The sequence below is a fragment of the Streptomyces incarnatus genome (assembly GCF_001027185.1).
Classification (GTDB): domain Bacteria; phylum Actinomycetota; class Actinomycetes; order Streptomycetales; family Streptomycetaceae; genus Streptomyces; species Streptomyces puniciscabiei.
This window is the reverse complement of sequence record NZ_CP011497.1, coordinates 69,352-300,037: the sequence shown is the minus strand read 5'-3', so window position 1 is coordinate 300,037 and position 230,686 is coordinate 69,352. Positions and strand designations below refer to the sequence as shown.

The window sequence follows — 230,686 nt, the reverse complement described above, 5'->3', positions numbered from 1 at the left end:
ATCGGCCGAACTTGGTGCCCACCTCCGGGATGGTGCCGGCAACCCGGAATCCGAACCGTTCGTGCAGCCGGATCGACGCGGTGTTCCCGGCCTCGATGCCGGCGATCATGATGTGGTGGCCGGCGGCCCGTGCCGAGTCGATGAGGGCCGTCAGCAGCACGGAGCCGATGCCGAGCCCGTGCCGGTCCTCGCGGACGTAGACGGAGTCCTCGACCGTGTGGCGGTATCCGTCCAGTTCGCGCCAGGGGCCGTAGACGGCGAACCCGGCCACCTCGCCCCCCGTCTCGGCCACGAACGCGGATCCCCGCTCCAGGTGGACCGCGAGCCAGGCGACGCTCTCGGCAGCGGACTGCGGGGTCCGTGTCCACAGCGCCGTGGAGTGCTCGATCGCGTGGTTGCGGATCGCTCGGACGGCGTCCACGTCACCGGGACGTGCCCGGCGGACGGTGACGGTCGCGGAGTCTCTTTCGTATATTGGATTCATGTCCAACATAGTAGATCCGCTGGTGGGGCGGATCGCCGCCCGCGTCCGGACCGAGCGGGAACGGCGCCGGTGGACCCTGGCCCAGCTCGCGGACGTCTCCGGTGTGTCGCAGGCCATGATCAGCCGCATCGAGCGGGGCGAGAGCAGCCCCACCGCCGTCGTGCTCGGCAAGCTGTCGGCCGCCTTCCAGCTCAGCATCGCCTCGCTGCTCGCCCTGGCCGAAGGGACGCCGGACGACTCGCCGGGCGTGGCCGGTGTGCGCCGTCGGACCGACACGGCCGAATGGCGGGATCCCGGCACCGGTTACCGGCGCCGCCAGATCACCGGCCCGCACTTTCCGGCCGAGGTCGCCGAGATCCGCCTGCCCGCCGGGGCCGAGGTGCCGTATCCGGCCGCCGCCTTCGCCTTCGTACGGCAGGTCGTCTGGGTCCTGGACGGGCACCTGACCTTCCACGACGGCGGCACGGTCCACGAACTCGGCCCCGGCGACACCATCGAACTCGGCGAGCCCACCGAGCGCGTCTTCGCCAACACCACCGACACGGAATGCCGCTACGCGGTGATCCTCACCCGCGGCACGCAGCCATGACCTGTGCCGTTCCCTGGACCGGCACACCGCTCCTCGCCGGCCCGCCGCCGAACGCGGTCACCGCGCCGCTCCGATGACCTGTCTCCGCTGCCGCGCCGGTTTCCAGAACCGCGCCGCGCGGTGGCCGTCGGGGCCTGTGGTACGTCGCCTTCGACATCATCCGGGTCGGCCTCGCGCTCGCCCTGGCCCAGCCGCCGTACTCCCTCGTCCCGACCGGCATCGGCCGTTACGAGCCGGTGGGACTCCTCGGCTTCGCCGCACTCCCGCTCACCGGACGGCTCACCGACCGGTACAGGCCGCCATGGTGATCGCCGCCGCCATGGCGGTCGCGGCAGCCGGAACCGCGCTGCCGGCCACCGGCCTGGGCACCCCGTCGGCCACCGCCCTCGGACTCGCCCTCTTCGACGCCGGCTGTTTCGCGACCCGGGCCGCCGACCTCAGCGGCATCATCGCCCTCGACCCGCAGCGGTCCGGCAGCCTCACCAGCGTCTGCCTCGTGCTGTACGCCACGGCTGGCGCCCTCGGCACCGCCCCCTCGACCGCGGGGCCGGTGACGGCGTGCCGATCGTCGCACGGGGGCGTAGCGTCCCCATAGGAGTGGGCGGCTGCAGCCGGCGGGCCGACCCGCGCTGCCCGGTCCGAGGCCCCTCCGTGCGATGTTGCGGGAGGCGCGGCTGCCAGGCTGGAGGCGCCAGGTGACCAGTGCGGATGCCGGGGCGGCGGACGCGGAGGCACTGGATGCCGCGTTCGCCGACGCCGTACGCCGGACGGGCGCGGCCATCGGCGGCCTGTACCTTCTCACGCCCGATGAGGAGCAGCTCTTCCTGGACGTGCTGTACGGGGCACCCGCCGAGTTCGCGGCGCCGTGGGTGAGGGTTCCGGTGGTGTCTCCGGCGCCGGTGGCCGACGCGGTGCGTGAGGACCGCATGGTGTGGGTGGCCACCCAGGAGGAGATGGCCCGCCGCTATCCGCGCACCGCCCTGGCGTTGCCCTACCCGCTCGCGCTCGCCGCCGCACCGGTCAGCGGTGTCCGCCGGTGGGGAGCCCTGCTGCTGATGTGGCCGGCCACCCGCCCGCCGTACATGACCGAGCGGGAGCGCGGGCACGTCATGTCCAGTTGCGGACGCCTGGCCAGGCTGATCGAGGAGGCCGTCGCGCACGGACGGTTCCCGGCTCCTCGTGATGTCCCGCGCACCCTCCCCGCGGAGACGGGCCGCCAGGCCGCGGGTCCGCCGCCGGCCGCCGCCGACTTCATCGAGCGCCTGCCGGGCGGCAGTTGCGCGCTGGACCTGGAGGGGCACTTCACCTACCTGAGCGCGGGCGCCTGCGTGCTGCTGGGCCGCGACGCCGGCGAACTGCTGGGCACGCTGCCGTGGCAGTCCCTGCGCTGGCTGGACGACCCGACGTACGAGGACCGCTACCGCGCCGCGGTCATCAGCCGGGAGCCCGTCGTCTTCACGGCATGCCGCCCACCGGACCGCTGGCTGGACTTCCATCTGTATCCGGACGCCAGCGGCATCAGCGTCCGCATCGTGCCCAGCGGCACGCAGCCCCCGCCCGCCCCGACGCACCCCCACTCGACGGACACCGCCGCACCGGCCCGCGCGGGCCGGCTCTACCAGTTGATCCACCTGGCCGCCGGGCTGACCGAGGTCGTCGGCGTCCAGGACGTCATCAACCTGGTCGCCGACCAGATCATGACCGCCTTCGGCGCGCAGGGACTCGTCCTGTCCACCGCCGACGCCGGGCGGCTGCGGATCACCGGCTACCGCGGCTACGACGCCTCCCCCATGGCACGCCTCGACGGCCTGCCTCTGGACACCACCTTCACCCCGGCCGGTCAGGTCCTCAGCAGCGGCATCCCCGCCTTCTTCTCCCACCACGAGGAGATGCGGCGCATCTACCCCGAGGCCTCGCTGATCAGCGGCAAAGAAGCCTGGGCCTTCCTGCCGCTGATCGTCTCGGGCAGGCCCGTCGGCTGCTGCATCCTGTCCTACGACCGGCCCCATGAGTTCACGGCCGAGGAACGCGCCGTTCTGACCTCGCTCGCCGGTCTCGTCGGCCAGGCCCTGGACCGCGCCCGCCTCTACGACACCAAACACGACCTCGCCCACAGCCTCCAGCAGGCGCTGCTCCCGCCGGCCCTTCCCGCCGTCCCCGGCCTGCGGACCGCCGCCCGCTACCTGCCCGCCACCCGGGGCATGGACATCGGCGGAGACTTCTACGACCTGATCAGGCTCGGTGACACCGCCGTAGCGGCCGTCATCGGTGACGTCCAGGGCCACGACGCCGCCGCGGCCGCTCTCATGGGGCAGGTCCGCACCGCCGTCCACGCCCACTCGGCGCTCGGCGCCCCGGACCGGGTGCTGTCCGCGACCAACCGGCTCCTCACCGATCTCGGCGCCGACCTGTTCACCAGCTGCCTGTACGCCCACCTGGACTTCGCCGCCGGCAGCCTGACGCTGGCCAGCGCCGGCCACCCGCCCCCGATCGTGCGCCTGCCCGACGGCGGCACGCGGACCCTGGACATGCCTCCCGGGCCCCTCCTCGGCATCGACGCGGACGCGGTCTTCCCCATGACCGAGGTCCCCCTCGCCCCCGGGCTCATGCTCGCCTGCTACACCGACGGCCTCGTCGAATCACCGGGAGTCGACCTCGGCGAGTCCATCGCCGCCCTCACCCGCCAACTCGCCCAGGCGGACGGCCTCGACCTGGACGCGCTGATCGACACCCTGGTCGGGGCGACGGACAGCCACCGGCAGCGCACCGACGACATCGCCCTGCTGGTCCTGCACTTCCTCGGGCACCCGTGACGTCCGCTCGGCGTGTCGGTGCCGAGGGCGCCGGGCGCGGCCGTGCATCAGCGGAGATGTGTCAGGTCGACTCCCGCACCACCAGCCGGCACGGCACCGTGTGCACCCCGGGCGTCGCGTCCGCGTCGATCGCCTCCAGCAGGCGCAGCGCCGCGATCCGCCCGATCTCGGCGAGGTTCATGTCGATCGTGGTGAGCGGAGGACGGCTCGCCAGCGCCATGGTGTCCCAGTTGTCGTAGCCCACGACGGCGATGTCACCGGGGACGTCCACCCCGCGTTCCCGCAGGGTGTCGGCCACACCCCGGGCGATCTGGTCGTTGCCGCAGAAGAACGCGTCCGTGTCCGGGGCCGTACGCAGCACCGCGTCGGCGGCACGGCGGCCCCACGCCTCGCTCCACTCGCCGAAGTGGACCCGGCCCGTCGACAGGCCGAGCGGCGCGGCCTGAAGATGTGCCACCGCGTGGCGGGCCCGGTCGCGGGCGGCGGCGTGGTGCTCCGGGCCGGTGACATGGGCGATGCGGGTACGGCCGGTGGCCAGGAGGTGTTCCATCGCCAGCCGGGCGCCGCCCTGGTCGTCGGAGACAACGGAGGTGTCCGCGGGGTCGGTGGAGGGGGAGAGCGCGTAGACCACCGGGATCGACTCCAGCCCGGTCACGCCGGTCAGGGGTGCACGCGCGTCGGTGCGGCGGCCGGTGACGATGATGCCGTCCACCCGGCGGTCCAGCAGGGTGCGCAGATGGTGCTGTTCGCGGATCGCGTCGCCCCGGGTGTCGCACATGAGCACGGAGATCTTCCCGGCGCCGAGCGCGTCCTCGGCGCCGAGCAGCACGGGTGTGCTGAACCGGCCGATGCCGTCGGTCGTCACCAGGCCGACCGTCCAGCTGCGGCCGGTGTGCAGGCTCTGTGCCTGCTGGTTGGGACGGAAGCCGAGGGCCGCCACCGCGTCCAGCACCCGCTGCCGGGTCTCGGGACGCATCCGCCCCCCGCCGCTCAGCGCCTTGGACGCCGTGCCCACACTGACGCCCGCCAGCGCGGCGACATCGGTGAGCCGGGCGCGGCCGGTGAGCGGGGAGCCGGGAGCAGAGGTCACGCGCAAACCTTTTCCTGAATGATGTCTTCAGTCGACATCCTGACAGCCGACGGCGCGCCGTGCCAGCCTGTGGGCGAGAGGTGGAAGTGGCGGAACTGACCCGAAGACACAAGGAAAAGGTCGCGCCGCGCCTCTTGACCGCGGCGTGCCGACGCCCCCTACTCTCACGGTGAGAAAACGGTTGCTCAAACCTGCGATCCGGATCTTCGGACGCCGCCGCCGTACGCCACCCGTCCCCGGAGAGCCATGCCCAGCTCACACTCCGCCCTGCCGTCCGCGGGCCCCGTCCGTCTCGGACCGGACGCCCGTGCCGCGCTGCGCCCCGCCGTCGCCGGCGTCGACGCGGGCTTCTGGCACACCCGCCGTGAGGTCAGCGCCCGCACCTCCCTTCCGCAGGGACCCGAGCTGCTGGAGTCCGCGGGGAACCTGCACAACCTGCGGCTCGCGGCCGGCACCACCGAGGGTGGGTTCCGCGGGGCGTACCCGTTCGTCGACACCGACGTCTACAAGTGGCTGGAGGCCGCCTCCTGGCAGCTCGCCCACGGCCGGGAAGAGGCGCTCGCGGCGCACGTCGACCGGATCACCGGCCTCGTCGCCGCGGCCCAGCAGCCCGACGGCTATCTCAACTCCTGGTTCCAGCTCCGGGAGAACGGCAAGCGCTACGAGGACCTGCGCTGGGGGCACGAGCTGTACTGCGCGGGGCATCTCATCCAGGCCGCCGTCGCCCACCACCGGGCCACCGGCGGCACCGAACTCCTCGACGTGGCGGTGAAGTTCGCCGACCACATCGACTCCGTCTTCGGCCCGCCCGGCAGCGGCAAGCCCATCGACGGCATCGACGGCCACCCCGAGATCGAGACCGCCCTGGTCGAGCTGTACCGGGAGACCGGTGAGCGCCGGTACCTGGATCTCGCCGGCTACTTCGTCGACCGGCACGGGCACGGCCTGCTCGGTGGCGAGGCCTACTGCCAGGACCGCGTGCCGCTGCGCGAGGCGGCCACCGTCGAGGGCCACGCCGTACGCCAGCTCTATCTGCTCGCGGCCGCCGCCGACCTGGCCACCGAGACCGGGGACACCGAACTGGGCGCCGCCGCCGAGCGGTTGTGGCACGCGATGACCACCACCAAGACGCACCTCACCGGCGGACTCGGCGCCCACCACGACCGGGAGGACTTCGGCGACCCGTACGAGCTGCCCAACGAGCGTGCCTACTGCGAGACCTGCGCCGCGGTAGCCTCCGTCCAGTGGAGCTGGCGCATGGCCCTGCTCACCGGCGAGACCCGCTACTCCGACCTCGTCGAACGCACCCTCTACAACGGCTTCCTGGCCGGCGTGTCGCTGGACGGGGAGCGCTGGCTGTACGTGAACCCGCTCCAGGTCCGCGACGGCCACACCGAACCCGGGGGCGACCAGTCGGCCCGCCGCACCCGCTGGTTCCGCTGCGCCTGCTGCCCGCCCAACGCCATGCGCCTGCTGGCGAGCCTGGAGCACTACCTCGCCACGAGCGACGAGGGCGGCCTGCAGATCCACCAGTACGTCAGCGGCCGGTACGCCGGCGGACCGTACGCCGTCCGGGCCGAGACCGGCTATCCGTGGCACGGCTCGATCGCCCTGACCGTCGGGGAGAGTCCGGCCGACCGCCCCTGGACGCTCTCCCTGCGCATCCCGCGGTGGTGCACGGAGTTCCGCATCCGGTGCGGGGAGCGGACGTACGACCAGGGAGACGCCCCGGTCACCGACGGCTGGCTGCGGCTGACGCACACCTGGGAGCCCGGCGACCGGGTCCTCCTGGAACTCGGCCTCGAACCCCGGCTCACCGCGGCGGACCCCCGGGTGGACGCCGTACGCGGCTGTCTGGCGATCGAGCGGGGCCCGCTCGTGTACTGCGTGGAGCAGGCCGACCACCCCGGCGGCGGACTGGACGGCATCGTGCTCGACCCCAGCCGTCCGCTCGCCGTGAAACACCGCCCGGATCTGCTCGGCGGTGTCACCACGGTCGTGGCCGCCGGCCGGCGCCGGAACATCCCCGACGCGGGCTGGTGGCCCTACACCGCCGCCCCCGCCGCCGAGCAGGGCGGCGAGCCCGTCGACCTCATCGCCATCCCGTACTACGCCTGGGCCAACCGCGAGGACGGCAGCATGCGCGTGTGGCTGCCCACCTGCTGAACGGCCGGGGCAACAAGGCCCTGCCGGCCGCCCAGCAGGGCAACGCGCCGGACGTGATGCTCGTCGACAACCCGGTGGTCTCCACGCTGGTGGAGGCGGGCATCCTACGGCCTGGCCGACGCGAGCACCCCCGCCGACAGCCTTGTCTCCCCGCTCAGGCCGAACACCTTCGTGCTGATGGCTCCTGGCGGATCCGCATGCCGGACTGGTAGCCGAACTTCCCCTATGAATGGGCTAGTTGGGCTGACTGGCTGGAGAAGAGCCTCGGCATCAGGCGCCGACCGATCGCACGGCCGACGGCGGCACGGCCCTGATCCGGGGCGACAACGGCACCGCCGACCACCAGCGGAGGCCGGCCCCGCGCTGAGGCCGTTCCGTCAAGGACGGGTACGACCCTGGATGCCGGCCGGAGGCGTACTTCACCGGGTCGTGGCGGGACCGGGCGGCAGATGGACCGTCATGATCAGGTGGCAGGTCTCGGTACCCGCGCCGCGGTAGGTGTGCGCGGTGTCGCCGTCGAACGTGGCGGTCTGGCCGGCCGCGACGGTGTGTTCCGCGCCGTCGACGATCAGGGTCATGCGGCCCGAGGTGACGCTGACGGTCTCCACGACGCCGGCCTGGTGGGGGTGGCTGGGATACTCCTCGCCCGGTTCCAGCCGCCAGCGCCAGACCTCGACCGGGGCGGGGCCGGAGGTCGTCAGCATCAGGCGCGCCTCGCCGCCGCGTTCCCCGGTCCACAAGGGGGCGACGTCGTCGCCGGACACGACACGGACGCGGCCCTCGGGCGGCCCCTGCATCAGCGCGGACACCGAGATACCGAGGGTGTCGGCCAGCCGGACCAGGGTGGCCAGGTTGGGGTTGCCCTGGGCCTTCTCCAGGCCCACGAGGGCACCCTTGCTGACCTGGGCGCGCCGGCTGAGCTCGTCCAGGGACAGCCCGGCGCGGATGCGGGCCGCCCGGACGTTGTGCGCGACCGACCGCAGGGCGGCGGCTGTCTCGGCCACCTGATCACCGTCCTTAGCTGTGCCTTGAGTAATGGAATGTACTGCACGGTCGTTTGATTGACACATCGCGGTCGGTCCGTTGTACCGTGTGGTCGTTCCGCTAACCGCAAGGGATGTGTTGTGATCGCTCTGCTGCTGGCCCTGGGCAGCTCACTCGCGTACGGATGCGCCGACTTCCTCGGCGGCCTCGGCGCCCGCAAGGCCCATGTGCTGCGGACCGTGCTGGTCGCCGCGCCGGCCAGTCTCGCGGTCGAGCTGCTGCTGTGGCCGGTGCTCGGTGCCTCGTTCGGTTCCGGTGCCCTCGGCTGGGGTGCCGCGTCCGGGGTCGCCTCGGCCGCCGCGTTCGCCCTGCTCTACCGCAGCCTGGCGCTCGGCCCGATGAACGTGCTCTCGCCGGTCACCGCGCTGGTGTCCGCCGCGCTGCCCGTCGCCGTCGGCCTGCTGCAGGGTGAGCGGCTGGGCGCCGCCGGACTCGTGGGGCTGCCGCTCGCACTGCTCGCTGTGGTGCTGGTCAGCGCCGGACACGGCGCGGGTGCGGCCCGCCCCTCCCGTACCGCGCTGCTGCTGGCCTTCGGCGCGGGCGCCGCCATCGCCCTCCAGCTGGTCTTCCTGCACCAGGCGCCCTCGGACAGCGGGGTGGCCCCGCTGATCACCGGCCGGGCCGTCTCCTCGGCGGTCACGCTGGCCGCGGCCGGGTTGCTGCGCCGACGGCTGGGCCCCGAGCGGCCCGCGTACGCACTGTCGGCGACCGCCGGCGTGCTGGACTCGGTGGCGAACCTGCTGTTCCTGCTCGCCGCCCGCAGCGGAGACCTGACCGTCGTCGCCGTGATCACCGCCCTCTACCCGGCCGGCACGGTCCTGCTCGCACGCGGTGTGCTCGCCGAGCGCATCCACCGCGGCCAGCTCGTCGGCCTGGGCACCGCCGCCGTCGCCGTCAGCCTCCTGGCCCTGACCTGAGCGGGCCCGCACCACCGAGGAGAAGAGCATGCTGGTTCACCCCTGGGACGCCGGCCTGGACGAAGCCGAATGGCAGACCTGGATCGCCGACGGCCACGACTTCGGACAGCTCAGCGTCAACGGCCTGCCCGGCCACCCGCCCGTGGTGGTCCCCACCCACTTCACCCGCGACGGCGACCGCCTCCTGGTGCACCTCGCCAGACCCAACCCGGTCTGGAGGGCGATCGAGCACGACCCGAACGTCACCTTCACCGTCATCGGCGACTACGCCTTCATCCCCGGGCCCTGGCGCGCCAAGCCCGGCAGCCCGCCCACGGACGGCGTGCCCACCAGCTACTACGCGGCCGTCCGGTTCACCTGCCGCGCCGAGATCGTCGACGACCCCGAGGCCAAGGCGGAGCTGCTGCGCCGCCAACTCGCCCGGTTCCAGCCCGACGGCGACCACGCCCCCGTCGCCGCGGACCAGCCGCCGTACGGCCGGATGCTGTCCGCCATTCGCGGCCTGCGCCTGGAAGTCACCGACGTACAGGCCAAGTTCAAGTACGACGACCACAAACCGGTCGAGCACCGCGCCGCCGTCGCCGACCGCCTCACCGAGCGCGGGCAGGGCCTGGACGTGCCCACCGCACACCGGCAGCTGCGCCGACTCGATCGCATCGGCCCCTGGAAGCCCTGAACCGCCCCGTCCGCACACAGGAAACGGAAAACCTCCGCCCATGCCCGCCTTCCACATCGCCCCCGCCGTGGCCGAGGCCTTCCCCGGCACCCTCATCGCCCTGGTCACCGCCACCGGCGTACGCGGCCGCGAGCCCTGGCCGCACACCGCCACCGCCCTGGAGGAACTGGAACAGCGGCTCGCCGACGGCGCCTGGCAGCCCGCCGACGAGACGGACCCGCGCATCGACGCCTGGCACACCGCCTACCGCTCCTTCGGCACCAACCCCCGCCGCATCCGCCCCAGCGTCGACGCGCTCGGCCGCCGCATGGCGAAGAAGGGGAGCCTGCCGCGCATCAACACCGCCGTCGACTCCTACAACGCCGTCTCCGTACGGCACGCTCTGCCCGCCGGCGCCTTCGACCTGGACCGGGTCACCGGCGACGTCGACATCCGCCACGCGGACGGCACGGAGTCCTTCACCCCGCTCGGCGAACCCGGCACCGTCGAGAACCCCAAGCCCGGCGAGGTCATCTACGCGGACACCACCGGCGTCCTCACCCGCCACTGGAACCACCGCGACGCCCATCGCACCCGTGTCACCGAGGACTCCACGCACGTCGCCTTTGTCCTCGAAACCCTGCACCCGGACCGGGACGGCGACCTCCTCGGGCTCGCCGCCGAGGAACTGCAGAGCCTGCTCGCCCCGCACGCCGACCGGACCGCCATACACCACCTCACCCCGGCCCGACCCCGGGTCATGGTCTAGCGGCGCTGTCGGCTCAGAGCGGGTGAAATCTGTACATTTGTGTAAGAGGGGCTCGGGCTGTCCGGAGCGCGGTGCTCGCGACCGCGCTCAGAAACCTCGCAGGCGAGGGCAACATGTTCGACGTGAGTGCGCCGATCGTGGCCACCTTCCTCGTGTATGTGGCCGTCATGATCGGAACAGGAGTCTGGGCCTACACCCGCACTCGCACCTTCGCCGACTTCGCCCTGGGGGGCCGCAGGCTCAGCGCGTTCGTCGCCGCCCTGTCCGCGGGAGCCAGCGACATGTCCGGCTGGCTGTTCCTCGCGTTCCCCGGAGCGGTGTACGCGGCCGGCGTCGGCGCCGGCTGGATCGCGGCGGGCCTGGTGATCGGTACGTACCTCAACTGGCTGTTCGTCGCGCCCAGGCTGCGCACCTACACCGAGCGCGCCCACAACGCCGTGAGCCTGTCGGCCTATCTGGAGGAGCGGTTCGAGGACCGCACGCGGATGCTGCGGATGGTCTCGGCGGCGGTCACCCTCGTGTTCTTCACGGTCTACGTCGCCAGCGGGCTCGTGGCCGGCGGACTTCTGTTCGGACACATCTTCGGTGTCGGGTTCGGGCTCGGAGTGGCCCTGACCGCCCTGGTCATCGTCGTCTACTCGTGCCTCGGCGGCTTCCTCGCGGTGAGCCTGACCCACGTGCTGCAGGCCACGCTGATGTTCCTCGCCCTGCTCGTGCTCCCTGCCGTCGCCATCGGTGCGCTCGGCGGCTTCGGAACGCTGCGCGACACCCTCAACAGGAAGACACCGAGCCTGCTGGACATGGGCGCCAGGGTCGACCTCACCGGCGGACGGTGGACGGCGGGCGGATCGCTCGGGGCCGTCGCGATCGTCTCGCTGCTCGCCTGGGGACTCGGCTACTTCGGCCAGCCGCACATCCTGGCCCGCTTCATGGGCATCCGCAGCACCGGCGCCATCCCCACCGCCCGCCGCATCGAGACCGGCTGGGTGATCATCGTGCTCGCCGGAGCCATGCTCGTCGGCCTGGTGGGCATCGCGCAGACCGGCGCGCCGCTGCACGACCCGCAGACGGTCTACATCAGCCTGAGCCGGTCCCTGCTCAACCCCTGGGGCGCCGGGGTGATGCTGATCGCCGTACTGGCCGCGATCATCTCGACCGCGGACAGCCAGCTCCTCGTGTCGTCCGTCGCCCTCACCGAGGACTTCTACCGGGCGTTCCTGCACCGGCGCGCCTCGGACAGGACCCTGATCTGGGCCGGCCGCGCCGCCGTCATCGCCGTGACCCTGGTGGCCTTCGCGATCGCCCTGAGGGGCGGCGGGCTTCTGGGCATCGTCGCCTACGCCTGGGCGGGCTTCGGAGCCGCCTTCGGGCCGGTCGTCCTGCTCTCCCTGTACTGGCCGCGCATGACCTGGGCGGGGGCCATGGCCGGGATCGTGTCGGGCGCGGCGACGGTGCTGCTGTGGAAGAGGATCAATCCGCTGCTCGGGCCCTTCCAGTCGGGCATCTACGAAATGGTCCCCGGCGTCCTGATCGCCACGGCCGCCGCGCTGGTCTTCGGCAGATTCGTCGGCCGTCCGCCCAAACGTGCCTTCTGGCGGATGCCGGGCGGCGGGGTGAGCCAGCTGATGCTGACCCCGTTTCTCAGCCACGCACCGGTCGGCATCGCCGTCCTCGACACGGATCTGCGGTACGTGTGGGTGAACGAGCCGCTGGACCGCCAGATCCCCCTCGAACGGCGGCTGGGGCGGCGGATGGCGGAAGTCCTGCCGGAGCAGGAGGCCGCGGCCTTCGAGGAGAAGATGCGCGGGGTGCTGCGGACCGGCACACCGGTGATGGACTTCGAGTACCGCGGCGCCGGCCACCGGGACCCCGACGCCGGCCGGGCCGTCTCCGCGTCGTTCTTCGCCATGAAGGACCGCCACGGCCGGAACGTGGGTGTCTGGTACATGGTCATCGACGTCACCGAACGCTGGCGGGCACAGCAGCGCCTGGCCCTGCTCAACGACGCCGCCACCCGCATCGGCAGCACCCTGGACGTGACGCGGACCGCGCAGGAACTGGCCGACGACGCCGTACCGGCGGTCGCCGACTTCGTCGCCGTCGACCTGCTGGACTCGGTCATGAGGGGCGAGGAACCGGCACCCGGGCCGGTCGGCATGTCGCCCGTCATCCGGCGCGCGGCGCAGCAGTCGGTGCGTGCGGGCTGCCCCGAGGCGGCGCTGGCCGTGGGGGAGACGGTGCGGCGTGCGCCCGCGTCGCCCGTGACCCGCTGCCTGCTGGAGAGCAGGACCCTCGTGGAACGGATCCTGGACCGCACCAACAGCCCCTGGGTGACCGAGGACGAGACGCTGGGCGCCTCCCTACTCGACTACGACTTCCGTTCGGTGATGGTGATTCCGGTGCGGGCACGCGGCGTCACCCTGGGCGCGGCGACGTTCGCCCGGTCCCGGCGGCTCGGCCCGTTCGAGGAGGACGACGTACGTCTCGCCGAGGAACTCGTCTCCCGCGCGGCGGTGTGCATCGACAACGCCCGCCGCTTCACCCGCGAGCGCACCGCCGCCCGGTCCATGCAGCGTTACCTGCTGCCGCAGGACCCGACCGGAGGGTCCGCCCTGGAAGTGGCCTCCTGGTACCTCCCGACGGATGCACCGAGTGGAGTGGGCGGTGACTGGTTCGACGTGATCCCGCTCTCCGGGGCCCGGGTCGCCCTGGTCGTCGGGGACGTGGCCGGGCACGGCATCCACGCGGCGGCGACCATGGGGCGGCTGCGCACCGCCGTACGCACGCTCGCCAACCTCGACCTGCCTCCGGACGAACTCCTGGCCCACCTGGACGACCTGGTCATCGGCCTCATGGCGTCCTCCGACAGCGATGCCCCACCGGCCGGGGAGGGCGCGGCCGCGGGCACCGCGTTCATGGGCGCCACCTGCCTGTACGCCGTCTACGACCCGGTCAGCGGGCGGTGCACGCTGGCCCGGGCTGGTCACCTCCCGCCGATGATCATCGGCCCCCACGGCGGCGCCGACATCGTGGACCTGCCCGCCGGACCCCCGCTCGGCCTCGGCTACCTCCCCTTCGAGTCCGCCGAACTGGAGCTGCCCGAGGGCAGCCTCATCGCGCTCTACACCGACGGCCTCATCGAGTCCGTCGACCAGGACATCGACGCCGGGCTCTCCCGCCTGGGAGCGGTCCTGGCCGGGCCCTGGCCGACACTGGAGGAGACCGGCCGCAGGGTGATCGAGGACCTGACCGCCAAGCCACCGGCCGACGACGCGGCTCTGATCCTGGCCCGGACCCGGGTGCTGGCGCGGGACCGGGTCGTCACCTGGAACCTGCCCAGCGACCCGGCCGCCGTCGCGCACGCCCGCTCGCTCGCCACCCAGCAGCTTCAGGAGTGGGGCATCCCCGATCTGACCTTCACCACGGAGCTCATCGTCAGCGAACTGGTCACCAACGCCATCCGCCACGCGACCGGCCCGGTCTGCCTCCGCCTGATCCGCGACCGTGCCCTGATCTGCGAGGTCTCCGACGCCAGCAGCACCTCACCGCGCCTGCGCCACGCCCGGACCACCGACGAGGGAGGGCGGGGCCTGCTGATCGTGGCCCAGCTCGCCCGCCGCTGGGGCACCCGCTACACGGCGACAGGCAAGATCATCTGGACGGAACAGGCCGTACCGGGCGATCCGGACACCTAGTGCCCCGGCAGCAATCACCGGCACCAGGTCCAGGTGTGTGCTGTCCCGCTCCGGGCCGACCATGGAGGGAGACGGAAAACCCGCCGGTACGGCAGGACCGAGGCGCTGAGCGGGAAGGACAATGAGGCATGGGCACGACGGACTCCTCCCGAGGGCGCGACGGCCGGTCGGCGGCGGGTCCCGCCGCGCCACCCAGCGGTCTGCTCGATCTGCTCAGCGTCGCCGCCGTGGTCCTGAACGCGCAGGGCCAGGTGGTGTTCTGGAGCGCGAAGGCCGAGGACCTGTTCGGCTACACCGCCGCGGAAGCGCTCGGTCAGTACGCGGCTACGCTGACGGTCCACGAGGAGCACCGGGACGCGGTGATCCAGCTGTTCGCCGAGGTCATGGAATCCGGCTCCGACTGGGCCGGGGCCTTCCCGATCCGCCACAAGGACGGCAGCACCCGCCTGGTGGAGTTCCGCAACATGCGGCTGCTCGACGACCTCGGTGACACCTATGCCCTGGGCCTGGCCGCGGACCAGGCGGCCGTGGAACGCGTCGAGCGAGACGCCTCCCTGGCCATGCGCCTGGTGTCCCAGTCCCCGGTCGGGCTCGCCATTCTGGACCCGGATCTGCGTTACCTGGCCATGAATCCCGCGCTCGAACGCATCACCGGCCAGTCCGCCGCCGACCGCCTCGGCCGGCCGGCGGGCGAGGTCCTGGCCTACCTGGACACGGACCCTGAGACACGTCTGCGCCGGGTCCTGGAGACGGGCGAGTCCGTCGTGGACCGGAACATCGTCTGCCGTCCCCCCGGCGACCCGGACCATGAGCACGCCTGGTCCGTGTCGTACTACCGGCTGGAGGATTCCGGCGGACGGGTGCTGGGCCTGGCCTACTCCGTCATCGACGTCACCGAGCGCCACCGTGCCGAGGTGGAGGCCGCACAGGCCCGGCAACGGCTGGCACTGATCGCCCGCGCCTCCGCCTCCGTGGGCACCACCCTCGATCTGGAGGCGACCGCACGGGAGCTCGCCGACGTCGTCGTCCCGGTCCTGGCCGATGTGGCGGCCGTGGACATACTCGACAGCGCCCTCGCCGGCCGGACACCGCCCCCTGAGGGCCCGGCCGTCTTCCGCGCCCTCGCCGTCAGCGCGGCCGACTCCGGTGAGGCGGTCCGCGCGGCCGACCCGCCCGGGGGAGTCGCCCACTACGACAGCGGCCATCCGGTGACCCAGTGCGTGTCCACCCGTCGACCGGTTCTGGTGCCGCACACCACCCGCCTGGACCTGGCGCGCATCGCCTGCCATGGCGACGCTGCCTCCCTCCTCGCGACGGCCGGGGTGCACTCCTACCTCGTCGTACCGCTCATGGCCCGGGGCGAAGTGCTCGGCGCTCTCGACCTCAAACGCACCCGGAACCCGACCCCCTTCGATGCCGACGACGCCTTCCTGGCCTGCGAGTTGGCCGCACGGGCCGCGGTCTGCATCGACAACGCCCGCGGATACCAGGCCCAGCGCCATGCGGCGCTCACCCTCCAGCGGAGTCTGCTCCCCGAGCCCCCGACGCGGCTGCCCGGGCTGGAGGTCGCCTGCCGCTATCAGCCTGCCGGCGCCACCAGCGAGATCGGCGGTGACTGGTACGACGCCATACCCCTCCAGGGCGACAAGACCGCCCTGGTCGTCGGGGACGTCATGGGCAGCGGTATCAACGCCGCCGCAGCCATGGGGCAACTCCGCAGCGCCGCCCGCGCCTTCGCCGAGCTCGACCTCGCCCCCGCTGAGGCCCTGCGGCACCTCGATCACCTGACCGAGGGGATCGAGCAGACCATCACCACCTGCATCTACTGCGTCTACGACCCCGATCGCGGCCAGTGCGAGATCTGCCTCGCCGGGCACCTGCCCCCGGCACTGATGCGCCCCGGACACGCGGCACACCTCCTCGACCTGCCCACCGGCGCGCCGCTGGGCGTCGGCGGAGTCCCCTTCGAGCCCACCACCATCACCTTCCACTCCGGCGACGAGCTGATCCTCTACACCGATGGTCTGGTCGAAACCCGCGGCGAACCCATCGACGCCCGCCTGGACACCCTCCTCGACGCCCTCACCGCGACCCGCGGCCACACCCTGGAGGACTCCTGCGACCGCATCCTGAACATCCTGCGCGCGCCCGGCGGTGAGGACGACGTCGCCCTGCTCATCGCCCGGGCCAGGCCCTGAGCGGTCACGGTGAGGGCACTGCGCCCTCCTCCGGCCCACGGCACCTCGCCCCGATGCCCCGGCGGCAGCGGCCGCCTGCCGGTCGTGAGGGCCGGGCAGGCGCAGGGCGAGCAGGGCGATGTCGTCGGCGCTGTGCCGGGCCAGCCCGGTCAGGAGCTCGTCGCAGAAGTCGTCGAGCGGCTCCCGGGCGAGCGCCGCGGCATGCCGGCGAAGCCTGGTGAGGCCGTGGTCGAGCGGCTCGCCACGGCGTTCCACCAGCCCGTCCGTGCAGAGCAGGAGCGCGGACCGGGCGGGCAGCGGCTCGACGGCATGAGCGCGGGGGAGGCCGGGATCGACACCGAGCAGGGCGCTGTGGCCGCCCTCGAGGAACCCGGTGTCGCCTTCGTGGGTGATCAGCAGGGGTGGCGGGTGACTGGCGTCGGCGTAGGTGAGCTGCCATTCGTTCGCCCGGTTCCGGGCGAGCAGCGCGTGCACGCAGCTGGCGGTGGCTCCGCCGTACAGGTGCTGGTAGGTCGCGTCCAGGTGGCGCAGGATGCGAGCAGCTTGAACAGTCCCAGCCGCCGGGCGTGCAGCGGGTTCCTCGCCTGCTCCACCGTCGGTATGTCGGTGAGCAGCAGGGGCCCGGCGCCGCGCGGCACGCGGGCCAGGGGGCCGGGGGCGGTCTCGGGCAGCGGGGGCAGGCACCCTTCCAGGGCCTCCGGCGGCGGGCGGCCCGTCCGGGATGCGGTGGGCGACACAGACACGGTGCGGATGGTCCTGCTCGTCCACCAGGTCGACGGCGCACCACTCGCCCACCTGCGGCACCGCCATCCGGCAGACCCGCCTCAGTCCCTCACGCACGTCAAGGGTGCTGGCCAGGGCGGAGGTGGCGTCCGCTGCAGCACCTCGTCGACGTCGTCGTCACGCATCTCCGCCTCACTCGCGCCCCCACCGCCGCGGTCACTCTCCGCACGGGCCACCCCGCCGCAGCCACCTCACGCCTGGGCCGCTGAAAAATGGAGACTCTGGCCTCATGGCCCGGGAACTGCTCACCTTCGGGCACAGTACGGCCGATCGCGAACGGATCGTGGCGTTGCTGCGCGGTGCGGACGTCGCGGCCGTCGTGGACGTGCGCACCGCGCCCGGCAGCCGTCGGCACCCGGACGTCTCCCGCCACCGGCTGGCCGAGTGGCTGCCGCGGCACGGAATCCAGTACCGGTGGGAACCCGATCTCGGCGGATTCCGCAAGGTGCCTCCGGACAGTCCCGACACCTTCTGGCACAACGCCTCCTTCCGCGGATACGCGGCCTACACCCGCTCGCCCCTGTTCGTCGCCGCCATGGACCGGCTGCTGCTCCGGACCGCGGACGTCCGTACGACCGTGATGTGCAGCGAGGCGGTCTGGTGGCGCTGCCATCGACGTCTCATCGCGGACTTCGCGGTCCTCGCCCGCGGTGTACCGGCCTACCACCTGATGCACGACGGAACCCTCGGCGCGCACACGGTGACGCCCGGCGCGCGCCTGCGCGAGGACGGGCTCATCGTCTACGACGGCGCGTCGTAGCGTCCGGCAGGGGCCGACCCTCACCCGTACGGATGGGGCTCACCGATTCCCTCGGGCGGGCGCTTCTCCGCCCGCCGCGCTGAAGGCGCCGAGCGCCTCGACCAGCGCCGCCCGCTGGGCCGGCCGCAGGCGACGGACGGTGCCGGCGCTCTCGGCCCGGCGCCGCACGCTGCCCCTGCTGACCGGCCTCTACTGCCGCCGCGCATGACAAAGGGAGCCGACCCGCCGTCGCACCCGCCGTGACGCGCCGGCCGATCTCGTCGTCGCGCCCGCCGGCGTGGTCGGACCGCCCGCCGACCCGGTCAGACCGTCCGTGCGCCGTACACGCGGTACCGCTCCGCGTCCGCCCACTTGATCTCCAGGCCGTGGCCCGGCCGGCCGGTGTCGGGGCGCAGGGTGCCGCCGTCGGGGGACAGCGTGCCGTCGAACAGCAGGCGCTCGCAGCGCACGTGGTCGTGGAAGTACTCCAGGTGCCGCAGCCGGCGCACGGCGCAGAACGCGTGGGCCGAGACCGCGGGCGCGCAGTGGGCGGACAGGTCCAGATGGTGGGCCCCCGCCAGGCCTGCCGCCTCCAGCACGCCGGTGATGCCTCCGCAGCGGGTGACGTCGGCCTGGAGACAGTCCACGGCGGGCCCCTCGACGAGATTGACGAAGTCCTGCGTGGTGTAGGCGTACTCCCCGGCCGCGATCTCCAGCCGCTCGGGTCCCCGCTCGCGCAGCATGCGCAGGCCCGCCAGGTCGGCGGAGCTGACGGGTTCCTCGAACCACCGCACGTCCCACTCGTCGTGGAACCGGCGGGCCCAGTACAGCGCCTGCTTGCGGCCCAGTGCCCCGTTGGCGTCGGTGAAGATCTCCGGCTCGTCGCCGATGGCCTTGCGGACGGCCGTCAGGCGCCGTGGGTCGCGTTCCGGGTCCCGGGAGGTCTTGAGTTTGACGCGCGGGATGCCCTGCTCCACCCAGCCGGTGAGCTGGTCGGTGAGGCGGTCCAGGGGGTAGTTGGTGAATCCGCCGCTGCCGTAGACCGGTACCCGGTCGTGCCAGGCGGGCAGGAGGTGGACCAGCGGCAGCTCCAGCAGCCTCGCCTTGAGGTCCCACAGCGCGATGTCCACTGCGGAGACCGCCATGGCGCCGACGCCGGGCCGGCCGGCATTGCGGATCTGCCGTCCCATCAGGTGCCAGACCGCTGCGGGCGAGGAGACGTCCTGTCCCCGTACGACATCCACGAGCTCGGACGCGATGAACGTGGCGACCGACACGTCCCCGTAGGTGTAACCGAGCCCGGTGCGACCGCCGGCCCGCACCCGGACCAGGACCATGGTGGTGGAGTCCCACTCCAGGGTGCCGTCCTCCTCGGTGCCCTCCGGTCCGTCGGTCGGGACCTCGAAGGCGTGCACGTCGACCGAGTCGATCCGGCAGGCCGTCAGCCCCTTGCCGGCCCCGTCGCCGCTCATGAGCGCCGTCCCGGCAGCGGCCCGGCCACCTCCGTGGGCTTCTCCTGCCGTACGCCTCGGGTGGCGATGCCCACCCGCTCCGGACCGCGTACGGCGGCGGGCCCGGCGGCCACCGGTACCGCCGAGGCGAGCGCCTCGTCCCATGCCATCGCGACCTCCTTCGGACGTGCACCTGCGCCGTCGACAACGGGTGACCCGTGACCCCACGGCGCAAACAGCCGGCGGACCCGCCGGTGATCGGGGGCTTCCTGGATACCGACCGGGTATCCCGCTCTGTTTGTCCCATGCGAAGTTCACCCCTCGGCCCGCGCTTCGGGTCACGTGTCAGGGCTGTGCGTGACGCCCGGCGCCGTCCTCCGCGGTGCGGGTTGTTTCCCGGCGGGCCGGGCGGGAACACCCGAGTGCCATGGGAGCGAGTGCCGTGGATGAGCGATCGGATGGGCCGGGACAGGCGCCGTACGGCATGTGTTCGCCGTGGGTGCTGCGGGAGTACGCGGTCCTCGCCGACGGCGAACGCGGTGCCGTGGTGGACCCGGAGGGGCGGATCGTCTGGCTGTGTGCTCCCCGCTGGCACAGTGACGCGGTCTTCTCCGCCCTGATCGGGGGCGGCGGGTACTTCGGTGTGGAACCGGTGGACCGGTGGCACGTGTGGGGCGGCTACTACGAGGACGGCACGCTGATCCGGGTCAGCCGCTGGGTGACCGCCGACTCGGTGGTGGAGTGCCGCGACGCGCTGGCGATGCCGGGCTCGGTGGACCGGCTCGTGCTGCTGCGCCGGATGCGCGTCGAACGGGGCGAGGCACGGCTGCGGCTCAGCCTCGACCCGCGGCCCGGCTTCGGCGCGGACCGGGTACGCGACCCACGCCTCGAAGGTGACCTGTGGGCCGCTGACGCCGGCGGTCTGCGGCTGCGGCTCCTCGGGGCGCACCGGGCGGCTTGGAACCCCGAGTCCGGCCTGCGCGGTGAGTTCCGGCTGCGCGAGGGCGAGCATCATGACCTCGTCCTGGAGCTGGCGCAGAGGGGCGGCACGGCGGCGCTGGACCCGGAGCGGCTGTGGAAGGACACGGAGGACGCCTGGCGGCGCTCCGTGCCCGACTGCTCGACCCTGGCCGCGCCGCGCGACGCCCGGCACGCCTACGCCGTCCTGCGCGGCCTGACGAGTTCCTCCGGGGGGATGGCCGCGGCCGCCACCACCTCGTTGCCGGAACGCGCGAACACCGGCCGCAACTACGACTACCGCTTCGCCTGGCTGCGCGACCAGAGCTACGCGGGCCTCGCGGTCGCCGCGCACGGCCCGCACGACCTGCTCGACACCGCGGTGCGCTTCACCGCCGAACGCATTCTCGCCGACGGCGAGGGCCTGCATCCCGCGTACGCCGTCGACGGCGGCCGCGTACCGGGCGAACGCGGGCTGCCGCTGCCGGGCTATCCGGGCGGCAACGACCGCATCGGCAACGACGCGGCCGAGCAGTTCCAGCTCGACGCGTTCGGGGAGGCCCTCCAGCTGTTCGCCGCCGCGGCCCACCACGACCGGCTCACGTCCGATGCCGAGCGGGCCGTCACGGTCGCGGTCGACGCGGTGGAGCGCAACTGGCGGCGGCCCGACGCGGGGCTGTGGGAACTGGACGAGCGGTGGTGGACCCAGTCCCGGCTGAGCGTGGTCAGCGGGCTGCGGAGGGCTGCCGAGGTACTGCCGGGGCGGTCGGGACAGCGGTGCGCCGAGCTCGCCGAGACCGTCTTCGCCGAGACGCGGCGCCGCTGTCTGCGCCCTGACGGCCGCTGGCGCCGGTCCGCCGACGACGACGGTCCGGAGGCCGCCCTGTTGACGCCGCTGGCCCGCGGCTGTCTCGCACCCGACGATCCGAGCGGTGAGATCACCCGCCGGTTCATCGAGGAGAAGCTGGCCGAGGACGGGTACCTCTACCGGTTCACGCACCCGGGAATCCCGCTGGGCGAGGCCGAAGGGGCGTTTCTGCTCTGCGGTTTCACCATGGCGCTGGCCACCGACCACCTCGGCGACCGCGCCACCGCGCTGCGCTGGTTCGAACGGACCCGGGCGGCCTGCGGGCCGTCCGGGCTGTTCGCGGAGGAGTACGACGTCCGTCAGCGCCAGTTGCGCGGCAACCTCCCTCAGTCCTTCGTCCACGCGCTCCTGCTGGAGTGCGCGGTCCGCCTCAACGACGCCTCGACACTGCCCGGTTGAGCGAGCGGGCCCGTACGGGCGGTCGGTGCCGCCGCGCCGGCCCGCCCGCAGCCGTGAGCGAGCAGGGCGGCAGCGAGACCGGCGACATGAACGGGGCGGCGGATGTCGTCCGTGGACATCTCTCCGTCCAGCCTCGCGCAGCCTGCAACCTCATCACCGGCCAGAATCCCCATTCGGCCGGGGATCTGGCAGACCGGCTGCTTGAGACTCGGTGGTCTGCTGCCGCGCAGCGCCGAGGCGGAACGCACCAGTTGCGGCAGGAAGGTACCGGCGAGAGCCCCGACCAGGTATCCGACGTAGTTGGCGGTGGCCAGGTTCGCCCCCGCCCCGGCCGACAATCCCGCCTGCGCGTGCATCAGCGGCAGGATCGGGGTGTACTCGAACCGGCCCACACCCATGCCGGTCGCCAGCGCGGCAGCGGCCTGCGATACGTGGACCCAGGGCGAACGGATCGCTCCTTCCGTGGTGAAAGCGGGGTCTCGCTGCGGTGTGGCCGTCATGCGCTGTTCCTCGGGGATGCTCGATGGACCATCCGACGAGGGGCTGGGCGCGCCGAGGCCGGATCCTGTGGTGTCGAGGTTGGCTCGCAGGTTGTCCTGCTGGAAGCGCGGCAGACGGCGCCGCTGGTCTTTCTGCGGCAGTTCGTCGGAGGTGAAGCGGCCGAGGAGGAAACCGCGGCCCAGCGGCGAGTACGGCAGAACGCCGATGCCGTGCTGCACGCAGTAGGGCAGGACCTCGGCCTGGACGTCCCGGGTCCACAGGGAGAACTCGGACTGGACGGTGGTGACCGGGTGGATCGCTCGGGCGCGTTCGATCTGCTCCACGCTCACCTCGGACAGCCCGATGAACCGCGCCTTGCCGGCGGTGACGGTCTCGGCCAGGGCGCACCAGGTCTCCTCGAGGGGCACCTCGGGGTCGACGCGGTGGAGCTGGTAGAGCTCGACATGGTCGGTGCCCAGGCGGCGCAGACTGGCGTCGATGGCGGCACGGACATGTTCGGGTCGGCCATGGGGCCTGACCAGCGGGGAACCGCCGGGGCCGCCGGCGCTGTTCGGTGGCTTCGACCGGGGAGCGCGGACGGCGGACATGATCGCGGCACGGTGGCCGCAGCCTTGCACGGTCCTGGTCTCGGTGACCGGCTAGCCAGTACTACTTCGCCATTGAGCGGGGGGAGTTGGGCACGATCACCCCCGACGGGGCGTTGGATCCGTTCACGCCGGCCGGTGACGGTGCCGCCTACCGCGCCAAGTTCACCGGTCCCTACGCCCAGCGCGGGTTCAAGGACATGGGGCCACGATGTCGGCGCAGGAGGTGTCGGGAGCGTTCGGCCAGGCTGTCCTGGACGCCGGTCGCCTCTGACATGGGGAACGCTCAAGCGCGGGCCGGAGTTCACGCCGGCCCGCGCTCGGTCGTCGGCCGCCGGTCGTCAGCCGAGCAGCTTGCTAGCCAGCGTCGCGGCGTTGTAGGAGCCCCAGCCGGTGGTGAAGTCCCAGCCGGTGCCCGCGGAGTAGGCGCCGTTGCTGCCACTGGTGATGTCGTGGAAGCCGGTGCCGCTCGCCGAGTACAGGGCGGGGTTGGCGAAGCCCAGGCCGGCCTTGCCGGCCGCAGCGGCCCGCTGGTTGTAGAGGGCCGCGAAGGCCGCCCACTCGGGGGCCGCGGCGCTGGTGCCGCCCACCGAGGACCAGGAACCCTGCGAGTAGATGGAGACACCCGGGCTGGGGTTGGCGTGGGCCGAGACGTCCGGCACCTGGCGGTAGCCGCCGCCGGCGCTCTTCTGCACCGCCGTCTGCCAGCTCGGGATCTTGAAGACGGAGGACTTGCCGCCACCGCCTCCGGACCAGGCCACCTCCTTGCTCCAGACGTTGGACGAGGTGACGGTCAGCTTGGTGCCGCCGACACCGGTGACATACGGGTCGCTGGCCGGGTAGTCGACGGAGGTGCCGCCGTCGCCCGCGTCGTCGGAGCCGTCGTCGCCGGAGGCCGCGTAGAACCCGAGGCCCTGGGCGGCGCCGGCCTTGAAGACGGCGTCGACCGCGTTGATGCCCGAGGTGGTGCGGGCGCTCTCGGCGGCACCCCAGCTGATCGAGGTGGTCGGGATGCCGCTGTCGACGATGGCCTGGTAGGTGTCGACCTCGCCGGCGTCGGAGTTGGGGCCCTCGAAGACGGTGACGTTGGCCTTGGGGGCGATGGCGTGCAGGACCTCGATGTCCAGCTCGACCTCGACCTGGCCGTCGCCGAGCGCGCCGGAGCCGCCGTCCACCTTCTGCACGGCCGGGGTGGGCGAACCGAGGCCGTAGTAGTTGTCGTAGGTGGTGATGTTGGACTGCTGGAAGCCGTCGAACTCCAGCAGCGCGATCTTCTGGCCGCTTCCGGTGTACGTGCCGGAGACGTTGTAGCCGCCCTTGAGCTGGGCCGGTGTGTACCCGCCGCCGGGACCGTTGTGGGGGCTGACGGTGTGCGGGGTCGCCTGGTGGTGCAGCTGGACGCGGTTGTTGAGGCCCGCCACGTCGCTGACGATCGACGCGATGGCGGCCGGCAGTGTCGGCGCGCTGTCGTTGGCGTAGAAGCAACGCCCGGTCTTCGCGTCCTTCCAGGTCGACAGCTTGGTGCCGAAGGCCTTCTCCAGCTGGGCGGCGGTGCCGTCGGCGTCGACCAGCAGGTTGCCGGAGTGGACCTTGCCGACGGTCAGGCCCTGGGCGCGCAGGTAGTCCTTGAGCTGCTTGATCTCGGCGTCGGTCCGGCCGAAGCGGGCAGCGAACCCGTGCCTGGTCAGGTAGTGGCCGTAGGAACTCGAGTGCGGGTCACTGACCTTGGCGACGAAGGTGTCAAGTGCCCTGCCGCCTCTGGGGGTCAGGCTGATCGCCACCGATATCCGCTTGCCGGCCGCGACGCTTCCGGTGCGGGCCGCGTTCTGCTTCAGGCCCGGCAGGACGTCTCCGGCGATGGCGGCCCGGGTCGCGTGCGGCTGGAGGGCGTTTGCGGCATGGGCGGCGGGGACGGCCGCGGCGAGCAGGGCCGGCGCGGCGACCAGACCGAGCAGTTTCAGACGTGACGTCACTGAAGTCCTCCGGGGAGTGGGGGAGTTGCTCCGGAATCGGAACGGCTTCACCGTAGGAACTTCGACCTCACCCCCATAAGCGGGGGAACCCTTGCGTTGCGTGTTAACAGCCGATGTCACGTCAACGGCGTGTGTCGAGAGCATGGTGGGCCGGTGTGCGGCTGGACCGGCTCACCAGCACGGCCGGCCCCGGTGGACCCCCTTGGCCGTCGTCGCCTCCGGAGTCGACGGCCGAGCCGGAGGCGATGACGGCGACCGCCATCGCGTGGGCGAGCGCGGTGCGCGAGCGGACCCCGACCTTGCGGTAGACCCGCGACAGGGTCCCCTCCACCGTCTTGACGCTGATGAACAGCTTCGCGGCGACCTCCCGGTTGGTGGCCCCGCCCCCGACCAGCTCGGCGATCCTGGCCTCGGTGGGGGTGAGTTCGGGTCGGCCCGCCCCCGCCTCACCGCTCCGGTCCCCGGCGTCCAGCCGGGACAGCTCGTCCCTGGCCCGCGCCGCGAGCGGGGCGGCGCCGATCCGTGTGGCGGTCTGCAGCGCCTCGCCGAGAACCGCGCGCGCCGCGCTCCTGCGGCGCGAGCGGCGCTCGACGGCCCCGAGGGCGATCAGGGTGCGCACCAGCTCGGCGGGCAAGGGGAGGTGACGCAGCCGGTCCGCGGCGGCACGCAGCCGCGCCGCCCCGTCCTTCGCCCGGCCGCTCCTCGCCTCCCGCAGCCCCTCCGCCCGCTCCAGAGCCGCCAGCGCGCTGCCGGGGGTGTCACCGGTCACACGTGCGCGGGCCTCGCGGAGTACGGCCCCGGCCTCGTCCGTCTCGCCGAGAAGGACCAGTGCTTCGGCCAGGTCGCCGTACCAGTGCAGCACAGGCGGGTCGGCGGCACACATGGCAGTGCCGAGCTCCCGCACGCGCTGCAGCGCCTCGACCGCGGACGCGGCGCCCCGCGGGTCGCCGGCGAGCAGACCGGCCTGTCCGAGCACGGCCAGCGAGCGCAGCAGGAACAGCCGGTCGCCGTCCGCCTCCGAGGCGCGTACCGCCTGCTCGGCCAGCCGCCGGGCCTCCTCGGCGGTGCCGCCAGCGGCGGCCGCCAGCGCGACCGCGTACAGCGCGGGAGCCGCCTCGGCCATGGCGCGCGAGCAGCGCGCCGCGGTGTGCAGTGCCTCGTGGCAGTGTCCGGCCCGGACCTGGATCCGGGTCAGGGCCACCAGGGTCGCCATGACCTCCTCGACACCGGCCAACTCTTCTATTGCGGGCAGGAGTTGCCCCACCTGCTCCGCGGCCTCGGTCACCCTGTCGGAGTCCAGGGCGAGGATCGCCCGCATCCGGATCAGCCGCCAGCTCTGCGGACCGCCGTCGGCGCCTCCGGCCAGCGCGAGCGCCCCCTCCAGGGCGGCTTCCGCCGCGACCGGATCGCCGGCCAGGGACCGCACCCGGGCGAGCGTGGCGAGCGCCCCGATCCGGGTCTCCGTGTCACCCGCCACGGCCGCCTGCCCGGCAGCGCGCCGGGCATGCCCTGCTGCCTCCTCCAACTCCCCGCACAGCAGCCCGCGTACGGCCGCCCAGTGGTGCAGCGGGGCCTCGGCCCCCGGATCGCCGACGGCGTCCCGGAGGCCGTCCTGGATCAGCGCGTGGGCACCCTCCAGCGCCTGCCCGGCGTTGCGCAGCAGGACCAGCCGGGCCCGCACCCGACGGCGTGCCGAGTCCGACTCGGCGAGGACCGCCTCCGCCGCCTCGGCCGCCTCCTCCCGTTGCCCGGCGTCGCAGGCGTACTCCGCCGCGGCCAGCAGCCGGTCGGCGCGGTCCGCGGGCCGGTCGCCGGGGGTGCGGCGGGCGGCGAGCCCGGCCAGTTCACAAGCGGTGCCGAGCGCGCCGTCGCGGCGCGCGTGCTCAGCCGCGGACATCAGGGTGCGGGCGGTGTTCTCGTCCTCGTGCGGGCGCGCGTGCGCGAGATGACGGGCCTGTTCGACGGGCTCCCTGAGCACGCGGGCCAGCAACGCGTGTGCCTGCCGGCGCTCGCTCTCGGTGGCGTCGGCGTAGACGGCGGCACGGATCAGCGGATGCCGGAAGCGTACGGTTCCGTCGGTGTCGGTCGCCGCCACGCCGAGCCGTTCCGCCTCCGCCAGGTCCGCGGCGGGGTCGGGGAGCCCGGCGGCGCGCAGCAGGGTGAGGTCGGGGCGGGTGGCGGCGCTGGTGACCAGGAGCGTGCGCCGCGCCGTCTCCGGCAGCGTGCGCGTCTCGTCCAGCAGCAGGGCGCGCAGTCTTCGGGGCACGGGCGGCGTCGGGCCGAAGGCCACGGGACCCGGGCCGCGCAGGGCGGCTGCGCGCCCCAACTCCAGTGCGTACAGGGGGTTTCCGGCGGCCGTGTCCTGGATCGCCCGCAGCACACTCGGGGGCAGGTCGGTGCCGGTTCCGGTGCGCAGGAGACGGGCCACATCGTCGTCCGTCAGCGGCGGTACCGGAAGTTCGAGGGTGCCCGGCGGGCAGCAGTGCGGTCGCTCCGGCTGTTCGCCGTCCGCCACCCGCTCCGCGGCCACCACCCGTATGTCCAGGTCGCCGAGCCGGCGTACGGCGAAGGCCAGCACCTCGGCGGTGTGATCGTCGAGCCACTGCAGGCCGTCGAGCACCAGCACGACGGGGCCGGTGGCGGCCAGGGTGCGCAGCACGCCGAGAACGGCGACACGCACCGCGAGACGGCCGCGGCCGTCCGCCGGTTCCGCGCCGCGCAGCAGGGCTGCCCTCAGTGCCGCCCGGGGCTCCGGCGCGAGGGTTTCCGGGCAGCTCTCCGGTACCCGCGCGAACAGGTCGACGAGCCCGACGAACGGGAGCCGGGCGTCCTCCTCGGCGGGCGAGCAGTGCAGCACCGTGCCGCCCGACGGGGCATGCGCCGCCAGGGACGCCGTGAGGGCTGCCACGAGCATGGACTTGCCGATCCCGAGGGGACCGTGGAAGAGGACTCCGGGACGGGCCGTCAGTTCGGCCCGGGCGGCGTCGAGCAGCTCGCGGCGCCCGGTCAGTGACCGTGCTCCCATCGCGGCCGCCCGTCCTCCGCCGTGGGGGTGGCACCCGTGACCTTCGCGCGGGTTCCGTCCGATGACCGGTTACACCCGGCACCGAGGGCGAAACCATCGGTACGGCGAGTGCGGCGGGCGCCGGGACGAAGGATCATGTGTTCATGACAACCCGCGTGTATTCGCGTTGTCAATGAGGGACTTCACGTGGCCCGTGCGCAGCACCCCACCGACACGCACCACGGATGCGGTCAAGGGCGCCGAGCCGGCTTGTGTGCCAGTTCGTAGGCGTAGCCGACCGTTTCGGTGAGGTGGCCGTCGGCGGCGAAGGGGCCGAGTTCGGCGGTGAGGCCGGCGTCGAAGTCGCCGGCGTGGTCCACGAGAACCGAGGGCGGCAGGAAAGATGTCGACCGGATGTGGCCGGCGAGTTCGCCGATCGTCCAGCGGTGCTCGACGGAGAACTCATGACGTCCGGCGGGCTCGAGACCGGCACGGGCCAGCACATCCCGGTCGGGGTCCTGGCGCCTGGCCCGGTCCCAGCCCGGGGGAACGCGGCAGGACGCGCCGAGGGCGTCCTGCCACCCGCGCAGCATGCCGTCGAGCGCCCGCTGCCAGTTCCGGGGGCCGGTCCACGGGCTGGTCGACCAGCACAGCGCGAGGCAGCCGCCAGGCTCGAGCCAGTCGTGGGCGCGCTGGGCGACGAGGGCGCGGGGGAGCCGGTGGAAGGCATTGCCGATGACGATCAGCTCGAAGCCGCCCGGTTCCGCGTGGAGTTCCTCGGCGCCGACGGTGATCGTCCGGATGTGGGCGGCGCCGGAAGCGTCCGCCTTGGCGCGGACCACCTCGGTCATGCCGGGTTCGGCGTCCACGGACCACACTTCCGCGAACCGGTCGTGCAGGGGGAAGGTGAGCTGGCCGGTGCCGCAGGCCAGGTCGAGCAGGCGTCCCTGCCCCGACGGCGCTGCCCGGCGGGCCAGATCGGCGATCATCGTGTCGGGGTAGGGGAGACGGAACCGGTCGTAGTAGTCGGCGGTGCCCCGGTAGAGGCCGGGCTCGAACCTGATCTCACTGACCATGCGATCACCATGGCACAGGGCGGCCCGGCTCCCGGACGTGCGACGGCGGTCCGTGTCCGCAATGCAAGACCCCTGCGGGAAGTCCTTGACCAGCGTGACGGACCTCTGCTGAACTCCGGTCCCATGAACCCGCGCGTGGACCTCACTCGGCGGCGCCACATCGATCTGGCGCACGTCTCCAGCGCGTTCTGTTGTCGTTGAGCCGGTACGTCCTCGGGTGGCGTCCGGGGCCTCGTACGGTGCCTGGCGGGACCGTCGTCGCCACGTCCTGAACGTCACCTTCCCTGGCTCTCCTCCACGGCCCTCCGCGCAGATTCGAGCAGGCCGAGGACTTCACTGAAGCCCGGATGAGCGGTCGGCCCGGCCTGCATCCGGTGCTCTCGCCGCCGTCTTCTCGCCCCTCCCGTGTCACGACCTGACGACCACCCACTCCCTGGTGGCCGGCCGCGCCGGTCGTCCCCGCACGCCAACTCCCCGGCTCCCAGCGCTTTGTGCTGCGCTCGCCTCCTCGACAAGGACCTCCCCATGCCTCCGTCCATCCGCAAGCTGACCGGCCGTATCGGCCCGGTCGTCGAGGGCGTCGACGTCACGGCGCCGCCCCGCCCCTCGACGGTCGCCACGCTCCGGCAAGCCCTCAACGAGCACAAGGCCATCGTGTCCGACCAGGTGAACCTCGACAACGCCGGTCAGGAGCGCCTGGCCGCGTGGTTCGGCGAACTCACCACCGCGCACCCGAACGTGCCGGCCGCCGACGGCACCACGAGGGTGCTCGCCGTCGACAGCGCGACGTCCACGGCCGACGAGTGGCACACGGACGCCACCTTCGTGGTCAACCCGCCCCAGGTCGGGCAACTCGTCGGTGTCGCCTCGTCCTACCCCGGCGTCCTGGAGGCGGCGGCATGACCGAGATCCCCCTCAGGGCACCGGCCGTCACCAGGACCACCGACGCCGAGCCGGAGAGTGGGCGGGACCGGGACGTCTTCCTGCCCCGCGACGCGCGCCGCCGGACACCGTTCGGCACGCTGCGCGAGCGCCTTCGCTGGCCGCTCGGGATCTACACGACTCCGGTCGTGATCCTGATCGCCTGGGAGGTTCTCGCCAGGGCCGGTGTGCTGGCGAAGACATACGCTCCGGCGCCGACCTCCATCGTGAAGTCCGCCGCGGATCTGTGGAATCAGGGCGTGCTCGGCCCGGACGTGGCCATCTCGCTGCAACGCGCCGGTATCGGGCTGCTGATCGGTCTGACGGTGGGCATCGTCGCCGGGGTGCTGGGCGGTCTGCTGCGCAGCGGTGAGTACCTGTTCAACGGCGTGGTGCAGGTCCTCAACACGATCCCGCTGCTGGCGGTGCTGCCGCTGATGATCGTGTGGTTCGGCATCGACGAGCTCACGAAGGTGCTGCTGATCTCGTTCGGTGCGGGCGTCCCGATGTATCTCAACCTGTTCGCCGCCATCAGAGGCGTCGACCAGCGCCTGATCGAGATGGCGCGGACGACGGGCGCGGGCACGTGGCGCATCGTGACGCGGGTGCTGGTGCCCGGAGCCCTGCCCGGATTCCTCGTCGGGCTGCGCTTCTCCCTCGCGTACAGCGTGCTGGGCCTCGTCGCCGCCGAAACGGTCAACGCCGACAAGGGACTCGGCTTCCTCATCACTCAAGGGCAGACCTACCTGCAGACCAACCAGGTCTTCGTGGGGCTGGTGATCTACTCGCTCCTCGGTCTGCTCGCCGACCAGTTCGTCCGGGTTCTCGAGCGGGTGCTGCTGCGGTGGCGCCCCGGTTATGAGGCGTCATGAGCACCACGATCGGGACACAGACCCGGCGGCAGACCGGAGTCGTCGTCGAGCAGGTCGTCCGCCGGTTCGGTGACCGGGTGGTGCTCGACCGCCTGGACCTCACCATCGCCGAGGAGGAACTGGTGATCCTGCTGGGCCCCTCCGGCTGCGGCAAGAGCACCCTCCTGAGACTGATCGCCGGCCTGGACCGGCCCGACGGCGGCCGGGTGGAGGTGCCGGCGAAGCGAGCGATCGTGTTCCAGGCCGACCGGCTGCTGCCGTGGCAGCGGGTCCTGCGCAACATCACGCTCGGCCTGTACGGGCCCGACGCGGAGCAGCGAGCCCGTGACGTGCTCGCCGAGGTCGGACTCGCGGGACGCGAGAAGGCGTGGCCCAAGGAGCTCTCCGGCGGTGAGGCCCAGCGGGTGTCGCTCGCGCGGGCACTGGTCTCCGAGCCCGAACTCGTCCTGCTGGACGAGCCGTTCGCGGCCCTCGACGCGATCACCCGGCTGCGCATGCACGACCTCGTGCGGGCGCTGCGCAGCAAGCACCACGCGGCCATGCTGCTGGTCACCCACGACGTCGACGAGGCGATCGCCCTGGCGGACCGCATCGTCGTCATGAGCGACGGGCGCATCGGCGCCTCGCACCGCGTCCAGCTCTCGGCAGCGGACCGCGAGGCGAGCGTCGCCCGTGAGGAGCTGCGCGCCGCGCTCCTGCACGACCTCGGTATCGCCGAACACCACTGACCGCCCTTCCCCCTGCACAGAAAGCCGGAAAGAAACCATGTACAGAAGAAGCACCCGCCTCGTCGGCGCCGTCGGTCTGCTCGCCCTCACGGGCGCCCTCGCCGGATGCGGCGCGTCGTCGCAGGCGGCGCCGCTGGCCAAGTCGAGCGGCAGCACGTCCGCGCACCCCGAGTGGAGCAAGTACACGTTCACCATCGGCGACAACGGCGGTGACGGCAGCGAGGCCCTGGCGAAGATCACCGGGGCGTTCGCCGACGCGCCGTACAAGGTGAAGTTCGCCCGCTTCACCTACGGCCCGCCGCTGGTGCAGGCAGCCGCGTCGGGCGACATCGACCTGGGCGCCGTCGGTGACGTACCGCCGATCACCGGTGCCGCGAAGGAGTACGGCTTCAAGATCGTGGCCGTCAACCGCTCGCTCACGCCCAGCCAGTCGAATGAGAACATCATCGTGCCGAAGGGGTCGAAGCTGAGGACGCTCGCCGACCTCAAGGGCAAGAGGATCGCCGTGCCGCAGGGCAGTTCGGCCCACGGTCTCGCCCTCAACGCGCTGAAGAGCGCCGGCCTCGGCCCCAAGGACGTGCACCTGGTCTTCCTCGACCCGGCGGCCAGCGCCACCGCGTTCAACACCGGCAAGGTGGACGCCTGGTCGATCTGGAACCCGCAGTCGGCGATCGCGGTCAAGAACGGGGCACGGATCCTGGCCAAGGGCCTGCCGCCGATCGACCAGACGAGCAGCTACTACGTCGCCACCGGGAAGTCGCTCGGTGACAAGACGAAGCGGGCGGCCCTGACGGACGTACTGCAGCGGCTCGCACGCGAGTTCTCCTACGCGGTCAAGCACGAGGACACGTACGCGCAGGCCATCTCCGAGGAGGAGGGCATCCCGCTGGCCGATGCCAAGGCGTCCCTGAAGGCCTTCGAGACCCGGGTGACTCCGATCGGGAAGCCGGACATCGCGGCGGAACAGAAGCTCGCCGACGCCTTCCTGACGGCGGGCCAGATCACCAAGAAGGTCGACGTCCCCTCGATCACGGACAACCTCCTCCCGGCCGGCTACGACAGCTCGAAGCTGAGCTTCGGCTGAGCCCCGCCGTCCACCTCGACACGCAAAGGAGAGCTGACGTGAGCACCGGATCGCGGCAACTCCACCTCAACGCCTTCCTCATGGAGGCGGGGCACCACGAAGCGGCGTGGCGGCTCCCCGACAGCAACCCACGGGCGGACTTCGACCTCCAGCACTGGATCGGGCTGGCCCGGCTCGCCGAGAGCGCCAAGTTCGACTCGCTGTTCCTCGCGGACGGCCCGGCCCTCATCGGAACCGGCGAGTTCCGGCCACCGGGCCAGCTGGAACCGCTGACGCTGCTGACCGCGCTGTCCCAGGCGACCAGCAGGATCGGCCTCATCGCGACCGTGTCGTCGACGTACAACGAGCCGTACAACCTCGCCCGCCGGCTCGCCTCCGTCGACCACGTCAGCGGGGGCCGCGCCGGCTGGAACATCGTCACCTCGGCCGGCGCCGACGAGGCGGCCAACTTCGGCCTCGACGACCGCCCGAGCCACGCCGAACGCTACGCCCGCGCCGATGAGTTCCTCAAGGTGGCCAAGGCGCTGTGGGACAGCTGGGAAGCCGAGGCCGTGGCGGCCGACAAGACCACAGGGCAGTACGCCGACCCCGCGCGGCTGCACCGACTGGGCCACCACGGCAGGTACTTCAAGGTGGCCGGGCCGCTCAACGTCGAGCGCCCTCCGCAGGGCCACCCGCTGCTCGTCCAGGCCGGCTCCTCCGAGGACGGCAAGGACTTCGCGGCCCGCCACGCCGAGGCGATCTTCACCGCCCACTCCACGTACGAGCGTGCCGCCGCCTTCTACGCCGACATCAAGGCACGGACCAGGGCCGCGGGGCGTGACCCGGACGGTGTGATCGTCCTGCCGGGCATCGTCCCGTACATCGGATCGACGGAGGCCGAAGCCCGCGCGCTGGCCGGGCAGTTCGACGAGCTCCGCGTCCCGCAGTACGGGCTGCGCCAGCTGGCCGCGGTCTTCGAGACCGATCCGTCGGTCTTCGAACTCGACGAGCCCTTGCCGGACTTCATTCTGGCCCGGCCCAAGCTGGAGGGCTCGCAGAGCCGTTCCGACCTGATCATCGAGCTCGCGGTGCGCGAGAAGCTCACGGTGCGGCAGATCATCTCCCGGCTCGGCGGCGGGCGCGGTCACTTCGAGTTCGTCGGCACCCCCGAGCAGGTCGCGGACACGATCATCAGCTGGTTCGAGGGGGGCGCCGCGGACGGGTTCAACATCATGGCACCCGCGCTGCCGTCGGGTCTCGCCGCCTTCGTCGAGCAGGTGCTGCCGATCCTGCGCGGCAAGGGGCTCTTCCGTGAGGAGTACGAGGGCACGACCCTGCGCGAGCACTACGGACTCCCGGTCCCGCCGAACCAGTTCCATGCCTGACCCGCGGCTCGGGGAGCAGTCGGCCGCCGATTCGGCCCGTCTCCTGGATGTACCGGGAGTCGGGCAGAACGAAGCGGCCGATGCCGGGCTCTCCTACGGCGGTGCGGCTGACCGGGCGGCGAGCGAACTCCCGCGCCGGCTGCGCGATCGTAACGGCCGGGCACATCAAGATCGTCCGAATTGCGCGGTATTCCGGATCGTGTGCTACGGCAACATGTCGAGATCATGGCGACACCAGGCAAGACCTGGTGCCGCAGCAAAGTACGGACCAAGCTGACGTGTACACATCCGTGGTCACGTCCGTGGGACACATTCGTGGCTCCCTTCCGTACCCGCAGAAAGCCTCACCGCGCATGCAATCGACCTGTCTCCCCGGCGCTCCCGAGACACACGTCCCGTGTGTGGTGAGGAGGTGCCGGACGTGCTGCGCCATGTGACACGCAAGGCGGTCGGCTGGCTCCTGATGATCGTGGTCGCCACGAACGCCACCTACTTCCTGGCCAGTTGGTTCCTGGACCCGCGGTCGAACTTCAAGGAGCTGCGGCCCGTCCGCAGCGAGGCACAGATCGACCGCGCCCTCGCGCCGTACAACCTGGACCCCCGGGTGCCGCTGGTGCACCGCTGGTGGGACTGGCTCACCTCGGTGACCCTGCGCTTCGACTGGGGGAAGTCCCCCACCGGCGTCTCCGTCAACGGCGAAGTGGGCTACCGGGCGCTCGTCAGCGCGGAGCTGGTCCTCGTCGCGACCGTCCTGTCCGTCGTGATCGGTGTCGCGCTCGGTGTCTACACCGCCGCACGGCAGTACGGCTGGGCCGACCGGTTGTCGCAGGCCGTGTCCATCGTGGTGTTCAACGTCCCCACCTCCGTCGCCGCCCTCGCCGTGGTCTTCGTCGCCATCTGGCTGAACCAGCACGCCGGGCTGCACTTCCTCTACGTCGCCGGGGAGAACTCACCGGGCGTCGACGGGCTGCTCCCCACGATCGGTGACCGCCTCCTGCACCTGATCCTGCCGACCCTGACCCTCACGCTCATGGGTTACGTCGGCTACCACCTGACCCAGCGCTCGCTGCTGCTCGACACACTCCACGCCGACTTCGTGCGCACCGCCCAGGCCACCGGGCTCACCCGCGGCCAGGCCATCCGCCGGCACGCGCTGAGGGCCGCGCTCATCCCGACGGCCGCTTCCGTGGCGTTCAGTGTCCCGGCCGTCTTCACCGGCGCCGTCATCACCGAGACGATCTTCGGCTGGAACGGCATGGGCCGCTACTTCATCCAGACCATCAGCAAGAACGACGTACACGGCACGGTCGCGACGGCCGCCTTCGCCGCAGCACTGACCGCGATAGGGGCGATCCTCGCGGACATCGCCACGGTCTTCCTCGATCCGCGGGTGAGGGTGAGCTGACGTGACCACAGACGTGTCCTCCTCTCCGGCCGCCGGACAGGCATCACAAGCGGCGGCCACCACGCGTGGCCGCACCGGCCTCGGCCTCGGCCGGCTCTATGTGCGGCGCTTCCTGCGCAACCGCCTCGCCGCCGTCGGAGTGGTGATCCTCGTGCTGCTGGTGCTGTTCGCCGCGCTCGGCGGACGGTTCACCTCCTACGCGTACACCGACGCCGACTTCGCCGCGCTCACCCAGCCGCCGAGCGGCGCGCACTGGTTCGGCACCAACCAGGGCGGCAACGACATCTACGCCTGTGCCGTGCACGGGCTCCAGCGCTCCCTGACGATCGCCGTGAGCGTGTCGGTCCTGACGATCGTCCTGGCCGCGGTCATCGGCTCCGGCGCCGCGTACTTCGGCGGCCGGGTCGAGCGGGCGACCCTCGCGGTCATCCACTTCCTGCTGATCGTTCCCTCGTTCCTCATTCTCGCGCTGGTCTCCCACCGGCTGGCCGGCGACTGGCGCGTCCTCATCCTCGTGCTGACCGTGTTCGGCTGGATGCCCACCGCACGGGTGATCTGGTCCGTCTCGACCTCGCTGCGCGAACGGGACTACGTGAAGGCGGCCGAGTTCATGGGCGTCGGCCCGCTGCGCATCATCGTCCGCCACATCATCCCCAACCTCGGCTCCCTGCTGATCGTCAACCTGACGCTCGGAGTCGTCGCGACCGTGCTCAGCGAAACCGCCCTCTCTTTCCTGGGTTTCGGCGTCCAGACCCCGGACGTCTCCCTCGGCACGATGCTCGCGGACGGCGCGAGCACCGTCACGAGCGCCCCGTGGCTCTTCGCCTTCCCCGCGGGGCTGGTCGTCCTGCTCACCGTGTCGATGACCTTCATCGGGGACGGCCTGCGCGACGCCCTCGACCCCACGTCCGTGACCGGCGCGGCAGGAGGCCGACGATGACCCTGGCGACCCCGCTGCCCACCCCGGCACCCTCCACCGGAGCCGATCCCGTCCTCTCCGTGCGGGACCTGCGGATCTCCTTCCCCTCCGAGGCGGGCGCCGTCGAGGCGGTGCGGGGCGTGGGCTTCGACCTGCTGCCCGGCCGTACCCTCTGCATCGTCGGCGAGTCGGGCTCGGGCAAGTCGGCCACCGCGATGGGGATCATGGGCCTGCTGCCGCCCTCCGCCGACCTGCGCGGCCAGGTGCTGCTCGGCGGACAGGACCTCGTCGGCCTCGACGACCGGGCCCTGTCGAGGATTCGCGGCAACTCCATCGGCATGGTCTTCCAGGACCCGCTGTCCGCCCTCACGCCGATCTTCTCGGTGGGCAGGCTGCTCTCCGACGCGCTGCGGGTCCATCAGGACCTGACGAAGCGGGCCGCCTGGGAACAGGCCGTCGAACTGCTCGACCTCGTCGGCATCCCCGACCCGCGCCACCGGGCCGCCGCCTTCCCGCACGAGTTCTCCGGCGGCATGCGCCAGCGCGTGGTCATCGCCCTGGCCATCGCCAACGGACCGTCCGTGCTCGTGGCCGACGAACCCACCACCGCACTCGACGTCACCGTGCAGGCCCAGATCCTCGAGGTGCTGCGGCTGGCGCAGCAGGAGACCGGTGCCGGTCTCGTCCTGATCACGCACGACCTCGGGGTCGTCGCGGGCCACGCGGACGATGTCGCCGTCATGTACGCGGGCCGATTCGTGGAACACGCGGGCGCCGAGGAACTCTTCCGCCGGCCGACGATGCCGTACACCGCACGACTGCTGGCCGCCGTGCCGACCGTGGACGGCGGGGCCCGCCGTCCCCTGGTCCCGATCGGCGGAGAGCCCCCCGCCCTGGTGGGCCTCCCGGACGGCTGTCCCTTCGCACCCCGCTGTGCCGTCGCCCTCGACGCCTGTCGCTCCGGCGAACCGGAGCTGCGCCAGGTCACCGGACACGGGCACGTGGCCTGTCTGCGTGCCGCCGAGATCGCCGGCGGATCCCTGGACCCGGCGGGGGAGGCCGCGCCCGTCAGCCGGCCGGCGCCGTCGGGGCGTGCCGAGGCCGGCGAGGTGGTGCTCCGCGTCGAGGACCTCGTCAGGACCTTCCCGGTCACCAAGGGCGCCCTCCTCAAGCGCCGGGTCGGCACGCTGCACGCCGTCAACCGGGTCGGCTTCGAACTGCGCGCCGGCGAGACGCTCGGCCTGGTGGGGGAGTCCGGCAGCGGCAAGACGACCACGCTCATGGAGATCCTCCGGCTCCGGCGGCCCGAAGGCGGCCGGATCGAGATCTCCGGCACCGACATCGGCACGGTGGCCTCCGGTTCGCGGGTACGGGAGCTGCGGCAGGACGTACAGATCGTCATGCAGGACCCCTTGGGTGCCCTGGACCCCCGCATGCCCGTCTACCACCTGCTGGCCGAGCCTCTGCGGGCGATCGGGCGCGACCGCGAGTCGATCCGCGCACGCGTCCGCGAACTGCTGACGCTGGTCGGTCTGGACGACGCGGTGAGCGACCGCTTCCCCGCCCAGCTCTCCGGGGGCCAGCGCCAACGGGTCGGTATCGCCCGTGCCCTGGCGACGGAGCCGAAGCTGCTCGCGCTCGACGAGCCGCTGTCCGCCCTGGACGTCTCGGTGCAGGCCGGGGTGATCAACCTGCTGGCGCGGCTCCAGCGTGAACTCGGACTCGCCTACCTCGTGGTCGCCCACGATCTGGCCGTGGTCCGGTACATCTCCGATCGCATCGCGGTGATGTACCTGGGGCACATCGTCGAGACCGGGGACACCGAGGCGATCTTCTCCGATCCGAAACACCCCTACACCCGTGCGCTGCTGTCGGCGATCCCGATACCCGACCCCGTACGGGAACGCACCCGCGAACGCGTCGTGCTGGAGGGCGAGCAGCCGAACGCCGCACGCATGCCCGCGGGGTGTGTCTTCGTCGACCGCTGCCCGCTGTACCGCCGTGCCGACGACGAACTGCGGCACCGCTGCCGCACGGAGCCCCCCGCGCCGACTGCCGTGGCCGCGCGGCCCGGTCACCAGTACGCCTGCCACGCCGTGTGAACACCGGCCCCGGCAACCGGGGACCACTCTCCTTCCCTCACCGAGACCTCCAAGGAACCTCCACCATGCGCCCAAGACTGGCCCTGCCCGTCGCCCTGATCGCTGCCCTCTCCGTCACCGCCACCGCGTGCCAGTCCTCGTCCGGGAAGGACTCCACGGAGCCGGACGCGAAGAACGCTCCCTCGGCCGCACCGTCCGTCGCCGACTACAACCCCACGCCGTACGACCGCGTCAAGGACGGGGGCACGTACACCACGGTCGGGACCTTCGACGACCAGGGCAACCCGTTCAACGTCAATTCCACGCTGACCGCGTTCCGTGTCTGGTCCTGGTACAACGCCGACGCGATCACCTACTCGCCGACCGGCGAGGTGCAGTACAACCCGGACTATTTCAGCGACGTGAAGGTCTCCGTGGCCGGCGGGAACCAGAAGGTCATCCTGACCATCAACCCCAAGGCGGTGTTCAACGACGGCACCCCGATCGACTGGACCGCGATCAGGGCCACATGGAAGGCCGACAACGGCTCCGACAAGGCCTACGCCGCCTCCTCCACCGACGGCTACGACCAGATCACCTCGGTCGAGAAGGGCAGGAACGCCAAGCAGGCCGTGATCACCTTCAAGGGGGTCGACCCTTCCTGGTCGAGCCTGTTCACCACCTTCCTGCACCCCAAGGCCGCCACGGTCGAGAACTTCAACAACGCCTACGTCAAGAAGGCACACCCGGAGTGGGGCGCCGGGCCGTACACCGTCGGCACGTGGGACACCCACTCGGGCGACATCACGTTCGTCCGCAACCCGAAGTGGTGGGGCAGGAAGGGCAAGCTCGACAAGCGCGTCTACGTCAACCTGGAGTCGACCGCGGCGGTCAACGCCTTCAAGAACGGGCAGCTCGACTACGTCTCCGCGGTCGACGCCGAGAGCCTGAAGCAGGTCAAGGGGCTCAAGGGCACGGAGATCCGCAGCGGCGGAAGCCCCTTCGAGTACTCGCTCTACTTCAACACCAAGTCCCCCGTCCTCGCCGACCAGGCCGTGCGCAAGGCGATCGAGGAGAGCATCGACCGCACCCAGATCGCGAAGATCCGGTTCCAGGGCCTCGACTACAAGGAGCCGCTGCCCGGTTCCGCCATCCTGTACAGCTTCCAGAAGGGCTACGAGGACAATGTCTCGGCCGTGCTGAAGTACGCGCCGGACCAGGCCGGGAAGGCACTCGACGCGGCGGGCTGGAAGCTGGGCAGCGACGGTGTACGGGTCAAGAACGGCCGGAAGCTCGAAGTCGGCTACACGCTCCTCGGCGACGACCCGCTGGACAAGGCGACCGCCGGCGCCTTCGCGGCGATGCTGAAGCCGGTCGGCGTCCGGCTCGACATCAACAAGGCCGACGAGGCGGACTTCTCCAAGATCCTCAGCGACCGCAAGTTCGACCTCTTCCTCTCGGGCAACCGCTCGATGGACCCGTTCGGCGCCCGCTACCTGTGCGACTTCTACTGCTCCGACCGCGACTCCAACCTCACCGGTGCGGGTTCGCCCGCGCTGGACGAGGAGATCCGCGCCACCGGCAAGATCGCCGACCTCGGCAAGCAGGCCGCGGCGGCCAACAAGGTCGAGCGGAAGGCGCTCCAGGAGTACGCCTTCCTCCCGCTGTTCAGCGGCCCCTCGACCTACGGCGTGAAGAAGGGCCTCGCCAACGTCGGCGCGACCATCTTCTACAACCCGCTCCCGGAGACGGTCGGTTGGCAGAAGTGACCATGCTCGCGACACCGTGCCGCGGCGAAGACGGCCGCCGCCTCGCCCTCCATGGCGGCGAGGCGACGGCCGTGGCGCGAGTGCCGTGCCTCCCCCGACACGGGAAACTCGCGCGGATGTCCTCACGGCGCCTGGGGAGCCCACGGGAGAACCGCCCCATCTCGAACGAGCCGCAAGGAGATGGCACCGCCGGCCGGTTGACACCGAGTCGGAAGGACCGGCCGCACTTTCCGCTGTCGATTGTCGGGCCACGCGAGGTACCGGCCAGGGGGCTGAGCGGTCCATTCCGGGGGCCGAACGGCCTATGCCCTTGTCATCAGCGGCTCTGACCGGCAAGCGAGTTGACCCCCGCAGCCACGAGAATACCGCCCCTACTCCGGTTCCTTCACAGGCTCGTACTCGAACCAGTCGAAGCGGACGGTGCCTGCCGCGGCGTACATGCCGATGACGCGGCCAGTGAAGCCGCCGGCGACCTCGGTCGACAGATAGCGGCCGTCGAAGGTGGCGAGTACGTCCAAGGTGCCGTCGGGCCGCTCGACGCCGAGGGAGACGACGTCGGGTCCGGTGCACGGCCCGTGCGGAGGCGGCGGGTCGGTGATCGTGAGGGCGAGGACCACCGGCCCGGCGGGCAGGGGGTGTACGGCCATTACCGTGCGCAGGTCGCCGATGCGCGCGATCACCCTCGCCTCGGTGCCGTCCGCCTCGATCGCGCAGTGGTGCCGTTCGTCGAGCCGGACGGCGAGGCCGCCGCGGCCCTCCGAGGCATCGACCCGGGTGCGCGCCCGGCACGACAGGTGCTGCTGGCGCCGGCCGGTGAACACGGCGTCGGGCTCGTCCAGGGAGCCGCCTCGCGCCCGGAGCGTCAGCCATCCGGGGCGTTCCCCGGTCGTGCAGTACTCGGGGGAGCGGTCCCGCAGGGAGATCCAGTACGGCCGCAGTTCGCCGAGCTCGAAGTCGTCCCGCGGCTCCTCGACCGGGCCCGGGGAGAGCGGCCACGGGAGGGCGGCCGGGTCCAGGTCGACCCCGCCGACGACCGGCCAGCCGTTGTCCCAGGTCACTGGTGCCAGGAAGGTCTCCCGGCCGAGCACGTGCCAGCCCGGGGTGCCGCCGCGTGGCCGTACGCCGAGCAGCACCATCCACCAGGAGCCGTCGGGCGCCTGCACCAGGTCCGCGTGTCCGGTGTTCTGCACGGGATGGCCGGTGCTCCGGTGGGTGAGGACCGGGTTGGCCGGGCACGGCTCGAACGGGCCGCCGGGCGTACGGCCGCGGGCGATGGACACGCCGTGGCCACGTTCGGTGCCGCCCTCGGCGATGAGCAGGTACCAGTGGTCGCCGATCCGGTACAGGTGCGGAGCCTCCGGGGCCTTGGCGCCGGGCGTGCCGGACCAGAGCCTGCGCGGTGGACCGTACGTCCTCCCGGTGTACGGGTCGAGGCGGACCTGCGTGACGCCCGCGACCGTGCACCAGCAGGTGCCGTCCTCCTCCCAGGCGAGATCCGGGTCGATGCCCTGGACGCCGGGCAGCCGGACGGGCTCGGACCAGGGGCCGGCCGGGTCCGTGGCCGTCACGATCAGGTTGCCGCCGCCCTCGCTCACATCGGTGACGATCAGCCAGAAGCGTCCGTCGTGGTGGCGCAGGGTGGGGGCGTAGATTCCGCCGGAGGACGGCGTGCCGGCCGGCAGCGGGAGCTGGGACGGCCGGTCCAGCGCGTTGCCGAGCTGCGTCCAGTGCACCAGGTCGCGGCTGTGGAAGACGGGTACGCCGGGGAAGTACTCGAAGCTGGAGCAGGCGAGGTAGTAGTCATCGCCCACGCGGCAGATGCTGGGGTCCGGGTGGAAGCCGGGGATGACGGGGTTGGCCGCGCGGGCGGCCGGCTGCTGAACGGGCACCCGTTCTGTCCTTTCGTCTGGTCAGGTCAGGGCTTGTCGAAGCGCTTCACCTGGCTGGCGAAGTTAACGTACGAGTTCCTGTGCGGCAAGGGTGTCAAGGGTGCTGGGGGAGTTGTCGATGCGCTTCGACAACCCGTTGCCGTGGCCGGCCTCAGCAGGCCATGCCCAGACTGGATGCACGGGACGTGACGGGAACGCGGTCGGCCGTGGCCGTGCCGGCGGGAGGTGCGCATGTCCGTGCAGATCGCGGGGCGGATGCCGACCCTGTCGCGCCTGGGGACGTGGTGGGGTGACCGCGATCCGGATCTGGCGGCGACGCGGCGGGCCGGGCGGACCGCGATCGTCATGCCCGCCCTGTTCGCACTGTGCAGCCAGGTGTTCCGCTCCCCGACGATGGCGAGTTTCGCCGCGTTCGGATCCTTCTCGATGCTGCTGCTGGTCGACTTCAGCGGCCCGAAGGTGGAGCGGCTGCGCGCGCAGACGGGCCTCGCGGTGGCCTGGGCGGCGCTGATCTGCGTGGGGACCCTGGTCGCGCACCTCACCTGGCTCGCCGTGGTCACGACGCTCCTGGTCGGCTTCGCCGTCCTTTTCTCCGGCGTGGTCAGCTCACTCCTGGCGGGCAGCACGACGGCCCTCCTGCTGGCCTTCGTCCTGCCGGTCGCCACACCGGTGCCGCTGTCCCAGCTGCCCGACCGCCTCGCGGGCGCCGGGCTGGCGGCAGCCGCGGCACTGCCCGCCGTCTGCCTGCTGTGGCCGCGGCCCGTCGCCGATCCGCTCAGCGCCCCCGCGGCCGAGGTCTGCCGTGCCGCCGGCGCACATCTGCGCGCGGACGCCTCCGGCCTCGGCCGACCGGGACCGGTGGCCGACGCCGCACGGCGCCGGGCGGCAGCCGACCGGACCGCCGACGCGAGCGCGGAACTGCGCAGGGCCTTCGACACCACCCCCTACCGCCCCACCGGCCTGTCCACGACCTCGCGCGCCGTGGTCCGCCTGGTCGACGAGCTGACCTGGCTGTGCACCATCCTCGCGGACCGACCCGCCCACACCGGCGAGCCCCCGGCCTGCGACCCGGCCGCGCGCACGGTGCGTCTCGTCGCCGCGGACGTCCTCGATCACGCCGCGCGCCTCCTGACGGACATGCGCGGGGACACCGCCCCGCTGCGGGCGTCCATGGAGGAGCTGCGGCAGACCATGAAGGGCATGGAGAAGACCTCCACGGCGCTCCTGCCCGCCGGCCCCCCGGTCGGTGACAGCCCGGCGGAGATCTACGCCTTCATCGCCACGCTCGACCTGTCCTTCCGCGCCCAGGAGCTCGGGTACGCCGTCCTGCAGATCGCCGGCAACGTCGAACTGGCCACCACCGCGTGGCAACGACCCTGGCCCGACCGGCTCCTCGGCCGTGAACCCGGCGCGCTGTCCGCGCCGCTGGCCCTGGCCCGCGAACGCGCCGCGGCGCATCTCGGACCGCGTTCGGTGTGGCTGCACAACAGCCTGCGCGGAGCCGTCGGACTCGCCATCGCGGTGCTCATGGCCGACCTGACCGGGGTGCAGCACTCATTCTGGGTGCTGCTCGGCACCCTGTCCGTGCTGCGCTCCAACGCACTCAGCACCGGCCAGAACGCCCTGCGCGCGGTGCTCGGCACCGTGGTCGGCTCGTTCATCGGCGCCGGGCTGCTGCAACTGATCGGGCACCACGGCACGGCCCTGTGGTTCCTGCTCCCGCTCGCCATCCTCGGGGCCGGCGTCGCCCCCGCCGCCATCTCCTTCACCGCGGGCCAGGCCGCCTTCGCCGTCACGCTCGTCGTGCTGTTCAACATCGGCCAGAACCCCGACTGGCACATCGTCCTGTTCCGTGTGCAGGACATCGCCCTGGGCTGCGCCGTCAGCGTCGTCGTCGCGCTGTTCTTCTGGCCCCGTGGTGCGACGGCCGCCGTCCACAAGGCGCTCGCCGAGGCGTACACCGACAGCGCCCGCTACCTGGTCGACGCCGTGCACTACGTCCTCGGCCCGTCCGGTCCGGCGGATGCCGCCGCGCCCGTCGGCGAGCCGGTGCAGCGGAACCGCGAGGCGGCCGCCTCCGCCCGCCGCCTCGACGACGCCTTCCGTACCTACCTGGCCGAACGCGGTGCCAAGCCCCTGCCCCTGGCCGACATGACCGCGCTCGTCACCGGCGTGGCCGCCCTGCGCCTGGCCGCCGACGCCGTCCTCTCCCTGTGGCGGGGCGTCGCCCCGACGCACACCGGGGCCTGCGGGACCGACGCCCACCGTGCCATCGTCGGCGCCGCGTCCCGCGTCATGGAGTGGTACTGCGGCTTCGCGGCGGGCCTCGGCCACAAGGCGCCCATCCCCGACCCCGTACCGCTGCGTCCCCAGGCCGCGGCACAGCTCGTGGAGTCCGTCCGCACCGACCTGGTCGACGGCCGGGGCCAGGCCACGGCCACCGCCGTACGCGTCATCTGGACCCGTGACCACATCGACGTCGCCCGCCGCCTCCAGCCGAGCCTCGCCGCCGCGGCGCAGGGGTACGCCGTGCGTTGACGCGCACCGTCCGCCAGGAGCCAACTCCCTTGTGAGCAACCCATGTTGGTCGGCTCGCGCATCGTCGGCGATCCGCCAGAGCCACGTCAGCCGCCTGTGCCATGCGCATCCCGCCCTCGCCGCAGCTGCGCGGCGGTGTGGTCCAGCAGTATCTCCAGGGCCACCGGATAGGCGCTGTGCGGCATGTACCGGGCGAGCAGGTGTGCCGTCGCGGCGATGTTCGGATGGGACTCGGCGGGCAGGCGCGCATAGGTGGAGTGCCACATCTCCTCGTCGCCCGCGCGGGCCTCCTCCGCCAGCGCGAGCGAGCCGGCGTCGAGCGCGGCGAAGGCCAGGCTCTGGTCGATGAACGCGTGGTACACGCGCACGGCCACGGCGTCGGGCAGCCCAGCTCCGCGCAGGATGCCGAGAATGGTCTCGTCCACCGCGATCTCGCGCGGTCTGCCGGTGACCCGGCTGGCGGTGAGGACGGCGGCCTGCGGGTGGGCGAGGTAGGAGGCGTGGATGGCCCGGCCGAGCGCCCGCAGGTCGGTCCGCCAGTCCCCGGTGGCCGTCCAGCTGTCGAGAGCCCTGCCCATGAGCTCGTCCCCGATGGCCCGGGCCAGATCGTCCATCCCGGCGAAGTAGCGGTACAGCGTGCTCGGATCGGCGCCCAGCGCCGCGCCGAGCCGGCGTGCCGTCAGCCCGGTACTGCCGTGCTCCCGCAGCACACGCAGCGCGGTGCGCACGATGATCTCCTCCGACAGCACGGTGCCGCCGCGCGTGGGCCGCCGTCGCCGGCGTGCCCCCTCCGGCACCACTTGCTTCGCCATGTCCCTCGCCCCTCCGCCGGCACCCGCTTCCACCCTTATGCCAACGGCATTGACCTTACATCCCGGCGTCGCGTTGCATCGACCCCCGTGGACCCCGTCCGGAGGTGCTCACCTCCCCGGAGAAAGGTGTGTGACATGCGCGTACTTCTGGTCGGCGCGGGCGGTGTGGGGACGGCCGTCACCCGGATCGCCGCTCGTCGCGCGTTCCTCGCCCACATGGTCGTCGCCGACTACGACCTCGCCCGTGCCGAGGCCGCGGTCGCGGCGCTCGGGGAGCAGGCGGCCCGCTACAGTGCGCGTCGGCTGGACGCCTCGGACCGGGACGCGGTCCGCCGGATGCTCCTCGACGAGCGGTGCGACGTGCTGCTCAACGCCACCGACCCCCGGTTCGTGATGCCGCTGTTCCAGGCCGCCCTGGAGGCCGGCACGCACTACCTGGACATGGCGATGTCACTGTCCGCGCCGCACGGCTCGCGCCCCTACGAGGAGTGCGGCGTCAAGCTCGGGGACGAACAGTTCGCGCTGGACCGGCGCTGGGCGGAAGCCGGACGGCTGGCCCTGGTCGGCATGGGCGTCGAGCCTGGCCTGTCCGACGTCTTCGCCCGGTACGCCGCCGACGAACTCTTCGACGACATCGAGGAGATCGGCGTCCGGGACGGCGCCAACCTGACGGTCGAGGGCTACGACTTCGCGCCGTCCTTCAGCATCTGGACGACCATCGAGGAATGCCTCAACCCGCCGGTGGTGTACGAAGAGGGCCGCGGCTGGTTCACGACCGCTCCGTTCAGCGAGCCCGAGGTCTTCGACTTCCCGGAGGGCATAGGTCCGGTGGAGTGCGTCAACGTCGAGCACGAAGAAGTGCTGCTGATACCGCGCTGGGTCGACGCGCGCCGTGTCACGTTCAAGTACGGGCTCGGCGACGACTTCATCGCCAAGCTGAAGACCCTCCACGCGCTCGGTCTGGACGCGACGGCCAGGGTGAGTGTGCCCGGGAACGACGGTCCCGTACAGGTCTCGCCGCGCGACGTGGTCGCCGCGTGCCTGCCCGACCCGGCCGGCCTGGGGGAGCGGATGACGGGCAAGACCTGCGCCGGCACCTGGGTCAAGGGCAGCAAGGACGGGAAGCCCCGGGAGGTGTACCTGTACCACGTGGTCGACAACCAGTGGTCGATGCGCGAGTACGGCTCGCAGGCCGTCGTGTGGCAGACGGCGGTCAACCCGGTCGTCGCCCTGGAACTGCTGTCCACCGGCGCCTGGTCCGGACAGGGCGTCCTCGGCCCGGAGGCCCTGCCCCCGCGCCCCTTCCTGGACCTGCTCACCGAGTACGGCTCCCCGTGGGGCCTGCGCGACGACAGCTGACCCGGCGGTCGCCCCCGGTGTCCGATGTCAGTACCGCAGCGCCGTGCCGACGGTCGCGTGCACCTCGCCGTTGAGCTTGCGGTTGCTGCGGGCGGTGCCCTCGCCCGAGGCACCGGCGGACACGTCCTTGAGCGTCACCACAACCACGTCCAGCAGATTGCCGCTCTTGTCGGTGAAATTGACCTGGACGGCGAAGGACTTGGCCGAACCGGCGGTGTTCTTCGCGGTCACCTTGGCCGTGGCCCGGCCGTCGCTGCCGATGGCGACGGCACCGAGCGTCACCTCGTCCTTGGCATTCACCCCGCCCTTGGCCTCGTCGAGCCTGCGCCTGGCCTCCGCCGAGGCCGAGGCCAGCGCGTCGGCCCCACGGGAGGCGAGGGAGGCGGCGGCGGAGGAGGCCATCGAGGCCGCCTTGCTGGCGCCGCCGGAGGGGTTCCCGGAGCCGGAGCACCCGGTGACCGCGACCGCGATCACGGCCAGCAACGCGCCTGCCGTGCGCCGTGTCCCGTGCCCATTCATACCGCGACTCCCGTGACCTCGGAAGGAACTGTTCCTCTCAGTGAAAGGCGCATGGCTGTGACCCGCACATCGAGTGGGATGCACGGGTGTCACAGGCACCCGAACGGTCCCGTCGGAGGTCAGTGGCCCAGGAGCAGTCCCGTCCCCGACACGTCCGCGCGGATGCCGTCCTTGCTCACCGTCACGCGCTGCAGGCGCACGGCGCCGTCGGGTGGGCTCGGCAGCTGGAAGGCGAAGGAGAAGCGGTCGGCGATCTGGGGGCGGGTGAGCTTGGTCAGGGCGGCGAGCAAGGAGAGGTCCAGGCCCAGCCGCTCCAGGAGCTTCGGGTGGGCGAGGGCCACGTCCAGGAGGTTGACGCGGGTCAGATCGTGCAGGAAGCGCGGCGCGCCGGTGAGTTGGTGCAGCTTGTCCTCGTCGAGGAGCGCGGCGCGCACCGCGCTGTCGGGTACGCCCAGGCGGCGCACGATCTCCGGGACCGTCAGCAAGGCCTTGATCTTCGCCTCCTCGCGGGCGAGACGGCGCGCCGCGGCGGGGGTCAGCCGGAGGCCCTCGGTGGGCCCGGTGCCGGGCCGGTACGTGGCGAGGTCGTCGATGTCGAGCCGTATGCCGTCCACCGAGGTGGCGATGCCGCGGTCCCCGTCGCGCCGGACGCGGGCGTCGGCCCGTACGCTCAGAGCGCGGCCCGCGACACGCAGGGTGCCCTGGGCCCGGACCGAGCCGGGGCCATGAGCCGTGAACGCCACCTGGGAGGCGCCCAGTTCGCGGTTCATGTCGGCGAAGGACAGCAGGACCTGACCGCGCACCTGCCGGACCAGCGCACCGCGCACCGCGGTGGGCCCGTCGCCGTCGAGGCGTATGTCCTTGGCGGTGGCGGTGACCTGAGTGAGCGTCACCCGGTGGGCGGGGATGTCGGGGACGGTGACGGAGACCGAGTCCAGGCGCTGCGCGGCCAGTTGGGTGAGGAAGGGGAAGCCGCCGATGTGGACCTCGGGGGCGGCGACGAGATGCAGCTTGTCCTTGAGCTGTTGCGAGGCCTTGTGCTCGGCGTACAGCAGCGCCCACCGATCGGCCAGGGTGAGGAGGCAGGCGAGGGTGAGTACCCAGACGAGGAGCCGGGCCACCGTGGGCAGACCCGTGGCGCGGTTGCGACGGCGGCTGCCACGCCGATGGTTGGGCGGCGTCCAGGGCTCCTCGGCCTCGTCGTCCTGCCGGGTCGCCGCGTCGTCCTCGGTCAGGAAGTCGTCGAGCGGATGGTCGGCCAGCGAGGCCAGTTCGTCGTACGGATTACGGCGGCGCGGAACCATCTCGGTGGGAGGTCCGTCCGACTGGGCAGCGTGATGCGTCTGGTTGTGGGGGGTACGCATCGGTAGATTTGATCATATAGTCACACCCGGGGCGCAAGTCCTCCTTGAAGCAAGGCGCGAAATCAGCCACGGATGGCCGGCTTTCCGGAAGCAGGCGTACGACTGCCCTCCGTGCACCGCAGAACCCCCCGATCGTGCACGACCGGGCTTCTCGCCGGTGGCGGCGGCCCGGAGACCTCCACGTGCGCCGGCCGGAGCAGCCGGGCACCGAGCCGGTAGCCCGGGCGCAGGATCTTCGTGCAGATCAGCTGGTCGGCGCCCGGGGAGACGTGATGGGTGACGGCGTCGTGACATGCCGGGTCGAAGGGGTCGCCCTTCTCCCCGAAGACCTCGAGTCCCAGGGAGCCCAACTGCGCGGCAAGGGTGTCGGTGATGTCCCGCAGGCCCGGCGTCATGGGCTCGTGCGCGCACGTGCGGTCGACGGCGTCCAGGACGGGCACCAGGGCGTGCAGGACGTTGGCCAGGGCGATCTCGCGTACGGCCATGCGGTCCCGGCGCACCCGCTTGCGGTAGTTGTCGTACTCGGCCTTCACCCGCTGCAGGTCCGCGGTGCGTTCCTCCAGCAGACGCCGCAGCTGGGCGGGGTCCGGGTTCTGCAGCCGGCCCTTGCCCATCGTCAGCCCGCCTCCGGCTTGTCGTCGTCGACGATCTCGGCGTCCACCACGCCCTCGTCCGAGGCGGCGGCGGAGGTGTCCGCACCGGGGGGCGTCTGGCTCTCCGTGCGGGACCTCTCGTACATCGCCGTACCGATCTTCTGCGCCGCCTCGGCCGCGCGTTCCGTGGCCTGCCGGATCGCCGCCGTGTCCTCGCCCTTCAGCCGCTCCTTCAGCTCGCTGATCGCGCTCTCCGTCTCGCTCCTGGCGTCCGCCGGGATCTTGTCGGGATTGTCCCTGATGAGCTTCTCGGTGGAGTAGACGAGCTGTTCGGCCTGGTTGCGGGTCTCAGCGTCCTCGCGCCGCTTGCGGTCCTCCTCGGCGTGCTGCTCCGCCTCGCGGACCATGCGGTCGATGTCGTCCTTGGGGAGCGCCGAGCCGCCGGTCACCGTCATCTTCTGTTCCTTGCCGGTGCCGAGGTCCTTGGCGGAGACGTGCATGATCCCGTTGGCGTCGATGTCGAAGGCGACCTCGATCTGCGGCACTCCGCGCGGCGCGGGCGCGAGGCCCGTGAGCTCGAACATGCCGAGCTTCTTGTTGTACGCCGCGATCTCCCGCTCGCCCTGGTAGACCTGGATGGTCACCGAGGGCTGGTTGTCCTCGGCGGTGGTGAAGATCTCCGAACGGCGGGTCGGGATCGTGGTGTTGCGCTCGATCAGCCTGGTCATGATGCCGCCCTTGGTCTCGATGCCGAGGGACAGCGGGGTGACGTCGAGCAGCAGGACGTCCTTGACCTCGCCCTTGAGGACACCGGCCTGCAGCGAGGCGCCGACGGCCACCACCTCGTCCGGGTTGACGCCCTTGTGCGGGTCCTTGCCGGTCAGCTCCCGCACCAGGTCCGTCACCGCCGGCATACGGGTCGAGCCGCCCACCAGGATGACATGGTTGATGTCGGACACCTTGATCCCGGCGTCCTTCACCGCGTTGTGGAACGGGCCCTTGCAGCGCTCCAGCAGGTCCGACGTCAGCTGCTGGAACTGGGCGCGGGTGAGTTTCTCGTCCAGGTGCAGCGGGCCTTCCGCGGAGGCCGTGATGTAGGGGAGGTTGACGTTGGTCTCCGTGGAGCTCGACAGCTCGACCTTGGCCCGCTCCGCGGCCTCCCGCAGCCGCTGCACGGCCATCTTGTCCTTGGCGAGATCGATGCCGTAGTTGTTCTTGAAAGTCGTCACCAGGTGATCGACGATCCGCTGGTCCCAGTCGTCACCGCCCAGCTGGGTGTCGCCGTTGGTGGCCTTGACCTCGATCACGCCTTCGCCGATCTCCAGCAGCGACACGTCGAAGGTGCCGCCGCCCAGGTCGAAGACGAGGACCGTCTGGTCGTTCTCCTTGTCCAGGCCGTACGCCAGCGCCGCCGCCGTCGGCTCGTTGATGATCCGCAGCACGTTCAGGCCGGCGATCTCCCCGGCCTCCTTGGTCGCCTGCCGCTGGGCGTCGTCGAAGTAGGCGGGGACGGTGACCACGGCGTCGGTGACGTCCTCGCCCAGGTGCGCCTCCGCGTCCCGCTTCAGTTTCTGCAGCACGCGCGCGGAGATCTCCTGCGCCGTGTAGCGCTTGCCGTCGATGTCACCGTGCTCGGGGAACCGCCAGCCGTGATCACCCATGTGCCGCTTGACGGAGCGCGCGGTGCGGTCGACGTTGGTGACCGCCTGCCGCTTGGCGACCTCCCCGACCAGCACTTCGCCGTTCTTCGAGAACGCCACGACCGAAGGCGTCGTGCGGGCCCCTTCGGCGTTGGTGACCACGGTGGGCTCGCCGCCCTCGAGGACCGAGACCACGGAGTTCGTCGTTCCCAGGTCAATACCGACTGGACGCGCCATCTCGACTCTCCCTCCTGCCTCTCCTCCATTCTCGGCCCGGTGGCTCACCGAGGCTCGCGGTGGGCGCTGTCGCTCACTGCGACAGGCCGTGACTCGTAGTGCAGGCTGTGGAAGCGGCCGTTCTCCTCGCGCCCGGCGGGATCATGGCCCAGGGCCCGTACCGTCGCGATCGCGTACCGCCGTTCCCGCTCGTCCGTGAAGAGCCGCTGGGGATAGGTGCGGGAGACCTCGAGTGTGGTGTGCAGACCGTGCGCGGCCAGGGTGCGGACGACCGGGTGGTACGACACCGTCCGCAGCACGAACGCGCTGACCCAGACCGGTCTGCGGGCACCGTCGAGCAGTGCCGTGAACGTGCGGTCGGTGATGTAGCTGCCGCCGCCGGTCAGCGTGATCAGCCCGACCTCGGCGAGCGCACGCCTCAGCCCGGGACCCGGCGGTCCCTGTTCCAGGTCGTCGGTGAAGCCGGCGTCCAGAAGACCCACCTCGAGCGCGTACCGCACGGCGGGGGCGGCGACGTCCAGGCCGAACACCGGCACGGCGTCCGGCCGGCGCCGCTCGGCGTAGAACTCCCGGTCCCGTGCGGCGAGTCGGTCCGTCGACAGCTTCTGGCAATCGGGTGAGGTGTACCGCTCGTACAGCTCCGCGAGCGTCAGGTCGTGGTTGAGCAGCGCGGCGTTGATCCCGTACGAGCAGCACACGTCCAGCACCGCCGGCCTGCTGGGGCCGCCGTCGTCGAGCGCGGCCCGTTCGGCGGCGGCCTGCCGGAAGACCGGCTGGGCGTGATGCGGGATCTCGTACTCCAGCGGAGCCAGCCGGCTGAAGTACATGCGCGGGTCCGGCCGGTCGTAGATGTCGTCGAACCGCGACTTGCCGCTCGCCACGCCCCCTGTGCCGCCAGGGCCCGACTCGGCCATGCCGTACTCCTCATCGCGGAACACATCGGTACCTCCATCATGTCCCGTCCCTTGTGTCCCGCGAGGTCTGCCACACCGGGACACCGCATGTCACATGTTCAAGATCGCGACGGCCAGGGTGAGCAGCGGGGCCACCGACAGCGACCAGACCCTGCCCCCGCCCTCCCCCGATCAGAGCAACGGCCGGCCGGCCGCCCCCGCGACCGCGGATCCGCCCCACCGGACGGACGCCGATCCACCCGACGGCCCGGACGGGGACGGTTCCGGCCCGTCACCGGAGCCGCCCGGCGGACATCGGTGGCTGACCCGGGATCGTGTGACGACGGCCGTGGTGTCGGCGGCCGTCACGGCAGCGGTGGTGATCTACGGGTTGACGGCACCGGAGGGCGGCCACCGGGGTGCAGCGTCCACCGCGGCGGCCTCCGCCCCTCGGCCGTCCGGCACCGGCACAGCCACCTCGAGCGGCTACACCCCGGTCTACCCGGCACCGGACCCTGTCCCTGAAGCACTACACCTACTACGTCGACCTGCGCGCGGGAGCGGTCAGCGGCTCGGAGACCGCCTGGAGCATCGGCACGGACGCCGGGGGCGACGGCGACGGAGCCTTCGAACTGCAGCCGCTCACCGACGTCTTCGTCGTGCCGGCGCAGGCCGTGCCGACCGCCGGGCAGTGCGCCGCCAAGACCACGCGGCACCCCGCCGACGGGCGACTGCACTTCCGTCAGGTGCCGCCCGGCAGCACCTTCTGCCTGCGCGACACGACGAGCGGCGACATCGCGGTGGTCAGGGTCATCGACGTCGACCACGGCAACTACGCGACCACGGACGACGTCACCTACTACCGCCGCCGCAGCTGACCCGGGCCGACCCTGCGGTCAGAGGCTGAAGACCCGGCGAGCGTTCCCGGACAGGAACAGCTCGGTGGTCTCCTCGTCCAGGCCGAGGTCACCGAGATGGGCCAGCGCCTGGACAGGGGTGATCATGGGGTAGTTCGTGCCGAACAACACCTTCCCGCGCCCCCGGCCGCGCAGATAGTCGACGAGCTCCCGGGGGTAGCGGCGGGCGGTGTAGGCGCTGGTGTCGATGTGGACGTTGGCGTGTTTGTCGGCCACGGCGATCATCTCCGTGGTCCACGGGTATCCGATGTGACCGCAGACGATGGTCAGCTCCGGGAAGTCCAGCGCGACCTGGTCGACGTAGGGGATGGGGCGACCGGTTTCCGAGGGGCGCAGCGGTCCGGTGTGGCCGACCTGGGTGCAGAAGGGGATGCCGAGGTCGACGCAGGCGGCGTACAGCGGGTAGTACAGCCGGTCGGTGGGCGGCAGCTGCCACAGCCAGGGCACGATCCGCAGGGCGATGAAGCCGAGTTCCTCGACGGCCCGGCGCAGCTCGCGCACGGCCTGGACGGGCCGGGTGAGGTCCGCGCCGGCGACGCCCCGCAGCCGTCCGTCGGACTGCGCGACGAACTCGGCCACCTCGTCGTTGCTGATGAGCGGCCCCTGAGGCCCGTACCAGGCGGCGGAAAGACCGATCTCCACGTCTGCCGCGGCCATGGCCGCCACCGTGGCCTTGACCGGCAGTGGCTCCTCCAGCAGCCCCTGCCCGGTCCATCGGCGCAGCGACTCGAACATCTCGTGGTTGGAGTGACGGAGCGTGGGGTGCTGCATCCACACATCGATGACTGACACGGAGTCCTCATCTCTCTCCCGGCCGCCCAGGACTGACGTCCCGTCAGTGGACCACTGTGACACAGTGATTGGCATCAAAGCCGATCCGGGCGAGGAGTGGTCATGGCGGCGGAGCTGAACGAGCAGGTGCGCAAGCGGCTGGAGGAACCGAACTTCTGGTACGTGGCCACGGTGACGCCGGACGGGGCGCCGCATGTCACGCCGATGTGGGTGGGGCTCGAGGGCGGGCTGATCGTCTTCAACACCTCGGTCGGCCGGATCAAGGAGGAGAACCTCCGCGGTGACAACCGGGTCCACCTCTCGCACGCCGACGCGGAGAACCCCTACGACCGGGTGCAGATCTCCGGCCGCGCGGTGCGTTTGGTGGAGGGTGAGGAGGCCGAGCGGGGCATGGACCGGCTGGCTCACAAGTACCTGGGCCTGAACGGATACCCCTGGCTGATCGAAGGCGAGCGGCGGGTGCACGTCCTGGTCGAGCCGGAGCGGGTGCGCCACATCGTCGGTGTGGAGCCCTTCCGCCCTGGAGTCATCCCGTCCTGAGCCATGGTGCCCCCGCGCCCACCGCGCCCGTCGTCTGCCGCCCGTCCCCTGCCGGCGGGCCTCGGCCGCGAGGGTCGCCGCCAGGGGCAAGGACCCGGTGGGCCCGGGCGCACCTCTTCTCATCGAGATCTTCCGCGACACACGCCTGGACGCGGGCGGGCGCGGGAGGGGGGCCACGAGCCGTGGAGGTCCTCGTGGCCAGGGCACGCGCCGCGGAAGCGGAGCGGCCGGAGGACCTCGTGGTCGGCGGCGAGACGCGGCACCGGGCCCGTACCACGTCAGCCTGTCGACCGGCCGAGGACGATGCCGGCCCAGCTCGGGACATGTGAAGGTTGGCCCCCGCTGGTCCGCCGCCCCGGGACTTGGCGGACCGGCGCCTGTGAGGGCGCTCTCGCGGGGTAAACGGAACCTACGCCTCCACCGGCCATGGCGGAACCCCCTCAGTTGTGTGGTCCAGGTCATACTGGCTTGGTGCTCCGCCCTCGCTGGGCCGCGGGCTCGCCGGTGTCCGCATGCGGCCACGTCGAGGGCCGCCCCGCCGACGGACGGTGAGGGTCGGCATCGGCCGGATGGATCCCCCGCACCGCCCCCGTGACGCCCAGGGCGCTCGTACCCGCATCCTCCACGCGGCCGGCGGGGTCCTCGCCGAGCGCGGATCCGAGGCAGCGACCGCCCCCGGGATCGCCGCCGCCCCCGCCGCCGTCTCCTCGGCCGACGACGGCGTCTCAGGAGGGGTGCGCGGTAGGGGGCCCGGAGACGCCTGGCCGCCGTTCGTCAAGGCACCTGGCACCCACACCGCGCAGGAACCCTGTGGGCGCGCTCTCCGCGGAGGGCGCACGCCGGAGCGAGCCGGCCCGGATTCCCGCACCACTTCGCGGGACGCGCTTTGCGCCGGCGACGCACTCAGGCCGCCGAGGCGTCCGTGCGCCCCTGCCGGCTGCCGTACATCGACCCACTGTCGTTCGCCGACCCCGCATGGCCAATTTCGCGCCTGCCCGGGGTCAAGGGGTGGTCATGGCTGCGGCCGAGGCTCTGACGTGGGCGTATCGTTGACGCGGTTTGACCAGACACCTCGTTCGGTGAGGCTTCTTCACGGACACAGGCCACTGATCCCACCCGTCGAGAGACGCTCCGGATCAGGACAGGTCTCCCCGGCCCAAGGGGTGACCCCAAGTGGCTTCTCCCGCAGGGGGATTACGCCGCGGAGTGCCAAAGCTCTGACGAGTTGGGGTGTGCCGGGACCGATCGTGCCCGGCTGCCCCTTGCCGCAGGACCGCGACACCCGTGCGCGGCCGTGACCGGGAGGAGGCGACATGGACAGTAGTCCGGGCCATAGTCGGCCCCTCTTCGTGTCGTCCGCGCCGTCCTTCCGCGGCCCGGGGCAGCCTCTTCTTCCCTGATCCCCGCTCAGCTCACCGGCTGGGCAGGCCGGGTACCGGCGTGCGCTCCGCATGCCTTGTGCCACAGGTCCGGGGAGCCGCGTGCTGCCATGGGCCGCCCACCCGCCCCGTCATGCGAGGGCAAGGGGGTGTTCGTTGTGGCTGCCCACACTCTGCTCATGTCCACCACGGCCCGCTTCCGAGACCGCCGCGTCAGTCTGGAGCGCCGCGCCACCACGTCCAAGGCGGTCCGTGAATCGCTGGTCTCCCTCGCCGGGCTGATCGGCGGCCCGGTCACCAACCAGGCCGGCGAGGAGGTCGGCCGCGTCGTCGACGTCGTCGCCCGGCTGTACGGAGCGGACTCCTACCCGCCGGTCACCGGGCTGATCCTGCGGATCGGCCGGCGCCGTACGTTCCTGCCCGCCGACGCCGTCGGCAAGGTGCACGCCGGGCACGTACGGCTGCGCACCGCCCGGGTCGACCTGCGGGACTTCGCCCGCCGCCCGGGTGAGGTGCTGCTGGCCAAGGACGTGCTCGACCACCAGCTGGTCGATGTCGACGGTGTCCAGGTCACCCGGGCCGCCGACCTGTACCTCGCGCCCCTGGTCGACCAGGTCGTCCTGGTCGGGGTGGACGTCTCCCTGCCCACCCTGCTGCGGCGGCTCGGCCCGCGCCGCTGGCAGGCCCGGCCGACCCCCGAGCGGGTGCTGGACTGGCAGGCGGTGGCCCCGTTCGCCGAGCAGGCCACCGAGGGCCCGCCGGAGGTGCGGCTGCGTGCCTCCAGGACGGCGCTGCGCAGGCTGCGCCCCGCCGATCTCGCCGACATCCTGGAGGACCTCGGCCGCGCCGAACGCCAGCAGCTGCTGGGCTGGCTGGAGCCGGAGCAGGCAGCCGACGCCCTGGAGGAGATGGAACCGGCCGAGCTGGAGAACCTGCTGCGGGAGGCACAACCGGAGCACGCCGCCCGGCTGGTCGACGAAATGGAGCCGGACGAGGCCGTCGACGCCCTGCGCGACCTCACCCCTGAGGAACGCGAGGCTCTGCTGACCCGTATGCCGGCCGACGAGGCCGCCGAGCTGCGGCGGCTGCTGACACACCGTGAGGACACCGCGGGCGGCGCCATGACCACCCTGCTGGTGACCGCCGGGCAGAAGGAGACCGTCGCCCAGGTTCGAGCCGTTCTGGCGGAACAGGCCGAACACCGCACCGAGATCGACGCCGTCACCGTCGTCGACGAACAGGGCCGCCTGGTCTGCGACATGCCCCTGTTCGATCTGGCGGTGGCCGAGGACACCACTCCGGTGGCCGATCTGGTGGCCTGGCGCGCCCAGTTCGGCCCACCTGTCACCGTCCACCCGGACACTCCGCTCACCGAGGCCGCCGACCACCTGGTCGCCGCACGCGCCTCCTCCGTCCTCGTCGTCGACGACAGCGACCGCCCCGTCGGCCGGATCCTCGCCGACGACCTGCTCGACACCCTGCTGCCCGAGCGCGGGCGCCTGCACTTCCGGAGGTTCCTGCAGTGACCCGCGACCACGACACCGCCCCCGCGGTCCCGCGGACCCCCGCGCCCGTGCGCCGTACCGGATGGCGGCGCATCACCATGCTCGCGGCGATCGCCGGACCCGGACTGGTCGCCGCGAACGCCGGCAACGACGCCGCCGGCATCGCGACCTACGCCTCGGCGGGCTCCCAGTTCACCTACGGCACCCTGTTCTTCATGGTGCTGGTCACCGTCGCGCTGGTCATGGTGCAGGAGATGGCCGTCCGTCTCGGCGCCCACACCGGCAAGGGCCTGGGCGCCCTGATCCGCGAGCAGTTCAGCCTGCGCCTGACCGCGCTGGCGGTCTTCTGCCTGCTGCTGGCCAACACCGGCCTGGTCGTCTCGGAGTTCGCGGGCATCGGTGCGGCCTTCGAACTCCTCGGGGTGCCGAAGTGGGCGGTCATCCCGCCGGCCGCGATCCTGCTGTGGGCGCTGGTGCTGTTCGGCTCCTACCACTGGGCCGAACGCATCTTCCTCATCATGTCGCTGGCGTTCTTCGCCTACCCGGTCGCGATGATCCTCGGCCACCCCGACTGGGGCGCCGTCGGCCACCACCTGATCGTTCCCCACGTCGAGGGGCACAAGGACTTCATCCTGCTCGCGGTCGCCTTGATCGGTACGACCGTCAGCCCGTACATGCAGTTCTACGCCGCCGCCGGCGTCGTCGACCGGGGCGCCAAGCCCGCCGACTACCCCCTCATCCGCGCCGACGCCGTCCTGGGCGCCGTCTTCGCCTGTGTCATCAGCCTGACCATCATCATCGCCACCGCTTCCGCCATCGGCGGCACCGGCCCGCTCGACTCCGCCGCGCAGGCCGCCGAAGCCCTCAAGCCGGTCGCCGGCCAGAACGCCGAACTCCTCTTCGCCCTGGGCCTTATCGGCGCATCGGCGCTGGCCGGAGCCGTCGTCCCGCTCTCCGCGAGCTACGCCGTAGGGGAGGCCGCCGGCGTGGAGCGCTCCGTCTCCCGCAGTTTCCGTGACGCCCCGCTGTTCCTCGGCCTGTTCACCGCCCAGATCATCCTGGGCGCCACGGTGGCGATGACTCCCGTCGACGTCATCCAGTTGCTGATCGGCACCCAGGTCCTGCAAGGCCTGATCAGCCCCGTCGTCCTCGTCTATCTCCTGGTCCTGACCAACCGCCGCTCGGTCCTCGGCCGTGCCGCCAACAGCCCGCGCTACCGCATCGCCGCCACCGTCGTGGTCGTAGGCGTCGCGGGCATGTCCACGATCCTGCTCGTCCAGACCGTCCTGGGCTGGTTCGGTATCGGACAGTGAGGGTGCGTCATGCTCCGCTGCCGGAGCGGCTGGCGTCCGGGCACCGGCACCGGCATTCCTGGCCTACCTTCGGCCGCCGCGAAAGGGCCTCCGTCAGGGTCCTGGGATGCCCGGTGCAGCAGCAGACCGCCCCCGTTGCTCCGTCCGTACTCCGCTATGTCCATCTCATGCCGATGGCGGACAGCTGCTCCACCCGCCCGGGGGACAATGTGGCGGCTCGTGAGCGTTGGTTGCTGATCCATGTCCCGAGGCGGACGTCTCGTTCCTCCTGGTCCTCGCGGCCGCGGTCCCCGCTGCTCACGACGATGCGTTCGACGTGCTTGCGGGGTACGCGCAGGTGTCCTTCGCGTTCGTAGTACTGCTGGGCGGCGGTGTAGTTGAGGGCCCAGCGGCTGGCGTGTGGGAGGCGTGGCTCGGGCCTTTCGTCCTCGGTGGCGGGCTGGATGCCGAGGATGTGTTCGCACATCCACTGCTGGACGGTCGTGAGCTGACTCCAGCCGAGGCGCTGGGCGCGGATCCAGCGTGCGAGGTCTTCGCCCTGGCGTACGACGGTGCTCGGTGACGTGGGCAGTGTGCCGCCGGCCTCCAGGTGCTGCCGGGTGAGGTGGAAGCAGCGTTGCCATGCCACGGACCAGTGGGGGCACCAGGACGGGTCGATGTCGTCCAGTTGTTCGCGCCGGTCCTCCGACCATGCTCCGGCGGCCGGTGGAACCGGTGGGCCCCCGGTACGGCGGCGCTCGTTCTCGGCAGCCTTCCGGGCGGCGGCGCGGGCGTTCTTCAGCCAGATCCCGATCTTGTAGCCCTGGTAGGTGGCGTCCAGTGGCGCCAGGAGGTGGCCGTGTTCCGCGGCCCACCCTCGTGCGGCGGCGAGTCCCTCTTCCCAGGCGACGTCGTAGTGCGACCAGACCATGCCGAGCTGCTCCAGCTGTTCGACGCGCTCGGCGTTCAGCCGGCCGCGGGCGTGGAACCTGCGGGCGTCGGCGATCCATTGCCCCAGCGGGAAGTCGGCGAGCGTGGCCGGCCACCCCTCGGCCTCCGCCTCCGGGGCGTCGCCGGCAGGGATGCGGTAGGTGAACGGCACGCGCAGGTCGCCGTGCTTGCGCGCGTAGAGGGTGGCGGCTTCGATGCCGCGTCGCCAGTGGGTGTGTTCGGGGTTGAGGACGCGCAGGTTGATGAACGCGGCCAGCTGGGCGGGGTCGCGGGGGACGGAGAATTTCAGCAGGGCACGGGCCGGTGCCGACAGCTGGTCGCCTCGGTCGCTGTCGGCTCCCGCGTCCTCCGCGCCGGCGCGGCTCCGGACGCCTCTGACACGACTTGGTGCCTGGGGTTCGGCCAGCCGTTCCACGACCCTGGCATCGTGCGCTCTGAGCGCTTCCAGCAGCTTGGCCAGGCCGCCGTACGCCCGGCTGGTGAGCATGTTGTCCGGTGTCTCCCCGGGCCCCAGCAGCACGGGCACCACGAGGGAGGCGGTCTTGCCCTCGCCGGGCTGAATGCGCAGGGCGCGGCCGACGGCCTGGACGAGGTCGGGCATGGAGCCGCGTACGTCGGCGAAGTAGACGGAGTCGCATTCCCGGGTGTCGACGCCCTCGCCCAGCACCCTCACCGAGCCGAGGAAGCACTTCTCCGCGACCGTGCCGTCGCGGGTGATCCGGTCGGCGAACTCGCCGAGGACACGCCGGCGGTGGAGTGGCTTGTGTTCGCCGCACAGCCAGTCTGCCCAGATCGTCTGCGGAAACCGCTCGGGGTCGTCCGTGTGCAGCCGCGCGGCGACGTCCGCAAGGCCCGCCGCGAAGGCTTCGGCCTCCTTGACCAGGTGGTGGAAGACGAGCGTGCGCCGGAAGTTCTCCTCGGCCGACGCCTTCACCAGGGCTGTCTGCAGAGCGGCGAGCCGGGCTCCGCGTACCTGGTCCGTGCGGCCGTCCACGCCGAGGAGCTGGGCGGCCTGGAGCTGGGTGTCGGTGATGTCGAGGCACACCACCTGATAGGGGGCGCAGATGCCCCGGTCGATCGCCTCGGACAGGGTGAGGGTGTGGCAGCGTGCGCCGAAGGGGCCGTCCGGGTCGTCTTCCATCGAGGCCACCAGCTCGCCCGGCGCGCCCGGCTCGGAGTCGTCGTCCGGCTGCCACAGCCGGGGTGTGGCGGTCATGTACAGGCGGCGCAGGCCGGGAATGCGGGTGTTGTCGTGGACGGCCGCCCAGGGCTTGCCGATCCGGCCCGAGGTGCGGTGTGCCTCGTCGACCACGATCAGGTCCCAGCCCGGCAGGCCGGCGGCGTGGGCGCGCTCCAGCGTTCCCAGCCCGAGCGAGGCGTAGGTGGCGAACACGGTCACCTTGTCGAACGGCCGCACCCGGGCGACCAGCTCGCCCGCGTCCGTGGTGTTGGGGAAGCCCGCCTCGTCCCCGCGCAGGGACGAAACCCCGATCATCGGCCCACCGCGGCCGCCTTTCCGCCATGCGGCCCGGGTCTGCGCGAGCAGGTCCAGCGAAGGCACCAGCACCAGCACCCGGCCCGCCTGGAGCTCCTCGGCGCTGCGCACGGCGACGAGGGTCTTCCCGGAGCCGGTCGCCATGACCACCTGAGTCCGCAGCCCGCGCTCGGGCACGGTCGAGAGCGCGGGCAACTCCAGGTGGCGCAGGACCGCGTCAACGGCTTCCCGCTGATGAGGGCGGAGTTGCTTCACTGCCATTCCCTTCTGCTCCAGTCTGCCCTGGATGACGGCCCCAGTGCGGGGAGTTGCCCGAGGCGGGCGTGCGGCGCGGGGTGGGGTGGGGGATGGGGCCGGGGCGCGGGCGGTCCGCAAGGGCGGCGCAGGTCAAGGGCGACGGGGACGGTTTCGTCTCATACGGTGGCTGTCGGCGCGGCGGTCCGTCCGTCCCCCGGACTCGGCTCGGCGGTGTGGTCCGGGGTTGTCTCGGTTCTGGTGTAGAGGACCTCGCGGCCTTGTTCGGCGGCGCGGATGAGGCTTTCGCTGACGAAGTCGAGGAAGCGGGCGGCATTCTCGAGGCGGGTGGCGGCCGGGGTGCCGCGGCCGAGGATGTTCACACCCTGGCGTGCGGTTTCGATGAACTGGTCGTTGGCGCGGGCGCTGCGGATCATCGACTGGTACCAGAGGTCGTCGTCGACGACGTAGCGCTCGCGGCGGCGCTCGTCCCGTTGGCGGCGGACGAGGTCCAGTCCTTCGAGGAACGTGATCGCCTTGGAGATGGAGGCCGGGCTGACGTTGAGGCGCTGAGCGAGCTCGGAGGCGGTGAGGCTACCGGTGTCGGTGGTGTAGAGGCAGCCCAGGACCCGGGCCATCATCTTGGGCAGGCCGGAGGTCATGAAGACGGTGATGAGGGTCTCCTGGTAGTCGCCCACGGCCTGGGCGTCGCGCCCGTAGGGTTGCGGGAGCGCCTGCGGAGTCGGGGGTGTGGCCTTGTTGCGCCGGTGGGTGCGTTGCTGGGTGGCGCGGTGGGCCAGGTCGGCGCGGTAGCCGGTGGGGCCGCCGTTGCGTGTGACCTCACGGGTGATGGTGGAGGTCGGACGGTTGAGGCGGCGGGCGATCTCGGCGTAGGCCAGGCCCTCGGCCAGCCCCGTCGCGATCTGCTGACGTTCGGCCTGGGTGAGCCTGCCTCCCGGCATCGCAATCCCCTTTGTGCCCCACAGGTGCTCCGTGGTGCTGCTCGGTCTTTCCTTGACGTCTTCACCGTAGCGTTCGTGGTCAGCGCGTTGCAACGGCCGATGGTCTCGTTGTTGCATTGTCTTCAAGGTTGTCGCAACGATTTCCAGGCTTTCAGCTGTGTGGATGTCGACGCGGCGCAACAGGTGCATTTCTGATTCAGTTAACGCAACGTAGCGTTTCTCATGCGAGGAAACAGTGGACGCGGTGGTCGAGGTGCTGCCCGCGAAAGCTTCGAAAGGCCGTGATGTGAGCGGCGATGTCGAGCTCGGCCGGCTGGGCGGACCCGCGGAGATCAGCACCGCACGGGGCGACAACGGCATCACCGAGGCCACGGGCGGCACGGTCGTGCTGACCACCCAGTCCGGCGACATCACCGTCCGCAGTCTCTGAGACGTTGCTTCTCATGCTGCCTCTGAACACGCCTGCTGGAGGGCGGCGAAGGCCGCGTCGGCGGCGTCGGCAGGGAACAGCCTCAGGACGGTGGCTCGGTTCGGTGTCGTGATGACGTAGTGCCGGGCCAGGTACGAGAGGCCTCCCCAGCTTTCTCGGGCATGGGCGCGCATCAGGACCTGGCCGCACCTCGCGCAGGCGATCCAGGGGACGAGGACGAGACCGGCCAGGTCCTGTTCGGCCCCGTCCATTGCCTCGGGAGCGGTGCTTCCGTCGCCTTCGATCAGCCTCACGGGGCCCGGTGTGCCGCCATCACGGCACTGAAGGATCTGGGGTGTGAGGGCCTCCCGCTCGCCCCAGGCCTCCGCGAGCACGGAGATCTGGGCCCTGACCGAATCGCTGATCAGCACCTGGTGTTCGAGGATGCCGGAAACGAGCAGGCCAAGTCCCGCCTCCTGCTCTCCGACGGCCCAGCAGTCCATGACTTCCCGGGCTTCGGCCTCCGGCAGCAAGGCGGCGAGTCGGTTCCAGATGGCAGGGTCGTCGGTCACCTGGCAGACGCTACCGGCCCGCACTGACACCCCAGAGGGCGGAGGCGGACGAACAGGAGCATCGGGCGGAACTCTCTGCCCTGCGGCGCGCGATTCGCAGGACGATGCCGCGTTCCCGCAGCCCTTTCCGAAGGTGGTCGTCGTCATGCTCGGCTCGGTGCAGCCGGGCCCCTGCCGGTACCTCTCGGTCGCGGGCACCCCGACGACCACCACCCTGCGGCCGTCGCGCGACCGTCGGCAGCACGACCCGTCGAAACGTCAAACGTGGCGCTCCGGTCCCGCAGTGACAGGTCATCGGCGCGCCAAGAGTTGTCCAAATATGGGACGGGTGCTCCGGATTCCGGACGGCACCGCTGTGTACCGGCCAGCCGTGGCGGAACCGAGCGTGGAGAGCGGGCCCGATGACGCGCACCGTGCGTGAACGCGCCACGTGGGCAACCGGGTCCGGCGTGCCGAGACGGCGGCGACCGGGGATCGCCTGTCCCCGTGCGGGCCCGGCCGGAATGACTCCTTGTTGTGGCGGGCGTGCGTGGCCATACTCGACGACGTTTGGCATGGCCACGTCGAGAACCCGGGTCGGCGTCCCCTGCCTTCCATCCCTCCGGCCCCGGCTCGGTGAGTGAGCGGGGCAACCCCCACTGGAGGCCTCACATGCCGCAACATCGCACAGCTCTCACCACTCGCGCGCTCACCGGAGCGAGCGCCGTGGTCCTCACCGCCGGCGCCGCGCTGCTCCCCGGCTCGGCGACGGCCGCCACTCCTCCATCCGCAGTCACCCCGGCCGCGGCCCGCGCCGCGTCCGCCGCGAACCTGGTCGCCCGCCTGGGTGACCGTGCCGCCGGCTCCTACTACGACGCCGCGGCCCACCGGTTCGTCGTCGACATCACCGATCCGGCCGTGGCCGGCCAGGTCCGCGACGCCGGTGCCGTGCCCAGAACCGTGCGCTACTCCACGGCCCAACTCCGGGACGTGCTCGGCACCTTGAACCGGCGGGCCAGGATCGCGGGCACGGCCTGGGCGATCGACCCCCGTCAGGACAAGGTGGTCGTGACCGTCGACCCGACGGTCACCGGGGCGAAGCGCAACCGGCTGATCACGGTGGTCGACTCGCTCGGCGACAAGGTGGTCGTACGTCGGGCCGCCTCCGCGTTCAAGCCGTTCGTCGCGGGCGGCGACGCGATATGGGGCAGCGGTGTCCGCTGCTCCCTCGGCTTCAATGTGACGGTGAACGGCGCGCCGTACTTCCTGACCGCCGGGCACTGCGGCAACGCTTCGTCGACCTGGTCCGACTCGCAGGGCGGCGAGGAGGTCGGCCAGACCGTCGACTCCCAGTTCCCCGGCACCGACTACGCCCTGGTCCAGTACGACGACGCGAACAGCGACCACTCGAGTGCCGTCGACCTCTATGACGGGGGCAGCCAGCAGATCACCCACGCCGCCGATGCCTACGTCGGCGAATCGGTCCAGCGCAGCGGCAGCACCTCGGGCCTCCACGGCGGGACGGTCAACGGACTGGACGCGACCGTGAACTACGAGGAGGGCACGGTCTCCGGACTCATCGACACCGATGTGTGCGCCGAGCCCGGCGACAGCGGAGGCGCGCTCTTCGACGGCGACGCGGCCATCGGGCTGACCTCGGGTGGCAGCGGTGACTGCACCTCCGGCGGCGAGACCTTCTTCCAGCCGGTGCCGGCGGCACTGAGCGCGGAGGGCGCGACTCTTCCGTAGCAGGTCGACCGTACTTCTCCGGCGGCCCACCCGGAGCGCCTCAACCGGCCTGCCTCCACAGGTCCGGTTGAGGTTCGCTCCGGCAGCCTGGCCGACGGACTGACCGACGCCGCCTTCGCGGAGGTGTTCCCCACTGGACGATCACAAGTGGCTAGCGCGGTGAAACCGGGAAGAGCATGCAGCTGCTGGTGGCGTGGGCGAGCAGGCGGTCCTCGGAATCCAGCAGGTCGGCTTGCGCCAGGGCGGTGCGGCGGCCGTGGTTGAGGACGGTGCCGATGGCGCGGACCTTGCCGGTGTCGACCGTGATCGGGCGCAGGAACTTCACGCTCAGGTCGAGCGAGGTGTATCCCATGCCCGCCGGAAGAACCGACTGCACGGCACAGCCCGCGGCCGAGTCGAGGAGAGTGGCGTAGACCCCGCCATGGACACTGCCGATGGGGTTGTAGTGCTCCTCGGCCGGTTCCAGGGCGAAGACGGCGCTGCCGAACTCGACCTGCTCCAGGGTGAATCCGAGGGTCGCGGCGATGGGTGCGGCGGGCAGGCGTCCGCACAGCACCCGGCGCAGGAAGTCGAGACCGCTGTCCTGGCCGACGGCGGCCGCGGAAATGCCCGGATCCTGCCACTCGATCGTGCGTGACCTCGTCATCGGCCTCTTCCTCCCACTGGCTTCATAAAAAGAAGCTAGCCAGCCGGACATCTGGCTGTCAACGTCGAAGCCAGCCTACGATGAGCGCATGACCTGGCTGGAGACCAGTACGGAGAACTGCACGGTGCAGCGCACCCTCGACCTGATCGGCGAGAAGTGGTCGATGCTGGTGTTGCGCGACGCCATGAACGGCGTACGCCGTTTCGACGAGTTCCGGCGGCACGTGGGACTCTCGGAGGCGGTGCTGGCGGACCGGCTGCGCAAACTGGTGGCCGCCGGGATCCTGGAGACCGTGCCGTACCGCGAACCGGGACACCGCACTCGCCACGAGTACCGGCTCACCCGGAAGGGCTGGGATCTGTGGCCCGTGATGATCGCCCTGAAGCAGTGGGGCGATCGCTACACCGCCGACCCGGAGGGGCCGCCGTTGGAGGTGCGGCACCGTGACTGCGGCGAGCAGGTGGAAGCCGTCGTCATCTGCTCGGGCGATCACGGGCCGCTCGCTCCCCGACAGGCGTACACGCGCCCCGGAGCCTCCGCCCGCGCCGTGACCTGAGCGGGTCGCCGGTGTTCCCTGCTCATGTCCCCAAGGGATCGGGTGAGCAGCGATAAAATTGCCCGAATCGGTGCCCTGGCTTCCGGACCTGGGCCGCCGCTCGACCTGTGCGACCTTGGGGAGCGGCACGGTGGCGAGGTCTTCTGAGGGACGCAGAGTCACGCACCATGCTGGTGCGCGGGGCAGGTTGCTGCCTGTGCTGCCTGCTCTTCTGCTGTTCGTCGGCCTGGCCGTCGGCCTCGCCACACCCCGCGATGTCAGGCCGGACGCCTTCCTCGCCACGGCCATGGTCTCCGCCGCCGCGCTGCTGCCCCTGTGGGGGACTGTGCTCATCGGAGTGGGCGCGTGCGCCATTTTCATCGGCCTGATGGTGGACTTCCATGCGCTGCGGGACGCGACCGCCTACTCCGAGCTGGCCACCCTCGCGGCGATCGCGGCCTTCGCCGTCTTCTTCAACCGCCTGCTGGGCCGACGCGCCGATCAGCTGGTTCAGGTCCGTTCAGTGGCCGAGACCGCCCAGCTGGCGGTGCTGCATCCGGTACCGCGACACCTCGGGCACGTCACGCTCGAGAGTCTGTACCTGGCCGCCGCGGCGGAAGCCCGCATCGGTGGCGACCTGTACGAGGCGATGCACACTCCGCATGGCGTACGGCTGCTCATCGGCGACGTACGCGGCAAGGGCCTGCTCGCGATCCAGACCGCCGCCACGCTGCTCAGCGCCTTCCGTGAGGCCGCCTACGACGCGCCCGATCTGCCCGGCCTAGCGCGTCGCCTGGAGACGAGCATGAGCCGTCACGCCGCCCACTACCCGGGGGTCCCGGGCTCGGAGATCGCTGAACGTTTCGTCACCGCTCTCCTCGCCGAGATCCCGGACCACGAACCGGTGGTGCGGACCGTCACCTGCGGCCACCCGCCCCCGCTGCTGCTGCACCGCGGCGAGGTCCGGGAGCTGCAGCCCGCCGCTCCCTCGCCGCCGCTCAACCTGGGCATGCTGATGGGCGACGGGTACCACGTCGACCTCGCCCCGTTCCACCCCGGGGACAAGCTCCTGCTGTACACCGACGGGGTCACCGAGACCCGCGACCGCTCCGGCACCTTCTACCCCCTTGCCGAACGGATCCGCTCATGGAGCGGCGAGTCACCCCACCAGCTTCTCCACCATCTCCACCACGACCTGATCGCCTACAGCGGTGGCGAACTCGACGACGACATCGCTGCCCTCCTCGCCCAGCGGCACCCCCGCCCCTGAGTCCGAGACGGGGCTCTGAGCTGCCGTGCCTCGGGTCCCCTCACACATGACCGGGTTCTGCGCGATCCCAGGCCCCGCCGCCTGCGGGCCGGCCGCCGGCGCGGGGTGCCCTCTTCGCCGGCCGTCACCCGCCGGCGGCTCGGTAGACCGCGCCACGGACCGACAGATCGCCCCCGAACTGGGCGATCTGCGCCACGGTCGCGTCGGTGAAGGTGAAGGTGCGGGCGGGGACGGCAGGGTCGGACAACCAGTCCGGTACGGCATCAGGGGTGATGGTGACGGTCCGGTCGGCCGGGAGCGGTGCGCCGCCGAGGCCTGTGACCGTGCCGGACAGCCTGCGCACATACAGGGTCACCACACGGCGGCTGCCTCCGCGTTTGAGTGTGGCCGTGGTCCTGTGTCCGGTCCGCAGCCGCATCGCGGCACGGCCCCGGCCCGCGGTCACGTCGAGGTCGACGGCGTCCACCGATCTGGCCGTGAACTTCAGCATCCGCACGACCCCGGCCGCGCGGCGCACGGTGACCACACCCTCGAATGCGGCGCCGCGGAGTACGAGCCGGTCGGTTCGCAGTACCCAGGAGGGGCTCGCGGGACGGACCGGCGGCCGATCGAGCGGTGCCTCGGAGAGAGCAGGCGACGCGCTCATCGTTGCTGGTGCGGTGCTCACCGATGCCCGCGGGGAGCTCGACGGCGCCGGTGTGCCGCTGGCTTGTGACGGCCCGGCGTCCGTGGGCGTAGGCGTGCCGCCCGACTGCGTCGGCCCGGCGTCCGTGGGTGCCGGTGTGAGGCTCGAGGGGGTCTCGGACCCCGTGGTGTCGGCGGGGGAGAGCAGCGTGTTCGCCGTCAGGGGTGTGGTGAGGTGCAGGGCCAGGGGGACGGCAGCCGCGGCCAGCGTGCACACGATGGGACGTCGCACTCGGCCGGTCACGCGGCTGGTGTGCGGCTCGGCGGGGCTGGGGCCGTGGGGCTCGGGCACCGGGCCGTTCGCGGCCTGTCCGGTGCGGTTGTCACGTGTCACGTTGTCTCTCCCACCGCCGGAACGGCTGGGGAAGCGCTGTTCGTGGCAGTGGCAGTGGAAGTGGAAGTGGCATTCGGAGGCGGAGTCGCCGCCGCAGCCGTCGGCGGCTCGGCGGCGGTGGGCGGGATCCAGGCGCAGGCCAAGGAGCCGCCGATCAGGGCGGAGACCAGCCCGAGCAGGAAGCCGCCGAAGTTCGCGACCGGAAAGGAGACGAGGGCGAGCAGCAGGGTGGCGATGCCGGCGAATACGCGAAACCGCTGCTGGTACCAGAGGCTGACGGACAGGGCCATGAGCAGAACGCCGATGATCAGGGACCCGGCGCCCGAGGTGGTCGACAGGGCCAGGGGAATTCCCCCGAGATCGAGATGAGCGTAGGGCAGATACAGAATGGGGAGGCTTGCCTGGAAGGTGAACACCCCGGCCCAGAAGGGGCGTTCACCGCGCCAGGTTCTGAATCCGCGCCGGGCGACGGCGGCCGTGCGGCGCAGTTGTGCGGGGCCGTGGAGCAAGTCGATGAACACGTGTCCTGTCCTGATCAGGTTTGCGGCGAGAACATGCCGGGCTCGGATGGCGGAGGGCTTGGGGCGTAGGGGACGTGCCTCTGGGTCAGAAGCATGCGTGGCGGCCCTGCATGACCTGCTCATGGAGTCCGGGAATGTTGAACGTGCCGGCCGAGACCGCGACCGCCGTCACGCGCACGTTCGTCAGCGTGGCCGACACGGCCTGCTGCCCGACGCCGTTGGGATCGAAGAACCGGGAGTCCCTGTCACCCGGATTGACCGGCCCCTTGGTGATCGCCCCCTGCGCGACCCCGATGTCGACCCCTCTGAAATTCGCCTGCCCGACGGACTCGGACGTCGCATCGATGAACATGCTCGTCGCCTTGGCGGGTCGTTCGTTGCCGCCGGTGAGTTTGAACGTCTGTGGACCCAGTACCGGGACCTCGACCACTACGGACTGGCACAGTCCGCGGATCGTGGCGTGTCGGGCTCCGACGACCAGGACCGGCACGGGACTGCCCTTCTTGGGCACGTCCACCGTGCCGTAGAGGCTGAAGCCGCGAATGGTCAGCGTGTCCGCGGTCACCTGGAACCGCTGGCCGGAGATGAAGAAGGACGCGGCCAGGGCTCCCTGTGCCATGGCGATGGCGAGGGCGGCGGAGGCCGCGATGCCGGGGATCAGGACGGCGGCGAAGCGCCTCCAGCAGGTTCTGCCGGCGTGGTGCACGATGCCATCTCCTCCGGTTGTGAGGTGAGCCCGCCCGTGCCAGGCAGGGCAGAGGACACCCCGTTGTCCGGTGCCGGATCCTAGGCTTCCGGAAGCGTCAACCTGCGGCACCCCGGGTCCGCCGTACGAGTGTTGTGACCCTTGTTGGGCCCTCCGGGTGACTCGCCCTGTCCGGTCCGTCCGGTGAACAGGGGTGAGCACGGAGGCGGCGGAACGGATGCCGCGCCGTCGGGGCCGTCAGATGGCGGTGATCACCAGTGCGGCCTGGTCGTCGGGGGTGGCACTGCCCGCGAACGCGGTGACCGCGGTCGTGATGGACTCGACGACGGCAGCGGCCGTGGGCCTGGTGGTCCGGACGGCTCGCAGCGCATCCGACAGGCGCTCCTCGCCGAAGAACTCACCGGTGGCGGAACGGGCCTCGGTGATGCCGTCGGTGACGAGGACGAGGCTGTCGCCGGAGCGCAGGTCGATGCGGCACGGGCAGAGGTCGGGATCAGGCCCGATGCCCAGCAGCAGACCCGGTTGCGTGAGTTCCACGACCGTGCCGGCGGCGCGGCGCACGAGCGGTGGTACGTGCCCTGCCCGGATCAGGGTGAGCGTGAGGTGGGACGCGGTGTGCCGCAGCTCGCCGTAGACGAGCGAGACGAACTGGTCGTCCTCGACGGTGCTCCCCGTCAGCGCTTCGTTGATGGCGGTGACCACGGCCGCCGGTTCGTCGAGGAGGCGGGCGGCGGCGCGTGCGGTGTGGCGGACCATTCCGGTGGTGGTGGCCGCCAGCGCGCCGCGTCCGGAGACGTCGCCGATCATGAGTGCCCAGCGGTCGGCGGGCAGCGGGAAGACGTCGTAGAAGTCGCCGCCGACCTCAAGACCCTCACCGGCGGGATGGTACGAGGCCGCCAGGGTCGCACCGGGAATCCTGGGCAACTCCGGAGGCAGCAGGCCTGCCTGAAGATCGTGGGAAAGCCGGACGCGGTCGGTGAACTGATGGGCGTTGTCGGCGCTCGAAGCGGCCCGGCGGGCGAGTTCCTGGGCCAGGGCGACCTTGCGTTCGTCCAAGGGCCGGTCGGTGGTCAGGAGGGTCAGCGCTCCGAAGGTGCGGCCCCTGGTGGTCAGCGGCACGCACACGAAGTCCCTGATGCCGAGCCGCGTGCACAGGCCGCTCTCGTGGGCGGACTCGGTGGCGCCGGAGGCGAGCACGCGGGTGACAGCGGCGTCCACCTCGTCGCAGAGCGTGGGGGAGGAGAGGAGCTTCTCGCCCTCCCGGGTCGACGCGGCGATGGCGATGCGCTGGATCTGGCCGCGTTCGGACACATGGACGGCACACAGCGGTGCCAGGGTCGGTACGGTCAGCCGGGCCATGCGCTGAAGGCTGTCCGCATAGTGTGTCTCGCCGGTGACGGCGGTGCTGGCCTCCAGCAGGAAGGCCAGATCCTCCCGGGCGGCCTTCTCGCGGTCCTGGGCGGCGCGTCTTGCCTCCACGGCGGTGTGGCGTTCGATGGCCAGCGCGGCTATGCGGGCGAAGGAGGCGCTGAGCGCCAGGTCCTTGCCCGTGGGAGCCTTGGGCGTGCGGTGGTACATCGCGAAGGTGCCCAGCAGCCGGCCCTCCGCGTCCTGGATGGGTGTGGACCAGCACGCCGCGACCCCGGCCCTCAGTGCCAGGTCGCGGTAGTCCTTCCACAGGGGATCGGTGGCGATGTCCGTGACGATCACCGGTTCGCGCCGGAAGGCGGTCGTGCCGCACGAGCCGACGCCCTCCGCTATGGGTGCCCCGTCGATCGCCTCGTTGTAGAAGTCGGGCAGGCGCGGGCCCGTACCGTGCCGCAGGCGCTGCCCGTCGGGGTCGACGAGCAGGACCGAGACGAGCATGTCCGGGGAGAGGTCCTCGATCGCGGTGGCCATGCCATGGAGGATCTCGTCCAGCGGGGCGTCCCGTGCGATCTGCTCCAGCAGCGCGCGCTGCTCGGCGGCCAGGAGGTGCGCGTGGTGGTAGGCGGTGGTCTCGACCGCGATCACCACGACCCCGTCGATCCGGCCGGCGGCGTCCCGGCGGGGCTCGTAGGTGAAGTCGAAGAACCCTTCCCGCTGCGTGCCCGGCCCGCCCAGCAGAAGCCGTCCGTCCCGGGCCCGGTACGCCACGCCGGTGCGGTAGACCGCGTCGAGCCGGTCGAGGACGCCTTGTGGAACCAGTTCCGGGATCACCTCTCCCACCGGCTCGCCGAGGCGCCCGCGATCGCACCCGAGGGCTTCGAAGAATGCCGAGTTGGCCGCTTCCAGCAGGTGCCTCGGGCCGCTGAGCGCAACGAAGATCACCGGGGCCTGCCCGAACAGGTCCGCGTACTCCTCGCTCCGCCGGTCGACGGAGTTCATGGGGGCCGCCCCCGCACTGCGGGGACGGGAATATATGGACATGACAGGCTGCCCTCTCCTGTCTCGTCCGCGCTGACCGCGCCGTCCGGATGTCTCCACTCTGACACATGTCTCCGCTGCCGCCAGAGGGAACCGCTGAGAGCCGACGGGACCGGTGTGAGCCGACGGGACCGGTGTGAGCCGACAGGACCGCCGCGAGTCGACGGGACCCGCTGCGAGTCGACGGGACCTGCTGAGAGGCCGCGAGGACCCCGCGGGCAGTCGTCAGGCACCTGTGGCGCAAGCCCGCCCGAACGGTGTGGTCGGTTCGATGCCGAACCGGGCTCGGCGGCCTGTCCGACCGGGTCAAGCGTGGCTGCTCGGGGGCGGTGCGCAGGCCCCGGGGCGGGTTCCGCCGTGGGCGTGGAGGAAGTGCAGCAGATCGCAGATCGACTGGCCGAGGACCTGATCGTGGCCCGCACCGGGGTAGGTGCGGTAGACCAGTGAGGGGGAGCCCAGGCGACGCAGGTGGGCCACGACCTCGTCGGTCCAGGCAGGCGGCACATCCTGGTCGGCGCCGCCCTGGATGACCAGAGTGGGGACGGTGATGGCGGAGCGGTCCGGATCGCCGTAGGCGCCCATCCGCTCGCCCATGCTCCGCAGCTGTTCCCCTCTCAGCGGCAGCATCCGCTCGGTGTTCACCCCCTTGAGCGCGGGATGGCTGTGCGTCACGCAGTCGGCGATCACCCGGGAGGCCGTGGCGGCGGCCGAGGGTCCCAGCAGCGCGCGCAGATCCGCCGCGTGGCCGGCGGGCTCGGTGGCCGACAGGCCGGCCAGCGAGTAGAAGGCGAAGGACAGCTCGCTGGGCACATGGGAGGCTTTCACCCCCGCGAGCATTGACTCCAGGTGGCTGGCCGGGGCGAGGGCCACCGCCGCGCCGAGGCGCCGGCCGCCCGTCCGGCGCTCGGTGTGGGTGGCGAACAGTGCGGCCTGGCCCCCTTGTGAGTGTCCGACCGCGAACCACACCGGCGCCAGGCCGGGCACCAGCCGCCGGGCCGCGGTGACGATGTCGGCCACGGCGTTGCCCTCGTCCGCCCCGACCAGATAGGTGTGCGGGCCCGGCGTGCCCAGTCCGGGGTAGTCCGAGGCAGTGACCGCGTAGCCGGCGCGCAGCAGCGCGCGCAGTTCCTGAGCGAAGGCCTCCGAGCCCAGGTTCGCAGACTGCGAGGGCGCGCAGGCGTCGGCCACACCGGTCGTGCCATGCGCCCAGGACACCACCGGCCGGCCTCCCCGTGGAGGGCTGCCCGGTGGCAGCAGTACGGTGCCGCTGACGGCGACGTCCGCGCCGCGTGCGTTGGTGGAGTGGTACAGCACCGTCCAGCGCCGCGCGTTCTCCAGCCGCGCGTCGGGGCCGTGGTCCGTAGCCGCGATCAGTGTGCCCGGTTCCGCTGCCGGCAGGGGATCGGGTATCTGGTAGGTGTGGTTCACCCTGGTCACGGCGGATGCCAGGTCCCGCTCTCCCATCATGGGGGGACTCCCGGTGCGGTCCGACGGGCGGGAGGCGGGACAGCCGGCCGCTGCCGCGGCGAGCGCGACCGTGACCGCCGTGGTACGCAGTCGGGGGCGCCGTCGCCGGCGCTGCCCTGTGTCCACGCCTGTCCTCAGGAAGTGAAACGGGCTCGGGATCCCCACGGGCGCATGCTCCCTTCCAGCAGGCCTGTCGTGTCCCACTTTGTTGGCTTCGCGGGTGACAGGCATGCGGGAGTAGGCCGTCCGGATCCGGCCCGCGGGGACCGCGCCGCGCAGGTTGGCGTACGGCACGGCGGTGCCCAGATGGGTGCGCGCGCCGACCGGATCGTCCGGGCGGAAGGCGGGCTCCCTGACCAGCACCGGGACGCGGTGCTCGCTGCCTCGCGGGAGCCGGCGCTCGTGCTCGGCGTCGGCTCCCGCCGGGGCGGTCGGTCAGTGCCGCGGTGCCGTCAGGTAAGTGAGCGACACCGTCCCGGGACAGTCGGGCATCGTCCGCAGAGCCCACCGGCCCTCCACCGTGGGGGAGGTGAAGTCGGACTCGGCGTCGTCCTGCTCCACTTCTCCGTCCTTCAAGGCGTAGTGCGCCTCGGGCAGCTCCCGTTGGAGGAAGGAAAGGACGCTTCGGAAGCCCTCGTGGACCACTGTGTGGACGATCAGACGGTGGCCGGTGCGGTGTTCCACCGAGGTGACCGTCGCCTTCACGGGCACCGGGAGCGACGACGGGAAGTCGCCCGGCAGTGGTCGTGCGGCCTCCGAGGGGCACCCCGTCGCAGCGGGCCGCACCGTGGTGTCGTCGGCAGCGCTCCGCCCGGCCTTCGAACCGCCGCCACCTGTCCCGCAGCCGGTCACGAGCACCGCGAGGAGCACCGCGCCGGCACCGGCTGCCATCCCGGCCCGGAACGTCGTCACCGGGCCGCTCACCTGGCCTCCTGGTGCTTCTTGGCGAACATCGTGTCAAAGGCACCGAACAGCGTCTTGCCGGTGACCTGGCGGGCGAGGGCGGCCAGGGCGTCGTAGTTCTGTGCCCCGCCGGTCGCACAGGCCCCGGTGCAGCCGTCGGCGTAGCCGACCAGCACCCGGCCCCGGGCGTCGAGGGTGACGTCCATGAAATCGAGCAGGTTGCGGTCCTGACCGCAGGTGGTGCCGCCGGTGCAGACGGAGCCCTTCTGGACGGGGTCGGTCGGGGTGGCGTCCACGGTCACCCAGGAGCGGCCGCCGTCGTAGGTGGTGGCCACGTACAGGTGCCATACGCCCGTGAAGCCGCTGGTGTCCTGGTAGTTGCCGCCGGTGGTGGTGCCGAGGAAGGCGAAGGCGGCACGGTCGTCGTCGCCCGCGGTCACCGCGGGGAAGACGATGTTCTTGATGCCGAGGGAGGCGCCGACGTTCTGGTCGTACAGCCACGTCCTGCCCTTGTCGTGGCTGACGGCGATCCGGGCGGTGCCGTCGCTGTTCTGGTAGCCCATGTAGACGCTGCCGGCGGAGCCGATGCCGACGCTGGGGTCGGAGTCGCCCGCGGTGCTCGCCGGGTCGGGGCGCACGTGCCAGGTCAGGCCGTTGTCCTCGGACACCGCAATGGCCTGATGGGCGTTGCAGCCCTTGTTGGGGACGTAGACGGTGCCGTCGTGGGCCACCTTCACATGGCCGTGCAGGCCGCCGCAGTCCAGCAGGGAGTACATGGGAACCGCCGGTCCGTATGTCAGCCCGCCGTCGCGGCTGACCGCGCACGAGGCATCGGCGATGTCCTGGGAGCAGTAGTAGACCGCGTCCGGGTAGCCGGTCAGCGCCCCGGCGCCACCCGCTGCGAACGGGCCGCCGCCCAGCGTCTGGTGGTCGACACCCGAGTCGATGCCGGAGCCCGCGGTCGGCGTCCAGGTCGCGCCGTCGTCGTCGGTGTAGCAGGTCAGCGCGGTCTTGCCCGCGAGTTGTGACTCGAAGGTGCGGTGCGTGGCCGGATCGGTGAACAGGATCGGGTCGAGGCTGGTGAGGCTGCCCTGCGGACAGCCGTCGGCGGCGCGGGCGCTGCGGTCCTGCCAGGTCGCCGCGCCGGTGCTGTCGTACGTGACCTTGAGGGTCGAGGTGTACGCCTGGTACATCACCGCTCCGGTGGCCCGGTCCACGCCTATGGAGGGTTCACCGGCGTTGTGCGCGTCGGGCAGCGTGTCAGGCGCGGAGGACGAGGTGTACGTCGGCGGGGTCGCGGTGCTCGGCGGCGGGTTGACCGGGTCGGTGACCAGGCTCGCGGTGCCGGTGTAGCTCTCGCCCAGCGGGTCGTACGGTACGACGCGGAGCGTGTACGACGCCGACACCGCCGGCAGGAGCAGCACTTCCGGGTCGCTCGTGGACGCGGCGGCGGCGATCTGCCGGCCGTCGGCGTCGAGCGCGTACAGGTCGAAGTCGGCGGCGGGATTGGCCCACTTGATCTCCACGCGCAGACTGTGCCCGGCGTCGTACCCGTCGGGCGCCGCGACCCGGAGCGCGTAGTCGTCGCAGGGCTGAAGCGCGTCGCAGGAGACAACTCCCGCGGCGCCACTGGCATTCGGCACGACGAACGGTCCGCCGCCCCACGTCACCGACGACGCGGAATCGGTGACGGTGCCCGAAGAGGGCGTGGCGGCATCGGCGGGCAGCACGGACAGGCAGCAGAGACTCAGAACGGTCAGGCCGATCAGCACGCGCCGTGGTCGACGGCGGCGACTCGACCGTGACAGGGCAAAGGGCATCAGGTCACCTCGGGGTTTGCCGGACGATGGACTGGACCGACACATCCGCCCGGCCCGGCGGACCCCAATCTCAGGCGGGTCGGCATCCGCACCCCCTTCACCGAGCGGCTGTGTCATCCGCTCTACGGCGAGGAGCGCCTCGTCAGTCGCGCGAAGTCAGTCTCAGGGCGAGCCAGTTGCGAAGGCCTGGTGGGAGCGCTCGCCGATGGCGCCGTTGCGTTCGCCTTCTCAGCCGGACGTGTGCTGAACCGCTGGGCCCTCACCCGTGCCCCGAAGAGGCATTGCCGTACGGGGGGTGTTGACGGGCCGTGCGGACACCTTAAGATCCCTGCTGCTCGAAGTACCGATCGCCGTACGGGATATCGAACAAGGTGGCTGACAGCTTCGGCACGCCGCTCCGCTCCGGCCGGTACGCCACGCAACGCAACGGTCTGTCACAAAGGAATGAGCCGCATGCCTTCAGAAGCCGGAGTGCCGCGCAGAACCGTCCTCACCGTCCTGGGGGCCGCCTCCCTCGCCGGGACCTTCGCCGCCGCCGCTCCCGCCGGGGCCGCCGAACCCGCCGGCACAACCGCGAGTGCCACCGCCGCGGACCTGCCCGCCGCAGCCGCCCACTGGACCTTCGACGAAGGCTCCGGCGCCTCCGCAGCCGACTCCTCCGGCAACGGCCGCACCATGACGCTCCAGGGCGCGGCCGGGTGGGACACCGGCAAGGCCGGCACCCACAGCCTGAACCTCGCGGCAGGCGGCAACGCGACGGCGTCCGGACCCGCCCTCGACACCTCCAAGGCCTTCTCGGTGGGCGCCTGGGTCAACCTCGCGCAACTCGGCGGATACCAGACCGCCGTCAGCGTCGACGGCAAGGTCGTCAGCTCCTTCTACCTGGGGCTGCGCGACGACACCGGCACCTTCGCCTTCGCCCGGCTGGGCTCGGACGCCACCCAGAACGCCGTGGTCGCGGCCGCCGCTTCGGCGCCCACCACCGACACCTGGACCCACCTGGTCGGCGTCAGCGACCCGACCGCCGGTGTCATCCGCCTCTACGTCAACGGCGTACTGGAGGGGGAGACCGCCTACACCGCGGGCTGGGCCGGCAGCGGTGACACCGCCATCGGCCGTGCCCTCTACGGCGGTGGGCACGTCGACCAGTGGCACGGCCTGATCGACGACGTATGGATGTTCCCCTCCGCCCTCACCTCCGACCAGGTCGCAGCCCTGGCCGGCGTCCCGGTGGAGACCACGACCCCGCTGCTGAGCGTGGACGTCGCCAACCCGGCGCACGCTGTCTCCCCGATCCTCCCCGGCTTGATGTTCGAGGACATCAACCACTCCGGCGAGGGCGGCATCTATGCCGAACTGGTGCAGAACCGCTCGATGATGGCCAGCGACACCGCGCCCGTCCACTGGTCCGCCGTCGGCGGTACGACCCTAGCCCTCGACACCGCCACCCCGCTCAACGCCGCGCTCAACCGTTCCCTCAAGGTCGTGCTGCCGAGCGGCACCGGGGCCGGAAACCGGGCCGGCGTCGCCAACGACGGCTACTGGGGCATACCCGTGCGGCCCAGAACCACCTACACCGCCCGGCTGTTCGCCAAGGCGTCGCGACGCATCGGCCCGCTCACGGTGGCCATCGAGTCGGCGGACGGCTCGACGGTGTACGCGTCCGCCCGCGTGCCCCACATCGGCACCGCCTTCCCCGGCCGCCCGTTCGAGCTGACCCTGCGCACCGGTTCACGCACTCCCGTGGCCGGCGACGCGAGGCTGACCGTCACCACGGCCGATCCCGCCGCCGGGGGCGAGACGCTGTGGCTCCAGCACGTGTCCCTCTTCCCGCCCACCCACAACAACCGGCCCAACGGCCTGCGCGTCGACCTGATGGAGAAACTGATCGCTCTGAAGCCGAAGTTCCTGCGCTTCCCCGGCGGGAACTTCCTCGAGGGCAACACCATCGCAACCCGGTACGACTGGAAGAACACCATCGGTCCGGTCTGGGAACGCCCCGGCCACATGGACGACGCCTGGGGCTACTGGTCCACGGACGGCCTCGGACTCCTCGAATACCTGCAATGGGTCGAGGACCTGCACGCCCAGCCGGTCCTCGCCGTCTACGCCGGCTATTCGCTCAAGGGCGCACACGTCACCGGCGACGCGCTGAAGCCGTTCGTCCAGGACGCCCTCGACGAGATCGAGTACGTCTCCGGCCCCGTCACCAGCACCTGGGGCGCACGACGTGCCGCCGACGGACACCCGGAGCCGTTCCCGCTGGAGTACGTGGAGATCGGCAACGAGGACTGGTTCGACACCTCGGGGTCGTACGACGAGCGGTTCGCGGCCTTCCACGACGCGATCAAGGCGAAGTACCCGCACCTGAAGCTGATCGCCACGACGTCCGTGACGAGCCGCACCCCGGACCTGATCGACGAGCACTACTACCTCGCGCCGTCCGCCGCCCAGGCCTCCACCCACAAGTACGACAACCGGGACCGCGGTTCGACGAAGGTGTTCGTGGGAGAGTGGGCCGCGCAGGAGGGCCGCCCCACACCCGACCTCAACGCGGCACTCGGCGACGCCGCTTGGCTCGCCGGGCTGATCCGCAACTCGGACCAGGTCCTCATGGAGTGCTACGCGCCGCTCTTCTCACACGTCAGGAACAACGTCTGGGCGACCAACCTGATCGCCTACGACAACCTCACCAGCTACGTGTCTCCCAGCTACTGGGCACAGCACATGCTGACGAGCAGGCTCGGCACCACGGTGCTGCCGGCCACCGCACGTGCGCTGCCCGGCCTCGCCACGGTGGCCACCCGCTCCGGGAACCGCCTCTACCTCGCGGTCGTCAACTCCGGGACGGAGAAGGTGAATGTGCCGGTCGAACTGAAGGGGCTGGCCAAGGGGGTCAGGAGGCAAGCCACCGCGACCGTCCTGACCGGACCCGCACGCACCACCACGAACACACTGGCCGAGCCCGACACGTTGGTGCCCAGGACCAGTACCGTCACCGGCGCGGCCGCGTCCTTCGCCAGCACCGTGCCGCCGCTCTCGGTCACCGTTCTGGAACTCGTCCTGACCTGATCGGCCACTGCCCGACATGTCGCCGCCGAGGTCCGCGCCGCCTGCTCGGCATGGAGATCGTCCGCGAGCGCCGGGCGATCCGGTGCGAGAGGACGACGACGCGGACCTCGGCGGCCGCCACCCGTACGCTGCTCGGTAACATCTCCTTCGTGATCGCACTGGTCGTCACCATCGGTCTGACGTTCGTCGGCTATGTCGCCACGTATCTCAACGGCCTTCGCCTGGCACAGCGCCAAGAACGTCTGGCACGCCTGAACCGCCAGCTCAGCGACTTCTACGGACCCCTGTTCGCCCTCACGGAGGCCAACAGCCGCAGCTTCCACGCCTTCAAGGAACGCAACGCCCGCCCTGACGGCAGATCACCGTTCGTCCATGAGACGCCGCCCACCGAGGAAGAACTGGCCGAGTGGCGACTGTGGGTCACGACGGTGTTCCTCCCGAACATCCAGGCCATGCGTGATCTCGTCATCAGGCACGCAGACCTGTTGAAGGAACCGGAGATGCCGCCGATCCTGCTGCACCTGTGCGCCCATGTCTCCGGCTACGAGATCACAGTTGCCAGGTGGACCCAGGGCAGCTACGACCAGCACCTGTCTTTGGTGCCGTTCCCCAGTGAGGAGCTCGCCACCTACGCACGGCAGGGGTTCGCCGATCTGAAGAGGGAACAAGCTCGCCTGTTGGGGCAACGGGGCGTGCCGTCGTCGTAGGCTTGCGGAATCCCGTTCTTGCCCCTGCGCTGTGTATCCAGACCCGCGAGACGGCTCACACAAGGTCATCCACGAGATCCCAAAAAAATTCGTACGGCGATGTCGAGAACCCGTGCCTGGCTCCGTCCCAGGGGTGAACGCGACCACAATGGGTCGCACGAGCACCGAGGAGAACCACGATGGCCAAGTACCTGCTGCTGAAGCACTACCGCGGCGCCCCGGCCGCGGTGAACGACGTGCCGATGGACCAGTGGACGCCGGAGGAGGTCTCGGCGCATGTGCGGTACATGAACGAGTTCGCGGCCCGGCTCGAGAAGACGGGCGAGTACGTCGACGGTCAGGCGCTGGCCCCAGAGGGAGCGTGGGTCCGGTACGACGGTGAGGGGCGCCCGCCGGTCACCGACGGACCGTTCGCCGAGACCAAGGACCTCATCGCCGGCTGGATGGTGATCGACGTCGACAGCTACGAGCGCGCCGTCGAGCTGGCCGGGGAGCTGTCGGCCGCGCCCGGGGCGGGTGGCAAGCCGATCCACGAGTGGCTGGAGCTGCGCCCGTTCCTGGCCGCGCACCCCACCACCACGGAGTGCCCTCATCGATGAACGAGGCCCTGCTCCGGAGCCTCACACCGAGCGTGCTCACCGTCCTCGTCCGCCGCGGAGCCGACTTCGCGGCGGCCGAGGACGCCGTGCAGGACGCGCTCGTCGAGGCGCTCCGCGTCTGGCCGGCCGAGCCGCCGCGGGACGCGAAGGGCTGGCTGATCACGGTGGCCTGGCGCAAGTACCTCGACGCTACGCGCGCCGACGCCGCCCGCCGCCGGCGTGAGGAGCGCGTCGAGGAGGAACCGGCGCCCGGGCCCGCGCCCGCGGTGGACGACACGCTCCAGCTCTACTTCCTGTGCGCCCACCCGTCGCTGACGCCGTCGTCCGCCGTCGCGCTCACACTGCGCGCCGTCGGCGGTCTCACTACCCGCCAGATCGCCCAGGCCTACCTGGTGCCCGAGGCAACCATGGCGCAGCGCATCAGCCGGGCCAAGCGCACCGTCTCCGGCGTGCGGTTCGACCAGCCCGGCGACGTCGCCACCGTGCTGCGCGTCCTCTACCTCGTCTTCAACGAGGGCTACTCCGGCGACGTCGACCTCGCCGCCGAGGCCATCCGGCTCACCCGGCAGCTCGCGGCGCGGATCGACCACCCCGAGGTGGCGGGGCTGCTCGCCCTCATGCTGCTCCACCACGCGCGCCGCGCCGCCCGGACCGCGCCCGACGGCAGCCTGGTGCCGCTCGCCGAGCAGGACCGCAGCCGCTGGGACACGGAGTTGATCGCCGAGGGCGTCGCGATCCTGCAGGCGGCCCTCGCCCGCGACCGGCTCGGCGAGTTCCAGGCCCAGGCTGCCATCGCCGCCCTCCACGCCGACGCGCCCACCGCCGAGGAGACCGACTGGGTGCAGATCGTCGAGTGGTACGACGAGCTCACGCGCCTGACCGACAGCCCGGTCGTCCGGCTCAACCGCGCGGTCGCCGTCGGCGAGGCCGACGGACCGCGCGCCGGCCTGGCGGAGCTCGCGACGTTGGATGCCTCACTGCCCCGCCACGCCGCGGTGGCGGCCTACCTCCACGAACGCGACGGCGACCTGGCGACGGCGGCACGCCTGTATGCCGAGGCGGCCCACAAGGCACCCAACCTCGCCGAGCGCGACCACCTGACACGCCAGGCCGCGCGGCTCAACTCCCGCCGCCGCTGAGGGGTCGCGCTCGGGAACACGAAGCAGGAGGCCGCGGTGATCGCCCAGGGAGTGGGGGGACGTCGTGGCCTGCGGCCTTCTATCTCCCATCCCTGTTGTTCCTAGAATGGCAAGGTGAAAGACATCGATGCGATCGCCGCGTTGCAGGATCCGGTGCGGCGCCGCCTGTACGAGTACGTGGTGGCGCAGGGCCGCGAGGTCGGCCGCAACGAGGCCGCCGAGGCGGCCGGGGTGGCGCGCACGCTCGCTGCGCACCATCTGGACAAGCTGACCGAGGCCGGGCTGCTGGAGAGTGGCAGCCGCCGGTTGACCGGCCGCTCGGGGCCGGGGGCGGGCCGTCCCGCCAAGGTGTACACGCGGGTGCGGGCCGAGCGGGCGGTGTCGCTGCCCGCCCGCGACTACCGCACCGCCGCCGAGCTGCTCGCCGAGGCCGCAGAGCAGGCCGGACTGGATGCCGGGCTCTGCGCCGCGGCGCGCCGTCGGGGCGAGGCCCTGCGCGGCTCGGCGGCACCCTGCGGCGGCCTGGACGAGGCCATGGAGATGCTGGCCGCCCGCGGCTACGAACCGCACCTGGAGGGCGCCGAGGGGATGGGCGGGGAGGCCGCGCCCGTCGTCCGTATGCGCAACTGCCCCTTCCACGCCGTCGCCGAACGCTTCCCGCCGCTCGTCTGCGGCATGAATCTCGCGCTGCTGGAGGGACTGCTCGGCACGGACGGTCCCGTCCGCGCCCGCATGGACGCCCGACCGGGGGAGTGCTGTGTGGTGGTCGAGGCGTCTAAAAACAATATCGATTGACATAGAAACGGGGCCGTGCTGGGATCTGTCCATGACCGCATCCGCGCCTGCCGCCCACCTCGCCCAGCTCAACGTCGCCACGCTCCGCCACCCGCTCGACGACCCGCGCATGGCCCCCTTCGTCGAGCTGCTCGACCCGGTCAACACGGCCGCCGATGGCGCGCCCGGCTTCGTGTGGCGGCTCGTGGAGGAAGGGGCGGCCGATGCCACCGCGCTGCGTCCGGCGGGCGAGGACGTCATCGTCAACCTGACGGTGTGGGAGACCCAGGAGGCCCTGTGGGACTTCACCTACCGCAGCGGGCACCTGGATGTGCTACGGCGGCGCCGCGAGTGGTTCGAGCGACACGTCGAGGCGCACCTGGTGCTCTGGTGGGTCCCCGTCGGCCATCTCCCGACCGTCGACGAGGCCCTGGAGCGGCTGGCGGACCTCCGCGCGCACGGGCCGTCCCCGCGCGCCTTCACCTTCGCCTCCCCCTACACCGCCGCAGAGGCCCACCAGCACCTTCCGGCCGTGCCGCCGACGCGGCCTGACCAGGCCGCCGGGAACGCGCAGCCGGCATCGGCCGGGGACGCGGCGGCACTGTAGGGCTTGCTCCGTCCGACAGGGCGGCCGGGTGGTGCCTCGGCTCCCTCGCCGGATCGCCCAGGGAGCGTCCTATCCTGCTCGGATGATCAAGCCAATCGAACTGGTGATATTCGACTGCGACGGGGTTCTGGTCGACAGCGAGCGCATTGCCGCGCAGGTCCAGGTGGCCCTCGGCGCGGAACTCGGCTGGCCGCTCACCGAAGACGAGGTGGTGGCCCGTTTCATCGGGCGCTCGCACGCCGCCATCCGCGAGCAGGTCGCTGAGCGGCTCGGTCAGGAGACAGCCACGGTCTGGGCGGAACGGTTCGAGCAGTTGCACCGTGAGGCTGTGGACGCCGGGCTGGTTCCGGTCGAGGGGCTGCCCGAAGCGCTCGACGAGATCACCCTGCCGACCTGTGTGGCCTCCAGCGGCAGCCACGAGAAGATGCGCCACACCTTGGGCCGCACTGGACTGTACGAGCGTTTCGCGGGCCGTATTCACAGCTCGACGGACGTGGCGCGCGGCAAGCCCGCACCCGACTTGTTCCTGCACGCCGCACAGCGGATGGGCGTCGACCCGGCCGCGTGTGTGGTGGTCGAAGACAGCCGCCCCGGCGTCCAGGCCGCCCGCGCTGCCGGGATGCGCGCCCTCGGCTACGCCGGTGGGCTCACCCCCGCGGAACACCTCGAAGGCGCCGGCACCGTCGTCTTCCACGACATGCGCAAGCTTCCCGCCCTGCTGCGCGAGATGTGACACGCCCGTCAGACCCCTCGGGCAGAAGAACGCCTCCTGCCCCACTGCCTCGCCGTACGCGTTCTCGGGACAGAACAGTCGGTCCGGAGCTTCCCCTGCCTGCTAAAGCCTCTTCTCCCACAGGGTGAAGGACTTGGTCGTCCCGCCCGGCTGTGGCTTGCCCTCCTTGCGGCCCACCACGCGGTAACCGGCGTGCCGGTAGTAGGTGTTGAGCTGTGCGTTGCCGGCAACGCAGTCCAGGCGCACACAGGCCCGTCCCACCGCAGCCACTCGCTGTTCTGCCGCGCTCAGCAGCAGCCTTCCCGTCCCGGGCTCGGCGACGTCCCGGTCCACCATGAGCCGGTGAACGTATCCGGCCACAGGCGGCTGCGGTCCCCAGGCGGCCTCGTCCTCCCACCACAGCTCCCAGGCGCCGGCGATACGCCCACCGACCTCCGCGAGCCAGACCTCGCCATGCGCCATGACCCGACGGAAGTGGTCCTCGTCCAGCTCCCCAGGTCGCCACTGCCCGGTGACGCCACGGGTCAGCATCCAGCGTGCCGCGTCGTCGCGGAGGCGGACGAGGGAGGTCACATCGGTCTCGGAGGCCGGGCGGATGCACAGATCATTCACCTGAAGATCCTCGCATACCCGTCCAACAGCGGCCTGCGCAGGACCTGTTGTTCCCGTGCGACGGCTTCGGCTGCGGCCGTGCACTCGCACGGCAGGCCGGCCATGGCCGAGCGCAGCCGGGCCCCTTGCCGCAACCGCGAGAGCGGGACGCCCACCGAGGTGCGGGACGCGGCGGGCCATGGCGACCCACGAGAGGGCGCGTGGCCTTGCGGGGTGGGGTGGGGTGGGGTGGGGTGAACCGAACCCCGGACCTCCGTACGACCACCATGGTGCCGGGGCGGGGTCGACGGAAGCCTTGGGGATGTCGGGCTCGCTCACCTCTCAAGGAGAACATCATGGCCACCGCATCCGATCGCACCGCCCCGGCCGCGGCCCTCCGCATCCGCCGGGTGCTCCGAGAGCCGTTCACGGCGGCGACCTGGCGAAGGGTCGCCTATGCCGTGCTCGCTTTCCCGGTCGGCGTCCTGTGCGTCCCACTCGCCCTGATCGGCGGTCCGGCGGGGCGCGTACAGCGGGGACTCGCACGCCGCTTGCTCGGCGCCGAACTGCCCGGCAGCCGACGGGGCCTGGTCCACGCCCTGCTGGCCACCCCCGTGAACCTCGTGGTCATGGCGGTCACCCTGTATGGCTGGTCGATCGTCCCGATGAACCTCGGATGGCCCCTTCGTGCCGGCTCCGACTACTCCGATGCCTGGGGCGGCCCCACGTTCGCCGGCGCCTATGCCTTCCACGCGTTCTTCGGCGGCGTCGGGTTCCTGCTGCTGATGCCCTGGCTGGGTCGGGCGATGGCCGCGCTCCAGATGCGCATCGCTCGCCACCTGCTCTCGTGACTCCGCACTCCGTTCCTCCGGCTCTTCGCCGCGCGCACATCACCCGGTGAACGCCCCGGCCGCAGAACTAGGTTGGCACCATGCAGCGTCTCCGCTCCCTCGCCGTCGCCACGTTCGGCTCGCCCGCCCTGGCCGCCCTCCTCTACGGCGTGCTGGCCTTCCCGCTCGCCATCGCCGGCAGTTGGCTCATCCTGGCCGGGCTGGCGTTCGGCTGCCTGCTGTCGGTGACCCCGCTGGGTGGGTGGCTGCTGGCCGGAACGGTGCGCGCGGCACTGGGACTCGGCGCGCTGCAACGGGCCCTGGCGCACCGGCTGCTGGGGCTGGAGATCGAGCCCCCGTTGCCCAGCGCTGCGCGTGGCGCCCTCGCCTGGCGACGCACCCTGTTGCGGAACCGCACGGGCTGGAAGGCCGTCGGGTGCGCGCTGCTGGCGCCGTTCACCGCGGTCCTCGCCTACGTCGCCGCGGCCATCGGTTATGTCTACGGCGCCCTGTTCACCCTGCACCCCCTGGTCGAGCACGTGAACCACCACACGGTGCACCACCCGGACGGTTCGGTCACCCATGTCTCCTTGCAGGTCCTCGGTTTCCAGGTCGACTCCTGGCCGCGCTGGCTGATACCCGTCACCGCGGGCCTGCTGCTCCTGGCCGCGGCCCCGCACCTGCTGCGCCACGCCCTCGCTCCGCATCGGGCACTGCTTGCCGCCCTGCTCGGGCCCGACGCCGCCGAACGCCGCATCCGCGCCCTCGAGGAGACCCGCGCCCAGGCGGTCGACGACGCCGCCGCAACCCTGCGCCGCATCGAACGGGACCTGCACGACGGCACGCAGGCCCGCCTGGTGAGCCTGGGCATGCACCTCACGGTCATCCGGGAGCTGGTCACCATGGGCGCCGACCGCGAGCCGGTCCTCGCCGCCGTGGACACGGCCCGCTCGGGCGCCACACAGGCCATCGCCGACCTGCGCCACCTGGTCAAGGGAATCCACCCGCCCGTCCTGGACGAGGGACTCGAAGCGGCCCTCGCCACCCTCGCCGCGGACAGCGCCCTGCCCGTCACCCTGCACACCGGCATCACCGTTCGCCCCAGCCCGGCCCTGGAGACCATCACCTATTTCTGCGCTGCCGAACTCCTCGCCAACGCCACCAAACACAGTGGCGCCGACGAGGTGCGGCTCGCCGTCACCGCCGCCGACGGACGGCTGCGCCTGAGCGTCGCCGACGACGGCCGGGGCGGTGCCACAGTGGGCGCCGGCTCCGGACTCACCGGCCTGCTGGCCCGGATCCGTACCGTGGACGGCACGTTGACCTGCGACAGCCCACCGGGAGGGCCTACGGTGGTCACGGTCGACCTGCCACTGTGAGGGAATGGGATGCGCGTCGTCATCGCCGAGGACTCCGCGCTGCTGCGCGACGGCCTGGTCCAGCTTCTGGGACTGCGGGGGATCGAGGTGGCGGCGGCCGTCGGCGACGCGGAATCGCTGCTCAGCGCCGTCGCCGAGCACGCACCCGACGTCGCCGTCATCGACATCCGGCTGCCGCCGACCCAGACCGACGAAGGGGTACGGGCCGCCCTGCGGCTGCGCGCGGAGCACCCTGACACCGGAGTGCTGTTGTTCTCCCAGTACGTGGAGACGACGTACGCGGCGCGCATGCTGAGCGACCCCTCGGGGTTCGGGTACCTGCTGAAGGAACGGGTCGTCGACATAGGGGAGTTCGTGGCCGCGCTCGAGCGGGTCGCGGCCGGCGGTACGGTGCTGGATCCCGACGTGGTGGCCCAGTTGTTCGGGGCGAGCCGTCGGGCCACGGCCCTCGACACGCTCACCCCGCGCGAACGCGAGGTTCTCGCGCTGATGGCCGAGGGCCGCACGAACCAGTCCATCGCCCTCGCGTTCACCGTCTCCGAACGCGCGGTGGAAAAGCACATCGCCAACATCTTCGCCAAGCTCGGCCTCCCCCCGTCGGAGACCGGCCACCGGCGCGTCCTGGCGGTTCTGCGGTACCTGGAGAGCACGCGGGCCGCCTGAGACCGTCACTGGCCGACCGGCGGGACCTTCCCCTCCGGGCAACGACATCCGCGCGACGACATCCGCCCGTCGGGATCAGTGCGTCCGGCGGCGCCAGACCGATGGGCTGACGCCGCGCGTGCGCTTGAACGCCACGCTGAAGGCGAAGGGGTCCTCGTACCCGACCTCACGGGCAACGGCGGCGACGGTCGTATCGGTCTCTCGCAGCAGGTCGGCCGCCACGGTCATACGCCAGCCGGTGAGGTAGGTGAGCGGGGGTTCGCCGACCAGCCTGGTGAAGCGGGCGGCGAACCCGGCACGGGAGATGCCGAACCGGGTGGCCAGTCCGGCGACCGTCCACCGGTGGGCGGGGTCCTCGTGCAGGAGGTGCAGTGCCTCGCCGATCACTGGATCGGTCAGCGCCCGGTACCAGGCCGGCGCCGTCTTTGCTTCGGCGCACCAGGCCCGCAACGCCAGCACGAGCAACAGGTCCAGCATCCGGTCCAGTACGGCGTCCTGCCCCGGTTCCTCACGGGTGGCCTCGGTGGCGAGCAGGTCCAGTGCCGCCCGGGTCGCCGGGCCGGCGGGTACGACCGCCAGCGGCGGCAGCATGCCGAGCAGACGGTCGCCGACGTCGCCGCGGAGGTCGTAGGCGCCGCGCAGCATGACCGTGGCCCCGGGCAGGCCGTCGCCGTAGGTGCGGGGAGCCAGGCTCCGCTGCGCGTCCGGCGCTTTCGCGGACCCGTCCACGACGCGTTTCGTCCGCCCGTGGATGACGACCTGAGGCGGGGTGGAAGGGTCATCGGCGATGGTGTACCAGCCGGGACGGGTGATGAGGGCGATGTCGCCGGCCGCGAGCCGTACCGGTGGGGTGCCCGCGTCGTCGATCCGCACCGAGGCGTGACCGGCGAGCGTGGTCACGACCGTGAGCGGTGGCGGATCGGTGAAGTTCAGTGACCACGGGGGCCGCTGGATCAGTTGCCTGACCCACGCGTTCCTGGCCCGCGCCCGGCGTAGCAGATCGCTGAGGACGTCCACGCTCCCACGCTAGACGAACACAAAGGAAGTGACGACGTTCTCCCATGGATCGTCCACACGCTCATGGGGTTGTCTGGACGACATGAAGACCATCCTTGTCCTCGGCGGCACCGGCACGACCGGCAACCGCATAGCCCGGCGCCTGCAGGCCGCGGGCCTGCGGGTCCGCACGGCCTCCCGCACCGGCGGCGACCGCCGCATCGACCTTGACGACCCGGGGAGTTGGGCCTCCGCGCTCGACGGCGTCACGGCCGCCTACCTCCTGGAGCCCAGCCTGTCGGCGAGCACCGATCACCAGGCACGCGTCCCCCGGCTGGTGTCCCAGGCGGTCGCCGCCGGTGTGCGCCGCCTGGTGCTGCTGTCGGCCCCACGCGCGGGTGAGAACGGGCATCCCCTGCACGCCGCCGAGCAGGCGGTGCGAGGCTGTGGCGTCGACTGGACGATCCTGCGCCCGCTGTGGTTCGCGCAGAACTTCAGCGAGGGACCCTGGCGGCACGGGATCCTCGCCGGAACCCTGGCCCTGCCCACCGGTGACGGGCGCACGCCGTTCGTCGACGCCGAGGACATCGCCGCAGTCGCCGTCGCCGCGCTGACCGAAGACCGCCACAGCGGTCAGGTGTACGACCTGACCGGCCCGCGGGCGATCAGCTTCGGGGAAGCGGCCGCCCTGATCACTCGGGCCACCGGCCGCACGGTCCGTCACCTCGACGTCGACCCGGAGACCTTCGTCGAGCGCCAGGTCGCCGGCGGCGCCTCACCCGACGTCGCCCGACTGCTCACAGAGCTCCTGGTGGCCGTCCGCGAAGGCGCGGGCGCCGCGCTCTGCGACGGCGTGGAGCGAGCCCTCGGCCGGCCACCCAGGAGTTTCGAGAGGTTCGTCACCGAGACCGCCGCCGCGGGCCACTGGAACTGAGGCTGCGGCCATGGTGGTCGAGCCCCCGCCTCACCCCAGGTCGAAGGTGTTGGGCAGACCCAGCCTGTAGCGCACCTCGTCGATCCGCTTCAGGGGCTCCAGCTCCGGCGGCCGGTACAGCTCCCACACACGGCACCGCTCGGCGTCCGAACGGTCCGCGTCGAGCAGGGCGTTGACGGCTCGCCGAGCGGACTCGTTGGCGCCTTCCATGGTCGCGAGATCGACGTCGGTGCGGACGTAGTCGCCCGCGAGGAAGAAGTTCGGGATCGCCGTCCGCGCCGAGGGACGATGGTAGAGCGTGCCCGTCGGGTGGATGAGGAGCTGTTCGCGGTTCTGCGGGTCAGGGCCGCCGAGGCCCGTCACCGCCGGGTCCATGAACCAGCCGAGGCGGTCCTCGTCCCTGAGGGTGGTCTTGCCCGCGTCGTTCAGTCCGTCCTTGAGCTGCGCCCACAGCTCGGCGACGATCTCGTCCCTGGTGCACTCCTTGGCCGTCTTGCCGTACAGGATGCCGGGCTTGTCCCACTCCGAGATGATCGCGGAGAGGCAGTCGCGGGCCCGCCCGTCGCCGTAGTCGCGGGAGAAGTCCCGTACGTCCCAGAACTGCGCCTGGCCGATGGCCGTCACCGACCAGGGTGAGTCGAGGCAGTTGATGTGCCCGTGCACGACGGGTGTGGGCGTGCGCAGGTAGAACATCACGCCGGTCATCCAGTCCGTCTTCAGCGCGTCGCACCGGCCGAGCTGCGGGTCGGCGGCGCGCAGGGCCCTGCCCCAGGTGGCGCGGGCGTGTTCGACGGGCATCGCGGAGACGTAGTGGTCGGCGGTGACCGTGCGCTCGTTGCCGCCGTCGCGGGCCGCGACGCGGACGCCGGTCACCCGCCCGCCCTCGTACCCAATCTCCAGCACCTGCGTGCCGGTCACGAAGTCGACGCCGAGCGAGCGCAGATGCGTCTCCCAGGGGTCGATCCAGGCCTCGCTGGTGGGAGCGTTCAGGACGCGGTCGATGTCGGCGTCGCCGTCCAGCCCGCGGCCGAGCATGCCCCACAGGATCAGCGCCTCGATGATGACGCGGCCGACGGTCCTGGTCGACGCCACTTCGGCGCGGGTGGCGACGAGGTTGCGGGTCTGCCCGATGCCGAGGAGCGTCTGGTACTCCCCGCTCATCTCGCCCGCGCGGATGAAGTCCCACCAGGCGACCTTCTCCCACTGGCCCTCGCGGCGTGCGTCGCAACTGGTGAGGTGGACGAGGAGACGGTCGGCGAAATAGGCGGCCTCGCCGGCGGGCAGGCGGGTGCCCACATCCAGGACGGACAGGATCTGGTCGCGGATCCAGGACGGGGTGATGTCGCCGGGTGCCGGCGGGGTCGTGATCCGGCGCAGCGGGAAGTGCAGGTCGGGGCGGCCCGAGCCGCGGGCGAACAACTCCTCGGTGGCGTTGCGGAGGTTGTCGTGGACGCCGCCGGTGTTGCCGGGGAAGGGGATGCGGCGCATCGTGTCCGGCAGGTTCCGGTAGAAGCCGGGGAAGAAGCGGAAGCCGTGCTCGCCCGGCAGGGGCTTGCGGCCGCCGGCGGCCGTGCCGGGGACGTCCATCGAGCGGGCCTTGCCGCCGAGGGTGTCGTAGTACTCGTAGACGGTGACGGCGTAGCCGCGCTCGGCGAGTTCGTGGGCGGCGCTGAGCCCGGAGACGCCGCCGCCGAGAACGGCGACGCGCCGCCGGGAAGGCGTGGCCGCGGCGGCCCGCGCCCCGGGCAGTAACGCGGTCGCGCCGACCGCGCCGCCGGCGGCCGTCAGGAATCGTCTGCGGGAATGAACGAGGGTCGGCTGGGGCTGCCGCGCGTGTTCTGTTGTCATGATTCCGGGAGGGTAGGGAGGGTTCCGGAAGCCCGGAAGCCTGTTTCCCGTCCTCCACAGCATCCTCACCTTGGACGGCCAAGGGACTTCTGCCATGATCAACCGCGGTTGCCGAGACGTCATGCCGGAGTCACCATGGATGAGACCGAGTCCCTGCACGCTGCTCGCGTGGCGGCTTACGCGGCCGTGGGAGCACGGCTCTCCCTGTTGAGCGACCGCAGGCTCGGCGACGCGGTGGCTGCCGCTCCGGCAGGCGGGTCGGGCATCGGTGGCAGGTGGGCGGAGACGGAGGTCGAGGGGACGCGCGTCTTCGTGAAGCGGATCCCGCTGACGGACATCGAGTTGCGGCCCGAGCATGTGCGCTCGACCGCCAACCTGTTCGAGCTCCCTCTCTTCTACCAGTACGGGGTGGGCTCGGCAGGGTTCGGGGCCTGGCGTGAGCTGGCCGCACACGTCATGACCACCGCGTGGGTCCTGACGAACGAGTACACGGGTTTCCCGCTGCTGTATCACTGGCGAGTCCTGCCGGATCGACCTCCTGCCGACTTCGCTGACGCGTTCGGAGGCATCGCGGGGGCCGTCGCCCATTGGGAGGGCTCTCCTGCTGTGCGCCGCCGGCTGGAGGCCATCGGCAGTGCCTCCTTCAGCCTGGTGCTCTTCCTGGAGCACGTGCCTCAGACGCTCGCGGCCTGGCTCAGCGGTGTCCGCGAGGGGGGCTGGGCGGAGCCAGGAGGCGGCTCGGCCTACCGCTGGGTCGAGGACGCGCTGCTGCGGGGAACGGAGTTCATGAGCTCACGCGGGCTGGTCCACTTCGACACCCACTTCGACAACCTGCTCACCGATGGCCGGCAGGTGTACTTCGCGGACTTCGGGCTCGCACTGAGCCGCGACTTCGACCTCTCGGCGCAGGAGACCGCCTTCCTCGCCGACCACCTCGTGTACGACCGCTGCTATGCGCCCCATCACCTGTTGCGCCACCACCTGCCGGAAGCCGTGCGAGGCGGCACGGAACCCGGGACCTTCCTGCGCGAATGGATCGCAGGCCGCCGCCCCGACGGTGTTCCCCCCGAGATCGGCGCGATCATCGACCGCCACGCCCCGCACGCCGTCGTCCTGGATGCCTTTCACCGTCGACTGGTCGAGGAGAGCAAGCGCACCCCGTTCCCCGCGGATGAGGTTCGACAGGCCCTGGCGGGCACGTCTGCTTCGGCGTGAGGAGTGGGCCGGAGCCATGTCTGACAGCCGGCTCGGGGGCTGCCGACGGGAGCCCATCCGGCTGATCAGTACGGTCGGGTCGTTCGGTCCAGGCGGACGACGACGATGGCGATGTCGTCGCCTCCGCCGCTGGCGAGGTCCAGGCGGGCGAGGAGGGCGTCGGCGAGGTGTTCCGCGCCGAACTCGGTGCAGGTGGCCAGCGTGGAGGTCAGGCGGGTCAGGCCAGCGTCGATGTCCTCGTCGCGGCGTTCGATCAGGCCGTCGGTGTAGAGGATGAGGGTGTCGCCGGGAGTGTAGGTGGCGTTGGCCTGGGGGCGGGGGACGTGTTCGGGACGGGCGCCCAGCGGTGGGTCGGTGGCCTGGTCGAGCAGCTCGCAGGAACCGTCCGGGTGCAGCAGGACCGGTGGGGGGTGGCCGGCGCTGCTGTAGATGAGCAGGTGGCTGTGGCAGTCGACGAGGACCTGTACGGCCGTGGCGGCCAGTGCTCCCTCGACCGAGCGGGCGTAGAGCCCCAGGACCTCCAGTGCCTGGGCGGGGCCGTGGACGGTGCGGGTGGCGGCGCTCAGTGCGCTGCGGAGCCTGCCCATGACGGTGGCGGCCATCAGGCCGTGGCCGACCACGTCGCCGACCGTGACGGTGAAGCGGTCCGCGGGCAGGTCCACCGCGTCGTACCAGTCGCCGCACACGTTCAGTGAGCCGGTCGCGGGCAGGTAGCGCACGGCGATGTTCGGGTGCCGGGCCAGGTCGGGGGAGTGGAGCATCGCTTCCTGGAGGGCGACGGCGATGCGCCGTTCACGGGCGTGGGCCTGTCGCAGTTCCTCGTTCAGCTGTTGCAGCTGCCGTGCCCGGGCGTACAGCTCGGCTTCCATGGCCGCTTCCCGGCCAGGGCGGACCGCGGGCAGGTGCGTGGTCTGGCGGGCGTGGACCACGTCGGTCATGTCCTCCGACCGGTGGATGACCCAGGCGACCTTTCCGTCCGGGCCGAGGACGGGCACGTTGATCGCGGTCCACCACCGTTCCTTGAACGCGTCCGGGTTGCCGGGGACCGGGATGTCGTACTTCTGCAACGCCATGTGATCGGTCTGGCCGGTGGACAGGACGCGGTGCAGCGACGCTTTGAGCGTGTCCACTCCGTCGGCCTCCGGGTCGCCAGGGTTGTCCGGGAAGGCGTCGAAGAGGTACTGCCCGAGCAGCTCGGCCCGGCTCCGTCCGGTCACGTCGCAGAAGGCGGGGTTGGCGTCGGCGATCACCAGGTCCGTGCCGAGCACCAGGCACGGGCTCGGAAGGGCGGCGAACACCCCTGTGTAGTCGATCTTCGGTGTCACGCGCTTTTCCTGCCAGTCGCTCGCTCTTCAATCTACGGAACGTCCAGCTCCCGCGCCTGCCGAGCTCGCTCGTGGGCAGCGGATGGCAGCGGATCGCGTTCATCGGGCGTACGCCCTGATCAGGTCCCGCCTGGTTCTCCGAAGTACCGACGCGTCGGTGGAGAAGAGATCCTCGCGTGGCGCAGAGGGCACACCGTCGCCTGCTGCTGGACCGCCCCCGCCCGCTGGCCGTGCGGGGCGCCGCTGGGCAGGCCCCCGCACCGGGGCCGCGCGTCCGGCCGGCGCCCCGGTAGGCATACCGAACGACGTCGCTGCTGGTCACGCCGTGGTGCGCGGCCCTGCGGCACGGCGGAGCCGGTTGGCGATCGCCAGTCCCAGGCCCTCCTCCGCCGGCAGCGACGCGACGATGAGGTCGCACCCCTGCCGGTCGAGTTCGCGCAGGAACCCGTACAGACCGCGCGCGTAGGCGGCCATCGAACCGGGGACCGTCACCACGGCGTGCGCCTTCACCGGCGCGTCGGTGAAGGAGGGGGGAAGGAAGACGCCCACCTGGTGGCCCAGCTCCTGTGCGAGCTCCGCTTCGGCGATGACCTTCTCGGGCTCGACGAGGACGACCCGCGCCCGCGGGGCGTAGTGGGACGGATGCTGGCCCGGCACCCGAACGTGGCTCGTCGAGGGCACCGCCGGCGGGTACCCCAGCACTGCCTCGAGGTCCTCGCGCGTCACCCCGCCGGGCCGCAGGATGCTCGGGAGCTCGCCCGTGACGTCGACGATGGTCGACTCGACGCCGACATCGCAACGGCCACCGTCCAGCACGAAGTCGACGGCATCCCCGAGCTCCGCGCGGACATCGTCCGCCGTGGTGGGGCTGACCTGGCCGAAGCGGTTGGCGGACGGGGCCGTGACACCGCCGCCGAAGGCCGACAGCAGCGCGAGTGCGACGGGATGGTCGGGCACGCGTACGGCCACTGTCTCGAGGCCCCCCGTTGCTTCGAGGGGCACCCGGCGACCGCGCCGCAGGACCAGCGTGAGCGGTCCCGGCCAGAAGCGTTCGGCCAGCAGGCGCGCCGTCGCCGGCACCTCCTCGACCCAGTCGCCCAGGTGCTCCGCGCCGGCGATGTGGACGATCAGCGGGTGGGAGGGCGGGCGTCCCTTGACCTGGAAGATGCGCGCGACTGCGGCCGGGTCCTCGGCGTTGGCGCCCAGACCGTAGACGGTTTCGGTCGGGAGCGCCACCAGGCCGCCGGCGCGCAGCACACCGGCAGCCCTCGCGATGTCACTTGTTCTTGCCGTCACCGTCGAATCCTCCACTGTTCCGCTCACCCACAGTCCGTCGCCCACTGCCAAACACCGCCAGGACGCCCCGGCTCAGCGTAGAGCCCGCAGGTCCGCACCTCCAACATTCCTGACTACGCTAAGGAGCGCTTTGGTTACTTTCAGCTTCCTCGTCATTGGGTCCACATCCGCATGCTGCGATAGGCTGTGACAAAAGTGTCTGTGCCCGCCGGTCTCTCGCGGCCCAGCCACCCCGGCCGGTTCGGCACGGCGCCAACACCCGCCCGGTCGGCGGGGAATCAACTCCCAAATCTCAGAGGGCAGTTGTCTTCCCGTGGGTCCGGTCTTCCGTGGGTCGGTTTTCATGGACCTCAACACCATCACCGAAGTAGTCCGGCGGCCGTCCGAGCGGCCAGGTACGGACTGGCACGCGGGCGACGCGTGGCTCGCAGGCGGAACATGGCTCTATTCCACGGAGCAGCCGGACCTGCGACGGCTGATCGACCTGACGGCGTTGCGCTGGGAGCCTCTTGTTCCGACGGACGAGGGCCTGGAGATCAGCGCGACCTGCACCGTTCGCGACCTGTACGCCTTCCCCTGGCCGATGGACTGGACCGCCGGAATTCTCTTCCGGAAAAGCTGTGAGGCATTCCTGTCCTCGTTCAAGGTGTGGAACGCGGCGACCGTCGGCGGAAACATCTGCATGTCCTTGCCCGCCGGCCCGATGATCACGTTGACGGTCGCGCTGGAGGCGCAGTACGAACTGTGGGCGGCCGACGGCTCCGTGCGCTTCGTCGACGCCCTCGATTTCGTCACGGGCGACCACCGCAACATCCTCGCCCCCGGGGAGATCCTGCGGCGCATCACGGTTCCGGAGCACGCGCTGCGCAAACGCACCGCGCACCGTCGCTTCGCGCTGACCCGGCTCGGCCGTTCGACGGTGTTCCTCGTCGGCACGCAACGGCTCGGAGCGAGTGACCTGTTGCTGACGGTCACCGCCGGCACCACGCGGCCGGTCCGCATCGCCTTCGACTCCCTGCCCGATGTCCGAACGCTGCGGCAGAGCATCGACGCCGTGCCGGCCGACGTATGGTTCGCCGATCCCAACGGAACCCCTGACCACCGACGGCATCTGACACGGCACTTCGCCGAAGAGATCTGCCGCGAACTTAACGCTGGGGACCTGGCATGAGCTACCACGTGAACGGCAAGGCATTCGACCGGGAACCGGCCCCCGGTCAGTGCCTGCGGACCTTCCTGCGCGAACTCGGCCACTTCGGCGTCAAGAAGGGGTGCGACGCGGGCGACTGCGGCGCCTGCACCGTGTGGCTGGACGGCACACCCGTGCACAGCTGCATCACGCCCGCGTTCCGCGCGGACGGCCGCGAGGTGACCACGATCGAGGGCCTCGGACGGCCCGGCGCCCCGCACCCCATGCAGCGGCAGTTCGAGGACGCCCCGGGATTCCAGTGCGGTTTCTGCACCGCAGGGATGATCATGACGTCGGCGACCTTCACCGAGGAGCAGAAGGCGGATCTGCCACGGGCGTTGAAGGGCAACCTCTGCCGCTGCACGGGATACCGGGCGATCGAGGACGCGGTGAAGGGCGTCAGCGCGGTGGAGACGGCGGCACCGGGCAAGGCCGTCGGGACGAGTGTCGGCGCGCCCGCGGGCCACGACGTGGTGACGGGGCATGCCGAGTTCACCATGGACACGCACATCGACGGCATGCTGCACCTGAAGGTGCTGCACTCACCCCACGCACACGCCCGGATCCTCTCGATCGACAAGACCGCCGCCCTCGCGGTGCCCGGCGTGCACCGGGTCTACACCTGGGAAGACGTACCCCGCAGACGCTTCACCACGGCGATCCACACCGACCACCTGGTCGACCCCGACGACACCTACATCCTCGACGACACGGTCCGCTTCGCCGGCCAGCGCGTCGCCGCGGTGCTGGCCGACACGGTCGGCGCGGCCGAGGAGGGCTGCCAGCGTCTGGCGGTCGAGTACGAGGTGCTGCCGGCGGTGTTCGACCCCGAGGCGGCGATGGCCGACGGCGCACCCCAGCTGCACGGCTCCCACGATCCGTTCGTCCGCGACCCCGGCCACAACATCCTGCTGGACCTCCACTCGCACATCGGCGACGTCGACGCGGGATTCGCCGCGGCCGACGTGATCCACGAAGGCACCTACTTCTCACCGCGGGTGCAGCACGCGCATCTGGAGACCCACGGTTCGATCGCCTGGATGGAGCAGGGCCGGCTGAACGTCCGCACCAGTTCGCAGTCCCCGTCGATCGCGAAGGTCAAACTGGAGTACCTGTTCGCGCTGCGCCCGGACCAGGTGAGGGTCTTCTGCAAGCGCGTCGGCGGCGGATTCGGCGGCAAGCAGGAGGTGATCGCGGAGGACCTGGTCGCGCTGGCCACCCTGGACACCGGGCGGCCCACGTGTCTCGAGTACACCCGTGAGGAAGAGTTCACCACCGCCTCGCCGCGGCATCCGATGACCCTCACGGTCAAGCTCGGCGCCAAGGCCGACGGAACGCTCACCGCCTTCCAGGTGCGCAACGTGTCGAACACGGGTGCCTACGGCAACCACGGCGGCGAAACGCTGTACGCGGGCGGAGCCGCCGTCATGATCTACCGCTGCCCCAACAAGAAGTACGACGCGTACTCCGTCTACACCAACACCGTACCGAGCGGGGCGCTGCGCGGTTACGGGATGACGCAGCCGGCGTTCGCCGTGGAGTCGGCGATGGACGAACTGGCCCGCGCCCTCCACATCGACCCGCTGGAACTGCGCCGACGCAACATCGTGCGGCCGGGTGAGCCCCTGGTCGCCCTGCACGAGGGCCCCGACGACGTGACCTTCACCGAGGACGGACTCGCCCAGTGCATCGACCTGGTGGGCGACGCCCTGGCCCGTACGGCCGACCGGCCGCCTCCCGGCCCCGAGTGGCTCGTCGGAACCGGCGTGGCGAGTTCCCTGCACGAGACCGCGCCCCCGACGGATCACCTCTCCGAGGCCTGGGTCACGCTGGGCGACGATCTCCTCTACGAACTGGCCGTCGGAACCCCCGAGTTCGGGGAGGGAACGTCCACGGCCCATGTCCAGATCGCGGCCAGCCAGCTGGGCACGACACCCTCACGGATTCGTCTGGTGCAGTCCGACACCGACCGCACGGGATTCGATACGGGCGCCTTCGCGAGCGCGGGCCTCTTCGTGGCGGGCAACGCGGTCCTCGCGGCGGCCAACGCCGTACGCGACCGCATCCTGCACTTCGCCGCGGCGCACACGGGCATCCACGTCGTGATGTGCACGATGGACGACGACGGTGTCGTCTGCGGGGACCGGCGGGTGTCGCTGGCCGAACTCGTCGCGCTCGCCCGGGCGCGTGGCATCCGTTTCACCGCCGCACGCAAGGCATACGGCTCGCCCCGGAGCGTCACCTCCAACACACAGGGGTTCCGGGTCGCCGTGCACCGCGTGACGGGTGAGATACGGATCCTGTACAGCGTGCAGGCGGCGGACGCCGGAGTGATCATCAACCCGGCGCAGGTCCGGGGACAGATCGAGGGCGGTGTCGCCCAGGGAATCGGCTTCGCCCTGACCGAGAACCATCACATCGACGGCAACGGCGTCATGGTCAACCCGAACCTCCGGAACTACCGCATCCCCACCTACGCCGACATCCCCCGTACCGAGGTTCTCCTGGTGGGCTCCGCGGATTCGGTGGGTCCCATGCGGGCCAAGGGCATGGCCGAGTGCTGTATCAACCCGGTCGCCCCCGCGCTCGCGAACGCGGTGCACGACGCCACCGGCGTCCGCTACCGTGCGCTGCCGCTGACTCCGGAACGCATTTACGGCCGACTCCCCGCGGAGCAGTCGGTATCGGCAGGTTGAGCCGTCATGAGCACCGGAAGGAACGTAGCCGCCGCGGCGACGGCGATCATCGGCCAGAAGGTCCTGCCCGGGATGGAGCGCGAGTTCGAGTCGTGGCAGGAGGACCTCAATGCCGCGGCCGCCTACTACCCCGGTTTCCTCGGCGCCGAGATCTCCCCGCCGACTCCGCTGCAACCCGACTGGGTCGTCGTGTACCGGTTCGACTCGGTGGCGCATCTGCAGACATGGATCAACAGCGCGACCAGGCAGACGTATCTCGACGCCGGCGCCAAGTACTTCGACGGTCCGGCGACCCAGCAGGTGGTCAGCAGCGGCACCCGGTCACTGGATCCGCTGGTCACCGTGGTGGTCACGCACCGGGTCCACCCGAACCAGGTCGATGACTTCCTTGCCTGGCAGCACCGCATGGTCGAGGAGGAGAGCAAGTTCGAGGGGTTCCGCGGGACCGAGCTCTTCCGTCCCATCGAGGGACTTCAGGAGGAATGGACCACGCTCTACCGCTACGACAGCGCCGAGCACCTCGACGCCTGGCTGACGTCGCCCCAACGGCAGCGGATCCTCGCTGAGGGCGAGAGGTTCAGCGACTTCAAACTGCACACGATCGACAACTCGTTCGGCAGCTGGTTCGCCTTCGAGGGCAACGGGAAGGAGGCACCCCCGCCGCCCTCCGAGACCAGGACCTCCCTCGCCATCTGGGTCGGCCTGTACCCGACGGTCGTGCTGCTGACACTCGCGCTGTCCCCGCTGCACATGCCGCTCTGGATCGGCCTGCTCGTGGGCAACCTGCTGTCGAGTTTCATCATGAGCTTCCTGACCATGCCCTACTACGTGAACCCGCTGCTCGGCCGATGGCTCCGGCCATCGCCGGACGAACCGGCGACGCGGAGCAACCTCCGTGGCCTCGGTGTGGTCGCGGTGGTGATGGCCTTCTGGGCCGTCGTCTTCTACCTCGTCACGGTCCGCTTCTGGACGCTGCCCTGACCGGCGACCCCGTTGGAGGACCGGATGCCGACGCCTCCGACACTCAGTCAGGCACCGTGGCGGCCGGGCCGGCAGGGGCGAAGGCGCGCTCGATGGCAGGGGTGAAGACGGTGGGCCGTACGAAGACGAGGGCGACCAGGAGCGCCGCGGCGCCGCACCCGCACGTCAGCAGGAAGGCATGGCGGAAGCCGGAGTGCTGTGCCAACTGTCCTGCGGCGACGGCGGCCATGCCCTGCCCGCCGATGAGGGCGCTGACCAGCAGGGCCATGGTTTCGCTCATGCGGCGCGGCGGGGCCACTCGTTCGGCGAGGGAGAACACGGCGATGAGGTGCGGCGCGACGGCCAGGCCGATGGCGGCTATGGCGGCCGTCACGCCCACGAAGTCCTCCACGGCCGGCAGCGGCAGCAGCAGGATCGCCTGGCCCGCGATGGCCAGCCGAAGGCGTGTGGTCAGGGCGAGTCTGGCGGTGCGCACGGTGGCGGCGATGCCCGCCAGAGAGCTGGTCACGGCCATCGCACCCCAGACGAACCCCGCCGCTCCCGCGTCGCCCAGGTGGTCGGACAGGGCACTGACGCCGGCGTTGGCGCTGCCCCAGATCATTCCCTGCAACAGCGCCATGAGGAGCAGGACCGTGAGCGCCGGCGTCAGCAGCGGCTCGCCGGAGACGCGAGCGGCCCGTGCGCCCGGTGGAGCGGTGGGGTGAAGTGCGAACAGCACCCCGAACACCGCGATGAGCGCGCCCGCGAGCACCATCGGAGCCACCGGGTGGATCGCGACGACGGCCATCCCGGCCAGGGCCGGGCCGGCGATGAAGCTGATCTCGTCGATGGTGGTGTCGAACGACAGCGCCCGAATCGTCAACTCCTCCGGCTCTACGGCGTGGTGGGCGGGCAGACCGTCGATCAGGGCTATCCACCGACTGCGGGAGAGCGGGCCGATCTGCGGCACCGTCAGGCCCACTCCCGCCGCGGCGACGGCCGCCATGGCCCCGGGCCACTCGCACAGGACGGCGGCCACGAGGAAGGTGATGGCGGCCGCGTTCGCGAGTGAGGCGGCCAGCAGCACCGGCCGGTGGCCGCGCCGGTCCGCGAGGCGTCCCAGCACCGGGCCGCTCAGGGCCTGGCCGGCCAAGAGGGTTCCGGCCGTAAGGCCTCCACGGCCGATGCCGTCGAGCTGTGTGAGCATCAGCAGGGTTCCCGTCGGGCAGATCGCCGCGGGCAGGCGGGCCAGAAATGAGATGGCGAGCAGTGCGGGCCCCGCCACGGCGAACACGGCGCGGAAACCCGCGAGTACGGGCATTGGTTTCTCCGGAGGTTGTCTGCTGTCGGCAAGGGCCTGATGCGGCTTGCGGATGCCCGGGCTTCAGTGACTTTCCTCGAGTGGCGGTTCAGTCCGGTAATTGCGCGTGCAGACGCTAGCGCTGAGTGGACGTCAGCGGATCGAGCGCGAACGGAATGTCTCAATTCCTGGACAACATTGGATGATGAACCAAAACGCAGGCGTCAATGGCGCTCCGGATTCGTGGTTCGCGTGGGTGCCACGAACGCCGAGGCCGTGTGTTGACTGATCTCAGCATCTGTCCGGCGTGGTTCGCGCATAGGGGAAGAAAGCGCCGCCGACTTTCCGCCGACGGATCGTGCTTGCCGCGGGGGCACCAGCGCCAGAAGGGCAATCTCCTTCTGTCCTGCGGCACTTCGAGCAGGTCTTCGCCACGTTCGACGAGGTCTACCCCAACTGGCGCAGCACGGGTGGCGTTGGCACCCGAGACGATCAGAACCTACTTCCTGACCGTGCGGCCCGACGCCTGGTTCTCCAAGACCGGCGCCTATCAGTACACCTCTTCGAACCGGTGCTCGCTGCCGCCGAAGAACTTGGACTGCTGCGGCGGCTGCCCGCCGACCGAATCCAGCTGACCCCGGATGGTCTCAAGTACCGGGACATCCTGTCCTGGATGTTCTTCTCGAAGAACGTCATCGATCTCGATCGGGCGTACTACGAGCGCCTGCATCAGCAGAACCGGCGGGCACAGAAGCACATGGGCGGCGAGCCGATCCGCATCTCGAGCCTGAAGACGGTCGGCCCCTGACTAGGCTCCCAGCATGTCTGGGCCAACGTTGGTGATCGAGTTGGCGGAGCCGCTCTCTCCGGCCGCGCTGCGGGAGTTCCGTGAGCTGATGGTGGGACTCTCCTCCCACTTCGACGAGCAGCGGCCCGGGTTCTTCGACGTCAACGTGCGCGCGGAGCGACTGGGCGTCGAGGACAGGCGAGAGGAGAACCGGCGAAAGCCGTTCCCGCTTCCACTCCTCGACGGCACCACCGAGGACCAGGCGCTCACGGCCCTGGTGGGATTCAATCCGCAGCGCGAGGACTGGCGTCGGCCCTTCCTGGTCTACGCGATGGGGCCAGGCGTCGGCGACGAGAGCACCTTCGAGGCCGAACACGCGGACGAGCCCGAGGTGGAGGCCATCCTCGGCTTCAGACCGACCCATGCCGTCAATGTCAGCGCCGGCTGCAACCGCCAGATCGACCACGTGGCCACAGCCCTGCTGACCGCCGCTGTCATGGACGTCATCGGGGGCGTGGCCAAAGCCGAGCTGCTGGACGGACAGGTGGCGGTCGTCGTCGGCCTTCCAGGGGTGTTGGGCATCGCCGACGACGACAGGATGGCGCTGGGAACGGCGGAGTTCCTGCGGGCCTGGGTCGGCCACCCCGACTTCCGGCTGGTCAAGTAGCCCGGACATACTTCTGCCTGCCGCACGTGGCGGCCGGGCCCACCAGGTCACCAGGGGCGCGCTCCGGCTCATGCGTGACCATGAGGCAGTGATCGTGGGCTGTGCCCCGTGCAAGTAGCCTGCATGCGTGGGCATTGCAGTCGCTGCGCTCGGCAACGCCTGCTTTCTCTCGCCCGGGTCCAGAGAGGTGGTTCGCGTGTCCCTCACCGGAACGCCGTTCTTCGTCGTCCTCATAGTCGCGACGGTCGTTGCGATGATCAGCACGATTGCCCTGTGGACCAGGATCCGCGGCCCCAGACCGGCGCGCTGGCTGGTGCACGCCGTGATGATCGGCCTGTGCCAGCTCACCGCGATCAGTGTCGTGGCCACCTGGATCAACAACAGTTACGGTCTGTACGCGTCCTGGGACGACCTCCTGGGCAACACGGACAACACCAACGCGATCGCGATGCCGGGGCCGCCGGTGCAACGTGCGAAGTTCAACCACAGCACCAAGGGCGGTGTCCTGGACACGTACTTCCACGGCCAGAAGTCCGCCTTGTCCGGGCAGGTGCTGGTGTGGACGCCGCCGCAGTACAACGAGCCGGCCTACAAGAAGAAGCGGTTCCCGGTCATCCTGCTGCTGCACGGCGTGCCCGGCTCCCCAGAGTCCTGGCTGGAGCACGGTGGGATGCCGGGCGCCTTCTCGGACCTGCTCAGGCAGCACAAGGTGCACCCCTTCATCCTGGTGATGCCCGTGGTCAACCCCGGCAGTGTGGACACCGACTGCACCGATCTGCGCAACCGCAAGGTCGCGACCTGGGTGGCGGCGGACGTCCCTGACCTGATCAGCCATAAGTTCCGTACCCTGCGGGGTTCCCGAGGCTGGGGCCTCATGGGCTTCTCCACCGGTGGCTTCTGCGCCGCGAAACTGCCCCTGCAGTACCCGAAGGTCTTCGGTGCCGGCGCCGCTCTCGACCCCGACCCGCTGACCGGCGACGAGTCCGTCATCCCGGATCCGACCGTGCGCCGGCTCAACAGTCCGACCTACCTGGTGCGGCACACGAAGTCCCACGTCAGCCTGTTCCTCGCCACCTCACGGGAGGACCGTGCCAGCCCGGCTTCCTACATCACGCAGTTCCAGGCAGCCGCGGCCCCCTCGCCCGTCACGGTGCGCACCCTGTTCCTGCCGAACGGCGGCCACAACTACAACACCTGGTCCGAGGAGTTCCCGCCGGCCTTCGCCTGGCTCAGCCAGTGGCTCTCCGCCCCCCACTGACCCCGGCCGCCTCTCGCGAAGGGGGTGCCCGGGGCACGATCCCGTACACGGCGTAGACAACCGTGTGAGTCGCCGCCCCGGTGCACGACGTCGCCGCCCCGGTGCACGGCGCTGACGCCGTTGCCAGCGGCCGGTGCGGTCCCGCCCCCCCTGGCGTCAGGCCGTGGCCTCGACCAGTCGCTTCATGCCTGGCTGGTCGGTGACGCAGCCCACCAGGCCGAGCGTCCGGGCCAGCGCCAGGTCGCGCTCGTCGTTGACGGTCCAGGCCATCACGTCGATGCCGGCGGCGCCGCACTTCTCCACGATGGCTCGGTTCAGCTGGCGCAACTCCACGCTGACCAGGGTGGAACCGACCTTCTGAGCGCGGCCGACGAAGGTGTCGCGGTGCGCGCTGGGGCCTGCCACGAGCACGGTGCGGGCCTGCGGCAGCAGGCGGTGGATCTCGATCAGCGCGACGTCGTGGAACGACAACACCGAGACCCGGTCCAGCAGGCCGCGGTCGGTGAGCACCCTCGCCAGTGACCGGGCGGCGGCGACGTCCTTGATCTCCGCCTGGACCGGGAGCGTCGGCCCGATGGCGTCCAGCACCTCCTCGAACGTGGGGATGGGCTCGCCGAGGCCGGCGTCGAGCTTCTTGAGCTGCCGCAACTCCTGGTCGGCGATCGGACCGCAGCCGTTCGTCGTGCGGTCCAGGGTCTCGTCGTGCATGACGACCAGCTCGCCGTCCTTGCTCAGGTGCAGGTCCAGTTCGATGCCGTCCAGGCCCTCGCGTTCGGCCCGCAGGAAGGAGCGCAGGGTGTTCTCCGGCTCGGCGGCCATGACACCGCGGTGGCCGATGGTGAAGAAAGACACTCGGTTGCCGTCCTTGGATGTGGTCGTCCGGGGCAGCCACACGAGTGCCGTACCCCTCGCCGGGCGGCGGGCGACCGCCGTCGGAGCACCCAAGCCTAATGGGCCCGCCCGGCCGCGCGCTCGGCCCACCAGGAACCGCGCCGGAGCGCGCCCCGGGCAAGGCGGCGGCCTGAGCTCTGTTCACCTCGGAATCCGCAGGTGGTGGCACCGAGCCGGAGGCCTTCGGTGAAGCCCCTCACTCGCACAGGGACTTGTAGGTCTCGGCGTCCTGCTTCCACTGGTCGAACCCGTCGCTGAAGGCCTGCTGGTAGGTCTTGAGCTGAGTGGAGTCCCCATCGTCGCGCGCTGAGTATGCCCCTGCCGCGCTGTCGCTCATCGACCGGCTGTCGTTGGCGAGGGCGCGGACAGCGGAGGCCACCGTGGAGTCCTGTGCCGCGTCCGCGGCGGAGTCGAGGTTCGATGCCAGCGCGCTCAATGAGGCGGCCGACGCTTGGTCGAAGGTCTCGTTGTTCGAGGAGATCGCCTGGGACGCCTGTGCGCAGCCGGGGTCGGTCGTGTTCTCCTCGACGGGCGCGGTGCTCGTGTCGGTGTCGGCCGTGGCATGCGTCGGCAGCGTGTAGCCGGGGGCCGAGTAGCTCGGCGACGCGGACGGCTTGCCGTCGGACTTGACCCAGTCGAGGACCTTCTGCGGACCGATGGCGACGACCACGATGAAAATGAGCGCGGCCAGACAGCCGAGCCCGCTGAGGACCGAATTGTCCTGTCCGGAAGGGGGTGTGGTGCCGCCCGTGGGCGGCTTGTCCTTGGCGGCCTTCTGGGTGGTGCCCTCGTCTTTCCTGGCCTCCTTATCCCTGGCCTCCTCTTTCCTGGTCTCACCGGTCTTCGTGTACTTGGCCGTCCCGTAGCGGGCGAGGGACGTTGCCAGCGAGCCCGGCAGCCAGGACCCTGCAAGGCTCATCGTCTCGCCCTGGATCCGCTCACGCGCGTATTCCATGACTTCGCTGACGGACGGCCGTTCGCCGGGCTCCTTGGCGAGGCACGACTCGACGACGGTACGGAGTTCTGGATCGCAACGGCCCAGCTCCGGCTCCTCGTTGATGATCCGGAAGAACATGGCCTCCGGATTTCCCTCGCCGAAGGCGGTCCGTCCCGTCGCGGCGAACACGGTGAGGTTGCCGAGGGCGAACACATCCGTGGCAGGGCTCGCGGAATGTCCGCGGATCTGCTCGGGCGCCATGAACGCGGGCGTGCCGATGCGCACATGCGTGCTGGTGAGGGTGGTGGCGTCCGCGGCGTGTGCGATACCGAAGTCGATGACACGCGGACCGTCCTCGGCCAGCAGGATGTTGGCGGGCTTGAGGTCGCGGTGGATCAGCCCGCAGGCGTGAATCGCGGTGAGCCCTTCAGCGACGCCCGCGACCAGCCGGAACACCGTGGTCAGCGGGAGCGGGCCGTGCTCGGAGACGGCCTGGTGCAGGGAGGGCCCGGGTACGTAGGCCGTGGCCAGCCAGGGCAACGGCGCCTCGCTGTCGGCGTCCACGACGGGCGCGGTGTAGAGACCCTGGACGCGTTGGGCGGCGTCGATCTCCTTGCGGAAGCGGCGCCGGAACTCGTCGTCCTCGGCGTAGTCGGGCCGCACGACCTTGACGGCGAGGGCCCTCCCGCCGGGGGTGAAGGCCAGGTAGACGCGGCCCATGCCGCCGGCCCCGAGCCGGGCGCGTAAGTCGTATCCGCCGACGCTGCGCGGGTCGTCGTCGCCGAGTGGTGTGAACCGGTCCGCCATGCGCACCCCCGTGCCGCCTTGCTCCCAGGTTGGATACCTGCACTATCCCATGGAGCGTCGGCCATGTCCCCGTAGGCGGCGGAAAAAAGAGCACAGGGCTTCGCGCTGAACGCGCGAAGGCTGTGAACTCTCAGGTCAGCGGCTCGGGGAGGGCTCGTCACCCGCCGGCGGGTAGGCGCATGGACACGGCGCACTCCGCAACCCAAGCGCTGGCCTGCCGCGTCGCCCACGGAATCACGGTCCAGGTCGTTGTATCGACGGCCGACCACCCACCGAAGGCGATGGAGGCGCTGGGCTTCCCGGTTGCCGACCAGCTCAACCGGGTGAAGCATGGCAAAGGTACGTTTGTCGCCCTTCGAGCAATGAGATTGGGGCTTCCTCGGGGCTTGCACGCGCGACCTGTGGAGGACAGATGCACACGTCTCGATCCCGTGCCCGTTCCGTCGCCGTCTGCGTCGCCACCCTGTGCGTCACGGGTGTCACGTCGCTCCCGGCTCTCGCTTCCCCGTCGCCCTCGCCGTCGGCGGTCTCCGCCCTGGACAGGCAGCTGCTGACCGCGGCCCACCAGGGAAACCTGTGGGAGATCGCGACCGGCCGGCAGGCTCAGAGCGCCGCGACCACCACCTGCGTCAGGCGGGTCGGCGCCGACTTCGTCCGCGACCACCGCATCCTCGATGCCGGTGTCGTGAAGACCGCGGCGCAACTCGGCGTGGCACTGCCGTCCGGGCAAACGGCCGCGCAGCTGAGGCAGACTGCCGCCCTCAAGTCCCTCGCCGGCACGCCCGCTTATGATGCCGCGTGGCTGAAGGCCCAGTATCCCGCCCACACACAGACTCTCGCGCTCATCGACCAGGAGATCGCCTCGGGCACCAACCCGCTCGTGAAGTCCCTGGCCAAGACCGCGCGCCCGGTGGTCGCACGCCACACCCAGATGGTCAACCAGGGTGTCTGCCACGGGTAGACCGTCCTTGCCTCTCCGGGACGTCGATCCGTGACAGGGGCGAGGGCCGGCCCCACCTCTCATCGAAGCCACCCTTGAGGCGGAACCAGTCGTACCGTTTGATGCGGGCGACGACTGGTACGCACCTTGGTGACTCGTCAGCGGTGGTGCTACGGAGGTACGGCCCTGTGCGCGCGTCGGCACCCGAGCGATGGCCGCACGGTCCAGTGTGGCGTCGCTGCCCGCCCGTGGAGGCCTGATGTCCGGCCGGGGTTGCGCGGGTTCGCGTCACCGTTCAGTGTGTCTCCCCCCTCGCTCGGGGGCCGGAACCTGCTTGTGCGGATGCGAATGTGTTGCCTCGACCGAACACGCCGCTCCAGACTCCCGTCATCCCCCGGTCTGGAACAGGCGGGTCCGCCGGAGCCGCATCCACTGCCCCCGGACCGGTGCATCAGTCATCAGGAGACGCATTGAGGATGAAGAAGCTCCTGGCTGCGGCGAGTGTCCTTGCTGCCGTCGCGGTGGCCGGCGCCGCTCCGACGGCCCTGGCCTCGCAACCGGCGTCCCACGGATCAGCGGCCCGGCCGGACTTCTCCGCTCAGGCCGCGCGCGCCGGCCTGAGCATCGGCCAGGAGAAGACCCTGCAGCGCCGGGTCGACGGCTATCTGGCCGCGCACCCGGGCAGCAAACAGACCGCGGCCAACACGGTCGCCGACCCCACCGGTTCCCACATGGTGTTCGCCGTGCCCGGGGAGAAGTACGCGCGGGACCTGAACAGCGGTTGGAGCGGCAGCGACCCCAGGACGCCGGCCCACACCTGTCCCTACGGCGACTTCTGCGCCTACTCGGGGGCGAACTACACCGGTGACTACCGCAATTGGGGGCGGTGCGCCACGTACGAGATCCCTGACGGCTGGGGGAGTGGAGGCTCCTGGTACAACAACCAGACCCACGGGCTGCAGGCGGTCATGAGGAACAAGTCCCACCAGCCGATCTACGTCACGCCGCCGGCACCGTCCGGGGATCCGCACGGCAACTGGGGACCCGTCTGGTACGTGACGAACTGCTGAGCGGGTCGACCAACGGCGAGTACTGATCCCTTCGTTTCCCCGCGCTTCACCGACGCCTACCAGACCGTCCGCAGCGGCTCGCGACGGACTTCGAGACGACCACGAGAGGCCCTGCCCCCGGGAGTCCACCCTGGAGGAGCAGGGCCTCGACTCGTTCGCTGATCCCCGGCTGGATCAAATGAGTTGGGCCGGTCGCCGCCCGCAGATACCGTCTGGGCGGCCGTGAGAGAACGCGAGGAGGTGAGACCCATGAAGGCTGTATCCATGTGGGTGCTCCCCCATGTCGTCACGGACGGTGGGCGATTGACGTAGGTGTCGCCGGGAGCGCCTCGGACAAGGCACTCCTGAGAGGCAACACCTATGAACTCCGTGCATTCCACTTCGGGCCCGGGCAACCACGCGCTCGTGGTCACGCGGGTTTCGGACATGCAGTGGCAAGCCGTGGCGGACGACCCGGCGGTCGGCCGCGCCGCAGGTCACCGGACTCGGCGCGGTGCGGCCCCCGTCGGGCGTGACGATCGTGCCCGCCGGTGAGGCGGAAGAGGAGCCGCTGTGCGCCCTGGACCGCCTGATCCGCGACGAGGTCGAGGCCACGGCCCTGGACCATGCGTCCCGTCGAACCGCGTTCCCCCAAGACCCGTGGCTCGACTACGAGCCGCTCCGGTCCCAGCCAGCGCCACCGCCTGCTCCACCGGTTTGTGGTTGACCAACGTCTAGGGGGGCCTGCGCCGACCACTTCGGAGCACCATCGGCACCCGGCGACCGGAGCGGCCGTACATTGCCAAGGTTCCGGCCCCAAGGCGTAACACTGGGACGATTGGGCCGCCCAGCGCGGGACGGTCGCCAGGCCGGTAGCAGGTCGGCGTGGCAACGGCCTTCCGCGGGTGGCCACACCTCCTTGCCCCATCCGGCCGCCGCCTCGTCGTCCCGCTCCACGGCTCGTCGGGCAGGCATCTGGCAGGACCAGCCATTGCGCACGAGCGGCTTGCGTATCCATGAACCGCCTCCGACTGCCCCGACTGTTCCTCGCTCAGCCTCAGCCTTGGCAGGGACACCGGCCCTCCCTCGCAACCCCGCACTCGCCTCACAGCGATTTCAGCCTCGCTGACTGTAGGAATATGACAATCTCTCGCTCTCAAATCGGTCGACTCCTACCCTGATTCCCCTCCCGAATGCTGGCATGATCCACATGAGGGTAGTCAGACACTATGTAGCATCCGCACAATTCAAGGAGGCTTGTGTGACCCGTAACGGTCGTGTGCTGGTGACGGGCGTCGGTGCGATGACGCCGCTGGGAGCCGATGCGCCGTCGTCGTGGTCGGGGCTGCTGGACGGTAAGTCGGGGGTGCGTTTCCTGGAGGAGGAGTGGGCCGCGGACCTGCCCGTGCACGTCGCGGCCGGACTCACGCTCGACCCCGCCTCCCTGCTTCCGAGGGCCGAGGCCAGGAAGCTGGACCGCGGTGAGCAGCTCGCCATCCTCAGTGCGCGCGAAGCCTGGCAGGACGCCGGCGCTCCGCAGGTCGAGCCGGAACGATTCGCCGTCGTCATCGGTACCGGAACCGGTGGTGTCCTCACCACGCTGGGGCAGGACGACGTCTTCGAGCGCGCCGGGATCCGCCGGCTGTCGCCGTTCGCGGTCCCCATGCTGATGCCCAACGGACCGGCTGCCTGGGTGAGCATGGACCTGGGCGCGAAGGGAGGCGCCAGGACGCCCGTGAGCGCCTGTGCGTCCGGGGCGGAGGCCCTCACCCTTGGGCAGGACCTGATCCGCAGCGGGCGGGCGGACGTGGTCGTCGCCGGTGGGGTGGAGGCCTGCCTGCACCCCTTCACCATCGCGGCATTCGCCCAGATGAAGGCCCTGTCGACGCAGTCGGTGGACCCAGAGACCGTGTCCCGTCCGTTCGACGTCAAGCGGTCCGGGTTCGTCATGGGCGAGGGCGCGGGGATGATGGTGCTCGAACGCGCAGAGTTCGCCCGGGCCCGAGGAGCACGTGCTCACGGCACGCTGGCCGGCAGCGCCGTCAGTTCGAGCGCGAACCACATCACCGCCTCCGACGCGGAGGGCCAGGTCTTCGCCATGGAACTGGCGCTGCGCGACGCCGGCCTGGACCCGGCGGACATCGGGGTCGTGCACGCCCACGCCACCTCGACGGAGTCCGGTGACCTGGCGGAGGCCGAGGCCATCGGCCGAGCGATCGGCAGCCACGCCGCGGTGACGGCGACGAAGTCGATGACAGGTCACATGATGGGCGCGTCCGGAACGGTTGGCGCCATGGCCGCCCTGTTCGCGCTCAAGGACGGCGTCGTGCCGGCCACACGCAACCTCGACGAACTCGACCCACGCGTGGAACTGGACGTGGTGCACGGTGAGCGGCGCACCGGTCAGTGGTCTGCTGCGCTGGCCAACTCGTTCGGGTTCGGCGGTCACAACGTCTGTCTTGTCTTCACCAAGTAGACGACGGGGGGACGGCAGCGGGCGCAGGGTGGTGTCGTCGGCGAGCAGGCGTCATGCCTCGTCCGAACACCTGATTGCGGACGGTCCCTGTAGCCGCCCACGCTCTTCAAGTCCCCACTGCCGACGATGTCCAGGCGGGACTGGTTCATCCGGCGGGGTGCGGTGTTCCTCACCAGGCGCCACCAGGCAACCGGTACTGGAATCAGCCATAGATCACGTAACATCCAGGCGAATCGACCAACTGCCGCAGTTACCCGCCTATTTGGAGACTTCTCCATGCCTCGACCAAGGGTGACCGCGCAAGGGGGAAGGAAGTACCCAAGATGACGTCATCCCGTGTCGGCCGACGCGTCGCCGGAACCGCGGCCACCGTTCTTCTGATCGGTGCCGGCGCCCTGGCGACCGCGCCTTCGGCGGCGGCCAAGGCCGACGTGCTGTCCATCGACAAGGTCTCGCTGCACACCCCCGGCCTGCAGGTGAAGGTCACCTACTCCTGCGATGCCGGCAGCAACCACGAACTCGTGGCCAACGCGACGACGCTCAACCCCACCCGCAACCAGTCCATCGCCGCGGGCACCGTCAAGAAGAACAAGCTGGTCTGCAACTTCCACGACCATGTCGCGCTGGTGACCATGCGCCCGGCCGAAGGCTCGCACTTCCACAAGGGGGACAAGGTCAAGGTCACCGTCTTCTACTTCGACAACGACGGATTCAGGTACAGCGACGACGTGAAGGTCGCCGTCCTTTAGGACCGGTTTCCGGGACGGGTCTCGCCCCGGCGGGCGGCGCGGACCCACACCTTCTCAAGAGCCGGCACCCGGCCTCCCGGCAGACGCCGGGAGGCCTCGTCGTTCACAAAACAGTGCCCGTCTCCTCGGCCAACGCCTGCAGGAGCCGATCCTGGAACGTCTCGTCGTGGACGGCGCGGTGCGGCTGCTGCCGTCGGCGGTGGTACCAGTACCCGCCGGTCGTCAGGGCCTCGGGCTCATCGCTGGAGACCAGCCACTCCTGCGTCCGATGGCCGAGTTCCAGGTCGTCCGGAGCGCCGGGGCCGCCCATCTTGGTCGGCACCCAGCCCGGATCCACAGCGTTGCTCAGCACATCGGGACGCAGACGGGCCACCGCGGCGGCGAGGGTCGTGACGAACAGCTTGCTGTCGGCGTACGATCCCGCGCTCGCGCCCCGCCAGTCGACCCCGTCGAGCGAGGGACGCCCACCGAAGTGCGAGCCGCTGCTCAGGTACACCAGCCGGTGCGGGCCGCGCAGCAGGGCCGTGAGCAGGTAGGGCGCGATGATGTTGACCGGCATGACCGCCCGTCCACTCCACACGCCGGCGTTGTGGATCACCGCGTCGAGAGGCTGGGCGGCGTTCAGTTCGGCGGCGATGCGCCGTACGGCGTCACGGTCCGTGAAGTCGCCCACCACGAGGTGTGCCCCACGGCCGACGAGCCCGTCGAGGGCCGCCGCGCGCTCCTGATTCCGGGCGTGCACCACCACCTCGTGTCCCGCGGACAGCAGCGAATCCGCCGCGGCACGTCCAAGGCGGCGCGGACATCAGCGGCAACCTGCACGACCGCTCCTAACATCGGAGCGTCTCCTTCCATTCTCCGGCCGCCCGCCCGGGCGTGTCCGATGTGCCGAACCACCGTACGGCCCCGTGCCCGTCCGCCCCTGTCCGTACTTGCGTGCGCGGTTGAGCGCGCGCCCGGTGTGTGGTGTCGTACCTCTCGACAGCGCGTGCCGCGCGTGTCCGCGGACACGCGCGGGGGAGGGGGGAACGTGTCTGATCCGCGGGTGTTCTCGGCGTGGAGTGCCGCCACCGAGTCCCGGGTGACCTTGGAGCAGTTGCTGTCCGTCGTCGGCTCCGGCGCCCTGGAACTGGAAACGGCACCCGGCGGGCTGGCGGAGGCCGTCACGGGGGTCGCCGTACTGGACGTTCTGGACCCCGGCGTCCGGCCGCGTGAACTGCTGCTCGCCGTCGGCGTGGACGCCGGCTCGGCCCACGCGGTGGACGTGCTGCGCCGGGCCGGTGAGGCGGGCGCCGCAGGTGTGGTGTTCGGGCCGGACCGCTCCGGCGGGGCCGCAGGGACGCTGCGCGCGGCCGCGTCGGAGACCGGTACGCCGTTGCTCTTCCGCACCCCCTGGTGCTCCTGGGCCCAACTGGTCGGCGTGTTGCGGGCCGCGCTCGCCGCGGCAGGGGTACCGCCGCTGCCCACCGCCCCGGACCTCGCCCCGGGTGACCTCAACGGGCTGGCCGACGCGGTGGCCGCCCTCGTCGGCGGTGCGGTGACCGTCGAGGACACGGAGTCCCGTGTGCTGGCGTACTCCTCGACCGAGGAGGACGTGGACGACATCCGCAGGCTGACCATCCTCGGCCGTCGCGTGCCGCCCTGGCGGGTCGCGGCGATGCGGGAGGCGGGGTTCTTCGCCGCCCTGTGGGGGACGGACGACGTCCTGCACCGCCGCGCCCACGGGGACGACCCCGAGCGCCTGGTGTGCGCCGTGCGGGCCGGCGGTGAAGTCCTGGGCTCGCTGTGGGTGGCCGCGGCCACGGGCCGCCCCCTGGTTCCGGACGCGCCGGAGGTGCTCCGCGCGGCTGCCCGGACGGCCGCCGCACACCTGCTCCACCACCGCACCCGCGGCGCGGACGGCCGCCTGGTGGAGGACGCGGCGCGCGCTGTGCTGGAGGGGCGCGGCTCGCCCGAGGTGCTGGCGGAGCGGGCCGGGCTGACGGCCCAGGCACCCTGCGCCGTCCTGGCGGTGGCCGCCGCGTCCGCGACCGCGGAGGGGGACCCGTCCCGGTGGCATGCGCTGCTCGGACTGCACTGCGCCGCGTTCGGGCACCGGTCCGTGGTGGTACCCGCGGGCGGCCGGCTGCTGGTACTGGTCGGCTCGCTCGACCCCGACCCGGCGCGGGCCGACGGCGAAGTGGAGCGGCTGGGCGCGTCGCTGGTCGCGCGGGCCGCGGCCGCCACCGGCACACACCTGTGCGCAGGACTCGGCGAGGTGGTGCCGGGCCTGGCGCGGGCGGCCGATTCCCGCCGGTCGGCCGAGCTGGCCCTGAGCGCCTTGGTGTACGCCGGGGGGCCACGCGCCGTCGGCCGGACCGCGGACGTCGCGGACACGGTCGGCGTCATGCAGGTCGTGCAGGCGCTGCGGGCCGTGCCGTTGGCGCGGGGGACGTCGGTGGCGCGGCTGGCCGCGCACGACGCGGAGAGCGGCGGGCGGCTGGTGGAGACGCTGCGCGCCTACCTCGACCACTTCGGGGACGCGGCCGCCGCCTCGCGTGCGCTCGCGGTCCACCCCAACAGTCTGCGCTACCGCCTGCGCCGGATCACCCAGGTCTGCGGGCTCGATCTGGGCAGCCCGGACGCGCGTCTGCTGGCCCAACTGGAGTTACGCCTGCGGGAGTCCGGTACCGGCAAGGAGTGACGGCGGCGCCCCAGCCACCGCTCTGCGCGTGCACCACGGCGTACGCCGTTTTCGTGCGCGTGCACCATCATGGGGCGCCGCTTTCGTGGGCGCGCACAACGGCACGGCCCGGGGCGTGCGATCGTCCGGCCCGGTCGCCGTGGCGGCGGCACGGTTCCTGCCGACGCGACGAAGACGCGGCCGGTGCGCGACGAGCAGCCTGGACGTCAGCCGGGCTCGGCCCGGACAAAGTGACCGACTCCGGAAGGCTCATCATGACCGCAGTGTCCTCCGCCGCCGCACGGCGCGAACGCATCCTCCAGCGGGCCGTGGAGCAGGGGCTGCTGGACCCCGAGGCGTCCCGGCTCGTCGCGTTCGTCGACCTCGACGGTGTCGCCGCGACCGTCTCGGAGCTGTACGACGCCTTCGCCGACTCGCCCGGCGCCCTGCACGCCTTCGCCGCGAAGGCCAACTGCCTGGTGCCGGTGCTCAGCGAGCTGAACCGTATGGGCATGGGCTGCGAGGTCGCCACCGCCGGCGAGCTGGCCCGGGCGCTGGCGGCCGGATTCCGGCCCGAGCGGATCGTGTTCGACTCGCCGGCCAAGACCCGCGAGGAGATCCGGCGGGCGCTGGCGCTGGGGGTGGCCGTCAACGTGGACAGCTTCCAGGAGCTGGAGCGGGTCGCCCGGATTCTCGACGGCCGTCCTTCCCGCTCGCGGATCGGGGTGCGGGTGAACCCCCAGGTGGGCGGTGGCAGTATCGCCGCGATGAGCACGGCCACCAGCACCTCCAAGTTCGGCGTGCCGCTGGCGGATCCGGGCAGCCGCGAGCGGCTGGTCCGCGCGTTCGGCGAGCACCCTTGGCTGACCTGGGTGCACGCGCACACCGGATCGCAGGGCTGTCCCCTCCCCCTGATCGCGGAGGGCGTGGCGCAGGCGGTCGAGTTCGCCGCGCAGGTGGACGCGGCGTACGGTGCGGGCCGCGTCGTCGGCATCGACATCGGCGGGGGGCTCCCGGTGAACTTCGGCGATGACGAGGTCACGCCGTCGTTCGCCGCGTATGCCGAGCAGCTGAGGAGGTCCGCGCCTCGGCTCTTCGCGGACCGCCGCTACCGGATCGTCACCGAGTTCGGGCGGTCCGTGCTGGCGAAGAACGGCTTCATGGCCGCGTATGTCGAGTACACCAAGACCTCCGGTGACCGGCCGATCGCCCTCACCCACGCTGGTGTCCAGGTCGCCACCCGGACCGTGTTCGCGCCGGACGCCTGGCCGCTGCGCATCGAGGCGTACGACGGTTCCGGCAGGGCCAAGCGGGGCCCGCTGGTGCGCCAGGACGTCGCGGGGCCCGCCTGCTTCGCCGGGGACCTGCTGGCCGCCGGCCGCGCGCTGCCGCTGCTCCACCCCGGTGACCTGGTCGTCGTACCGGACACCGGCGCCTACTACTTCTCGACGCCGTTCCACTACAACAGCCTTCCCGAACCCGCGGTGCACGGAGTCCGGGCGGACGCGGACGGCCGGATCCGGTTCACGCTCCTGCGCCCCGCGCAGGACCCGTGGCAGGTGCCCGGGTACGAGGGCGTGGCCGTGGCGGTTCCGGAACCGGCGGCCGTGCCGGCCGGCGACGCCCGGTGAGCCGGACGGGGAGGAGCCGGGGCGAACGCGAGCGGCCCGAGAGGGACGGGCCGCTCCTGACGCAGCGTGCCGCGATCGTGTTCCTGCTGGCGGCGCTGGCCGGAGTCGGCGCCACCGTGCTGGCGGCCCTGGCCGGTGACGCATGGCCGGTCGCCGTGAGCGTCGGCTGCGGCACCGCGGCGACGGCCGTGCTGTTCTTCAAGGAGATCATCGGCTAGTGCCGGCCCCATCATCCTCACCATCCATCACGTGACCCGACGAGATGCGGACGCGACGGATGACGGCACACGAGGGACTGCGGATCTTCTCGCGGGCCGGGGCCGGAGGACAGACCCTGTTAGTCGGGCACCGGGAGGGGCTGTTCGGTCCAGATGGACTTGCCGGTGCGGGTGTGGCGGGTGCCCCAGCGCTGACAGAGTGCGGAGATGAGCTGCAGGCCGCGACCGCCCTCGTCGGTGGCGGAGGTGTGGCGGATGTGCGGCGTGGTCAGGCTGGCGTCGGAGACCTCGCAGATCAGTGCGCGGCTCCGGAGCATGCGCAGCCGTATGGGGCCGCAGGCGTGCCGGACGACGTTCCCGACCAGCTCGCTGACCAGGAGTTCGGTGGTCATGATCAGGTCCTCGTCCGCCAGGTCCCAGTCGATGAGCTGGGCGCGGACCAGCTCGCGAGCCTGTCCCGCCGCCATCGGGTCCTCCGGCAACGGCCACTCGGCGACGCTCTTCGCGTCCAGCGGGTGGGTGCGGGCCAGCAGCAGGGCGGCGTCGTCGATCAGGGCGCCGTGGGCGGGGAGGAGAGCGGAGGTGAGGGTGGCGCAGAGGTCGTCCAGGTCGGAGGCGTCCGCCGGTGCGGTCGGCATGGACTTCACGGACTGGGAGAGGAGCTCGGCGAGGCGGTTCATGCCGCTGGTGACATCTCTGTCCTTGCTCTCGACCAGGCCGTCGCTGTAGAGGGCGAGCAGGCTGTCGGGGGGCAGTACGGTCTCGAGGGTTTCGAAGGGCGGCGCTGCGACCCCCAGGGGCGGGTCCGGGGTCATGGGCAGGAAGGTGACGGTGCCGTCGGGGTGGGCCACCGCCGGGGGCGGCTGACCGGCGCTGGCGTACGACAGGCGCCGGGTGACCGGGTCGTAGATGCCGTACAGGCAGGTCGCGAAGGAATCGGTGCCCAGCTCGCTGACGATGTCGTTGAGGTGGCCGAGGATTTCGTCGGGCGGCAGCTCAAGCTCCGAGAGGGTGCGGACGGCGGTGCGGAGCGCGCCCATGGTGGCGGCCTCGGCCATGCCGTGGCCCATGACGTCACCGATCACGAGCCCCACCCGGGCCGCGGAGAGCGGGATGACGTCGTACCAGTCGCCGCCGACGTCGGCTCCCTGTTTGGCCGGCTGGTAGCGCGCCGCAGTCGTCATCTCGGGGAGCTCGGGCAGCGCGTGCGGCAGCAGGCTGCGCTGGAGCGTACGGGCCCGGGTCGTCGCCTCGTCGTACAGTCCGGCCCGCTCCAGGGCCTGCGCGATCAGTCCGCTGAGCGCGGTCAGCAGCGTGCGTTCGTCGTCGTCCAGCACGCGCGGTCGGGCGAAGGAGATCACCGCCGATCCGATCTCCCGCCCCGACACCGCCAGCGGCAGGAAGGCCCACGCCTGCTTGCCGCTCTCCCGGATCAGGGTCTCGGTCCCCGGATAGAGCTTCCGGAACTCCTCCGGGGAGGAGATGCAGAGGGGAGTGCGGGTGCGCAGGGCGTCGCCCACCGGGTTCTCGGTGTCACTCACCGTCCATTGACCGTCCAGCAGCCGTGTGAAGCGCTCCGCGTGTCCCCGGGAGCCGACCACGGTCAGCCGGTCGCCGACCACGCCGAGCATGGTGAGTCCGGTGGCCCCGAGCGGTGTCATCACGCCGTCGGCCACCGCCGCCATCACATCCTGGGCCGTGACGGCCTCGGCCAGGTCCCGGGTGATCCGCTGCACCAGGGCCGCCCGTTCCGCGGCCGCCCGCTCCGCCGCGGCCCGCTCGGCCTCCCGCAGATGCCGCTCGGTGGTGTCGGTGATGTAGAGCGTGAGGCCCTCCGGTACGGGCACCAGCCGCAGGTGGTACCAGGACGCCCCGTCCGGCCCCGGCACGTCGAATCCGGCCGGCTGCCCCTCGGCCGCCGTGGCCCGGCACCGTTGCTCCAGACCCGGCACGGCACGCACGGCGGGAACGTTCCAGAGCAGGGTTCCGGCCACGTCCCCCGCGGCACCGAGGAACTGCTCGGCGGCCTGGTTGAGAAATCCGATGCGCCAGTCCGGGTCCAGGGAGACGAAGCCGTCGCTCATGTGCCGCAGCGCCCGCCCCACCGACTCCGCGGCGGCGTGTGTTTCGCTGGTGTCCCGGAGGGTGCCGATCACCTTGACCGGTGTCCCGTCGTCGTCCGTGATGGTCCGGGCACGGGCCTCGATCCAGACGTAGGTGCCGTCCTCCCGCCGGATCCGGTACTCGTTCTGGAAGCCGCCGCGCAGCTGGATACCCGTGTCGAAGCCGGCGACCGCCCCCGGCAGGTCGTCCGGGTGGATCAGCGCCGCCCAGGCCTCGATGCCGCCGTACATCACTTCCGGGTCGATGCCGGCCAGCACCTCCTGGACAGGCCGGTCGGAGGTCAGCTCGCCGGTGCGCAGGTCCCAGGTGTACGTGAGGGAGGGCGCCCCCTCCACGTCCCACTGGGAGGCCTGCCGCGGTCCTGGCCCGTTCTCCAGGGCCCGCAGCAGTGTGGTGGAGGGATTGAGGATCTCGGACGACCTGAGTCTCTCCGACATCCAGGCCGCCACCTCGGTCAGAAACGCGCACTCCGCCGACCCGGGCTCGTCGCCGGGGGCGAAGAGGACGGAGAGCGCGCCGCGTCGCGGGCCGTTGCCCGGAATGGGCACGGCCAGGTGACCGATGCCGGCGGGAAGCCGGGCAGGCCACAGGGCGGCCGGATCCCGGCCGGGCACCGGGTCGGGCGGTGCCAGGTCGCGCCGCCAGGTGATGGTGTCGTCGCGGGCGGCCTTGCTGGGCGGCGCCGTGTCCCGTACCCGGATGATCAGCCAGGGCCGGGTCATCGACTCCGGCAGGCCGCTGTCGGCGACCAGGTAGAGGACGCCACTCATGCCCCCACCCGGGAGATGCACCATGCCACCCAGACCGTGCACCTCGGCCACCGCCTGCTGAAGCGCGGTGAGCAGCACCTCGACATCGCACCGCTCCTCGTCCACGGTGTCGAGCAGCCGCATCCGCATACGGTGCCGCTCCACGGGCCGTACGGGGGCCCCCAGGGTCCGCAGGCCCTGCGGTGGGCGCACCGGATGCAGGACGGGGGGTATGGACGGGCGGGTGTTGTCCGCGTCGCCGCCTCTGGTGTTCACCACTGCCGACTGTCGCCTCCGCTCACCGCTTGGGGCCTGCCGGACCGCATGCGATCAGATCTGGACCTGTAGCGATCTATATCCGCAGGATCCATGCTAATCGGTTTAACTTAGGCGATTTCATCTGCCTCGGGGAACCTCTCCCATCCGGCTAACTATGCGCGGCGCCAGCTAACTCTTTGTTACCGCCGAGGGCCGTCCGCCGGCGCCCGGAGCTGCACGTAGTGCGCCTGAAACGGCGAAGGCCGGCCCGGAAAGAGCGTCAGCGGGTGTTCTCGTGTGCGCGGAATCCGTGCCGGCGGGGGCTGCCTTTTCCGGCGCGAGAAACGGCCACGCATCCACAGTGAGAGGCGGCATGTGCGCGGACAGCATCGGCAACAAGAGTGAGCAGCTCTCTGCGCCCTTCCTTGCGGCCATTGGCCTGCCTCGGCCCGTGGGCCTACGCGACTGTCTGAGTGACGCGATCGTGTCAGACCGTGATCGCAAGTTTGCCCTGTACGCCGCCGGCCGCCAGTACCTCGTGCGCCTTTGGCACCTTCTCCAGCGGGAACACCTGCTGCAAGTGCACCCGGAGCCTCCCCGCCTCGACCAGCTCGGTCAGCGCCTCCAGGCCGGCCGGGTCCGGTTCCACCCCGACCGCCGCGAACCGTACGCCGGACCGCTCCGCCAGCTTCGGCAGGGTGGTGCTGAGCCGCTCCACCGCCGTCACCAGCATGCCGCCCTGCCGCAGCACGCCGAAGGAACGCTCGGCGTTCCCGCCGCCCAGGGTCTCCAACACCACGTCCACCGGTGCGTCCCGGAGCACCTCGGTGTAGTCCTGGGTCCGGTAGTCGACCAGTTGGTCCGCACCCAAGCCGCGCAGGAAGTCGTGCTTGGCTGCGCTCGCCGTACCGATCACCTCCGCGCCGAGGTGCTTGGCCAGTTGCACCGCGACGTGCCCGAGCCCGCCGCCCGCACCGTGGATCAGTACCCGTTGCCCCGGCCGCAGTTGTGCGATCTCCACGAGTGCGTGCCAGGCGGTCAGGCCGACCAGCGGCAGCGCCGCGGCCTCCTCGTGGCTGATCCCCGCGGGCTTGCGAGCCAACTGCCGTGCGGGGGCGACCAGGTACTCGGCGTTCGCACCGGCCGCGGCCGGGAAGTACGGCATCCCGTACACCTCGTCGCCGACCTGGAACCGGTGCACACCCGGATCGACCTGCTCCACCACCCCGGAGACGTCCCAGCCCAGGACGAAAGGCGGCTCGCCCAGCAACGGGAAGGCGCCGGAGCGGACGAACAATTCCACGGGGTTGACGCTGGTCGCCCTGACCCGGACGAGCACCTGCGTCGGTCCGGGTATCGGCTTGGGCGCGTCGTCGACGAGGTGCAGCACCTCGGGGCCGCCGAAGGTCTGCTGGGTGATCGCACGCATCATGCACTCCTGTCCGGAGGGTCGTCGGTGATGTTCCTATCCTCGGCGGGGCGGTACCCGTTGAACAGAAGGCACTTGAAAGGTATATAGGTACCTCATGGGTACTACTGACAACCTGCGCTTCCACGGCGGCGCGGATGCCTATCTGGCCGCCTGCCCCTCCCGCCAGATCCTGGACGTACTCGCCAACAAATGGACCATGCTGGTCATGGGCGCACTGTCCGGCGGCCCGATGCGCTTCGGCGAGCTGCGGCGCCGCCTGGACGGCATCACCCAGAAGATGCTGACCCAGACCCTGCGCACCCTGGAGCGGGACGGCCTGGTCACCCGCACGGTCTACCCGACCATCCCGCCGAAGGTCGAATACGCGGCCACCGAGCTGGGCGAGAGCGTCACCGCGCTGATGCACGCGATCCGCACCTGGTCCGAGGACAACATCAACGCCGTCCTCGACGCCCGCGACGCCTACGACGCACGAGCCGCCCAGGAGGTACAGCCCGTCACGGCCTGATAGCCCTCGGATGCGTCATCCGGAACCGACCCAACTGTGCGTGCTGCGCCACCAGTTGAGCCGTTCGTTCTGCCGCCCTTCGTCGGCGCGCGGGTGGACCGCTGGCGGACCCGTACCGTGACATGGCGCTGTGCTCGTGTCCGCCGCAGCGCTCGGAGACGGCGTGTTCCTGTTCGTGCCTGCGCTGCACGGCTCCTCTGTTCCTCTGTGGCCACGGTTGCCGCGCCGGCGAAGTATCACGACTCCGTGCTGTACAGCGGCTGTCACGACGGACCCTGGACGCCGCCGTCCGGGGCGGACGCCCGGACCGTGCGGCGGAAGGCGGCCCGGTAGGCGCTCGGGCGGTGGCCGGTGTGGCGGGCGAAGAGGGCGGCGAAGGAGCCGGGGTCCTGGTAGCCGACGGCCGCGGCGACGGCGGCGACGGTGCGGTCGGTGGTCTCCAGGAGATGGCGGGCGCGGCTGACCCGGGAGGCCTGCAGATGGGCCAGCGGGCTGCGTCCGGTCTCCTCGGCGAAGCGGCGCAGCAGCGTGCGGGTGCTGACCCGGAAGGCGTCCGCGAGCGCGGCCAGGTCGTACCGCGCGGCGAGGTTCTGGTCGAGATGCCGCATGACCCGCTGGGAGAACTCCCGGCCGGGCTGCGGGAGGAGCCGCGGGTCGACGTACGGCGCCTGGGAGGTCCGCGTGTCGTCGACGAGCGCCAACCGCGCGGTGGTGCGGGCCACCCGGTCGCCGTCGTGCCGGCGGATCAGGTCCAGCGCGAAGTCGTACATGGCGCTGAAGGCGGCCGTGGTCGTCACGCCCGTGTCGGTGACGACCAGGTGCTCGGGCCGCACCTCGGCGTCCGGACACCGCCTGGCCAGTTCGCCTGCGTGCAGCCAGGAGGTGGTGGCCCGGCGCCGGTCGAGGAGCCCGGCCTCGGCGAGCAGGAACGCGCCGACGCAGAGGGAGACGACGGCGGTGCCGGCGGCGGCCTGCGCGCGGATCGCCGCGATCTCGGGGGCGAGCCGCGCGAGCCGCGCGTCGAGGTCCGTGTCCGGGCGCAGTTCGAAGCCGGGGACCACGAGGACGTCGACCTCGCGCAGGGGACGCACGTCCAGGCCGACGCCGCCCGAGGCGGTGACCCGGCGGCGGGGCGAGACGACCGACACGCGGTAGCCGGGCGCGTCCGGTCCGGTGACATGCCCGGCCATCGTCAACAGGTCGGGGACGCCGAACACTTCGGACGCGAAGCAGCCCGGATACGCCAGAACCCCGACCCGCAGCGCGCCCGGTCCGGCTCCCGGGCCCGCACCTTCCCCCGCCTGCCGCGCCGCCTTCGCCATCGCTCCCCCACCCCCTAGTGTCCCCGGCCGGGGTCGCCGACCGCGTGCCGCCGGCCTCCCTCGCGTGTGGCGAGATTACCCCTGGTCTTGGCGATCCCGCCCCTCATCCGACGGTCGGCCCGTGGACCAGGCTGGCCCCATGAGCGAGGACGATGCGATGACGGACTTCACCCGCCGGACCGTGGCCGTGGAGGGGGTGGAGAAGACGGTGTACGTGGCCGGGGCCGGGCCGGCGGTCGTGGTGCTGCCCGAGATGCCGGGCATCAGTCCTGACGTCCTGCGGCTCGCGCGCTGGGTGCGGGACGCGGGCTTCACCGTCCATGTGCCCTCTCTGTTCGGGACGGACGGAGCCTTCCCCACGGTCGAGGGCGGCCGGGAAGTCGTCCGTCGCGCCTGTGTGAGCGCGGAGTTCCGCGCCTTCGCCGGGGGTGGCACCAGCCCGGTGACGGTCTGGCTGCGCGGCCTGGCCCGTCAGGCCCACGCCGCGTGCGGCGGCCCGGGGGTGGGCGCGATCGGCCTGTGCTTCACCGGCAACTTCGCCCTCACCATGGCCCTGGAGCCGGCGGTGATCGCCCCGGTGGTCAACCACCCGTCGCTGCCGCTCGACGACCCCGCCGGACTCGAACTCGACGCGGCGGACGCGCGCGCGGTGCGCGACCGGCTCGACCGCGACGGACTCACCGTCCTCGCCTACCGCTTCGAGGGCGACCGCTGGTGCACGGGGCAGCGGTTCGCCGCCTACCGCGCCCTGCTCGGCGATGCCTTCGACGGGCGCGTCCTCCCGGACAGCGCCGCCAACCCCGCCCCGCCGCCCTTCTTCGCCGACCTGGTCGGCACCCCGCACAGTGTCGTCACCGCACATCTCGTCGACGAGGCGGGCCACCCCACGGTCCGGGCCCGCGACGAGATCCTCGCCTTCCTCACCGACCGCCTCCACCCGCACCGGAACCGACCGATGCCGGCCACCTGACCGGGCCCTTGAGACCATGCCGCGAAGAGGCCCCCTTGCACCTTCCGTCACACCTGGCGGAGGGAAAGCCGGTGTGCCGGGCTCCTTCAGCAGCAAGTCTCCACTGCATGCCCTCCGTGCTGGCCTCCATGCCCGCAGGCCGCCTGGCCGAACGCGAGGCCACGCCGAGCACCAGGGTCCGGTCCGGGGTATGGCCCTGGCGCGCACGAGGCCCCTGTCAGGAGGCGTCGCAAGGCCTATGCCAGTCGCCGGTGGGTGGGGGCGGTCGTCCCTTGAACGAGTGATGCATAGCGTGCACGGGCCTGGCGGGTGGGAAGTCTCTTGCCCGTCCGTACCCCCAGCGTCTCTTCTCACCGACAGGGAATCACCGTGATGTCTGTCCGCCGCATCATGACCGTTGCAGCAGTGAGCGCACTGCTGTCCCTCGGAGCGATCGTCCCCGCCATGGCCGCCCAGGCGCCGGGCCCCGACGACATCACCGACGGCCTTCTCGAACAACCCGTCAGCACGGTCGTGGGCTCCCCTCTCGGCCTCCCCCTCGGCATCTGAAACCATCGGTCGGTACGGGGCTGCGGCGCCCGTCGGCTCCCCATACCTGGCCATCAGCCCCGTCACCACCTGTGATGGGGCGTTCCCGTCTCCGGTCGATGGCCGGCCGGCCCCTCGCGGGGGTGACGCGCCACTCGCCATGCGGCGACGGCACCCTGGGGGTTTCGCTGCAGAGCACCTGCCCATACGGTGGCGCGGTGATGTCGATCAAGAAGTTCCAAGTCACCTTCGACTGCGCGGAACCTGAGCGCCTCGCCCGTTTCTGGTGTGAGGTGTTGGGGTACGTCGTACCGCCGCCACCCGAGGGATTTGCCACGTGGGACGATTTCAAGCGCTCCCAGCCCCCTGAGGAGCAGGACGCATGGTTCGCCTGCGTCGACCCCTCGGGCGTGGGTCCGCGACTGTACTTCCAGCGCGTCCCCGAAGGGAAGGCCGCCAAGAACCGGGTGCACCTTGATGTGCGGGTCGGCACCGGACTCGTGGGTGAAGAGCGCCTCGCCGCACTTGAGGCCGAGTGCGCACGACTGGTCCCGCTCGGGGCGGTACACGTGCGAACGCTGTATGACGGCAATGATGCGTGCATCCCGATGCTGGACATCGAGGGCAACGAGTTCTGCATCGACTGAGGGGCCTCGGACGTCCCGCAGAGCGGAGCTGCGGCGCGACAGCGCCTGACACCCCGCTGTGTCCAACGGCATGGCGTCCGTGGGCCACCGGGAGGGGGGATCGCTGCTGCTCCATTCGGCGAAGGCCTGGGTGTCCGCCCGGCAGGCGAGGGCGAGCTTGACCGTTCGGATACCTGGGCCGCGCCACCGCGCGAACCGGTTGACGCGTGGCACGACGGCGTTGCGCTGCGCGGCCTGCCGCTGTGTGCGGCTCAGGCGATCGGGCTGACGTAGTTGCCAGGGCGACTGGCGGCCTCCTGCCGGGTGACACTGCCCCATCGCCACGTGAGGGCCTTCACGGTGCCGCCGGGGAGGGTGACCACGGCCTGGTCGGGCCTGATGATCTCGTTCCCGTTCTTCCCGCTGTCGCTGAGGAAGGTGATGGCGAACGTCGCGGTCTTGCCGGGGGCGAGATTCACGGTGTTGCCTCCCGGCTGTTGGAGCAGGGTCTCCGGCTTGCCGTTCGTGGTGAGCATGACCGACGGCGCGCCGAGCAGGGAGCATGTGCTGCCTCCGCTGTTTTTCACCCGGACGCGGGCCGTTTCCTGCTGGTCGCTGCCACCGCCGGGCCTGGCCGTACCGCCCGCCCAGGACAGGGCGACGTTCTTGCAGGCAGGAGAGCCCGGAGCGGCCACGGCGGGGACGGCGGCGGAGACGGACGAGACCAGGGCACCGGCTGCGACACACAGTGCGATATTCCGGGTGCGCTGCATGAGTACCTCCGTTGACTGTGGCGAAGAGTGGCTGGCAGGTCTCTGGTACCGCGGATGCGACGACGAACCCCTCTTGAACCGTGAACCACCGGCCCGGTTGACGAGAGGCGATGTTCCATGGCGGATGCGGAGGGTCCGGCGGACGGACTGTGGAGCGCAGCCGCGGTCGGCGGCGCGGCGAATGCAGCGACCCGGCCTCGCGCCGAGCGGCGCCTGCGCGAGGAGACTGCCCTCGAGGAGCAGCAGGCGCAGATCCGGCGAAGCGGGGCCGCACGTGAAGCCGGACGAGCCAGCAGGCGAGGCCCGTTCGCACCGCAGTGAGCGTCCGTCAATTCGGCACGGACGAGGCCTCGTTGGCAAAGCGTCGATATTCCTGGCCTTGCCGGGCCTCAACGTCACATGGCGAGTCACGGAGCGGTGCCGTCGACGACGTTGAACTCCGGCCTTGACCGACACCGCGGCCTTCGCCGCCTACGTGAGGCGCGAGCTGAACGAACGCGCCGAAACAGCCGGGCAGGCGGAGTGATTCCTGCCGATGACGACGCTGTGGTGGTCCGAGGCTGACATCCGGCCCAGCGCACGCCGCCAAGGACACGCGACAGCGATGCTCACCGCAGCCTCGCCGATCGCCCACTCGCTCGGCATCACGCGGGCCTTGTCGACCTGCGGGCTCACGCCCCGGTTTCCAGAATGCGCTTGAGGGTGGCGAGCTCGGTGTCGACCAGAGTGACCTGCTCATCGAAGACGGTGTCGGTGAGGGCCGGCGGCTGGAAGAAAGTGATCATGAATTCGGAGCCGGTGCCGTTGGGCACGACGCGGGCGGGGACCTGCCAGGACGCCTGTTTGTCGACATAGTCGTGGTCGAGGGTTCCGAGTTCGGCGTTGGCGCGTATACGGAGCCGGGCGGGGCCCAGCGGGGTGGTCATCAGCCACCAGTCCGGCTCGTCGGTGGGCTCGATGGCCCGGATGTTGACGATCGCCCAGGCGGGCCAGTTGGACGCATCGGCGAGGAAGGCGAAGACGTCAGCGACGGGGCGCTCGATGGTGACGGTCTTGGTGACCGAGCGTGCGGTGGTGACGGTGGTGCTCACGGTGGTGCCTTTCAGGGGGGTCGGTGGTGTAGGGGGGTGTGGGTGGGTTTCGCCGACGAGGTGGCGAATCCAGTCCTCCAGCTGGCGGCGCTGGGCCGGTTCCAGGCCGGCGAAGAAGCGGGCGTCGTTGCGGTCGGCGATCTCCGCCAGCTTGGGGGCCAGGTCGCGGCCGGCGTCAGTGAGGACCAGTCGCAGGGTGCGGCGTGAAGCAGGGTCCGGTTCGCGGGTCACCAGCCCCTTGGAAGCCAGACGGTCGACCAGGCGGGACACCGCGCCGGCGTCGATGTCCAGGTACCGGGCCACCTCGCGGGTGGTGGTGGCGTCGCCCCGGTACAAGGTGATCAGGACCGCCCACTGGGAGACGGTCACGTCGTACTCGGCGAGTTCCCGTTCGAACCGGCCGTGGACTTCGTCGGAGAGCCGGCGAAGCCAGTAGCCGAGGTGGTCACGCAAGCCGCTGGTGGAAGATGTCACCCCCTCAGCATGGATGCCGCGACAATTGTTGTCAAGACAACGATGCTGCCTTCGGCTACGCGGGCACGCCCGGCAGGCAGCGGTCGCACCCACACCTGCCGGACCGCTCAGCGTGCCCGCGACGGCGCTGGACGTCGAGTGCGCCCACCGGGACGGACGGGCGCGGGCGCTACCGGTGTCCGCCGCCGCGGGGCGCCTCGGATGTGCGACGATCTCGCCGCGGAGGCCCACCACGGCGTAAGGAGGCGGGCCGGCCGGCGGGGAGGGGACGGGCGCAGTGCGGCGTCAGGATGCGTCGTCGGTCGGGCAGGGGAAACGGCCGTCGGGGCCCCAGTGGGTGACGCGCTGTGCGCCCTTGGCGAGCACACCGCAGGTGAGGTCGGTGAGTGGCTTGCCGTTGGGCGGAATCTCGCGGACGTGGATCTCCTTGTCCGGCGGGTAGTTGTGGTCGCTGTTCAGCGTGATGACGCCGGACTCGCCGACATACTGGGACACGCCAGGGTCCTGGAGCTGGGTCACCAGGGAACTGGGCGTGAACTCCGGATCAGTGGTGAAGATGGCGTCCATGACGTCGGAGAGGACATTGACGGCGTCGTAGCCGACGGCCGCGTCGTTCTCCGCGGACAGCTGGAACGCCGCTTGGAAGAGTCCGGCGAACGGTCCCTGGGGATCGGGCAGGCTGAACTGGTTGTAGAACAGCGTCAGCGCGCCGTACTCCTGCTGCATCCGTTCCGGATGCAGGGTCAGCTCCGGGGCGGGGCTCTCGGCCATGACCGCCACCCGGTTCTGGCGGGCGCGGCACCCCGGATCGCCCTGCATGTAGTGGAACAGGTCCTCCATCACGCCGGAGCGGCCCGCGTACAGGACGAACCCGTTGGTCCGGTGAACGAGCGCGCAGACCGTCTGGGCGACGTCGGAGGTTCGCCGGTCGTCCACCTCGCCGTACGGCACGCGGTACACCGGCCCGGCCGCGTGGTAGTCCGTGTCGAAGCGGTTGGCCAGGTCGTTGCTGAAGTACTTGTCGCTGGGGTCGTACACGACCACGGCGGCCGGCGCGGTGTGGCCCGCGGTGGGCTTGGCCAGGGCCCCCAGCCGGGGCGAGTGCTGGGCGAAGGCGGCCATGACCGAGGCGATGCGCGCGTCGGGTGGGGAGAGCTGGAAGTAGGACACGGGTGATTCGCCCTCCACCATCCGTTGGCCCGTGACCCCGGTGCCGAGCACGGCGAGGCCCTTGGCACCGAGTTCGATCGTGGCCTGCTGGGACTCCGGACGGCTCTGGGTCAGGCCCATGACGGCGGCGATGTGGTCCGAGCCCGCCCGGTCGAGGATCATCTGCGCGACGTCCACGTTCGTGTGATTGGTGGTGTTGAGACCGCCGCTCGAGCCGTAGCGGAAGTATTCGCCCGCGTTGGCCACGAGCAGCCGGACGGGCACCTGGGACTTCAGATGCCGGTCGTTCACCTCCTTCTGGGCCAGCAGGGCGCCACGCAGCATCTGAAAGCCGGTGGGCACGGTGCGCTTCGACTCCGAACCCACACTGAGCGGTGCGAAGAAGACGAGCGTGCGGTAGGGACCGTCCGTGTCGACCAGCGCGTTCTGCCGGCCTAGGGTCCGCTCCAGCTTCCGCAGCTCCGGCGCGTACAGACCATGAGCCAGGTCGCAGCCGTCGTTGCCGTCGGTGAGGCCCACGACCTGCCCGGTCGCCACCTGCCGGCAGGAGGCGGCGGAGCGTCCGCCGGGCAGGACGGACAGGGCGGTCCGGTAGCCGGCGAAGCCACCGGCACACAACAGGGTGGCCGCGAGGGCGGCGGCCACAGGCCGCCACCAGTCCCAGGCGCCGGCGCGACGGGTCCTGACGACACGGTGCCCGGCCAGCCACTCCGCCGCGGTGCCGTCGTCCGGGGTCCGGGGCAGCGGCAGCACATGCACGGCCTCGGTGCTCCGGCCGGCCGTCGCCGCCGAGAACAGCGCGGCCACCGCCCCGCCCGCTCGATGGGCGCGGGCACCGCTCTGGGCGGGTACGGCCTGGGGCGGGGGAGGAGGGGCGGCGTACGACGGGATGTCATCCGTGGCAGCGCCCAGTACCAGCAGGGGGCTGGGGCCGGCGTCGCCGGCTGTGGCGGCATAGGTGTCCAGGAACTTGCGGCAGGCGGATCCCTCGGCGCCCACGGTCGGCAGCAGCACGACGAACGACCAACCGCGCCGCGGGCGGCGCCGGCTCCACGCCGGGGGCCGTGCCGCCCTGGCCAGGTCGTGGATCAGCGCGATGAGCAGAACCTGGCGGACCACCGCTTCGTCGCGGGCCGCCATGGCCGCCGACTCCGGGGTCCGGGTCTGTGCCGTGCCATGGGCCCGTGAGTACTGGTGCGCCGCGCGCAGGGCCAGCGCCGCATCGAGGAAACTGCGGCCGGGCTGGTCCAGCCGGGAACCCAGCCAAGGCTGCTGCCGGTCGACGCGTATGCCGTACCACAGGCGCCAGAGCCATCCGGCCGGTACAGCGGTGACCCACCGCACCGCCGTCGCCCAGGGTCCACCGACGGCCTCACCGAGCTGCGCGGCTCCAGGGGCCGGCTGGAACCGGCGGGCCTCCCTGTCGACCAGCATGTCCCGCAGAGCTTTCCGGCCGCCCTCGGTGTCGTCTTCCGGCGGTAGCGGGGCCCGCAGTACCGCCAGGAGCGTGCCGAACTCGCGCAGCCGTAACGCCCCGGCCCCGTCCGGCATGGAGGTGCGCAGCTGACGGGCCACTTCGTCCAGGAGCAGTACGTGTGGGCCGCCCGCTTCGTCCTCCCGCGGACCGCCCCTGGCGAGGAGGGCGTCGTCGACGACCGCGTGCGGTGCCAGGCCGGCGAGGTGCTGGACCGGCTCATGCCCCGTGGACAGCAGCCGCTGACCGTACGCCAGGACCAGCGCGGCGAGTGCCGGGTCCGGTTCGGCGGTGCCTGCCGCCGGGTCGCCCTCCGGTGCACGGGCGAGGAGCACGGCCGGTAGCCGGCGCCCGCGGGAGCGTACCCGCCACGGCAGGCCGGCCCGTCGGTCGGCGACGTACCGGTCGAGCACGCGGACGACGGCATCGAACCCGTTGGGCAGGACGAGCCGTTGCGCGTCCTCTGGGGGTGGGTGCAGCACGCAGAACCTCCGTGAGTCATATGTCGGCGGACTGTCCGGCGAGCCTAGGGACGCGGCCGAGGAGGCGGGGGTTTTATTGCTATTCGACCGCTTCTGAACAAATGTGAGTGCACTCTGCCTGCGGGTGACGTTTCCCTTGGGGGCAGCTATGCAAGGCTCCTGTCCCGCGCGCGACGATCGTGGCCGCAGGATGTCTCCAGCTCCGGAGCGAGCGCCACCCGGCCGGCCACGCTGACGCCCTACTGCGTCGGCTCTTGCAGGTCAGGTGCCGAGCGGCTCAGGTGTCGGCTTCGTTCTCGGACCCGGGGGCGTCGCCAATGGCGACGCGCAGGTCATGGATGCCTTGCAGGATGTCGATGAGGGCTTCCTCCGCCCCGCTCAGAGCGTGTCGGGTTCCCTCTGTGTCGCCGCGCTCGGCGTGCAACTGGGCGCTGAGCGCGTACACCGCTGTCATGGCAGCGGCGAAGGCCGCCTCCCGGCCGGGTGGCACTTCTTCTGTCTCGGTTTCGGAGACCTGCAGCGCGGTGCGCTGCAGCCGGTTCGTCAGGACGTTGACCGCGAGACCGGGATCCGCTCCCAGCTGTTGCCCCCAGCCGAGCGTTGTCTCAAGGACGTCCTCGATCTCTCCTTCCTCGGTCAGACGGGTTGCGGCGGTGATCTCGAACTCGGTTTTCGCCAGCAGCCTGCCCAGAAGGTGCAGGCGGTCTTCTTCCCGCGGTCCCTCGGGTCGCTTCTCCGCATCTGCCACGGGCTCAGCCGCAAGAGCGGCCAACGCTGCGTAGATCTGCTCGGCGTCTACCGGGCGCTCGCTACTGATGCTCACGCCTTCAGCTTCACCCAGCAACGGCGTATTCGCCCGCCCAGACACACGGGATCCATTCTCAGGGACGCCATCCTTGGCGGTCCTGATTCCGTCCGTACTTCGGATAGGCGATGAGCCCGGCGATGAGCCCGAGGATGTTCCCGAATGCACAGATCACGAGCCGTGTCTGAGCTGTCAGGTTCCGTCAGGTTTCGGTGTTCGGGTGTCGGACGACGTCGATCATGCAGAGGACGGCCGGAAGTGCGATCAGCGGCAAGAGCGCAGCCCATGGCACGGCTGGTGACGGGCTGAGGGGTCTGCGGGCATGGGAATGCTTCCTCTGAGCAGGGCCATCGACAGAGAGCGAGGCGGCCGAGCTGTTACGGGGTCTCGGGCACGCCAGGATGAAGAGGCCCGCGACCTTCTCGTCGGCGTCGAACGCGACGCGGGCCTTCATGTCGCCGGCCTCGTAGCGCAGCGGCACGTCGACAACCGTGTGGTCGCCGACGCGCCGGACGAACGGTTCCCCTTCGCCGGAGCCTTCGAACGCGCCCACCATGCCGGCGACCGTGGCCAGCCCGCTTCCCCGTACCTCGTCGGTGAACGCCTCCATGACCTGGGCGTTGAAGGACAGCCTCGCCTCCTCCATGCGTCCCTCCAGGACGTCCGTGACGATCTTGATCGCGCGCACCGGGGCGTCGGTCATGCGTACGGTCTTGTCCATGGGCTCTCCCGTTCGGGGATCGATGGGCTTGCCGAACCGCTGGAACGCGGCCTGACGGGTGACCCCGAGCAGGTCCCCGATCTCCTGCCAGGTGTGGCCGGCGTCCCGGGATTGCTGCACGCACAGTCTGAGGACCTGCTCCGCCAGAGCGTCGACGCCCTGCGAGCGCCGGACCAGGTCGAGGTAGTCGGGAGGTGTCAGGGGGCTGCCGACCGCTTCTGCCAGGGACGAGGCCTGTTCGGCCAGCGTGGCGCTCAGAGCGGCAAGGCTCATCGAGGAATCGACCACGTGTAAAGGTTGCCTTTACGGATCTGGGGTCCGCACCGATGTCTGGCAGCCGCCGTGATGCGGGGTGGGGAAGAGGGGAGGCCCCCTGGGCAGGAGGAAGGGGGGGATAGGCGGACCGCCGTCCTGCGGGAACGCCGTCCGTCCCGAAGCCGGCCCGAAGGGCTTGTTCGTACGGGACGGCACCACGCGTCCGCTGCATCGTCACTTGTCGTCGGGCGACCTTCTCTCGCGCCGTCAGCGGTCGCTGGAACCGATGTCAGGCACGGGCTGGCGGAGCCGGTCGACCGGCAGACACGGGCGGAGCTGCCGGCGTACGAGGAACGGCCCATCCTGTGGGCCGCCCGCCTCACCCCGGCCGGTCACGACGTGCCGACCTGCACACGCGTCAGCCCAGCCCCCGCACCGCAGCGCGATCCCGGGGACGGCGAGAGTTCGGTCCAGCCGCGCCCGTCGTCAGGGGGATTCTGCCGGCCGCGATGAGTTCTGGGGCGTCCGGCGGTCGTACTGTCGAACCCTCACCCAGGAGGACTTCTCATGCGCAGCGTGACCTATTCGATGAACGTCTCACTCGACGGCTACATCGTCGGGCCGGACGGCGACTTCGACTGGACGGCGCCCGACGAGGAGGTCTTTCGCTTCTGGATCGACGAGATCCGAGAGGTCGGCGTCCACCTGTTGGGACGACGGCTGTACGAGACGATGCTGTACTGGGAGACCGCCGACCAGGATCCATCGCTCGACGAGTCAATGCTCGAGTGGGCCGCACTCTGGAAGCCGCTCCCGAAGGTGGTGTTCTCGACCACGCTGTCGGCGGTGCAGGGCAATGCCCGCCTGGCCCCGGGCGGCCTGGCGGAGGAGATCGAGCGGTTGCGGGCCGAGCCGGGGGAAGGTGACATCGCGATCGGCGGCGCGACTCTGGCCGCCGAGGCGGCCGCGTTGGGGCTGATCGATGAGTACCGCGCCATGGTCTACCCGGTGCTGGTTGGCGGTGGCATTCCGTTCTTTCCCAGGCGCGGGAATCGAGTGGATGTCGAACTCGTCGAGACGCGCACCTTCAGCTCGAGATTCGTCTACCTCCGCTACCGCGTGGCGCGGTGACCACGGCCGACCCAATTCCAGCGCCCGGAATCGAACAGTCACGCAGAAGGAATTCTGCATCTCGGAATGCTAATTCCATCTAGCGATGGATTATGCTCCGCCCCGTCGAGGCGTACGGCCGGCTCGACATCCTGGTGAACAACGCGGGCACCACCCGCTTCATCCCGCTGCACGACCTGCGGGCGGCCGATTACGCGGTCGCTCCCGGCCTGATCGACACGTCGTGGTACGACGGGGCCGAGCAGGTGGGGGAGAGCTCCCGTGAATGGATCACCGCGAACACCCCGCTGCACCGCGTCGGCTCGCCCGCCGACGTGGCCGAGGCCGTGCACTACCTCGCCAACGCCGCGTACACCACCGGTGACGTACTCACCGTGGGCGGGGGACGGCACACCGTCTGACCCGCGCACACCTCCCGCCGGGAGCCGGTACGGCGCAAGAAGGAACCGCCAGGGCCCCGGTGGCCGCGTACACCGGGTGTCCGCGTGCGTGCGACCGCACCGAGCTCGCTCTGCCTGACGGCCAGAGGCGGCGCCATCCGTCAGACGGCCACACAGCCGATCCCCGATGCGGCGACTGGAACATGTGACGCGGTGGCTGGGCTCCTGGAGCGCGCGGGTCGCTGACACCGTGCGGGACCTGTTTCCGCACGCGCTGCTGCACTGGGAGGACTTCGGACCCGGCAACGGCCGTCGGCTGCTGGAGACATACGGGGCGAAGGTGTGCACGTTCAACGACGACATGCAGGGCACCGGTGCCATCACCCTGGCCTGTGTGCTGAACGCGGCGCGCCTGTCCGGTACCCCGATGCGCGAGCAGCGGGTGGTGGTCTTCGGCGCGGGCACCGCCGGGGTGGGCATCGCCGACCAACTGCGCGACGCCATGGTCCGCGACGGACTGGAGGGTCAGGAGGCGGTGTCCCGGATCTGGTGCGTGGACCGGCAGGGACTGCTGCTGCGTCCACCGACGGGCTGCGCGACTACCAGCGGCTCTACGCCCGCCCCGACGACGAGTGGTGCGAAGGCAGCGACCAGTCCGTGGGCCTGCAGGCGGTCGTCGACCGGGTCCACCCGACCGTGCTGGTCGGCACTTCCACTGTGGGCGGGGCCTTCACCGAGAACGTCGTCCGGTCCATGGCCGAGCACGTGGAGCGGCCGGTGGTGCTGCCGCTGTCCAACCCCACCGCCAAGACAGAGGCATTGCCGGAGGACGTCCTGCGGTGGACCGACGGCAGGCCCTCGTCGCGGCCGGTGTCCCGTTTCCTCCGGTGGAGCTGGACGGCACCTCGTATGTCATCGAGCAGGCCAACAACGCTCTGGTCTACCCCGGCCTGGGCCTGGGGGCCGTCGTGGCACGCGCTTCCCGGATCACCGACGGGATGCTCCAGGCCGCGGCCGAGGCGGTGGCGGGCCTAGCCGACCTGTCCGGTCCTGGCGCCCCGCTGCTGCCGCAGGTGCAGAACATGCGCACTTCGTCGGCGACGGTGGCCGTGGCGGTCGCCCGCCGCGCCGCCGAGGACGGAGTGGCGCGCGCCCCGCTGGACGACGTCATCCAGCAGGTGAAGGACGTCATGTGGCAGCCGGAGTACGCCTGAGGGACCTCCGGTTCCCCCGGAAGGGCCGCGCTCCGTGCCACCGATGCCTGCTGCGCCCTTCCCCGGGTCCATGACCGGGCGCGCAGCCGACGAACCGACCAGGGCCGGCTGACCCCCGCAACATCCCACACCAGCGGTCCGCCGCCCCGGCGGGCGGCGGTTCCGGGAAACGGCAGTAGAGCACCGCATGCTGTTTCTGCAGGTCATGGCGGCGCCTGCAGGCCTCTCCGCCCTGTATCGAGCCGTTGGCACTGAACACCCCTGCTCGCCGCCGCCCACGGGTTCGAGGCGATCAACGCACGGTGGGAATGACCGGCCATGAGGAGACGCCCGGGCCAGTCTTCGTCTTCTCGGTGCGCGCGCTACACATGGGCGCTTGACCCCGACCAGGTGCCGACCCCAGGCGGCCAGAAGCTGGTGACCTAAAGGGCGTCGGAGCCCGTGCTGATCGTATTGGGTTGGCACTGCCACTTGACGCTGTCGCTCGAGTGGGGCAGCCCAGTCGGCTCCGAAGCGCGACTTGTGCTCAGCGCATGGCGATGGCGGAGAGCTGCTCGACGCGCTCGGATGACACTGCCGCAGCCCTGCTCCGCCGGATGTTGAGCCATGCCCCGATCCCGAGTGCTCGTCTCCTCCCGGTCCTCGCAGACGATCCGTTCGATGTGTTTCCTCGGCACCCACACGTGTCTTTCAAGTTCGTAGAACTGGGGGGACGGCGACATCGGCACGTCGAGGTGCGCGGTGCAACCACCGCCACTGGAGGTGCTCGGCATCGAGCCGACCACTGCAGCCCCCAGCCGGCGGAGCAGTACGTCGGCTGCACGGGTGATCACTTGCGACGGCGCTGTCTGGTCCTGTAGTGGCGGCCGAGTTGGGCGACGATGAGCGAGAGGAGAGTGACGGCCAGACTCGCGCCGCCAACCGGGCCTGGAAGGTGCCAGACCTGGGCTGCTACGACGGTGATGCCTCCTCCGAGAAGGCCGGAGTACGCGCCCATCAGTACGCGTCCGCTCCGGTCCAGCCGGATCCTCTCCATGTCAGCCGGCTCGGGCGTCTGCTGCAGGGCGATGTAGCTGTCCGGGTGGCCGAGGACGTCGTCGAGCCCGTCGAACGGGTGACCGCCCGGCGCGCAGCAGAAGTAGACCGTACTGCCCGGCTCGACCACGGCGGTGAGAGGCGGACTGGAACACCAGGCGATCCGCAGCTGCAGACGATGTGGTCCCGATGGCACGTCAAAACGCAGTGTCTGCCCTCGACGGATGCTGCCCACCTGCGCGTGGTCGAGCAGCACGGCATAGCCACGGAGGGCGTCGCGATAACCTGCCCGGGCCCGAGACAGCACGAGTGTCCCGTACCCGGGCCGGACTGCGTCTTCGATGGACAGCCCTGGCCGTCCACCCGGCCGGGCCTCAGCCGACGCACCGGCTTCGCCGTCAGGCACAGATCCCTCCCAGCCGACCACGGCACCGCCCTCACGCGGACGTCCACACGCTGCGATCGTACTCAACCGCTACCGCGCCGAAGCAGGCCTGGCACGCACGCAGCGCAGATGCCGGGACGGCCGCGCTCGCGCCGGTGTTTCGCGATGTGTGAATGATCCATCTGACACGGAGGCTGACGCCCCAGACCAGGCCCTCTCAGGGGGAGCCGTTCGTCAGCAGCAGGTGGAAGGTGCGGTCCCGGTGGACGAGCGTGGCGGTGTCGGAGCCACCGCCGTCGAAGTACACCGGGGGCTGCGGCTCCTCTCCACTGTAGTAGCCGGTGGAGCGCAGAAAATCGGGGCTGACAGCGGCGAAGGACCATGCCGGGCCGTCTGCGCCGAGCAGTTCCCGGGCGAAGCCGCGCACCAGCTGCTCGGCGTCCGCCGCCGGGTACTGGTGGCCGTAGGGGCTGAAGGCCTCGCACAGCATCCAGCGCAGCCGGGCCAGGAAGCCTGCATGGTCCAGTGGGCTGACCGTGGCGCGGAAGCCCTCGCGCAGGAGCGGATGCTCGAAGGGCTCGCTGTCGTACTCGTCCATCAGATTGTACCAGTTGCGGCGCGCGTCAGCGGTAAGCATCAGCTGCTGGAACAGGGCACTGCGCAGGAAAGCGTGCAGGACTTCCTGGCGGTTCCCGGCGACGACGGGCATGTCGCAATCCGCCGTGAGCAGCAAGGTGTTGCTGTTCATCGAGTGGTCGACGGCAGAGAGGAATGCGTCGACGGCAGGGGGTTCGGGATCGGATGGCGGCGCGGTGAAGTTCGGGGAACCCATGACGGCAGCCTTGCGGCCGGCTGGTCGCTGCTTCAACGGCTTTTCCGTCGTACCAAGGGGCGGTACCAAGGGGCGGTTCAGTGGCCCTTCTCGTCGTTGTCCTTGAAGCAGACGACGAACCAGTTTCCGGGGTCCGACTGAGTGAGCGAGCCGGTCGTGCCAGGGACGTCGGAGCATGCCAAGGTGTCGACGACTGCGTCCTTGACCATCTTCAAGACCTTGTAGTCGGCGTGCGGGTCGGTGCAGTCGAGCTTCTTGGCCTTCGCTTCCTTGTTCGTCCCGATGTTCTGGAAGCAGTCACCGGCCCTGAGCGTCGCGGACTGGTCCTTCGTGTCGTACGGGCCCAAGGCCCAGAACGCCACCATGCCCGCGAGGACAAGGACCATACCGAGGAAGATCAGGCGGTTGCGTCGTATCTGCGCCGAGGTGTACGAGGCGTCCAGGCCGCTCCGGGGCGGTATTTGAGACACGAGCAGTTCCTCAGGCAGTGGTACTTGCGAAGGCGACCATGAATGTAACCCACCTGCCCGCACTCATCCTTCGCCGCCCCCGTCCCGGTTGGTTCTGCTCGGTCAACATTGGGGCTTGTCCTTGACAGGCGCGGGGGGGGGCGAGGCCGACGGAGTGCGACCATGGCGAAGGTGGATCGCACCGGCCGAGGCATGAATCTCCTGCCCCGCAACTGGGTCCTGCTCGTCCTGCTTCAACGACGTGCGGGCCCTGCCAGTCCGCTTTCGTAGGCGGCGATGACGAGTTGGGCCCGATCCCTGGCCCCCAGCTTCGTCAGCAAATGGCTGACGTGGGTCTTGACCGTGCCGACGGTCAGATACAGCTCGGCTGCGATTTAGTTGTTGGACAGGCCACGCGCGATCAGACCCAGCACGTCACGCTCGCGGCCGGTCACTCTGTCCAGGGTGCGGGTGACCGGGCCGGGGTAGCCGGGGCGGCGGACGCAGGTCTCGATGAGCCTGCGGGTGACGCCGGGTGACAGCAGCGACTCCCCGGTGGCGATCACCCGCACTGCGTCGATCAGGCGTGCGGGTGGAGTGTCCTTGAGGAGAAAGCCCGCGGCGCCTGCGCGGAGCGCCTCGAAGACGTACTCGTCCAGGTCGAAGGTGGTGAGCACCAGGACGTGGACGGGCACCGGAGACGGGCCACCGAGCAGCGTGCGGATGGCCTCGATGCCATTGAGCCCCGGCATCCGGATGTCCATCAGGGCTACATCGGGACGCAGTTCGCGGATCACCCTGACCGCCTGGGTCCCGTCGGCCGCCTCGCCGACGACCTGGAGATCTTCCTCCGACTCGATCAGCACACGGAACCCGGCACGCACCAGCGTCTCGTCGTCCACCACGACGACCCGCACCGTCATGCACTCTCCAGGTCGGCGCCCACGGTGAGTTGGGCTGTTCGCTCGTCCGTGGCGTACGGCAGCCGGGCGGTGACGCGAAAGCCGTGCGGGGAGAGCGGGCCGGCGTGGACCTCGCCGCCGTAGAGGGCGGCGCGTTCCTTCATGCCGGTCAGGCCGTGGCCCTCGGTGATCGGAGTGGTCGTGCGGCCGGCTCCGGCATCGACGACCGTGAGAGCGACCTCGCCCGGATCATGGACGACCGTCGCCCGGGCGTGGCTGGTGCGGGCATGCTTGACGACGTTGGTCAGGGCTTCCTGCACGATGCGGTAGGCGGCGCGGTCCACACCTCGGGGCAGGGGGTGCGGGTGACCACTGATCGTCAACTCGACCTGGACACCGGCCCGTCGGGTCTGTTCAAGGAGCGTGCTGAGGTCGTCGAGGCCGCCGGGCAGCCATTCGGCACCGTCATGTTCGCGCAGGACACCCAGCAGCGAACGCAGCTCTCCCAGGGCGGCCCTGCTCGTTGTCTCGATCGCGGAGAGGGACTTCGCGGCCTCGTCAGGTCGGCTGCCGATGACGTGGTGGCCGACGCCCGCCTGGACCGCGACGATGCTCAGGCTGTGCGCGACGACGTCGTGCAACTCCCGGGCGATGCGCATGCGTTCCTCGACGAGGAGGAGCTGTGCCCGCTCTTCGGCCTGCTCGACCAGGCCTCGGGTGTAGGCGCGGCCCTGTCTGGTGGACCATCCGATCGCCCAGGCGGCGGCCTCGACGATGAGGACTTGGATCATCCCCGGCCACCCCCAGAAGCTGAACCCTGTTATGCCCCGCATAGGGATCATCAAGGCGAGTTGTGCGGCGCCTGCCACCGCGCCCGCGTACGCCGCGACACGCGCGGGGCGGTCGACCGCCACCCCGTACACCAGCAAGGCAGTCCCCACCACCCCCGTCAGGCTGAGCCCGCCGTCGGTGGCCATCACCACCGACCCCACCGCCAGTGCGGGCAGGGGCAGCAGCCGCCGGACGGCGACAGCCACACCCAACGAGCCCGTCAGCACGGTCTGCCATGCCGGCCAGCCCGTGCGGTTCGTGCCAAGCGTCCACCACAAGACGGTCGAGGCCACCAGGACCATGGCCAAAAGCACATCCAGACCGATCAGCTGAGTCGGCGTCAGCCCCCTGGCGTAGGACGCATCATGCCTCACCCTCATGACTTGACTCGCATGCATCTGACCCTAGCCGGGAGGGCGTTCATCCGCCTCTGTCCAGAGATAGAGATCCGCCGGTCATTCCGTGGTCAGATCCGCGAGGCGGGCACCCTCTGCCAGGGTCGGCCACATGGATCTCTCCCGGACCCCCGTCCGCCGATGGCTTTCCCCTGTGCCCTGGGGCTTTGCCCTGCTCGCCGCCGCGTCTTCCCTGACGTACGGCGGTGATCACGCGGTGAACGCCTGGGCATCGACCAACCTGGCCAATCTGGGAGATCATCCTGTGGAGGCGCTCATCGCCTCCGCCTTCCTCTTCGGCGCCGACCCCTGGGCCTGTCTGCGCAGCATCGCCTTCGCCGGGGCCATACTGGCGTTTCTCGTCATCCGGTTCGGCAACATGCGGGCGGTCGCGCTGATCGCGGCCGGCCAAATCCTCGGCACACTGGTGAGCGAAGGGCTGCTGGCAGCGCGGATCGCGGCGGCCCAAGCAGACCCGACGCTGCGTGCGACGCTGGACGTCGGCCCGTCCTACGTGATCGTCTCGGCCCTTGCCGCCGTGGCGGCAGCGGGGGCCCGGCGTTGGCACCGATGGACCGCGCTCGCCGCGCTCGCGGTGCGCGCACCGCACATCACGAGCGGCCTGACCATGCTGGGGGTCACTCCCGTCGGCCACGTGACAGCACTGTCCACCGGCATGCTGCTGGCATGGGGTCTACGGTCGTCCGACGCCCGCCACAGCTACCTGCACCGACTGACGGTACGCGCAGCACCGCTTCAGACCGAACTTGGAACAGGACCCGGGTAGACGCGGTCGAGGGAGCGGTTCGGCCACCACCGGAGACAACTGTGACTGAGCACTTGCGCCGGCCGATCCGGGCACCGAATTTGGTCGCCCCGAGCCAAAGGCCGAGGGGTTCATCGGTCGCTGGGAGTAGGTCCTGCGCCTCAGGCGCGCTGCGCGCCCGCGTGGCTAGGGTCGGTCCTCATGGAGACCACGGGAATCGTCCCTCGCCAGACGGCGGAGCGTATGCGCGACGCTCTGGAGCGGCTCGCTACCGAGCGGGATGTATGGGTGTCGACGGCTCACCCTGACCATGGGCCGCACCAGGTGCCGCTGTGGTTCTCGTGGGATGGGCAAGCGGTGTGGATGTGCACCAGTGCCACTTCCGTGACTGCGCGGAACGTCCGCGAAGAGCCGCGCGTGCGCCTGGCGCTACCGGACACCTTCGACGTGGTGCTCCTCCAGGGTGAGGCGGAGTGCTTCGCGGACCAGGAGGTGCCCGAAGGCGCGGCGGAGGCGTTCGCCGACAAGTTCGGGTGGGACCCACGCCGGGAAGACGGTTCCTTTCTGTATATACGCGTGGCCCCGAGGACTGTGCGCGCTTGGCGTGGCGAGCCGGAGCTACGCGGGCGAGTCATCATGCGCGAGGGGATGTGGCTGGAATAGCGGCCGTTCCTCGTCGACGCCCCTCTCTCGATCACGAACTACAACTAGAGCTGGTAGCCGGGGGCACGAACGCCGTGCCGGATCGGATCTGGTCGCGGCCTGCCGATTCCTGAGGGCGAAGTCCTGGACCCGTCCGCCGGGCGGCCGAGGGCGTAATCCGGTGGTCACCTTCTCCGCAACCTCCCTAGGGTCGCTGGGATGACACACAACACTGTTGACCCGGCGACGATCACACCGGAGATGGCTGCTCAGATCCGCACGTGGCGATGCGATGAGGACTACTCCTGGCGCGCTGTGGCCCAGGCCGCGTCCGACCTGTGGGGCTCCGAATGGGGCAGCAACCAACTCTTCGGCGAAGACCTCTGCGTGGCCGCAGCGAAGCTGCTGGGTGAAAACCCCTACCGGGAACCCTGGAACTGACGCTCGTCAAATGGCTCCTCTCGGATCAGCGAGAGGGCCGGATGAAGATGCCGGCGATATGAAGTCCGGCGAGCAAAAACAATGGCGGTCTTCTCACGGCGGATTGCCAGGCCACTCCAGTTCTTCAGGCCGTTGATGCAGTGTTCGACGGTATTGCGTCGTTTGTGTGACTCGCGGTCGGACGTAGGTGGACGGCCTCCTCGACGGCCTTTGTGCCTGCGGTTGGCGAGCTGATCGGCTATTGCGCTGGCTACGGTTCCCCAGAACCCTCGTCGGCGAGGTGGTACTGGGGGAAACTGGACGCTGTGGAACGGCGACTGAGGGTTCAGCGTGCCTCGCGGTTCGTGGACGAATCCCGCCCTGTGGCCGACGGATTCGGCACCGTGGCTTCAGTGGGCGCGAACGCCTTCGGCATGTCTGGTGATGACTCCCGCAGCAGCATCAAGCGCCAGGGTCGTCATCACCAGCGCGGCCCCTGCCGCCACACCGAAACCGCCGTGCGCACCGCCCACGTCCACCACCCGCCCCACGACCGCCGCGAGCCCGCCGCCGACGACGTGCGAGGCGGCGAGTAGCACCCGGGCGCCCGGGCGGCCCGCCGCACCTAGGACGCTCGCCAGGGCTGGGCCGAGCAGGTAGGACTACGCCCGTGACGAGCGCCTCCACAGCGAAGGCGGTGGGCAGACCGGCAGCGCGTTCGCCGGACGGCAGGGCGGACCAGCGAGCGGCGGGCAGGGCGCCGAGCTGGGGCAGCGTCGCCCCGACGAGCACTCCGGCGACGAGGTCCGGAAGGGCGCCGACCAGCAGCAGCGCCACGGCCTCGGCGTGTGCGCCCAGCGCACAGGGGAGCAATCGCGCCTGCCCGAACCGGCCGACATTGCGCCCGAGTTGGGGACCGGTGACGGCGTCCGCGACAGCGAACCCGCCACCGACGAGACCCGCGGCGGCATACGACCCGGTGCGTGCGTGCATCAGCCAGCCGATGCCGATCCCCGTCATGGCGATGCCCGGACGCCCGACAGCGGCGGAAATGAAGCTGCGCCTGCATGCCGCTGGTGGCGATCTCACGCCGCGTGTGTTCACGGGACGACCGTCAGGGCGCCCACCCCAGTCCCGGAGAGTGCGCCACCGCCCCGCCACCGGCTCACATCCCTGGTGACGGGCCTTCTCTGACACCCTTCAGCCGGGCAACCGGCCCGGCGGCCGGCCACGCGATACGCGGGGAGACCGCGCTCATTTCGCAGCAGGGCATGCGCAGTTCCGACCGGTTTCCGACAAACCGTGGCAGTCATGGAGGAGCTGGGATACGACTGCTCTGCGCAGGATCTGGGTGAGAGGGACGGCGTCTGGCGCGCCGGGCTGCCGCGAGCGGGAGGCGAGCAGCGGGAGTCACGGCCACAGGCGGCCCAAGTGTTCGACCAGGCAGCCGATCACCGCGCGGACCACGCCGGCGAGCGCGGCGCTGGCGAGGGTGGGGGCGAGCCGGGGGATGTCTCGGTGTGCCTGGCGGCGGCAAGGGCGGATGCGGGTCATGGCGAACCTCCTGGTGTCGTCGTGTCGTTGCGTGTGCGGGGTGGCAGGCGTCAGTACACGTCCTGGGCGGGGCGCATGGGCCAAGCCCCGGAACTTGGCGGAACTTGGCACGGGACTGCGAGAACGGGACTGCGAGAACGAGGGCGAGTGGGGGGCATGGGCACACAGGACGACGCCGCACAAAGGGCGGCGCGTGAACGCGGGGCGAAGGTGCTGCGGGATCTGCTGGCGCGGGCCGGGAACCTCGCCCCGGCCGAGGTGGCGCGCCGGTCCGAGTTCAGCGACCAGACGCAGCCGATCTCCGACCAGACCGTGAGCAACCTGCTGGCCGCCAGGCACATGGTCCGCAGGAAGACGCTGGAGTCGTTCGTCACCGCCTGCCTGCACCGCCAGGACGGCAACCCTGACCTGCCCGGTGCGCTGGCCACGCCGCAGTACTGGCAGGCGCGCTTCTACGACGCGGTCGGCCGTGCGACCGGCCCGGAGGCGGGGTTGGTGCGGATCGGCAGGCCCCCCGGCACGGCGGACACGTTCGTGAAGCGCCCCGAGCTGGCCCCCGTGTCCGAGGCCGTCGAGGCCGGTCAGTCGGTGGTGCTCACACAACGCGAGCGGGTGCTGTCCGGGCTGGGTGGAGTCGGCAAGACACAGCTGGCCGCCCACTATGTGTGGCAGGTCTGGCGCCGGCCCGAACTGCGGTTGATCATATGGGTGTCCGCCCGCGACGTGCACCAGGTCGTGACGGCGTACGCACAGGCCGCGGCCCGGTTGCTGGGGGCCGACGCCGGCGAGCCGGAACGGGCGGCCGAGCAGTTGATGGAGTGGCTGTCGGTCACCACGCAGCAGTGGCTGATCGTGCTGGACGACGTCCAGCTGCCGACGGAGGTGCTGCCGTGGTGGCCGGAGCCGACGGAAGCGGGCCAGGTGATCGTGACCACCCGCTACCGCGACGAAGGGCTGTGGCGGGAGGGGAGACGGGTCATCGAGGTCGGCACGTACACCCCCGAGCAGGCGCTGACGTTTCTGCGCGGCAAGCTCGCCGGTCATACGGGCCGACGCCGGAGAAGCGGTCCGAGTATCCCGCCCGACAGCCAGCTGTCCGAACTGGCCGAGGAACTGGGGCGACTGCCGCTGGCGCTGTCGCACGCGGCCGCCTACCTGCTCCAGGAGGGCATGACCGTCGAGGCCTACCGCGCGGAGTTCGCCGAGTACCGCACCCGCCTGGAGGAGCTGTTTCCCCGGCCTGCCGAGTTCCCGGAACCGTACCCGGACCCGGTGGAGACCACCTGGGCCATCTCGCTGGACCTGGCCTCACGCCTGATGCCCGGAGGTGTCGTGCCGGCTGTGATGCTCCTGGCCTCGCTGCTGGATCCGGCCGGGATGCCGCGGGACCTGTTCACCGCGCCCGCGACGCTGGCCTGCCTGGAGGAGCTGCTCGGGCGCGCGGTACGGGCCCGGGAGGTGCGCAGATCCCTGCGGGTGCTGCACCGGCTCAACCTGGTCACCGACGACCAGGCCGACCAATGGCGCGAGGTGAAGGCGCACGCCCTGGTACAGCGGGCGACCCGGGAAGCGATGCAGCACGACCCGGCGGCGGCGCAGCCCTGGGCCCGGCGGGTACGGGCGGTCGCCGACGCAGTCGTGGACATGGCGAACAGGAGCTTCAGGCCCGAACTGGACGAGTCGCTGCGGCACAACGCCCGCGCACTCATCAGATGCGGAGGCGACGCGCTGTGGCAGCCGGACGGGCACACCCTGCTGTTCGGCCTGGGGGAGAGCCTCGGCCAGAGCGGCCATGTCCATGCTGCCGCCGATCATTTCAAGGAACTCGCCGCCACCGCCGCCGAACGCCTGGGCGCACAGCACCGGGACACCTTCCTCGCGCGCGGACGACATGCGGTCTGGCTGTCCGTGTCAGGCCGGCCGGCCCTTGCCGCGGAGCAACTGAGAAGCCTGATCGCCGAGCGCACCCGCACGTGCGGCGAGGACGAGGACGAGGCCCTGGACGACTGGGGCAACTTCGCCGCCTTTCTGGGTGAGGCCGGCGACACCGCTGCCGCCCTACGGGAGTTCGAGCGGCTGGTGGAGCGCCGCGGCCTGGTGCACGGCCCGCATCACCGCAAGACTCTCGTGTCCCGGGGCAACCTCGCACGGTGGCGGGGCGAGAACGGCGACATCCCGGGCGCGATTCGGGCGTTCCGCGAACTGGTCCCGCTGTTCGAACGGGAATGCGGGCCCGATGACGAGGACACGCTCACCGCGCGGGGCAATCTGGCCAGTTGGGTCGGCGAGGTGAATCCCCGGGCCGGTCTCGTCCAGCTGAGCAAGTTGTTGCCCATCGAGACCCGGGTCTTGGGGATGGCCAATGCGCACACCCTGAGTACCCGGCGCAACATGGCGATGCTGCTCGGGAAAGCCGGTCATGTCCAGCGTGCGATCACCGAGTTCACCGTGCTGATCGACGACTACGAGAAGTTCCTTCATCCCGACCATCCGCAGGCCCTGGCCGCACGCAGCGACCTCGTCGACTGGCTCGTCAAGGCCCGCGAACTGCCCGCCGCCCACCAGGCCCTGCGCAGCCTGCTCGCCGACCAGGACCGGGTCCTCGGCCCCGACCACCCGGACACCGCCCGCACCCGGCACCTCGTCAAACTGTTCGAGAAGAGGCCGTGACCTGTCCGGTCCTCGCGAGGCGGTACGGCGGCTGCGAGGCTCGCCCCCACGCGCGCTCCCACCGCCGCCCGGCCCGCCCTGGCGCGCCGCCGCTGAAGCAGGTTCCGCAGCAGCTCGGAGGTGTTCCGCGGCGACCCGTACGACCAGCTTGCCGTCCAGCGCGGTCGCCTCCGCCAGCTGGGCGACCCCGCTCCGATCTCCGGAAGCGCCCGAATGTCTCGGTGCCGCGCCTGGAACGCCGCACCACCCGGCCCGCGCCGACGGACACCAGGGCTCGGAACCCCGTCCTTCTCCGGAGAGGGAGGTGTCTCATGCGACATGCCGGACTACGGGGGGCGGCATGCGTGGCGCCTGATGACGACATCACGACTCCAGGAGCGGCGAGGCCGTGGCCCGGGTCACCGCTCGAGCCCGTCCTGGGGTGCTGAGGACGTCGGTGCTGTCGACGAACTGGTCGACGGTGCCCGTCAGCGGCAGTGCGCGGACGGCCGGGTCGGTGATACGGGCCGCCAACGCCGCAGTGAAGCGTTCGGCGTGCAGGACCTGGAAGGGTCTGCTGTGGTAGGTGCGCGTGGTGGGGTCGACCAGGTCGGTGAGGCCGAGCCGGTTGTGGGCGGCGGCCACGGCCTCGTAGGCGCGGGCCAGGTGGTGCTCGCGGGTGTGCCAGTCGGTGGCGGCAAGGGCCGCGGAAAGGAGGGGCGTGAGGACGGCTGCCTGCGGGGTGCGGGCGAAGGCGCTTCCGAGCCATTTGCTGTACGGCGGGTAGCGGCGGTCCATGAGGAGGCAGAGCCGCATCAGATCGCGGACAAGGCGGGCGGCGACGACGGCGGAGCCGAGTTCGTCGCCCACTTCACCGCACCGGCCGACGAAGGCCTCCTCCTGGGAGATGCGCTGCCACTGGCAGGCGAGCAGGTGGAGCCAGAGATCGTGCGGGTACCAGGCGAGATGCGCGCGGGCCGGGGTGAGTCGGCCGAGCCCGTCATGGAAGACGGCGCCGGCGGTGACCTCGGCGAGCCGCTGCGTGGGGGTGGCCAGCCAGTCCGCCAGGGTGACGTCCTGACCGGGGTCGAAGCCAAGCTGCGCGGTGAACCAGGTGGCCGCGTCGGTGATGTCGACGCGGTGGTGCACCAGACCGTCGGTCGCCCGCATGACGCGGATCCCCGCCTCGGCTGTGGGGGCGAAGTGCGTGGGGTAGCCGTAGAAGGTTTTCGGTAGGCGTGCGGAGAGCAGGTCCTTGATCGCCGCTCCGTGGCGGGTGACATCCTGCGGGCGCAGAAAGAGCTGGAGCCGGGGTCCCCACTCGTGGTCGGCGGAGCGGGCGGTGTCGAAGGCCAGCACCTCCGAGCCACCGCCGAGACGGGCGGCGGAGTGAGGGACGCCGGGGACGGCCTCGTCCAGCAGCGGCCGGACGGCTTCGCGGTAGAAGCGGCGGGAGAGCTCCAGCCCGGGGATGAAAGACGGCGTGGTAGTCATGGCCCGGAGCCTGCCGGACCGGCATGACGGGGGGCGAAGGCTTTTCCCGGCCCCGCATCCCTCTGGCAAGCGCAATGCCCGGCCGTCGGCCACTCGACAGGCCGACGGCCCGCCACCAACCGGCGCGGTATGGACCGTGGCCCGTCGTCCGCCGAGCGTTGCCCGCCTCTGCCTCCGTACGACACCGACGTACGACGCCGATTCTCCGAGGAGGCCCTCGACGGAGCCCTCGTCGTTCCGTCGGGCGGCACAGTCGGGTGGCATAACGGCGAGGACCAGGTCATGGGATGGTGCTTTTTCCCGTCGATCAGCTGCCGCCGGGTCGATATCGGCGGCCATCCCGGCCGTCCCGGCCGTCGGCGGCCTCGGTCGTCACGGCTCGTCGCGCCCATAGCCTCCAGCGGGCCCTCGGCGAGCTCCCCGGACCCGCTTCGGCGCTCTCCCCAGCCCCGATCCCATGCTTGACCTTGTCGCGGCGACAACGTTTCTACTGAGGGCATGCGTATCGGAGAACTCGCCGCGATCGCCGGCGTCACCACCCGCACCGTGCGGCACTACCACCGCATCGGCCTGCTGCCCGAACCCGGACGGCAGCCCAACGGCTACCGCGCGTACGGCCTGCGCGACGCCGTCGAGCTGGCCCGCATCCGCAGACTGACCGAGCTCGGGCTGAGCCTCGACGAGGTCCGCGACGCACTCGCCGACGACGCGGGCAAGGACCTGCACGAGATCCTCGCCGAGCTCGACGCCGACCTGGCCCGCCAGGAGGAGGCGATCAGGCAGCGCCGCGCCCGACTCGCCGAGCTGCTGCAGCGCGCGGACGCCGGCGGCCTGTCGGCCGAGGGCCCGGTCTCCCCGGAACTCGCCGTCATCTTCGACGACATGGCCCGTCTCTCCGCCTCACGACCCGGACCCGAGCCCACCATGGCGGCAAAGGAGCGCGAGCTGCTCGCTCTCCTGGATGCCACGGCGGACGCCGGCCACCGTGCCTGGCTCCAGACGATGATGCGGACGCTGAACACCGACGAGAACGCGATGGCGCGGGCGTACGAGATCTACGCCCGGCTCGACGAGCTCGCCGACGCCGCGCCCGACGATCCCCGCATCCCGGAACTGGCCCGAACGGTGGCGGACATCATGCCGGATGAGGTCGCCCGGTCCGCGGCCGAGAGCGCCGTCCGCGACGGTGACAAGGACGGCGGGGGTTCGCGCAGGCGCTCTTCGCGGACCTCCCGCCCGCGCAGGCGGAGGTCGTGCGCCGTGCGATGGCCCTGCTCCAGGAGCGGGGGGCACGGTGAACGCACTGCGCAGGACCGTCCGATGGGGCCTGCTCGTCCTGCTCCTCGGCAGGCTCGTGCTCATGCTGTGCCTGGCATCCGGGGCAGTCATACCTGTGCCCGTGATGCGCGGGGTCGAGGCCTCGATGCTGGCGCCTGCCGTGGCGCTGGCCGGACTGCTGACCGCGGACTACCGCCGCCACGTGCGCGAGGGCATGGCTCACCGGGCCGCGGCGCTGGAGGCCGGCCGGGAGCTGGTCCCGGCCGTGATCCGCCGCCTCACCGTTCACGAGCTCAAGCTCTTCACCAGCTGCTGCCGCTGGCTCGCCCGCCGCCCGCCGCACGGTACGGGCCCCGGAGACCTCGCGGTGAGGTACGCCGCAAACCAGTCCGCCATGATCTACGGCTTCCTCTTCGTCTCGGTCGTCGAGACGGTGGCGCTGGCGCTGGTCATCCCCTGGCCGCTCGTGCGCACCGTCTTCCTCGTGATCGACATCTGGGGCTGCTACTTCGTGATCGCGTTGCACATCTCCTGCGTCGTACGCCCGCACGTCGTGGCGGCGGACGGCTCGCTGCGCCTGCGCTACGGCGTGCTGCTGGACATCCGCATCCCGGCGGAACTCATCACCCGCGCCCGCGTGGAGCGCCGCATCACCAGCGGCACCGGCCTGGCGCAGGCACGCGGCGACGGCTCGTTGGACCTGTCGGTGGGCGGGCAGACGACGGTCACCGTGGAGCTCTCCGAACCGGTGCGGTTCGTACGCCCGCTGGGCAAGCAGGCCGAGGCACGGGTGCTGCGCTTCTACGCCGACGATCCCGCGCCGACCGTGGCCGCGCTCACCCCGAGCACGAAGCACACGGACGGTACCCGCGCCTCCGCCATCGTCCGTACGGCGACATCAACGTCGACTCCAAGGTCGTGCCCGTGACCATCACCTTCGATACACGTCCACATTCGGTACACGTGCGTCGAGCGCACCTTCGCCAGGATGAAGAACTGGAAGATCCTCCGCGACTGACGACACAGGGGCGACGGCCTCCACCACGCCGTCCAGGCCGTCCAGCCGTCCAGCCGTACCGTCGTCCAGGCCGTCGCCGGGCCCGCACGCGCCGGTGTTCGGCGTTGACTTGCTCCTGGCCGCGCTGGAGAGGACGTACGGCACTTCTGCGGTGCGGGACGATCAGTCCGTGCCGAGGTCAGTGCCGTCCGCCATCACCGATGTGCCCGCTGCCAGGCCGGGCAGGTCTGAGGCGATGACAACCTGCACATTCGCCGAGAACCGGTAGTTGCGTGAGGAGGCACCGGTAGTACACGGCTACCAGCAGCAACCACTCGGCCAGCGGAAGACGCCATGGCCGGCCACCGCCGGGACCGTTCCCGCCCCGCACCCGCACAACCCGTAGCAGCTTCTCGCAGCGCTCCAGGCAGGCAGACTGCCCACCACCGGGCCTTCTGCAAAACCCTTTTGCAGCGGGCGCACACCGACCCAGAACCGTGCCGGGACCTGTCCGTCAGGTCAAGAAGTCCTGACAGGATGATCCGCACGGCATCGTCGGACCCGGGGCGATGAGTAGCAGTCAGCTGCGAGGATGCTGCCGTGTTGGATGCGATCGACGCGGTGGACTGGGGTGCTGTACCAGGCCATCCTGACTGGTATGAACCGGCTCGTGCCGCCCGCGGACTTCGCGCGCTGGCCGATGCGGCGACCCTGGCGGAGGCGGCGGAGGCCGGCTCGCTGCTCGGCGGTGGCGGAATCGTCCACGGCCACAGTGCCGCGGTGTTTCCGGCGGCTGCGGTCGCGACGCCTCTGCTCCTGGACATCGCTCAGCAGGGTCACCCGGCGGCGCGGGACACCGCGTTGGGGCTTGTCGATGAGGCCCTGTCGTCCTATCCCCACGCCGAGTACACGCGGGTGACGACGTCCCACGGCACAGCAGTCCCGATCTGCTGCGCTATCGCCCACCAGTTGCGAGACCGCACCGCTCTCCTCGCTGGACTGGGCAGGCGGGGCAGGTCGTTGCTTGCCGATGCGGCTGAGCACTGGCGTTTCGAGATCTGAGAGTGCGTCGCCGACGGCGATGACACGGCAGCCTTCGGGGTCCTGGTCGGCTGTTTCCCGGGCGGCGTGCACGCGGTGGAACTGCACCACTGCGGTGAGATCGCCGTCCTGGACGAGGTTGCCCTCGAATACCCGCCCGTGGAGGGCTCTCTCGAAGCGTGCCTGCGGCTGAGGGGACGGCGTCCAGACGAACTGCCACCCGGCGCCGTCCTGTTTCCGGCGGAGTGCGGTGAACGGGTGCACTGACCGGCTTCTGTATGGCTCACGGGGCACGCGATGAAGGAGCCGTCTGCCGTCTGCCGGTCTGCCGTCGCGGCGGGACGGCAGACCGGCAGATGACGACGCATCCGAGGATGCCGAGGGCTTCGTGGATGTCGTCGTGTCCTGTATTGCCAGCACCACGTCCGGGCGGTGCCGAGGTCGGCGCCCTTGCCCCGCACGGTTGCCCGACGTAACGCCGGCCGCTGCCGTCGGAGACAGCGGGCCTCTCGACGTCGATGTGGAGCATGGCGCCGGAATGGTCGTGTGCGTGGCGGCGTAACGGTCGACCCACCCCTCGGCCGAGGGCCAGGACACGTCGTAGCGCTCGGCTGCGCGGGCGACCAGCCACCGCCATCAACCATCAGACACGTCAGGCGCAGACGGGCACGAGGCGTCAAAGGCAGCGTCATCGTGAGACACGAAGGCCTCCTGGTTGGCGGAGCGGTTCCCCGACAGCTCCACTCCTCAACCGGAGGCCTTCACCCGTCACCCGATTCAGCAGGTGCCAGAGCACACACGCGACCAACCTGCCGGGGCAGTACTCCGCTAGTGCAGGTCCTGGCCGAACCGGCTTGGGCGAAGAAGCTCTCGGACGAGGACCGGCGCGGCCCGACCGTACGGTTCCGGTCCAACGTCAACCCGTACGGCACTTTCCGCGTCGCCAGAACAAGTCGCCTCGACCTGGGGCGCACATCGCCCCGCCGCCGCACTCCGCCGGCCGCCGCCGCTCGATCGAACACGGATGTCGCCGACGTGGCCCCCAGCTCCTCGCGGATGCCGGTGCGCAGGCGCAGGCACAGGGCGAGGTCCTCGGCGCCGATCCGGCGGGGCGGTCGAGCAGAGCGTGGTCGACGTCCAGCCGGACCTGGAGCGTGCGCGGCCTGATCCGGTAAAGCTGACCCAGGGCTCGTCACATCGGGGCGGCACTCGTCTGGAGGCATGTGCGGCGCGGCGACTCGATGCTCCCCGGCTGCGTCCCAGCCAGGAACTCCCCCTGGCGGTGGTCTGGTAGAGGCGGTGCCCTGGCCGGTCCCCGAGCCGGTCGCAGCACCGCCACCAGCGGCGCGAGCGACTGCCGGCAGGCCTTGCCCTGGCCGGGGGCCGGGTGTGCAGTCGCGCAGATATATGCAGAAAGCGGCACGATCGGTGCGAGCGGATCGCTAGGGTGGTCGGATGGATACAGAGAGTTCGCCGCCTCTCGACGCCGCAGGCCTGCGCAGCCAACTCCTCGAGCACGAGGAAGGACTCCGCCACCTGGCGAAACAGCTCGGCAGCGCGGGCGAGTTCCAGGCGTGCTGTACGGTCCGCGACGCGGCGGACTTACTGCTCGCCGCTGGCCGCGGGTTGTCCGCTGAGACGCCGCCCTGCCGGGCCACGACGCACACCATGGCCGTTCTGTGCGGATTTCGATACTCCTACTGAGCTTTTCGGGTTGTTGTCGGCTGTGGAGCGAGTACAAGCCCGGTGCCAGTGAGGCAGCCGTCGATGAGGTCGGGGCGGAGCTGGATATGGCGCAGGTCCCCCGGCGGAGGGTGCGTTCGAGGTGATCGTCGTCGGTGAAGGCGGCATTGGCGAGTGGATCACGCCGTATCAGCGACCAGACGCCCCCCCTCGACCCGATTCAAGTCCGACGCGTGGGAGGGTAGTTGCACGACGGTCAGCCAGTCGTGTGCGGCCGCGTACTCACGCATCCCGGCAGCCTCGGCCGCAGTGTCACCGGCCTGCTGCTGGCCGCGGATGGCACCAGCCGCCCTGGAGGTCTCCCTGTAGGCCCCTGAAGTGGCCCAGCAGCGGCGCCCAGAGGGCGACCGGATCTGACACCAGCGACTGGAGCGGGCGGAGAGCCACCGACCGGGGCCCGGCGCCAGTACCAGCTGGTCGATCCCGAAAACCGGCTGGTCGTCCCCGAACTCGAGTGCGCAGGGGAGCGGGAGCTGGTCCGGCGGCAGCAACTCGGTGCAGGGTACGAGCTCTTCACCGACCGGACGGCGTGCTCGGACTGGGCGAGGGGGCCTGTGTGACGACACCGACTGGTTGCCGTGCCCAGAGTTATGCGGACCGCTTACTGCCGGGCCGTCGCGGACCCAGCCCGCCGGGGCGGAGTCGTCCCTCCTTTGCCCCGTTGCAGTACTGCCCTTGGGTCACCGACTTGTCGCCGTGAAGGAACCAACCGGGAAGGGTCTCGCTGCCGCCGAGCAGGGCCTGCGTGATCTGGGCCTGGGCGAGTTCCTTCATGATCGGCTTCGTGGCGGGAACGGAGACCGGCTCGAACGGAGACCGGCTCGTCGCCATTCTGAGTGGGGCCGGAGCTGGGAGCCGGCTTGTCGCTGTTGGAGGAGCAGGCGGTGAGCTCGGCAATGCCGACAAGGGCAGTTACGAGGATGACGTGTGCACGTGGCATCCACACGACCGATCTGTTGTTGATCGCCAAACTGTGGGGCTTTCTGCGGTGTGGCACGCCCGCTGAGGGGAACCGATGGGTGGCTGAGCGAAGCTAATGCAGGGGCGCCCAGTGCATCCTCTGCAGGCTTGGGCGCAGGCGCACCACGGATACGGAGCCCCCTACGCCGCTGTTCACCGAGATCCTGTCCTGCGGGACAAGCTCCTCACGGCACAAGATTGCAGCGGGTGCCGGTTCGGCGGTTCTGGCTCCCGTACTGAGCTTGTTCTTCAAGGTCTGACTGTGAAGGGTGGCCTACTACTGATCGGCCTGCGGCATCCGGACGACCGCCGTCCCGCTCTCCAGGTCGATCCTTGTCCGGTTCGCCGGCGCTCCGTCTTCCTCGTCTTCCCGCATCACCAGTGCCGACTGCCGCTCCGTGAGTTCGTTCTGCTTCCCTGGCGAAAAGCTGGCGTGGAGCTGCTCAAACCCGGTCGCCGATATCTGGCCCTGCCGGACGCTGTTCCGCCACGGCAGCAACCCGGCCCGCCCGGCACGGAGAAGCACCTGGTCTGCGAAGGCCACGACGGTCAGGAGGATGACCAGTCCGGGCAAGGTCATGAAGACGGCAAATTCCATGTCCTCAGTATCGAGACGCAGGGCAAGGCGTGATCGGTCACCGAGCTGTGCAGGCCTGTCAGGTAGAACGCAGTGGCTGGAGATCCGGGTCGTCATCGGTCGTGGTGCCCCGGCTCGCTGTTCGGTCGGCTTCGGCACCACTAGTTCGGCCCCCGGGGGCCCGTACGGCGGTCGTGCCCCCGTCGCCGGCGGCGATGAGGGCCATGCACGGTGCCATGACCTCCAGAAGGCCCTGGATGCGTCCGGTGTGCAGTGCGGCGACCAACCGGAACACCACGGCCCTGTGCTGCGAGCGCATCACGCTGATGCGTGGCTGCCCGTCGGCCCGCCACCGCAGTGGCGTGCCGGGTAAGTGGAAGTCGCCGCCGGGTTCAGGAGGCGGGCGTCACCGCGGTCGCTTCCAGGGCGGGCCGCAGGGCCTGCGCGAGGGTGGCGCCGTCGCCGGTGGCCCAGAAGTGGAGGAAGAACAGGCGGGGGTGTTCGTCCTGGCCGTGGTTGTGCAGTTCGACGAGGCCGATGCCGCCCCGGCGCAGCGCCCGGATGACGTTCTGGGTCTCGTCGGTGGTCAGCACGAAGTCGCCGTTGATTGCGGCCCGATTGTCGCCGAGTGGCTGGAAGCCGATCTCGGTGGTGATGCCGAGGGTGTGGGGAAGAAGGTGCCGACCGTCGGTGACGGGCTGGGAGCGGGCGAAGATGAACCGGTAGATTCCGCCGCCGGTAATGCCCTGGGTACCGAGCGCGGCGTCGATGGCGGCCGTGTCCAGGGCGAGGGGCGGTTGGGAGGCAGGCGGTTGGGAGGTCGGTGGGATGCCGGTGACGTCCAGGGCCGCCTTCACACCTTTGGCCAGGATGACCGGATCGCCCATGCCGTGGACGTGGGTCCACCAGATGTCCGGGTGCTGCGCGAGGAGGTGTTTGTGCAGGGCCGTCTGCGCGATGCCGGCCTGCCGGAGGGCATCGGTGACCTTGGGCAGTTCGCGTTCGGTGACGACCAGGTCGCCCATGAGCATGGTTCCGTCCTGGTACCGGGCGAAGTTCGCGGAGCCGCTCAGCGCCAGCCCGGGTTTCACGGTGACGCCGTGTGAGGTGACGGTGAGGTCCGTGCGGGGCAGCGGGACGCGGTAGACGCTGCCGTCGAACAGGGCCCCGGCACGGCCTAGAGCAGCGGCCACGTCCTGCCAGTCGTCGACGGTGGTCGACAGCGGTGGCTGAGGGGGCATGCCCTTGTCGTGGTGCGTGCCGACGCGATCTGCGCTGACCGTGCCGCAGGCCGCCAGCGCCAGCACGCAGGCAGCGACGGCGCCGGCCAGCCGCAGGCGCACACGGCGTGAGCGACGGAACATCGTTCTCCTCGCAGTGGTCCTGCCGCACGCGTTCCGTGCGGCCCACTGCGAGGCAACCAGGCGACGGCCAGGCCGGGGAGGGGACGCGCCCGGCCGACCGGCACTTCACCCAGGCAGCTCTCGGCCGCTGGGCGGTGTCTTGGACAACCTCGCAGGAGGCAAGGGACGCCCGGTTCCAGCGCTTCGGGCCATCCGCCTCCACGCCGGACCGGGGCGCCACGTCGCGCCTCTGGACGCTGGGGAGGTCGTGGGGCACCGGTCGCGTCCAGCGGAGGGTTGCCGGTGGGCAGGGCGATGGGGATCCTTGAAACGGTTCTTACCGCGTTTCCGTGAAACCGCAGGTCAGGGGTGATATGCAGGATCGTTGCGTCTATGCAGGATCGTTGCGTCGCTATCTGTCCGGCCGTGGCGGCTGCCGCAGCGGCGGCCGGCCGGCTCGGTTGCCGGCCTGACGCCGTGCTGACCGGTCTTCTGGCCAAGGGCTGTCCCGCAACGATCACGCATGTCTGTCGGCGTCGCAGCCGGTTGTCAATCAGATGCGAAGGCAGTCAAGGCCGGTTGCCCATGCCGTCAGCGCGGCGAAGTCGTCAATGGTCAGGCCGCGTCGTGGGTCGACCCGAAGCAGTAGGGCGAGACCGTCGTGGTGGTCCTTCACCCAGGTGCGGTCCGCCTCTGTGATGTCGTCGTCGACCAGGCGAACGCACGGCCTTTCGCCCACGCGACGATCTCAGGCGTCTTCCAGAACACGCCGTCCCCGGGCTCGGGTCGAGGCGAGGGCCAGGGGATGAAGGGCAGCTCGGGCAGTCCCAGAACTGGTGCGACGAAGGCATTGGCTTCCTCCTCCCACGTCGTCGCCCATACGAGGTCGAAGGGAAGCGCGTCCAGCGCCGGGCCGTGATTCGGGTTGAGCCACACCCGCAGCGGCTTGACGGTCTTGCTCGGCAGTCCCCACTAAGCCAGTCGACGCCGCTCAGCGGCCTTCCATCGAGGGGTCAGCAGGCGGTGGGTCTGATAACCCTCGGGTCGACGATGCGGCTTCGCGGCGTACGGGTTCAGCGGTCCGTCGACATCCACCAACAGCACTGGGCGCACCGGCTCATCCCCCTTGGTCCCGTGTCGCACGGTACCGGCCGGCGATGAGACCGCCCAGCGAATTCTGACAGGTACTGATCTGCGTAAGCCTGCGCTCCGGATGTGGTGGGATGTACGGTCGCACCAACTTGACCTTGCGCCAGCTGGCGCCATTGTTCGGGATCTCCAAATCCGCGGCCGACCGCATCATCGATCGCGTTGCACCGCTGCTCGCGTTGCGATCGCGCCGACGGTTCCGCAAGGACACGGTGCTCATACTGGACGGCACCTTGGTCCCCACGCGGGACCATGCGCTGGCCGAGCAGTCGAAGAACTACTGGTACTCCACCCACCACCAGGTCGTCATCGACGTCGATACGCGGCTGGTCGTTCGCATTTGGCCGGCCTGTGCCTGGCCATCGCAACGACTGCAGGGCAGGCACGGGAGTGTTCCGGCGCGAAGGCCGTCGTCAGCAACACGATCGTGATCGCTGACGGAGGTCACAGCGGCACTGGCTCGGTGATCCCCCTTCAGCGCCAGCGCGTGCGGAAGCCGCCTAGCGCCAGCGGGCGCGGAAGCCGCCGGGGGAGTCGCCGGTCTCGCGGGTGAAGAACTTCCCGAAGTTGGCGGGTTCGGAGAATCCGAGCATCCGGCCGATCGCGGCCACTGGCAGGTCGGTGTGCACGAGCAGGCGCTGCGCCTCCAGAGCGGCGCGGGCGTCGATGAGTTCTTTGGCGGTGCGGCCGGTGGCGGCCTGACAGGCTCGGGTCAGGGTGCGTGGTGAGTAACCGAGTTGGGCGGCGTACCTCTGTACGGAGCGGGTGGCGGCGAAGGAGCGCTCCAGCTCGTACCGGAAGGCACGGAAGACCTCGCCGCCGGCCGTCGCCGAGGCGGCATGGTCCGGATGGGGCAGCCGGGCCAGGCGCAGCAGCACGGCTCCGAGGAGTTGGCGCAGCAGTGGGACGGTGAGGTCGGCGTCCGTGTCTTCCCGGCTGTCCTCAAGGGTGTGGTACTCGGCCGTGATCTCGGCCAGGGCCCGGTCGAGGACCTGGTGGTTGCCCGGGGACAGCGTCCAGCCGGGCGGGCCGAAGCCGTCGAGGAGGGACGCGAGCTGAGGCAAGCGCGGTGGGAAGGCGGCGGTGAACAGCACCAGCACGGCATCCAAGTCGGCCAGGCGGCCCTCCGCATCGACCGGGAACCGCTGGACCTGACCGGGCCGCAGATGCAGCAGTCTGCCCGGTGCACAGGGCTGGGGGACGAAATCGACCATCATGGTCGCCTCACCGCCTCGTACGAGGAGCAGTTGATGGAAGTCCGGCCGGCTCGCGGTGCGGGCGACCGCCCTTTTCAGGCGGCGGCGCAGGACGTCGAACGTCAGCACCTCGATGCCCAGCCGCGGCCGGTCGGGATTGAGGTAGGCGATGTCGATGACGTCATGTTGTCCAATTTTGACCATGGTGGGTCCCGACTCTACCTCGTCGCAAGAGAGCCTTGGAGGGGATCGTGGTGGCGTCGCCGCGTACTACCGGCCTGCGCCCCTGAGACCCGCGGCGCGCTCGTACATCCCTGCCCCCGTTGGGCACACACCAGGTAAGGACCCACTACTGTGAAGACCGCGATCACCGATCCCGCACTGCTGCCCGTCGCGTTCGAGGCTGCCCTGAACGGCGGTGACGTCGAGGGTGTGCTGGACCTGTTCACCCCTGGCGCCACCATGCGCACGCCGGCCGGCGAGGTCATTACCGGTCACGAGGCGCTGCGCCGGGAGATCAGTGGGACCGTCGCCGCCCGTGGACGGCTCACCAACATCCCCCGGCACACCCTGGTCGGCGCCGAGGCCGCGCTGCTGGTCACCGACTGGACCCTCGAAATCACCGCTCCCGACGGCGAGCGTGTCACCCCGACCGGCACCACCGCCAACGTCGCATGCCGAGACGTCGACGGCTGCTGGCGGTTCGCCGTGCTCAATCCGCTCGGCACGGCCTGAGCGACCGCCTGAGCGCGACATGTGCCGGCCTCCGCCGGCCCGACGGTGGTCCGTCCCGCCGGCAGCGGCCGGACGGACCACCAGGCCTCCGCGGCACCGCCGGGTCTGCCAGGTCCCGCTGCCGCCGCCACCGGGGTGATGGAGCCCCGTGATTCACGGAACTGCGGTCAGAACCTTGAAAATCCCCACCCTGTACTCAGGCACGGAACGCGACCTGCTCGCCTCGCTTCCCAGTCGCTGCTCGCGGGCAGGTCACGTTGCGTCTGGCTCGTCTGAGCCACGTCCGACCGGCGGGGTGGTGATCACCTTGCCCGCCTGCGCGGGACGCAGCCTCCACCGTGTGCGGCCTCGGCAGGGCAGCGGAACAAGGTCTGAAAGCCTCTCCCGACCGACACTCTCTTGCCAGGTCCAACGGCAGTGCGGCGATGGTTGGTTCCCGATGGAGATGTGACGTTTCGCCCAGCCAAATGCCCTGTCGCAGTACACCGTGACGGCCCCATACTCCGGGACTTGGCGAACGGACGGATGAAGGAGCACGGTGAGCGCAGCAGCGGCAGCAGGCACCTGGATGCTCGGGGACCTGGAGGTGAATCGCATCGGCTACGGCGCTATGCGGCTGACGGGCAACGGCATGATGGGCAACTCCGACGGCGCGCCGATCGACCGGGATGTCGCTGTCGGCCTGCTGCACAGCGCGTTCGAGCAGGGGGTCAACCACGTCGACACGGCCGCCTTCTACTTCTCACCACTGCGGTCCGCGAACGAGCTCATCAACCGCGCCCTCTCGTCCTGGTCCGGCGATGTGGTCGTGGTGACCAAGGTCGGTCCGGGGCGTGATCCCTCCGGTGAGTGGCTCGACACGGTCCGCCCCGATCAGTTGCGCGGCCAGGTGGAGGAGAACCTGCGTCAGCTCGGCCGGGACTGCCTGGACGTGGTGAACCTGCGCGCCGGCGGCCCCCGCACGGCCTCGATCGTCGAGCACTTCGGCGCTCTCGCCGAGCTGCGCGAGGCCGGCCTGGTTCGGCATCTCGGGCTCTCCGCTGTCCTGCCCGAGCACGTGACCGAGGCCCAGAAGATCGCGCCCGTGGTCTGCGTGCAGAACTCCTACGGCCTGGACTGGCGCCGTGCCGACGAGAGCGGGCTGGTGGACCTGTGCTGGGAGCAGGGCATCGCCTTCGTCCCGTTCTTCGCAGTCTCCGGCCTGCGGCGCGAGGCAACCGCAGGTCAGGAGCGCGACGCGCGGGTCCACTCCGTCGCTCGCGCCCACAACGCCACGCCGGCCCAGGTACGGCTCGCCTGGACCCTCCACCGCGGTCCGCACGTGCTGGCCATTCCCGGTACCACGAACCCGGCGCACCTCGCGGAGAACATCGCCGCCGGAAGCCTGCGCCTGACCGAAGACGAATTGGCTCTCCTCGGCAAGCCGGGCGAGGGCACTGTCTGAGACTGGCCCTGTCCGCAGTTCCGTGATCGCCAGGTCGGGGGCGGGAACGCCGGATCGTCACGGCAGGGTGTCTCCTGCCGTGACGAGCAAGACGGTCGAAGCTGTGCTGCTTCCCGGTACCGACGTGCGGGTGGAGAGCGCGTCAGCTCCTCCTCCGAGGTCCTGGAGGTGGAGGCGCTGGACATCGGCCAGCCGGGCCGGTGCCCGGACTGCCAGAAGCACTGACCCTGCCCTGGAGCTCCGGGGTGGTCGACGGGCACGTGAACCGGATCAAAACGATCAAGAGACCCATGTATGGACGGGCCGGTTTCCGACTCCTACGGACCCGAATCCCCGCCCGCGCACAGCCCCGGGTCGGTCACGGAGTCCAACCGGTGACCACCTGCTCGGCCACCGCGAAGTCGGTCTGGCAGTCCGGACAGGCGGCTCGCCCGAACACGTAGCGGAGGCCATGAGCCAAGCCCTCCTGCCCGTCTGCCACTGCCCGCGTGAACAACCTCCGCGGCAGCCCGTCCAGCTGCTGCGTCCGCGCCGGCCTGAGGGGTGACTTCTGTACTTCTCGCAACGCGTAGTCGTCGGTGCAGCAGAAGGAGTCGTCCTGTCTGACCACGACGAACACGTTTGCGCCGCAGTACGGGCAGTCGACCTCGTACTCCCCGCTGCGCAGGCCGTCCAGGCAGCGGTCCCACATCTCAACGCCCTCGAAGGAGAGCAGGGCTTGCAGCAGGTTCACGTATTCCTCGGGCTCAACCGTCTGGCTCAAGCGCCGATCAGTGAGGTCGTGCAGGACCGCAATCGGAGCCGAGAAGACCGTCAGAGGGCTGTCGGGCTCGGACAGCCCAGGAGAACACGCAGCGATTGCTCCCGCTGCCAGCAGCACCCAGCCCACCGTCTCTGGGCTGCCCGCCGTCGCGATCTCGGCCAAGCGCGGAATCGCTGCGAAGCTGGCGGTGAAGGCGGTGTCCAGCTGCGGACACAGGTGGTCCATCAGCTCGGACCACACGCCGCTCGGATCGGCCTCGAACCGGTCCAAGAGACCGGGCACGTGTTCCGCGGAACCACACGCGTCCGTGAGTGTCGACCAATCCGTCATGCAGTCATCCAACCAGGCAGCTCCGGACGGACCACACCGGGCCGAGCGACTCCGAGATCCTTCACGGAATCGGGCCAGAGCCTTGAAAACGGCGGGGTCTGCTTCTCATCCCCACTTGCTTGGTCTTTGAACTGTATGGGGATGATGGGAGTGGAGAGTGGTCCTTGATCACCAGAACTTAAGTTGTGGCCATGCCGGGTGACCGGCAGATCGATCGGATCGGGACTGAGCGGCTCCGCTGGTGAGTGTGGGGCCCGGGTCGTGGCTTGATCAGTCCGCGAGTCTTGATCGCTGCCGAGCCTGCTGATTGGTTGGTCGGCATGACTGAACTTGGACCCGTCGCCTGGCCGCCTGCCCCGATCAAGACCGAGCGGCTCGTACTCCGCGAGTCCGAGGCCCAGGACCGCGCGGCGGTCATCGAGCTGAACGCCTCGCCACAGGTGAACACGTACCTTGGTGGCCCTCGAGCGCACGCCGAGCTCGAGCGCACGGTGCCCGAGGTGCCCGGGCAGTGCCCTGGCTGGTTCGTGGTCGAGCTCGACGGAGCAATGATCGGCACGGTCCAGCTCAAACCGCACACCCCCGAGCGTCGGCACAACCGCCGTCTGGAGGCGGGGACGACCGAGCTCGGCTACTTGTTCCTACCGGAGGCGTGGGGCCGCGGGTACGCCACCGAGGCGTGCACAGCGGCACTCGACTGGTTTGCCGGCGCGTTGCCCGGTCAGCCGGTGGTGCTCTACACCCAGACCGCCAACGCCCGCTCGATGCGCCTCGCGGCGAAGCTCGGGTTCACCGAGCTGGAACGGTTCGAGGCGTACGGCGCCGAGCAGTGGTTCGGCGTCTGGTCTTCGGTCACACCGGTCGAGTGAGTACGTACTCGATGGCGTCGATGCCGGCGACACCGGCCCGGTGCCGGAGCCGGTCGAGCATCGCGGCGGCGACTGTGACGTCGCCGAAGGCGCCGGCCCAGTCGGCGATCCCGACGTTGCTCTTCAGGATGGGGCTCGATTTCAGATACCGCTGGTTGATCACCTGGAACAGTGCCGAGGCACCGTCCTCGGGCAGTGGGAAATAGCCCGGTTCATCGATGATCAGGAGCTTGGGACCGGCGAAGAAGTTCACACAGGTCTTCCAGCGGCTCTTGAGGGCGGCCTTGTGGCACTTGCGAATCCTGACAAAAAGAGGCCTCTGGACCACTAGGCATGACGGCGTGTCAGTCCTGGTTCGATGCTGGCCCGAAGGGGGTTGCGAGCCAGTCGAGACGAGGAAGACCACTGTCAGACCGTGGGAGATCGACGACGAGTTGTGGGCGCGCATCGAGCCACTGCTGCCGGTCGTCGCGCGTAATCCGCGGCGTCCAGGTCGCAAGCGTCGGGGTAGTCGAAAGGTGCCGTGCGGGATCCTGTACCTGCTGTACCCCGGGATCCGCTGGGAGTTTCTGCCCAGGAGCTGGGCTTCGGCTCGGAGATGACCTGCTGGTGACGGCTGCGGGACTGGAACGAGCCCGGGGTCTGGCAGGGCCTGCACGAAGCTGCTCTCCGAGCTGCGGGCCGCAGCCCTGCTCGACTTCTCCTGCGCAGCGGCGGACTCCCGCCACATCTGCTCGATGAAGGGCACGCCGGCCACCGGTCCGTCCACGGGGTACCGGGGCAAGGCCGGCAGCGAGCACCATCTGATTGTCACTCACAGGTACCAGCACACGCGGGTCTTCGCCGACCTGAACCTGGCCTGTTCGGGAAGGCGGACGTCGTCGGCGACATCACCTCCGTCGGGGAGGACAAGGTCGCACCTTCGAACCCCGCACATTCCCTCGTTCATTACTTGCTGGGGAGCAGCTCCTTGAGATTGACCGCCCGTTGCCAGCCCCCCATGCAGGTTGCACCCACGAAGGCGCCTACCACCATGAACAGTGGCTGCAAGTCCTTCGGCATACCCATGGCTGGCCCCCACTTGTGCGCTGCCAGAGATCCTCCGAGGGCGGCCAGGAGGACGAGCATCATGTGCGCCGACTCCCAGAAGGTCGTGCGGATGATGGACACCGGCCGCACCCCTTCTAGTGCGCCGTTGGCAAGCAGGCATCTGAGAAGGCCCTCGGCGTACCGCTCGCTGACCCTCACCAGCCTCCCGGCGAGATCTGCGAGCGCGGCACCACGGTCGCTGTCGAGCTGGCTCAGGTCTCTCCGCAGGGCTCCTGCTACTTGAGCGGCGTGCTGTCTGACAGCGGCTGGCCGACGCGGTGCTCCTCATCGACAGGGCCCTGGCCGACCAGCCCGACGCCGACGAAGAAGCCGTTGCTGCGGCTGCCGAGAAGGCGACCGGGATCCGGCCAGCCTGCTCCGTCAGCCTCGACGTCGGTGACGGTGACACGCGTGACGTCGGATCAATCACCATGCGGCCTTCCACGGCAACGGCAGTACGCCAGGCCGCATCCCCCCTGGAGAACGTCATGCTTCGAGATCCGGGTCTAGCACCACCCTGAACCTGTTGCCTTCCGGATCCGTCATCAGGGCTTCCATGGGATCATGGAGTTCCACCAGAGAGGCGCCCTTCGCGATCAGCGTCTGAACCTGCTCGACGACCGTTCCGACCAGGACGGTGACGACCGGCAGCACAGCCGGAGATTCCGCCTCGCCGACACTGTACGCACCAAAACCCGGAATACTGCCCCAGAACCTGATCATTCTCTCCGGGTCTAGGGCTTCAAAATGAACGTGCATACTTCCCCTGCCTCGCTTTCATTTGTGCGACGGAAACGGAAAGCGGCCTGCCGAATCAATCCGGCAGGTCATTACGGTGAGCGGAATTCAGCAATCGATCACGGTGTTGTGCGAGTCCGCGATTCCGGGTTCGCTGAAGCGTCCGAGCTGGATCGGGTCGGTGGTCGTCCGCACTCCCAGTTCGTTCAGTACGGGGTCGTTCTCCAGCGAGTACACCGAGCCCATGGGGGAGCGGTGGCCCACCAGGCGCCGTGCTTGCGCGGTCTGCACGGCGGGGCCACCGGTACGGCAGGCCAGGGTCGGCACGGTGAGGAGGATCCGTCCGTGGGGGGAGCACTCCAGTGCGCATGCGGCAGCGATGATCGTCCTGCCCGATCCGGTCGTGGACGCAATTGTGGCCCCGCATCCCCTGGATGACACTCGGGGCTCGGCGACAGCCGTGTCGCGAGTCTCTCCCCGCTCCAGTAGCCCAAGGGCATGGTGCCGCTTGGGCGGCAGGCGGTCGTGTAGGCGATCACGGTCTTGGCAATGGCGCCCGCCGGTGGTCGGCGGTGCGGTGTTCACCCGCCGGGCGCTCCCGTGCGCAGGCCGTCCATGACGAGGTCGAGGAGCCTGGTGGCGCGGGGCTGCCAGTCGTCGCGGGGGTCGAGCTGCCACAGGCCCGCGATGGCGAGGAAGAAGTCGTCCCCGGTGACGCCCGGCCGGATGGTGCCGGCTTGCTCGTTGGCGCGGAGCAGCAGGTTCGCCGCGTCGATCACCGGTGTGGGGGCCGGCTTCGTCGGACCGCCTGGCGCGCTGGTGACCTGCCGGATGGCGTCGGCCAGGCCGGCCTTGGTCATCGCGAACTCCGAAAGCCGGTCCATCCAGGCGCGCAGGGCCTGCGCGGGCGGCCGGGTCCGCAGCAGGTGTACGGCAGTGTCGGCGACCTGCTGCATCTCGTGCCGGTAGATCTCCAGGACGAGTGCCTCGCGGTTGGGGAAGTTGCGGTAGAAGGTGCCCTGACCGACGCCGGCCTTCTTGGCGATCGCGCTCAGCGGCGTGTCCGCGCAGCGGGACAACTCGGCGAGTGCCACCTCCAGGATGCGCTCGCGGTTGCGCTGGGCGTCCGAGCGCCGGGGTGCGTCCTTCATCTGCGGCACTCGTTCTCCATCTGCGGCACTCGTCCTCCCTGAAGGTTCGTGGCCGAACCTCGCCCTTGCTAAGCGGACAGCTGTCCGTTACGTTTGCCAACTAGCGGACAGCTGTCCGGTTGATGTCCACGATAGCTGCGGACGCGCCCCTGCGGCAGTTCGCGGTCCCCTTCGGTTCCAGCACCACGCATCGCCGCCCCACCTCTGCGGCACAGTGCCGCACCACACACCCCGCGCACCCGCCGAGTAACCCCGGTTGCCGAACCCCCCATCTGCCCTGGAAATGCGAAAGAAGCTGCTCATGGCCTCATCGACGTCCAGTGTCATCACCCTGAACATCAACGGCGAGAAGTACACACTGCCCGTCGACCACCGCACCACCTTGCTCGACGCACTGCGCGAGCGCCTCGCGCTGACCGGCTCGAAAAAGGGCTGTGACCAGGGACAGTGCGGCGCCTGTACGGTCCTGCTGGACGGCCGTCGGGCCGTGTCCTGCCTGCAACTGGCCGTGGCGGCCGAGGGCCGGGAGATCACCACCATCGAAGGCGTCGCCGAGGGCGATCAGCTGCATCCCGTGCAGCAGGCGTTCCTCGACCTGGACGGTTTCCAGTGCGGCTACTGCACTCCGGGACAGATCTGCTCGGCGATCGGGGTGATCCAGGAGCACGCGGCGGGCTGGCCCAGCGCCGTCACCGAGGACGTCCGGCCCGAGGCCGGACCACCGCCGCTGACCGCCGAAGAGATCCGCGAGCGCATGAGCGGCAACCTGTGCCGGTGCAGCGCGTACGTCTCGATCGTCGAGGCCGTGGCCCGGGCGGCCGAGGCGCAGCCGGACGCGGGGCGCGCGGGCCTCGGCACGGAGCCGAAGGAGGCCGTGGCATGAGGGAGTTCGACTATCGGCGGGCGTCCGACGTCGCCGGCGCCGTCGCGCTGCTGGGCGCCGATCCGGACACCTGCTTCCTCGGCGGCGGCACCAACCTCGTCGACCTCATGAAGGCCGGCGTCGAACGCCCCGCCCGGCTCGTCGACATCCGCGAACTCCCGCTGGATGAGATCGAGCCGACGCCGGAGGGCGGCCTGCGCATCGGCGCCACCGTCACCAACGGCGACCTGGCCGCGCACCCTGAGGTCCGCCGCCGCTACCCGGCGCTGGCCCAGGCGGTGCTGGCCGGCGCCTCCGGGCAGCTGCGCAACATGGCCACGGTCGGCGGGAACCTGCTCCAGCGCACCCGCTGCGGCTACTTCACCGACGTCACCAAGCCCTGCAACAAGCGCGTCCCGGGCAGCGGTTGCCCCGCCGTCGAGGGCGAGCACCGCAACCACGCGATCCTGGGCGCCTCGGACCACTGCGTCGCCGTACACCCCTCCGACATGGCCGTCGCGCTCGCCGCCTTCGACGCGGTCGTCCACTTCGAGACCGCCGACGGGCCGGGCGAGATGCCCCTGGCGGACTTCTACCTGCCCGTCGGCGACACCCCGCACCGCGAGACCGCCCTGCCGCCGGGCGCCCTGATCACCGGCGTCGTCCTGCCGCCCGTGCCGGTCGCCGTCAACTCCCGCTACCGCAAGGTGCGCGAGCGCGCCTCGTACGCGTTCGCCATCGGCTCGCTCGCGGCCGCGCTCGACGTGCGGGACGGCGTCGTACGCGACGCGCGCCTGGCGTTCGGCGCCGTCGCCTCCCGGCCCTGGCGGGCCCTCGCCGCCGAACGCGCCCTGATCGGCGCTCCGGCCGACGCCGAGACCTGCGCCGCCGCGGCGGACGCCGAACTGGCGGCGGCACGGCCACTGCCCCAGAACGGATACAAGGTGACCCTCATGCGCAACCTCGTCGTGGCCGAGCTCACCCGACTCGCCGAGGAGGCCGCCCGATGACCAGCGTCACCACCGTGACACACGCGCAGACGCGCTCCGTCGGCACCGCCCACACCCGCGTGGAGGGCAGGGACAAGGTCACCGGCGCGGCCCGCTACGCGGGCGAGATCCCCTTCGCCGACCTCGCACACGGCTGGCTGGTGCTCTCCACGGTCGCCCGCGGCCGCATCCGCGCCATCGACAGCGACCCCGTCCTCGCCATGCCAGGCGTCCTCGCCGTCCTCGACCACCGCAACGCCCTGCGCGTGAACACCGACTACACCGGTCTGATGGGCATGAAGCCGGACCCGACCTGTGCCGTCTTCCAGCACGACCGGGTGCCGCACCTGGGCTGGCCGGTGGCGCTGGTCGTGGCCGAGACGTCCGAGCAGGCCAGGGAGGCCGCCGAGAAGCTCGTGGTGACGTACGAACAGGAGCCCCACGACATCGACTTGACTGCGGACCACCCCGGCGCCTACCCGGTGGACGGGCACATGCCGGCGGTGACGGAGAAGGGCGACCTGGACGCCGAACTCGCCGCGTCGTCCGTCGTCGTGGACGCCGAGTACCGCACCCCCGAAGAGCACCACAACCCGATGGAGCCGCATGCGGCGACCGCCCACTGGGACGGCGGCCGGCTCGAGGTGGTCGACTCCAACCAGGGCGCCACCTGGGTCATCGGCGAACTCGCGAACCTCTTCTCGCTCGACCCGGCGTCGGTGCGGGTGCGCTCCGAGCACGTCGGCGGCGGCTTCGGCAGCAAGGGCGTACGGGCCCACCAGGTGGCCGCCGTGATGGCCGCGACCGTCCTGCAGCGCCCGGTGCGCGTCGTCCTGACCCGGCGTCAGATGTTCTCGCTGGCCGGCTACCGCAGCCCCACCATCCAGCGGGTCAGGCTCGGTGCCGACGCCGAGGGGAGGCTGCGCGCGCTGGAGCACAGCTCCCTCAGCCTCACCTCCACCGTGCACGAGTTCGTCGAGCCGAGCGCCGGTGTGGCACGGGTGATGTACGACGCCGACGCCCACCACACCGCCAACCGTGTGGTCCGGCTCGACGTGCCCACCCCGACGTTCATGCGGGGCCCGGGTGAGGCGCCGGGCTCCTTCGCGCTGGAGGCGGCGCTCGACGAACTCGCCGAGAAGTGCGGCATCGACCCGGTCGAACTCCGGCTGCGCAACGACCCCGAACGGGGACCGGTGTCCGGCCTGCCGTTCGCCGGCCGCAACGTCGCCGCCTGCTTCCGGGAGGGCGCCCGCAGGTTCGGCTGGGCGGACCGCGACCCGCGCCCCGGCCTGCGCCGGGACGGCCGCTGGCTGCTCGGCACCGGCACCGCGGCGGCCTCCTTCCCCGCGGGCGCGGCACCCTCCACGGCGACCGTGACCGCGCACCCGGACGGCGGCTTCACGGTGCGGATCGCCGCGGCCGACATCGGCACCGGCGCCCGTACCGCGCTCACCCTGGTCGCTGCCGACGCGCTGGGCGTGCCCCCGGAGCGGGTCCGCGTCCGCATCGGTGACAGCGACTTCGGACCGGCGATGATCGCCGGCGGCTCCATGGGCACCCGCTCCTGGTCCTGGGCGGTCGCGGCCGCGGCCGAGGAACTGCGCGACAGGCTGGGCCTGGGCGCCGGGATCCCTCCGGAGGGCATCACGGTGCGGTCGGACACCACCGAGGCCATCGGCTCGCTCGCGCCCGCCGAACGCCACTCCTTCGGAGCCCAGTTCGCCGAGGTCGCCGTGGACGTCACCACCGGCGAGGTGCGCGTGCGGCGCATGCTGGGGATCTTCGCGGCGGGCCGGATCGTCAACCCGCTCACCGCGCGCGGCCAGCTCCTCGGCGGCATGATCTGGGGTATCTCCATGGCGCTGCACGAGGAGGCCGTACGGGACCGCGCCTCGGGCGGCCACGTCGGCGCCGACCTCGCGGGCTACCACGTGGCCACCCACGCCGACGTCCCGCACATCGAGGCCGACTGGATCGACGACACCGACCCGGACGACCCGGTCGGCATCAAGGGCATCGGCGAGGTCGGCATCGTGGGCGCCGCGGCCGCCGTCGCCAACGCGGTCTGGCACGCGACCGGAGTACGCCACCGCGCCCTGCCCATCCGGCCGGACCGGGTCCTGGCCGCGGCAGCGGGAGCGCTCGATGCTTGACCTGGCCGAGGAGCTGGACCGGTGGATCGAGGCGGGCCGGGAGTTCGCCGTCGCCACCGTGGTGGCCGTCGGCGGCAGCGCACCGCGCGCTCCCGGCGCCGCCCTCGCCGTGGACGAAGCGGGCACCGTCATCGGCTCGGTCTCCGGCGGCTGCGTCGAGGGTGCGGTGTACGACCTCTGCCTGGAGGCGCTGCGCACCGGCGAGAGCGTGCTCGAACGGTTCGGCTACAACGACGAGGACGCCTTCGCCGTCGGACTGACCTGCGGCGGCACGATCGAGGTGCTGGTCACGCCGGTGTCCGTCCGGGCGCCCGCCCGGCCGGTCATCGCGGCGGCCGTGACGGCCGCCGCCCAGGGCCGGCCGGCGGCTCTCGCCCGGGTCGTCCGCGGCCCGGCCGAACTCCTGGGCCGGGCCTTGCTGGTGCGGCATGACGGCCCCCACGAGGGCGCTCTCGGCGGCCATCCCGAGCTGGACCGTACGGCGGCGGCCGAGGCCCGTGCCCTGCTGGAGGCGGGCCGCACCGGCACGGTGGAGATCTCCGCGGACGGCTCCCGCTGCCCCGGCGGCCTCACCCTGCTGGTCGAGTCGAACGTGCCGCCGCCGCGCATGATCGTCTTCGGTGCGGTGGACTTCGCCTCGGCGCTGGCGCGGGCCGGCAAGTTCCTCGGCTACCACGTGACCGTGTGCGACGCCCGACCGGTCTTCGCCACCCGGGCCCGCTTCCCCGACGCCGACGAGGTCGTCGTCGACTGGCCGCACCGGTACCTGCGGCGCACCGGGACCGACACCCGCACGGTCCTGTGCGTCCTCACCCACGACACGAAGTTCGACGTGCCCCTGCTCAAACTGGCCCTCCGCATGCCGGTGGCGTTCGTCGGCGCGATGGGCTCGCGCCGCACCCACGAGGACCGCAACCGGCGTCTGCGGGCGGAAGGCGTGAGCGAGCGGGAGCTGGGCCGGCTGCGCTCCCCGATCGGCCTCGACCTCGGCGCCCGTACGCCCGAGGAGACCGCCCTGTCGATCGCGGCGGAGATCGTCGCCGCCAGACGCGGCGGTACCGGCGTACCGCTGACCGGCTCCCGGACACCGATCCACCACGACCTTCGGACCGCCGGAGCGACGGGGAACAATCCATCGATCGCTGAATTACTAGACTCACACGAGTCGGCGTGAGGTCACGTCCCGGCGGCCGTCCGAGGGGGTGTCGCCATCCACGGGCCGGCGCTCCCAGGTAGGCGCGGTCGGCGAGCATGGGGAGACCCTGACGCTCGCAGTTCCGGATGATCCGGTTGGCGCGGGCGCGGCGAGATCGTGGGCGCGGGCCGGCTGGTGAACGTCACCTCGGCAATCTCCGCCACGTCGATGGCCTGCGCTGACGAGCACCATCTGGGTCCGCCGCCAGGTCACCACCGATCCGGTGCCTCGGCGGACGATCCGCAGCAGCCGCCGTCCCTCGTCGTCATCGATCTCGCGGACCCGCACACGCTCAGCCACCCGTCCGGCATGGTGCACACCCGCGCCGCCCGGATCACCAGCCAAACGGCGCGTCCTACAGGGCGAACGTTGTTTGATGCGGCACTGGGTTCATCGGACGCGTCGGCCTCCCGTCGGCAAACGGTGGCTTGCCGACGCTCGCAGCCGTCGACCCAACCACGGATACGCTCACACAATGCAACAACAATTACAGAGTGCTACTTGACGCTTGGCGGCGGCTCGGGGATACAGGGCTCCCTCAACCGCCGCTGGCTGCGGCGTTCCCGCGCCGTAGCCAGTGCCACCACCGGCTCTGTGGCCGTTGGGTGGACATGGCTAGCGCTGTCTCGAGCGCGTTGCGGGTGCTCAGGGTATGCGTGTGCTCGTCGCCCAGGATGCGGACGCGGTCATCGAGGGTTCGGCGCAGCAGCTGTATCGCCTCGGCCTGCTCACCTGCACTGGTCAAAGCGAGAGCGAGGTTGTGGCGACTGGCAAGGGTGTCCGGGTGCTCGGGGCCCAGGATGCGGGTGCGGTCCTCCAAGGTCTGCCGGTGCACGCGCACTGCTTGTGCGTGCTCGCCCATCCCGTCCAGGGCGAGACCGAGGCTGTCCCGGCTGGCCAGCGTATGCGGATGCTCGTCGCCCAGAATGCGGGCGTGGTCGTTGAGCGCCTGCCGCAGCAGCTGTATCGCTTCCGTCTGCTCACCCGCCCTGGTCAGGGCGCTGGCGAGGTTGTGGCGGCTGAGCAGGGTGAGGTGGTGCTCGGGGCCCAGGACACGGATGCGGTCCTCCAGGGTGCGCCGGTGCATGCGCACTGCTTGTGCGTGCTCGCCCATCCCGTCCAGGGCGAGACCGAGGCTGTCCCGGCTGGCCAGCGTATGCGGATGCTCGGGGCCCAGGACACGGGTACGGTCGTTGAGGGTCTGCCGCAGCAGACCCACCGCCTCGGCATGCTCACCCGTCCCGTCCAACGCGCATGCGAGGTCATTGCGGCTGGTCAAGGTATCGGGATGCACGAGACCCAGGATGCGGGCGCGGTCCTCCAGAGTCTGCCGCAGCAGGCGTATTGCCTCGGCCGGCTCTCCCATTCCGAACAAGGCATTGCCCAGGTTGTTGCGGCTGGTCAAGGTATCGGGGTGCTCGGGGCCCAGCATGCGGGTCTCGACGTCGAGGACCCGTTCGTGCAGCAGGCGCGCCGCACCGAAAGCGCCAGCCTTCTGCAGCACCCGCGCCAGGGCGTTGAGAGTGGTGCGGTGGTCTGTGGCGGTGCGCGGGTCCGCGTAGTCGAGCAGCAGAGGCAGGTGGGGGGCGAGGAGTACGGCTGCAGGCCAACCGGCGCGCCCGCGCTGGTTGGCCTCGTGCACGGCCGCGGTCAGCCGCTCGGCAAGGGCCCGGTGCCACACGGCGAGCTCGGAGGTCTCAGCCGTGAGGGCGACAGCGTTGATCTCTCGGATCAGGGGATGCAGCACCACCTGCGCCCCCTCACTGCTGCCCGACGCCGGGCCGGTGCTGCCGGGAGAGTGGGGCAGGCCGAGGAGACCGTAGCGGTGCAGGCCGGCGAACGCGGCCTCCAGGGCCACCGCGGTGACGTCGTGTCCGGTGACGACGGACAGCAGGTCCGGGGTGATCAGGGACAGTGGGACGGGGGCCTGAGCCAGCAGGGCCAGCAGTCGCAACAGGGGGCGGGCCAAAGCGTTGCCCTCCCTGGCGAGCTGGTCCAAGGACACCTCCCAGGTGTGCCGCACCACGGCGCGGGCGACCTGCGGATGGGAGGCATTCGGGTGCGCCGCTCCCAACAAGAACCGCAGTTCCCGTTCCAGGGCCTGGCGGTAGGCGGCAAAGGTGCGGTAGCGGCTGGTGGGTCCGGCCAGATAGGTGCCAGCCGCGTGCAACGCAAGTGGCAGCCCGCCCAGTCGCGCCGCCAGCTCCCGGGCCTGTTCGGCGGTGCCGGCTGCGGGAGCAGCGTCCAGCAGGACCTGCCCCGCAGGTCGCACCGGCAGTGGCTCCAGCGGCAGCAGCCGTGCGCACGGACCCCAGGTCTGCTCGCCGCCATCCCGGCTGGTCACCACCAGCAGGCCCCGGCCGTGCGGACGGATCCAGCCGCGGTACTCGGCTACCGGTTCCCCCGCCGGGCCGATCTCGTGCGGCTCGTCGGCGTTGTCCACCACCAGCAGCCACCGCCGCACCCGGCTCAACTGTCGCCAGACCACATCCGGCAGGCTCGCCTGCCCCGCTCGCGCGGCCTCCAGCTCTGCCTCTGGCAGGCCGCAGGCCAGCGCCGCCTGCACCATCTGCTGCGCCAGCTCGGCGCCGTCGCGCCAGCGCACCCAAAACACTCGCCAGCCCGCCGCCTCGGCCTGGGTGGCCAGTTGCGCGGCCACCGTTGTCTTGCCCATCCCGCCGACCGCGCACAGCACCGCGAACCGGCCTTGTGGCCGCCGAAGCATGCCTGCCAGCACGGCGAGTTCTCCCTCACGCCCCCGCACGCGCTGAACATGCGGGGGGCGTAACGAAGCCTGCTGGCCTCGGGCCAGTCGGCTCACCGGTGCCAGCCGCGCCGGGGGCCTTGCTGCGGCATCCAGATGCCGGCCCCACAGCAACAGCCCGATGCTGACCGCCACCAGTACGGCGAACACCGGCCAGATCACCCACGCCTGCGCCGCCCAGCCAGGCACTGCGGCACTGGCGTAGTTGGTCACCGGCCCCAGCACAGCCGCCACCAATGCGGCCCCTCCCGCTACCGCCGACCCGGCCCACGCACCCCGTCTCCGCCCCATGGTCTGCCCCCCGTCCACCGTCACCAGGATGCTCCCGCTTGGATCACGTCCATGGAAGGTTGCGGGTGGTCACGACGCGGGCGGCGGTGTTGCTCCGGTTCAGCGGCCGGATGCCGAGCCCGCTGCTTGAACGCCGTCATCCGCCGCGCGGCGCGGCCCGGGCACCGGGGCAGGCAGCAGGTCGAGCCGCTTGTCCATGTCGAGGCGGAAGGTGCCGTACGGGTTGATGTTCGACCAGAACAGCGCAGTGAGTCCTCGCCGGACAGCTTCTTCGGACGGAGAATCACGGAACACACGTAGTCGGCCGACCTTCGGCCGCGGTTTCAGTGAGCACGGCGCGGGCGCGAAGAACGCCAAGAGCCTTACCGACCGCGCACGCAGCACGGGGAATCCGCAGGGGCAATGGCTGGACAACGACAAGGCACTGGAGGTCCTGAAGACCCATCATGACCCCAACGGTGGAGTGTGCGACGTGGAACTGCCACCGGGAATGGGCAAGTTCATCATGCCGGACGGTGAAATAGTCGAGGCCAACTACGTGAGGCTGGTCCCAAACCTGATGGTTCCTACAAGACGGCGTTCCCGATCCTGAAGAAGTGAGCAGCTCCGTGCAATTCCGTATGACAGTGTCTCCGCCCGCGTCCGCAACCCCGGTGACACATGACCTCGACCTCGCCGCGGACTATGAGTCTCTGGTCATGGATGCCTGTGAACTCCTGGGCGAGACGGACTGCTGCTTCCACGTAGCCGGGTTCGGTCAGGATCCATGGCCCGTGGACGTCTCCTACGACCTGTCAGCGGTCATCGAGCAACTCCCGCAGGTACGGACATCCCTACGCCGGATGGAGCGTGCGCAGATCGACTTCTACGGGCAGGGGGTCGAACGTGTCGTCACGTTCGGCCCGGCCGGCGAACGGATCACCATGACCTGTACAACGCAGACCGACTGGATTCCCGCCCCGGCGATCGAAACAGCCCCCCTTTCGGACGTCGAGGGCATGCTGGCAGGGCTGGCCCATGACTTCCGGCGCGCACTCGACCGGGCTTGCCCGGACATCGCGGCAAGGGAGCCATTTGCGCAGTGGTGAACGGGCAGTCGGTCCGAGGTCTGTGGACGTATTGACCGGAAGACTTCGTCGTCGACGGAGCTCTGCGCGACGTCTGTGTCCTCGGCACCCCGCTCAACAACTGGCGCGGTACGTTCGGGGGGCTGCATGTGCTGCCGGGACAGCACGTCCTGAGGTGGACGATGGCCTACACCTCGGACACCAGCATTCCGGCTCACCTCGTCCTCTCTGCGTTGCGCCGGGACCCTCCGGGCTGCTGGGCCATCACCTGGGGGACTACGCGGATGGTTCTCGCCCGGTCGCCCAGAGCGACGAAACGGGATCGTCGCCCGGTGGTCCAGGCAGTGGCGTCGGGAACGGCGGTCGCGCCAGCGCCTGGCGGCCGTGCAGGACGGCACGGGCGAGGTGGAGTGCCCGGAGTGCGGAGCCCGGTGCGTGGCCGGCATCGACCGCCGCTCGGACGCGGTCAACACCACGGCTCCGAGCTCCCTGGGCGGCCGTGGCATACGGTGGTCGGTTTACGCCGAGTCATCCCATGGGTGACCATGTCGTCTCGTCAGACAGTCCTTGTATCGGGTGCCACGTGCGCCCTGGGGAGAAGGTGAGCATGCCAGGCTCTGGCAGACTTCATGAGAGCTACACGCTGCAGCTCGGCTGCCTGCTTCGTGCCAAGGTCAGGGGAAACGTCGTCAACACCCGCTGGCTGTACCACGTGTTCAGCGGGGCAGGATTCGTCCGCCCGCAGACCCCGGACACTGTGATCAAGGTGGAGTGTCCGCGTTGCAAGAGTGTCCTCGCCATGACCGTCGAGAGCCTGAGGAAAGCCGAAACCAAGCGCCGTGCCCATATCGCGGTCGGGGCCGGCCTGCTGGCATCGCTGCTGGTGTGGGTGCCGATGCTGGTCAGCGCCGGTGGCCGGACGGCCGACGAGGGTCATGCGCAACCAGGCTTCTTCTCCGTCGGTGTGCTGTTCTTCCTTGCCGCCTTCTCGTTCGTCGTGGGCCTCGCGCTGTTCCTGAACGGCCGGGCGTACTACGGGATCAGGCGCGTACGGCTCGTACGGCCCGACGGGGGTCTGTCGGTGAACCTGCGGGGCCACAAGGTGGGCTACCCGAGGGGCCTGGTCGCCGTATCCCGGCCCGACGAGCAGGTCTGACATCAACCGCCCCACGGCGGGCGTGCCGGACCCGCGTTCTCACGTCATTCACGCCCGCCGCCGACCACGTCGTAAGCTGCGGCGCCGACAGGCACTCCAGGGCGGGAGGCCGACCTCCTGTGCCTGGTCCTCGGTGAGTTCCACTGTGGCTCGGGTGCTCGCCCCATCACCAGGCCCTGCGCGGTCCAGGCCGCGGTGTCCACGTCGACGACGGCCGGCTTTCATCCGTACCGTCCGAGCTAGCGGCCCTGGAGCTGGGACTCGGAGCTCTTGGCGCGGATCTTGATGCGGCTGCGCTCGCCCTTGCTCACGCCGCCGAAGACGGACCCTGCGTCATGAGGCGTTGCTTCCGGTCGCGAGGCCGTACTGTGCCAGAGCCGACGGCAGGCCGAGACTGTTGCCACCAGCAGCAGTCCGTCGCGGATCAGCAGTACGACTATGCCGGGCAGGTTGCTCCGTACGACCTGGCCGAAGCCGACGGGGAATTCGAGCACCGTGAAGAAGCACGCGGCCAGGATGAGCAGCACAGGCCGGCGCTGGACGGTGGAGTGGCTGGTCAGGCAGAGCGCGCCGAGGCCGAGCAGCCAGATCAGGTACTGCGGACTGATCACCCGGCTGGTGGTGACGAAGACCAGCACCGCGGCGAACGCCGCGTCGTAGAGCACGACGTCGCTGAACGTGCGGGCACGTATCCGCCACCAGACCAGCCAGCAGAAGGCCAGCACCGCGCCGGCCAGTGCGAACCGGGCCGCGGTGGGCACATACGGGCCGAGGAACTCGAACGACCCGTAGTGCAGCCGGGAGGTGCCGTGCCACAGACCGAGCCAGCGCAGGACATGAAACGGCAAGGCACCCAGCGACTCGATCTCGACACCGCGCTGACGCTGCTGGGTAAGGAACGCGAACGGTCCGCGGGTGAACGCGAGGAACGCGGCGCTGACGCCGACGGTGGTGACCAACGCCGCCCCCCAGGAGCGCCGGGTCGTGCGGCCGGGCCGCGCACCGGCGAGCACCAGTAGGGGCCAGGCCTTGACCAGCGCGCCGATCCCGGCCAGCGCGCCCGCGACCCGGGGGTGCCGTGCGGCGGTCAGCAGGGCGGCGATGGCGAGGGCGGTGACCATCACGTCGTAGCGGGCCAGGACCAGCGGGCCGAGCACGGCGACCCCGGCGATCCACAGCCAGGCGCCGGCCAGGTCCCGGCCGTGGGCCCGCCCGGCCCGCAGCAGCATCACCAGGACCGTCGCGTCGGCGGCGCAGCAGAGCAGGTAGAAGGCGTGCGAGTACGTCAGGAACGGCAGCAGTGCCGGGGCGAGGAAGACCGCCGCCGCGGCGGGCGGGTACTGCCAGGTGACGTCGCCGACCGGAAAGCTGCCGGTCACCAGCCGTTCGTACCAGCCGTGGTAGATGACGACCACGTCGGGGCGGACGTCGTCACCGGGGAAGCGCAGGGGGCCGAAGAGCGTCAGCAGCAGTACGGCTCGCGTCACCACCCAGGCCAGCACCGGCATCCATGTCCTGGAGCGACCCGCGGACACCGTTCCACGCCAGCTCACCGTCACGTTTCAGGGCCTCTCCACGTCAACTGCCTTACCGGGTCACGATTGCGGTGTCGGTTCGCATGAAGGTGACAACACGATGAACGTAGTGCGTCATCTTGTTGCACCACCCTGGGAATGACTGCAATCGACGGAGCACGGTTCCACCAGTCCCAGCGCGGCCCGGTTGCAGCGTCGACTGGAATCGTGGCGGATGCGGTCCGTACGGCGTCCGTCGCGACCTGCCGTGCGGGAGGCCTGCGGCCGAGCAGGGCCGAGCAGCACGGCGGCGGGCAGAGCACACGCCTTGTGGCGCCATGGACGAGCTTGCGCTGCGCGAGTTGGCCCGCCCGGGCGAGGAAGCGGCGCTGCAGTCCCTGACCCGGATGGAGCCGAGGGCGCTCCAGGCCACCCCGGAGAACGTCACGGCGGCATATCTGGCGGGCCTCGCTGAACAACAGGCGGGGGTACGGGAGCCGGCCCGGGCGCTCGTCCGTGGTGAGGAGCCCGAGGAGGTCGCCGCCCGTTTCGGGCTGTCCCTGGAATCCGGCTACCTCGTACTCAGCGTGCGGGCCTTCGGGCCCAGGCGTGGGTGGCGGCACGCAGGCTGCTGCGTCGGGCGCTCGCCCGGCGCGCCCCGCTGGCCGAGGGCCGCGTTCACAGCCTTCCGGGCGAATGCGGTGGCTGGGTCCTGTTGCCTGTCAGCCCTTGCCGGCCGTGTAGGCGGTGAGGTCGGGGGTGCTGCCGTGGAAGACGGAGTCGAGGTCGACGTCCATGAGGTGTGGACCAGGATGTCCACGGCCCCGGATCACAGAGATCCCACAAGGACCGCTCCTACCGTGCCTCTGCGTCAGTCGGCAACGAGGGGGAGCACCATGGATCGTTCGCGTCATCTGGGAGGACGCTACCGCCTGGAACACGTCCTGGGTCGCGGGGGGATGGCCGAAGTATGGCTTGCGTACGATCTGCTGCTGTTCCGCCCGGTCGCCGTGAAGGCGCTCCGGCCGGAACTGGCGGCCGATGCCGAACACTGGGCGCGTTTCCGCCGGGAGGTCGTCTCGACGGCCCTGTTGGGCCACCCGTCTGTCGTCGCCGTCTACGACGCGGGCGAGGACACGATCGACGGCCACCTCGTCCCGTACCTCGTGATGGAGTACGTCAAGGGCACCACGCTGCTCCAATTCGTCCGCGAGGCACGGATCGCCGGTCCCGAGCACGCCCTGGAACTCACCGCCGGCGTGCTGGAGGCGCTCGATCACGCGCACCGGCACGGCATCGTCCACCGGGACATCAAACCGGCGAACGTCATGCTCTCCCACGAGGGCACCGTGAAGGTGACGGATTTCGGCATCGCCCGCTCGGTGGATCGGACGGGTACGACCCTCACCCGCACCTCGGTGGTGGTGGGCACGGCCGAGTACCTCTCGCCGGAACAGGCCCGGGGCGAGCAGGTGGACGTCCGCACCGACCTGTACTCGACCGGTTGCCTGCTCTACGAGCTGCTCACCCGTCGCCCGCCGTTCACCGGCGACACCCCGCTGGCCGTGGCCATGCAGCACCTCTCGGCACCACCGGTGCCTCCCTCAGCCCACGTCCCGCAGCTGCCTGCCGCCTACGACACCCTGGTGCTGCGCGCGCTGGCCAAGGATCGGGCGGACCGGTACCAGACCGCCGAAGAGATGCGCGACGCCATCGGGAACGTGCTGGCAGACCGTGCCACGGCTGTCACTTCGCGGCTGCCGGAAACATCTTCGACGGCTCGGCACACCCAGCTACCGGGGCCACGGGGTGCCCGCAAAGAAGGCCCCGTGCAGCGACGGCGCATCCGCCGGCCACTCCTGACGACGGCGGTGCTGCTGGCGGCCGCCGTGTGCACCTATGTCATCACCGGATCCCACGCTCCTGCTCGTTCCCGGGTGGCCGCGCCCTCGCTGATCGGCGAAACGATGAACGAAGCCCGATCGAGCGGCCAGGCAGTCGGCGTACGCATCCAGCCCATCCGACACCGATCGTGTCCTCACCCCGGAACGCCCGTCGGCCGAGTATGTGAGCAGACACCCTCGCCCGGCAGCGAGGTGCCACGCCACGCCATCCTGCGGGTCGTCCTCTCTCCCGGCACGCCTGGTGAGAGGTGAGACGCTCCAGTCGTTCGGGATGTTCCAGCGCTGCCGCGCGGCCTTTCGGGGCGGTGGTCATGTGTGACTCCTCGCTTCGCGTGTAAGCGCCGTAGCTGCCTTGCGTAATGACGCAACTTTCATTCGGGGACAGGTGTCGACGCCATCACTCGATCTGGACGGGGTGTTCCATGCGTGCCACTTCGTGGACACCCAGGACGACCAGGTCGCGGGCATCGTGAAGAAGGTCCTGACCCTCCATCACACCCTCCTCGTCAAGCAGGACGGCGAGGCCGTCGGCCGCATCAGTAAGCGCAGGTTCCGCATCTTCGGCGACCGTTTCAAGGTCGCCCTTCGGGACGACCGTCGGCTGCGCGAATCGGGCAACCTCTGGGATCGCGAGTTCGACATCGCGGACCACGGCACCCCTTGGCACACCTCTCGCGCCGCTGGTTCAGCATCCGCGACGCCTATGCCGTGGACGTGATGTACGAGCCCGACTCGCTGCTGTTGGTCATCCTCGCGGTGTGCGTGGACCACATCATCGAGGACGGCCGAAGCGAACAGCTCACCAATCCGTGACGCACGCACGCTTCCGGCACCCTCGGTCCGGTCTCCCGGCTGCTGTGCCGGTTCGCCGCCTGGCGCCGGGATGTGTTCCTTCCTGCCGGCGATGGCGGTACGCGCGATCAAGCTGTGCCCACCCGGACAGGATTTCCACGCGCCAGGCACCATTGTGGTGGTGGCTGCGCTGGGCACCGCCGTGATCGCCAAGTTCATTGCGGCCGCGCCCGGTTGGCTTGCCTACGTGGCCGGCCTCGGTTGCCTGGCCCACCTGCTCGGTGACTCGATCACGACTGGGTGGTCGAAGTCCCTGTTGATCGTCGAGTCGACCGAGTCTGCGCTCCAGCCAGGGCACCGATCTTCGGCTTCACGGAGCCGATGGCTCAGTGGGCGACCAGTCGCGAGCTGAGCCACTGGAGCGTGGCGGGGATCTCCCGCCGCCAGGTGTTGAAGTTGTGCCCGCCGCTGGGAAGGATGATCGACGAAATCCTGGTCACGTTCGTGTCCTGCACACTCTTGATGAACTTGAGCGTGTCCTTGTAGTTGTGCTCACCGACCCTGCTGCTGGTGACGAGCAGCGACGTCTCGGGCGCGGTCAGATGCTTGATCGTCCAGAACAGGTCGGATCGATTCTGCAGGTTCTTGTCGCCGTGGAAGAGGTCCCCGGTCGTGGGGTCGATCGGCGCCTTGTAGTACGGCGACAGACCGGCGGCGGCCGCGTAGGAACCCGGGTGGTGCATGGCGATCTTCAGCGCGCAGTAACCGCCGGTCGAGTCCCCGACGATGCCCCAGCTGGCGGGCGTCTTGTCGACCCGGTAGTGGGCCATCACCGACTCGCGCAGGTCCTTCGCGAAGAACGTCTCGCTCTGCGGGCCGCCGGGAACGTCGACGCACTCGGTGTCGCGCGGCGGCGCCACGGTCGGCCGCAGCATCACCAGGATCATCGGCTGCATCTTCCCCTGCCGGGCCAGCCCCTGGGCCGTACTGGGGTAGTTCAGCTTGTTCACCAGCGCCTCGGCCGTGCCGGGGTAACCCGTGAGGACCACGGACACCGGGAACTTGCGCCCGCTGTTCTTCGGCTGGAAGTACTCCGGGGGCAGATAGACGAACGCCGGCGTGGACAGGTGGGTCGTACGGCCGATGACGTCGACCTTCTGCACCTGCCCGGCCACCTGCGGCAGCGTGCTGCTCGCACCGATGACCTTGGACGTGGCCACCACCTGGATGGGACTGTCGGCGCCGCCCGCTATATGGTCGACGACCACGCCCGGGGCGTTCTCCTGGCCGAACAGGTCCGCCCAGCTGGCGTAGAAACCGAACGCCTGGTTGGCGGCGAGGCCCACCGAGGCGAAGAGCGCCAGCTGGGTGGTGAGCAGCAGGCCGACCCGCCCGCTGACGGCCCGCCAGCTCTGCCGGGCCAGCCGCGGCCACAACCACACCGTGCAGACGAACAGCAGCACGGCGAGGACGATCGCCAGCATCAGCACTTTGTTGCTCGTGAGTCCCATGGGCTGTTTCCTGCCTGCGCTTTCCGCCCGGCGCCACCCACGCTTCGTTGCGAAGGCTTGCCCGGGGCTTTCCTCGGCCCTTGACCCCCCTTTCCTGCGGGGATTGCCACGGCTGCGAGGCACACTGTTTCTGGTCGGTTCAATGTCCGGCCGGCGGCTGGATGTAGTCCTCCAGCCGGGCCACCGCGAAGCCTTGCTCCCTGACGCGCTTGAGCAGATTCGCGAACATCTCCGTCATGGTGGCGCCCTTGAGCTCCGCAGGGCCGCGGAAGTGCGCGAGGATGATGTCACCGGGACGCAGCTTCTTGTCCGGCTTTTGGTACTGCATATCGCGTACCTGCATGGATTCACGCCACCAGACGATCGCTCGTGGCCCGCACTCTCCCACCGCGATCCTGGTGTTGTTGTCGTACGCCCCGTAGGGCGGCCGGAACAGCAACGGGGCGGTGCCGAACTTTTGGGTGAGGATCTTCTGGTCGCCGCACACCTCTTGCTTCTGGCGGAGCAGCGGGATGGTGTTCATCGCGGGATGGTGCAGGGTGTGGTTCTGGATGTGGTTGCCCATCGCCTGCAGGGGCTTGAAGTAGCCGTAGTCCGACTTGATGGCGTCGTTCATCAGGAACATCGTGATCGGGATCTTCAGGTCCCGCATCATCTCGATGAACTTGGGGTCCTTCTCCTGCCCGTCGTCGACGGTGATGAAGACGACCTTCTGGGATGTCGGAACGTGCGCGAAGACCGGAACCGGGCCGGTCGCGGACAGCTTGATGGGTTTGTCCGCCGGGGGCTCGGGAGCCGCGGGCAGCGGTGTCAGGCCCCACTTCTGCCAGGCGGCAGCGTCGGCCGTGACGTGGGACGCGGTCCCGGGCGTGGCGCCGGCGGTGGCGGATGCCGGATCGGTCGCGCTGCCACCGCTCGTGCCGCAGCCGCCCAGGGACAGTGCCAGGAGCACGCCGGCCAGCGGCGCGTAGAACCTGCCGCCTGTGTTGCGTCGCTTCACCGAACCGGTCTCCTGACTGCAAAGCTGATCTCGACTCCGCCGGAAAGGTAGCCGCGGCATGAAAGGCGAAGTTCAGCGTCGTGAAAGGCGAAGTTCAGCGGAGGGTGAGAATAGGACCAAGGCCGACATCAGAAGTCGCGCGGCTCTTGGCGCCCGAGGTGTTCTGCCGCGCTCGCTGTCGGAGCCGTGCGGACCGGCTGAGGTGCGCGGGAGATCGCTCGCTCCCGCCCCAGTCCTGGTGGCCCGCCCAGCGGAACGACGCCAGGCCCAGGTGGACGACGCGGTTCCGGGTGACCGCTCGGAGCCAGACCGCCGAGACGGAGTCGGACAGGCCCGTGAGCCCGCCGCCGACCAGCATGAACACGTCGTCGACGCCGCGGTCCTTGATCTCGGTCTGGACCTGGAGCCGACATTTCGCGCCATCGCAGGAGCCGCCGGCCCGCATGCCGCGGATCTCGCGTGTCCCGGCCGATGCCACAGACCGGGTGTGGATCGTGGACGGCACTCTCCTCCCGGTCCGCGACCGGGGTGTGGCTGCATCCAGTCGTCATTACTGCGGGATGGCGGTGCCGCACGGCAAACGCCCTGGACGAGCCCTACTGAAGGGCGAGGAGGACAGCAACGCCGAGTACCGCGGGGGTCGCGGTTTCACCGCCGTACGAACTCGGTCTCGGCGGCACTGACGTCCTCGATCGGCATTGGTGGCGGGCGGCGGGCGGTGTCGCTGACCTTGATCAGGACGGCGACCAGCAGCCAGTCAGCCACCGGCACGCCGCCGAGGTAAAGCGGACCGCGGAGACAGACGCCGAGTTCGCCGCGCTCTAGATCGACACGGTCCCCCTTGCGACCGACACCGCCCTTCGGCTCGGGCTGCCGCGCATGACCGGCCGGCCGCGCACGGACCTGGCTCCACTCATCAACCCCTTGGAATCGATCACCCAGGGCCTGTGCGGGGGCGCCCTCCGGCATGTGGGGGCGGGCCCGCAGCACCGGCCAGTACCCAATGATCCATTTCATACGCACGACACACGAAAATGTGATGGTAATGTGATCATATAAGGCTACTGTGTTCGCTCTATCGAACACCCAGGCGCTCGGCGCCAGTTGAGGAAGGATCGAGTTCTGTCCTCCGCACCCAGGGCGCCGCGCCGACACCGCATCCGCCGTCGGGCCGACATGCCGATGCTTGGCGGCGTGCGCCCTCCGATCGCCTCACTCGTCGCGCTCTTGCTGTTGGTCGCCGCCCTGACCGTCATCGGCCTCAATGGCATCCACGCCGGTCAAGTGCCGCAGGCGGTACTGAACGACGAGCAGCAGATCGCCGCGGACACCGCGCTGTCGGTGCGCACCGCGATCGACGTCGAGGCGAGCACAGTACGCCGTACGGCCACCACCTACCCGGCGACGAGCACAACGACCCCCACGACCGCCCTCAAAGCACTGACCTCTGCCAGGAAGACGATACTCGGCAGTGCCCTGCTCGATCCGCACACCGGCCACCTGCTGGCGACCGGCGGCAAGCCGGTGCCACCGACCGGGGCGGACGTCCTCAGGGCGGCGACCCGGCACCAGTCGATCCGGCCCCGACTGGTGACATCGGGCGGCACGCGGCAACTGCTGTACTTCGGCAGGGTCACGCTGCCCGCGCAGCAGGAGGACGCCAACCAGGACCAGTACCAGGCATCGAGCCGGTCCCAGCGGCAGTGGCTGCTGGTGGTCTGCGAGACGCTCCCCGCCCTCACCACATACGGCGACGGACGCACCGCCGCAGTGCTGGACGCGAACGGCACCGCGCTCGCCACCACAGCCCGCGGCACGGCATCGCCGGCGGCCGCCGACCGTGGCCTGCCCACGGCGGCGGCCCGTGCGGCAAACGGGTCGGGGAGTGACACCGACGCCGCGGGAAGCCTGCTGGGCGCCACCACGGGCAGCCTGCGTACGGTGGCCGGCTGGGCCCAGGTCGCCTCGACGACCGGTCCGGGCGACACCGACGGCCTCGGTCTGGTGGTGCTCACCTCCCGCGCAGTGCCCGTCACGACCACCCCCGCCGACTACTCGCGCTTCGCGCTCGAAGCGGCGGGTGCGCTGGCCGCTGTCTCGCTGCTGCTCGGGCTGGCGCTGTACTTCCTGGTGCAGCGGCCACTGCTGCGGCTGTATCTGTCCGCCGGCCGCCTGTCCCGGGGCGCGACCGAGGACGAGCCGACCGCACTGGAGGGGCTGTACCGACCGGTCCCGGTGCACGGCTTCGGGGAACTGGCCCTGATCGGGCGGGCACTGGAGTCACTGCGCCGGCAACTGCTCGGCGAGAGCGGCCCCGAAACGTTCCCGGCCCGGCGCGGGCCGGGCTACCGGGCGCTGGCCGTGGTCGGCGTACTGGTGGTGGCCTGCTGGGCCGTACCGATGATCTTCCTTGTGAACCGGGCGGATACCGCGACCGCGGTGCCCACCGCGGTCCTCGCCGCCCAGCAGGCGCGCACCGAGCTCGCGGCGAACCGGGTCAGGCAGTCCCTCGACCAGTCGTACACCGACCTGAGCGAGGTGGCCGCGGGTCTGCCGGGCCTGAGCCGTGCCGCCCAGACCAAGCTTCTGCGGCACACCCTGGCCGACCACAAGCAGTACCGCTCGCTGTATCTCCTCAACCGCTCGGGCGGCATCACGCTGCGGACGGGCGACACACCGCTGCGCACCCTGGTCCACGTGCCCGACGGCGGCGGCATCACCACCGTCAACACCTCCGGTCGGATTCCGGCGATCGCCGCCTACGCCCAGGTCCGGGCCGTGAAGGGCAAGGCCCTGGCGGCCGGGGTGGTCCTCTTCGGCGAGATCGACGTGAAGGCGCTCAACTCCATACTGCCGCGGCCGAAGTTGGGCAGCGTCTGGGTGACGGACGACAACAACAAGGTGCTGGCGGCGAGCGTGGGCTACCGCGCCTTCCAGTCGTTGCCCGACTCCGGCCTGACCCGTCTCGTCCGCGCCGCCCAGGGCGCCCCGGGGACCGCGGGCACCGCGACCTCGGCGGCGCTCCGCACCTCTTCGGGACCATCGGCCGACGCCGCCGCGCCGCTGGCACAGAGCGGCCCGACAGCCCGCCTCGGCTGGCACGTGGTGACCACGGAACCCGCGGCGGCGCTCCAGGTCCCCGCGGTGCAGGCCGAGCAGCGCACCATGCTCGCCGGCATCCTGGGCCTCACCCTGGGCACGGCCTGCCTGGGCTGGCTGCATGTCGTGGTGATCCGGCCGCTGCGCGCGGTCGCCGTACTCGTCGAGCGGCTCGCCGGCGGAGACCGCCGCACCGTGCTGCACCCGGTCAACCACGACGAGGTCGGCTCGGTCACCCGCAGCCTGGAGCTGATCCGCCAGGCCCTGGCGGAACGCGACCGGACGGCCAGATCCGGCCACGCCGCCGCGCTCTCCCGGTCCCCGCGCGAGACCACCCTCCAGCGGTAGAAGGACGGAATCTGCGTGCTCTTCCTCTATGTCATCGTCCTGCTGTGCTGCGCCGTCCTGTGGATCGCCGGAATCGTCGAGCAGCGCCGGCACTTCGCCTCCCTGGAGCAGATACCCACGCGGGTGCTCGTCAACGGCATCCGCGGCAAGAGCTCGATCACCCGGCTGTGCGCGGGCGCCCTGCGCGGCGGCGGCCTGGTCACGGTGGCCAAGACCACCGGCACCGCGGCCCGGTTCATCCACCCGGACGCCACCGAGGAGCCGGTGTACCGCAAGTTCGGCCTGTCCAACATCGTCGAGCAGATCGGCATCGTGCGGCGGGCGGCGACCTACCGGCCGGACGCGCTGGTGATCGAGTGCATGGCGGTGATGCCCGCGCTGCAGGAGATCAACCAGGAGAAGCTGATCCGTTCCACGATCGGCGTCCTGTGCAATGTCCGCGAGGACCATCTGGAGGAGATGGGACCGACGCTGGACGACGTCGCACGCTCGCTGTCCCGCTCGATGCCCGGGGGCGGGGTGTGCGTGACGGCGGAGAAGGACCGCTTCCACATCCTCCAGGAGGAGGCCGACGCCCGGAACTGCAAGCTGGTCTACGCCGACCCCGAGACGGTCACCGACGAGGAGCTGCGCGGCTTCAGCTGGTTCACCTTCAAGGAGAACGTGGCGATCGCGCTGGCCGTCGCCGAACTGCTCGGCGTGGACCGGCAGACCGCGATGCAGGGCATGTGGGACGCACCGCCCGACCCGGGCGTGCTGTCGGTGGAGCGCTACATCACCCCCGACGGCAAGCGGCTGCGGTTCGCCAACGTCTTCGCGGCCAACGACCCCGAGTCCACGCTGATGAACGTCAAGCAGCTGGAGGACCTGGGCGCGATCAGACGGCCGCTCAGCGTGGTCATCAACTGCCGCCCGGACCGGGTGGAGCGCAACGGCCAGATGGGCGCGATCGTCCCCGACCTCGCCGCCGAGACGGTGTTCCTGATCGGCCACCCGACCAAGAGCGCCCGCGACGCGATCCCGGCCGACTTCACCGGGCGGGTGGTGGACCTCGGCGGCGACCGCCGCGACCCCGAGGAGCTGACCGCGGCGATGCTCGCAGAACTCGGCCCGGCCTCTTCGCTGGTGGCGATCGGCAACATCCACGGCCAGGGCGAGCTGTTCCTGGAATGCCTCGCCGAACTGCCGCTTGACGACTCCGAGGACCCGCTCGACGCCGTACCCGACGGCGACGGCCTGGACCAGGAGACCATGCAGATCGCCGTGCCCCGGCCGCGGGTCGCGGTGGCCCGGCCGCCCGAGCCGGAGCCGTACAGCTGGGTCGCACCGCTGGAGACACCGGCGTACGGCTTCCACGTACCGGAGCAGCGCGAACTGGCCCGCCGTATCGCCGCCCGCCAGGGCCGGCCCGCCGGCAAGAGCGCCCCAGGCGACCCGAACCACTCCCACGATCCGTCCCAGTCCCCGAGGAACCCGTGATCCCCGCCCACCTCACCGCACAGACCGCAGCGCTCGGGATCGCCCTCGGGCTGATCTTCTCGCTCGTCTGCTACCTGACCACCAACCTCTCCCCCGGGGGAATGATCACCCCGGGCTGGATCGCCCTCACGCTCGTCACCGACGTGCAGATGGCCGCCCTGATGGTCGGTGTGGCGGCGCTCACGTACTTCATGACAAAGTTGGTGCAGCGCACGGTGATTCTCTACGGCAAGCGGCTGTTCGCCGCCGTGGTGCTGTGCGCGGTGCTGATGCAGACCACCGTGATGCTGGCGCTCAGCCACGAGTTTCCGCTGCTGTACACGTCACAGACCCTTGGCTTCATCGTCCCCGGCCTGGTCTCCTACCAGATGGTCCGCCAGCCGATGGCGGCCACGCTCATCTCGACCACGGCGGTGACGCTGGCCACGTACGTGGTGCTGGTCTCCGGTCTGCTGGTCGGCCTCCTGCCCACCGGCTGACTTGTCCACCACACTCTCACCTCGCATTCTCAGGAGGATCGGCCATGCACTCCGAACCCACCGGCACACGCAGCCGCCCGACGCGCCGCGCCGTGCTCGGGGCGATCGCGGGCGTGGCGGCCGCGGGGGCGGCGGGCGGATACGCCTGGGACCGCCTCGGTCACGGCAGCGGTGACCGAGGCGGTGCGGCCGCCGCCGGCACCGGTTCCGGCCCGAGCGTCCGGCCCACCGGGCCCCACACCTTCGAGCGGCTGTCCGCCCCCGACCGCACCGTTGTCCGTGCCGCCGATGGCGGCACGCTCGCCACGTTCACCGACGGCGCCCGTACGGCCGTACTCACCGGCCCCTACCGCACCTTCAGCGAGCCGCGGACCACCCAGGCCAAGGTGACCACGAACGCCTGGGTGCGGGTACTGCCGCACGAGTGGCGGCAGGGGATGGAGAAGTCGGCCTGGTTCACCAGCTGGTTCCGCAAGACGCTGGCCGACACCAGCCCGGACGTCTTCGCGGTGGCGTTCGAGTACTCCAGCGCCGGTGCGCCCGACAAGCACAACGGCGCCGGCGTGCGCTATGCGGGCACCGCCCATTTCGGCCCGCGCAATGCCAAGGTCAACAACCCACTGGACTTCGCCTACCACGACGAACAGTCAGACTTCTACGACTACCTGGGCATTTCCTGGACCTTCCCGGACGGTACGCGCGTTCAGCCGGAAAGGGCCCGCTACGGCGATGTCGACTGCTCCGGCTTCCAGCGTCTGGTGTGGGGCTACCGCATGGGCATCCCCCTGCACAACACCAACGCCCCGGGTCCCGGACTGCCGCGCCGAGCCTTCGCCATCGCCGCCTACGGCCCCGGCCGCCTGGTGATCCCCGACAACCACGAACAGCCCACCGACCTCAGCGCCCTGCAACCGGGCGACGTGGTCTTCTTCGCCATCATCAAGGGACGGCCGAACTTCATCGACCACTGCGGCATGTACATGGGCCTCGACGACCAGGGTCGGCACCGCTTCTACTCCAGCCGCTCCGCCGCCAACGGCCCCACCCTGGGCGACCTGTCGGGCCGCTCCCTGCTGGACGGCACCGACTTCTACGCCCGCGGCTTCCGGGCGGCACGCCGTCTGTGATTTCGCCGCCCGTGCACCAAAGCCTCACCTGACCGCTGATCCGAGGACCCCTGCCATGACCGCCTTCACCGCCGTCCAGCCCACCGGCACGCACCGAGGACGCCGGGCGGCCGGCCGCCGCTCCGGCCGGCCGGAAGACGCCCCGCGCTGGGAAAGTCCGGCACTCGCCACGGTGCTGGCCATCGCCGCGGTGCTGTACTCATGGGGCCTCGGGCACGCCGCGCTCCACCCCTTCTACGGCGCGGCGATACGGTCGATGGCCGGCAGCTGGCGGGCCTTCTTCTTCGGCGGGCTCGACCCGAGCGGTTCGATCACCATCGACAAGCTGCCCGGCGCCTTCTGGCCCGACGCCGCCACCGTCTGGCTCTTCGGCCCGCACACCTGGGCGGCCGCGCTTCCGCAGGTCGTCGAGGGCGTACTCACCGTATGGCTGCTGCACCGGATCGTACGGGCCTGGGCCGGCCCGTTCGCCGCGCTGATCGCCGCCCTGACGCTCACCCTCACTCCGGTCACCGTGGTCCTCACGCGCGCCACCATCCCGGACACCGCGCTCACCCTGCTGCTGGTCGCGGCCGCCGGAGCGCTGCAGAAGGCGGTACGCACCGAGCGGCTGCTGCCCCTGATCACCTGCGGCATCTGGGTCGGGCTCGCCTTCCAGACCAAGATGCTGCAGGCGTGGCTGGTGCTGCCCGTCTTCGCCGCGGTCTACCAACTCGCCGCGCCTGGAACGAGGCTGAACCGGGCCCTGCGCGTCCTGCTGGCCGGCGCGGTCGCCCTGGCGGTCTCCTGCTCCTGGGTGCTGATCGCCTGGGCGACACCGGCCGCGAACCGCCCGTACCTCGACGGCACGTCCAACAACGATCCCTTCACCCTGGTCTTCGGCTACAACGGACTGAGCCGCTTCGGCAGCGACTCCACCGCGTTCGGCGCCGTCGCGGGCACCGCCGCCAGCCGCACCACCGGCAACACCGGCTGGGGCATGCTCATCAACCACACGGTCGGCCCGCAGATCGCCTGGTTCCTGCCGCTCGCCGTGCTCGCCGCGGTCCTGGGCGTGGTCTGGCGCGCCGGACAACCGCGAACGGATGTGCTGCGCACGGGATTTGTGATGTGGGGCGGCTGGCTGGCCGTACACACCCTGGTGTTCAGCTCCTCCAACGGCAACCACGCCTACTACACGGCCGTCATCGCCCCGGCGCTCGCCGCGCTGGCCGGCGGCGGGCTCGCGCTCTTCCACTCGGAGTACGAAGCCCAGCACAAGCCCGCGCACCAGACGGGCGGCCGCCGCCACCTGGCACTGCCGGCGGCGATCGTGCTGACGGTGGCATGGGCACTGGTACTCGACTGGCCGACCCGGTTCGTCTCCCGGCTGCTGCCGGTCGCCGTGATGCTCACCCTGTGCGGCGTGGCGGGATTGTGGACCCGCGGGCCGCGCACCTCCCCGCGTATGGTCCACGCCGCCCTCGCCGCCGGGATCGCTGCCACCCTGGTCGTACCGGCGGCCTGGGCCGTCTCCAGCCTCGACCCGCTCTACGCGGGCCCCGCCACCTCGCCGATGGCCGGTCCGGTCGGCAAGGCGTACGACGGCCACCTGCACGCTCGGCAGAGGGTGGGACTCGACCGGCCCAGCGCCCGCGACACCGCCCTGCTCCACTACCTCACCACGCACCACCGCAGCGAAAAGTACCTCCTCGCCACCCAGGCCGCCTACAGTGCCGAGCCCCTGCTGCGCGCGACGTCCGAGCCCGTCCTCGTCATGGGCGGCTTCACCGGAAGCACCCCGTTCCCCACCGCCCAACAGCTCGGCAGCCTCGTCACCACCCATCAACTACGCTATGCGCTGCTCACCACCCAGCGCCCCACCACTCCCGCCACCACCTGGGTCAAGTCCCACTGCACCCGCATTCGCCCCAGCGCCTACGGCCGCCGCACCGACGGCAGCTTCGCCCTCTACGACTGCAACCCCCAGACGGCCGAGTAACGAGCACCTGCGGTCGGCCGGGGGAAAGCGCTCCTTCCGGATCTGTACGGTCTTCGGTGCAACTGCCGGTCATGGAAGCCCGCCCCGCAGGCTTTCGATCTCGCCTTCGACGGTCGACTCTCCGTCGGCCGCCGCTGACTCACACCACCGGGGTCACACCGTTGTCCGGACAGGCCCCGCTCCTGCCGCACGAACGCGCTCGAGCACCTCGGGCAAGGGTGCCGCCCGTCGCACCACCCCCGGCCGACCGCCGCTGCGCCGCGACCGCCTCCGGCAGGTACCGCATGCCCATGGTGGCGCTCGGGCGGGTGCAAAGCCGTGCCCACTACCCCAGCGACGGGTCACCGGCGCCGCCATCGGCCTGGCCAGCGCCTGGCTCGCTCGGCTCGCTCCGCGCCTGATCCTCCGGCACTGGCCTCAGCAGGTCGGGGGAGAGCCGGGCGGACTGGCGGAAGCAGGCAGACACGCCTGCCATACGCCCGTCCTGAACTCGCCTGCTCGGGGTACCCGTGCCCTCATCGGATGGTCGGGCGCATGACGCGGTCCGGCCTGCAGGAACTCAAGAGGGACAGGAGGTGGCCGTGGTGTCGAGCACGCAGCAGCACCATGCCGGGTCCGGCCCCAGCGCGGATCGCTTGGGCCAGGAGCCGGTGGGGGAGCTGGTGCAGCGGGCCTCGCAGCAGCTGACCGAGCTGGTGCGCGGCGAACTGCGCCTGGCACAGGCGGAGATGAAGGAGAAGGGCAAGCGCTACGGCAAGGGTGGCGGCCTGTTCGGCGGCGCCGGAGTTGTCGGCTTCCTGATGGCGCAGGCGCTGGTCGCCACCGTGATCGCCGCACTGGCGGTGGCGCTTCCGGTGTGGGCAGCCGGGCTGATCGTCACAGCGGTGCTGGGTGTGATCGCCGCGGTGATGGCCATGAGCGGAAAGAAGCAGGTCGACCAGGCCGCGCCGCCCACGCCCAAGCAGACGGTCGAGAACGTGAAGGCCGACGTGGCCGAGATCAAGGAGAGCGCACACCGATGACCCAGCCGCCTCACGACGAACCCACCGCCTCCAGCCCCGAGGAACTGCGCGAGCAGGTCGAGCAGACCCGTACCGAGCTCGGGGAGACGGTCGAGGCGCTCGCAGCGAAGACCGACGTCAAGGCGCGCACCCAGGAGAAGGCAGGCCAGCTGAAGGAACAAGCCGCCCTGAAAGCCGGGGAACTGAAGGCGAAGGCCGCCGACCTGGCCCACCAGGCGCAGGACCAGCTGCCCGATCCGGTCAAGGACAAGGCCGCGAAGGCGGCCGAGCAGGCCCGGGCGAAGGCGACCCAAGCCGGCCAGCTATGGCAGGAGAAGGCGCCCGAGCCGGTGCGCCAGAAGACCGCCCAGGGAGCGCAGCTGGCGCGTGACAACCGCAAGGTGCTGCTGGCGGCAGCGGGTGTGGCCGTCGTGGTGTGGCTGGCCTGCCGCCGGAAGGGGTGAACCGGGTGAAGGCTTCGAAGATCGCCTACAAGCCGGTCGGTCTCGCGCTCGGCGCCGTCAGCGGCATGGCCGCGGGAGCGCTGTTCAAGCAGACGTGGAAGATGCTCGGCCACGACGAGGACGCCCCGCACGCCACCGACGAAGACCGCGCCTGGCACGAGGTGCTGCTCGCCGCCACGGTGCAAGGTGCGATCTTCGCCGGAGTCAAAGCGGCCGTCGACCGCGCCGGCGCCACCGTCGTCCGCCGCCTGACCGGAACCTGGCCCGGCTGACGCGCATGGGGAGGCGGGAGGGCCGGTAGGACACGAATACCAGCCCTCCCATCGCCCCGGCCAGTACCCCTACGAAGCACCCCTCACAGCCATGTCCGATCAGCATGCAGCCGTCGCGTTGACCGCTACCGCAGTCATCGCCAAGATCCTGGTCGCTCGGGCAGTCGTCCTCCACCAGGGCGGCCGAGGACGCGTCGCCCGCCTGGCCCACCCGGTGCGCGGTCACACCGCACCCCGCGCCGAAGACCGTGGCCGCGCTCTCGGATGCCGCCTCCTGCGCCGTGCGAGAGGCTGAACACCACGTGCACCACTGCTGGCAGCAGCTCCAAACACGCGCCGACCCACCCGAGTGACCCGCCCGCCCGTGGACCCAGTCGGCGATGCCCGGGCGCAAGTATGCGGATCTAGCTGTATTGACCTGAAGCGTTGTTCACACGGCTGATCGGTGGGTGGCCGCCGAGTGCGGTGTGGCAGCGGTGGTGGTTGTAGGTGTGGAGGAAGTCTGTCAGGGCCGTCGTTCGTTCGGAGTTGCTGGTGTAGGGGCGGACGTAGGCCCATTCGTCGAGGAGGGTGCGGTTGAAGCGTTCGACCTTGCCGTTGGTCTGCGGCCGGTAGATGCGGGTGAGCTTGCCGGCCGCGCCGAGGTCGGCCAGTGCCTGCCGCCAGGCGAAGCTCTTGCGGTAGGGCCAGGCGTTGTCGGTCAGGACCCGTTCGACACGGTCGATGCCGCAGGCGTGGAAGAAGGCCGCTGCCCGGCGGAGGAAGGCGGCGCAGGTGGCGGCCTTCTCGTCGCTGTGGATCTCGCTGTAGGCGAGGCGGGTGTGGCCGTCGACGGCGGAGTGGACGTAGTCGAAACCCATTCCGCCCCGGCCGGCGCGGCCGGCCTGGCGGCCGAGCGCCTTGTGGCCGCCGCCGTCGGGGATGCGGCCGAGTTTCTTGACGTCCACGTGGACCAGTTCGCCGGGCCGGTCGCGTTCGTAGCGGCGGATGGGCCGGCCGGTGGGCCGGTCCAGGAGGGCCAGACGGTTCAGGCCGTGCCGGGCAAGGATCCGGTGAACCGTCGACGGCGGAAGTCCCAGGATCGGTCCGATACGTGCTGGGCCCAGCTTGCGGTCCTGCCGCAGCGTGCACACACGGGCTTCGGTGTCGGCCGCGGTCCGGTGCGGTGTCCTGTGAGGGCGGCTCGAGCGGTCAAGCAGTCCGGCCTCGCCCTCCTTCCGCCACCGGCGCACCCACTTGTGTGCCGTGGTCCGGGAGATGCCCATCTCGGCAGCGACATGGGCGATGGGACGACCAGAACGGACACGCTCGACAAGCAGCCGCCTGCCGAAGACGGTCAGACGGGCATTACGGTGGGACACGAAGACCTCCGTGCGGTGTGTTCCTAGACAGCTCCACCACACCGGAGGTCTTCGCCATGATCAAGCCTGACCGGCGTTAACAACGCTCGTGATCTACATCTAGCCGGCGGTTCCAGCCTCGCGCGACAGCCGGGGTTCGGCATTGAGCCTGCTTTCTCCGGGAGTGAGGCCAGGGCCTTCAGCGTGATCTGCTCCGGCGGGACCGGCGGTGCGACGGCTGGCTGGGGGAGCAGCTGGCCTCGACTGACCGTGGACGGCTCCGTTCCACAGCTGGTGCCGGCCGAGGTCGCCGAGGCGTTCGGCGCCGTCTCGGTCCGCGTGGTCTACCTGGTGGAGTGACTGCCCGGTTGACCGTATCCGTCGTGGCCGGCCGCCTCAGTGGGGCGGTGGCCGCGGACTGTGCGCCTGCTGTGTTCGGCGGACAGCCGACTGTCCCGTTTCTTACGTCTGCATAGGGCCGAGCCGCTGGCCGCCGCCGCGGTCAGCGCTGCGACGGTGGCCCGGCTCAGCCCCCGGTTGCGCTCCTCGGGCGGGGGCGGTGGCGGCCCGAGTCAGGTACTTGAGCGACTCCTGCGCCTCACCACCGAGGACGCGGTCTTAGCTGCGTCGGCCGTGACCTGTGCTTTGGGTCCTTGGTCTGCTGCTGGGGTTCCCGCTGCAGTTCGTGGTGTTCATGGCCGGTGGTCAGCCGCGGACGTGGAGCCCGAAGCCCGTGCGGCCCGCGGGTTCCAGTCCGTCTTTCAGGTGCAGTGAGGGGATCTCGTAGTCGCCGAAGTTCTGCCGACGGAATGCGATCGGCTCGGTCGACTCCAGGGTGAGCAGGCGCTGTTGCCAGGCCTTCGCGATGTCCGGGTAGTCCTCGCTGGTCATCCGGTCGGTGCCGTACAGCACGAACGGCGGCAGCACCTCGATGCCCGGGTAGTAGAGGATGCCGTGCTGGATGGGGAACAGCAGATCGTCGATGGGCCCGTTGATCCCGCGAGCGGCGTAGTGCGACTGCGGGCCGCCGGCGGTCACCGACAGCAGAGCCTTCCTGCCCGCGAGGGTTCCTTCGCCGAAGCGCTCGCCGTACTTGGTGTCGCTGTGCTCGCCGACGCCGTAGGCGAAGCGGTAGGTGAACACCCGGTCCACCCAGCCTTTGAGGATCGCGGGCATGGTGTACCACCACAGCGGGAACTGGAAGATGATCGTGTCGGCCCACAGTAGCTTCTCCTGCTCGGCGCGGACGTCCGGGGTGAGTGTCCCGGCGTCGAAGGCCCGGCCCGAGTCCGCCGCGACCTTCAGCGGAGTCGAGGCGTGGAGGCCGTAGTCCGCGGCGTCCACGACCGCCTTCCAATTCATCGCGTACAGATCACTCACCCGTACCTCGTGCCCGGCCCTCTCCAATGTGGACACCGCGAGGTCCTTCAGCGAGCTGTTGAGCGACTTCGGTTCCGGGTGGGCGTGGACGATCAGCGTCTTCATGACGAGCTCCTTCGGATCGGATGCCTTCGATCCTGGGCGCCAGGCCGCCCGGCGTTCAGGGGCTCCTGTTCCGTCGGACGGGACTTCCTGGTACCGGCAGGGCCACCTTCACGAACACCACCGAGGCCACACTGAAGGGCATGGACGATCTTGCGGGCTTCCTGCGGACCCGGCGTTCCCGCATCGACCCAGCAGCCGTCGGTATCCCCACCGACAGCCGCCGCCGGGTCGAAGGGCTGCGCCGCGAAGAAGTCGCGCATCTGGCCGGAGTCAGCGTCGACTACTACGTACGCCTGGAGCAGGGCCGCGCGACCCAGCCTTCCGAGCAGGTCCTCGACGCGCTCGCCCGCGTCCTCGACCTCGACGAGACCGAACGCGGGCACCTCCACCGGCTCGCCAGACAGCGCCGGCGAGCGAAGACGCCGGGCGGCCGGGTCCGGCCCGAGCTGCTGCGCGTCCTCGACCTGGTCACCGACGTACCCGCGCTGATCATGAACCACCGCCTGGACGTGCTCGCCGGTAACCGCCTCGCCGGGCTCCTCTTCGCCCGGCCGGTGCCGGGCCTGAATACCGCCCGGCACATCTTTCTCGAGGAGGCCGAGCGCGGCCTGTACGCGGACTGGGAGCAATGCACCCTCGACGTGGTCGGGCACCTGCGCCTGGCCGCCGGCAAATACCCCGAGGACCCGCGCCTGGCCTCGCTCATCGGCGAGCTGGCGATGGGCAGCGAGCGCTTCCGCCGCCTGTGGGCCCGCGCGGACGTGCGCGCCCGCACACATGGACGCAAGGCGTATCGGCACCCGCTGGTCGGACTGCTGGAACTGCACCAGGAGAACTTCGCGCTACCGGACGAATCAGGCATGGAGCTGCTGGTCCTGTCCGCGGCCCCCGGCAGCCCCGCCGAGGACGGGCTGCACCTGCTCGCGGGCCTGGGCGCGGCCGGCGGTGACGCGCAATGCACAGTGAACGCTCCGGTGCGCCGGTAACTCAACGGCTCCGACCCACCGCCGTACGCCAGGCTGAACACGACATGCCCGTGCGGCAGGAGCAGGACCAGGCCGTGCCTGAGCAACGGGCCGGCGGCGGCTGGTTTTCACGTTTCCGTACCGGGGCCGGGGTGACAGCCACCGCCGGCCGTTCGTTCACCCCCCCATGTCTGAACTGCGTGCTCGATCCGTTCCGCCGGACAGCGTGGCGGCTCTGCCGCGTTGGTTGCTGGTCCATGTTCCGGGCCGGAGTTGTCGTTCCTTTTGGTCCTCGGCGTCGATGCCGACCGCGATGATTTCCGCGGGTTTGCGTGGTACGCGAGGGTGTCCCTCGTGTTCGTAGTACTGCTTGGAGGCCGCGCCTTCTGTAAGGAGCGGAACAGCGTCGAGCGCCTGATCGACAGGCTGAAAGCCTGGCGGGGCATCGCCCCCTGCTACGACAGGACCCCCCGCCGGCTACCTCGCCGGCCTGTATCTGCGCACCTCCATGATCTGGATCACGAATCTCACTCGAACCACCCTGTGATCACAGCCAGTTGCAGGGCCGGTCAGGCGGTCAGCGCCGCAAGCTCCGTGTTGGCCCGCTCGGTGACCAGGGCGAGGACGCGGCCGGCGGCGGCCAGGTCCTCGGCGGGTATCCCGCCCCAGATCCGAGCAGTGACGGGGGCGGTCTGCGCGCCGACGGCGGCGAGCAGACCGCGCCCCGCGTCCGTGGGGCGAAGGTGTGCGCCGTCCGCATTGAGCAGCTGCCTGGCCAGCAGTTCGTCGAGGGTGGCGCGGATGTCGGCCGGATCGGCCTTGAGGGAACCCTGGCCCTGGGTGATGAGAGCGTCCGGCGTCTGCGGGGCGTCGGCGGTGACGGCCGCGCGCAGGACGACCTGCTGCTGGAACGTAATGCCGTGCCGGGCCAAAACGTGCTCCAGGACACCGCGGGCGGCGTAGTGGGCCAGGCCGAGGGTGCGGGCGTCGGCGACGGGTGCAGTGGTGGATGCGGTGGTGGTCATGGTGTTGTCCCCTGACTGCTCTTGTTGTTCGCTACAGGTGGAGTGAGAGGTGCGTCTAGCAGGGTCGTCAACTCGTCGGTGAACGCGCGTGTCCGCCGGGCGTCGAGGCCGCCGAGCGGCTCCAGCAGCTGCTGATGCAGTTCCTGGACTACCGCGATGGCCTGCCGTGTGACGGCCTGGCCCTGCTCGGTGAGGGCGAGTTGTACGGCGCGCGGGTCGCGGGGATCGCGGGTGCGCTCGATCAGGCCGGCTGCCTCCAGGGCGCGCGCCAGCTTCGAGACGTAGAGCGCCTCCAGGCCGGTGTGGTCGGCGAGTTGGCGCTGGCTGGGCCGCTCGCCGGCGCGCTGCATGCCGTGCAGCGACGCGACCAGCGAGTACTGCGCGTGGGTGAGGCCCAGGGGCGCCACCGCGCGATCGACCGCGACACGCCACTTGTTGGCGAGCCGCCATACCAGGAAGCCGGGTGTGGGGCCCGGGGAACCCTTGCTCATGCCCAATAGATTACATGGCTACTATATCCATGGCTACTATTCTCGGGCGGGCATGACGACACACCCGGCTTGGCGGCGCGGCAGGCTGACCGAACGCCTCCGGCGGGACTGCTTCCACCCCCTCACGTGATCAGGACCGGATACAGGCCCTCCCAGCACGTGCTGGCTCGTACACCGCCTCCCGGTGCGCCTCGGGCGCGGTAGCCGTCCTTATCCGGAATTCGATGTGTCTCATGAGACAGGTTGGCAGTTGGCTTCTGGCAACGCGATGTGGCCCCGCGATCTGGCCCCGTGACAGTGAGGTTCGGCCCCGCCTGGCGGTCTTTGGGGTGTCGCCGAGATAGGCGCCAGACCCACCCGTGGCGTCGGCGGTCAGCCGGGCGGGCTGCGACGGGCGCGCAGCGCCAGTACCAGGCAGACCGTGGTCGCGGCGATGGCGAGTGAGGCGGGCAGACGTGCCCATGAAGTGCCTGCGACCGGCGCTTGGGCGGCGAGCAGTACCACTGCGGTCGCGGCGGCGGCCGCCAGTGCGGGTGTCGCCTGCGGGCGGCCGGGCGGGGCGGTGACACCGGCTGTCCAGGCGTCGGTGACGAGCAGGTAGGCGAGCAGCAGAGCGGCGATGCAGACGACCAGCCAGACCGCGGGGCCGGTGGCTGCGGCGACCGCGATCGCCGCCGCCGGCAGCACGGTCGTCCTGCGGCGGGCCGCGACAGTCCGCCAGCGCATGGAGGTCAGGACGGGGCGGGCGTCGACCATGGGAGCGGCCCACCACGCGGCCGCCGCCGCTCCGACTACCAGCACTTTGACCGGCAGCGGTGCGTTCAAGGCGGCCGACGGGTTGCAGGCGGTGACGGCGAGGGCCGTTCCGAGTATCCGGTCGGTGATGCGGGAGGTGAGACGTGCGGTGAGCAGGGCAGCTCGGCCGCCGGCCGGGCGCGGGCGCGGCCGGGCGGGGGCGGTGGTCATCGGGTCCCCCCGTGGATGCGGGTGCGCAGCAGCGGCGCAAGGGCGAGGTCGAGGGTCTCGCCGGGCCGGTGGGCGACGACCGCGATGCCGCGTTCCAGCAAGGCGAAGCGCATGGCGTCGCGATCGGCCCGCCACAGCCGCAGCGCGAGTTCGCCCTCGGTGCTGCCGGGTTCCACGACTGGGTCGCCGGTGGGGATCGCGACCACGACCATCGGGTTGGCCCGTGCGCGCACCTGGTGCAGGATGTCGAAGATCCGCTGGTCGGTCAGCGGCGTGATGACGTACACCAGCGCTCCTTGGGGCAACGCGGGCGGTGGAAGCGCGCTGAGTCCCTCCGTGCGGTACGCGAGGTCCTTGCGTACCTCCAGCACACTCTCGACGATGCGGTAGAAGTACGCCTGGCCGCTGCCCGGTTGCAGCCAGCGGATCGTGCCACCGACCGACACGACGCCGACCCGGTCGTGGGTGCGCAGGTAGGCGCGGACGAGCCCGGCAGCGGCCCGGAAGGTCTCGTCGAGCGAGGACGCGCCGGTGACCGGGTCGACCACGTCGGCGAGCACGTCCAGCAGCACCACGGTGTCGGCGGTGCGCTCCGCGGCGAACTGGTGGACCTGCAGGGCGCCGCGGCGGGTGGTGGCCGGCCAGTGGATCCGCCGCTGCCGTTCGCCGCGCACATACGGGTGCACGCCGGTGACCTCGATGCCCTCGCCGCGCTGCACGGCGGTGTGCTCGCCGAGCCGTTGCGGCAGCCGGATGGGGATGGGCGTGAGCCTGGCGTGTCCGGGCAGCGGGAAGACGGCGACCTCTCCGAGTCCGGCCCGCACGGTGCGCCGGGCCAGCCCGCCGCGGTCGTAGACGTCGACATCGACCGTGCCGAGCGTCCATCGGCCCCAGCGCTGCACGGTCAGGACCAGATCGACGCGGTGCGAGCCGACCGCGAGGTGGTCGAGCCGGACCCCGTGACCCAGGGTGACGCCGGGGTCCAGGCGGGCGGGTTCACCGTCGTAGGACACCGTGATCCGCACCGTCACCTGCTCGCCTTCGAAGCACCGCCGCGGCTCCACCTCGGCCTCGGCCGTCACCGCCTTGGGGCGCGACCCGCTCGGCAGGGCGAGGGCGAGTAGCACCAGGGGCGCGACGGCGAGGGCAAGTACCCAGGGGCGCCCGGTGAACAGCGCGGCGGCCAGCGCGACGACCGCCAACGTGCCCAGCCGCAGGGCGCGTTCACCGGCGCGCCAGCCGGGCGGAGGCGGCGGCGGAGGTTCGGCGGTCACGTCGTGGCGGCCGTCCAGAGCCCGTTGAACGGCGGCGGCCGCTCTGCGGGCCGGCACGTCCTTGGTCATGACGCGATCGGCGTGCGCGGCAAGGTCTGCGGGGCGCGCACGGATTGCACGATCTCGCGCATCACGTCGTCGCCGTCGATCTGCCGGACCCACAGCTCCGGCTTGAGGGTGACGCGGTGCGCGAGGGCCGGCACCGCCACGGACTTGACGTCCTCCGGGGTCACGTAGTCCCGCAGGTCCAGGACGGCGCGGGCGCGGGCGAGCTGCACCAGGGCCAGGCCGCCGCGCGGAGAGGCACCGACCTGGATGTGCGGGTGGTCCCGGGTGGCGCGGACCAGCGCGACGACGTACTCCAGCAGGTCGTCGTCCGCCTCGACGCGTTCGACGGCGGCCTGCATGGCCAGCACCTCGCCCGGACCGCTGATCGTGCGCAGCACAGCCTCGGGCGCCGCCCGGTCGACACGCGCGCGCAGCATGCCGGCCTCTTCGGACGCCTCCAGATAGCCCATCCGAACCCGCAGCAGGAACCGGTCGAGCTGAGCTTCGGGCAGGGTGTACGTGCCCTCGTACTCGATGGGGTTGGCGGTGGCGACGACCACGAAGGGCTTCGGCAGCGGCCGGGTACTTCCGTCGGTGGACACCTGGGACTCGGCCATCGCCTCCAGCAGCGCGGCCTGGGTCTTGGGCGGGGTGCGGTTGATCTCGTCGGCGAGCAGCAGGTGGGTGAAGACCGGTCCGGGCCGGAAGACCATGTCGGCGGTCCGTTGGTCGTAGAACGGAGCTCCGGTGACGTCGGAGGGCAGCAGGTCGGGGGTGAACTGGATGCGGCGGAAGTCCAGGCCGAGAGCGGTGGCGAAGGAGCGTGCCAGCAGCGTCTTCCCGAGTCCCGGCAGGTCCTCGATGAGCACGTGACCGCCGGCGAGGATGCCGAGCATCACCAGCGCAAGCGGTTCCGCCTTGCCGACCACGGCAGTGCGGATCTCATCGAGCACGGCCGCAGCCCTCTCGCCCGCCTGCCGGGGAGACAGGGTGTCGTGGTCCGGGATGGGTTGTGGGCTGGTCACGGTCGGTTCCTCACGGGGCAGGGGTCGAGGTGCGTGGGCTGCGGGGTCGGCCGCAGCGCCACCGGTCACAGGGCTTCCAGGCGGTCGAGCAGGGAGCGCAGGACGGGCTCGGGGAGTGTGGGCTGCGGAGCGGTCGCCCCGGGATCGATCCACGGCCACAGCTCAGCTCCGATCAGCGCCCGCGCCTGCTGCGGGTTGCGGTACATCGCCACGCCGTGCCGTTCGGCCAGCCGGGCGGCGAACAGCCGCTGCAACTGCGGACGCATGACGATGTCCAGGTGCGCTTCGCCGTCGTCCGCGAGCGTCTTGACCACCATGCGCTGCCACTCGCCGAGGGCCGGGGCCCGGCTGTCCAGCAGGCGCACCGGTTTGCGATGGCCGCTGTCCTGGGCGGCGCCGCCTGCGGCATAGCGCCCCAGGGCCAGCGCGACTGCGGTGATGAGGGCGAGGCCGGTGGCGGCCGCGGCGGCACCGTCGGCCAGGGCGAGCAGCCCGTCGGCCGCGACCGCGGCGGTGCAGACAATGGCCAGTGAGTGGCGTACGGAACCGGGCGTCGGCAGCACGGAGTTGACCATGACCCGGATCCGGGTGGGCGCCTTCACGGCGTACCCGTCACGACTTGGCGTTCAGACGTCCGCGAGCGCAGGCCGTCGGCGATCTCGGCGAGCGCGGCCGCGGCCCGGTCGCGGTGGCTGCCGTCCATCGGGTGCGTGGAGTAACGGGCCTCGCGGAACAGCGCGGTGAGTACGGCGGCGGCCGCCCCCGTGGGCAGACCCCCGGCGACGGCCCGCTCCAGCAGGTCCTGCGGGCTGTCCGAGGCGCGCCGGGATACGCCGGAGTCGACGAGCGATTCCTCCATGGCGGCATAGCAGGCGATGACGGCTGCGCGGGCGTCGGTTCCGTCCAGCAGGGCGCGGCGCCCGCAGTCCACGGCGTGGGTCAGGCGTTCCTGCTCGTCGTCGAGCGTCGCGTACGTCGCCGGGGCCTCGGCCACCGGCGGCCGGGTCGCATACCGCCACAGATGCAGCCCGGCGATCACGACGACCGCGACAAGCAGGGCGATGCCGAGACCGAGCAGGATGCGTGTCAGCCACAAGTGCGTGCTGTGGCCGGGGTGCCCGGCATGCTGTGCGGGTGGCGGGCCGGGTGCCGGGTCTTGTCGCGGGCTGGGAAGCGGTGACGATTCACGGCCGTCCCCCCGGCCGGCTTCGTGGCTGCCGCCGGACGAACCGAACTGGTGCAGGACCAGGACGAGCAGCGGGACGACCAGCGACCCGGCCAGCAGGACGCGGTTCACGCCGTCAGCCATCCGCTGTTCCACCGGGTTGAGTTCCCGGGCGGCGCCGACCTGCTCCTGGTACTTCTCGCGCAGCGCCAAGCCGCCAAGGAGTGAGAGCAGGGCGAGGCCGACCACGAGGACAGGGTTGCCGCCGAGCGGCCCGCGGCCCTTGGCCAACAGGCCCGTGTCGGGGTGCAGCAGCAGTGCTCCCAGGGCCGCTCCGCCCACCACCAGCACCGTCAACCCGGCCTGGGCGGCGCCGATCGCGCGGTACCACCGACGCCAGCCCGCCGTGTGCTGCAGCCGCACCGCCACCCCCTCCCGTGTGATCGGCCAGGCCTGCGCGCCGTCCTCGGTCACCTGTCGCCGATCCCCGACTTGACGGAATCCTGACACGGCGAGGCACGCCGCCTCATTGCCGACTCACGGCAATCCTTACGGACCTTTTCCTGCCGTCTCTCGGCTACAGCCGGACAGGCACGCAGCGGCGGTGTCCGGCGTGAAGGCGACGCCCGGCAGGTCGGCGCTGTGGGCCAACGGCCGAACAGATACATCCGCCCCAGCCTGGATGCTGCTGCTCCTGGCGAGCGGATTCAGTGACCGCAGGGCCGGTTCGCGCCGCCCGTTCCGGCGACAGCGTCGCAGCCCTGCTCCGCTGGTTTCCAATCCATGCACCAAGCCGGAGCCCCCGCGCCTCCTGGTCCTCCTCGCTGCCATCCTTCCCGCCGCCGATGATCCCGCTCGACGTGCTTGCTCGGCACCCGCAGGCGCCCCTCGCGCTCGTAGAACTGCTGGGCGGCCGCGTAGTTCATCATGTGCAGCAGTACGCGCGAGTTGGTCGGCGCTGCTTTTGAGCCGGCTCGAGCCGTCCTGGGATGCTTGGAGACACTGCGTGAGGTGAATGCGAAGCGCGGCGTGTGCGTCGACGGGGTGCTCCTCCGAAGCCATCTGCTGGTCGGTGTCAGGCAACGGTGCGGCAGATGCACGCTTGGGTGCAGATCCCTTCAGGGGACTGCACCTTTGCGGACAACTGGAACATCACTGGTCGCGCTTCCCTCGGCGCTGTGGCCAGGCGTGGCAGGCTACTCCTCGTCGATGGTCTGCAGCTCGATGGGCCGGTCGGCCACGTCCATCGTCTGTGGCGTGGCCAGCAGCTTGTTCAGTCCAAGGGTCAACTGCACGACGAACACGCTCAGCAGGACGGCCAGGACTATGCGGACCAGGCTGTAGACGGCGTCGACGTTCGCCGCGGTCTCGTAGTCACCGGGCGTTTGGAGGTCGGAGTTGATCACGAATGAGACGTAGACCGCGGCGAACACCGACAGGAACCACGCGCCGTAGGTCCAGACGACTCCGCGGCCGCCTGGCAGGGCCCTGGTCCATCCCAGCCCGATGTCGGTGCGTGACATGGCGTTCGCGTGGCCGGCGCGCGCCCACCGCTGGTAGGCGTACAGAACTGCCATGAAGACCACGAAGCGCAACATGCCCGTGGTGTTGATCGTCTGGAGTGCGCTGTGCAAAGCCTGCCGGTCGTAGCCGTTGTGAGCGGCGGCCAAGGCCCATTGGTGGGCCCGCGTGCGCTCGGCGGAGAACCGCACGGCCTCGCTGACGACGGCCGCCGCGGCTGCAGCCAGCACTGTGAGCAGTGGGCCCGTCATCGAAACCCGCCCGGGACTCACTTTTGACTGGACCAGCAACGCCGCCTTGGCGTTGCGCCCGCGACGCTGAGGCGGCTTCGACAAGTCGCTCTCCTGCTGACAGACCGGACACAGCCCTTTGATCCCGTCAAAAGCAACTCCACGCTGCCGGCACTTCCGACACGTCAGTAGCATCCCGCGCCCCCTCCTTGCTTGATCGCGGTTGAATTGAGCGCCGCATCCTATGGGCCCCGCCAGAGAGGCGTCGATACCTCTAACGCAGTGAAGATCGAGAATGGGTGCAGATCCGCCCTGGCCCGCGAAGCCATCACTCTCGCCCCCGGCCCGCTTCACCCCTAGCACACCCGGGCTGCTCCCCGGCCCGCGCAGATCCCAGGGGGATCGAACCGGGCGGCTCGATCCGGGGCGCCGTCACCCAGAAGGTGGCGTCGTGGGGGCCGCAGAGGTTCCGCAACTCCCGGCAGCGGCCGAGCGGTCGGGCTGGCAGGCCGGGGGTGAGGGCCTCGCCGCCGCACCAGATCTGGCTGCCCGGGGCGCCGGATCAGCCGTCGTCCGTGGCCAGGCGTCAGAAGCTCATGGGTGGCCTAGGTGTTCTACGCGGGCACGGACCCTGCGGTGCTCGGCGTTGTCGTCTTCCTCACTCTTCAGCAGAGGTCGCCCGGGGCGTTTGCGGTGCGGCACAGCCATCCCGCAGTTGAGACAGGCGCCGTCACCGAGCATGGTCACGCCCTGACAGTGCTCGCTGAGCCCGGAAGCACGCCAGGCGTGCGCGTCTGCCGTGGTTCCCGGCATCGGACGGGCTGCCGCGATGACCAGCCGCGTGTCCGCGTCCACGATGACCTGCACCTTCGCGGAGAACCGGTAGTTGCGGGAGGAGGTGGCCACATCCCGGTCAGGGACCGGGATGAGCGTGCCGTCCACGATCCACATCCGGTCTGGAGCATCGGCGGGGCGGGAGACGGGCTCGAGCGCGAGCAGCGTCCCAGCCGCTGGATGACCCGGCACACCGTGGGCGAGGAGACGCCGAACAGTGGGCCCAGCTGTCGCATGGTCAGGTCCGTGCGGTAATACACCGCGACCATCCGGACCCGCTCGGCAAGCGGTAAAGGCCACGGCCGGCCCCGCAGCGTGCCGTTGCCGCCCCGCTCCCGCACCACCCTCAACAGACCCGAAAACTGCGTCATCTGCAGTACCGAGAACGTCTCCACCCGCACCCGCTCAACTGAGGCTCGGCGCCGTCGGCTACCGGCGTCGCAGGGCGTGGAGATCCGGCAGATGGCGTTCGTCGGGGTGGGGCAGGGTGGGCTTCCGTCCTTCTATCGCACGGACGTACGTGCTGCCTGGGTGGGGACGAGTCCGTCTCCACGACGATGTCCTGGATGTCGGGCCGAGCCCACTTCCGCACCCCGGGTGGCCTACTTGGCGGCCCAGCAGCCCAGGTTGTTCCGGTTCCCCTCCGCCGCCCGGCGCGGCGCGTCCGGCGATCCCAGCAGACCGTACGGCAGATATCCGGACCGGACACCGAGTTCCCACCCATGGACCTGGACGGCGAGGCAGGCCAGGGTGAGGGTGCCGAGGGGGAGGAGGGACCGGGGCGCGGGATCGCCGGCATCGGCCTCGACGCTCTCGCGGTACGCGACCAGCCGGGCGACGAGGGCGTCCTCGAAGGTGTGCTGGTCGTCGTCGAGGAGTACGCGGAGCAGCCGCTGGTCCGCGCTCAGCGCGTCGCCGACCTCGTCGAGGCGCCGGGCGGCCTCCGCGCGCTCCCCGGCGTCCGGCTTGCGCAGCGGAACCGTAGGCCAGTCGCGGGGCAGATGCCCGGCCGCCTCGGTGAGATAGAGGCACAGGGCGTCCATGGCGGCGAGGTCGCCGGGATCGGAGACGGAGGTGTACCGGTTGTAGGGCACGCCGTCACGGATGGCGGGCGCGTAGTCGCCGCGCAGCAGCAGCCCGGTGACCCGCTCCCAGTCCCACACATGCCCGCTGACGACACACATCTCGAACATGTCGAGCCACGTCCGCGCCGTGGGCGCCTCCTTGACGACATCCCGAAAGGTGATGGGCCCGTCCCCGAGGTCGTCGTCGTCCGGGTCCGTGCTGATCCGCTCCCCGATGAGGGGGAACCGGAGTTCCTGGTCCCCGCTCGGGAAGCACATGATGCTCAGCACTCCGTGCACACACTCCGCCGCGGTGACGGCGACCGTGCCGGCCGCAGCGTCGAGCCCCGGCTCCGTCACCGTTCGCGCGGCGACATGGTCGAGCAGTTCGTCCGCCATGGCCCGGATCAGCATCGGCGAGATGCTGCCGTACCGCAGCGAGTGCCATCGCGCGTAGGCCCGCCCATCGATGTCGTCGAGCGCCTCGGCCAACCGCTGCGCGCCGACCTGGTGACATGTCACATTTCGCACGTACCCCGTCCCTTCATGAACTCCACGACTGGACGAAGCACGCTATCAACGGGCACTGACAGCACTGGAGCGCTTCTTGCGGATCACCTCGCGGACCAGATGATGATGGCGGCGATGTGGAGTCCGGCACGGTAGATGGCGGCGGTCTTGTCGTATCGAGTGGCCAGACCGCGCCATTGCTTGAGCTTGCCGTAACTGGCCATGACCTTGGTGAACGCGGGAGCGTCGCCTGCCTGGCCGGGTGCCCCTTTTGACGGGCTCCCGGCGGCGTGCTGGTGAGCGCGCACGATGGTGGAGTCGACCGCGACCACCCAGTGCAGGTCACCTTCGGCGTCGGCCTGGGCGAGCAGAGCGGTGAAGACCTTCTCCCAGGTGCCGTCGGCTGCCCACTTCCGCAGCCGGTTGTGGACGCCTTTCCAAGAGCCGAAGTGCTCGGGCAGGTCTTCGATTCGGGGATGGTGTGCTTGATCCGGCGCTTGCGCAGGTACCGGCGGTTATGACGGGATGAGTACGCCTTGTCGCCGCTGAGGTGATCCGGCCGGGTGCGCGGGTGACTGCCAGCCGACGGTCGTACGCGAACGCGCTCAAGGACCGGGATCACCTGAGGTGCGTCGCCCCACCAATCGCCGGTCACATGACCCATCGGACACGCTCTAGTGGTCCTCAAAGGAAATGGTGTTCGGGATCCACGATGTACGTAAGGACCCCGTGCCAGCGGGAATCGGGGTTCTCCAGGGCTTCGGGATCCACAGACATCATGGCCGTCCGGACTCGGGCTTGGGCGGCCTCGGGGTCGTAAGGCACCTCGATCTCGCTTTCCCATTGCGCGTCGAAGTGCGGGCGTTCCAGTTGGAGGAGGTACAGGAAGTGCACGAAAGACCGGAGCGAGCTGTTCCACAGGTAGATCTCGGAGTCGTCGGGAAGGCAGTAGACGGTGCCAGTATCAGGATCGAAGGCAAGACCGTCATAGGGGATCATGCCCAGACTGATCCACTTGTCCGCCCCCGTTGGGACGACGGAGTAACGGTCGGTGAGTTTGTCATCCCAATCCTCGACCCGCCCGAACGAGACTGCCAACTCAGCGTCTATGTCGAACCACGGATTGTCCCAGACCGGAATTCCCAGCGTTCCCAAGACTTTTCTGGCGTCGGGGTCGCCGATAGTAGGTAGGCCTTCTTCCGGCGCTACAATCAATTCAGCCGGATCAAACACGGTCTCCAGCATATCGCGAGTGAGGGCGGGCGGACGGCTCATGCTCTTTTCCTGTCATTTATAGTCGACGTGCGGGAATATCAGCTGGCAGCCTGCGGTTCGGGGTGCTGGTCGACGGGAGCGTCACCGCAGACGTGGCCGGTGCACTGAAGAAGACACCGGCCACGGCGACAGCCACCGCTGGGACAGCAAGAAGAGCGCGCAAAGGACCCCCCTTTGAGATCGAGCGAGTGCACGGGGACTCTATAAGAGTTTCAGCCGCTTACTTGCCGTTTTGCGATACCGGACGCGGCGACGGGCTGCGAAGCCCGTGCGACGCGGGTCGGAGCTGTCTCGTCTCCTCGGAGCAAGGCGGGGTGGGTCGTTACTGACTTCGGTTCGTCAGGGTGAACTTCCTTCAAGTCCCTGATGGGCCCGGATCGGGGGCTGTATCCCGGGGTGTGTGAGGTATGGGGACGGGGGTCGGGTTGAGGCTTCCCTAGGCACGGACAACCGCGGCAGGCGGTGGCTGGTGCTTGCATGCTAGGAACGGGAGTTCGCTGGTGACTTGGGAAGGGGGCGTTCGTGAGGATCGGGTCCGTGAAGCGGCCTGAACGTGTTGCTGTCATCGGAGTGGGCATCCTCGGAGCCAGCGTGGGCTGGAACCTGTCCCGACAGGGCGCCGAGGTGGTCTTCATTGACGCAGGCCGGCCGGGAGAAGGCGTCACCAACTGGTCTTTCTCGTGGGTCAATGCCAGCAACAAGACCGCGCGCAAGTCCTACTTCGACCTGAACGTCGCGGGCATGGCAGCCCATCGTGAGCTTGCCAGGGCTATCGGGCCGGATTCATGGTGGTATCCCAGCGGCCACCTGCGCTGGACCGACGATCCCGCAGCGCAGATGAAGCTTCTGGAAACAGCCGGAGTGCTGGCAAGCTGGGACTACCGAGTCGAGGTGTGCACGGGGGCTGAGGTGCGCCGCCTCGAACCTGCTCTCACGATGCCCGGCGAGGTTCCAGTCGTGTTCTACCCCGACGAAGCATGGGTGCACGGACGTCAACTCGTCGGCCGCCTGGTCGGCCAGGCTGTTGCATCTGGCGCCGAACTCCGGTCCGGCACCGCGGTCTGTGAGGTCGGCACCGGTGCCGACGGGAGCATTCGGAGAGTCACTCTGTCCGATGGGAGCTGTCTCGACGTCGACATCGTCGTGAATGCAGCGGGCCCCAGCGCCTCCCACGTCGCCGGGCTCATCGGACGGCACTTGCCGATGCGCCGGGAACCCGGTGTCGTCACCCGGATCGACTGTGCTCAGGTCCCGGTTCGCCGGGCCATGCACGCGCCTCACATCGAGATCCGTCCTGACGGGGGCGCTTCGGTGGTTCTCCATAGCCGTGAGATCGACGCACTCATCGACACTGGCGAAGACCCAGCGGAACTCGCACGGCTGCTCCTCGAATCGGCGCGGCGCGTCGTTCCCGAGCTCGGCAACTCCCGCATCGCACAGACACGGGTAGCCCACCGGCCTATCCCGACCGACGGATTCCCCTCGGTGGGAGCGGTGCCGTCTGTGCCGGGATACTACGAGGCCGTTTCCCACAGCGGCATCACGCTCGGGCCGGTAATCGGCCGGCTGCTCGCTTGGGAGATCCTCAGCGGGACGAGAGATGAGTTGCTGGCGGATTTCCGCCCAGAGAGGTTCCCCTCGTGACGGCTCGGGCAAGCGCCACCGGTATCGCGACCCAGGCGGGTGCGGCTCCGTGTGCCCGGAACAGGCTGGTGGCCCCGCCGCCGCGTCAGGTGAGCCGGAAAGACCGGATGATCCTCCACCTCTGCCGCTCGACCCCACGCACGAGTTACTGACTTCGGCTCGTCAAGACGATGTCGGAACGTCAAGGGTGAGGCCGGTGCCCGCTATGAAACCGTCGAGGGTGTCGGGCCGGTACGGGGGGCGTTTGAGGCGGTTGCGGACGAGTGTTTCCAGGCGGTCGAGGGCGACGACGGCGAGGTTGGCCAGCAACTCACGCATGGCGTGGGAGACGTGCGTGTTCAGACGGTCCCACACCAGCACGATCGGCGCCTTGACGAGCTGATGGACACCGTCGACCAGCGCGACGAGGTCCCGCTCGCCCATGCTGCGGCGCTTGCCCTTTTCGGCTGGGTGGGTACGCAGACGGTGGCACAGCCGGGTCCGGGAACCGGGCCGTGTCGCGATCAGCCCAGCCACCGACAGGCGCCCCGAGCGTCGCCCGCTGACGGTCACGACCGGTGTGCGACCGCGCTGGCCCCAGGTGCGTCCTTTGGGCGGCCGTCGGGTGAAGCCTGCCTCGTCCTGGAAGCAGATGTACCCTCCGCAGGCCGCCCGAGCTCCTTTACCTCCTCCCACGTCGCCTCCTTCCACGCGGTGACGGCCTGTTCATCGCGTTCGGCGACCCGCCGAGCGGGCACCTGCGGGCTGAAGCCGAGCCGGCGCATCAGCCTCGTGGCCCTCGAGACGCTGTAGCAGACGTGGAACTTCCTGCCGACCAGCGAGGCCACCCTCGACCCCCTCCACACCTGATCCTCCACCCAGCCGTGCGCAGCCGGGCCCTGCTCGAGTTACTCAGCCAGCTTCTCCAAGCAGCGCGGGGACAGACGGCATCGCGATCCACTCGGGCCACGGGAGGCCAGCGCCGTAGCACCGCCGTCCCGCCACAACTGGTGCCACTGGTAGGCCGACTTCCGCCTCACCCGCAGACGCCGTGCGACCTCTCTCAGCTTGATTTTCTGCTCGAACAGCTCAGCCGCCTGCATCCGCGCCGTCTCCCGGTGCCGTCGTTCCGCAGTAGACAGCCCGCCCCCATCCCCATACCGGTGGCCATGTCGTGCACGCCGGCCGGGCCCGGTTACGCAGGACCAGTACACCCAGTGCTGGGCGGTGGCCTGGAGTTCGTTGGGCACGCAGGGGGCGTTGGTCGGGACGGTCTGGACGGTGCCCTGGGTGGTGAGGTCGATCCGGGTCGGCGTTCCGGCGGCGGGACCGGGGACCCGCATCGTGGAGCCGGACAGTGCGGCGGCGGAGATGGGGCGGGTGGACAGGACGTGGCTGGTGTCGCCGGCGCCGGGGTCCGTGTCGCCGATGTACTGCTTCTTCGAAGAGCCGCCGTTGTAGATCACGGAGTGGCTTTCGGCGTCGACGAGGGTGCCGCCGGTGGCGCCGGGTGTGACCAGGTCCGCGGTGCCGTTGTGGTTCTGCAGGCTGACGGCGTCGCCCTGTGCGTTGGCGTTCGGCGACAGCTGCGAGATGTTGCTGTCGCCGGTGGCGATGGGCGGGTTGCAGGTGGCGGCGGAGTCGCAGTCGGTGGGTGCGAAGGGCTGGCTGAAGCTCTGCTCGGCGCCGTAGGAGGGTGGGGAACCGAGCTGCACGGTCCGGTCGTAAACGAGGGGCCGCTGACACGCGTGCGCCGTGTCGCGTCCTCCGGTGGAGCCAGTCGCTGTGCCCGTCTTCGCCGGCCCTGGAGACGGTGCGCAGGTCCTCGGGCAGGGTGATCTCTTCCGGTGCCCAGGTGCTGTCGTTGAAGGAGCAGGCCCGCACGGCCCGGCGAGAGGAGTTGACGACGATCGCGGCGACGGTGCCGTCCTCTGTGAGGGCGCCGGTCTCCACGGCGGTGCGCCCGGAGCCGATCGCCCTGTCGCTGCTGCGGAACATCATGACGGCCCTGGCGTGCCGGCGGCGCTTGCCGGTGAGCAGGTAGAGGGGTCCATTGGGTGCCGACGGTGTCCGGCTCCTCGGCGCGGCCGTGTTGCTGCCCGGTGCCGGGGCGACTGGATGAGCGCCAGGGCAGGGGATCGCCACGAACCGAACGTCCTGGCCCCTCGAACGACGCTGAAGCGCTGTCATGAGATCTACTTGCGCCCCGTCAGCCGAAGCTCGCCCTGTCGCGACGCCCGGCACCGTACCTCGCGGCGTTGCCACATCGACCGAGCAGGCCCCCCACGAGGCCGATCCGGCGCCTTGCGATGCACGGCACCGGACGCCGCTCTCTGACGAGAAGACCCTGACCTCGCGGCGCAAGTCCCCTTACCACTGCGGGCCGCGGACCGTTGCGATGCCGATGGTGTTGGTGGCGGGGAACAAGCCGGACAGGAGCAGGGCGCTGAGGATCGGACCGTTCAGTTTGGCGAGGCGGTCGACGCCCTTGTCGCCGATGGCCTTCCACGGCTCGGCGGCGAGCCGGTCGGTGAGCCGTTCGACCTGGTCGCGGCCCTCGGCGCCGAGTTCGGTGGCTTTGCCGTCGTCGTCGATCCACCCCCGTGAGCGCAGCCGGTCCGCCGCGGCCGCCCACGCGTCCTCGCTCCACTGACGGCTCTGGAAAGTCTCCACCGGTGCGGCGCCGATCGCCGCAAAGGACACCAGGGCCTCGCACGGGTCGAGACCACTTGCGAGCAGCGCCGTGACGTGGCCGTCACCGCGCTGCTCGCGGATGATCGTGACGGCCTGCCAGAACACAAGGTGCGGCTCGTCGGGCCAGGGCAGGTCCGCGTTCGCCGCGGCCATCGGCCGCCCCGCGGTGTCGGCGGCCTCGGCGACCCGGCGGACCAGCCGCGCCGCCTCGGCGAAGTCCGGCGTGCCGATCAGGTCACCCATGAGCGACCGGTACGCGCGATCGACCCCCCGGATCCGTGCGGCGAGCACCTCGTCACGGGAGGCCACGCTCCAGCCACTGGGGACGTGCTCGGCGACCATACGCGGGCTGAAGCTGTAGAAGGCTGCGGCCACCTGCCTGGGCCCGGCAGTGCCGAGCGGAGCCGACCGCAGCGGGAAGTAGCTCGGCCACCTGGTGGCCACGTCGTAACCGAGGGCGGCGAACTCCTCGAACACCTCGGGCGCGTAGTAGACCAGCGCGTGCGCGGCCTCCAATTGCTGCCACATCCGCCGTGCGGCCCGCCTGTAATAGACCTCGTCCGTCATGCGGACCATCTTGGCCCGCGATCACCCACCAGGAAGCTCCGTGCCGCTTAAAGTAAGGGGAAACTCACGGGACTTGGGGGATCGATGTACTTGGTGACCGGCGCGACCGGCAACGTGGGCACCGAAGTCGTCGCGGCACTGGCCGGGACCGGGCAGCGGGTGCGCGCACTTGTCCGCGGCCCCCGCGAGATCCCCGGCGCCGAGGCGGTCGTGGGCGACCTCAACCGCCCTGACACCCTCGCCGACGCGCTGGCCGGCGTGGACGGGCTGTTCCTGCTCCCGGGCTACCAGAACATGGCCGACACTCTGGCCCTGGCCGCCGGAGCAGGGGTGCAGCGGGTAGTGCTGCTGTCCGGCGGCTCGGCCGCGAGCGGCGACCTCACCAACGCGGTCGCGCGCTACATGCTCGAGTCCGAGCGGGCGGTACGCGACTCGGGGCTGGCCTGGACTTTCGTCCGCTCGGGGGCGTTCATGTCGAACGCCTTGCGCTGGCGCCCGCAGCTGGCGGCCGGTGACGTGGTACGGGTCCCGTTTCCGACCGTACGGGCCGCCGCCGTGGACCCGTACGACATCGCCGCCGTCGTGGCACGGGCGCTCCTGGATGACGGACACGACGGCAGGATCCATTCGGTGACCGGCCCTCAGGCGCTGCTGCCCGAGGAGCAGGTCGCGGTGCTGGCCGAAGGCCTTGGCCGGGACCTGAGCTGCGTGGGACTGACGAACGCCGAGGCCAGGGCCGAGATGGAGGCGTCGATGCCGGTCGAGTACGTCGACGCCTTCTTCAGTTTCTACGTGGACGGCACGCTCGACGAGTCGAGGGTCCTGCCGACCGTTCAGGAGGTCACAGGCCGGGCGCCCCGCACCTTCGAGCAGTGGGTGCGCGACCACGCGGACGCCTTCTCATAGTGCTTCGCTACCTCGACCTGGACGGCACCGAGATCCGCACCGACCGCGTGGCCGCCGCCGGTCCCAACGGAGCGGGCCTGTGGTGGTCTGGGAAGCACGAGCGCCATGGAGGGAATGCGCACGTCATCTCGGCTCCGGACGGCTGGCTATTGTGGGTCTCCCCGGTCCGGGAGCACGACATCACCGCGCCAGCGCACACGGCCTGGTCGACGCCCTGAACCGGCTCGCCGCTACCCTGGGCATCCCACCCTGACCGACCTCGGCTACGAAAACGTCGCAGACGGCATGCGACACCTGGTCAAGAGGAGCAAGGGCGGGGAACTCGCCGAGTTCGAACGCGTTCAACGCCGTGATCCGAGGCGTCCACGCCGTCGCTGAGCGGGCCAACGGCCTGCTCCAACTCGAACACGACCGCATTGTGGAGGATGACGGAAGAGAGCGGGTCTGCGTGGTGAAGGGTGGGCCGTTTGATAACTCCGACAGCAGGGAGCGTTTCTTCCGATGACCACACAGCCCGCACGCGCTGAGCACAGCGGCCCCGAGTCCGCCCCGGTCCTGGATGTCTCGCCGTTCAAGCCGTCTCTCGTCAAAGCGGTGTTCAGGGATGTGACCTCGATGCACGTCTCTCGCTCGGCCGCGTGGGCCGCCGCGTCGGTGACGCGTACAGTGCTGACGGAGATCATCGACGGCGCGAGGAGAGCGGCGGCGGAGGAGGCCCGGAAGAAGCTGATTCCCGGTGACCTTCTCTCGGCGATCGACCGGAACGTCGAGCTCGAGGTGGGGAACAAGTGGTACGACCACAGCCCGACGTTTCAAGGCCTGACCGGTGTCCTGTACGACGCCGAGGGTGTCATCGTGCCTTCTCGTAAGCGCAGCCAGTCACGCAAACTGAGTGCTGTGGTCGGCGCCCACAGGTTCGAGGCCGGGGTCAAGAAGCTGCTGCGGAGCCAGGGGGCGACGGCCGTCCCAGCGATGGTCCGCGACCTGGACGGAATCGCGAGCGTGTTCCTGACGGACCTCGCCCGGGACGCGGCCATGGTCGTCCGCGAGGGCGGGACCAAACGTTTCGGTACGGTCACCCTGGAAATGCCGGGCGAACCGGCCCCACCCCCGTTGCTCAAGGATTCCCTGCGGGCCCCGTCCAACCGCAGAAGGGACGGGCGGACCATCGGCAGGGATGACATCCTGGCCGCCACCACGATTCAGTTGTTCGGCGGCAACCTCAGGCAGCGAGCCCTCACCGAAGCACGCGAGGCGACACAGAACACTTCGGCCGGCTGAGCGGGGTGCGGCGTTGGTTCGGGGCTTCGGTGCCACCGCCGTGACGGACGCGCTCGAGCACGTCCTGATGGAGAGCGTGCAGCCCATTGGAGGGGAGGGGAGCGGGGCTGCCGGTGAGTGTGTACCGCTTTTCGGCGCCCGCGTACTGGAGCACGATGTGGGCCCGTCCAGCGGCGTTCCGCGTCGTGGCCACGGTCAGCTCGCTGGTGATGACTCCGACCTCGTCGGTCACGGCGCCTCCCGGCCCGGCCTCCACCGTGTCGACGAGTCGCTCAGGGATCTTCTCGGCGCTGTCGTTGTTCATGAGGCACCGCCGCTTTCCTCGCACCGAGTGATCATCCGCATCCAGAGCCTCACGGCGCTCACTCAGCAGCCGGGCTCAAACTTCTTTACCGTGAGGAGGAGTTGGTGACCGCCGCTGGACTGCCGTCGCCATCCGGGCTGCCGGTGAGCGTGCTGTACTAGCCCGCCGTGCCGGTCCACTTCGGCCGGCCCGCCCGCCCGGGTGGCCTGCCCACCCCCAGTGGTCGGTGTTTTGGTTTCAGTGGGGGAGTGAGGTTTTCTCAGCGATGATCACCTCCGATCTTGCGTGCGGAGGAGGAAAGGGCAAGGACGGCGGTCTACGCTCGCGCCATGACGATCACGTATGAGTGGCGGGGAGCCTTCGACAACGCAGCCGTCAATGCGCTGCATGCAGCGGGTTTCAACCATCAGGCCCTGGAAGTCGACTGGCTGACCCGGGTGCAACGCCACAGCCTCGGCTGGGTCTGTGCACGGCATGACGGCAACCTCATCGGCTTTGTCAACGTCGTGTGGGACGGCGGTGTTCACGCGTTCGTCCTGGACACTGTGGTCGCAGAGAGCTACCGCCGCTCGGGGATCGGAGCCGAACTCATCGCGGAGGCCACCCGGCAAGCCCGGGAAGGAGGATGCGAATGGCTGCACGTCGACTTCGAGGACGATTTGCGGTCGTTCTACTTCGACGCCTGCGGGTTCAAGCCGACACCCGCGGGTCTCATCGCGCTCTGAGCCGACCTCGCCGCGTGGTGCTGCCGGCCATGGACAGCTGTGAAGCCCCTGGTAGGACAGGTCTCACCACAAGATCATGTCCGCTGAACCAGAGGCTTCACGTTGGTCACCTATGTTGCCACGCTCGACGTCCCGCGCCACGCCGTCGAGTTCCTCGCCCGGCCGCTGTCCGCCCACCGGCAGCGGATCGGCACACCGAAGGGCTCGCGCGCGCTCGGGCTGTTCCGGCAGACGGTGCTGGTACTGCGCTGGTTCCGCGAGCGCGGCTGCGTGCATGGCCTGGCCCGTGAAGCGGGCGTCTCCCAGGCCACCGGCTACCGCTACCTGCACGAAGGCATCGACGTCCTCTCCGGCCAGGCCCCCGACCTGCACGAACTCCTCGCCCGATGCCGACGCGAGGGCATGACACACGTGATCCTGGACGGCACGCTGATCGAGTCCGACCGCCTCGCCGGCGTCCGGGACAACGGGAACGACCTGTGGTTCAGTCAGAAACACAAGGCGTTCGGCGGGAACATCCAGTTCCTGTCCGGCCCGGACGGCACCGCGCTGTGGGTCTCCGACGTCGAACCCGGTACTACCCCCGACATCACCGCCGCCCGCATCCACGCTCTGCCCGCCCTTTACAAGGCTGCGGCCGATGGCCTACCGACCCTGGCCGACAAGGGCTACATCGGAGCCGGCATCGGCATGCGTATCCCGGTCCGCCTCCCAAAGGGCAAGTCCGAACAGGCACTTCACTCCGACACCCGCATGCTCAACATGCTGCTACGGCATGTCCGGGCCCTCGGTGAGCGCACCGCTGCCGAGCTCAAGCAAAGCACGTCACGGTCAGCCCGAGCCGGATCGGCGACATCGCCCGCGCCGCCCTCGTCCTCAATGCAATCTGGAAGTGATCACTGCTGAGAAAACCTCAGTGGGGGTGATCCGTTTGGAATTCGATACGTGGTCTTCTCTTCCTCGGGTATAAAGGGCGAACTCAAACAGGAACTTGAAGAGAACAGCGGTGACGAGGTCGGCGCCGTGCGGCAGATCCAGGGCGACGAGGTCGCCGGGCCCGACGCCGTGCTCGGCGAGGCGGCCGGCCGGCCGGCGCGCTCCCACAGCTGCCGATAGGTCAGTTCACGCCCGGTGAGCGTCTCTCGGACGGCCGGCGCCTCGGGGGCCTCCCGCACGCGCTGCGCGACCAGGCGGTGCACGCCCCGCGGCTCGCTCCGCACCTGCTCCGCATGCTGGCCGGCCTCCTGTGCCTGCTGGGTCGGTGATGACACACGCATGAATCCCCCCGTGGTGTTCGACGGATGGCACGCGCCCTTGTCCCGGGGCACGGAAGCGACGGAGTCGCCCCGGATGCACTGAGGTCGCAGGCCATCGAGGAGTGAGGGCGCCATCGGGCCTCTCTGCCCGGATTCGCCCACTTCTTCAGAAGTTAATTCCGTATAGTGAAATACTAATTCCGCATTCCGATAGATTGGGTTCCACGCCTCGAACACGTCAACGATCAATCTCATAAGGCGCGGGCATGAGCGAGCGCCGCGTGGCCCTCATCACCGGTTCGTCGTCCGGGATCGGAGCCGCCGTCGCCCGGCGGCTGGCCGCCGACGGCATACGCATCGTCGTCAACTCTGCGCGCAGCGCTGTCGCGGGCAAGGAACTCGCGGCTGAACTGCCCGACGCCGTCTACGTGCAGGGAGACGTCGCCGACCCCGCGGACGCCCGGCGGATCGTCCAGAGCGCGGTCGACGCCTACGGGAGCCTGGACATCCTGGTCAACAACGCCGGCGCCACCCGCTTCATCCCCCTGGACGACGTCCAGGCCGCCGACGCCGCCGCATGGCGCGGGATCTTCGACGTCAACCTCTTCGGCGTCTGGCAACTGACCACTGCCGCCGTGCCGCACCTTCAGCAGTCGGACGCTGCCGTGATCGTCAACATCTCCTCGGTCTCCGCCACCCGAGCCCTTGGCAGCTCCATCCCCTACGCCGTCAGCAAGGCCGCCCTCAACCACCTGACCCGCCTGCTCGCCACCCAACTCGGCCCCCGCATCCGGGTCAACGCCATCGCCCCCGGCCTCATCGACACACCCTGGTACGACGAGGCCGAGCAGGTCTGGGAGACGTCCCGCGACTGGGTCACGGCCAACACGCCCCTGCGCCGTGTCGGTTCGCCGGAGGACGTGGCCGAGGCCGTCCACTACCTCACCAAGGCTGCGTACACCACCGGCGATGTCCTCACCGTGGACGGCGGCCGCCACGTCGTCTGAGCTTGTTCCTTAACCTCGGGCCCGGTCGGATGGTCGCTCTTTGGAGTGATCGCAGGGTATGAGGGCGGCCTTCCTCGTGATCCTGAACTCTGCGACAGAGTAGGGGCGTTCACCAGGAAGGCTGTGGGATGAGTGTGCTGCCGCAGGTCGGTGGACGGGATGCATTCGCCGAACTGTCACGCTTTCGGACGGCCTTCTACAGCTGCTTGTCCGCACGGGCTGACGCGTTCTTCGAACTGACCGACGCACTGTTGTGCACGGACGGACCGACCAGGGCACCCGTCGAACTGTTGCTGCTGGCCGAGCAACAGCGGGGCTACGGCTCGCCGTACGGCGCCGTGAACCGTGGGCGCCTCGACATCGACGCCCTGCATGACCTGCTGATGTCGCTACGTCTTCTGTCGGTTGACGTAGAGAATCGCGTTGACGATCTCCCGCAGTCGTGCACACGGGCCGCCGTGCCGGGGCCGGCCCGTTTCGCCCTCCAGGCGGTGAACACCGGCTCGATCAAGGCCCAGCGGGCATCGGACACGTCACTGCGCTACGGGCGGCGAGCACTCACACTCCGTGCAACGACCGTCAACGCCACCCATCACAAAAACATCCCAGAACACCAACCATCTAGATCAGATGCCCTCTTATTGAGAGTTTCAGAATGCGGTGCGTAGCCATCTCAAGCAGATGATGGCGCAGGCGAGTTGGAGGAGTCCCTGGTGGAATTCGGCGCGTATCTCGAAGCGGATGCGCAGGCGCTTGAACTGGTGCAGCCACGCAAAGGTTCTCTCTACCACCCAACGGGACTTGCCCAGGCCGGAGCCGTGCCGGGCGCCGCGTCAGGCGATCTTCGGCATGATGCCGCGGACCCACAGGAGTCGGCGGTACTTACGGAAGCCATAGCCTCGGTCGCCGTACAGGCACTTCGGCTTGTGGCGCGGACGGCCACGCCGGCCTCGGATGCGCGGAATCGCGTCCAGAGCGGGATGAGCCGGGTGACGTCGTGCCGGTTGCCACCGGTCAGCGAGACGGCAAGCGGGGTGCCATGGCGGTCGACGATCACATGGTGCTTGCTGCCGGGACGGCCGCGGTCGACCGGCGAAGGCCCAGTGTGCGCCCCCCTTTGAGCGCCCTGACGTGCGAGCCGTCGATCGCGCAGTCGTCCATGTCCAGCAGGCCGACACGTCGCAGCTCGACGAGCAGGGCCTCATGCAGGCGGGGCCATACCCCGGCCTCGGCCCAGTCCCGCAGTCGCCGCCAGCAGGTGACTGCGGAGCAGCCGATCCGTTCGGACGGGACGTCTGCCCAGGACACGCCCTTGCGCAGGACATACACGATCCCGGCCGGCGCGGTACGGTCGTCGACCGGCTTCCGTCCGGGAAACCGGTGCCGCCGCGGCGGCCGGGTTCGGAATCAGCGGGGCTATCCGCTCCCACAGGTCATCGGGTACGAGATCGCTGTTTTCGCCGGCAGCGTGCCAGAACAAAGCGGTTGAGGAGGCCGAATCGGCCCGGCACACTCGCCCGACGAGCCACAGCACAACGCCGGGCAGCTGGGACGGACCCTGGTACCGGGTCCACACAGAGCAGTTCGAGGCCGCGTTTCTGCCGAGTGCCGGCGAAGACTTGGAGTCCGTGGACAACGTCGAGTTCTTCGTGGACCTCAAGGACGGCTCCCGGTGGAGCGCGACCATCATCACCCTCGCCCGGGTCGAGATCCTCATGAAGCGATGGGCCGCCAGTGGGGAACCCCTCGCAGGCCGCTACTTCTGGTGCTCGGACGGGCTCATCGTCCGCGATGCCGGCATCAGCAACATGATCCAGATCCTCGCTGGTCTGATCCAGAACGGCGAGTTCACACAGATCCTTCAACGCCTCGACGGCTGCCTAGCCAGATCGTCTCATTCTGAAACGATCAGTAAGGGGGGACCCTGCCGCTCTTACCACCCGTCGCACCCAGGGCGGCCTTGGACACCCAAGTGATCAAACCGGACAGGCCACGAGAACGACGCGACCGCGGCGGCGGAGCGCCCCGCGGTCCCCAGGAGCCAGTCCTGACCAACGGCCTTCACACCAAGATCAGTTGCGGGACAACCCTTGTACAACACCGTGCCCGTGCTGGAGCGGGGTGTCCTGACTCAACCCGCAGCCGATGCCTGCGATGTCGTTTTGGCCAAGCTCACCGCCGGGCTTCTGGACGAACTCTCCATGCCGGTCACCAAGGGCGCCGCCCCGACACCGTCGCCCACAAGTGGCTTTCTGCCGACGGACCGCCGTCAACCTCGATTCATATCCCGGCCAACCGGCCACAGGCGGAATCGCCACGCCGTCGACTACACAGCACAATCGCAATGCAGCGCCCAGCGCCTGCCGACGTGACCAGTCCGTCCACGCTGGTCGCATCTGCCGGCCAGGTCGCAGACCGAGGCCATCGGCAAACCACTGCACACCAACGAGAGGCAGTCAGTTGCCAACCGACGATCCGTACGTTCTCGACCCGGCAGGTCACGACATACGCGCGGAAGGCGCCCAACTCCGTGCCCGCGGTCCCGTCACGAAAGTGATCCTTCCCGGTGACGTCCCGGCGTGGTCGATCAGCAGCCACACTCTGCTCGAGCAACTCCTGACCGATCCGCGGGTATCGAAAGACCCCCGTCAGCACTGGCCCCGATTCATCGCCGGCAAGATCACGCCCGAGTGGCCGCTGTACGCCTGGGTGTCCGTCACCAACATGTTCACCGCCTATGGGAGCGACCACCGCAGGCTCCGCAGACTGGTGACGCCGGCTTTCACCGCCCGCAGAACGGCCCAGCTGCTCCCTCGGGTCGAGCGCATAGTGGCGAGTGTCCTGGATGATCTGCCTGGTGCCGTGATCGACGGCGTGGTTGACCTGCGACAGCACTTCGCATACGTGATTCCGACGCTGGTGATCACGGAGCTCATGGGCGTCCCCGAGGGCTCCATCGCGGTCGGCATCCGCGCCTGCATCGACAACATCTTCAACACGGGACTCGGCCCAGAGGACGCTGCCGCCAACCACCACGCCACCTACCACCTGCTCAACGACCTGATCGACTACCGCAGGAGGAAACCGGGGAACGACCTGACGAGCTACCTGATCGCCTCTGGCGACAGCAACGAGTCACTGACTGAGACCGAAGTTGTCGACACGCTCCTGCTGATCATCGCTGCCGGCCACGAGACGACCGTGAACCTTCTCGACAACGCCGTCTATGCGCTGCTGACCTCGCCCGACCAGCTCCACCTGGTCCGCACCGGCAAAGTCACCTGGACCGATGTCATCGAAGAGAGCCTGCGCGTCGACGCGCCCGTGGCCCACCTGCCTCTGCGCTATGCCGTCGAGGACATCACCGTCGCGGGCACGACCATCCTGAAGGGGGACGCCATCCTGGCGTCCTACGCAGCCGCCGGCCAGGACCCCGAGCACCACGGCCCGTCAGCAGGTGTCTTCGACGCGACCCGCGAGATCAAGGACCATCTTGCCTTCGGCTACGGCGTTCACTACTGCCTGGGCGCACCGCTCGCCCGCATGGAGGCGGCCACTGCTCTCCCGACCCTGTTCCAGCGCTTCCCTTCCCTTGCACTGGCCCGATCCGCCGCCCGTATCGAGCCGGTTCCTTCCCTCATCTCCAACGGACACCGGAGTCTGCCTGCGACCCTGGATCCTGTCGAGGCGGGAACGTAGGGGACGGCTCACCGTCCCTGCGGGCGGGACGGACCCCCGCCGCCTGGGCCGGTCGGACATCGTCGCCTTCCTCCACCGGCAGGCGTTCCTGCAGCAGGAGGGCGCCCTGTCCGCGGACGGCCGCTACAAGAGGATCACCAAGTTCCGCCAGGTCCTGCGCCGCATGCGTCGTTCTCTGGGGCTGACGGACCCCGGCCAGCCGCTGGACGGGCTGCCCGGTGACGTGGTCCTCAGAGAAGAGGACATCCCGGACGAGGCCGAGGACTCCGAGGCCGGCAAGGACCTCCCGCAGGAGGTCATGCGGCAGCGCTGCTCCCAGCTGGACGCGCTCGATGCCATCGCGCCCCCGCACATCAGGATCGCGGTGGAACTGATCATCAACACGGGGCGCCTGCCTCAGGAGGTCAGTTATCTGCGCTGGGACTGCCTCTATGCCGATGAAGACGGCCAGCCGTCCTCATCCACGACCCTACAAGTCCCACCGCCTGCGCCGGCGCCTGCCCATCGCCACGGCGACCGCCGCACTGATCACCCGGCAGCAGGAAACTGTGCGACGGCGCTTCCCGAACACTCCCACGAAGGACCTGGCGCTGCTGCCACGCAGATGCGCAACCCCCACGGCATCAAGACGATCAGCGAGGCCCTGCTCACCCAGTCGCACCGCACCTGGGTCAACGGACCGCCCGACCTCTACCTCAACGTCGTCGTGGAAACCGACGGGCGGCGCACAAACCAGCAGATCCCTTTCGACAAGGCACGCGTCTTCCTCTACGCCTACCGTCACAGCTACGCCCAGCGGCACGCTGGCGCCGGCGTCGCACCCGACGTGCTCAAGGAGCTCATGGACCACCGCCAGCTCAGCACGACACAGGGCTATTACCGGGTGGGCCAGCAACGACGGCGGGAGGCCATCGAGCGGGTCACGGCCACGCAGTTCGACCGGCACGGCCGCCGGATCTGGCGGCAGGCCTAACGACCTCGTGAACGGTTGGCCGTGGCTCGGCGCCCAGCTAAAGCCTGTCCCGCTCTGGCGTGCTGTTCCGGACGTAGGGTGTGACGTGCTCTGCCCCGTTGGCAGGACTATGAAGGAGTGCGTCGTTGGACCGGAACCCCACCTGTTGCTTCTGCTGGCTCGTCGTGGATCTCGAGCAGGACCAAGTTGCGAATGAGCTCCGGCTTGGTCCTGCGCACTCCAGCAACGTCCGGCAGCTTGTGTTCTCCCACTCAAGCTGTCTGCGCGAGCGCGTCCACAAGAACATGGACTTGTGGTGGGAGTCGTGACGGTGGGGGTCAGCCCACGCCTGTGACCGTGCTGGGATGATCTCGGTGTGGCTGGTGTGATCACGGCGTCGCAGCCGTCTTGGATAGGCCCGTTCACCGGGCTGAGCCCGCGCTGCTTCGCCAAGCTCGTGACCGCCCTGCGCCGTGAGGGAGCGGACCTAGTCCGTCGAGGCCTGGGTCCGACTTCTTGCGCGAGACGCTGTGCTGGTCGCGGTAGCGGCCGGCGGCCATCGGGTTGATCGCGAACACCTTGGCTTCCGGACGGCTGGAGGCGTCACCATCGTGGGGCTTGCGGGCCCACCTTGGGGGATTGAGCGCCGGCATCCTCGTCTACCGCGCGCCGGAAACTTCACTCGGCGCGATGACCGTCCTGTCTCTCAGTGTTCGGCGGCTGCCCGGAATTCCTGGGTCAAGGAAGCGATCTGCTGGATGTTGAGGCCACTGGTCACGTTGGTCAGGAGTCCGCCGATGGTCCCGGAGTCGGTCCAGCCGCAGAGCACGACGTTGTTCTTGCCGCACTGCATCTTTCCGCCGGCCGAGCCCGGATTGAAATCCTTGGCGTCGGTGATGTGTGCTCCGGCCATGAGATCGGTGTTCTCGTAGGCAGCCGAGTGCTGGGCGAGCTCCTGCGCGAGCTGTGGGTCGGTGGTGCTGGTGTCACTGAAGACCTCCAGCACGGGCTGAGTGGGCTTGCTTGCGGTGGTGTAGAAGACGACGGCGTAGTGTTTGGGCAGCTTCCCGGCCATCTGGGCGTTGAGCCGGTCCGCTTGCGCGCCGGTCATCAGCCTGTAGCTGCTGAGGGTGGCCGGCGGGGTGACGGTGAGATTCGTGGGTCCCTTGGATGCGGCGCTGCCGAAGTCGTCGGACCGGTGCATGTAGGGCGCAGCCATCGCCGTGGCAGCCACGACAATGACCACAGTGCCGATGACGACTCGACGGGTTCGCTCCCGCGCGAGCTTGGCGGTGGCGTCCAGGTCCTCGGGGATCGTGACAGGTTTGGGCTGACGCCACTTGCGGGTCGCCGTCCAGAGGATGACGAGGGCGATGGCAGCCAGGATAAACGGGGCAAGGACTTGTCCCGCCTGGTAGGCATCCGAATGTGTGTCGACAGCGGCAAACATGGATCGAGAGCCTATGAGGCCCGAATGGGCATGTCCATGCCGTCATGATTTCGATCCGCTACCGATCATGTTGGGATCGTTGCTGTAACCGATGTTCAGCCTGGCCGGACGGCTACGCCCGTCTACGCCACCCACGGGGGCGGGTCCCGGCCGGTGCCGCGGCTCACCGGACGGACGCCCGCACAGTGCGGTAACAACTGTTACCATGCGGGTATGGCGAAGATACAGCTGGGCGCGCGTGTGGATGAGGACGTTGCGGAGCTCGCGAGGAAGCGTGCCGCTGACCTAGGGCTGAGTATCGGGGAATACCTCGCCAGGCTGGTTCAGGACGACGCCAGCGGGCTGCGTGCCCGCGCGGTGGACGCGGCCGCCCGGTTCCTGGCCGAACACCAGGCTGTCTTCGACGAGGCCGAGGAAGCGCAGCAGGCTCCGCGGGGGGCGCGTGCAGCCTGATGGATCTGCACATCGACGTTCCCTGGATTCTGCAGGTCGCTGAGGCCGCCGGGGTGAACGATCCGGCCCCTGACGACTATGGCGTTCCCGTGTCGGCTGTGGCCCGCCACCGGGCAGAGCTGTTCGAGCAGCCCGTCTACGACGGCCCCTACGCTAAGGCCGCCGCCTTGGTGCACACTCTGGGCCGGTGCCGCTGGCTGGAGCGTTCCAACCTCGCCGTCGCCGCTGCCTGCGGGGTGATGTACCTCGAAGCCGCCGGGATCCCCGTCAAGCCTGCCCGCGAGGATGCGGTTGCCCTGAAGGATCTGCTCCTCGACCCCGCCTGCACGGCCGGGAAGATCGCCGCTCTGCTGCGGACCTGGCCCACCACCACCTGACGAGACTGCGGGCCGGGACGCGAGTGCCTGCGCGCCGAAGCTTCGCACTTGTGGTCTCCGACCGGGGCCTGGGCCAGGCTGAACCGAATCGCGGCGAAGATGACGCGCCCGCGGAAGCAGTAGTTGGCAGGGGCAGACCATAAACACTTGCTCGAACCTCCGAAGTGGGCATCGTTTCGCCCCAGGACCGGTGAAACCGCTGCCGGCTGGCGAGCGGGTGTCGGCATGCGGGCCCCGGCTATGGGAGAGCCAGGGCCCGCACGGCGCGTGGTTGCTCAGCTGAGTTGTGTGTAGGGGGTCTGGTCGTAGTCGAGTGCGCTGATCTCGGATGGGGGCAGCGCGGTGCCATAGAGCTGGACGTTGCTGATGTCGGCGTTGGCGTATTCGCCGTAGGTGCCCTGGTAGAGGCGGCGGCCGATCTGGACGGGGCCGGTGGCGGGCCAGGGGGTGCCGGCGAAGGTTTTGGTCGCGGTGAGGGTTCCGTTGACGTAGAGGTTGAGGGTGTTGGTCGGGCCGTCGTAGACGCCGACGAGGTGGGTCCATGTGCCGGTGGTGGCTTTGGAGCCGTAGACGGCGGTGGTGTCGTCGTTGCGGCGGCTGAAGGCCCATTTCTGGGAGCCGGAGGAGTAGCGATCGGCACCTCGGGGGTGGCCGCCGACGTCATCAACGCTCTCCTCGAGTGCCCGTGTCGCAGCGGCGGCGATCCGGGCCCGGGTCGCCGCCCTGGTCGACGTCGCCCTGGCGGCCATCGACGTCGTCGCGACGGTGTTCGTGATGAATCACGGGGGCCGGTTCCACCGTCGGCATCTGCTCGCCGAGAAGCCCGCCGTCACCTGACTCTCGTCCTGCGCGGCCGCCGCCGCGAGCCGGGCCTGGACGAGCGAATCGTGGACGCCGCCATGGCCACGTACTGCGTGGACATCAGCGAGCCGAAGACGCTGCGTGGCCTGCTGCCCGCCTACCGCCCCTACACCGCCCGCTGGTCCCTGGTCGACCTCCAACCCGCCCGCCGCCCGCCGGCCACCCTCCCGGAAGCGGACCGGGAGCCCCCGGCCGACCCGGGCACACCGGCCGCGCCCCGGCTCTCGGACCTGGAGCCGGGGGAGAGGGAGATCCCCCGCGTCCCGTTGCAGTACGAGCGGGCCGTCCTCGCCGGCGCGGTGCTCCGCGAGAGGCTGCACACCACCGTCACCGCCGCGAGGGGCCGGGCGTACGACGTCGTCGCACACCAGAAGGCGGCGATGCCCGAGCAACTGCTCGCGCCCCCGGCCGTTGATCCCGAGCACGACGACCAGGAGCCGGAGGCCGGACCCCCGGGAGGCGATCGACCTGACGGCGCTACGGGCCTTGAGGGAGTCCCGCATGGACGTGGAAGCTCTCGATCTCACAGACGAGAAGCTGCGCCACCTGAAGGACCGGTTCTGGCTCACCCGCGACTACCTGCCCGAGTTCGCCGCCGTCCTCGCGGAGTTTCCCTCGCTTGCTGGGATGGCCGACGCGATCGGCGCCCGCGTTGAGCCGGTGCCCATCCCGTGGGACTGCGCTGACGGCCTGTTCGAGGCGTACTGGCGCCGACCGGGGGCGTATCTGCAGGATCACGTGCGCCGTGCGATGTCGGTGTGGACGAGGGTCGGACCGCAGGCCGAGCAGCGGGCGGTGCGAAGCCTCAGCGACGACCTCGACTCCGGCCGGTGGGCCGAGCGCAACAGCGACCTCGCCGACCTCGACGCGGCAGATCTCGGCCTCCGCCTGCTCATCGCTTGACCCGCGTCGCAGGTTCAACCTCATGGCGGCTCCTGGACGGCCCGCTGGTTCGGTCGGTTGTCAGGCGGCCCCTCCCGTGTGACGCCCGGTCAGCTGGCCTGGGCTTGTGCGGCTTGGGCCTTGGGGTGGGCGATGCGGTAGGACTCGGTGCCGGTCCGGATGATGGCGCCGTTGAAGGTCAGCCGGTCGACGATGGCCGCGCATGCCGGGAATCGGTGAACGTCTTCGTCCACCCGCTAAAACCGTCGCTCGAAGCGACGGCGATTCTGATCTTTTCCTCGCGCTCCGTCAGAACGAAACAGCAGCTCAGCGCCCCTGCGGTCAGGCTCCATGTATCGGAGTTCATCAATGCACAAAAGATCGACACGGCCGTAACGGGCGATCGTCTTCGACAACTGCTTCTCGTCCGCGGCCTCGACCAGCTCGTTGACGAGCTTGGTGGCTAGCACGTAGCGGACGCGGAAGCCGTGCATCGCAGCCTCAGGGCCCAGGGCGATCAGCAGGTGGGACTTGCCGGTGCCGGAGTCGCAGATCAGGCAGAGCGGCTCTCCCTTCTTGACCCATTCGCAGGTCGCGGAAGGTGTTGACGGTGGCCGGGTCGATGTTGGGATTGGCGTCGAAGTCGCACGCCCTCAGGCTCTTGTCCCTGAGGAAGGAGGCGGCCTTGATCCGGCCCTCGCCAACTCCCACCACCCGAACCACACTGTCCAGACCAGGGCCCTGCACGCCTACCTTCGCTGGCGCCACAAGAACGCCCGCCACCCGACGTTTTCGCCGCCCAACGACGCGAACGCGCCCGCATCCGCAGCGAGAAACACATACGCTGGGGCGGCAGACCTCTCCAGCTTGCGCCCTGAACCGGACAGACCTGCTGGTCACAGCATTAGTCGTCGAACTCGAAGCCTGCCATATCAGCACTGGCAACAATCTCGCGAACTACGCTGGGGCTCGAGATCACGGGCTCAAGGGCAGTCTTGAGCCACGCGAGGTCATTCAAGCTCCCGAGCGCACAGAACATACCGCCCTCGCTGTCGAAATCGAGGCGCTCAGCAAGATCCGGCCAGGCGAACTGCACAAGACCTTCCCAGAAGTACCCATTCGGCTCGTGTCCGGCGGCAACTACTGCAGCATCAGCGGCCAGGCCACCGGTAGCGAGCGTCAGCGAGTGCTCACCGTCAAAGTCATGCAGTGTGATAGTCACGGCGCGATCTTCCCACGCCCAGTGCGCAGGCTGCCCAGCCCATCAACCTGCTTGTCCGTTCCCAGCCCGGCGAACCTTCCCGGTCACAGCACTAGCCGAGCTTCCGCAGCACCTCGGCGATGGTGGCCCGGTACGTCCGCAGCGCCTGGAGCCCGGCGGCGTAGCGGTCACGGTGCCTGGTGATGTCCGCGGCCTGTTTCCGCGCCTGGACAGCGTGCCAGATCTCGGCCGTATGGTGGCGGCGCTTGCAGGTGACGTCTGCGGCGGCGGTGGCCCGCTCCCGCGGCGTATGCCGGGTGTTGCCGTCACTGCCCCGCTGCCAGGCAGTGTCCGTGTACGCCGCCTGGGGGTCGGGATAGCGCGTGAATCCTTGTTCTGCCACACAGCGGGACCACACATCCCACGCCTTACGGAGGCGCGGATCGTGATTGACGGCCTTGTCGACCTCGATCGTCCGTGTACTTGCGTAGAGCCAGTCGCGCTTGACGTCGATGCCGCGCATCAGCCGCCGGCTCGACTCCGCGTTGCAGGCGGGGAAGTCTGCGTACTCGGCGTTAGTCATCCGGCGGCCCTTCGGTCGAAGAGCCCGGGACTTTGCCGGGTCCCAGCCGTAGCCCCAGCGGTGGGCGGCGGTGAGATCCAGGGCACCGTAGTCGGTGCTTACCGCAGTGGCGACGATGGGATCGCTGGGGTAGCGGGGGTCGAGCGGGAAGGCCGGGTGGCCGTGCTCCGCCATGCACTGCCGGACCAGCAACGCCAATGCCTGCCGCGATCGCTGGTAGTCCTGCGGCGTGAGTTCGTAGCGGTCGGCTGGGAGGGGGCCAAGGTCCGACGCCGTACGGATGACGTCCGGCCGTCCGAGACCGGAGGCACACAGCGCAGCCAGCACCGCCACGACGCCCAGTCGCCACCCCCGCATTGTCATGTGCAGGGATGGTAACGGTCTTTTGGCTTGCCGGCAGCCGACGCCTGCATCGCCGCTACGAACGCAAAGCCGAGCACTTCCTCGCCTTCGTCGGCATCACCGCAGCCCTCATCGGCTACGGCCGATTAGCCACCGTACTCAGGGCCTGAGTCCGTTTTGCTGCACGCCGAAGCAGACCAGCCCCATCGAATCTGCCAGGTCTGCCGCGTAGGCTGAGGTTTCCTCGGCCCTGCTCCAGCCCATCCCGAAGCAGATGGGCGGACCACTTGCACTGTCGATCAGAGGCCCTACTGACCGGGGCGAGGTCTCTTCCTTGTCCTCGGTGATGTCGCACCATCGCTCAAGAAGTGCGGTGACGTAGGCCGCGATGCGTTCGGGCGGAGGCTCCTGGGTCTCACCGTCGAGATAGCGGTCGTACAGGTCGTCGAAGACCCGGCCGGCGATCTTGTTGTTCGCCGGCCGCTCGCCTTCCTAGTGCCGCATCAAGCAACGTTCGCCCTGTAGGACGCGCTGTCCGGCTGGTGATCCGGGCGGCGTGGTGTGCGTCATGCCGGGCGGGTGGCTGAGCGTGTACGGGGCCGCGAGATCGATGACGACGAGGGACGGCGGCTGCTGCGGATCGTCCGCCGAGGCACCGGATCGGTGGTGACCTGACGGCGGGCCCAACTGGTGCTCTTATCAGTGCAGGCTATGGACGTGGCGAAGATTGCCGAGGTGGCGTTCACCAGCCCCGACCGGGTCCGGTACATGATCCATAACTTCAACGCCGATGGCTTTACCTCGCTCTACCCGAAGTACAAGGGCGGCCGGCCCAAGACGTTCACCTTGCCCGAACGCCGCGAGATCAAGAAGATCGCCAAGTCCAAGCGTCGAGCACGGCCTCCCGTTCTCGACCTGGAGCCTGGTCAAACTGGCCGACTTCCTGGTCGCCGAGGGGGTGGTCGACGACATCAGCCACGAGGGCCTGCGCATCCTGCTCCGCGAGGAAGGCGTCACTTTTCAACGCCTGAAGACCTGGAAGACCTCCCGCGACCCCGACTGCGCGGTCAAGAAGGCCCGCGTCGAGCACCTCTACGCCATCGCCGACGGCGAGGTCCGGCCTGAGCCGGGCGAACCCGAAGTTGTGTTCTGCCTGGACGAATTCGGGCCGCTCAACCTCCAGCCCCACCCCGGCCGCCAGTGGGCCGCACGTGGCGGCAGGCACAAGGAATCCGACCGCGAACCGCGCCCGCGACGCCGCGCGATCTACACCCGCCCGCATGGGGTCCGGCACCTGTTCGCCGCCTACGACTTGGGCAAAGACCAGCTATACGGCCACATCAAGAAGACCAAGAACTGCTCCGAGTTCCTGGAGTTCTGCCGCTATCTGCGCTCCCTCCACCCCGTCGGCAAGCGCATCGCGGTCATCTGCGACAACTACTCCCCGCATATGACCACCAACCGCTGCCACCGTGTCGCCGACTGGGCCGAGGCCAACAACGTCGAGATCGTCTACACCCCGACCAACAGCTCCTGGCTCAACCGCATCGAGGCCCAGTTCACCGCCCTGCGCTACTTCGCCCTCGACGGCACCCGACCATCCCACCCACAAGGTCCAGGGCAGCACATCTGGCGGAACAAGAACGCTGTCGACAAGCGCCTCAAAGCCCTCGTGAACAGGGTCAATGCAGCCTGCCTGCACGTCACCACCGGTGCAGGAAGCTCCGGACGTCGTCATAGCCGTCCAGGGCTCTACCGTCCACCTCCGTCGGGTCCGCCTCGGCCCGCGCCGCCAGCGCCTCCGCCAGTGCCAGGGCTTCATCACTGAGACGCCCGAAGCGTCGGGCGGCGTGTCCCAGGCACAGGCCGGCCAGCCCGAGCAGCGGACTTCCCGGCACAGCCCGCGTCCCGATCTGCAGGCACCAGTGCTCGACGAACTCCGCGTCGTCGTCGTTCAACGCGGTCCCGACCAGGACACTCGCCGCCTCGCCCTCAGCCGAGCGGTCGAGCAGAGCCCGCTCCAACATCTGGACCACGACCTCGTGAGGCAGCGCAGGAGGGTTCTCGAAGCTTAGTGGCTGTTGTCGTTCCGAATCTGAGGGCGGCGTTTTCGCTGGTCAGGCATAGCGTGGGTGACTCGGTGGGAGTGGTGGCGTGTCGTGTTGTCGCTCCTCGGGAGGTTGCGGATGCCGTCGGTCGTCGGACTGCTGGAAGAGCACGAGCTCGCTGCTCGCCGTCGAGTCGACGGGCTGCGGGAGGAAGCCGATCGCATCCAGGCCGAGCTGGCCGCGGCCGAGCAGGAATGGCAGGAGTGGGCGATCGCCCGCAGACGAGTGGGCACCGTCCTAGCTACGGACGACGGCAACATCGCTGATCAGAAGGCCGCTCCCGGCCCACAGAACACGGACACGCTCTCAGGGGCCAGGCAGGCGGCAAAACCGAAGTCGCAGGTGCCGGTATGGCGTGAGGGGCTGGACTGGTCGGTGCTGTCGGTGGACTATCAGCGCATCCTCGCGGCCCTCGCGGACCGGCACCGGCTCCATCAAGGCCCGCTGAGCTGCCAGGAGTTGGCCGTGATGTTCGGCCTGGACGCGGTGCCGGCCAAGGTAGAAGCGCTGCGGTCGAAGGCGAAACGCCTGGTCGCGCGGGGCTGGCTGGCCGAGCGGCAGCCGGGCCGGTTCACCCTCGCCCAGGGCCCGGCCGGGCAAGGCGGCGCGTCATGAGCAGGGTCATCGACCAGTAGACCATCGCCTCGGCGCTGGCGGTGCGGCGTTCGAAGTCACGCACCAGACGACGGGTGCGCATCAGGTGGGCGAAGAACCGCTCGACGATCCACCGCTTGGGCAGCACCACGAAGCCGCGCATGTCGTCC

190 protein-coding genes, 26 pseudogenes and 1 riboswitch (1 of these 217 cut by a window edge) are annotated in these 230,686 nt (G+C 70.5%); of the genes and pseudogenes, 115 read left to right on the top strand and 101 right to left on the bottom strand.

Translation table 11 applies throughout. The features are described from left to right. Positions 1-484: the 5' portion of a GNAT family N-acetyltransferase gene (locus ABB07_RS01370; RefSeq protein WP_208896835.1), read on the bottom strand. 38 nt of this gene lie to the left of the window's left edge; only the first 484 of its 522 coding nucleotides appear in the window; the start codon lies at positions 482-484; its stop codon lies off the left edge, out of view. Between ABB07_RS01370 and ABB07_RS01365 the strand changes: the two genes are divergently transcribed. From ABB07_RS01365 to ABB07_RS01355, 3 genes are all read left to right on the top strand, one after another. Beyond that, positions 483-1,073, top strand: coding sequence for a helix-turn-helix domain-containing protein (locus tag ABB07_RS01365; RefSeq protein WP_208896834.1), 591 nt, complete (start codon positions 483-485; stop codon positions 1,071-1,073). The genes ABB07_RS01370 and ABB07_RS01365 overlap by 2 nt on opposite strands. 301 nt (positions 1,074-1,374) lie before the next feature. Beyond that, complete coding sequence (locus ABB07_RS01360) at positions 1,375-1,668, top strand: hypothetical protein (RefSeq protein ID WP_208896833.1); 294 nt, start codon at positions 1,375-1,377, stop codon at positions 1,666-1,668. Positions 1,669-1,729: 61 nt separating this feature from the next. Further along, positions 1,730-3,886, top strand: a complete 2,157-nt coding sequence (locus ABB07_RS01355) for a SpoIIE family protein phosphatase (RefSeq protein ID WP_208896832.1) — start codon at positions 1,730-1,732, stop codon at positions 3,884-3,886. A 61-nt stretch (positions 3,887-3,947) separates the two neighbouring features. Here the strand turns inward: ABB07_RS01355 and ABB07_RS01350 are convergent, their stop codons facing one another. Further along, positions 3,948-4,976, bottom strand: coding sequence for a LacI family DNA-binding transcriptional regulator (locus ABB07_RS01350; protein WP_208896831.1), 1,029 nt, complete (start codon positions 4,974-4,976; stop codon positions 3,948-3,950). A gap of 246 nt (positions 4,977-5,222) precedes the next feature. On the opposite strand from ABB07_RS01350, the gene ABB07_RS01345 reads away from it, so the two are divergent. Together ABB07_RS01345 and ABB07_RS01340 are read left to right on the top strand one after the other, a co-directional pair. Then, the gene (locus ABB07_RS01345) at positions 5,223-7,142 is read left to right on the top strand and encodes a glycoside hydrolase family 127 protein (protein WP_208896830.1); all 1,920 of its coding nucleotides are present in this window, start codon (positions 5,223-5,225) and stop codon (positions 7,140-7,142) included. After that, the gene (locus ABB07_RS01340) at positions 7,124-7,354 is read left to right on the top strand and encodes a hypothetical protein (RefSeq protein ID WP_208903832.1); all 231 of its coding nucleotides are present in this window, start codon (positions 7,124-7,126) and stop codon (positions 7,352-7,354) included. Before ABB07_RS01345 ends, ABB07_RS01340 begins: the two co-directional genes overlap by 19 nt. A gap of 207 nt (positions 7,355-7,561) precedes the next feature. Here ABB07_RS01340 and ABB07_RS01335 read toward each other — a convergent pair whose 3' ends face one another. Next, the gene (locus tag ABB07_RS01335; RefSeq protein WP_208896829.1) at positions 7,562-8,146 is read right to left on the bottom strand and encodes a helix-turn-helix domain-containing protein; all 585 of its coding nucleotides are present in this window, start codon (positions 8,144-8,146) and stop codon (positions 7,562-7,564) included. A 120-nt stretch (positions 8,147-8,266) separates the two neighbouring features. Between ABB07_RS01335 and ABB07_RS01330 the strand changes: the two genes are divergently transcribed. The 5 genes from ABB07_RS01330 (at position 8,267) to ABB07_RS01310 (ending at position 16,420) form a co-directional block, all read left to right on the top strand. Next, complete coding sequence (locus ABB07_RS01330; protein ID WP_208896828.1) at positions 8,267-9,103, top strand: EamA family transporter; 837 nt, start codon at positions 8,267-8,269, stop codon at positions 9,101-9,103. A gap of 28 nt (positions 9,104-9,131) precedes the next feature. Beyond that, entirely contained in the window at positions 9,132-9,779 is a 648-nt protein-coding gene (locus ABB07_RS01325; RefSeq protein WP_208896827.1) for an FMN-binding negative transcriptional regulator, read from the top strand. Positions 9,780-9,819: 40 nt separating this feature from the next. Then, on the top strand, positions 9,820-10,527 hold the full coding sequence (locus ABB07_RS01320; protein WP_208896826.1) for a B3/B4 domain-containing protein: 708 nt from the start codon (positions 9,820-9,822) through the stop codon (positions 10,525-10,527). Positions 10,528-10,640: 113 nt separating this feature from the next. Next, positions 10,641-14,222, top strand: a complete 3,582-nt coding sequence (gene putP, locus ABB07_RS01315) for a sodium/proline symporter PutP (RefSeq protein WP_208896825.1) — start codon at positions 10,641-10,643, stop codon at positions 14,220-14,222. A 128-nt stretch (positions 14,223-14,350) separates the two neighbouring features. Further along, entirely contained in the window at positions 14,351-16,420 is a 2,070-nt protein-coding gene (locus ABB07_RS01310) for a SpoIIE family protein phosphatase (protein ID WP_208896824.1), read from the top strand. Between the two features lie 108 nt (positions 16,421-16,528). Here ABB07_RS01310 and ABB07_RS41915 read toward each other — a convergent pair. Further along, positions 16,529-17,230: pseudogene (locus ABB07_RS41915) on the bottom strand (PP2C family protein-serine/threonine phosphatase); the annotation flags it as partial. Between the two features lie 202 nt (positions 17,231-17,432). Here ABB07_RS41915 and ABB07_RS01300 point away from each other — a divergent pair. Then, on the top strand, positions 17,433-17,963 hold the full coding sequence (locus ABB07_RS01300) for a DUF488 domain-containing protein (RefSeq protein ID WP_208896823.1): 531 nt from the start codon (positions 17,433-17,435) through the stop codon (positions 17,961-17,963). 302 nt (positions 17,964-18,265) lie between these two features. Here ABB07_RS01300 and ABB07_RS01295 read toward each other — a convergent pair whose 3' ends face one another. After that, positions 18,266-19,414: an enolase C-terminal domain-like protein gene (locus ABB07_RS01295; RefSeq protein WP_208896822.1), complete on the bottom strand. Its 1,149-nt coding sequence runs from the start codon at positions 19,412-19,414 to the stop codon at positions 18,266-18,268. After that, a complete protein-coding gene (locus tag ABB07_RS01290) occupies positions 19,411-19,563 on the bottom strand; it encodes a hypothetical protein (protein ID WP_208896821.1) in 153 nt (50 codons plus the stop codon). The genes ABB07_RS01295 and ABB07_RS01290 overlap by 4 nt, the downstream gene beginning before the upstream one ends. Before the next feature lie 314 nt (positions 19,564-19,877). On the opposite strand from ABB07_RS01290, the gene ABB07_RS01285 reads away from it, so the two are divergent. Next, positions 19,878-21,617, top strand: coding sequence for a glycoside hydrolase family 15 protein (locus tag ABB07_RS01285; RefSeq protein ID WP_208903213.1), 1,740 nt, complete (start codon positions 19,878-19,880; stop codon positions 21,615-21,617). On the opposite strand, the gene ABB07_RS40430 is transcribed toward ABB07_RS01285, so the two are convergent. From ABB07_RS40430 to ABB07_RS01265, 5 genes and pseudogenes are all read right to left on the bottom strand, one after another. Continuing rightward, complete coding sequence (locus ABB07_RS40430; RefSeq protein WP_279617420.1) at positions 21,545-22,015, bottom strand: YbfB/YjiJ family MFS transporter; 471 nt, start codon at positions 22,013-22,015, stop codon at positions 21,545-21,547. The two genes, ABB07_RS01285 and ABB07_RS40430, sit on opposite strands and share 73 nt — an antisense overlap. Positions 22,016-22,192: 177 nt before the next feature. Next, positions 22,193-22,648, bottom strand: a pseudogene (locus ABB07_RS40425) (aldo/keto reductase); the annotation flags it as partial. Positions 22,649-23,043: 395 nt separating this feature from the next. Next, positions 23,044-24,675 carry a S53 family peptidase gene (locus ABB07_RS01275; RefSeq protein ID WP_208896819.1) on the bottom strand — a complete coding sequence of 544 codons (1,632 nt, stop codon included), beginning with the start codon at positions 24,673-24,675 and terminating at the stop codon, positions 23,044-23,046. Between the two features lie 121 nt (positions 24,676-24,796). Next, the gene (locus ABB07_RS01270) at positions 24,797-27,700 is read right to left on the bottom strand and encodes a helix-turn-helix transcriptional regulator (RefSeq protein ID WP_208896818.1); all 2,904 of its coding nucleotides are present in this window, start codon (positions 27,698-27,700) and stop codon (positions 24,797-24,799) included. Positions 27,701-27,930: 230 nt separating this feature from the next. Further along, positions 27,931-28,755 (bottom strand): class I SAM-dependent methyltransferase, encoded by an 825-nt coding sequence (locus tag ABB07_RS01265; RefSeq protein WP_208896817.1) that lies wholly within the window; start codon positions 28,753-28,755, stop codon positions 27,931-27,933. Between the two features lie 525 nt (positions 28,756-29,280). Here ABB07_RS01265 and ABB07_RS01260 point away from each other — a divergent pair. The 9 genes from ABB07_RS01260 (at position 29,281) to ABB07_RS01220 (ending at position 39,901) form a co-directional block, all read left to right on the top strand. Then, complete coding sequence (locus ABB07_RS01260; RefSeq protein ID WP_244189161.1) at positions 29,281-29,658, top strand: TauD/TfdA dioxygenase family protein; 378 nt, start codon at positions 29,281-29,283, stop codon at positions 29,656-29,658. Then, positions 29,655-30,548 (top strand): ABC transporter permease, encoded by an 894-nt coding sequence (locus ABB07_RS01255; protein ID WP_208896816.1) that lies wholly within the window; start codon positions 29,655-29,657, stop codon positions 30,546-30,548. The genes ABB07_RS01260 and ABB07_RS01255 overlap by 4 nt, the downstream gene beginning before the upstream one ends. Next, a complete protein-coding gene (locus tag ABB07_RS01250) occupies positions 30,545-31,276 on the top strand; it encodes an ABC transporter ATP-binding protein (RefSeq protein WP_208896815.1) in 732 nt (243 codons plus the stop codon). The genes ABB07_RS01255 and ABB07_RS01250 overlap by 4 nt, the downstream gene beginning before the upstream one ends. 37 nt (positions 31,277-31,313) lie before the next feature. Then, the gene (locus ABB07_RS01245) at positions 31,314-32,360 is read left to right on the top strand and encodes an aliphatic sulfonate ABC transporter substrate-binding protein (RefSeq protein WP_208896814.1); all 1,047 of its coding nucleotides are present in this window, start codon (positions 31,314-31,316) and stop codon (positions 32,358-32,360) included. 38 nt (positions 32,361-32,398) lie between these two features. Continuing rightward, entirely contained in the window at positions 32,399-33,727 is a 1,329-nt protein-coding gene (locus ABB07_RS01240) for an LLM class flavin-dependent oxidoreductase (RefSeq protein WP_279617369.1), read from the top strand. Between the two features lie 421 nt (positions 33,728-34,148). Further along, on the top strand, positions 34,149-35,132 hold the full coding sequence (locus ABB07_RS01235) for an ABC transporter permease (protein ID WP_208896813.1): 984 nt from the start codon (positions 34,149-34,151) through the stop codon (positions 35,130-35,132). Between the two features lie 100 nt (positions 35,133-35,232). Then, the gene (locus tag ABB07_RS01230; protein WP_244189717.1) at positions 35,233-36,072 is read left to right on the top strand and encodes an ABC transporter permease; all 840 of its coding nucleotides are present in this window, start codon (positions 35,233-35,235) and stop codon (positions 36,070-36,072) included. Continuing rightward, complete coding sequence (locus ABB07_RS01225) at positions 36,069-38,153, top strand: dipeptide ABC transporter ATP-binding protein (RefSeq protein ID WP_208896812.1); 2,085 nt, start codon at positions 36,069-36,071, stop codon at positions 38,151-38,153. Before ABB07_RS01230 ends, ABB07_RS01225 begins: the two co-directional genes overlap by 4 nt. A 65-nt stretch (positions 38,154-38,218) precedes the next feature. Next, the gene (locus ABB07_RS01220; RefSeq protein ID WP_208896811.1) at positions 38,219-39,901 is read left to right on the top strand and encodes an ABC transporter family substrate-binding protein; all 1,683 of its coding nucleotides are present in this window, start codon (positions 38,219-38,221) and stop codon (positions 39,899-39,901) included. A 371-nt stretch (positions 39,902-40,272) separates the two neighbouring features. Here the strand turns inward: ABB07_RS01220 and ABB07_RS01215 are convergent, their stop codons facing one another. Further along, positions 40,273-41,790 (bottom strand): glycoside hydrolase family 43 protein, encoded by a 1,518-nt coding sequence (locus ABB07_RS01215; RefSeq protein ID WP_208896810.1) that lies wholly within the window; start codon positions 41,788-41,790, stop codon positions 40,273-40,275. Positions 41,791-42,021: 231 nt separating this feature from the next. Between ABB07_RS01215 and ABB07_RS01210 the strand changes: the two genes are divergently transcribed. Beyond that, positions 42,022-44,328 carry an FUSC family protein gene (locus tag ABB07_RS01210; RefSeq protein ID WP_208896809.1) on the top strand — a complete coding sequence of 769 codons (2,307 nt, stop codon included), beginning with the start codon at positions 42,022-42,024 and terminating at the stop codon, positions 44,326-44,328. 86 nt (positions 44,329-44,414) lie between these two features. On the opposite strand, the gene ABB07_RS01205 is transcribed toward ABB07_RS01210, so the two are convergent. Then, complete coding sequence (locus tag ABB07_RS01205) at positions 44,415-45,140, bottom strand: TetR/AcrR family transcriptional regulator (RefSeq protein WP_208896808.1); 726 nt, start codon at positions 45,138-45,140, stop codon at positions 44,415-44,417. A 135-nt stretch (positions 45,141-45,275) separates the two neighbouring features. Between ABB07_RS01205 and ABB07_RS01200 the strand changes: the two genes are divergently transcribed. Next, positions 45,276-46,499 carry a saccharopine dehydrogenase family protein gene (locus ABB07_RS01200; RefSeq protein WP_208896807.1) on the top strand — a complete coding sequence of 408 codons (1,224 nt, stop codon included), beginning with the start codon at positions 45,276-45,278 and terminating at the stop codon, positions 46,497-46,499. 27 nt (positions 46,500-46,526) lie between these two features. Here ABB07_RS01200 and ABB07_RS01195 read toward each other — a convergent pair whose 3' ends face one another. From ABB07_RS01195 to ABB07_RS01175, 5 genes are all read right to left on the bottom strand, one after another. Continuing rightward, on the bottom strand, positions 46,527-47,018 hold the full coding sequence (locus ABB07_RS01195) for a hypothetical protein (protein ID WP_208896806.1): 492 nt from the start codon (positions 47,016-47,018) through the stop codon (positions 46,527-46,529). 119 nt (positions 47,019-47,137) lie between these two features. Continuing rightward, complete coding sequence (locus tag ABB07_RS01190; RefSeq protein ID WP_244189160.1) at positions 47,138-48,382, bottom strand: LmeA family phospholipid-binding protein; 1,245 nt, start codon at positions 48,380-48,382, stop codon at positions 47,138-47,140. Between the two features lie 62 nt (positions 48,383-48,444). After that, a complete protein-coding gene (grpE, locus tag ABB07_RS01185; protein ID WP_208896805.1) occupies positions 48,445-48,996 on the bottom strand; it encodes a nucleotide exchange factor GrpE in 552 nt (183 codons plus the stop codon). A gap of 2 nt (positions 48,997-48,998) precedes the next feature. Beyond that, complete coding sequence (gene dnaK, locus ABB07_RS01180; protein WP_208896804.1) at positions 48,999-50,852, bottom strand: molecular chaperone DnaK; 1,854 nt, start codon at positions 50,850-50,852, stop codon at positions 48,999-49,001. Positions 50,853-50,896: 44 nt separating this feature from the next. Continuing rightward, positions 50,897-51,790: a hypothetical protein gene (locus tag ABB07_RS01175; RefSeq protein WP_244189159.1), complete on the bottom strand. Its 894-nt coding sequence runs from the start codon at positions 51,788-51,790 to the stop codon at positions 50,897-50,899. A 374-nt stretch (positions 51,791-52,164) separates the two neighbouring features. Between ABB07_RS01175 and ABB07_RS01170 the strand changes: the two genes are divergently transcribed. Further along, the gene (locus ABB07_RS01170) at positions 52,165-52,623 is read left to right on the top strand and encodes a hypothetical protein (RefSeq protein WP_208896803.1); all 459 of its coding nucleotides are present in this window, start codon (positions 52,165-52,167) and stop codon (positions 52,621-52,623) included. Positions 52,624-52,641: 18 nt separating this feature from the next. Here the strand turns inward: ABB07_RS01170 and ABB07_RS01165 are convergent, their stop codons facing one another. Then, positions 52,642-53,454 carry an amidohydrolase family protein gene (locus ABB07_RS01165; protein ID WP_208896802.1) on the bottom strand — a complete coding sequence of 271 codons (813 nt, stop codon included), beginning with the start codon at positions 53,452-53,454 and terminating at the stop codon, positions 52,642-52,644. Between the two features lie 102 nt (positions 53,455-53,556). On the opposite strand from ABB07_RS01165, the gene ABB07_RS01160 reads away from it, so the two are divergent. The 3 genes from ABB07_RS01160 to ABB07_RS01150 all read left to right on the top strand — a co-directional run bounded on the left by ABB07_RS01160 (position 53,557) and on the right by ABB07_RS01150 (position 58,191). After that, positions 53,557-53,994, top strand: coding sequence for a PPOX class F420-dependent oxidoreductase (locus ABB07_RS01160; protein WP_208896801.1), 438 nt, complete (start codon positions 53,557-53,559; stop codon positions 53,992-53,994). Positions 53,995-55,058: 1,064 nt separating this feature from the next. After that, a riboswitch (M-box (ykoK) riboswitch) is annotated at positions 55,059-55,231 on the top strand. Between the two features lie 321 nt (positions 55,232-55,552). After that, positions 55,553-56,899 (top strand): magnesium transporter MgtE N-terminal domain-containing protein, encoded by a 1,347-nt coding sequence (locus ABB07_RS01155; RefSeq protein WP_208896800.1) that lies wholly within the window; start codon positions 55,553-55,555, stop codon positions 56,897-56,899. Continuing rightward, positions 56,896-58,191 carry an NRAMP family divalent metal transporter gene (locus tag ABB07_RS01150; RefSeq protein ID WP_244189158.1) on the top strand — a complete coding sequence of 432 codons (1,296 nt, stop codon included), beginning with the start codon at positions 56,896-56,898 and terminating at the stop codon, positions 58,189-58,191. Before ABB07_RS01155 ends, ABB07_RS01150 begins: the two co-directional genes overlap by 4 nt. 154 nt (positions 58,192-58,345) lie before the next feature. Here the strand turns inward: ABB07_RS01150 and ABB07_RS01145 are convergent, their stop codons facing one another. Continuing rightward, positions 58,346-60,877, bottom strand: a complete 2,532-nt coding sequence (locus ABB07_RS01145) for a DEAD/DEAH box helicase (RefSeq protein WP_208896799.1) — start codon at positions 60,875-60,877, stop codon at positions 58,346-58,348. Positions 60,878-61,029: 152 nt separating this feature from the next. Continuing rightward, a complete protein-coding gene (locus tag ABB07_RS01140) occupies positions 61,030-61,812 on the bottom strand; it encodes a GbsR/MarR family transcriptional regulator (protein ID WP_208903207.1) in 783 nt (260 codons plus the stop codon). A 286-nt stretch (positions 61,813-62,098) separates the two neighbouring features. Between ABB07_RS01140 and ABB07_RS01135 the strand changes: the two are divergent. Then, positions 62,099-62,230 (top strand): annotated as a pseudogene (locus ABB07_RS01135) (DUF4097 family beta strand repeat-containing protein); the annotation flags it as partial. Between the two features lie 23 nt (positions 62,231-62,253). Here the strand turns inward: ABB07_RS01135 and ABB07_RS01130 are convergent. Beyond that, entirely contained in the window at positions 62,254-62,793 is a 540-nt protein-coding gene (locus ABB07_RS01130; protein ID WP_208896798.1) for a hypothetical protein, read from the bottom strand. 651 nt (positions 62,794-63,444) lie between these two features. Here ABB07_RS01130 and ABB07_RS01125 point away from each other — a divergent pair. After that, positions 63,445-64,521, top strand: coding sequence for a S1 family peptidase (locus ABB07_RS01125; protein ID WP_208896797.1), 1,077 nt, complete (start codon positions 63,445-63,447; stop codon positions 64,519-64,521). A gap of 151 nt (positions 64,522-64,672) precedes the next feature. Here the strand turns inward: ABB07_RS01125 and ABB07_RS01120 are convergent, their stop codons facing one another. Next, on the bottom strand, positions 64,673-65,167 hold the full coding sequence (locus ABB07_RS01120) for a PaaI family thioesterase (RefSeq protein WP_208896796.1): 495 nt from the start codon (positions 65,165-65,167) through the stop codon (positions 64,673-64,675). 88 nt (positions 65,168-65,255) lie between these two features. Between ABB07_RS01120 and ABB07_RS01115 the strand changes: the two genes are divergently transcribed. Both ABB07_RS01115 and ABB07_RS01110 read left to right on the top strand, forming a co-directional pair. Next, positions 65,256-65,723 carry a winged helix-turn-helix transcriptional regulator gene (locus ABB07_RS01115; RefSeq protein ID WP_208896795.1) on the top strand — a complete coding sequence of 156 codons (468 nt, stop codon included), beginning with the start codon at positions 65,256-65,258 and terminating at the stop codon, positions 65,721-65,723. 196 nt (positions 65,724-65,919) lie between these two features. Then, positions 65,920-66,972 carry a PP2C family protein-serine/threonine phosphatase gene (locus tag ABB07_RS01110; protein WP_244189157.1) on the top strand — a complete coding sequence of 351 codons (1,053 nt, stop codon included), beginning with the start codon at positions 65,920-65,922 and terminating at the stop codon, positions 66,970-66,972. 124 nt (positions 66,973-67,096) lie between these two features. Here the strand turns inward: ABB07_RS01110 and ABB07_RS01105 are convergent, their stop codons facing one another. The 7 genes from ABB07_RS01105 to ABB07_RS01075 all read right to left on the bottom strand — a co-directional run bounded on the left by ABB07_RS01105 (position 67,097) and on the right by ABB07_RS01075 (position 75,765). Next, positions 67,097-67,990: a hypothetical protein gene (locus ABB07_RS01105; RefSeq protein WP_208896794.1), complete on the bottom strand. Its 894-nt coding sequence runs from the start codon at positions 67,988-67,990 to the stop codon at positions 67,097-67,099. Next, on the bottom strand, positions 67,987-68,511 hold the full coding sequence (locus ABB07_RS01100; protein ID WP_208896793.1) for a DUF6114 domain-containing protein: 525 nt from the start codon (positions 68,509-68,511) through the stop codon (positions 67,987-67,989). The genes ABB07_RS01105 and ABB07_RS01100 overlap by 4 nt, the downstream gene beginning before the upstream one ends. Positions 68,512-68,596: 85 nt before the next feature. Next, a complete protein-coding gene (locus ABB07_RS01095; protein WP_244189156.1) occupies positions 68,597-69,217 on the bottom strand; it encodes a DUF6230 family protein in 621 nt (206 codons plus the stop codon). 237 nt (positions 69,218-69,454) lie between these two features. After that, positions 69,455-71,584, bottom strand: a complete 2,130-nt coding sequence (locus tag ABB07_RS01090; protein ID WP_244189155.1) for a SpoIIE family protein phosphatase — start codon at positions 71,582-71,584, stop codon at positions 69,455-69,457. Positions 71,585-71,929: 345 nt separating this feature from the next. Next, positions 71,930-73,090: an alpha/beta hydrolase family protein gene (locus ABB07_RS01085; RefSeq protein ID WP_244189154.1), complete on the bottom strand. Its 1,161-nt coding sequence runs from the start codon at positions 73,088-73,090 to the stop codon at positions 71,930-71,932. A 435-nt stretch (positions 73,091-73,525) separates the two neighbouring features. After that, positions 73,526-74,014, bottom strand: coding sequence for a hypothetical protein (locus ABB07_RS01080; protein ID WP_208896791.1), 489 nt, complete (start codon positions 74,012-74,014; stop codon positions 73,526-73,528). Then, positions 74,011-75,765 (bottom strand): sialidase family protein, encoded by a 1,755-nt coding sequence (locus ABB07_RS01075; protein ID WP_208896790.1) that lies wholly within the window; start codon positions 75,763-75,765, stop codon positions 74,011-74,013. Before ABB07_RS01075 ends, ABB07_RS01080 begins: the two co-directional genes overlap by 4 nt. Before the next feature lie 501 nt (positions 75,766-76,266). Here ABB07_RS01075 and ABB07_RS01070 point away from each other — a divergent pair. The 7 genes from ABB07_RS01070 (at position 76,267) to ABB07_RS01040 (ending at position 83,444) form a co-directional block, all read left to right on the top strand. After that, the gene (locus ABB07_RS01070; RefSeq protein ID WP_208896789.1) at positions 76,267-78,885 is read left to right on the top strand and encodes a LamG-like jellyroll fold domain-containing protein; all 2,619 of its coding nucleotides are present in this window, start codon (positions 76,267-76,269) and stop codon (positions 78,883-78,885) included. Positions 78,886-79,034: 149 nt separating this feature from the next. Then, a complete protein-coding gene (locus ABB07_RS01065; RefSeq protein ID WP_208903203.1) occupies positions 79,035-79,592 on the top strand; it encodes a hypothetical protein in 558 nt (185 codons plus the stop codon). A gap of 179 nt (positions 79,593-79,771) precedes the next feature. Next, positions 79,772-80,191, top strand: coding sequence for a YciI family protein (locus tag ABB07_RS01060; protein WP_208896788.1), 420 nt, complete (start codon positions 79,772-79,774; stop codon positions 80,189-80,191). Next, a complete protein-coding gene (locus ABB07_RS01055) occupies positions 80,188-81,330 on the top strand; it encodes an RNA polymerase sigma factor (RefSeq protein WP_208896787.1) in 1,143 nt (380 codons plus the stop codon). The genes ABB07_RS01060 and ABB07_RS01055 overlap by 4 nt, the downstream gene beginning before the upstream one ends. A 114-nt stretch (positions 81,331-81,444) precedes the next feature. Next, positions 81,445-82,125 (top strand): helix-turn-helix transcriptional regulator, encoded by a 681-nt coding sequence (locus ABB07_RS01050; RefSeq protein WP_208896786.1) that lies wholly within the window; start codon positions 81,445-81,447, stop codon positions 82,123-82,125. Between the two features lie 31 nt (positions 82,126-82,156). Next, positions 82,157-82,711, top strand: coding sequence for a DUF3291 domain-containing protein (locus tag ABB07_RS01045; protein WP_208896785.1), 555 nt, complete (start codon positions 82,157-82,159; stop codon positions 82,709-82,711). An 82-nt stretch (positions 82,712-82,793) separates the two neighbouring features. Continuing rightward, on the top strand, positions 82,794-83,444 hold the full coding sequence (locus ABB07_RS01040; protein ID WP_208896784.1) for an HAD family hydrolase: 651 nt from the start codon (positions 82,794-82,796) through the stop codon (positions 83,442-83,444). Positions 83,445-83,546: 102 nt separating this feature from the next. Here ABB07_RS01040 and ABB07_RS01035 read toward each other — a convergent pair whose 3' ends face one another. Beyond that, complete coding sequence (locus ABB07_RS01035) at positions 83,547-84,056, bottom strand: GNAT family N-acetyltransferase (protein WP_244189153.1); 510 nt, start codon at positions 84,054-84,056, stop codon at positions 83,547-83,549. Between the two features lie 335 nt (positions 84,057-84,391). Here ABB07_RS01035 and ABB07_RS01030 point away from each other — a divergent pair, with 335 nt between their 5' ends. The 3 genes from ABB07_RS01030 (at position 84,392) to ABB07_RS01020 (ending at position 86,907) form a co-directional block, all read left to right on the top strand. Then, entirely contained in the window at positions 84,392-84,886 is a 495-nt protein-coding gene (locus ABB07_RS01030) for a sensor domain-containing protein (protein ID WP_208896782.1), read from the top strand. 80 nt (positions 84,887-84,966) lie between these two features. Further along, positions 84,967-86,244 carry a sensor histidine kinase gene (locus ABB07_RS01025; protein WP_208896781.1) on the top strand — a complete coding sequence of 426 codons (1,278 nt, stop codon included), beginning with the start codon at positions 84,967-84,969 and terminating at the stop codon, positions 86,242-86,244. A gap of 9 nt (positions 86,245-86,253) precedes the next feature. Next, positions 86,254-86,907, top strand: a complete 654-nt coding sequence (locus tag ABB07_RS01020) for a response regulator transcription factor (RefSeq protein WP_208896780.1) — start codon at positions 86,254-86,256, stop codon at positions 86,905-86,907. 75 nt (positions 86,908-86,982) lie between these two features. Here ABB07_RS01020 and ABB07_RS01015 read toward each other — a convergent pair whose 3' ends face one another. Continuing rightward, entirely contained in the window at positions 86,983-87,924 is a 942-nt protein-coding gene (locus ABB07_RS01015) for an AraC family transcriptional regulator (protein ID WP_208896779.1), read from the bottom strand. Between the two features lie 82 nt (positions 87,925-88,006). Here ABB07_RS01015 and ABB07_RS01010 point away from each other — a divergent pair, with 82 nt between their 5' ends. Continuing rightward, the gene (locus ABB07_RS01010; protein ID WP_208896778.1) at positions 88,007-88,837 is read left to right on the top strand and encodes an NmrA family NAD(P)-binding protein; all 831 of its coding nucleotides are present in this window, start codon (positions 88,007-88,009) and stop codon (positions 88,835-88,837) included. Positions 88,838-88,867: 30 nt separating this feature from the next. Here the strand turns inward: ABB07_RS01010 and ABB07_RS01005 are convergent, their stop codons facing one another. After that, positions 88,868-90,685, bottom strand: a complete 1,818-nt coding sequence (locus ABB07_RS01005; RefSeq protein ID WP_208896777.1) for a hydroxysqualene dehydroxylase — start codon at positions 90,683-90,685, stop codon at positions 88,868-88,870. Between the two features lie 135 nt (positions 90,686-90,820). Here ABB07_RS01005 and ABB07_RS01000 point away from each other — a divergent pair, with 135 nt between their 5' ends. Beyond that, on the top strand, positions 90,821-91,900 hold the full coding sequence (locus ABB07_RS01000; protein WP_208896776.1) for a protein kinase family protein: 1,080 nt from the start codon (positions 90,821-90,823) through the stop codon (positions 91,898-91,900). Positions 91,901-91,965: 65 nt separating this feature from the next. Here the strand turns inward: ABB07_RS01000 and ABB07_RS00995 are convergent, their stop codons facing one another. Continuing rightward, positions 91,966-93,225, bottom strand: coding sequence for a SpoIIE family protein phosphatase (locus ABB07_RS00995; RefSeq protein ID WP_208896775.1), 1,260 nt, complete (start codon positions 93,223-93,225; stop codon positions 91,966-91,968). A gap of 318 nt (positions 93,226-93,543) precedes the next feature. Beyond that, positions 93,544-94,521: an L-threonylcarbamoyladenylate synthase gene (locus ABB07_RS00990; protein WP_208896774.1), complete on the bottom strand. Its 978-nt coding sequence runs from the start codon at positions 94,519-94,521 to the stop codon at positions 93,544-93,546. Between the two features lie 343 nt (positions 94,522-94,864). Here ABB07_RS00990 and ABB07_RS00985 point away from each other — a divergent pair, with 343 nt between their 5' ends. The 3 genes from ABB07_RS00985 to ABB07_RS00975 are packed head-to-tail and all read left to right on the top strand — an operon-like array spanning position 94,865 to position 99,387. Next, positions 94,865-95,692, top strand: a complete 828-nt coding sequence (locus tag ABB07_RS00985) for an FAD binding domain-containing protein (RefSeq protein WP_208896773.1) — start codon at positions 94,865-94,867, stop codon at positions 95,690-95,692. Next, positions 95,689-98,406, top strand: coding sequence for a molybdopterin-dependent oxidoreductase (locus ABB07_RS00980; RefSeq protein WP_208896772.1), 2,718 nt, complete (start codon positions 95,689-95,691; stop codon positions 98,404-98,406). The genes ABB07_RS00985 and ABB07_RS00980 overlap by 4 nt, the downstream gene beginning before the upstream one ends. A gap of 6 nt (positions 98,407-98,412) precedes the next feature. Beyond that, positions 98,413-99,387 carry an antibiotic biosynthesis monooxygenase gene (locus ABB07_RS00975; protein WP_208896771.1) on the top strand — a complete coding sequence of 325 codons (975 nt, stop codon included), beginning with the start codon at positions 98,413-98,415 and terminating at the stop codon, positions 99,385-99,387. A 43-nt stretch (positions 99,388-99,430) separates the two neighbouring features. Here ABB07_RS00975 and ABB07_RS00970 read toward each other — a convergent pair whose 3' ends face one another. Beyond that, on the bottom strand, positions 99,431-100,687 hold the full coding sequence (locus ABB07_RS00970; protein WP_208896770.1) for an MFS transporter: 1,257 nt from the start codon (positions 100,685-100,687) through the stop codon (positions 99,431-99,433). A 337-nt stretch (positions 100,688-101,024) separates the two neighbouring features. On the opposite strand from ABB07_RS00970, the gene ABB07_RS00965 reads away from it, so the two are divergent. From ABB07_RS00965 to ABB07_RS00955, 3 genes are all read left to right on the top strand, one after another. Next, complete coding sequence (locus ABB07_RS00965; protein WP_244189152.1) at positions 101,025-101,474, top strand: FUSC family protein; 450 nt, start codon at positions 101,025-101,027, stop codon at positions 101,472-101,474. A 13-nt stretch (positions 101,475-101,487) separates the two neighbouring features. Beyond that, complete coding sequence (locus ABB07_RS00960) at positions 101,488-102,120, top strand: DUF6368 family protein (RefSeq protein WP_208896769.1); 633 nt, start codon at positions 101,488-101,490, stop codon at positions 102,118-102,120. Positions 102,121-102,316: 196 nt separating this feature from the next. Then, positions 102,317-103,378 (top strand): alpha/beta hydrolase, encoded by a 1,062-nt coding sequence (locus ABB07_RS00955; protein ID WP_208896768.1) that lies wholly within the window; start codon positions 102,317-102,319, stop codon positions 103,376-103,378. Positions 103,379-103,534: 156 nt separating this feature from the next. Here ABB07_RS00955 and ABB07_RS00950 read toward each other — a convergent pair whose 3' ends face one another. Next, the gene (locus ABB07_RS00950; protein ID WP_208896767.1) at positions 103,535-104,230 is read right to left on the bottom strand and encodes a glycerophosphodiester phosphodiesterase; all 696 of its coding nucleotides are present in this window, start codon (positions 104,228-104,230) and stop codon (positions 103,535-103,537) included. Between the two features lie 235 nt (positions 104,231-104,465). Then, entirely contained in the window at positions 104,466-106,013 is a 1,548-nt protein-coding gene (locus ABB07_RS00945; RefSeq protein ID WP_208896766.1) for a serine/threonine-protein kinase, read from the bottom strand. A gap of 412 nt (positions 106,014-106,425) precedes the next feature. On the opposite strand from ABB07_RS00945, the gene ABB07_RS00940 reads away from it, so the two are divergent. Continuing rightward, positions 106,426-106,974 (top strand): DUF4142 domain-containing protein, encoded by a 549-nt coding sequence (locus ABB07_RS00940; RefSeq protein WP_208896765.1) that lies wholly within the window; start codon positions 106,426-106,428, stop codon positions 106,972-106,974. A 455-nt stretch (positions 106,975-107,429) separates the two neighbouring features. Further along, positions 107,430-108,023, top strand: a complete 594-nt coding sequence (locus tag ABB07_RS00935) for a hypothetical protein (protein ID WP_208896764.1) — start codon at positions 107,430-107,432, stop codon at positions 108,021-108,023. 853 nt (positions 108,024-108,876) lie between these two features. On the opposite strand, the pseudogene ABB07_RS41910 reads toward ABB07_RS00935, so the two are convergent. Further along, positions 108,877-109,016, bottom strand: a pseudogene (locus tag ABB07_RS41910) (helix-turn-helix domain-containing protein); the annotation flags it as partial. A 247-nt stretch (positions 109,017-109,263) separates the two neighbouring features. On the opposite strand from ABB07_RS41910, the gene ABB07_RS00925 reads away from it, so the two are divergent. Continuing rightward, positions 109,264-110,478 (top strand): beta-ketoacyl-[acyl-carrier-protein] synthase family protein, encoded by a 1,215-nt coding sequence (locus tag ABB07_RS00925; protein ID WP_279617367.1) that lies wholly within the window; start codon positions 109,264-109,266, stop codon positions 110,476-110,478. A 323-nt stretch (positions 110,479-110,801) separates the two neighbouring features. Continuing rightward, positions 110,802-111,227 (top strand): hypothetical protein, encoded by a 426-nt coding sequence (locus tag ABB07_RS00920; RefSeq protein WP_208896762.1) that lies wholly within the window; start codon positions 110,802-110,804, stop codon positions 111,225-111,227. Between the two features lie 103 nt (positions 111,228-111,330). Here the strand turns inward: ABB07_RS00920 and ABB07_RS00915 are convergent. Continuing rightward, positions 111,331-112,008, bottom strand: a pseudogene (locus ABB07_RS00915) (SDR family NAD(P)-dependent oxidoreductase); the annotation flags it as partial. A gap of 249 nt (positions 112,009-112,257) precedes the next feature. On the opposite strand from ABB07_RS00915, the gene ABB07_RS41455 reads away from it, so the two are divergent. The 3 genes from ABB07_RS41455 (at position 112,258) to ABB07_RS00900 (ending at position 115,738) form a co-directional block, all read left to right on the top strand. Continuing rightward, positions 112,258-113,910: a helix-turn-helix domain-containing protein gene (locus ABB07_RS41455; protein WP_208896761.1), complete on the top strand. Its 1,653-nt coding sequence runs from the start codon at positions 112,258-112,260 to the stop codon at positions 113,908-113,910. Positions 113,911-114,164: 254 nt separating this feature from the next. Further along, complete coding sequence (locus tag ABB07_RS00905) at positions 114,165-115,520, top strand: type III PLP-dependent enzyme domain-containing protein (RefSeq protein ID WP_208896760.1); 1,356 nt, start codon at positions 114,165-114,167, stop codon at positions 115,518-115,520. Further along, on the top strand, positions 115,517-115,738 hold the full coding sequence (locus ABB07_RS00900) for a hypothetical protein (RefSeq protein WP_208896759.1): 222 nt from the start codon (positions 115,517-115,519) through the stop codon (positions 115,736-115,738). Before ABB07_RS00905 ends, ABB07_RS00900 begins: the two co-directional genes overlap by 4 nt. 119 nt (positions 115,739-115,857) lie before the next feature. Here ABB07_RS00900 and ABB07_RS00895 read toward each other — a convergent pair whose 3' ends face one another. Both ABB07_RS00895 and ABB07_RS00890 read right to left on the bottom strand, forming a co-directional pair. After that, complete coding sequence (locus ABB07_RS00895) at positions 115,858-118,887, bottom strand: SpoIIE family protein phosphatase (RefSeq protein WP_244189150.1); 3,030 nt, start codon at positions 118,885-118,887, stop codon at positions 115,858-115,860. A gap of 469 nt (positions 118,888-119,356) precedes the next feature. Beyond that, positions 119,357-120,298 (bottom strand): NADP-dependent oxidoreductase, encoded by a 942-nt coding sequence (locus ABB07_RS00890; RefSeq protein WP_208903199.1) that lies wholly within the window; start codon positions 120,296-120,298, stop codon positions 119,357-119,359. 97 nt (positions 120,299-120,395) lie between these two features. On the opposite strand from ABB07_RS00890, the gene ABB07_RS00885 reads away from it, so the two are divergent. Beyond that, positions 120,396-120,809: a winged helix-turn-helix transcriptional regulator gene (locus tag ABB07_RS00885; protein WP_208896758.1), complete on the top strand. Its 414-nt coding sequence runs from the start codon at positions 120,396-120,398 to the stop codon at positions 120,807-120,809. 263 nt (positions 120,810-121,072) lie between these two features. Here the strand turns inward: ABB07_RS00885 and ABB07_RS00880 are convergent, their stop codons facing one another. Further along, positions 121,073-122,131, bottom strand: coding sequence for a GlxA family transcriptional regulator (locus ABB07_RS00880; protein ID WP_244189149.1), 1,059 nt, complete (start codon positions 122,129-122,131; stop codon positions 121,073-121,075). Positions 122,132-122,270: 139 nt separating this feature from the next. Between ABB07_RS00880 and ABB07_RS00875 the strand changes: the two genes are divergently transcribed. From ABB07_RS00875 to ABB07_RS00865, 3 genes are all read left to right on the top strand, one after another. Beyond that, the gene (locus ABB07_RS00875) at positions 122,271-123,101 is read left to right on the top strand and encodes a dienelactone hydrolase family protein (RefSeq protein ID WP_208896757.1); all 831 of its coding nucleotides are present in this window, start codon (positions 122,271-122,273) and stop codon (positions 123,099-123,101) included. A 405-nt stretch (positions 123,102-123,506) separates the two neighbouring features. Continuing rightward, a complete protein-coding gene (locus ABB07_RS00870) occupies positions 123,507-123,650 on the top strand; it encodes a hypothetical protein (protein ID WP_208896756.1) in 144 nt (47 codons plus the stop codon). A gap of 197 nt (positions 123,651-123,847) precedes the next feature. Beyond that, positions 123,848-124,276, top strand: coding sequence for a VOC family protein (locus ABB07_RS00865; protein WP_208896755.1), 429 nt, complete (start codon positions 123,848-123,850; stop codon positions 124,274-124,276). 251 nt (positions 124,277-124,527) lie between these two features. Here the strand turns inward: ABB07_RS00865 and ABB07_RS00860 are convergent, their stop codons facing one another. The 5 genes from ABB07_RS00860 to ABB07_RS00840 all read right to left on the bottom strand — a co-directional run bounded on the left by ABB07_RS00860 (position 124,528) and on the right by ABB07_RS00840 (position 131,533). Then, on the bottom strand, positions 124,528-125,028 hold the full coding sequence (locus tag ABB07_RS00860; RefSeq protein ID WP_208896754.1) for a DUF4232 domain-containing protein: 501 nt from the start codon (positions 125,026-125,028) through the stop codon (positions 124,528-124,530). A 671-nt stretch (positions 125,029-125,699) separates the two neighbouring features. Further along, positions 125,700-126,593 carry a MarR family transcriptional regulator gene (locus ABB07_RS00855; protein WP_208896753.1) on the bottom strand — a complete coding sequence of 298 codons (894 nt, stop codon included), beginning with the start codon at positions 126,591-126,593 and terminating at the stop codon, positions 125,700-125,702. Between the two features lie 285 nt (positions 126,594-126,878). Beyond that, positions 126,879-129,719, bottom strand: coding sequence for a type 1 periplasmic-binding domain-containing protein (locus ABB07_RS00850; protein ID WP_208896752.1), 2,841 nt, complete (start codon positions 129,717-129,719; stop codon positions 126,879-126,881). A 277-nt stretch (positions 129,720-129,996) separates the two neighbouring features. Continuing rightward, positions 129,997-130,542 carry a hypothetical protein gene (locus tag ABB07_RS00845; RefSeq protein ID WP_208896751.1) on the bottom strand — a complete coding sequence of 182 codons (546 nt, stop codon included), beginning with the start codon at positions 130,540-130,542 and terminating at the stop codon, positions 129,997-129,999. 184 nt (positions 130,543-130,726) lie between these two features. After that, positions 130,727-131,533 carry a DUF3887 domain-containing protein gene (locus ABB07_RS00840; RefSeq protein WP_208896750.1) on the bottom strand — a complete coding sequence of 269 codons (807 nt, stop codon included), beginning with the start codon at positions 131,531-131,533 and terminating at the stop codon, positions 130,727-130,729. 534 nt (positions 131,534-132,067) lie between these two features. Between ABB07_RS00840 and ABB07_RS00835 the strand changes: the two genes are divergently transcribed. The 3 genes and pseudogenes from ABB07_RS00835 (at position 132,068) to maeA (ending at position 134,225) form a co-directional block, all read left to right on the top strand. Continuing rightward, the gene (locus ABB07_RS00835; RefSeq protein ID WP_208896749.1) at positions 132,068-132,631 is read left to right on the top strand and encodes a dihydrofolate reductase family protein; all 564 of its coding nucleotides are present in this window, start codon (positions 132,068-132,070) and stop codon (positions 132,629-132,631) included. 92 nt (positions 132,632-132,723) lie between these two features. Then, positions 132,724-133,032 carry an SDR family oxidoreductase gene (locus ABB07_RS00830; RefSeq protein WP_208896748.1) on the top strand — a complete coding sequence of 103 codons (309 nt, stop codon included), beginning with the start codon at positions 132,724-132,726 and terminating at the stop codon, positions 133,030-133,032. Between the two features lie 166 nt (positions 133,033-133,198). After that, positions 133,199-134,225: pseudogene (gene maeA, locus ABB07_RS41905) on the top strand (oxaloacetate-decarboxylating malate dehydrogenase). Between the two features lie 829 nt (positions 134,226-135,054). On the opposite strand, the gene ABB07_RS00820 reads toward maeA, so the two are convergent. The 5 genes and pseudogenes from ABB07_RS00820 to ABB07_RS00800 all read right to left on the bottom strand — a co-directional run bounded on the left by ABB07_RS00820 (position 135,055) and on the right by ABB07_RS00800 (position 138,865). Then, on the bottom strand, positions 135,055-135,567 hold the full coding sequence (locus ABB07_RS00820; protein ID WP_208896747.1) for a hypothetical protein: 513 nt from the start codon (positions 135,565-135,567) through the stop codon (positions 135,055-135,057). Positions 135,568-135,862: 295 nt separating this feature from the next. Next, entirely contained in the window at positions 135,863-136,477 is a 615-nt protein-coding gene (locus tag ABB07_RS00815) for a hypothetical protein (RefSeq protein ID WP_208896746.1), read from the bottom strand. A gap of 77 nt (positions 136,478-136,554) precedes the next feature. Continuing rightward, positions 136,555-136,947 carry an LppU/SCO3897 family protein gene (locus ABB07_RS00810; protein ID WP_208896745.1) on the bottom strand — a complete coding sequence of 131 codons (393 nt, stop codon included), beginning with the start codon at positions 136,945-136,947 and terminating at the stop codon, positions 136,555-136,557. A 233-nt stretch (positions 136,948-137,180) separates the two neighbouring features. Further along, positions 137,181-137,849 (bottom strand): annotated as a pseudogene (locus ABB07_RS00805) (response regulator). Next, positions 137,846-138,865: a sensor histidine kinase gene (locus ABB07_RS00800; RefSeq protein ID WP_208896744.1), complete on the bottom strand. Its 1,020-nt coding sequence runs from the start codon at positions 138,863-138,865 to the stop codon at positions 137,846-137,848. The pseudogene ABB07_RS00805 and the gene ABB07_RS00800 overlap by 4 nt, the downstream one beginning before the upstream one ends. A 301-nt stretch (positions 138,866-139,166) precedes the next feature. On the opposite strand from ABB07_RS00800, the gene ABB07_RS00795 reads away from it, so the two are divergent. From ABB07_RS00795 to ABB07_RS00780, 4 genes are all read left to right on the top strand, one after another. Next, positions 139,167-139,841, top strand: a complete 675-nt coding sequence (locus ABB07_RS00795; RefSeq protein ID WP_208896743.1) for a rhomboid-like protein — start codon at positions 139,167-139,169, stop codon at positions 139,839-139,841. A gap of 180 nt (positions 139,842-140,021) precedes the next feature. Continuing rightward, positions 140,022-140,483, top strand: coding sequence for a pyridoxamine 5'-phosphate oxidase family protein (locus ABB07_RS00790; protein ID WP_208896742.1), 462 nt, complete (start codon positions 140,022-140,024; stop codon positions 140,481-140,483). A 198-nt stretch (positions 140,484-140,681) separates the two neighbouring features. Continuing rightward, on the top strand, positions 140,682-140,903 hold the full coding sequence (locus ABB07_RS00785; RefSeq protein WP_208896741.1) for a hypothetical protein: 222 nt from the start codon (positions 140,682-140,684) through the stop codon (positions 140,901-140,903). A gap of 413 nt (positions 140,904-141,316) precedes the next feature. Beyond that, positions 141,317-141,478, top strand: a complete 162-nt coding sequence (locus tag ABB07_RS00780; RefSeq protein WP_208896740.1) for a hypothetical protein — start codon at positions 141,317-141,319, stop codon at positions 141,476-141,478. An 814-nt stretch (positions 141,479-142,292) separates the two neighbouring features. Here ABB07_RS00780 and ABB07_RS00775 read toward each other — a convergent pair. Next, on the bottom strand, positions 142,293-142,436 hold the full coding sequence (locus tag ABB07_RS00775; protein WP_208896739.1) for a hypothetical protein: 144 nt from the start codon (positions 142,434-142,436) through the stop codon (positions 142,293-142,295). Between the two features lie 156 nt (positions 142,437-142,592). Here ABB07_RS00775 and ABB07_RS00770 point away from each other — a divergent pair, with 156 nt between their 5' ends. Next, positions 142,593-145,106 carry a tetratricopeptide repeat protein gene (locus ABB07_RS00770; protein ID WP_208896738.1) on the top strand — a complete coding sequence of 838 codons (2,514 nt, stop codon included), beginning with the start codon at positions 142,593-142,595 and terminating at the stop codon, positions 145,104-145,106. Between the two features lie 363 nt (positions 145,107-145,469). On the opposite strand, the gene ABB07_RS00765 is transcribed toward ABB07_RS00770, so the two are convergent. Next, positions 145,470-146,579 carry a DUF4037 domain-containing protein gene (locus tag ABB07_RS00765; RefSeq protein ID WP_208896737.1) on the bottom strand — a complete coding sequence of 370 codons (1,110 nt, stop codon included), beginning with the start codon at positions 146,577-146,579 and terminating at the stop codon, positions 145,470-145,472. Between the two features lie 498 nt (positions 146,580-147,077). On the opposite strand from ABB07_RS00765, the pseudogene ABB07_RS00760 reads away from it, so the two are divergent. Both ABB07_RS00760 and ABB07_RS00755 read left to right on the top strand, forming a co-directional pair. After that, positions 147,078-147,877: pseudogene (locus ABB07_RS00760) on the top strand (MerR family transcriptional regulator). Next, a complete protein-coding gene (locus ABB07_RS00755; protein ID WP_208896736.1) occupies positions 147,874-148,785 on the top strand; it encodes a hypothetical protein in 912 nt (303 codons plus the stop codon). The pseudogene ABB07_RS00760 and the gene ABB07_RS00755 overlap by 4 nt, the downstream one beginning before the upstream one ends. Before the next feature lie 166 nt (positions 148,786-148,951). Here the strand turns inward: ABB07_RS00755 and ABB07_RS41900 are convergent. Further along, a pseudogene (locus ABB07_RS41900) lies at positions 148,952-149,275 on the bottom strand (IS5/IS1182 family transposase); the annotation flags it as partial. Positions 149,276-149,454: 179 nt separating this feature from the next. Here ABB07_RS41900 and ABB07_RS00750 point away from each other — a divergent pair. Beyond that, positions 149,455-149,916 carry a hypothetical protein gene (locus ABB07_RS00750; protein WP_244189148.1) on the top strand — a complete coding sequence of 154 codons (462 nt, stop codon included), beginning with the start codon at positions 149,455-149,457 and terminating at the stop codon, positions 149,914-149,916. A gap of 1,434 nt (positions 149,917-151,350) precedes the next feature. After that, complete coding sequence (locus ABB07_RS00745; protein WP_208896735.1) at positions 151,351-151,599, top strand: hypothetical protein; 249 nt, start codon at positions 151,351-151,353, stop codon at positions 151,597-151,599. Here the strand turns inward: ABB07_RS00745 and ABB07_RS40405 are convergent. The 4 genes and pseudogenes from ABB07_RS40405 to ABB07_RS40400 all read right to left on the bottom strand — a co-directional run. After that, positions 151,593-151,979: pseudogene (locus ABB07_RS40405) on the bottom strand (IS630 family transposase); the annotation flags it as partial. The gene ABB07_RS00745 and the pseudogene ABB07_RS40405 overlap by 7 nt on opposite strands. 896 nt (positions 151,980-152,875) lie before the next feature. Next, positions 152,876-153,196, bottom strand: a complete 321-nt coding sequence (locus ABB07_RS00740) for a DUF6191 domain-containing protein (RefSeq protein ID WP_208896734.1) — start codon at positions 153,194-153,196, stop codon at positions 152,876-152,878. Positions 153,197-153,567: 371 nt separating this feature from the next. After that, positions 153,568-154,539 (bottom strand): DUF1259 domain-containing protein, encoded by a 972-nt coding sequence (locus tag ABB07_RS00735; RefSeq protein WP_208896733.1) that lies wholly within the window; start codon positions 154,537-154,539, stop codon positions 153,568-153,570. A gap of 532 nt (positions 154,540-155,071) precedes the next feature. Next, positions 155,072-155,631 (bottom strand): annotated as a pseudogene (locus tag ABB07_RS40400) (HAD domain-containing protein). Between the two features lie 113 nt (positions 155,632-155,744). Between ABB07_RS40400 and ABB07_RS00730 the strand changes: the two are divergent. Further along, positions 155,745-156,154 (top strand): annotated as a pseudogene (locus ABB07_RS00730) (transposase); the annotation flags it as partial. 13 nt (positions 156,155-156,167) lie between these two features. Here the strand turns inward: ABB07_RS00730 and ABB07_RS00725 are convergent. Then, positions 156,168-157,067 (bottom strand): helix-turn-helix domain-containing protein, encoded by a 900-nt coding sequence (locus tag ABB07_RS00725; RefSeq protein ID WP_208896732.1) that lies wholly within the window; start codon positions 157,065-157,067, stop codon positions 156,168-156,170. A gap of 150 nt (positions 157,068-157,217) precedes the next feature. Here ABB07_RS00725 and ABB07_RS00720 point away from each other — a divergent pair, with 150 nt between their 5' ends. Next, positions 157,218-157,598 carry a YybH family protein gene (locus tag ABB07_RS00720; protein WP_208896731.1) on the top strand — a complete coding sequence of 127 codons (381 nt, stop codon included), beginning with the start codon at positions 157,218-157,220 and terminating at the stop codon, positions 157,596-157,598. Between the two features lie 538 nt (positions 157,599-158,136). Then, positions 158,137-159,042: an oxidoreductase gene (locus ABB07_RS00715; protein ID WP_208896730.1), complete on the top strand. Its 906-nt coding sequence runs from the start codon at positions 158,137-158,139 to the stop codon at positions 159,040-159,042. Between the two features lie 358 nt (positions 159,043-159,400). On the opposite strand, the gene ABB07_RS00705 is transcribed toward ABB07_RS00715, so the two are convergent. Then, positions 159,401-160,135 carry a hypothetical protein gene (locus tag ABB07_RS00705; protein WP_208896729.1) on the bottom strand — a complete coding sequence of 245 codons (735 nt, stop codon included), beginning with the start codon at positions 160,133-160,135 and terminating at the stop codon, positions 159,401-159,403. Positions 160,136-160,455: 320 nt separating this feature from the next. Between ABB07_RS00705 and ABB07_RS00700 the strand changes: the two genes are divergently transcribed. Continuing rightward, on the top strand, positions 160,456-161,004 hold the full coding sequence (locus ABB07_RS00700; RefSeq protein WP_208896728.1) for a GNAT family N-acetyltransferase: 549 nt from the start codon (positions 160,456-160,458) through the stop codon (positions 161,002-161,004). Here the strand turns inward: ABB07_RS00700 and ABB07_RS41450 are convergent. After that, positions 160,988-161,332, bottom strand: coding sequence for an ATP-binding protein (locus ABB07_RS41450; RefSeq protein WP_425264670.1), 345 nt, complete (start codon positions 161,330-161,332; stop codon positions 160,988-160,990). The genes ABB07_RS00700 and ABB07_RS41450 overlap by 17 nt on opposite strands. Between ABB07_RS41450 and ABB07_RS41895 the strand changes: the two genes are divergently transcribed. Further along, the gene (locus ABB07_RS41895) at positions 161,223-161,606 is read left to right on the top strand and encodes a transposase (RefSeq protein WP_425264669.1); all 384 of its coding nucleotides are present in this window, start codon (positions 161,223-161,225) and stop codon (positions 161,604-161,606) included. The genes ABB07_RS41450 and ABB07_RS41895 overlap by 110 nt on opposite strands. Positions 161,607-161,952: 346 nt before the next feature. On the opposite strand, the gene ABB07_RS00685 is transcribed toward ABB07_RS41895, so the two are convergent. The 4 genes from ABB07_RS00685 to ABB07_RS00670 all read right to left on the bottom strand — a co-directional run bounded on the left by ABB07_RS00685 (position 161,953) and on the right by ABB07_RS00670 (position 163,982). After that, positions 161,953-162,174 carry a hypothetical protein gene (locus ABB07_RS00685; RefSeq protein ID WP_208896726.1) on the bottom strand — a complete coding sequence of 74 codons (222 nt, stop codon included), beginning with the start codon at positions 162,172-162,174 and terminating at the stop codon, positions 161,953-161,955. A 405-nt stretch (positions 162,175-162,579) separates the two neighbouring features. Continuing rightward, positions 162,580-162,816, bottom strand: coding sequence for a VOC family protein (locus ABB07_RS00680; protein ID WP_208896725.1), 237 nt, complete (start codon positions 162,814-162,816; stop codon positions 162,580-162,582). Positions 162,817-162,939: 123 nt separating this feature from the next. Further along, entirely contained in the window at positions 162,940-163,158 is a 219-nt protein-coding gene (locus tag ABB07_RS41890; protein ID WP_425264668.1) for a hypothetical protein, read from the bottom strand. A gap of 254 nt (positions 163,159-163,412) precedes the next feature. Further along, complete coding sequence (locus ABB07_RS00670) at positions 163,413-163,982, bottom strand: TetR/AcrR family transcriptional regulator (RefSeq protein ID WP_244189146.1); 570 nt, start codon at positions 163,980-163,982, stop codon at positions 163,413-163,415. A gap of 301 nt (positions 163,983-164,283) precedes the next feature. On the opposite strand from ABB07_RS00670, the gene ABB07_RS00665 reads away from it, so the two are divergent. Genes ABB07_RS00665 through ABB07_RS00650 form a run of 4 tightly spaced genes read left to right on the top strand, consistent with a single transcriptional unit; the run spans position 164,284 to position 169,163 of the window. Then, entirely contained in the window at positions 164,284-164,865 is a 582-nt protein-coding gene (locus ABB07_RS00665) for a (2Fe-2S)-binding protein (RefSeq protein WP_208896723.1), read from the top strand. Beyond that, the gene (locus tag ABB07_RS00660) at positions 164,862-165,854 is read left to right on the top strand and encodes an FAD binding domain-containing protein (RefSeq protein WP_208896722.1); all 993 of its coding nucleotides are present in this window, start codon (positions 164,862-164,864) and stop codon (positions 165,852-165,854) included. The genes ABB07_RS00665 and ABB07_RS00660 overlap by 4 nt, the downstream gene beginning before the upstream one ends. Continuing rightward, positions 165,851-167,989 carry a xanthine dehydrogenase family protein molybdopterin-binding subunit gene (locus ABB07_RS00655; RefSeq protein WP_208896721.1) on the top strand — a complete coding sequence of 713 codons (2,139 nt, stop codon included), beginning with the start codon at positions 165,851-165,853 and terminating at the stop codon, positions 167,987-167,989. The genes ABB07_RS00660 and ABB07_RS00655 overlap by 4 nt, the downstream gene beginning before the upstream one ends. Beyond that, complete coding sequence (locus ABB07_RS00650) at positions 167,982-169,163, top strand: XdhC family protein (protein WP_208896720.1); 1,182 nt, start codon at positions 167,982-167,984, stop codon at positions 169,161-169,163. The genes ABB07_RS00655 and ABB07_RS00650 overlap by 8 nt, the downstream gene beginning before the upstream one ends. A 152-nt stretch (positions 169,164-169,315) precedes the next feature. Here the strand turns inward: ABB07_RS00650 and ABB07_RS41680 are convergent. The 3 genes and pseudogenes from ABB07_RS41680 to ABB07_RS00640 form a co-directional block, all read right to left on the bottom strand. Then, positions 169,316-169,484, bottom strand: a pseudogene (locus ABB07_RS41680) (IS630 family transposase); the annotation flags it as partial. Between the two features lie 238 nt (positions 169,485-169,722). Further along, positions 169,723-172,161, bottom strand: a complete 2,439-nt coding sequence (fxsT, locus tag ABB07_RS00645) for an FxSxx-COOH system tetratricopeptide repeat protein (protein WP_208896719.1) — start codon at positions 172,159-172,161, stop codon at positions 169,723-169,725. A 177-nt stretch (positions 172,162-172,338) separates the two neighbouring features. Continuing rightward, on the bottom strand, positions 172,339-172,596 hold the full coding sequence (locus tag ABB07_RS00640) for a hypothetical protein (RefSeq protein WP_208896718.1): 258 nt from the start codon (positions 172,594-172,596) through the stop codon (positions 172,339-172,341). A gap of 416 nt (positions 172,597-173,012) precedes the next feature. Here ABB07_RS00640 and ABB07_RS00635 point away from each other — a divergent pair, with 416 nt between their 5' ends. Together ABB07_RS00635 and ABB07_RS00630 are read left to right on the top strand one after the other, a co-directional pair. Further along, positions 173,013-173,327, top strand: a complete 315-nt coding sequence (locus ABB07_RS00635; protein WP_208896717.1) for a hypothetical protein — start codon at positions 173,013-173,015, stop codon at positions 173,325-173,327. Positions 173,328-173,913: 586 nt separating this feature from the next. Continuing rightward, positions 173,914-174,462, top strand: coding sequence for a G protein-coupled receptor family protein (locus tag ABB07_RS00630; RefSeq protein WP_208896716.1), 549 nt, complete (start codon positions 173,914-173,916; stop codon positions 174,460-174,462). 239 nt (positions 174,463-174,701) lie between these two features. On the opposite strand, the gene ABB07_RS00625 is transcribed toward ABB07_RS00630, so the two are convergent. Further along, positions 174,702-175,970, bottom strand: a complete 1,269-nt coding sequence (locus ABB07_RS00625) for a glycosyltransferase 87 family protein (protein WP_208896715.1) — start codon at positions 175,968-175,970, stop codon at positions 174,702-174,704. 818 nt (positions 175,971-176,788) lie between these two features. On the opposite strand from ABB07_RS00625, the gene ABB07_RS00620 reads away from it, so the two are divergent. Beyond that, positions 176,789-178,132: a protein kinase domain-containing protein gene (locus ABB07_RS00620; protein ID WP_341845918.1), complete on the top strand. Its 1,344-nt coding sequence runs from the start codon at positions 176,789-176,791 to the stop codon at positions 178,130-178,132. Positions 178,133-178,277: 145 nt separating this feature from the next. On the opposite strand, the gene ABB07_RS00615 is transcribed toward ABB07_RS00620, so the two are convergent. Further along, positions 178,278-178,532, bottom strand: a complete 255-nt coding sequence (locus tag ABB07_RS00615) for a hypothetical protein (RefSeq protein ID WP_208896713.1) — start codon at positions 178,530-178,532, stop codon at positions 178,278-178,280. 8 nt (positions 178,533-178,540) lie between these two features. On the opposite strand from ABB07_RS00615, the gene ABB07_RS00610 reads away from it, so the two are divergent. Further along, positions 178,541-178,693 (top strand): LURP-one-related/scramblase family protein, encoded by a 153-nt coding sequence (locus ABB07_RS00610; protein ID WP_208896712.1) that lies wholly within the window; start codon positions 178,541-178,543, stop codon positions 178,691-178,693. Between the two features lie 365 nt (positions 178,694-179,058). Here ABB07_RS00610 and ABB07_RS00605 read toward each other — a convergent pair whose 3' ends face one another. The 4 genes from ABB07_RS00605 to ABB07_RS41445 all read right to left on the bottom strand — a co-directional run bounded on the left by ABB07_RS00605 (position 179,059) and on the right by ABB07_RS41445 (position 181,954). After that, positions 179,059-180,183, bottom strand: coding sequence for an alpha/beta hydrolase (locus ABB07_RS00605; protein WP_208896711.1), 1,125 nt, complete (start codon positions 180,181-180,183; stop codon positions 179,059-179,061). 139 nt (positions 180,184-180,322) lie between these two features. After that, the gene (locus tag ABB07_RS00600; RefSeq protein WP_244189144.1) at positions 180,323-181,183 is read right to left on the bottom strand and encodes a polysaccharide deacetylase family protein; all 861 of its coding nucleotides are present in this window, start codon (positions 181,181-181,183) and stop codon (positions 180,323-180,325) included. 94 nt (positions 181,184-181,277) lie between these two features. After that, positions 181,278-181,628, bottom strand: a complete 351-nt coding sequence (locus ABB07_RS00595) for a transposase (protein WP_425264667.1) — start codon at positions 181,626-181,628, stop codon at positions 181,278-181,280. Between the two features lie 203 nt (positions 181,629-181,831). Continuing rightward, positions 181,832-181,954 (bottom strand): hypothetical protein, encoded by a 123-nt coding sequence (locus ABB07_RS41445; protein WP_279617365.1) that lies wholly within the window; start codon positions 181,952-181,954, stop codon positions 181,832-181,834. 423 nt (positions 181,955-182,377) lie between these two features. On the opposite strand from ABB07_RS41445, the gene ABB07_RS00590 reads away from it, so the two are divergent. The 8 genes from ABB07_RS00590 to ABB07_RS00555 all read left to right on the top strand — a co-directional run bounded on the left by ABB07_RS00590 (position 182,378) and on the right by ABB07_RS00555 (position 191,433). Then, complete coding sequence (locus ABB07_RS00590) at positions 182,378-184,630, top strand: HAMP domain-containing protein (protein ID WP_244189143.1); 2,253 nt, start codon at positions 182,378-182,380, stop codon at positions 184,628-184,630. Positions 184,631-184,645: 15 nt separating this feature from the next. Continuing rightward, the gene (gene pgsB / locus ABB07_RS00585) at positions 184,646-186,109 is read left to right on the top strand and encodes a poly-gamma-glutamate synthase PgsB (protein ID WP_208896707.1); all 1,464 of its coding nucleotides are present in this window, start codon (positions 184,646-184,648) and stop codon (positions 186,107-186,109) included. Continuing rightward, positions 186,106-186,588 carry a poly-gamma-glutamate biosynthesis protein PgsC/CapC gene (locus ABB07_RS00580; RefSeq protein WP_208896706.1) on the top strand — a complete coding sequence of 161 codons (483 nt, stop codon included), beginning with the start codon at positions 186,106-186,108 and terminating at the stop codon, positions 186,586-186,588. Before pgsB ends, ABB07_RS00580 begins: the two co-directional genes overlap by 4 nt. A gap of 44 nt (positions 186,589-186,632) precedes the next feature. Continuing rightward, positions 186,633-187,715, top strand: coding sequence for an NlpC/P60 family protein (locus ABB07_RS00575; protein WP_208896705.1), 1,083 nt, complete (start codon positions 186,633-186,635; stop codon positions 187,713-187,715). A 55-nt stretch (positions 187,716-187,770) separates the two neighbouring features. Beyond that, positions 187,771-189,696, top strand: a complete 1,926-nt coding sequence (locus tag ABB07_RS00570) for an ArnT family glycosyltransferase (protein ID WP_208896704.1) — start codon at positions 187,771-187,773, stop codon at positions 189,694-189,696. A 650-nt stretch (positions 189,697-190,346) separates the two neighbouring features. After that, complete coding sequence (locus ABB07_RS00565) at positions 190,347-190,718, top strand: phage holin family protein (RefSeq protein WP_208903197.1); 372 nt, start codon at positions 190,347-190,349, stop codon at positions 190,716-190,718. Continuing rightward, on the top strand, positions 190,715-191,161 hold the full coding sequence (locus ABB07_RS00560; protein WP_208896703.1) for a DUF3618 domain-containing protein: 447 nt from the start codon (positions 190,715-190,717) through the stop codon (positions 191,159-191,161). The genes ABB07_RS00565 and ABB07_RS00560 overlap by 4 nt, the downstream gene beginning before the upstream one ends. A gap of 5 nt (positions 191,162-191,166) precedes the next feature. After that, complete coding sequence (locus ABB07_RS00555) at positions 191,167-191,433, top strand: DUF4235 domain-containing protein (protein ID WP_208896702.1); 267 nt, start codon at positions 191,167-191,169, stop codon at positions 191,431-191,433. A gap of 404 nt (positions 191,434-191,837) precedes the next feature. Here ABB07_RS00555 and ABB07_RS00550 read toward each other — a convergent pair whose 3' ends face one another. Both ABB07_RS00550 and ABB07_RS00545 read right to left on the bottom strand, forming a co-directional pair. Continuing rightward, positions 191,838-192,794 (bottom strand): IS481 family transposase, encoded by a 957-nt coding sequence (locus ABB07_RS00550; RefSeq protein ID WP_208896701.1) that lies wholly within the window; start codon positions 192,792-192,794, stop codon positions 191,838-191,840. A 684-nt stretch (positions 192,795-193,478) separates the two neighbouring features. Further along, positions 193,479-194,258 (bottom strand): NAD(P)H-dependent oxidoreductase, encoded by a 780-nt coding sequence (locus tag ABB07_RS00545; protein WP_208896700.1) that lies wholly within the window; start codon positions 194,256-194,258, stop codon positions 193,479-193,481. A gap of 140 nt (positions 194,259-194,398) precedes the next feature. Between ABB07_RS00545 and ABB07_RS00540 the strand changes: the two genes are divergently transcribed. Then, the gene (locus ABB07_RS00540) at positions 194,399-195,244 is read left to right on the top strand and encodes a helix-turn-helix transcriptional regulator (protein WP_208896699.1); all 846 of its coding nucleotides are present in this window, start codon (positions 194,399-194,401) and stop codon (positions 195,242-195,244) included. A 548-nt stretch (positions 195,245-195,792) separates the two neighbouring features. Here the strand turns inward: ABB07_RS00540 and ABB07_RS00530 are convergent. The 13 genes and pseudogenes from ABB07_RS00530 to ABB07_RS00470 all read right to left on the bottom strand — a co-directional run bounded on the left by ABB07_RS00530 (position 195,793) and on the right by ABB07_RS00470 (position 206,651). Then, positions 195,793-196,248, bottom strand: coding sequence for a MarR family transcriptional regulator (locus ABB07_RS00530; RefSeq protein ID WP_208896698.1), 456 nt, complete (start codon positions 196,246-196,248; stop codon positions 195,793-195,795). Continuing rightward, entirely contained in the window at positions 196,245-196,739 is a 495-nt protein-coding gene (locus ABB07_RS00525; protein WP_208896697.1) for a MarR family winged helix-turn-helix transcriptional regulator, read from the bottom strand. Before ABB07_RS00525 ends, ABB07_RS00530 begins: the two co-directional genes overlap by 4 nt. Before the next feature lie 372 nt (positions 196,740-197,111). Then, positions 197,112-197,705, bottom strand: a complete 594-nt coding sequence (locus ABB07_RS00520; protein WP_208896696.1) for a hypothetical protein — start codon at positions 197,703-197,705, stop codon at positions 197,112-197,114. Further along, positions 197,702-199,048 (bottom strand): DUF58 domain-containing protein, encoded by a 1,347-nt coding sequence (locus tag ABB07_RS00515; protein ID WP_208896695.1) that lies wholly within the window; start codon positions 199,046-199,048, stop codon positions 197,702-197,704. The genes ABB07_RS00520 and ABB07_RS00515 overlap by 4 nt, the downstream gene beginning before the upstream one ends. Continuing rightward, the gene (locus ABB07_RS00510) at positions 199,045-200,052 is read right to left on the bottom strand and encodes an AAA family ATPase (RefSeq protein WP_208896694.1); all 1,008 of its coding nucleotides are present in this window, start codon (positions 200,050-200,052) and stop codon (positions 199,045-199,047) included. Before ABB07_RS00510 ends, ABB07_RS00515 begins: the two co-directional genes overlap by 4 nt. Before the next feature lie 65 nt (positions 200,053-200,117). Continuing rightward, entirely contained in the window at positions 200,118-200,654 is a 537-nt protein-coding gene (locus ABB07_RS00505) for a hypothetical protein (RefSeq protein ID WP_208896693.1), read from the bottom strand. Beyond that, positions 200,651-201,691 (bottom strand): DUF4129 domain-containing protein, encoded by a 1,041-nt coding sequence (locus ABB07_RS00500; RefSeq protein ID WP_244189142.1) that lies wholly within the window; start codon positions 201,689-201,691, stop codon positions 200,651-200,653. The genes ABB07_RS00505 and ABB07_RS00500 overlap by 4 nt, the downstream gene beginning before the upstream one ends. Before the next feature lie 722 nt (positions 201,692-202,413). Beyond that, a complete protein-coding gene (locus ABB07_RS00495; protein ID WP_208896692.1) occupies positions 202,414-202,968 on the bottom strand; it encodes a hypothetical protein in 555 nt (184 codons plus the stop codon). A gap of 609 nt (positions 202,969-203,577) precedes the next feature. Further along, positions 203,578-204,173: pseudogene (locus ABB07_RS00490) on the bottom strand (transposase family protein); the annotation flags it as partial. A 231-nt stretch (positions 204,174-204,404) separates the two neighbouring features. Then, positions 204,405-205,397, bottom strand: coding sequence for an immunity 49 family protein (locus tag ABB07_RS00485; protein ID WP_208896691.1), 993 nt, complete (start codon positions 205,395-205,397; stop codon positions 204,405-204,407). A gap of 83 nt (positions 205,398-205,480) precedes the next feature. Further along, positions 205,481-205,708, bottom strand: a complete 228-nt coding sequence (locus ABB07_RS41885) for a transposase (protein WP_208896690.1) — start codon at positions 205,706-205,708, stop codon at positions 205,481-205,483. Between the two features lie 131 nt (positions 205,709-205,839). Continuing rightward, positions 205,840-206,031: pseudogene (locus tag ABB07_RS00475) on the bottom strand (IS5/IS1182 family transposase); the annotation flags it as partial. 29 nt (positions 206,032-206,060) lie between these two features. After that, complete coding sequence (locus ABB07_RS00470; RefSeq protein ID WP_208896689.1) at positions 206,061-206,651, bottom strand: SUKH-4 family immunity protein; 591 nt, start codon at positions 206,649-206,651, stop codon at positions 206,061-206,063. A 537-nt stretch (positions 206,652-207,188) separates the two neighbouring features. Between ABB07_RS00470 and ABB07_RS00465 the strand changes: the two genes are divergently transcribed. After that, positions 207,189-208,295, top strand: coding sequence for an NAD(P)/FAD-dependent oxidoreductase (locus ABB07_RS00465; protein ID WP_244189141.1), 1,107 nt, complete (start codon positions 207,189-207,191; stop codon positions 208,293-208,295). 162 nt (positions 208,296-208,457) lie between these two features. Here the strand turns inward: ABB07_RS00465 and ABB07_RS41880 are convergent. Continuing rightward, positions 208,458-209,488, bottom strand: a pseudogene (locus ABB07_RS41880) (IS630 family transposase). A 620-nt stretch (positions 209,489-210,108) separates the two neighbouring features. On the opposite strand from ABB07_RS41880, the gene ABB07_RS00450 reads away from it, so the two are divergent. Beyond that, the gene (locus ABB07_RS00450; protein WP_208896687.1) at positions 210,109-210,318 is read left to right on the top strand and encodes a hypothetical protein; all 210 of its coding nucleotides are present in this window, start codon (positions 210,109-210,111) and stop codon (positions 210,316-210,318) included. A gap of 326 nt (positions 210,319-210,644) precedes the next feature. Here the strand turns inward: ABB07_RS00450 and ABB07_RS00445 are convergent, their stop codons facing one another. Further along, positions 210,645-211,535 carry an SCO6745 family protein gene (locus tag ABB07_RS00445; protein WP_208896686.1) on the bottom strand — a complete coding sequence of 297 codons (891 nt, stop codon included), beginning with the start codon at positions 211,533-211,535 and terminating at the stop codon, positions 210,645-210,647. An 84-nt stretch (positions 211,536-211,619) separates the two neighbouring features. Between ABB07_RS00445 and ABB07_RS00440 the strand changes: the two genes are divergently transcribed. The 8 genes and pseudogenes from ABB07_RS00440 to ABB07_RS00405 all read left to right on the top strand — a co-directional run bounded on the left by ABB07_RS00440 (position 211,620) and on the right by ABB07_RS00405 (position 217,014). Next, positions 211,620-212,441: an NAD(P)H-binding protein gene (locus ABB07_RS00440; protein WP_208896685.1), complete on the top strand. Its 822-nt coding sequence runs from the start codon at positions 211,620-211,622 to the stop codon at positions 212,439-212,441. Between the two features lie 8 nt (positions 212,442-212,449). Continuing rightward, positions 212,450-212,841: pseudogene (locus tag ABB07_RS41875) on the top strand (transposase family protein); the annotation flags it as partial. Positions 212,842-212,942: 101 nt separating this feature from the next. Further along, the gene (locus ABB07_RS00430) at positions 212,943-213,722 is read left to right on the top strand and encodes a hypothetical protein (protein WP_208896684.1); all 780 of its coding nucleotides are present in this window, start codon (positions 212,943-212,945) and stop codon (positions 213,720-213,722) included. 40 nt (positions 213,723-213,762) lie between these two features. Further along, positions 213,763-214,134, top strand: a complete 372-nt coding sequence (locus ABB07_RS41675; protein ID WP_208896683.1) for a hypothetical protein — start codon at positions 213,763-213,765, stop codon at positions 214,132-214,134. A gap of 221 nt (positions 214,135-214,355) precedes the next feature. Further along, positions 214,356-214,751 (top strand): GNAT family N-acetyltransferase, encoded by a 396-nt coding sequence (locus ABB07_RS00420; protein ID WP_208896682.1) that lies wholly within the window; start codon positions 214,356-214,358, stop codon positions 214,749-214,751. A gap of 102 nt (positions 214,752-214,853) precedes the next feature. Beyond that, positions 214,854-215,647 (top strand): annotated as a pseudogene (locus tag ABB07_RS00415) (transposase family protein). Positions 215,648-215,696: 49 nt separating this feature from the next. Continuing rightward, a complete protein-coding gene (locus tag ABB07_RS00410) occupies positions 215,697-215,867 on the top strand; it encodes a hypothetical protein (protein WP_208896681.1) in 171 nt (56 codons plus the stop codon). A gap of 406 nt (positions 215,868-216,273) precedes the next feature. Next, on the top strand, positions 216,274-217,014 hold the full coding sequence (locus ABB07_RS00405; protein WP_208896680.1) for an SDR family NAD(P)-dependent oxidoreductase: 741 nt from the start codon (positions 216,274-216,276) through the stop codon (positions 217,012-217,014). A 401-nt stretch (positions 217,015-217,415) separates the two neighbouring features. Here the strand turns inward: ABB07_RS00405 and ABB07_RS40360 are convergent. Beyond that, positions 217,416-217,546: pseudogene (locus ABB07_RS40360) on the bottom strand (transposase); the annotation flags it as partial. A 118-nt stretch (positions 217,547-217,664) separates the two neighbouring features. Beyond that, positions 217,665-218,494: pseudogene (locus tag ABB07_RS00395) on the bottom strand (IS5 family transposase). Between the two features lie 118 nt (positions 218,495-218,612). Here ABB07_RS00395 and ABB07_RS00390 point away from each other — a divergent pair. The 4 genes and pseudogenes from ABB07_RS00390 to ABB07_RS00375 all read left to right on the top strand — a co-directional run. Continuing rightward, a complete protein-coding gene (locus ABB07_RS00390; RefSeq protein WP_244189709.1) occupies positions 218,613-218,990 on the top strand; it encodes a hypothetical protein in 378 nt (125 codons plus the stop codon). Between the two features lie 577 nt (positions 218,991-219,567). After that, positions 219,568-220,713 carry a cytochrome P450 family protein gene (locus tag ABB07_RS00385; protein WP_244189138.1) on the top strand — a complete coding sequence of 382 codons (1,146 nt, stop codon included), beginning with the start codon at positions 219,568-219,570 and terminating at the stop codon, positions 220,711-220,713. Positions 220,714-220,876: 163 nt separating this feature from the next. Further along, positions 220,877-221,686: a hypothetical protein gene (locus tag ABB07_RS00380; protein WP_208896678.1), complete on the top strand. Its 810-nt coding sequence runs from the start codon at positions 220,877-220,879 to the stop codon at positions 221,684-221,686. 355 nt (positions 221,687-222,041) lie between these two features. Beyond that, positions 222,042-222,167, top strand: a pseudogene (locus tag ABB07_RS00375) (IS5/IS1182 family transposase); the annotation flags it as partial. A gap of 204 nt (positions 222,168-222,371) precedes the next feature. Here the strand turns inward: ABB07_RS00375 and ABB07_RS00370 are convergent. Further along, the gene (locus tag ABB07_RS00370) at positions 222,372-223,115 is read right to left on the bottom strand and encodes a cytochrome c-type biogenesis protein (RefSeq protein ID WP_208896677.1); all 744 of its coding nucleotides are present in this window, start codon (positions 223,113-223,115) and stop codon (positions 222,372-222,374) included. Positions 223,116-223,328: 213 nt separating this feature from the next. On the opposite strand from ABB07_RS00370, the gene ABB07_RS00365 reads away from it, so the two are divergent. Beyond that, positions 223,329-223,568: a hypothetical protein gene (locus ABB07_RS00365; RefSeq protein WP_208896676.1), complete on the top strand. Its 240-nt coding sequence runs from the start codon at positions 223,329-223,331 to the stop codon at positions 223,566-223,568. Then, a complete protein-coding gene (locus tag ABB07_RS00360; protein WP_208896675.1) occupies positions 223,568-223,945 on the top strand; it encodes a fic family toxin-antitoxin system, toxin component in 378 nt (125 codons plus the stop codon). Before ABB07_RS00365 ends, ABB07_RS00360 begins: the two co-directional genes overlap by 1 nt. A 275-nt stretch (positions 223,946-224,220) precedes the next feature. Here the strand turns inward: ABB07_RS00360 and ABB07_RS00355 are convergent, their stop codons facing one another. Next, positions 224,221-224,694: a LamG domain-containing protein gene (locus ABB07_RS00355; RefSeq protein WP_208896674.1), complete on the bottom strand. Its 474-nt coding sequence runs from the start codon at positions 224,692-224,694 to the stop codon at positions 224,221-224,223. Between the two features lie 580 nt (positions 224,695-225,274). Between ABB07_RS00355 and ABB07_RS00350 the strand changes: the two are divergent. Then, positions 225,275-225,709: pseudogene (locus tag ABB07_RS00350) on the top strand (MerR family transcriptional regulator); the annotation flags it as partial. Between the two features lie 89 nt (positions 225,710-225,798). Here ABB07_RS00350 and ABB07_RS00345 read toward each other — a convergent pair. Beyond that, positions 225,799-226,387, bottom strand: a pseudogene (locus tag ABB07_RS00345) (ATP-binding protein); the annotation flags it as partial. On the opposite strand from ABB07_RS00345, the pseudogene ABB07_RS40355 reads away from it, so the two are divergent. Then, positions 226,385-226,566: pseudogene (locus tag ABB07_RS40355) on the top strand (IS630 family transposase); the annotation flags it as partial. The pseudogenes ABB07_RS00345 and ABB07_RS40355 overlap by 3 nt on opposite strands. Positions 226,567-226,592: 26 nt before the next feature. On the opposite strand, the gene ABB07_RS00340 reads toward ABB07_RS40355, so the two are convergent. Beyond that, positions 226,593-226,910 carry an Imm51 family immunity protein gene (locus tag ABB07_RS00340; RefSeq protein ID WP_208896673.1) on the bottom strand — a complete coding sequence of 106 codons (318 nt, stop codon included), beginning with the start codon at positions 226,908-226,910 and terminating at the stop codon, positions 226,593-226,595. Positions 226,911-227,001: 91 nt separating this feature from the next. Beyond that, positions 227,002-227,835 (bottom strand): hypothetical protein, encoded by an 834-nt coding sequence (locus tag ABB07_RS00335; protein ID WP_244189137.1) that lies wholly within the window; start codon positions 227,833-227,835, stop codon positions 227,002-227,004. Between the two features lie 8 nt (positions 227,836-227,843). On the opposite strand from ABB07_RS00335, the gene ABB07_RS00330 reads away from it, so the two are divergent. The 3 genes and pseudogenes from ABB07_RS00330 (at position 227,844) to ABB07_RS00320 (ending at position 230,537) form a co-directional block, all read left to right on the top strand. Then, positions 227,844-227,984 carry a hypothetical protein gene (locus tag ABB07_RS00330; RefSeq protein ID WP_208903830.1) on the top strand — a complete coding sequence of 47 codons (141 nt, stop codon included), beginning with the start codon at positions 227,844-227,846 and terminating at the stop codon, positions 227,982-227,984. A 409-nt stretch (positions 227,985-228,393) separates the two neighbouring features. After that, positions 228,394-229,507: pseudogene (locus ABB07_RS00325) on the top strand (IS630 family transposase); the annotation flags it as partial. Positions 229,508-230,000: 493 nt separating this feature from the next. Beyond that, the gene (locus ABB07_RS00320; RefSeq protein WP_208896672.1) at positions 230,001-230,537 is read left to right on the top strand and encodes a hypothetical protein; all 537 of its coding nucleotides are present in this window, start codon (positions 230,001-230,003) and stop codon (positions 230,535-230,537) included. Here ABB07_RS00320 and ABB07_RS00315 read toward each other — a convergent pair. Next, positions 230,494-230,686 (bottom strand): annotated as a pseudogene (locus ABB07_RS00315) (IS5 family transposase); the annotation flags it as partial. The gene ABB07_RS00320 and the pseudogene ABB07_RS00315 overlap by 44 nt on opposite strands.

Bases quoted from the DNA above. Each gene is read 5' to 3' on its own strand.
- ABB07_RS01365 (WP_208896834.1), top strand. From the start codon at position 483: ATGTCCAACATAGTAGATCCGCTGGTGGGGCGGATCGCCGCCCGCGTC.
- ABB07_RS01360 (WP_208896833.1), top strand. From the start codon at position 1,375: ATGGTGATCGCCGCCGCCATGGCGGTCGCGGCAGCCGGAACCGCGCTG.
- ABB07_RS01355 (WP_208896832.1), top strand. From the start codon at position 1,730: ATGTTGCGGGAGGCGCGGCTGCCAGGCTGGAGGCGCCAGGTGACCAGT.
- ABB07_RS01345 (WP_208896830.1), top strand. From the start codon at position 5,223: ATGCCCAGCTCACACTCCGCCCTGCCGTCCGCGGGCCCCGTCCGTCTC.
- ABB07_RS01325 (WP_208896827.1), top strand. From the start codon at position 9,132: ATGCTGGTTCACCCCTGGGACGCCGGCCTGGACGAAGCCGAATGGCAG.
- ABB07_RS01320 (WP_208896826.1), top strand. From the start codon at position 9,820: ATGCCCGCCTTCCACATCGCCCCCGCCGTGGCCGAGGCCTTCCCCGGC.
- putP (WP_208896825.1), top strand. From the start codon at position 10,641: ATGTTCGACGTGAGTGCGCCGATCGTGGCCACCTTCCTCGTGTATGTG.
- ABB07_RS01310 (WP_208896824.1), top strand. From the start codon at position 14,351: ATGGGCACGACGGACTCCTCCCGAGGGCGCGACGGCCGGTCGGCGGCG.
- ABB07_RS01300 (WP_208896823.1), top strand. From the start codon at position 17,433: ATGGCCCGGGAACTGCTCACCTTCGGGCACAGTACGGCCGATCGCGAA.
- ABB07_RS01295 (WP_208896822.1), bottom strand. From the start codon at position 19,414: ATGAGCGGCGACGGGGCCGGCAAGGGGCTGACGGCCTGCCGGATCGAC.
- ABB07_RS01290 (WP_208896821.1), bottom strand. From the start codon at position 19,563: ATGGCATGGGACGAGGCGCTCGCCTCGGCGGTACCGGTGGCCGCCGGG.
- ABB07_RS01285 (WP_208903213.1), top strand. From the start codon at position 19,878: ATGTGTTCGCCGTGGGTGCTGCGGGAGTACGCGGTCCTCGCCGACGGC.
- ABB07_RS40430 (WP_279617420.1), bottom strand. From the start codon at position 22,015: ATGGGTGTGGGCCGGTTCGAGTACACCCCGATCCTGCCGCTGATGCAC.
- ABB07_RS01270 (WP_208896818.1), bottom strand. From the start codon at position 27,700: ATGGGAGCACGGTCACTGACCGGGCGCCGCGAGCTGCTCGACGCCGCC.
- ABB07_RS01265 (WP_208896817.1), bottom strand. From the start codon at position 28,755: ATGGTCAGTGAGATCAGGTTCGAGCCCGGCCTCTACCGGGGCACCGCC.
- ABB07_RS01260 (WP_244189161.1), top strand. From the start codon at position 29,281: ATGCCTCCGTCCATCCGCAAGCTGACCGGCCGTATCGGCCCGGTCGTC.
- ABB07_RS01255 (WP_208896816.1), top strand. From the start codon at position 29,655: ATGACCGAGATCCCCCTCAGGGCACCGGCCGTCACCAGGACCACCGAC.
- ABB07_RS01250 (WP_208896815.1), top strand. From the start codon at position 30,545: ATGAGCACCACGATCGGGACACAGACCCGGCGGCAGACCGGAGTCGTC.
- ABB07_RS01245 (WP_208896814.1), top strand. From the start codon at position 31,314: ATGTACAGAAGAAGCACCCGCCTCGTCGGCGCCGTCGGTCTGCTCGCC.
- ABB07_RS01225 (WP_208896812.1), top strand. From the start codon at position 36,069: ATGACCCTGGCGACCCCGCTGCCCACCCCGGCACCCTCCACCGGAGCC.
- ABB07_RS01220 (WP_208896811.1), top strand. From the start codon at position 38,219: ATGCGCCCAAGACTGGCCCTGCCCGTCGCCCTGATCGCTGCCCTCTCC.
- ABB07_RS01210 (WP_208896809.1), top strand. From the start codon at position 42,022: ATGTCCGTGCAGATCGCGGGGCGGATGCCGACCCTGTCGCGCCTGGGG.
- ABB07_RS01205 (WP_208896808.1), bottom strand. From the start codon at position 45,140: ATGGCGAAGCAAGTGGTGCCGGAGGGGGCACGCCGGCGACGGCGGCCC.
- ABB07_RS01200 (WP_208896807.1), top strand. From the start codon at position 45,276: ATGCGCGTACTTCTGGTCGGCGCGGGCGGTGTGGGGACGGCCGTCACC.
- ABB07_RS01195 (WP_208896806.1), bottom strand. From the start codon at position 47,018: ATGAATGGGCACGGGACACGGCGCACGGCAGGCGCGTTGCTGGCCGTG.
- ABB07_RS01190 (WP_244189160.1), bottom strand. From the start codon at position 48,382: ATGCGTACCCCCCACAACCAGACGCATCACGCTGCCCAGTCGGACGGA.
- grpE (WP_208896805.1), bottom strand. From the start codon at position 48,996: ATGGGCAAGGGCCGGCTGCAGAACCCGGACCCCGCCCAGCTGCGGCGT.
- dnaK (WP_208896804.1), bottom strand. From the start codon at position 50,852: ATGGCGCGTCCAGTCGGTATTGACCTGGGAACGACGAACTCCGTGGTC.
- ABB07_RS01160 (WP_208896801.1), top strand. From the start codon at position 53,557: ATGGCGGCGGAGCTGAACGAGCAGGTGCGCAAGCGGCTGGAGGAACCG.
- ABB07_RS01155 (WP_208896800.1), top strand. From the start codon at position 55,553: ATGTCCACCACGGCCCGCTTCCGAGACCGCCGCGTCAGTCTGGAGCGC.
- ABB07_RS01145 (WP_208896799.1), bottom strand. From the start codon at position 60,877: ATGGCAGTGAAGCAACTCCGCCCTCATCAGCGGGAAGCCGTTGACGCG.
- ABB07_RS01140 (WP_208903207.1), bottom strand. From the start codon at position 61,812: ATGCCGGGAGGCAGGCTCACCCAGGCCGAACGTCAGCAGATCGCGACG.
- ABB07_RS01125 (WP_208896797.1), top strand. From the start codon at position 63,445: ATGCCGCAACATCGCACAGCTCTCACCACTCGCGCGCTCACCGGAGCG.
- ABB07_RS01120 (WP_208896796.1), bottom strand. From the start codon at position 65,167: ATGACGAGGTCACGCACGATCGAGTGGCAGGATCCGGGCATTTCCGCG.
- ABB07_RS01115 (WP_208896795.1), top strand. From the start codon at position 65,256: ATGACCTGGCTGGAGACCAGTACGGAGAACTGCACGGTGCAGCGCACC.
- ABB07_RS01090 (WP_244189155.1), bottom strand. From the start codon at position 71,584: ATGAACTCCGTCGACCGGCGGAGCGAGGAGTACGCGGACCTGTTCGGG.
- ABB07_RS01085 (WP_244189154.1), bottom strand. From the start codon at position 73,090: ATGATGGGAGAGCGGGACCTGGCATCCGCCGTGACCAGGGTGAACCAC.
- ABB07_RS01070 (WP_208896789.1), top strand. From the start codon at position 76,267: ATGCCTTCAGAAGCCGGAGTGCCGCGCAGAACCGTCCTCACCGTCCTG.
- ABB07_RS01060 (WP_208896788.1), top strand. From the start codon at position 79,772: ATGGCCAAGTACCTGCTGCTGAAGCACTACCGCGGCGCCCCGGCCGCG.
- ABB07_RS01055 (WP_208896787.1), top strand. From the start codon at position 80,188: ATGAACGAGGCCCTGCTCCGGAGCCTCACACCGAGCGTGCTCACCGTC.
- ABB07_RS01045 (WP_208896785.1), top strand. From the start codon at position 82,157: ATGACCGCATCCGCGCCTGCCGCCCACCTCGCCCAGCTCAACGTCGCC.
- ABB07_RS01040 (WP_208896784.1), top strand. From the start codon at position 82,794: ATGATCAAGCCAATCGAACTGGTGATATTCGACTGCGACGGGGTTCTG.
- ABB07_RS01030 (WP_208896782.1), top strand. From the start codon at position 84,392: ATGGCCACCGCATCCGATCGCACCGCCCCGGCCGCGGCCCTCCGCATC.
- ABB07_RS01025 (WP_208896781.1), top strand. From the start codon at position 84,967: ATGCAGCGTCTCCGCTCCCTCGCCGTCGCCACGTTCGGCTCGCCCGCC.
- ABB07_RS01020 (WP_208896780.1), top strand. From the start codon at position 86,254: ATGCGCGTCGTCATCGCCGAGGACTCCGCGCTGCTGCGCGACGGCCTG.
- ABB07_RS01010 (WP_208896778.1), top strand. From the start codon at position 88,007: ATGAAGACCATCCTTGTCCTCGGCGGCACCGGCACGACCGGCAACCGC.
- ABB07_RS01005 (WP_208896777.1), bottom strand. From the start codon at position 90,685: ATGACAACAGAACACGCGCGGCAGCCCCAGCCGACCCTCGTTCATTCC.
- ABB07_RS01000 (WP_208896776.1), top strand. From the start codon at position 90,821: ATGGATGAGACCGAGTCCCTGCACGCTGCTCGCGTGGCGGCTTACGCG.
- ABB07_RS00985 (WP_208896773.1), top strand. From the start codon at position 94,865: ATGGACCTCAACACCATCACCGAAGTAGTCCGGCGGCCGTCCGAGCGG.
- ABB07_RS00980 (WP_208896772.1), top strand. From the start codon at position 95,689: ATGAGCTACCACGTGAACGGCAAGGCATTCGACCGGGAACCGGCCCCC.
- ABB07_RS00975 (WP_208896771.1), top strand. From the start codon at position 98,413: ATGAGCACCGGAAGGAACGTAGCCGCCGCGGCGACGGCGATCATCGGC.
- ABB07_RS00970 (WP_208896770.1), bottom strand. From the start codon at position 100,687: ATGCCCGTACTCGCGGGTTTCCGCGCCGTGTTCGCCGTGGCGGGGCCC.
- ABB07_RS00960 (WP_208896769.1), top strand. From the start codon at position 101,488: ATGTCTGGGCCAACGTTGGTGATCGAGTTGGCGGAGCCGCTCTCTCCG.
- ABB07_RS00945 (WP_208896766.1), bottom strand. From the start codon at position 106,013: ATGGCGGACCGGTTCACACCACTCGGCGACGACGACCCGCGCAGCGTC.
- ABB07_RS00940 (WP_208896765.1), top strand. From the start codon at position 106,426: ATGCACACGTCTCGATCCCGTGCCCGTTCCGTCGCCGTCTGCGTCGCC.
- ABB07_RS00935 (WP_208896764.1), top strand. From the start codon at position 107,430: ATGAAGAAGCTCCTGGCTGCGGCGAGTGTCCTTGCTGCCGTCGCGGTG.
- ABB07_RS00920 (WP_208896762.1), top strand. From the start codon at position 110,802: ATGACGTCATCCCGTGTCGGCCGACGCGTCGCCGGAACCGCGGCCACC.
- ABB07_RS00905 (WP_208896760.1), top strand. From the start codon at position 114,165: ATGACCGCAGTGTCCTCCGCCGCCGCACGGCGCGAACGCATCCTCCAG.
- ABB07_RS00890 (WP_208903199.1), bottom strand. From the start codon at position 120,298: ATGCGTGCGATCACCCAGCAGACCTTCGGCGGCCCCGAGGTGCTGCAC.
- ABB07_RS00885 (WP_208896758.1), top strand. From the start codon at position 120,396: ATGGGTACTACTGACAACCTGCGCTTCCACGGCGGCGCGGATGCCTAT.
- ABB07_RS00880 (WP_244189149.1), bottom strand. From the start codon at position 122,131: ATGGCGAAGGCGGCGCGGCAGGCGGGGGAAGGTGCGGGCCCGGGAGCC.
- ABB07_RS00875 (WP_208896757.1), top strand. From the start codon at position 122,271: ATGAGCGAGGACGATGCGATGACGGACTTCACCCGCCGGACCGTGGCC.
- ABB07_RS00860 (WP_208896754.1), bottom strand. From the start codon at position 125,028: ATGCAGCGCACCCGGAATATCGCACTGTGTGTCGCAGCCGGTGCCCTG.
- ABB07_RS00835 (WP_208896749.1), top strand. From the start codon at position 132,068: ATGCGCAGCGTGACCTATTCGATGAACGTCTCACTCGACGGCTACATC.
- ABB07_RS00830 (WP_208896748.1), top strand. From the start codon at position 132,724: ATGCTCCGCCCCGTCGAGGCGTACGGCCGGCTCGACATCCTGGTGAAC.
- ABB07_RS00815 (WP_208896746.1), bottom strand. From the start codon at position 136,477: ATGGGTTCCCCGAACTTCACCGCGCCGCCATCCGATCCCGAACCCCCT.
- ABB07_RS00795 (WP_208896743.1), top strand. From the start codon at position 139,167: ATGGATCTCTCCCGGACCCCCGTCCGCCGATGGCTTTCCCCTGTGCCC.
- ABB07_RS00790 (WP_208896742.1), top strand. From the start codon at position 140,022: ATGGAGACCACGGGAATCGTCCCTCGCCAGACGGCGGAGCGTATGCGC.
- ABB07_RS00785 (WP_208896741.1), top strand. From the start codon at position 140,682: ATGACACACAACACTGTTGACCCGGCGACGATCACACCGGAGATGGCT.
- ABB07_RS00780 (WP_208896740.1), top strand. From the start codon at position 141,317: ATGTCTGGTGATGACTCCCGCAGCAGCATCAAGCGCCAGGGTCGTCAT.
- ABB07_RS00775 (WP_208896739.1), bottom strand. From the start codon at position 142,436: ATGACCCGCATCCGCCCTTGCCGCCGCCAGGCACACCGAGACATCCCC.
- ABB07_RS00770 (WP_208896738.1), top strand. From the start codon at position 142,593: ATGGGCACACAGGACGACGCCGCACAAAGGGCGGCGCGTGAACGCGGG.
- ABB07_RS00765 (WP_208896737.1), bottom strand. From the start codon at position 146,579: ATGACTACCACGCCGTCTTTCATCCCCGGGCTGGAGCTCTCCCGCCGC.
- ABB07_RS00745 (WP_208896735.1), top strand. From the start codon at position 151,351: ATGGATACAGAGAGTTCGCCGCCTCTCGACGCCGCAGGCCTGCGCAGC.
- ABB07_RS00740 (WP_208896734.1), bottom strand. From the start codon at position 153,196: ATGGAATTTGCCGTCTTCATGACCTTGCCCGGACTGGTCATCCTCCTG.
- ABB07_RS00735 (WP_208896733.1), bottom strand. From the start codon at position 154,539: ATGTTCCGTCGCTCACGCCGTGTGCGCCTGCGGCTGGCCGGCGCCGTC.
- ABB07_RS00725 (WP_208896732.1), bottom strand. From the start codon at position 157,067: ATGGTCAAAATTGGACAACATGACGTCATCGACATCGCCTACCTCAAT.
- ABB07_RS00705 (WP_208896729.1), bottom strand. From the start codon at position 160,135: ATGACGGATTGGTCGACACTCACGGACGCGTGTGGTTCCGCGGAACAC.
- ABB07_RS00700 (WP_208896728.1), top strand. From the start codon at position 160,456: ATGACTGAACTTGGACCCGTCGCCTGGCCGCCTGCCCCGATCAAGACC.
- ABB07_RS41895 (WP_425264669.1), top strand. From the start codon at position 161,223: ATGATCAGGAGCTTGGGACCGGCGAAGAAGTTCACACAGGTCTTCCAG.
- ABB07_RS00680 (WP_208896725.1), bottom strand. From the start codon at position 162,816: ATGATCAGGTTCTGGGGCAGTATTCCGGGTTTTGGTGCGTACAGTGTC.
- ABB07_RS00670 (WP_244189146.1), bottom strand. From the start codon at position 163,982: ATGAAGGACGCACCCCGGCGCTCGGACGCCCAGCGCAACCGCGAGCGC.
- ABB07_RS00665 (WP_208896723.1), top strand. From the start codon at position 164,284: ATGGCCTCATCGACGTCCAGTGTCATCACCCTGAACATCAACGGCGAG.
- ABB07_RS00660 (WP_208896722.1), top strand. From the start codon at position 164,862: ATGAGGGAGTTCGACTATCGGCGGGCGTCCGACGTCGCCGGCGCCGTC.
- ABB07_RS00655 (WP_208896721.1), top strand. From the start codon at position 165,851: ATGACCAGCGTCACCACCGTGACACACGCGCAGACGCGCTCCGTCGGC.
- ABB07_RS00650 (WP_208896720.1), top strand. From the start codon at position 167,982: ATGCTTGACCTGGCCGAGGAGCTGGACCGGTGGATCGAGGCGGGCCGG.
- ABB07_RS00630 (WP_208896716.1), top strand. From the start codon at position 173,914: ATGCCAGGCTCTGGCAGACTTCATGAGAGCTACACGCTGCAGCTCGGC.
- ABB07_RS00625 (WP_208896715.1), bottom strand. From the start codon at position 175,970: ATGCCGGTGCTGGCCTGGGTGGTGACGCGAGCCGTACTGCTGCTGACG.
- ABB07_RS00620 (WP_341845918.1), top strand. From the start codon at position 176,789: ATGTCCACGGCCCCGGATCACAGAGATCCCACAAGGACCGCTCCTACC.
- ABB07_RS00605 (WP_208896711.1), bottom strand. From the start codon at position 180,183: ATGGGACTCACGAGCAACAAAGTGCTGATGCTGGCGATCGTCCTCGCC.
- ABB07_RS00595 (WP_425264667.1), bottom strand. From the start codon at position 181,628: ATGCGGGCCGGCGGCTCCTGCGATGGCGCGAAATGTCGGCTCCAGGTC.
- ABB07_RS00575 (WP_208896705.1), top strand. From the start codon at position 186,633: ATGCACTCCGAACCCACCGGCACACGCAGCCGCCCGACGCGCCGCGCC.
- ABB07_RS00570 (WP_208896704.1), top strand. From the start codon at position 187,771: ATGACCGCCTTCACCGCCGTCCAGCCCACCGGCACGCACCGAGGACGC.
- ABB07_RS00560 (WP_208896703.1), top strand. From the start codon at position 190,715: ATGACCCAGCCGCCTCACGACGAACCCACCGCCTCCAGCCCCGAGGAA.
- ABB07_RS00545 (WP_208896700.1), bottom strand. From the start codon at position 194,258: ATGAAGACGCTGATCGTCCACGCCCACCCGGAACCGAAGTCGCTCAAC.
- ABB07_RS00540 (WP_208896699.1), top strand. From the start codon at position 194,399: ATGGACGATCTTGCGGGCTTCCTGCGGACCCGGCGTTCCCGCATCGAC.
- ABB07_RS00530 (WP_208896698.1), bottom strand. From the start codon at position 196,248: ATGACCACCACCGCATCCACCACTGCACCCGTCGCCGACGCCCGCACC.
- ABB07_RS00525 (WP_208896697.1), bottom strand. From the start codon at position 196,739: ATGAGCAAGGGTTCCCCGGGCCCCACACCCGGCTTCCTGGTATGGCGG.
- ABB07_RS00520 (WP_208896696.1), bottom strand. From the start codon at position 197,705: ATGACCACCGCCCCCGCCCGGCCGCGCCCGCGCCCGGCCGGCGGCCGA.
- ABB07_RS00515 (WP_208896695.1), bottom strand. From the start codon at position 199,048: ATGACCAAGGACGTGCCGGCCCGCAGAGCGGCCGCCGCCGTTCAACGG.
- ABB07_RS00470 (WP_208896689.1), bottom strand. From the start codon at position 206,651: ATGAGCCGTCCGCCCGCCCTCACTCGCGATATGCTGGAGACCGTGTTT.
- ABB07_RS00445 (WP_208896686.1), bottom strand. From the start codon at position 211,535: ATGACGGACGAGGTCTATTACAGGCGGGCCGCACGGCGGATGTGGCAG.
- ABB07_RS00440 (WP_208896685.1), top strand. From the start codon at position 211,620: ATGTACTTGGTGACCGGCGCGACCGGCAACGTGGGCACCGAAGTCGTC.
- ABB07_RS00430 (WP_208896684.1), top strand. From the start codon at position 212,943: ATGACCACACAGCCCGCACGCGCTGAGCACAGCGGCCCCGAGTCCGCC.
- ABB07_RS00420 (WP_208896682.1), top strand. From the start codon at position 214,356: ATGACGATCACGTATGAGTGGCGGGGAGCCTTCGACAACGCAGCCGTC.
- ABB07_RS00405 (WP_208896680.1), top strand. From the start codon at position 216,274: ATGAGCGAGCGCCGCGTGGCCCTCATCACCGGTTCGTCGTCCGGGATC.
- ABB07_RS00380 (WP_208896678.1), top strand. From the start codon at position 220,877: ATGCGTCGTTCTCTGGGGCTGACGGACCCCGGCCAGCCGCTGGACGGG.
- ABB07_RS00370 (WP_208896677.1), bottom strand. From the start codon at position 223,115: ATGTTTGCCGCTGTCGACACACATTCGGATGCCTACCAGGCGGGACAA.
- ABB07_RS00365 (WP_208896676.1), top strand. From the start codon at position 223,329: ATGGCGAAGATACAGCTGGGCGCGCGTGTGGATGAGGACGTTGCGGAG.
- ABB07_RS00360 (WP_208896675.1), top strand. From the start codon at position 223,568: ATGGATCTGCACATCGACGTTCCCTGGATTCTGCAGGTCGCTGAGGCC.
- ABB07_RS00355 (WP_208896674.1), bottom strand. From the start codon at position 224,694: ATGGCCGCCAGGGCGACGTCGACCAGGGCGGCGACCCGGGCCCGGATC.
- ABB07_RS00335 (WP_244189137.1), bottom strand. From the start codon at position 227,835: ATGACAATGCGGGGGTGGCGACTGGGCGTCGTGGCGGTGCTGGCTGCG.
- ABB07_RS00330 (WP_208903830.1), top strand. From the start codon at position 227,844: ATGGTAACGGTCTTTTGGCTTGCCGGCAGCCGACGCCTGCATCGCCGC.
- ABB07_RS00320 (WP_208896672.1), top strand. From the start codon at position 230,001: ATGCCGTCGGTCGTCGGACTGCTGGAAGAGCACGAGCTCGCTGCTCGC.